Here is a 164,388-nt window from a genome sequence, read left to right as displayed (position 1 = left end):
GGTTACATTCCGAACCCGGAAGCTAAGCCTCACAGCGCCGATGGTACTGCAGGGGGGACCCTGTGGGAGAGTAGGACACCGCCGAACAATTATTGGGAAAACCCCCGCATCAATCGATGCGGGGGTTTTCTGCTTTCAGAAGGTCACCTCGGCCGTATTCATGGTTCCGCCGCGGCGGCCGGGCGCATGCTGACCGCTCCAATAGAGATTGGTGTGGGCGATCACCTGCTCCGGCGCCGGCGCGCCGCACTCGGTGAGGTCCTCCGTGGTGTGGGCGTCGGCGACCAGCGTCGCGTCGTAGCCCCGGGCCAGGGCGCCGTGCAGGGTCGAGCGGACGCAGAAGTCCGTCTGGGCACCCGTGACGACCAGGTGGCCCACTCCGCGCTCGGCCAGGACCGTCTCCAGGTCGGTGTCCTCGAAGGAGTCCCGGTAGCGCTTCGCGACGAGGGGCTCGGAGTCGAGTCGCTTCAACTGTGGGACGTACTCCCAGCTCTCGGTGCCGGGCACCAGTTCCGCGTCCTGGTGCTGGATCCAGATCACCGGCACGTCCGCCGCGCGGGCTCTGTCGATGAGGGTGCTGATGTTGGCGATGACGTCCTCACGGTTCGGCGAGCCCGGCACCAGCACGCCGTTCTGTACATCGATGACCAGCAAGGCGGTACGCGGCCGTTGGGGCAGTGTTGTCATACGGCCACAATATGAGGTGCCACTGACAAGAGCGGGCACTACGGTGACCCCATGACCAGCCTGACCAGCGACGATTATGTCGTCCGTGCGATACGACCCGACGAGTGGCCGGCGGTGAAGCAGCTTCGGCTCGACGCGCTGCGCGATCCGGTCGCGAACATCGCCTTCCTGGAGACCTACGACGACGCCCTGGACCAGCCCGACTCCTTCTACCAGGAGCGGGCCGCGCGGTCGGCCGAGGAGGGCAGCGGCGCCCGGCAGTTCATCGCCGAGGCGCCCGACGGGACCTGGGCCGGGACCGTCACCGTACTCATGGAGGAGGCCGGGACGACGGACTGGGCCGGATATCCGGTCCACCAGCGGCAGGGGCACGTCGTCGGCGTGTTCGTGCGGCCCGAGCATCGCGGGAACGGGCTGATCAAGGCGCTGTTCGACGCCGGCGTGGCGTGGGCGTGGGAGCGCGGTGCCGAGCGGGTGCGGCTGATCGTGCACGAGGACAACGCGCGGGCGCAGGGGGCGTACCGCAAGGCCGGGTTCGTGCCGAGCGGAGTCGTCGTGGCGTTCTCGAAGGACGAGGGGGAGAAGGAATTGGAGTTCGTGCTGGAGCGGTCGGCGTAGGCGATCTATACCGGAAGTTCCCGGTGCGGCCAGCGGGAGCGGGCCTGTTCACGGGAGCGGAGCAGGGCCAGGGTCGGCAGGCCCTGGTCGGCTCCCGTGGCGAGCAGGTCGGGGAGTTGCGGGATCGGGGCGACGGCGGCGACGTCGTCCAGCACCAGGGTGAGTGGTGGGTCGAGCCGACCGGAGGATGACCGTTCGGCCATGTGCCGGCCGCGCTCGACCACGCTGGAGACGAGGGCCGTCAGGAAGGGCATCGCTCCGGGACGGGTCCTGGGGTCCTCGATGGATTCACCTACCACGTAAAGCGTTCCCGCTTCGTTGACGAAGGAATCCAAGGCGAGCGCATCAGTTCGGTTTGGAGTGCAGGCCTCGCGGATGTTGACCGTGGAAAGGGCGGCGAGGGCACGGCTGGTCAGTTCCTGGGCCATGTCCCGGCGTTCGGGGTGGGCGGTGAGGGCGGCCTCGAGTTCGCCCGCGGCGCCGGGGGCGGCCTTGGGGTGGGTACGGAGAGTGCGTACCGCGTCCTGGATCTGGGTGCCCTGGGACCAGCGGTGGACATGGCGGACGGTGCGGTTGTCCAGGGCGGCGGCGTGCAGACAGCTGCGCAGAAGCGTTGTCGCGGTGTCTGCCACGGCCTGGTCCAGCTTGGCGGTGGGCTGGACGGGGGCCAGGAGGGCGGTGGCTCTCTGGAGGGCCGTTTGCCTGTCCTCGCAGCCGGTGACGGGGGACCAGTGGAGGCGGGCCGGGGTGTCGCAGAGGTGTGTGGGGTCGTAGAGGAGAACGGGGCCCAGTTTCGCTCTGGCGTCCTTGGTCTCCGACCAGAGGGCCGTGTCCGAGGTGAGGACCAGGGTCGGGCCCTGGGCGTCCCGGATGGCCTGGACGGCCGTGGTGCGGCGGGTGGCGGGGGGTGCGTAGTGCACACCGGCTTCGGCGCGCTGCGTTTCCCACCTGCCCACCTGTTCACCGTCGGCCACCTGTTCACCGTCGGCCACCTGTTCACCAGCGGCCACCACTTCACCGCCGGCAGCATGGGCGGCGCCGGACCCGCCCGGCCCGGCCGTCGTCGGCTGTGCGACCGGCTCCGGCGTCTGCGGGGCGCGTTCCACCGGCCGGGGCTCCGGCTCCCGTTCCGGTTCGCCGCGCGGTTCGGGCACCGGCACCGGTACGGATAGCGGCGCCCCCTTCGCCGCGCCCCTGTCGAAGGCTCTCCGTACCTTCCCCGCCCGCCAGCGGGCCACCGTTCCCATCACGAACAGGGCGAGGACGAAAAGGGCCATCAGCTGGCCGATGAGCAGGCCCCAGAACAGGCCCCAGCCGGAGAGCTGGGCCGCGGGTGTGTCGGGCCAGGCGCCGGGGAGGTCGTGGGGTTCGCCGATGAGGTGGCGCATGGCCAGGGGAGTGCGGGTGAAGGTGACGCCGGACGGCCAGGAGCCGTGGGCGAAGAGGCCCGCCAGGCCCGTGGCCGTCCAGACCAGCACGGTCATGCCGAGGAGGAAGGCGAGTATGCCGATCAGCAGGCCGTCGGGGATGCCGCCCTGGCTCTCCCGGCGGTCGTCACGGCGGTCGTCCGGTCTCACTCCTGCCTCTCCTCCCCTTACGCCACCGTCGATTCGGAGTCGCCCAGGTGCTGCTCCACGAAGGCGGCCGCCCGCTGCTCGGCCTCCAGCTCGGCGGCGCGCAGAGCGTCGTCGGCGAGCCGGTCGCTGGAGGACTCGGTCATGGCGCGGTCGGTGAAGACCAGCGGGCGTTCCGTCTCGGTGACCAGGTGTTTGACCACCTGGACGTTGCCGTTGACGTCCCAGACGGCGATGCCGGGGGTGAGGGTGGGGATGATCTCCACCGCCCAGCGTGGCAGGCCCAGCACCCGGCCCGTCGCCCGCGCCTCGTCCGCTTTCTGGGCGTAGATCGTGCGGGTGGACGCCATTTTGAGGATGGCCGCCGCTTCCTTGGCCGCCGCGCCGTCCACCACGTCGGAGAGGTGGTGGACGACGGCCACGAACGACAGGCCGAGCCGCCGGCCGAACTTCAGCAGCCGCTGGAACAGCTGGGCCACGAAGGGGCTGTTGATGATGTGCCAGGCCTCCTCGACCAGGAAGATGCGCTTCTTCCGGTCGGGGCGGATCCAGGTGTGCTCCAGCCAGACGCCGACGATCGCCATGAGGATGGGCATGGCGATGGAGTTGCGGTCGATGTGGGACAGGTCGAAGACGATGAGGGGCGCGTCGAGGTCGATGCCGACCGTCGTCGGGCCGTCGAACATGCCGCGCAGGTCACCGTCGACGAGCCGGTCCAGCACGAGCGCGACGTCGAGCCCCCAGGCCCGTACGTCGTCTATGGCGACGTTCATCGCCTCCGCCGACTCCGGCTCGGGGTGCCGTAGCTGCTCGACGATGTCGGTCAGGACCGGCTGGCGGTCGAGGATCGACTCGTTGACGTAGGAGTGGGCGACCTTGAGGGCGAAGCCGGAGCGCTCGTCCAGGCCGTGGCCCATCGCGACCTCGATGATGGTGCGCAACAGCGCCAGCTGGCCCGTCGTGGTGATCGCGGGGTCCAGGGGGTTGAGCCGGATGCCGTGGTTCAGGGCCGCGGTCGGGTCGAGCCGGATGGGTGTTATCCCCAGCTCCTCCGCGATCAGGTTCCATTCGCCGACCCCGTCCTCGCCCTGCGCGTCCAGGACGACGACCTGGCGGTCCTTGAAGCGCAGCTGCCTGAGGACGTACGTCTTCTCCAGCGCCGACTTGCCGTTGCCGGACTCGCCGAGGACCAGCCAGTGCGGGGCCGGGAGCTGCTGGCCGTAGAGCTGGAAGGGGTCGTAGATGTAGCCCTTGCCGGAGTAGACCTCGCGGCCGATGATGACGCCGGAGTCGCCGAGGCCGGGGGCGGCGGTCGGGAGATAGACGGCCTGGGCCTGGCCCGTGGAGGTGCGCACCGGCAGCCGGGTCGTCTCGACCTTTCCGAAGAGGAAGGAGGTGAAGGCGTCGGTGAGGACGGACAGCGGGTCCCGCATCAGCGCATCAGCCCCTACCTTCGGATTCCGGTGGCGAACGGGAGGGTGTTCACAAAGGCGCGGTGGTGCTCGCGGTCGCACCACTCCAGCTTCAGGTACGACTTTCCGGCGGAGGCCCTTATGGTCCGTTTGTCGCGGTTGAGGGCCTCGGGTGAGCGGGAGGAGACGGTGATGTAGCCGACGAGGTTCACTCCGGCCGCTCCACTGGCGAGGTCCTCGCCGCGCTGGTCGAGGCGGTTGTGCGCGGCGATGTCCCGGGGGTCCACCGTGCGGTTCATCTTGGCGGCGCGGGAGGCCTCGGCCACGTCGTTGGTCTTCTCGGTCAGCATGCGTTCGATGGCTACCTCGGTGGGCTCGAGATCCATCGTCACGGCGACCGTTCGGATGACGTCCGGGGTGTGGACGAGGAGCGGGGCGAGGAAGTTGACGCCCACCGGGGTCATCGGCCACTCCTTCACCCAGGCCGTGGCATGGCACCAGGGGGCGCGGGTGTTGGACTCGCGGGTCTTGGCCTGGAGGTAGGTGGGCTCGGTGGCGTCGAGTTCGGCCGGCCAGGCGTTGCGCTGGGACATGGCCTGGATGTGGTCGATGGGGTGGTCCGGGTCGTACATGGAGTGGATCAGCGACGACAGCCGTCCCTGGCCGAGGGGCTGGCGGACGCGGATGTCGGCCTCCTGCAGGCGCGAGCAGATGTCGGTCAGCTCGCGGGCCATGACGACGGCGAGCCCGGCGTCCCGGTCCAGCTTGCGGCCGGCCTGCGGGCGTGCGGCGCGGGCCATGGCCTGGGCCTCGGCGGCCAGTTCGCGGCTGTAGTGCATGCAGGCGACGAGGTAGGCGCGGTGCTGCTCGCTGCTGGTGGACACCATGGACTGGAGCTGGTCGTAGGACCGGGACAGCCAGTCGGGCGCCCGGTCGTCGCCGCGCAGGGCGACGTCCTTGGCGTGGGCGTCGGGGTCGGCGGGGAGGGTGCGGGCGAGCATCTGCAGGCGGGTGACGAAGCCGTCCCCGTTGGCGACGTGCTTGAGCAGCGTGCCGAAGCGGTCGACCAGGGCCTCCTGGTCCTCGGAGTCGCGCAGACCGACGCCGGGGCCCTCGATCTCGATGGCCGCGGTGACGGTCTTGCGGTCCGCGTGCAGGAGTACGGCGATCTCGTCGGGCCCGAACGGCGCGGCGAGCCAGGTGATGCGGCCGATCCCGGGCGGCGGGCCGACCTCGACCTCACGGCCGTCGAGCCGGGTGCCGGCCTCGACGACACCGGAGCGGTAGACGGCGCCGCGCTTGACGGTGCGCTTGTAGCTGCGGTTGATCTCGAACCACTTGTAGAACGTGCGCCGCTTGTACGGGACGTAGACCGCGGCGAGCGCGAGCAACGGGAAGCCGGTCAGCAGCACGATCCGCAGCGACAGGACGGGGACGAGGAGGCCGCACATCATGCCGAGGAACGCGCCGGCGATGATCAGCGCGATCTCGCCGGACTCGCGGTTCCGGCCGATGATCGCGTTCGGCCGGGCGCGGCCGATCAGATACGTACGGCGGGGCGTGACCGTATGGGACAGGTGGGACTCGGTCGTCAACGCCCTTCACCTCCTGGGCGATTGCTGCTGCTGTTGCGGGTGTTGCCGGCGTGCGGGGTGTTGGCCGGGCTGGGTGCGCGCGGCGCGGGTGCGGCGGAGGGGACGGCTCCGCCGGAGGTACGGCTGCTGTGGGCGGCGACGCCGCCGGACGCGGGGTTGGCGGGGCGCGGGCCGCTGCTCTGGCCGCCGCCTCCGCCGTTGTTGTCGGCGCGGGAGCTGTGGGTCTTGATGCCCTGCGCGACGAGCGTGGCGGGGGAGCTGATGACAGCGGCCGCCTTGCCCTCGGCGCCCTGCATGATGCGGTTGTTGCGGGAGCCGGCGATCTCGTCACCGAAGCCGGGGACGAAGCGGTAGATCATCGCGCTGGCGAAGATGGCGAGCAGGATGATGGCGAGGCCGGAGACGACGGCGGAGAACGAGTCCGGGCCGCTGTCGCCGGACAGGGCGCCCGCCAGGCCCAGCACGATGACGATCACCGGTTTGACCAGGATCACCGCAATCATGATTCCGGCCCAGCGGCGGACGTGGCCCCACAGGTTCTTGTCGACCAGGCCGGCGTAGACGACGGTGCCGAGGAGGGCGCCGACGTAGAGCAGGGCGGCGCGGATGACCAGCTCCAGCCAGAGGACGCCGGCGGCGAGGATGCTGACCAGGGAGACGACGATCAGCATGATCGGTCCGCCGCCGATGTTGTCGCCCTTGTTCAGGGCGCCGGAGAAGGTGCCGAAGAACGTGTCCGTCTGGTCGCCGGTGGCTTTCGCGAGGACGTCGGTGACGCCGTCGGTGGCGGACACGACGGTGTAGAGGATCAGCGGGGTGAAGGCGGAGGCGAGCACCGTCAGCCAGAGGAAGCCGACGGCTTCCGAGATGGCGGTGGTCAGGGGCACGCCGCGCACGGCCCGCTTGGCGACGGCCAGCAGCCACAGGAGGAGGGTGAGGATCGTGGAGGCCGCGAACACCACGGCGTACTGCTGCAGGAACTTGGTGTTCGTGAAGTCGACGTTGGCGGTCTCCTTCACGGCGCCGCTGAGCTTGGTGATGGTCCAGGAGGCGGCGTCGGCACAGCCCTTGGCGAGGGAGGAGAGGGGGTCGAGGGTGGAGAGGGGGCTGTCGGGGGTGCTGCCGGTAAGCCCCTTGTGGGAACCGTTGTCCTTTTCGCAGTACTGCTTGGCGGGGCCCACGATGAGGTCGCACTTGTTGGACGACGGTGATGGCGTCGGTGCCGCAACGGCTCGGGTGGCCAGCAGCAGGGCGGCTCCCTGCACGGCGGTGAGCGCTGTCGTGACCTTGAGTACGCGCCGCTGGCTACCGGGCATAAGTGAAGCCTCCGTACTCCTCGACGGCCTTGGCCATCTGGTCGGCGCTGGATGCCTTGTCGTCGCCGGGAACGGGCGCGGGGCCGTCCTTTTGAGAGAAGCTGTCGACCTTCCAGTCGCCGCCCTCCCAGCGCAGTTGGAGGGTCATGGTGAACCAGTCACTGGTGACCGGGTTGGTCGAGTCGTCACCGGCGGTCCCGAACACGCCGGTGCACCAGACCTCGACCGTGGCGGCGGCGTCCGAGTAGGCCGTGAGCTTGGTGCCGAGGGGCGCGGTGCGGGAGACGTAGGTGTGGCCGGCAGGAGCGTTCCCGTTCGCATCGAGGCCGATGCTGGTCAGAAACTGCTTGTCGTAGGCCTTGTTGAACTTGTCGGTCAGCGGGGCCTGCTGGCCGGCGACGAACACCTGCTTGACGATCTCGCTGCGTGACACCGGTTTGAGGATGTCGGCCGAAACCAGCACCACTGCATAGTTCGCCGCCGCGCTCTGTGCCCCCTGTCCGTTGTGGGCGAAGCCCGAGGGGATGCCGCCGCCCTGCGTGCCCACCGGCTTCGTTCCGCTCGCTGCCGTGGGGGCCGCCTTCGGTTGGCTGCCCTTTGTGGTCGTGTCGTCGTCGGAGGAGTCGCCGCGGTTCGCGAAGGCGATCGCGGCGATGAGGAGGACGACGACGCCGACGACCGTGACCAGGCTCCGGGAGGACGTGCGGCCGGTTCTGCGGGGTGCGCCGCCGTAGGGGTCGCTGTCGGGCAGGCGGGTCCGGGTCTGACCCGCCTCGCCGTACCCCTGCTCGTCTTCGGGACTCATGCCGCGTACGCCCCCTCCACCTCGTAGAGATACGACGGTAGCCGTGCTGGTTCCCGCGCGGGCGCGGTGTGGTGACTCGACATCAGGGAAACGCAACCTCAGCCGGTGGGCACGACGGGTGGGTGGGGTGGAGGGGACGGCCGGGCGTGCCCGGGTGGGGGGACGGGCGTCAGACCGCCATGCCGTACACGATCGTGAACAGCGTGCCGAGGGAGCCGATGATGAAGACGCCGGTGAGGCCGGCGATGATCAGGCCCTTGCCCTGTTCCGCGCTGAAGGTGTCGCGCAGGGCGGTCGCGCCGATCCGCTGTTTGGCCGCACCCCAGACCGCGATGCCGAGGCAGAGCAGGATGGCGACGGCCATCACCACCTCGATCATCACCTTGGCCTCGTTGCCCAGGCTGCCGAAGGGGCCCCAGTCCGGAGCGATCCCGCCGATGATGGTGTTGATGTCTCCCTTGTCGGCCGCAAAGAGCATGTAAGTCACCGCCCCTGGTGGGTAGTTCCGCAAGGCCCCTGCGGGAGTGCAGAGGTCAGGCCTCATTCTCGCCGACAACCTCGCCGGCGTATGTCGACTTGACGTCAATCACTGGCGGGTTTCGCACAAATGGCTAGTACCGTCACTCTGTGTATCACGGCAGGTCACGCCGGGCAACGAGGCCGGTGCGGAACCTGTCGTGTGGTTCCGTCGTTGAGCTCCCTTACGACCGTGCGCGGTTTCTGACGGCCGGTCGGGTGACGCGTCGAGACGATGTTCTCACGGACGGGCGCACGGGTGGACGGGTGCAGGGGCGAGGGCCCCGGCGGCGTTTCGTCGCCGGGGCCCTCGCGGTCCGCGCAGGGAAAACGGGCCGCGGCCGGATGCCGTGGCCCGTCTTCCTTTCCGTGCCGCCGAGGGGACCCCACGCGCCCCTCCTGTGGCGGCTCCCCGTGACCCGACGGGGTGGTCGTGCGTGTGGAGTTTCCGGGTCTCAGCCGGTGAAGGCGTCGGTGCCCTGCGGGGTGCCCCAGCCGGTCGGGCCGTCGTAGCCGGACCTGGCGGTGCACAGGTAGCTCGCGCCGGCGGAGCAGGTGCCGTTGCTGCCGCTGGTGACGTCGTTGAGGGCGGAGGTGCCGGCGGCGGCGTAGGGGTAGGAGGCGGGGTAGTCGCCGCTGCCCGGGGTGCCGGCCAGGGCGTAGACGCCGGCGATGATCGGGGCCGAGGCGCTGGTGCCGCCGAAGGTGTACCAGCCGGCGGTGACGCCGTAGGAGTCGTAGACGGAGACTCCGGTGGCGGGGTCGGCGACGGCGGAGACGTCGGCGATGGTGCGCTTGGCACAGCCGGTGTCGGTCTGCCAGCTCGGCTTGGCGTCGTAGGCGGAGCAGCCGGAGCCGGTGCCCTCGGTGGAGCTGGTGTTCCAGACGGACTCGGACCAGCCGCGGGAGTTGCTCGAGGTCTTCAGGGCGGTGCCGCCGACGGCGGTCACGTACTTGGAGGCGGCCGGGTACTCGGCGCCGTAGCCCTCGTCACCGGCGGAGACGGTGATGGCGACGCCGGGGTGGTTGTAGTACTTGCTGTCGTAGGTGGAGTCGGAGGAGGACTCCGAGCCGCCGTAGCTGTTGGAGACGTACTTCGCGCCGAGGGCGACCGCCTCGTTCACCGCGGTGCCGAGGTTGGCGGTGGTGGCGGACTTGGCCTCGACCAGCAGGATGTTGCACTGCGGGCAGATCGCGGAGGCCATGTCGAGGTCGAGGGACTCCTCCTCGGCCCAGCCGCTGTCGGCGGAGGGCAGCGAGGTGGTGGAGCCGGTCTGGCCGACCTTCTTGAAGCAGCCGTTGGAGGTGGTGCAGGCGCCGAGGCCGTAGTGCGCGCGGTAGGTGGCGAGGTCGGACTCGGCCTTGGGGTCGTCGTAGGCGTCGACGATGGCGATGGTCTCGCCGGAGCCGTTCGAGGCGGCGGCGTCGGTCAGGCCGTAGGCGTCCTGGAGGTCCGAGGGGCCGTAGCCGGTGGGGCTCGAGGCGGCGGCCTTCGGGGTGACGGCCGCGGCGGCCTTGCCGGTCTGCTCGGCCCGGGCCTGCTGGAACGCGGTGACGCCGCCGGTGACGCGGAAGGAGTCGCAGGCGAGTTCGCCCTTGTGCTTGGGCGTGGCGCACGGGGTCGCGGTCCATGTGACCTTGGTCGTGCGGGAGGTGGGGGAGGCGTCCGCGTGGGCGGCGGTGGCGAGGCCGGCGGTCAGCAGGGCGGCGGTGGCGGCTGCCGCGGTGCCGAGGCGGCGCCATCTACCGTATATGTGGGGGGAGTTGAGGGTGGTCGTAGGCAAGGTGCAGCCTCCTGGATGTGGTGGAGTGAGGCCTGCGGGTGTGGGGGTCCACCGACGGGTGATCGGTGGGGGCGGCGGCCCGCAACGACCCTCGCTTGTTGAGTACGCGACAACAAGGGGCTTTCGGAATCCTGACGTCCGCGTTACTGAAGCGGGCGGTGGGCTTACCGCTCGATGGCGATGCGATGGCTCGGCGCTGGGCGGTACTTGACCTGGGGCACAGGGGGCGCACAGGTGCGCGGTGGGTGGCTCAGCGGGGGCGTGCGGGCCGTGCGGTGGCGGGTGGACGGGTCACCGGGGTGTGAGGCCGTGCAGCAGCAGGTGCACGTGGGCGTCGAGGCCGGCCATGGCCTCGTCGGCGTCCAGGGCGCAGCTGGCGATGAGGGCGGCGAGGCCGTGCATGTTCGCGGCGGCGACCATGGTGATCCGCTCGGGGTCGCCCTGGACGATTTCGCCCCGCTCCTGGGCGTCGGCGATCATCCGGGTGAAGGAGCCGAGGGACTCGTCGACGGCCTCGGCGAACTGGGCGGAACTGTCGGGGTCGTGCTTGCGGGCGAACATCAGCTCCAGCAGTTCGGGGTTCTCGACGGCGAAGCCGAGGTAGGCCCGGGCGAGGGCGACCATCCGCTGCTCGAAGGTGCGGCCCGGCTGCTGGGTGGCGCTGCCGAGGGCGCGGTTCAGGCGCTCGTAGCCGTCCAGGGCGAGGGCGTCGAGCAGGGCCTGCTTGTCCTTGAAGTGCCGGCCGGGAGCCGCGTGGCTGACGCCTGTGTCCCGGGCCAGCTCGCGCAGCGACAGGGCGCCGACGCCCTTTTCGCGCAGGGTGCGGTCGGCGCTCTTGAGCAGGGCGGCGCGCAGGTCCCCGTGGTGGTAGGGGCGGCTCGGGGTTGACCGGGACATGCGCGACATGCGGGTCATCGTATCCCGATGTTGACGACGTCAATATAGTTGGCGTTGCCACCATTGTTGTCATTGACAGCATTGTTGGCGGTGCCTACTTTGGGGCCATGGCTGATACGAGTGAAGCGCGCGGCGCGCGCAAGTGGAACGCGACCCGCCTCCCCGACCTGACCGGCCGTACGGCCGTGATCACCGGCGCCAACAGCGGACTCGGCCTCGCCACCGCCGAGGCGCTGGCGCGGGCCGGGGCACATGTGGTGTTCGCCGTACGGGACCTCGAGCGGGGCGGCGCCGCCGCGGCGCGGGTGAGCGGCAGCACGGAGGTGCGCCGGCTGGACCTGGCGGACCTGGACTCCGTCCGCGAGTTCGCGGCCGGCTGGGACCGCCCGCTGGACCTGCTGATCAACAACGCGGGCGTGATGATGCTGCCGGAGCAGCGCACCAAGCAGGGCTTCGAGATGCAGTTCGGCACGAACCACCTCGGGCACTTCGCGCTGACCAACCTGCTGCTGCCGTACGTCACCGACCGCGTGGTGACGGTGTCCTCCGGTCTGCACCGCGGGGGCGACGGGGTGATCCACTTCGAGGACGTGAACCTGCGCGGGCGTTACTCGCCGACTCGCGCCTACGCGCAGTCCAAGCTGGCCAACCTCCTCTTCACGCTGGAACTCCAGCGCCGCCTGACCGAGGCCGGCTCCGCCGTCCGCGCCCTCGCGGCCCACCCCGGCTACGCCGCCACCAACCTCCAGAGTCACGCCGCGAACCCGCTCGCGAGGGCGGTCATGGTCGTCGGCAACAAACTCTTCGCCCAGGACGACAAGGCCGGCGCCCTGCCCACGCTGTACGCGGCCAGCCAGGACCTCCCCGGCGCGGCCTACGTCGGCCCCGACGGCCTGGGCGAGATGCGCGGCGCCCCGGCCCTGGTCGGCCGCAGCCGAGCGGCCAGCGACCCGGAGGCGGCCCGCCGGCTGTGGACGCTGTCGGAGGAGCTGACGGGGGTGAGCTGGGAACTCACCCGGGTCAGCGGAGCGTGAGGAGGGGGCCGGGGTTCAGCCGACCGTGATGTGCTGGTCCATCCCGAGCTGCTTGTGGCTGTCGACCGGGCAGTACACGTCGTACGTGCCCTTCTTGAGGGTCACCGTCACGGTGGCCTCCTGACCGCTCTGGACGTCCTTGGTCCTGGCGTCTTCCACGCCGGGACCGTCGATCGACAGGGCGTGCGTGATCTTGCCGTGGTTGTCCGAGACGAAGGTGTAGGTGCCGGGCGTGAAGTGCGTCCGGGACAGCTTCAGCGCGTACTCGGTCTCGGTGACCGTCACCCGCGTCGCCGCCCCGGCCGTGGTCGCCCCGGGGCTGGCCGAGCCGCCCGCATGCCCCCCGTTTCCGCCGCCACCTCCACAGCCGACCAGAACGAGAGCGGCCGCACAGGCCCCCACCCCCGCCCCCAGTGCCGTACGCCTCCTGCGCACCGAGATTCCCATCCGGCTCATCCCCTTCCGGGCGAAAGGCCGTCTCTGTATGGATACGGATGGGTGGGCGCCAGGGTTCAGTACGCGACGGGTGGGGATGACCAGCCTCGGCTGAAACGACCGCATGCGGCCCCAGGGAGACCCTTGACCGTCATGAAGCGCACCGCAACGGCCTTGATCGCATGTTTGTTGGCAGGGTTCCTCACCGGTTGCGACGCCTTCGAGGCGCCGAGCCCCGAGCACCTCGTCGCGATGCCCGGCAACGTGCCCGCGACGCCGCGGTACCGGACGGCGGACGACGTCGTGACGGCGCTGAAGCGGGGAGGTGTCGGGTGCGACGTGCTTCGGCGGAGGGCCGGCGGTCTCGACTGCAGGGCCGAGATCGGCGGGGCGGCCGTGGAGAACGAGATCCACGTGCTGGACGGCAAGGAGTTCAGCCGGGACGAGGTCGGGGACTCCATCGCCGCTTGGCGAACCCGCGGCACCACCATCGTGGCAGCGGGCAATTGGTACATCCGCGTCCTGCCCAACGACACCCCCCTCTACTCGGAGAAGATCGCGAAGGCCCTGAACGCGGTTGTCCTCCCTCCGCTGTACCGGCTGCCTTCCATCCCCAAGGAGCCGGTCTTCCGAAGCGTCGACGCGCTCGCCGACGCGTTGGGCGAAGCCGTCGGCTGCGCTCAGCGGAAGAAGGCCGCGGGCGAGATGCTGTGCGGCACGAAGGATGCCAAGACGCGCCCGTGCGGTGACGTCGGCGCCGGACGCGATGCCGGGCTCAGACTTCACGACAGCTCGGCGGCTCGCGACGACTATCTGCGGCTCCTGATGAGCGACGGCCACGTGCCGCACTACGTGGTCACGGCCGGCAACTGGACCGTGCAGTTCTGCGACGCCGTCACCGGTCGGGAAGCGGCCCGCGAGTTGGGCGGAGTTGTCGTCGATCACCAAGCGGGGTGAGGAAGATTGCCTCCATGGGCGATCACGGTGCCGGTGCGCACGGTTTTACGTCGGTGGATGCGCAGGCTCGGCCCTCCGCGTGGGTCGAGGTCCTGGACCGGTTGAGCGCGGAGCCGTTCTACGTCGCCTACAAGCAGCGGTTGCGGGAGTTGTTGCGCGCCACGGCCGGAGGGCTGTTTCTCGAGGTCGGCGCGGGGACGGGGGACGCCGCGGTGGCGCTGCGTTCGGCATCCGGGGCGGAGGTCGTCGCCGTCGACAGTTCCCTGACGATGATCAGGCAGGCGCGGCAGCGTGGAGTGCGACGTGCCGCTGTCGGGGACGGGCATCGGCTGCCGTTCGGTGCGGGCCGGTTCGACGGTGCCTGGGCCGACCGGGTCCTGCAGCACGTCGCCGAACCCGGGCGGGTGCTGGACGAGTTGGTGCGGGTGGTCCGCCCCGGTGGCCGCATCGCGCTGGCGGACCCGGACTACGGCACCCAGGTGCTCGACATCGACGACCAGGAACTCGCCCGCAAGGTGCTGCGCTTCCGGGCCGAGGCGATGCTGCGCCACGGCACACTGGCCCACCGGCATGCCGGACTGCTCGCCGACCGCGGCCTTTGCGACATCAGCGTGGAAGCCCGGACCCTGGTCGTGCGTGACCCGTCGGCGGCCGACAACGTCATGGGCCTGCGCACCTGGGCGCACACCGCCGCGGCCCGGGGCCGCCTCGGCCCCGCGGACGCCGACCGGTTTGTCGCCCGGTTCGACGGCGCCGTGCGCGCGGGGCGCTTCACCTATGCCGTCATGTTCTTCCTGACCGCCGGCACGCTGCCCTCGGCGGTCACAGCTTCGCCGCTAGGCACGCCTGCTGGGCGATGACGGCCGGAACGTAGTTGAAGACCATGTACCGCACGCAGTCCGCCACGGACAGCGCGTTGTCCTCGGTCAGGACGCAGATCGCGCTGGTCTCGTCCCTGAGTTGGCCGTGTTGCGCCAGCACCCACACGCAGTCCGTCGTGGTGGTGGGCGCGGTCGACACGAGCTGGCTGTCGTCCGGCTGCGGGACCGGATCCGCCGCGTGGGCGACCGTCCCACTCGCCAGGGCGAGAACACCGGCGAGCACAAGCGTGGTGGTGGAGCTGCGTATGCGCATGAGATGCCTCACGGGGGTAGGGGTACCGACTCCTCCATCACACTGGCTGCGCACGCGGACCGCTTGCGCGGCTGCTCCGTTCGGGGCGGAGCCAGCGGCCACGGCACATCGGCCCTCGATCGACGGGGTCTGAGGGGGGACTGTCAGCCGAATGGCCCAACGCGATGGGCGGCGTCACGGAGAGCGAGGTCCGCATGTGGCCGCGCGCCTTTCCCGGGCCGTTGCAGCGGCTGGACCCCCCGTGCTCAGCCCGGCGCGGAGGCGGGCGCTCGGGCCGCACCGTACGGTGAAGCCGGCGCCACCGCATCCGCGAGCCCGCGAGCGCCGGCGGGTCACAGGGACGGTTCACAGGAAAATCTCAGGGAAGTCGAGAGGGGTTTCTCACCTTCGTGGGAGAGAGTGAGGCCTGATGAAGCGGAACTCACGCCTCTGGCTGACCTCACGTCCCACCCTGCTGGGTGCCGTGGTGACGCTCGCCCTGACCTCGGCGTCCGTGGCCTCCGCCGACGACGGCCCGGGGCCCTTCGCGGTCACGGCCGTGGCCGGCGCGACGGCGCAGACCGTGCGCGTGGGCGCCCTGTTCGGCGCCGACCGGGCCGGCAACCTGGCCGGCGGCCACTTCTGCACCGCCTCGGTCGTCCACAGCCCGCAGCGGAATCTGATCGTCACCGCCGCGCACTGTGTGGACGGCGACGACGGGAACCTGCTGTTCGCGCCGGGGTACCGGGACGGGCGGGCGCCGTACGGGGTGTGGAAGGTGGGGAAGCGATTCCTGCCGGACGGGTGGGCCAAGGGGCAGGACGAGGACAGCGACATCGCCTTCGCCCAGGTCGACGAACTGGACGGCAAGCGGATCGAGAACGTCGTCGGCGCCAACCGGTTCATGACCGGGGTGGCCACCGGCGCCACCGCCGTGATCGTCGTCGGCTACCCGGACTCGCGCGAGGTGCCCATCAGCTGCACCAACAAGCCGAGCCTGCACAGCCGCACCCAACAGCGCATCGACTGCCCCGACTTCACGGGCGGCACCAGTGGCAGCCCCTGGATCAACGGCGACAGCCAGGTCGTCGGCGTTCTCGGTGGTCACGAGAAGGGCGGCTCCACGGCCGACACCTCCTACAGCGTGGTGCTGGGGGCGGAGGCGGCCGAGCTGTACAGGGACGCGGTCACGGACCCGTGATCCGGCTGCCACTTGAGCCGGGTGCGCCCGCTCCGTCCGCTCCGCCTGCTCCGTCCGCTCCGCCTGCTCCGTCCGCTCCGCCTGCTCCGTCCGCTCCGCCTGCTCCATCTGCGACGGTCTCCCTGTGAAATGACGCCACTTCAGGCCGATGGGGGCTAGAACCCTGGCGTCATGGGGGAGAGTTGGAGCGTGCGGAAGGTATGGGTGTTCGGTGGGGCGGCCGTCGGGCTCGCGATGGGCTTCGTCATGCTGCTCGTCATCGGGGTGTACATCGTCGCCGGGAACCTCGTGAACGGCGTGACCTCGGCGAGCCGGGGGCTGGCGAAGGGTGCCGTGCCGGCCGCCTACAAGCAGCTCGTGCAGCAGTGGGGGAACCTGTGCCCCGCGCTCAGTCCGGCTCTGCTCGCCGCTCAGCTCTACCAGGAAAGTGGCTGGAACCCCACGATCGTCAGCCCCGCCGACGCGCGCGGCATCGCGCAGTTCATCCCGAGCACCTGGGCGACCCACGGCATCGACGGCAACGGGGACGGCAAGCGGGACATCTGGGATCCGAATGACGCGATTCCGTCGGCCGCGTCGTACGACTGCGAGCTCGCGAAGTACGTCAAGGACGTCCCCGGCAACGTCTCCGACAACATGCTCGCCGCCTACAACGCCGGCGCCTACCGGGTCATCAGGTCCGGTGGTGTGCCGCCGATCAGCGAGACGCAGAACTACGTCAAGCGGATCCGCAGCCTGGAGCAGAGCTTCGCGGCTCCGGTCACCCGGATCGATCCCACCCGGCAGGCCGCGGGCGCCATCGCGTTCGCCCAGAGCAAGCTCGGCACGCCGTATCTGTGGGGCGGCAACGGCACCCCCGACCAGGGGGGCCGCTTCGACTGCTCGGGCCTGACCAAGGCCGCGTACGAGAAGGTCGGGATCAGTCTGCCGCGGGTGGCCAACGATCAGTACAACGCCGGGCCGCACCCCTCGCGGGACCAGTTGCTGCCGGGCGATCTGGTGTTCTTCTCCGACGACCTCACCGACTCCCGGGCCATCCGGCACGTGGGGATCTACGTGGGTGGCGGGTACATGATCGACGCCCCCCGGTCGGGCGCCGTGATCCGGTTCGACCCCATCGACACCCCCGACTACTTCGGTGCCACGCGGGTAACCGAAGATGGCGCAAAAGCGCTCCCCACCCAAGTGTGAACCGAGCGTGAACCTGCGCCCTGAGCTGCGGAGATGGATATCTCTTCGATAACGTCTGCGTGATCATTCGGTGGAGAGTGGAACGTATCAATGGGGGCTGTGCGTTCCTGTTGACGTAGCCGAGCGGACGTCAGTGCGGCAGTACGTCAGTGCAGCGGAAGCGGATCTACGAACCACGGGGGGCAGGAGCGACGCACACGAGGTGCGTCCGGGAAGACGACGAAGGGGCCGCAGCACCATGGCTGTACTCGCCGAATCCGGATCGAACCCCGACGTCGACCTGCTCTACGACATCAATGGCCTGGCCAAGGACGCGCCGCACTGGTTCGACCGGGTCATGGAGTTCATCGGTGAGTACGGGCTGCTGCTCGCCATGGTCCTGCTCGTGCTGGGGTGCTGGTGGACCGTGCGGCGCCGGGGCGGCGAGGACGCGGCGTCCTCCGTGGCCGCGCTGGTGTGGGCGCCGCTCGCGGCCGGCCTCGCCGTGCTGGTGAACGTGCCGATCCGGGGCTTCGTGGAGCGCCCGCGCCCGTTCGTCGACCACCAGGGGCTGGACGTCCTGGTCTCCGGCAAGACCGACTTCTCCTTCGTCAGCGACCACGCGACGATCACCATGGCTCTGGGCGCCGGGCTGTTCGTCGCCAACCGGCGCTTCGGCCTGGCCGGCATCGGGCTGGCGCTGCTGGAGGGTTTCTGCCGGGTGTACATGGGGGTGCATTACCCGACCGACGTGGTCGGCGGCTTCGCCCTCGGCACGGCCGTCGCACTGCTGCTGTCGCCGCCGGCCATGGCGCTGCTCACTCCGTTGATGAAGGCGGTGGAGCGGTCGCCGAGGGCGGGGTGGATCGTCCGGCGGCGACCGTCGGCCAAGGGCAGCGGCGATGCTGTGCTCTCCAGCACCCGGGCGCCCCTGGAAACCGAGGAGCGCGACCTGGCGGCGTGACCCCGCGCGGGAATGCACCGGAGGGTGGTGCCGCTGAGGACGACTCACCTGCGGCCACTGCAACCCCTGGGGGCGCGGGGAACTGCGCGACCAGCCCCCACGCGCCCGCAGCCGAACACGGACCGAAGCGCCCCCTGCAACCCCCGTCGTCCCCCTGCAACCCCCGTCGTCCCCTACAGCCCCTGTCCGTAAGAGAAGAAGCGGTGGGGGTCGTACTGCTTCTTGACCTTCGTCAGGCGGGTCACCGCGTCGCCGTAGTACGCCTTGCGCCAGTCGGTCAACGTCGGGTCCGTGTAGTTCTGGTACGCCGCGCCGGAGGCGTACGGCTTCATCGCGGTGTGCGCCGACGTCAGCCATGACTGCGCCGTACCGCCGGAGGCACCCGCTCCCCAGGAGGCGATGTACTGCGCCAGCATGCGGGAGCGGCGGTGGACGAAGGCCGTGGCCGTGGGGGAGACGCGGTTGACCGCGCCGCCGAGCGCCGTGAAGGCGATGCTGCCCGCGCCGCCCCGGACGGAGCCGATCTGCTGCAGCAGGGTCTGGATGCCCGCCGAGGAGAGGGAGCGGTCGAAGAAGTCGGAGCGGGCCGTGTAGGTTTCCCGGCCGAGCCTGCCCTGCGGGGAGCGGCCCGGCGTGGAGCCCGGCAGATGGCACTGGGCGTCGGTGGAGAACGAGGAGCAGCCGGCGTAGATCTCCATCGCCTCCTCGTAGCCCCGGCGGCGCAGGGAGACGGTCCTGGCGTCGGCACCCACCTTGTGGGCGAGGCGGTCCACTGCGTTCTGCAGTTCGCCGTACGTGCCGAGGGAGAAGCAGGAGACGGAGACCGACGGGGTGCCGCCCGGGGTGTTCGACAGGTGCAGGGAGGACCAGATCTCGTCGGGCTGGGACGGGCCCCACTCCTGCCAGGCCTTGACGACCGCGGCCGCCCTGGACCACGGCCAGGTCAGGTACGCGGTCACCGCCTGCGGCGCCGCATGCGTCTTGAAGTGCAGCTCGGTGACGACGCCGAAGTTGCCGTTGCCGGCGCCGCGCAGCGCCCAGAAGAGGTCGGCGTGCCGGCCGGCGTCGGCGGTGACCTCGGTGCCGTCGGCGGTGACGACGGTCGCCCGGGTGAGGCTGTCGCAGGTCAGCCCGTAGGCGCGGGAGGCGACGCCGTGGCCGCCGCCGAGCACCAGGCCGGAGACGCCGACGGTGGGGCAGGAACCGGCGGGTATGGTCACGCCCTTGGCGGCCAGTCCCCGGTAGACGTCGATCAGCTTGGCGCCGGCGCCGACCACGGCCTGCCCGCCGCTGACGCGGATGCGGTTCAGCCTGGAGACGTCCAGGATCAGCCGGCCGTTGCCGGAGGAGTAACCGGCGTAGGAGTGGCCGCCGTTGCGTATCGCCACCCGTATCCCGTGGGCGTGGGCGTATGCCAGGGTCGTCCGGATGTCGTCGGTGTGCGCGACGTAGGCGACGGCGGACGGCTTCAGGCCGTCGAAGCGGGTGTTGTAGAGCTGGTGGGCCGTCTTCCAGGCCGCGTCGCCCGGGCGCACCAGGGTGCCGTCGAGGTCTCGGGCGAGGGCCGCCCAGTTGGCAGCGGCGGCCTGGCTCGTGGTCCGCAGGGCCGTGCCGGAGGCCGAGAGGGAGTGGGCCGAGGAGCCGGCGGACGAGCCGGAGCCGCAGCCGGCCAGTGCGGTGGCCGCCAGTGCGGCCGCGCCGCCCGAGATGAACGTACGCCGTTCCATGTGTCCGTCGCCTTTCCTCGGCTTCTCCTGGAACGAGACGACGGCATCCGCACGAGGGTTCCACGGACGGGTGGACGAACGTCGAAGACATGTCCGCGCAACCCGGCCGTCGGAACCTCCACGTGCCCTCCCCGTGAGCATTCCGTGACCTCACCGAGGCGACGGCAGGGGTTCACTCCTCGTTCACTTCCGGCCATCGGCGGCTTCACCTGTTCTGCCTAGTTTCGGCCGTGCACGGTGCGGAGTGCGGCCCTGGACGCGCTCGCGCACTACTTACCTCGCACGCCGCCGACAGCGGCGGCTCCTGGAAGGAACTCCCGAAAGTGAAGCTTCAGCGCAAGAACCGGCTGCGCGCCCTTTCCCTCGGTGCTGTCGCCGTGACCGGCGCCCTGGCCCTGACGGCGTGCGGCTCCGACGACAACGGCGGCGGTTCCAAGGCGGGCGGCGCCTCCTCGGCGGCCAACGCCTCCTCGATCAAGTGCGACGGCGCCAAGGGGCAGCTGCTCTCGGACGGCTCTTCCGCGCAGAAGAACGCGATCGACGCCTGGGTGAAGAACTTCTCGCAGGCCTGCGGTGTGCAGATCAACTACAAGGCCGGCGGCTCCGGCGCCGGTGTGACCGCGTTCACGCAGGGTCAGATCCCGTGGGCGGGTTCCGACTCCGCGCTGAAGCCCGAGGAGGTCGCGGCCTCCAAGAAGGTCTGCTCCGGCGGCCAGGGCATCGACCTGCCGATGGTGGGCGGCCCGATCGCCATCGGTTACAACGTGAACGGCGTGGACAACCTGGTCCTGGACGCCCCGACCCTCGCCAAGATCTTCGACGGCAAGATCACCAACTGGAACGACCCGGCGATCAAGAAGCTGAACCCCAAGGCGAAGCTGCCCGACCTGAAGATCCAGGCCTTCCACCGCTCGGACGACTCCGGCACCACGGACAACTTCACCAAGTACCTGATCGCCACGACCCCGGACAACTGGAAGTACTCCGGCGGCAAGACCTGGCAGGCCAAGGGCGGCCAGTCCGCCGCGCAGTCCTCCGGCGTGGCCCAGCAGGTCAAGCAGACCAACGGCGCCATCGGCTACTTCGAACTGTCCTACGTCGGTGACGGCATCAAGGCGGTCAGCATCGACACCGGTGCCGCCCAGCCGGTCGCCCCCACCACCGACAGCGCCACCAAGGCCATCGCGGACGCCAAGGTCGTCGGTACCGGCAAGGACCTGTCGCTGCAGCTCAACTACAAGACCAAGGCCGAGGGGGCCTACCCGATCACCCTGGTCACCTACGAGATCGTCTGTGACAAGGGCAACAAGGCCGACAGCCTGCCTGCCGTCAAGTCCTTCCTCACCTACATCGCCTCCGAGGACGGCCAGAAGATCCTCAGCGGCATCGACTACGCGCCGATGCCCGACGAGATCATCGGCAAGGTCCGCAGCACCATCGCGGGCCTGAGCTGACCTGATCCGAGAGTGCGGCCCGGTTCCCACGGCCTCCCCGCGGGCCGGGCCGCACCGTCCGGTGCACCGCCGCCAAGAGCCGCGCATCCCACGAGGTGAGCGGCTCCGCAGACCGGAGAACTCGATGGACATATCGACGCAGACAACCGACGCACCTTCCCCCACGCCCCAGCCGGCCCTGGCCGAGCAGAAGCGCACCGCCCGCGGCGCGACCCGCCCCGGCGACCGCATCTTCCTCGGCCTGTCCCGCGGATCCGGCATCCTGCTGCTGGTGATCATGGCCGCGATCGCGGTCTTCCTCGCCTATCGCGCCTCCCTCGCGATCAGCAAGGACCACGGCAACTTCCTGACCACCTTCGAGTGGAACACCAACCTCAACCCGCCGGTCTTCGGCATCGCGGTCCTGGCCTTCGGCACGGTGGTCTCCTCGGTCGTCGCCATGGCCCTGGCCGTGCCGGTCGCCGTCGCCATCGCGCTGTTCCTCACGCACTACGCCCCGCGCAGGCTGAGCGGCCCGGTCGCGTACGTGATCGACCTGCTCGCCGCCGTGCCGTCCATCGTGTACGGCCTGTGGGGCGCGCTGGTCCTCGTACCGCACATGAACGGCCTGTTCGGCTGGCTCGACGACTACCTCGGCTGGACCGGCATCTTCTCCTGGCAGGGCGGCGCGCCCCGCTCGATGCTCACCGTCGGCATCCTGCTCGCGATCATGATCCTGCCGATCATCACCAACGTGACCCGCGAGGTCTTCCGCCAGGTCCCGCGGATGCACGAGGAAGCGGCCCTGGCCCTCGGCGCCACGCGCTGGGAAGTCGTCCGCATGGCCGTGCTGCCCTTCGGCCGCTCCGGTGTGATCTCCGCCTCCATGCTCGGCCTCGGCCGTGCCCTCGGCGAGACGATGGCCGTCGCCACCGTGCTCTCGCCGACCTTCGACATCCAGGCCAGCCTGCTCGACCCGGGCGGCGGCACCTTCGCCCAGAACATCGCCAGCAAGTTCGGTGAGGCCACCGAGCAGGGCCGGGACGCGCTGATCGCCTCCGGCCTCGTGCTGTTCGTCATCACCCTGCTGGTCAACGGCGCGGCCCGCGCGATCATCGCCCGCCGCAAGGAGTACTCGGGGGCCAACGCATGAGCACCGCACGCGTCGCCGACAGGCGTCCCAGCACGCTGCGCAGCGCCAGCCTGCCGAAGTGGTCGCCGTGGGCGATCGCCGCCGGTTCCGTCCTGGTCGCCGTGGGGATCGGTCTGGCCGCCGGGCTGAGCAGCACGATCCAGTGGGGTCTGATCGCCGCGATCCTGTTCGTGCTCGGCACCTTCGTCATCTCCGCCAGGGTCGAGGGCCGCCGGCAGGCCAAGGACCGGATCGCCACCTCACTGGTCTGGGTGGCCTTCCTGCTCGCCGTCGTCCCGCTGGTCTCGCTGATCTGGACCACCGCCGAGCGCGGTGTGAAGGTCCTCGACGTCTACTTCCTGACCCACTCCATGGGCGTCGTCGCCGACTCCGAGCCGGGCGGCGGCATCTACCACGCCATCATCGGCAGCCTGGAGCAGGTCGGGCTGGCCACCCTGATCGGCGCCCCGGTCGGTGTGCTCACCGCGATCTACCTGGTCGAGTACGGGCGCGGCAGCCTCGCCCGGGCGGTCACGTTCTTCGTCGACGTGATGACCGGTATCCCGTCCATCGTCGCGGGCCTGTTCATCCTCAGCCTGATGCTGATGTTCGACATGCAGCCCTTCGGCTTCGCCGGCTCGCTGGCCCTGGCCATCCTGATGATGCCGGTCGTGGTCCGTTCCACGGAGGAGATGCTCAAGCTCGTCCCGAACGAGCTGCGCGAGGCGTCCCTGGCGCTCGGCGTCCCGAAGTGGCGCACCATCCTGAAGGTGGTCCTGCCGACCTCCCTCGGCGGCATCACCACCGGCATCATGCTGGCGATCGCCCGTATCGCGGGCGAGACCGCGCCGATCCTGCTGCTGGTGTGGGGCAACAGCTTCATCAACAACAACCCCTTCAGCGGCGCGCAGCAGGCGCTCCCGCTGTACATCTACCAGCAGTACGCGAACAGCTCGGGTTCCACCGCGGCCTACGACCGCGCCTGGGCGGCGTCCCTCACGCTGATCGCCTTCGTGATGATCCTCAACCTGGTGGCCCGCGGGATCGCCCGCTGGAAGGCACCCAAGACCGGTCGCTGACGCGGCCAACAGCGACCGAGCTTGAATCTCTGGAAGTGAAGTAGACATGGCCAAGCGAATCGACGTGAGCGGACTCACCGCCTACTACGGCTCCCACCGGGCGATCGAGGACATCTCCATGACCGTCGAGCCGCGCTCGGTGACGGCGTTCATCGGGCCGTCCGGCTGCGGCAAGTCGACGTTCCTGCGCACGCTGAACCGGATGCACGAGGTCACCCCCGGGGGCCGCGTCGAGGGCAAGGTGCTGCTGGACGACGAGGACCTCTACGGCGACGGCATCGACCCGGTGTCGGTGCGGCGCGAGGTGGGGATGGTCTTCCAGCGGCCGAACCCCTTCCCCACGATGTCGATCTTCGAGAACGTGGCGGCCGGGCTGCGGCTGAACGGCAGCTACAAGAAGGCGGAACTGAACGACATCGTCGAGAAGTCGCTCAGGGGCGCCAACCTCTGGAACGAGGTGAAGGACCGCCTCGCCAAGCCGGGGTCGGGCCTCTCGGGCGGTCAGCAGCAGCGGCTGTGCATCGCCCGCGCCATCGCGGTCGAGCCGAAGGTGCTGCTCATGGACGAGCCGTGCTCCGCCCTGGACCCGATCTCGACGCTCGCCATCGAGGATCTGATCGGTGAGCTGAAGGAACGCTTCACGATCGTCATCGTGACGCACAACATGCAGCAGGCGGCGCGGGTCTCGGACCGTACGGCGTTCTTCAACCTGGCGGCCGTCGGGCAGCCGGGGCGGCTGATCGAGATCGACGACACCGAGCGGATCTTCTCCAACCCGTCCGTCCAGGCCACGGAGGACTACATCTCCGGCCGCTTCGGCTAGGCCGCCCCCGGCCCGGACAGGTTCCGGGCCGTACGGAACCCCTCGCGGTGCTGCATGGCGGTGCCACCGTGAGGACGCAAAAGGGCCCGCCCCTGGCTCCCAGGGGCGGGCCCACGCGTGACGCCTACAGGACCGTGATGTCGATGATGCCGAACGCCGCCGCCGCGACCAGCGCCGCCGCCGGCATGGTGATGAACCAGCCGAGGACGATGTTCTTGGCCACGCCCCACCGCACGGCGTTCACCCGCTTCGTCGCCCCCACGCCCATGATCGCGGACGTGATGACGTGCGTCGTGGAGATCGGCGCCTTGAAGAGGTAGGCCGTGCCGAACATGATCGACGCCCCCGTGGCCTCCGCGGCGAACCCCTGCGGCGGATCCAGCTCGATGATCTTGCGGCCGAGGGTGCGCATGATGCGCCAGCCGCCCGCGTAGGTGCCCAGCGACAGCATCAGCGCCGAGACGACCTTCACCCACACCGGGATCGGGTCGCCGAAGGTCTCGTGGCCGGAGATCACCAGCGCCATCACCACGACACCCATCGTCTTCTGGGCGTCCTGGAGGCCGTGGCCCAGCGCCATGCCGGCCGCGGAGACCGTCTGCGCTATGCGGAAGCCCCGCTTGGCCTTGTGCGGATTGGCCCGGCGGAAGATCCACAGGATCGCCGTCATGACCAGGTAACCGGCGATCAGGCCGACCACCGGCGACAGGAACATCGGGATGACGACCTTGTCGAGCACCCCGTTCCAGTGCACCGCCGTACCGCCCGCCAGGGCCGCCCCCACCAGGCCGCCGAACAGCGCGTGGGAGGAGGACGACGGCAGACCGAAGTACCAGGTGACCAGGTTCCAGACGATGGCGCCGACCAGGGCCGCGAAGAGGATGCCCATACCCGTGGACCCCGAGGGCGTCTCGATCAGGCCCTCGCTGACGGTCTTGGCGACCCCGGAGCCCAGAAAGGCACCGGCGAGGTTCATCACCGCGGCCATGGCGAGAGCCGCCCGCGGGGTCAGCGCCCGTGTCGACACCGAGGTGGCGATCGCGTTCGCGGAGTCGTGGAAGCCGTTCGTGTACGTGAAGAAGAGCGCGACCGCGATGGTCACGACCAGGGCGAAGGTGGCCATCGACGCCTCAGGACTCCTTGACGGCGATGGTCTCCACCGTGTTCGCCACGTGCTCGAACGCGTCCGCCGCCTCTTCCAGGACGTCCACGATCTGCTTGAGCTTCAGCACCTCGATGGCGTCGTACTTGCCGTTGAAGAGGTGGGCCAGCAGCTTGCGGTGGATCTGGTCCGCCTGGTTCTCCAGACGGTTCACCTCGATCCAGTACTCGGTGAGGTTGTCCATCGTGCGCAGGTTCGGCATCGCCTCCGCCGTCAGCTCGGCGGCCCGCGCCAGCACCTCGATCTGCTGCTCGACGCCCTTCGGCAGCTCCTCGACGTTGTAGAGGACGACCAGGTCGACGGCCTCCTCCATGAAGTCCATGATGTCGTCCAGGGACCCGGCGAGGGAGTAGATGTCCTCGCGGTCGAACGGCGTGATGAACGAGGAGTTCAGCTGGTGGAAGATCGCGTGCGTGGCGTCGTCACCTGCGTGTTCCGCGGCCCGCATACGCTCTGCGATCTCGGCCCGGGCGGAGGAGTCCGCCCCGAGCAGTTCCATCAGGAGCTTGGAGCCGGTGACGATGTTGTCCGCGGAGGCGGCGAACATGTCGTAGAAGCTCGTCTCCCTGGGGGTCAGACGAAAGCGCACGTGGGGTCCTCGGGGTGCTTCGGTTTCGGTCAGGCTGATGCTAGGCGCATCATCCGGCCACGGCTATCGGGCCGTCCCCCAGTGTCGCCCATGGAACAGAATGCTCCGCACGGGGGCACAGCAAAGCCCTCCTACCCGGGAAAATTCGTTACGATATACCCACCAGGGGTATGTATCGACCGCTCGTCCCGAGATGGAGGCCCGCGATGACGACGACCGAGGCCGGCGCCACGCACGGTTACCACAAGCAGAAGGACGAGCACCTCAAGCGGCTGCGCCGCATCGAGGGCCAGATCCGCGGCCTGCAGCGCATGGTCGAGGAGGACACGTACTGCATCGACATACTCACCCAGGTCTCCGCCTCGACCAAGGCCCTGCAGGCCTTCGCGCTGCAGTTGCTGGAGGAGCACCTGCGGCACTGCGTCGCGGACGCGGCCCTCAAGGGCGGGGACGAGATCGACGCGAAGGTGGACGAGGCGACGAAGGCGATCGGCCGCCTGCTGCGCACCTGAGCCCCCGCCCCCGCCGGCCTCAGACCTCGGCCGATTCTCGCTCCTCGGCGACCCGCAGCACCTCGTCGATGCTCGCCATGCTCAGCCGGTCCTCGGCGGCCGACGCGGCGATGATCAGCTCCCCGCACAGCTCGATCTCGGCGAGGGCCACGTGGTCCTGTACTGCCGTACCGCCGACCGGAGCCACGCGCATCACCTCTTCTCTGCCGTCACCGACTTCCTAGAGTAGGCAGGGCTCCACACACCGCGCATGGCACGGACGGGCTAGTTCGGGGGTGGCATCGCGGACTAGTGCTCTGGCTGATTCTCGGCGATGCGGCCCGCGTAGATGTCCTCCGGTCTCGGCAGGCGGACGTCGGCGGGGGTGCCGAACTCGTACAGCAGCGTGGTGGACGCGACCGCCACCGGAGTCTTCTCCCGGCCGTTGACGAAGCTGAAGTGCTGGCGCAGCTTGCGGATGCGGCCCTCGTCGTCGAGGTAGGCGTCGAACGGGACCTCGGCCGTGGCGAAGCCCTTCGCCGCCGCCCGCAGCGGTGCCCGGTTCTCCACCGAGGCCGCGCTCGCCGCCCGGGTCAGGTCGGCCGTCCCCCGGTAGTGCCGCACCTGGGTGCCGCCGACCTCGGTGCGCCCCACGTACGTCGCCCTGCGCGTCCCGCGCAGCACCTCGGCGGCGGCGTACGGGTCGGTCGCGCCGCCGGTGACGAGGTTGCCGTCGGAGAGCGTCGAGGTGTCCACCCGTACCCACTTGTCGGCGGGCACTCCGGCCCCCCGGTTCTTCATGAACAGGGCGCCGGGGGCGAGGAGTTCGGTGATGGGCCGGTGCTCGGAGGTGCCCGCCGGGTCCTCCGGGAGCACGACGGTCAGCTGCCCGAGGCGCCGGCGGTAGTCGTAGACGCCCTTGCCGCGGATGGTGACCCGGGTGCCGCCGGTCGCCATCTCCATGGACGTACTGGCCTTGGAGGTGCCGGAGCCGCCCAGGGTGTCGGCCGCGTGCCGCAGGGTGGTCACCGGGTCGCCGTCCGCCCCGGCGAGGCCCTCGGCGGCGGCCCCGCGGCCGGAACACCCGCCGGCGGCCGTGCCGAGCCCGAGCACGAGCCCCAGCGCGACGACCGTCCTGCCCGCGCGCCTGTAGTGCCGCCGATCCATCGCCTGCCAACCCCCAGCCGGTACGTCCGTCACGGGCCCCCTGTCGTTCCGGTTAACGACGGGTAGGGAGTGCCGTCACGCGTCGCAGGTGGGCGGGCCGAAGCCTGGGAAAGGGCATACAAACCCTTTAACCGCGTTGTCGGTACCGTGGTTGCCGTGGCGCAGCAGGACGGGCCGGAGCGAGCCCGGCAGGGGCGGGAGCACCTCACGACGACGAGCGAACAGGGCCGGTTCTGTGTGGCCCGGTGCACCTGCGGCTGGCGCGGACCGGCCCGCCGGGCCCGCAGCCAGGCCAGGGCGGACGCGGAGGGGCACGCGGTGACCGCCTAGCAGGGGCAGGCCCTCGCGGGGCCGAGGGGGCCCTGCCGGGCGGCCCCGCGGCCCTAGCGTCCCTTCCGGCGCCGGTCCAGGCGTTTGACGAGGGCGTCCACCAGGTCGCGGTCGCGGGGCTGGGTCAGGCGGTCGCGGGCGGCGGCGGGGGAGAGCCACCGGATCCGGTCCACCTCGTCGGTCGGGGTGAAGCGGCCCGCGACGGCCTCCGCCGCCCAGTAACGCACCTGCTTGGGGCGGCCGTTGGCCCGGTAGCGCAGGGTCGGCAGACTCGGCCCGGGCTCGGCGGTGTACCCCGTCTCCTCGGCGACCTCGCGCAGCGCGCCCTCGAGCGCGTCCTCGCCCCGCTTGAGCTTGCCCTTCGGGTGCGACCAGTCGTCGTACTTGGGCCGGTGGACGAGACAGAGCTCCAGCGTGCCGTCCTTGGGCGAGCGGCGCCACAGCACGCACCCGGCTGCCTGGACCGTCGTGTCGTCGTTCACACCGCCTCCTCGGGGAAGTTCAGGGTGTGCTGACCGTCTCCTTCTGCCACGCCTGCTGGAAGGCGAACCTCGCCGCCTCCACCTCGTGCCGCTGGTCGGCGTGGAGCACGCCGAGGGCGTACGCGGTCGCCGGGGCGATGCGGGGGGTACGGGCCGCCTGGGCCGCCGCTGCCGCCGCCTCGGCGGCGTCCCGGTGCCGGTTCAGGGCCTGACCCGCCGACAGCAGGCCCACGTCCAAGGGCGAGTTGCCGCCGTGCAGCACCTCACGGGCGTACCGGTGCAGGCGCAGCAGCAGCCGGACCTGGTGCCAGGGGCCGTCCTGGGGGTGCGGGGACGGGTCCGGGGACAGGCCGTGCACCAGGGCCTCCGCGTTGTAGGGGTGGCCCGCGGTGACCAGGGGCAGGGCGGTGACGGCGTCGGTGAGGCGCTCCTCGGCCGCGGCCGCCAGGGGGTGCAGGTGCGTGCCGGGGGCCGCGGGGGTGAGCGGGACCTCGCTGGCGAGTACGGCCACCTTGTCGGCGACCGCGTGGAAGCGGGAGGAGCCGAGGGCCTGCAGCGCCGTGGAGTGGGCGCGGGTCCGGGCGAGCGTGAGCCGGCGCTCCAGCAGCGCACCGGCCTTCGCGGCGCCCACGGTGAGGGCACCGCGCTCCGGAGCGGGGGCCGACCCAGCGGGGCCGCCCGTGGGAGCGGGCGGCGCCTTCGCCGGGGCGGGTGCCACTGCCCCGGCGGCACGGCCGCCGGTGGCTCCCGCGACTGCTGCGGCTCCCGCGGCCACGGTGGTCATGCGGTCACCGGCGCCGACGGCCGCCGCGCCCCCGCCGACCGGTACGCCGGCGCCCGCCGACGTGCTCGTACCGCCGTGTCCGTCGGCGCTGCGGTGGCCGCCCGTGCCGACGGGCTCGTACGCGCTCCCGCGCCCCTGCACCGACTGCCCCGGGAACACCGCCACCCCCGACAGCCGGTGCAGGGCCAGCAGGAGGCGCTGCAGGCGGGACTCGTAGGCGTGCTCGAGGCCGAGGGTGCCCGAGACCCAGGCCAGTTCGGGGCGCATGTCCTCCGACCAGTCCGCGTCCAGCAGGGGCCGGAAGGTGTGCAGGCTGGCACTGATCCTGCGGGCCGAGCGGCGCAGCGCCCGGGCCGCGTCGACGGACTCCTCCGCGCCGCCTGCCGGGGCGCCCCCGGTCTCCCGGTGCAGGCGCAGCGCGCGGAGGAACTCCGTGGCCTGGGCGCGCAGGTAGCCCGCGAGGGCCTCCCCCGTCACCGCCGGGGCCGTGGGGTCCGTCGGGTCAAGGTGTTGCTGTGCCACGCCGGCGCCTCCGGGCGTCTATGAGCATCTCCTGGACGTTGCGCAGGGGCTGTCCGTCCGCATCGGTCGCGTGCCGGGTCCACTCGCCGTCGGGGCCGAGGTGCCAGGAGGCGGTGGTGTCGGACATGCCGGTGTCGAGCAGCCGGTTCAGGGCCGCCCGGTGCGCGGGGTCGGTGACCCGGACCAGGGCCTCTATCCGGCGGTCGAGGTTGCGGTGCATCATGTCGGCGCTGCCGATCCACACCTCGGGCTCGCCGCCGTTGCCGAAGGCGAACACCCGGGAGTGCTCGAGGAAGCGGCCGAGGATCGAGCGGACCCGGATGTTCTCCGACAGGCCCGCGACGCCCGGGCGGATCGCGCAGATGCCGCGTACCCAGACGTCGACGGGCACGCCTGCCTGGGAGGCCCGGTAGAGCGCGTCGATGAGTGCCTCGTCGACCATCGAGTTGACCTTGATGCGGATGAACGCGGGGCGCCCGGCGCGGTGGTGCTGGGCCTCCTTGTCGATCCGGGCGATCAGGCCGTCGCGCAGCGACTTGGGGGCGACCAGCAGCCGCCGGTAGGTCTCGCGGCGGGAGTAGCCGGAGAGCCGGTTGAACAGGTCGGAGAGGTCGGCGCCGACCTGCGGGTCGGCGGTGAGCAGGCCGAGGTCCTCGTACAGCCGGGCGGTCTTGGGGTGGTAGTTGCCGGTGCCGACGTGGCTGTAGCGGCGCAGGGTGTCGTCGCCCTCCTGGCGCACCACCAGGGACAGCTTGCAGTGGGTCTTCAGGCCGACCAGGCCGTACACGACGTGGCAGCCGGCCTCCTCCAGCTTGCGCGCCCACTTGATGTTGGCGTGCTCGTCGAAGCGGGCCTTGATCTCGACCAGGACGAGGACCTGCTTGCCGGACTCGGCGGCGTCGATGAGGGCGTCGACTATCGGGGAGTCGCCGGAGGTGCGGTACAGGGTCTGCTTGATGGCGAGGACGTCCGGGTCGGCGGCCGCCTGCTCGAGGAAGGCCTGGACGGAGGTCGAGAAGGAGTCGTACGGGTGGTGCAGGAGCACGTCCCGGTTGCGCAGGGCGGCGAAGATGTCGGGCGCGGAGGCGGACTCGACCTCGGCGAGATCGCGGTGGGTGCCGGCGACGAACTTGGGGTACTTCAGCTCCGGCCGGTCGAGGCTGTGGATGCGGAAGAGGCCGGTGAGGTCCAGGGGGCCGGGCAGCGGGTAGACCTCGGCCTCGGAGATCTTCAGCTCGCGCACCAGCAGGTCGAGCACCTCGCGGTCGATGGACTCCTCGACCTCCAGGCGCACCGGCGGGCCGAAGCGGCGCCGCATGAGCTCCTTCTCGAGGGCCTGCAGGAGGTTCTCGGCGTCGTCCTCCTCGACCTCGAGGTCCTCGTTGCGGGTGAGCCGGAAGGCGTGGTGCTCCAGCACCTCCATGCCCGGGAACAGCTCCTCCAGGTGGGCGGCGATGACGTCCTCGATGGGGACGTAGCGGCCGGGGGAGCTCTCCAGGAAGCGGGAGAGCAGCGGCGGCACCTTCACGCGGGCGAAGTGGGTGTGGCCGCTGACGGGGTTGCGTACGACGACGGCCAGGTTGAGGGAGAGGCCGGAGATGTACGGGAAGGGGTGCGCGGGGTCCACCGCGAGCGGGGTGAGGACCGGGAAGATGCGGTGCCGGAACAGGGTGAACAGCCGGGCCTGCTCCTTCTCGGTCAGCTCGTTCCAGCGGACCAGGTGGATGCCCTCCTCCGCGAGTGCGGGGGCGACGTCCTCGTGGTAGCAGGCGGCGTGCCGGGCCATCAGCTCGCGCGAGCGGGCCCAGATCATCTCCAGCACCTCGCGCGGCTGCAGGCCGGAGGCGGAGCGGGTGGCGACACCGGTGGCGATGCGGCGCTTCAGGCCGGCCACGCGGACCATGAAGAACTCGTCGAGGTTGCTGGCGAAGATCGCCAGGAAGTTGGCGCGTTCCAGCAGGGGCGTGGCCGGGTCCTCGGCCAGTTCCAGGACGCGCTCGTTGAAGGCGAGCCAGCTGCGCTCCCGGTCGAGGAAACGGCCCTGCGGAAGCGGAGTCCCCTCGCCCGGCGACTCCTCGTACGCGTCGAGGTCGGCGTCGATGTCGGGTTCGAGGTCGGAGACAGTGGCGGCCACCGTGTGCGGGCGGTGCGCGGCGATGGAGCCCACGGAGGGCTGCGTGTGCTGAACCTCGGTGTCTGGCTGACTCATGAACCCATTCTTCCGCGTCGCGCGCGATACAGGCGCGTCGGAAAGCACGGGCGGGAGCACGGCTGCGGGCGTCCCGGGCGGCGGCGCAGGCTCTGGCACGGCGGGCTTCATTGGCCGAGCTTCGCAAGCCAGTCTGAATCGATGGTTACGGAGACATGACGTCCGGGATATCGCGGGGCGGCTCCCGGCTCACGGAGCCGCTTCTGCGGCCTCCGGCACCTCCGGTACGGAACGGTTCCGTACGCCCCTCCCCCCGTGGAAAGGGCGTACGGACCCGGCGCTCCGCTCCCGCTCTCCGTGAGCTGCCGAGCTGCAGGGGCGAGAAGTGGGACGCAGGGTGGTAGACGGCGAAACGGCCTTCGGAGTTGCGTAGCGCTGGGGCGTGGTGCGCACGACCTCACGGCCTCTGGGCCTTGTCAGGTCTCGGTGCGGTACATCAGGTCGGTCTCGTACGTGGTGAAGCCCATCCGCTCGTACACCGACACCGCCGCCTTGTTGTCCGCGTCGACGTACAGCATCGCCGCCGGGAGCTGCTGCCCCGCCAGGTGGCGCAGGCCGATCACGGTGAGGGCCTTGCCGAGCCCGCCGCCCTGCTCGCCGGGCCGGACGCCGAGCACGTAGATCTCGCCGAGGCCCTCCTCGGCGTGCACCTTGGTCCAGTGGAAGCCGATCAGCTCGCCCCGGCGCTCGGCGAGGAAGAACCCGGCCGGGTCGAACCACGGCTCGGCCTTGCGGGCGTCCAGGTCGCGCTGGGTCAGCGAGCCCTGCTCGGGGTGGTGGGCGAAGGCGGCCGCGTTGACCTCCAGCCAGGCCGCGTCGTCCTTGCCCGGCACGAAGGTACGTACGCTCACGCCCTCGGGCAGCACCGGCTCGGGCAGCTTCAGGTCCGTCAGCGAGCGCCGCATCTGGCGCAGTTCGCGGAACAGGGTCAGCCCCAGCACCTGGGCGAGATGCCGGGCGGCGGAGTGCCCGCCGTGCGCCCACACCCGCAGCCGCTTGCCCGAGGCCGCGAGCAGCGCCGAGCCCAGCGCCCGCCCGTGCCCGTGGCCGCGGTGCGCCGGGTGGACGACCAGCTCGGCGGCCGGCGCCTCCACCGGGTCGGTGTCCTCCAGCTGGGCGTAGCCGACGAGTTCGTCGCCGACGCTCAGCAGCAGATGGGAGACGCCCTCGCGGGCACCGCCGCGCAACTGCAGCCGTCCCTGCTCGGACACCGGCTGCTGCCCGTCGGTCCGGGCGGCCTCGGCGAGCAGTCCGAGCACGGCCTCGGCCTGGTCCGGGTCGAGCGCGGAGTAGGTCTCGAGAGAGCGGGAGGAAACGGGCCGTACGGAGTCGTCGCTGCTCATGCGTATGAGGGTACGGCCCGCCTCCGGCCGGCGCCCACGTCGAACGCGTGAGCCTCCGCAAGATCCTCCCCCGGAGCCGCTGGTCCCATGAGCCGTGGAGCCGGTGTTCCCGTACTCGGCGAAGCGGTCGTTCTTGCAGGAGAGGCCGCTCATGTCGGTCCACGGAGTGGTCTTCACGGCCGCGCTGAGGGAGGTGTCGCGGACCGTGGTCCGGGGGTCGGGGGTGGCGACCGCTACGGCATCTCCGGCGGAGCCGTGGCCGCCCCCGGCAGGCGTACCGTCGCCACCGTGCCGCCGCCCTCCGCGCGGGCCAGGGTGACCTCGCCGCCCGCCTGGTGCACCGTGCGGGCCACGATGGACAGGCCGAGGCCGGAGCCGGGCAGGGCCCGTGCCGACGGGGAGCGCCAGAAGCGGTCGAAGACGTGCGGGAGTTCGTCCTCGGGGATGCCGGGGCCGTGGTCGCGGACGGTCAGGACACCCCCGGTGAGCTGCACCTCGATCGTGCCGCCCTCCGGGCTGAACTTCACTGCGTTGTCCAGGATGTTGACGATCGCCCGCTCCAGTGCGGAGGGCTCCGCCCGGACGAACCAGGGATCCAGGTCGGCCGTGATCGTCAGCTCCGGACCGCGCAGCCGCGCCCGGCGCAGGGCCGCTTCCACGGTGTCCTGGAAGGAGACCACCTGGACGCGCTCACCCCGCTCGCCCTCCGAACGGGACAGCTCCTGCAGATCGCCGATCAGGGACGCCAGTTCGGTCATCTGCGCCTTCACCGAGGCCAGCAGGGCCTTGCGGTCCTCCGGGGGGAGCGGGCGGCCGGTCTCCTCGCTCCGGGTGAGCAGTTCGATGTTCGTCCGCAGGGAGGTCAGCGGGGTGCGCAGCTCGTGGCCGGCGTCCGCGATCAGCTGCTGCTGGAGGTCGCGGGAGCTGGCCAGGGAGGCGGTCATGGAGTTGAAGGAGCGGGACAGGCGGGCCACCTCGTCCTCGCTGTCGTCGTCGACCGGGATACGGATGCCCAGGTCCTCGGTGCGGGCCACGTGCTCGACGGCCTCGGTGAGCTTGTCGACGGGCCGCAGGCCGGCGCGCGCCACGGCCAGGCCCGCGGCTCCGGCCCCCACCACTCCGATGCCGGAGACGACCAGCAGGAGCAGGGCGAGGTCGTTGAGGGTGTTCTCCGTGTTCCTCAGCGGGGTGGCGATCATCAGGGCCGTGTCCGGGAAGGCCTGCGGCGGGGAGTTCCGGTCCATGCTGACGATCAGCGGGATGGTCAGCACGCGGACGGCGTTGCCGTCGGTGTCCGTGCCGTTGCGCAGATATCCCTCGCCGCTCCGGACGACCTGCGTGTCGGCGGAGGTGACCTTCACCGTCCCCACGGCGTTGGAGGAGACACAGGCCGTGCCGTCCGACTTCACCAGTTGCAGGTAGTAGGTGCCGCGCGCCCGTACGTCCCCGAAGGCCGAGGAGTTGCTCGGCTTGTGGGGGCAGTTGCTCAGCGTGGCCACCACGTCGTCGTAGGGCTGCGGCCGGATCGCCGCCTTCTTCAGGTCGGTCTTGATCTGGTCGTACAGCTTGCCCTGCACGATGAACCAGCACGTCACCGACACCGCCGCCACCGCGAACGCCACCGCCGCCGCGACCAGGACGGCGAGGCGGGCCCGCAGGGGCAGGGCGCGGTAGCGGCGCCCCAGCTTGGTCACTCGGCGCCGCCCTGTCGCAGGACGTACCCGACGCCGCGCACGGTGTGGACCAGGCGGGGCTCGCCGCCGGCCTCGGTCTTGCGGCGCAGGTACATGACGTAGACGTCGAGGGAGTTGGAGGAGGGCTCGAAGTCGAAGCCCCAGACGGCCTTGAGGATCTGCTCGCGGGTGAGGACCTGGCGCGGGTGGGCCATGAACATCTCCAGGAGCGTGAACTCGGTCCGGGTCAGTTCCACCTGCCGGCCGGCCCGCGTGACCTCGCGGGTCGCGAGGTCCATGCGCAGGTCGGCGAAGGTGAGCGCCTCGTCCTCCTGGGCCTCGGCCGAGCCGACGGCCGCCGCGTAGGAGCTGCGGCGCAGCAGCGCGCGGATGCGGGCGAAGAGTTCGTCCAGCTCGAAGGGCTTGACCAGGTAGTCGTCCGCGCCCGCGTCCAGTCCCGTCACCCGGTCGCCCACCGTGTCGCGGGCCGTCAGCATGAGGATCGGGAGGGTCTCCCCGGCGCCGCGGATGCGGCGGGCCGCCGTCAGGCCGTCCATCCTCGGCATCTGGATGTCCAGGACGACCAGGTCCGGCTTGTAGGCGGTGGCCTTCTCCAGGGCGTCCGCGCCGTCGACGGCGACCTCGGTGTCGTATCCCTCGAAGGCGAGGCTGCGCTGCAGCGCCTCGCGTACGGCGGGCTCGTCGTCGACGATCAGGATGCGCTGGGGGTCACGGTCGCCTTCGGCGGGGCTCATCGCTCGCGATTCCTCGGGGTGCGGTGGGTCGGGGGTGGGGTGTCCGGCGGGTTCGGCGTCTCTCAGCGTCGCATGTTTCCGGGCCGGGAGGTGCGTACGCCTGCCGGGCTGGGGCGCCCTCAGACACCGAGGGCGCTCAGCTCCCGCACCGCGGTCAGGTGCTGCACGGTGCTCAGCCGGTGGACGGCGTTCAGGCGGTGCAGCGGCACCTTGCGGCGGTGCGGACGGGCGGCGGAGGTGCGCAGGCCCATGAGCTGCTCGGGGACGGGGGTGACCTCGGGGGCGCGGGGGGCGGGGGCCGGGGTCGGGGCGTGCAGTTCCTGCACCACCGCCAGGGCCAGGGTGAGGGCGGCCGGGCCGCCCGCGGGAACCGTGTGCGAGACCTTCTTGATCATGACGTACTCCCTGCTGTGGAGCGGCCGGTCAGCTGGTGGAACCGGACCGCAGCTTGGCCAGGTCGGACTTGACGGTGTTGACGGGGATCGCGAAGCCGAGCCCGATGCTGCCCGCGTCGGAGGACGAGGAGGACTGCCGGCTCGACGAGTACATCGCGGAGTTGATGCCGATGACGTCGCCGTTCGCGTCGATCAGCGCGCCACCGGAGTTGCCGGGGTTGAGCGAGGCGTCCGTCTGGATCGCCTTGTACGTCGTCGTGGAGGAGCCGGTGTCGCCGTTGAACTGGCGGCCGCCGAACTGGAACGGCCACTGGCCGTCGCCGCCCTGGCCCTGGCCCTGCCCCTGGTTCTCGTCGGTGGAGACGGTGACGTCCCGGTCGAGCGCGGAGACGATGCCGCTGGTGACGGTGCCGGTCAGGCCCTCGGGGGAGCCGATGGCCACGACCGTGTCGCCGACCTGCACGTCGGAGGAGTTGCCGAGCGAGGCCGCCTTGAGCCCGGAGGCGCCCTTGACCTTGATCAGCGCCAGGTCCTTGGAGCTGTCGGTGCCGACGACCTCGGCGGTGTAGCTCTTGCCGTCGCTGGTGCGCACCTTGATCGTCGAGGCGCCGGCGATCACGTGGTTGTTGGTGACGATCTCGCCGCCGGAGGTGATGATCACGCCGGAGCCGGTGGACGAGCCGTCGCTGAGGGTGGCGTTGACCTCCACCACGCTCGGGCTGACCGCGGCGGCGATCGCGGCGACGTTGCCCCTCTTGCCGGCGGGCACCACGGGGGTGGCGGCGGAGGCGACCGTGTCCTTGCCGGTCAGCTCCTGGAAGGCGTACGCCGTGCCGCCGCCGACCGCCGCCGCGACGATCGCCACCGCCGCGAGCAGCGCCATCGGTCCCCGGGCGCGCTTCTTCGCGGGCTGCGAAGCCGGCTCGGGGGCCACCGCGGCCGTGGTGTCCGCCGCTGCCGTCGGGGGCTGGTACGGCGGCGGGGGCGGCCACTCCGGGTTCACGGGAGCGGAGTAGCCGGGCTGAGCGTAGGTACCCTGCGGGTTCTCGTACTCGTACTCGCCGCTGCGGCGGATGCTCTCGTTCATGACAAACAGAGTCCCCCGCGACCATGAGAGCTTCCTGAGTGCTCCCTGAGAAGCCCGGCAGAACCTTGTTTGCCCGATATAAAGGCGCCTCTCGCGGCTTGGAGCGGGCTCTCAGCCGCTCCTCATGCACGATCCCGGCGAGCGCTCAGACGCAGCCGCAGGACGTGCGGACCACCAGCCGCGACGGGAACGTCTTCAGCCGCTCGCGCCGCGACCCGGCCACCCGCAGCCCGTCGTCCAGGACCAGGTCGACCGCCGCGCGGGCCATCGCCGAGCGGTCCGAGGCGACGGTGGTCAGCGGCGGGTCGGCGAGCGCCGCCTCCTTGATGTCGTCGAACCCGGCCACCGCCAGCTCGCCGGGCACGTCGATGCGCAGCTCGCGGGCGGCCCGCAGCAGGCCGATGGCCTGGTCGTCGGTGGAGCAGAAGATCGCCGGCGGGCGGTGGGGGCCGGCGAGGACCTCCAGGCCCACGCGGTAGGCGTCGTAGCGGTTGTACGGTGCCTCGAACAGCCGGCCCTCGGTGGACAGGCCCGCCTCGGCCATGGCCCGCCTCCAGCCCTCGACGTGGTCGGAGACCGGGTCGCCGACGGCAGGCGTCTGAGCGGTGCCGCCCATGCAGGCCACGTAGTCGTAGCCGTGCTCCAGCAGGTGGCGTACGGCGAGCTGGGCGCCGCCGAGGTCGTCGGTGACGACGGCGACGTCGTCGATGGCCTCCGGGCGCTCGTGCAGCAGCACCACACGGGCGTCCCAGGCCTCGATCTCGGCGGCGGCGAGGTCGTTCAGGGCGTGCGAGACGAGGATGAGCCCGGAGACGCGCATGCCGAGGAAGGCGCGCAGGTAGTGCACCTCGCGCTCGCCGATGTAGTCGGTGTTGCCGACCAGGACCATCTTTCCGCGCTCGGAGGCGGCCTGCTCGACCGCGTGCGCCATCTCGCCGAAGAAGGGCTGGCGGGCGTCGGGGATGATGAGGCCTATGAGGTCGGTGCGGCGCGAGGCCATCGCCTGGGCGACCCGGTCGGGCCGGTACCCCAGCTCCTTGATCGCCGCGAGGACACGCTCGCGCGTGGCCGGGGCGACCGGCCGGGGTCCGTTGTTGATGACATAACTGACGACGGCGGTGGAGGTTCCAGCCAGCCGTGCCACGTCATCCCGAGTCACCTTGGCCACGCGCGGAGTCTACGCGGATGGACCCGCGCTGGGCAGGGCGTATCGCATGCCGGGCGGGACGTACGGCGCCCTGCCCGGCGGCCCTCAGGCGTCCGCGTGGAGCTCGGAGCCGTCACGCACGGTGGACGTGTCCGAATCTTCCGACTTTGGCCGGTCTTTTTTGACCTTCGCCTCGTCGGTGGACCGGTCGCCCTTCTCGGGCGTAACGAATCGATAACCGACGTTCCGGACGGTTCCGATCAGCGACTCGTGCTCCGGGCCGAGCTTCGCGCGCAGCCGCCGTACGTGCACGTCGACCGTCCGGGTGCCGCCGAAGTAGTCGTAGCCCCAGACCTCCTGCAGCAGCTGGGCGCGGGTGAAGACCCGGCCCGGATGCTGGGCGAGGTACTTGAGCAGCTCGAACTCCTTGAAGGTGAGGTCGAGCACCCGGCCCTTGAGCTTGGCCGAGTAGGTCGCCTCGTCCACGGAGAGGTCGCCGTTGCGGATCTCCATCGGGGAGTCGTCGTTGACGATCTGCTGCCGGCCCATGGCGAGCCGGAGGCGGGCCTCCACCTCGGCCGGGCCGGCGGTGTCCAGCAGGACGTCGTCGATGCCCCAGTCGGCGGTGACGGCGGCGAGGCCGCCCTCGGTGACGACGAGGAGGAGCGGGCAGCCGGGGCCGGTGGAGCGCAGGAGCTGGCACAGGCTGCGCACCTGCGGCAGGTCGCGGCGGCCGTCGACGAGGATCACGTCGGCGCCCGGCGTGTCGACGAGGGCGGGGCCCTCCGCCGGTGCGACCCGCACGTTGTGCAGCAGCAGGCCCAGTGCGGGGAGCACCTCCGTCGACGGCTGGAGGGCGTTGGTCAGGAGCAGCAGAGAACTCATACGTCTGGTTCCTCCTCGGTCCCTGCGAGGACGTGTGCGGTACGGCACTGCCTGCGATCCCGAGAGCCCCGTACACCCGCGGTCACCTGAGGTTTCCCGCTTCGTATACAACGCTTCCGAAAGCACAAAAGGACCCGGGGGCTTCGCTGCCCGAGTCCTCTGCCCAGCAGAATAGCCCACATGAGCAACGGTCCGGCAGGTCATGTGGCGCGTTCCACCGTTCGTCCGCATTCCGAGACGGGCGTCGGGGCCCCTATCCGGACGTTTCTGCGCACGACCGACGGTGTGGCCGTCGATTCCGTATACGATCCCGGCCCCGCCGTATACGAACCGCGCGACCACGATCCGGACACCGCGGGTTCGGCCTCCCGCGGCCCGGTGTTCGTGATCGCCCACGGCTTCACCGGGGACGTGGACCGTCCGCATGTACGAAGGGTGGCCGCGCGGCTGGCCCGTTACGGCGCCGTCGTCACCTTCTCCTTCCGGGGCCACGGCCGCTCCGGCGGCCGGTCCACGGTCGGCGACAGGGAGGTGCTGGACCTGGCCGCCGCCGTGGAGTGGGCGCGCGGCCTCGGGCACGCGCGCGTGGTGACCGTCGGCTTCTCCATGGGCGGCTCGGTGGTGCTGCGGCACGCGGCCCTGCACCCCGGCACGGTGGACGCGGTGGTCTCGGTCAGCGCCCCCGCCCGCTGGTACTACCGGGGCACGGCCCCCATGCGCCGGCTGCACTGGCTGGTCACCCGGCCCGAGGGCCGCCTGGTCGGCCGCTACGGCTTTCGCACCCGCATCCACCACCGCGACTGGGACCCCGTGCCGCTCTCCCCGGTGCAGGCGGTCCCCCGGATCGCCCCGATCCCGCTGCTGATCGTGCACGGCGACCGGGACGGCTACTTCCCCCTCGACCACCCCCGGATGCTGGCCGAGGCCGCCGGTGAGCACGGCGAACTCTGGGTGGAGCCGGGCATGGGCCACGCCGAGCACGCGGCGCGGGAGCCCCTGCTGGACCGGATCGGGGACTGGGCCGCAGCCAAGGCGGGCTAGCCTGACACCATCTGTCTTCTGTCTCTGTCTTTACCTGCCGTCTTCCACCTGCCGTCGATTGAGGAACGAGATGCCCAAGGTCACGGTGCGCTACTGGGCCGCCGCCAAGGCCGCGGCCGGGGTCGCCGAGGAACCCTGCGACGCGGACACGCTCGCCGAGGCGCTCACCGCCGTGCGCGAGCGACACCCCGGTGAACTCACGCGCGTGCTGCAGCGATGCTCGTTCCTCGTCGACGGTGACCCCGTGGGGACGCGCGCGCATGAGACGGTACGACTGGCCGAGGGCGGCACGGTCGAGGTGCTCCCGCCGTTCGCAGGAGGGTGAGGCGATGAGCAACCAGCCGCATCAGGGGGGCCCGTACGAGGGCTACGACCCGTACCAGCAGCACCAGCACCAGCAGCAGTGGTTCGCCCACGAGCAGCAGCAGTCCTACGACCCCCAGCTCACCCAGCAGTGGCAGGGCCAGACCTGGGAGACCCAGACCCACGCGCAGCAGCCGGCCGCTCCGGAGACGGCGTATCCGCCGCCGCAGGAGCACCCGTACCAGCAGCAGCCGCAGCAGCAGTACGCGGCGGGCCCCTACGCGCAGCCGCAGGTCTCCGAGCCGCAGGTCTTCGAGCCGCAGGCCGCGCAGCCGTACCCGCACGCGGAGCCCGTCGCCGCACCCGGCACGTCCGCCCCGGAGTACGGCCCGTCGACCCTGGCCGGGAACTCCCGCATCACCGACGCGCAGCGGGCCCGCCTGGAGGGCCGCTCCCCGATCATCGAGCCCGGCATGCAGCCGGCCCTGCTCACGGCCGTCCTCGGCCTGCTGCTGGCCCTGACGGCGCCGATCGCCTCGTACGCCCTCGTCGTGCCGCTGGTGCTGCTCCAGGCGGTGACGGCGGCGGGCTGGTTCCGGCTGAACGGCATGTGGCCCGCCCGGCAGGGCATCGCGCTTGCCTTCGCGGGCGGCCTCGCGGCCGACGCGGCGGTCCTGGCGGCTGGCCGCGACCACGCCCCCGCCGCGATCCTCGGCCCCCTCGGCGTCTGGGTCCTGCTCTCCCTCGTCCTGCAGCTCCGCTCGCACGCCTCGCCGGACGAGCGCATGTACGGCCTGATGGCGACGGTCGCCTCGGCGGCACTGACCATCCTGGCGACGGGGTACCTCGCCGCCGACACCCACGCGGTCTCCGTCGGCGCGGCGGCGGTCGCGGTGGCCGCCCTGGCGAGGGCGCTGCCGCTCCCGACCCCGGCCTCGGTCGTCGTGTCGGTACTGGCCGCCGCGGGCGCGGGGATCGCCGTGGGCGGCGTGACCGGCCTCGGCGCCAAGGGCGCGGCGCTCGGCGGCGCCGCCGCGGTGTGCGCCCTCATCGGCCACCGCGTCGCCGGCTACGACTACCCGTCCCGCTTCGTCCACTTCACCGCGGGCGTGGCGCTGCCCCTGTCGGCGGCGGCACCGGTGGTGTGGGTACTGGGCCGAGCCCTCGGCTAGCCGCGCTTGACCCCGTCCACGAAGGCGGCCCAGGCTCCGGCCCGGAAGAGGAGGGTTCCCTGTGCGGGGGCCTTGCTGTCACGGACGGGGACGAGGGAGGGGACGTTGTCGGCGACCTCTACGCAGTCGCCGCCGCTCGTGTTGCTGTAGCTGCTCTTGCGCCAGGTCACACCGCTCAGGTCGATGGCTCGCACCGCGTTTCCTCCAACATTCGCAGGATGAACTTGCGCGACTCGGCCGGTGGCAACGCCAGGTCACGCATCGCATCGTACCTACGCTGCAGCAGCTCAACTGAGCCGTTGTCTTCTACCAGTTCACCGCGCAGGTCGTTCTCGGTGTAGGCGATCGTGCGGCCGTCGAGCAGCCGCAGGAACTTCACAGCGGTGTTCATCAAGCCGTGCAGGCCAGCGCTGAACGGCAGCACTTGGAGGGTGATGTTCGGGCGCTCCGCGGCCTCCGCCAGGTACGCCAACTGCTCCCGCCAGGCCTCCGCGTCGCGCAGCGACGTGTGCAGCACCGCCTCGGAGAGAATGACGCGGAACGGCGGCGGGTCGTCGCCCTCCAGCAACTGCCGTCGTCCGAGACGCGCCTCGACCTGCTGATCCAATTCCGGACCCTTGAGCCAGCCCGCACCAAGTGCCTCGCGCGCGTACCCGGCCGTCTGGAGCAGTCCGGGTGGTGCGCTCACCGAGTAGTGCCACAGGCTGATCGCCTCGGACTCCAAGATCATGTACCGCCGGTACGGCTCTCGGAACTGACTCGGATCCGCCATCGCCAGCTCCCACAGCGTCACCAGCAACCCCGGTGTCCCGTAGTACTGGTCCAGCGCCTGTACGACCTCGGGGCCGCCCAGCGTCCGCCCGCTCTCCATCTTGCTCAGCTGGGACGAATCCCAGCCCACGTCCTTGGCGAGGTCCCGCAGGGTCAGGCGGCGCTCGCTTCTGAGGCGTCGCAATTCCTCGGTGAACCGCCCCCTCGGCTCCTGACTCCGGCCCGTCAACACCAACCGCTGCGGCATCGCGCTCCTGTTGAATTTGTTGAATTTGGCAGGCCCAGCGTTGAATTTGGCCCCCTCAGCAGCACAAACGCCCTCCGCGTGCGCCATGCTCTTGAGCACCGCCCGAACACACAGCGTAGCCGCAGCCTCGCGCTGCGCACATGCGTTCAAGGAAAGGAGCTGGCTGCTGTGCCAACGAAGTCGGAGCCCCTCGAACCCGGATCCCTCCTCTACGACCCGGCGACCGACAAGGTCGGTGAGTACCGGGATCGAGCCGGCCCCTACGTGATGCTCCGGCCGGTCGGCGGGGGAGTGGAGTGGGAGGCCGATCCGGCGAGACTGCGTCCGGCCACGGACCGGGAGCGGCTCGGCGCCGGCGTCCGGGCCGCCAACCGCCGCACCAGGACGGTGCCGTCGCTGCCCCCGCCCCTCGACGACGACAGCCGGCCGCCGCGTCCCGTCCCCGGCTGTGCCGCCTGCGCGGAACTGGCACAGCGGCGGGAGGCCGCTCGGGCGGTGTACGACCGCAGCGCCGAGACCGACGCGAACGTCCTGCTGCGCCAGCACCAGCGGCAGGAGCACCGGGCATGACGGCCGCCGGGGGCCTGCCGTACGAGGAGTGCAGGCGGTGGCAGCGGCAGAACGCGAGGCCGGACAGGACGGTGACCCCGTGGCCGGCCTACGCGCTGCCGCCGTTCCGGCCCGATGCGCACGGTGTCCCCGGCGGGGCCGCCCCGCCACCCGGGCCGGCCGCCGCGGGGCTGCTGCGCCGCTGCTGGGCGTGGGTACGCCGAGGTCCGTCGCGTCCCGCGAGCCCCTGAACGCCGGAGGGCCGTACCCCCACCCGGTGTCCAACCCAGGGGGTACGGCCCTCCAGCGGAGCGCGAGCTCAGACCGCGATGGCGACCTCCGCCAGGCCACCCTTCTGAGCGACGACCGTGCGGTCGGCCGTGCCGCCCGGCACCAGCGCGCGGACGGTCCACGTGCCCTCGGCCGCGTAGAAACGGAACTGTCCGGTCGCGGAGGTCGGGACCTCCGCGGTGAACTCGCCGGTCGAGTCGAGCAGACGGACGTAGCCCGTCACCGGCTCGCCGTCGCGGGTCACCTGACCCTGAATCGTGGTCTCACCGGGCTTGATCGTCGAGGCGTCCGGGCCGCCGGCCTTCGCTCCACACATGCTGTTTCTCCAGAGGGGTCTGACCAGAAGGTCGGTCGGGATGGGTTACTTGCCGGCGCCGAGCTCGATCGGCACGCCGACGAGGGAGCCGTACTCGGTCCAGGAGCCGTCGTAGTTCTTGACGTTCTTCACGCCGAGCAGCTCGTGCAGCACGAACCAGGTCAGGGCCGAGCGCTCACCGATGCGGCAGTAGGCGATCGTGTCCTTGGCGAGGTCCACGTTCTCCTTGGCGTACAGCTCCTTCAGGTCCTCGTCGGACTTGAAGGTGCCGTCGTCGTTGGCGTTCTTCGACCACGGGATGTTCTTCGCGGACGGGACGTGACCCGGGCGCTGCGACTGCTCCTGCGGCAGGTGGGCCGGGGCGAGCAGCTTGCCGGAGAACTCGTCGGGGGAGCGGACGTCGACCAGGTTCTGCGAGCCGATCGCGGCCACGACGTCGTCGCGGAAGGCGCGGATGGCCTTGTTCTGCGGCTTGGCCTTGTACTGCGTCTTCGGGCGCTCGGGCACCTCGTCGCCGGCGACCAGCTCGCGGGCGTCCAGCTCCCACTTCTTGCGGCCGCCGTCGAGGAGCTTGACGTTCTCGTGGCCGTACAGCTTGAAGTACCAGTAGGCGTAGGACGCGAACCAGTTGTTGTTGCCGCCGTAGAGGATCACCGTGGTGTCGTTGGCGATGCCCTTCTCCGACAGGAGCTTCTCGAAGCCCTCCTGGTCGATGAAGTCGCGACGGACCGGGTCCTGCAGGTCCTTGGTCCAGTCGATGCGGATCGCGTTCTTGATGTGGTTCTTCTCGTAGGCGGACGTGTCCTCGTCCACCTCGACGATCGCGATGCTGGGGTCGTCCAGGTGCTCCTGGACCCAGTCGGCGTCGACGAGGACGTCGCTGCGGCTCATGCTCTTTCTCCTCCGGGGCAGTTGCGGCGGGGCGTGCAAGTAGAGGGTGCGGCTCTCCGGGTCCGGTGTCGGTCCGGGGCGGCGCAGGGGTGCCCTTCCAGCCAGGGCGGGGGTGAGACGCGGAAGTCGGGGACTTTCGCTCAGAAGGGGCGACAGAGCATGGCGGCAACGCGGCACAGGTCCACTGCCCGCCGCTTCGTGAGATCCGCCTGTCGCTTCATGGGCTCGATCGTAGGGACGTCCGGGCGGACATGTCACCGGCGTGTCGGATGTTGAGACACGATCGTCCGAATGGCGGGACGAGAAAAGCGCCCGGGCCGTCGCGGGACGGCCTCCGGGCGCTTGTTCCGGTCGTCACATCTGCTTGACGGACGGCGGTGTCTCGACTGGCGGACACGCGCCGGTCCGGCACCGGCCACCGCCGGCCGAGGTACTACCCCGCCAGCTTGACGTCCGAACCCTTCACGGTGATCTCCACGCCGTCCCGGGCGGCCTGCACCTTGTCCAGCTCGACGCCGCCGGGGAGCTGGTCGATGGCCTGCTGGAAGTCGGTGATCTGCCGGATGCGGCCCTCGGCGATGTCGGCGCCGCCCAGCTTGGGCAGGGCGTCGGCGTGCACCTTGACCTTGTCGTTCTCGACGGTGACCGAGCTGAGGACGTAGACCGGGTTGGGCAGCTTGGTACCGAGGACCGTGCCCTCCACCGCGACCTTGATCTTGCCGTTGCCGCCGTCGGAGAGGCCGACGACCCGGGCCGTGACCCCCGGGGCGACCTGGGTCGGCTCGGACTTGGCGGTCTTCAGCAGCTCGTCGTAGGAGATCAGCGCCGTACCGGTGGCCGTGGCCGCGGTGGCGGAGCTGTAGTCGCCGGAGAAGGAGACGCCCTTCATGTCGGCCTTCAGGTCGTCGATGCGGATGGTCCGGCCGTTCGTCCCGGTGTCCGCCTGGTAGTCCTTGATGCCGATCTCGACGTCGTCCAGTGAGCCGCCCGCCACCTGGGTGAGGAACGGGAAGCCCTTGATGTCCACGTCCGGGGTCGACGCCAGGTTCTCCGTCGCCTTCAGCTTGTCCGCGGCCTCGCCCTCGGCGAAGTGCACGGCCACGCGGTCCGCGATCACGAAGAGCCCGCCCAGGATCACGACGAGGATCAAAATTATTCGCAGGGCGCGCATGAGGTCTTTCCCCCGGATCGGTGTGGGTGTGCGGTGGTGCACGGCTACGTCACGGTAACTCCGCGGGGCCGGTGGGGTGGCGGATTGTCGATCAGTTGTGACAGGTGTGGGCCTACCCTGGAGGTATGTACGCGAGGCGGCGTCATCAGTACTTCGCCATGATGGGGACGTGCATCGGCCTCTTCGTCCTGGCCTGGGGAGTCGTGCGCCTCTGGTCGGTGCCGGCCGCGGTCGGCATGTGCCTCGTGGCCATGGTCATCCCGCCGGTCGCCGCGATGATCGCGAACCGGCGCGGCCCGGACGACCGCTGGTGGGACGACCCCTCCGGCGACCCCAAGTCCGACGAGTGGTGGGACGAGCTGGACGGCAAGAAACGACGCCAGTGACCCCCGGCGTGCCGGTCAGTAGACGAGCGCCTGTGTCCCGTCCGCCATGGCCTCCTGCACGAAGACCTGCGCGCCCGCGATCCGTACGCCCTCCAGGACGTCCTTCTCGGTGATCTCGCGCCGGGCGGCGCACTGCGTGCACAGCGTGATCCGGCCGGCCGCGAGGATCGAGTCGATCAGGTCCGGCAGCGGTGCGGCGTGCGGCAGCTCGAACTCGGCGGCGCGGCCCGGCAGCGCGAACCAGGACGACTCCCCGGTCAGCCACAGCGACACCTCGACCCCGCTGGCCACGGCCACCGCGGCCACCGTGAACGCCTGCGAACAGCGCTCGGGTGCGTCGGCCCCGGCGGTCACCTTGATCACGAGCTTCTTCGCCATGCCCGAATCGTAATCTCCGCGCCTACAACTCCAGGTCCCGGCGGTGAGTCTGCTGTGCAGCGTGGATGCGGAATCCATGCTTCCCGTTCTGTGGGGGGACGTCTTGGAAGAACCCGAAGAGAGACCTGGCGCGCTGGATGCGCCAGTTGCGCCAGTTGCGCCAGTTGCGCCGGATGCGCCCGTGGCGTCCTGGCCCCGCCGGCGCGGCCGGACGGCCGGGTTGATCTGCGCCGCGGCCCTGCTGGGCCTGGTCGCCGGGACCTGCGCCGGGTACGTGGTCCAGGCCGGCCGTGAGCCCACGAAGCTGCCGCCGCTGTCGCAGCCGGCGCTCAAGCAGGCCAAGGGCGAGGTCGCGCCGCTCTCGGCCGCGCAGGATCCCAAGGTCAGGACCGACGGCGACCTGCGCAAGCTGCTGCTGCACAAGCCGCGCGGCACGCGGGACGCGGGCTGGGTGCCGCGCGACCACTGGATGGACCTGGCCGAGTACGCCGGTGAGTACACCGACCCGGCCGACAAGTTCGGTGACCTCGTGACGGACCAGTTCCGCCGGGCGGCCGTGACCGGCTGGAAGGACGGCAGCGCGTACCTCGTGGACGTCCGGCTGGTCCAGTACCGCCAGGACGACTCCATGGCGGCGGCCGATGCCAGCAACAACCTCGAGTCCTTCGCGGAGAGCCAGGCGGACACCGACAGCTGGGCCATCCCCGGCACCGGGGACGGGCAGGCGTACGTCCACCGCCGGGCGGAGAGCAAGTCCGGATACCTGCCGGTGTACAGCGCCGAGGCGCACGCCTGGCGCGGGGACATCGCCATGGAGATCTGGATCTACGGCAACAGGCCGATCCCCAAGAAGACGATCATGGACCTGGCCGAGCGGCAGATGGAGCGGCTGTGACCGAGAACGAGAAGGAGCAGCCGCAGCAGGTCGAGGGTGCCGGGGCGGTCGGGATCGCCGAGGCCGCGACTCCTCCCGGTCCCCGCCCCCGTGGCCGTGTCGCCGCGGTTGTCGGGGCCGTGGTCCTGGCCGGGGCCCTCGTCGCCGGGGTGGGGTACACCGTCGTCACCGTGCACGGTGCCGACCGCGACGCCGGGGCTCCCACCTGGAAGCTCCCCAAGGTCACGGCCGCCGAGGGCAAGAAGTCCAAGCGGCACGGGCTGGCCGCCATGCTCGTGCCGTACGGGACCGAGCAGTGGGTCCGGGGACCGGACATCGGTGAGTTCGGCTCCGACGCACAGCTCAGCGGCGCCCAGGCGACGGCCCTGCGCAAGCAGTCGGTGAGCGGCCTGCCCCGCTCCCAGCGTCTGCGGGTGGAGCGGCAGATCGACCGGCAGCACCTCAAGGGCATGGCCATGCGCAGCTACTTCAGCGGCGGCACGGCACCCAACGCGTGGAACGACGGCATCTCCTCGGCGAGCGTCGTGCTGTCCGAGATGGGGGACAGGGGTGCGGTCCGTTCCATCTCGACGTTCCAGAACGCGCTCCTCGACGCCCTGGGCGGCCTGCGCGAGGGCCCGAAGATCAAGGGCCACGACAACGCCAGGTGCTTCCGCTCGCCCAAGGGCACCGACAAGGACCTCGACATGATGCTCTGCTCCGGCTACGTCGGCGACATCCTGGTCACGGTGACCGCGGATGCCGCCCACCCCATCGACGGCGGCGAGGTCGCCGACCTCATGCGCCTCCAGCTCGACCGCATAGCCGAACCGGGAGAGGCCGTATGAGCACCCAGCAGACACCCCAGGGCACTCCGGAAGAGACCGCGGGCCGGCCCGCCGAGACACCACCCGAGCAGGCTGCCGTGCAGGTCGTGGGGCAGACGGGTGATCCGGCAGAGCGGCCCACCGGTGAACCGGTCGTGGCGTCCGTCGGGCAGGGTGCCGGGGAACCGGTCGTGGCGTCCGTCGGGCAGGGCCCAATGCAGCACACCGTGCCGCTCGCTGGGCAGGCCGCCACGGCGCCCACCGTGTTGCCCGCCGGGCAGGCGGCGTCGTACGTCGGGGTTCCGCCGCTGCCCGAAGGGCCGCCGCAGGTGGGGCGCAAGGAGCGGCGGGGGTTGCGGGCGGTGTTGCGGTGGGGGGCCGCCGTTGTTGTCTTCGCTGCCGTCGGGGCGGGCACGGCGTTCGGGATCGGCCGGATGGACCGGACGGACGTCCCCGGGCTGGCCACCGCATCCGACGGCCGCTGGGACTACCCGGAGCTGACCAGGCCGCCCCTGCCCGCCGGCAGCCCCGCCCCCTTCGCCGAGTCGAACCAGTCCGGCTCCCACTACGCCGACCTGCGTGCCCTCCTCCTGCCCGCGCCCGCGGGCGCCACGGAGGACAAGGCGCTGCGTGGCAGGGCCGGCTGGCTGCCGACGGAGAAGTTCCTGGCCGAGTTCGCGCTCAAGGACGACCGGGACCGGCTCCGGCAGAAGCTCACCGACAACAGCCTGCGGCACATCGCCGCCCGCGGCTGGACCACCCCCGACGGCACCCGCACCCGCATCTATCTGCTGCAGTTCGGCTCCGCGAACGTCGTCGAGAACCAGTTCGCCAGCGACAACGTGCCGTACAGCACCCCGGCGTACCGGATCCGCGGCGCCGGCGACGCCGTCTACGACGAGCACTTCCCCGAGGCGGCCGCCGTCTCCCGGACCGGCCGCACCGCCTACCTCGAACCCAAGCCGTACGGCGCCGAACAGGTCCGCCAGGCCTACGTCGCCGCCGGGGACGTCTACGCCGTGATCCTGCAGTCCCGCAAGGGCGGCGCCCGCGCCGTCCCCTTCCAGCAGACGGTCACCCTGCAGACCGAGCTGCTCGCCTGAGGCCCACCTCGGAAGGAGGGCCGCGCCCCGGCCGCGTAAGCTGGGGCGCGGCTCTGTCGTACGCCCACCCTCGCTCAAGGAGCACCCGTGGAGATCTTCTTCGAAACCCTGCTGGTCCTGGTCTGCGTCGGCGTCCTCGCCTTCGCCGGACTGACCGTGAAGAAGCTGTACCAGGGCCAGCGCTGACCACTCCCACCCAGGAACACTGCCCCTCATGATCGAGATCCCGTCCGACCTGCACAAGGACCTCGTCCCGCTCGCCTTCCTGCTCGGCAACTGGGCCGGCGCGGGCGTCCACGACTTCCCCGGCTCGCAGAAGTGCAACTTCGGGCAGGAGGTCACCTTCACCCACGACGGCCGTGACTTCCTGGAGTACCACTCCCGCACCTGGGTGCTGGACAACGACGGCAACAAGGTCCGCCCGCTGGAGTCGGAGTCCGGCTTCTGGCGCATCGACGCCGACCGCAAGGTCGAGGTGACGATGACCCGCGACGACGGCGTCGTCGAGATCTGGTACGGCGAGATGGCCGACAAGAAGCCGCAGATCGACCTCGTGTCGGACACCGTCGCCCGCACCCCCGACGCCGCGCCCTACAGCGGCGGCAAGCGGCTGTACGGCTACGTCAAGAGCGACCTGATGTGGGTCGGCGAGAAGCAGACCCCCGAGGTCGAGCTGCGCCCCTACATGTCCGCCCACCTGAAGAAGGTCGTCACCCCCGAGGAGGTCGAGCGCTGGGCCAAGGCCCTCCCGGACGACCTGCCGGACGACGGCATCGCGTTCTTCAAGTGAGCCCCGCCGCCCGGTAGCCCTAGACTTTCGGTGTGGTGAGCACCGACTGGAAGAGCGACCTCAGGCAGCGCGGCTACCGGCTGACGCCGCAGCGGCAACTCGTGCTCGAAGCCGTGGACACCCTGGAGCACGCGACCCCCGACGCCATCCTGGGCGAGGTGCGCAAGACGGCCTCGGGGGTCAACATCTCCACCGTCTACCGCACGCTGGAGCTGCTGGAGGAGCTGGGCCTGGTCAGTCACGCCCACCTCGGCCACGGTGCGCCCACCTACCACCTCGCCGACCGGCACCACCATCTGCACCTGGTGTGCCGCGACTGCGAGAACGTGATCGAGGCGGACGTCGACGTGGCGGCCGAGTTCACGGCGAAGCTGCGGCAGCAGTTCGGTTTCGACACCGACATGAAGCACTTCGCGATCTTCGGCCGCTGCAAGGACTGTTCGCTGAAGAGTTCAACTACCACGTCGTAGGCTTGCCGTATGAAGAGCCCCCTGCTGTCCCTGCCCGGCGCCGTCCCCGCCGAGGGTGCGGACGAAGGCGTCGCCGCGCACTACGGCGACCTGTTCCGTGAGCAGCGTGCCCTCGCCGACGGCACCGGATTCGTCGACCTCTCCCACCGCGGGGTCGTCACCGTCACCGGCGAGGACCGCCTGAGCTGGCTGCACCTGCTGCTCACCCAGCACGTCAGCGAGCTGCCCGCGGGCGAGGCCACCGAGGCGCTGATCCTCTCCGCGCACGGCCACATCGAGCACGCGCTGTACCTGGTGGACGACGGGACGACGGTCTGGGCCCACGTGGAGCCGGGCACCCAGGACGCGCTGATCGCGTACCTGGAGTCGATGAAGTTCTTCTACCGGGTCGAGGTCGCCGACCGGACGGCCGACATCGCGGTCGTGCACCTGCCGGCGGGTTCGATCACCGAGGTGCCCGAGGACGTCGTCGTACGCGAGACGGCGTACGGCCGCGATCTCTTCCTGCCCCGCGCCGACCTGGAGTCCTTCGCGGCGAAGTCCGGCCCCGCGGCCGGTCTGCTCGCCCACGAGGCCCTGCGCGTCGAGCACCACCGCCCCCGCCTCGGCTTCGAGACCGACCACCGCACCATCCCGCACGAGCTGGGCTGGATCGGCACCGCGGTGCATCTGCAGAAGGGCTGCTACCGCGGCCAGGAGACGGTGGCCCGGGTGCAGAACCTGGGCAAGCCGCCGCGCCGTCTGGTCTTCCTGCACCTGGACGGCAGCGAGGTCCACCTGCCGGTCCACGGCACCGAGATCCGCGTCGCCGACGACGGCCCCGACGGGCGCAGGATCGGCTTCGTCACGACCTCGGTGCGCCATCACGAACTCGGCCCGATCGCCCTGGCCCTGATCAAGCGCAACGTCCCGGTCGACGCGCGGCTCCTGGCCGGCGAGACGGCCGCCGCCCAGGAAGTGATCGTCGAGCCCTAGCCGGCCGACAGGGCCTAGATCTCCAGCAGCACCGTGAAGGGCCCGTCGTTCGTCAGGGACACCCGCATCCGGGCCCCGAAGCGGCCGGTGGCCACCGTCGCGCCGAGGGCGCGCAACTGGGCCACCACCTCGTCCACCAGCGGCTCGGCGACGTCGCCGGGGGCCGCCGCGTTCCAGGTGGGGCGGCGGCCCTTGCGGGCGTCACCGTAGAGGGTGAACTGGCTGATGACGAGCAGCGGGGCGTCGACGTCGCTGCAGGACCTCTCGTCCTGCAGCATCCGGATCGACCACAGCTTGCGGGCCAGCTGGGCCGCCTTCTCCTTGGTGTCCTCGTGCGTCACGCCGACCAGGACGCACAGGCCCTCGCCCTCGATCGCGCCCACCGTCTCGCCGTCCACGACGACGCTCGCACCGTCCACCCGCTGTACCACCGCACGCATGCGGACCATCATGCCGGGTGGCCCGGACGCGGACACAGGGACCCCATTATTGATCCTTAAGGGCCATCTGGGGCCGTTCGGGGGCACTCGGTCACATAGCGGCCAGTTGGGGTGGCACGATGCTCCCACACGCCGGTCGAGGGGACGGTCACAGCACATGAGCACACCGAGTGTCAGCGGGTGGTTGGGCACTCACCGCCCGCCCGTACAGCGCGGCGACGGCCCGACGGGCCCGGTCCCGCCCGCCGAGCCGCCGGAGCCCGACCTGGCCCGGCTGAGCCTGCCCGAACTGCGCGCCCTGCGCCGCGACGCCCAGCGCGACGAGGCCGACCTCAGCTATGTGCGGCGGCTGCTGCAGGGCCGCATCGACATCCTGCGCGCGGAACTGGCCCGGCGCGGCCGGGTGGCCGTGCCCGCGTCCGTGCCGGCGCCGGTGGACGCCTCCCTGGTGGAGCGGCTGCCGGAGATCCTCACCGACGCCCCGGCCCGCCAGCGCTCCTCGGCCCGCCACGTCACGCTCGGCACCCCGCACAGCGAGGAGTACGGGCAGCTGGCCGCCGAGATGCTCGCCGAGGTCGAGCTGTCGGACCTCGAGGCCCGCACCGACCTGGAACTCAGCACCGCCATGGGCCGCCTGATCCGCTACGAGCAGGAGATCTCCGGCCACCGCCAGCGCCTGCAGCGCACGACCGACGACTGCAGCGCAGAGATCGCCCGCCGCTACCGCGAGGGCGAGGCCCAGGTCGACGACCTGCTGACCTGAGGGGCCCGGCCCCGGGGGAAAACCGGGCGACACCGTCCGGGCCGCGCGCCTACGGTGGCCCCATGTCGAACGACGTCCGTACCGTCACCGAGGCCGACTTCGAGGACTGGCACCGCGCCCTGAGCGTCGGGTTCCTGCACGAGCCGGGGCTGACCGAGGCGCAACTGGAGGCACGGCGACGGCAGTTCGTGCCGGGTCGGCTGCTCGGCGGCTACGAGGGCGACCGCTGTGTGGCGACCTTCCGCTCCTTCCAGCAGGAGCTCACCGCGGTCGGTGGCACACCGGTGCCCGCGGACGCCATCTCCAACGTCACCGTCAGCCCCACCCACCGCCGCCGCGGCCTGCTGACCCGCATGATGAGCCGGGACCTGGCGGCGGCGAAGGAGCGCGGCGACGTCGTCGCCACCCTGATCGCCGCCGAGTACCCGATCTACGGCCGCTTCGGCTTCGGCCCGGCCACCTGGACCACCGAGTGGACCGTGGAGGTGCCGCGCGCCGGACTCGACCCGCGCTGGTCCGGTCCCGAGGACGGTGGCCGGATCGACCTGGTGGACGGCGAGGACGTCCGCAAGCTCGGCCCCGAGTTGCACGAGCGGGTGCGCCGCGCCCAGCCCGGCGCGGTCAGCCGCAGCGAGCTGTGGTGGCAGGTGCAGACGGGCGCGGTCGTCTTCGGCCGGACCTGGACCGAGCCGTTCTACGCCGTGTACCGCTCGGCGACCGGCGAGGTCGAGGGCATGGTGTCGTACGAGTCCGACGACACCTGGGAGGGCAAGCAGCCGCTGCAGACGGCCGACGTCAACTGGCTGATCGCCGCGACCCCGGCGGCCGAGCGCGCACTGTGGCACTACCTGTGCTCGATCGACTGGATCACCCGGGTCAAGAGCGGCTGGCGCGGCCCGGACGACCTGCTGCCGTTGCTGCTGCCGGACCCGCGCGCCGCCCGCACGGTCGCCCACGCCGACTGGCTGTGGGTGCGGATCCTGGACGTCGTACGGGCCCTGGAGGCGCGGACGTACGAGGGGACGGGCGCGCTGGTGCTGGAGGTCGTGGACGCCGACGGGCTCGCCGGGGGCCGGTTCCGGCTGGAGGCCTCGCCCGAGGGGGCGTCCTGCACGCCCGCCGACGGCGCCGGCGCCGATCTGACGCTGCCGGTGGGTGAGTTGGCCACCGTCTGGCTCGGCGACGAGTCCCTGCTGCGGCTCGCGGCGCTCGGCCGGGTCCGGGAAGAACGAGAGGGCGCCGCCCGGAAGGCCGACGCCCTGCTGCGCACGCCCGGGCGCCCGTGGTGCCCGGACATCTTCTGACCGCTTCCCCTCTCGCGTCGATCCCGACTGTCCATCCGTAGCGAGCTGTTCAGTTGTGGCTGTGCGGGCTGTTCAGTTGTGGCTGTGCGCTGCGATGTTCGGTTGTGGCTGTGCGGGTGGTGCCGTGGCGGCTGTGCGCTCCGGTGACCGCCCCTGGTCCGGGCTCCCGGCTCCCCTCCGGAAGGGAGCCCGGTCGGCCAACCACCGGGAAGCTTGACCATGTCGTTCAAGTTGGCTACCAACTTCTCTGTACTTATCTCCGCTTGGATGCGTCTCATAACCACCTTCCACAGAACTGCCGCAAGATGGCGCGAAGTTGTAGTGTCTTTCTGTGGACCTGGAACACGCCTCCGCCAGTGAACGGAAGAGGCCACAGCGGGCACGCACGTCACACCGCGAGGTGGCCGACGAACTGCGCGCCCGGATCCGGTCCGGGGTGCTGCGCCCGGGGCAGCGCATGCCCACCCAGGCCAAGCTGGCCGACGAGTTCGGGGTCGAGCGCGGTGCGGTGCGCCAGGCCCTGCGCATCCTGCAGTCCGAGCACCTGCTCACCAATGTCTCCAAGGGCAGCCCCGCCACTGTGGCCGCGCTCCCCGGGCAGCGGCTCCGTCCGGCGGCCGGCCCCACGGCACCGCCGCAGCCCACCATGGTGGGCCTCGCCCCGCGGATCGCGGCCGCCTTCGCCGCCCCGCACGTCGAGATCGACGCCCTGTGCCTGACCGCCGTCTCGCTCACCCTGGCCATCGGTGAGCCGCTGCGGCAGATCCACGCCGGACAGCTGAAACCGGCCAAGATCGACGTGCGGGTGCTGCTGCCCAGCCGGGACATCGACCTCGCCTTCCCGGCCCCGGTGGACGCCGCCGACACCGGCCTGCTGCACCGCCGCTGGCTCGCCCAGCGCAACGCCCAGGGGCAGGTGCTGCGCAACAACCTGCTGGCGTTGCGCACCACGCACGGCATCGAGGTGCACGTCTCCTTCCGGGCGCTGCCCTTCACCCCGCCCGTGAAGCTGTATCTGCTCAACGGCGCGGAGGCGCTGTTCGCGTACTACACGCTCACCCGCCGCGAGCGCGAGATCGACCACGCGCACCTGCAGCTCTACGACACCGAGGGCACGCGGTCGATGCTGTTCCCGTTCGCGCAGGGCGCGGACCTGCGCGACACGACGTTCGTGGAGCAGTCCCACCTGTGGTTCGACGCGCTGTGGGAGACGATCAGTTCGGACCTGGTGCTCAGGCCGTAACGCCGTCGTGGGCCCGCCTCAGAGGGCCGGGCCGGCGAGGAGTACCGCGAGCAGCACGGCGCCGGCGGAGCTGACCGCCGGGCTCTTGGCCTTGATGCCCACCGAGAGCAGCAGCAGGCCGACGAGGCCGGCGGCGCCGTACTTCCACTGGACGAGCTGCTCGAAGCCGACGACGAAGAGAGCGGAGAGAAGCGCGAGGGCGGGCATGGTGGTTCCCCCTTTCGGTCTGCCAACTCCGACCAAGTTGGCAACCAACTATGATTAAGTTGTCCCCACTTGGCGCATACTCGCAAACAACTTCGCAACAACTCCCTTTAGATGGATCAGGGTTGTAGCGTTTGGTCGTGACCCAGGAGAACGTGGCAGTGAACGGCAGCAGAAGGCTCACTCCCCAGGAGATTGCCGACACCCTGCGGGACCGCATCCGCTCCGGCGACCTCAAGCCGGGCGACCGCCTGCCCACCCAGGCCGAGCTGGCCGAGGAGTTCGGCGTCGAGCGCGGTGCCGTGCGCCAGGCCCTGCGGGACCTCGCCGACGACGGACTGCTCAGCAACGTCAGCAAGGGCAGTCCCCCCCGGGTCGCCGGCCCGGCCCCCACCCACGACGAACCCCAGCCGACGATGGTGGGCCTCGCCCCCCGGCTGACCGAGGCGTTCTCCGCCCCGCACGTCCGCATCGACGCCGTCTGCCTGACCGCGCAGAGCCTGATCCCGGCGCTCGGCGAGCCGCTCCGCCTGATCCACGAGGGCCGGCTGCGCCCCGACCGGGTCGACGTCCGCATCCTGCTGCCCTCCCGGGACATCAACCTCGCCTTCCCGGTCTCCGTCGACACCCCCCGCGCCGAGGACGACCCGGTGCACCAGCGCTGGCTGGCCATGCGCAACGCCCAGGGGCAGGTCCTGCAGTACAACCTGCAGGCGCTGCGCTCGACCCACGACATCGACGTGAACGTCACCTTCCGCGCGCTGCCCTTCACCCCACCGACCAAGCTGTACCTGCTCAACGGCGCGGAGGCGCTCTTCGCGTACTACATGGTCACGCGCCGCGAGGAGCCCACCGACCAGGGCACCCTGGAGATGTACGACACGCTCGGCTCGGAGTCCCTGCTGTTCTCCTTCCAGAAGCGGGCCGGTCAGCGGGACGCGGCGTTCGTGGAGCAGTCCCAGAAGTGGTTCGACGCCCTCTGGGAAACCATCACCACGGACCTGACACTCTTCTAGTGACTTCTGAGACGACGACTGACACCACGACCGGTACGGCGGCCGGCCCGGCCGCGCAGCTGCGGGACCTGCTCCAGCACGCCCGGGTCGTCCTGTGGGACTTCGACGGGCCCATCTGCCGCCTCTTCGCCCAGCACAAGGCGGAACGGGTGGCGGTCGACCTGGTGGAGTGGCTGGCCGGGCGTGGACTGCACGGCCTGCTGGACGACACGGAGCGCGACTCCCTGGACCCGCAGGTGTTGCTGCGCGCCGTGGACCGCAGGCGCCCCGGCAGTGACCTGGTCGCCGAGCTGGAGGAACGTCTCACCAAGGAGGAGGTGCGCGCTGCCGGTACCGCGCTGCCCACCGCCTGGGCCGACCCCGTGATCCGCACCTGGACCGCCGTCGGCTCGCGCCTGGCCATCACCACCAACAACTCCCCGCGGGCGGTCCGCGCCTACCTGGACAGCCGGGGCCTGACCGCCTGCTTCGCGCCCCACCTCTACGGCCGGACCGCCGACCTGCACCTGCTCAAGCCCGACCCGTACTGCCTCAACCAGGCCCTGAACGCGATGGGCGCCGCCCCCTCGGCCGCCCTGATGATCGGCGACTCCCCCTCCGACCTGGCCGCCGCCCGCGACGCGGGCGTGCCGTTCCTCGGCTACGCGCGCAACGAACGCAAGGCGAAGCTGTTGCGGGAGGCCGGGGCCGAGCACATCGTCGGCTCGCTGGAACCGCTGCTGCTGACCCTGCGGACCCGGCGACCGTAGCCGAGCGGGGCCGGACCACGCCCGGAAGTTGCTCACCGGCGAGGGGTGGGGTGGCACACGTGTGCGTGCATTCGCCGTCCCGTGGACCCGGTCGGACGAGTGGGGCCGACAGGACGACGGCGTCTGGCACGATGCACGCCTGAATTGGCGTGAAGTGGAGTAGCGTTCTGCCACTTCTGAGCCCTTCGGAAGGGTCCAACGCGAGAGAAACGGGCAATGTCCCCCGAACCGACTTCGATTGCTCGGCGGCGTGCGGCCGAGGTCAGCCGTGACCCGAGTGTGGTCGAGGGCCCGCTCCAGGGGTATCACCACGAGACCTATGTGTTTCCGCTGCACGGCGAGGCGGGTCGGCTCCGGCCGGGGCGATGGAAATGCCGTGAGCCGCGCGCCGATCTGCTCTGGTTCGACCGCCGCTGCTTCGCCTCGGAAGAACAGCTCCTGAAGGCACTGCACGGCCGGGTCCAGAGAATTCCGGAGATCGTCGACATTGGCGGTACGGGCCTGCAGCGGTTCATCGAAGGGCGGACACTCGGCTCCCTCCACTCGTCGGACACCCCGGTTCCCGATGTGTTCCGGCAGCAGATCCTCGGGCTGTTCCGGCAACTGGCGGCAGTCGCTCCCGGGACGATCGCGGTCGACCGGAGATGCGATGCGGAGGACCGTCCGGACGACGGCGACACGGAAGGGTTCCTGGAGCGGCTCGTCCATTTCACCGAGCACCGGGTGTACCAGCACAATCTGAACCGGTTCGAGGGCCTCTTCCGGGAACTCGGCCTGGGCGCCGACGCGTTCAAGCATCTGCGCAAACACGTGTCCGGACTGCGGGAGCGCCGCTTCTGCCTGCTGCACGCGGATCTGCATCGCGAGAACTTCATCGTGGACGCCGAACGACGTCTGTGGACCATCGACTGGGAACTGGCGATGGTCGGCGACCCGCTCTACGACCTGGCCACCCATCTGCACCTGATGCGCTACCCGGCGTGGCAGGCGCGGACGGTGGCCGAGCAGTGGCGCGCGGCCGTGGAGGAGATCCGCCCCGGCGGTACGAACGGCTGGCGGCAGGACCTGGGGCGGCTGATCGCCTACAAGAGGGCCCAGTCCGTCTTCACCGACGTCATCCGTACGGCCCTCACGCTGGGTGCCGTCCGGGGCGCCGGCCGGCGGCGGCTCGGCCCGGCCGCGCTGAAGCTGCACCGGGTCCTGGCCGACGCCGTCGTTCCCCTGGGGCTGGAGGCGGTGCCGGAGCCGCGCAAAATCGTCACCGCACTCATGCGCTGGCACGCACAGCACGGCCACTGACGGGCACGGTGCCAGGATCCCGCTGCGTAGGCTGCCCCCATGGGTGAGATGGGCCTGCGGGAGCGCAAGAAGCAGCGGATGTACCAGGAGGTGTCGGACACCGCCGTGGCGCTGTTCCTGGAGCGCGGGTTCGATGCCGTGTCGGTCGCGGAGGTGGCCGCCGCGGCCGGGATCTCCAAGCCGACGCTGTTCCGGTACTTCCCGGCCAAGGAGGACCTGGTCCTGTACCGGATCGCCGACCACGAGACGGAGGCCGCGCGGGTGGCCGCGGGCTCGGCCGAGCCGCTTCGGGCGCTGCGCCGGCACTTCCTCGCCGGGCTCGAGCGGTGCGACCCGGTCACGGGCCTCAACGACCACCCCGCGGTGCTCTCCTTCCATCGGCTGCTGTACGGGACGCCGGCCCTGGTGGCCCGGGTGTACGGCCATCTCGAGCGCTCGGAGGCCGCGCTGGCCGAGGCCCTCGGCGGGGGCCTGGAGGCGAAGCTCGCCGCCGGGCAGATCATCGCCGTCCAGCGGATCCTGGCGCTGGAGAACTGGCGGCGGATCGCGGCCGGGGAGGGTGTGGAGGAGGTCCGTCCGGACGCGGTGCGGGCGGCGCAGCGGGCGTTCGAGCGCCTGGAGGCGGGGCTGGCACTCCGGCCCGCACATGAGACTGAGTAATAAATTTAACTCGGTTACATAAATTCGGTACGGTGGGGTCATGACGTCACCCCGGCGCACCCTCGACGACACCCTCCACCGTGAACGCGCGTACCACGACGCCTGCCGCACCGCCCTCGCCGCCATGGTCGAGGGCGCAGCCGAGCACGTCGTCTCCGGCGAGGACGTCTCCGCCTCCGGAGCCGACGCCGAGGTGCTCGGCCACCAGCTGCGCAGCCGCGCCAAGGCCCTGCGCGAACTGCCGAGAGGCCCGCTGTTCTTCGGCCGTCTCGACTTCGCCGACAGCGACCCCGAGCACGGCGGTCAGCAGTACCACGTCGGCCGCCTGCGGATCACCGAGGACCCGGCCGCCCCGCCCCTCGTCGTCGACTGGCGGGCCCCCGTCTCCCGCGCCTTCTACCAGTCGAGCGCCCGCGACCCGCAGGGCGTGGAGGTACGGCGCCGGTTCGGCTGGGCGCCCGGCAGCCGGGGCGACTCCGCCGACCTGACCGGGCTCGAGGACGAGTACCTGGGCCGGGGCGAGTCCCGGGCCGGCGACATCGTCGCCCGGGAGATCGAACGGCCCCGCGTCGGGCCCATGCGGGACATCGCGGCCACCATCCAGCCCGAGCAGGACGACCTCGTCCGCGCCGGCCTCACCGACTCCGTCTGCGTCCAGGGTGCCCCCGGCACCGGCAAGACCGCCGTCGGCCTCCACCGCGCCGCCTACCTCCTCTACACCCACCCCCGCCGCGTCCGCCGCTCCGGCCTGCTGATCCTCGGCCCCAACCGCACCTTCCTGTCCTACATCGCCGAGGTGCTGCCCTCCCTCGGCGAGACCGGCGTGCGCCAGGCCACCCTGCTGGAGGAGGTCGCCCGCCACCCGGTCACCGGCACCGACCCCGTCCCCACGGCCACGGTCAAGCACGACGCCCGCATGGCCGAGGTGCTGCGCCGGGCGCTGTACGGGCGGGTGGTGAGCGCGGGCCTCACCGACCTCGTCGTACCGGACGGGTCGTACCGCTGGCGGGTGTCCGCCGGGGACCTGGCGGCGATCGTGGACGAGGTGCGCGCCGAGCAGCCGCCGTACGCCACCGGCCGCGAGCGGGTGCGCACCCGGGTCGTACGGCGGCTGCAGGCACAGGCCGAGCGGCGCTCGGGTCCCCGGCCGAACGCCTGGGTGCGCCGCGTCGAACGGGCCCGGCCGCTCACCGCCCAACTCGACGCGGTCTGGCCGAAGGTTCGCCCCGAGGAGGTGCTGACCGAACTCCTCACGGACCCCGCTGCGTTGGCGCGGGCCGCAGACGGCCTCCTGGACCCCGACGAGCAGGCGGCGCTCCTGTGGCCCCGCCCACCGCGATCCTTCAAGTCCGCCCGCTGGTCGGCCGCCGACCTGGTCCTGCTGGACGAGCTGTCCGGACTGATCGAACACCCCGAGGGCTACGGCCACATCGTCGTGGACGAGGCGCAGGACCTCTCGCCCATGGAGTGCCGGGCCATCGCCCGCCGGGCCGTCTTCGGCTCGCTGACCGTGCTCGGCGACCTCGCCCAGGGCACCACGCCGTGGGCCGCGCGCACCTGGGACGTCCAACTTCGTCACCTGGGCAAACCGGAAGCGGCCGTAGTGCCGCTGACCACCGGGTTCCGGGTGCCGGCGGCGGTCGCCGAGCTGGCCAACCGGCTGCTCGGCCGGCTCGACGTCGCCGTGCCCGCCGTACGGTCCCTGCGGGCGGACGGCGAGCTGACCGTCCGCCCCACCGACGACGCGCCCGCCGCGACCGTCACCGCCGTACGCGAGGCACTGGCCGGCGAGGGCTCGGTCGGGGTCGTCGCGGCGGACACGGACATCCCCGCCCTGCGGGACGCCCTCACCGCGGCCGGCCTCACCCCCGCGGGCCCCGACGAACCGGCTGCCCGGCTCTCCCTGGTACCCGCGACCCTGGTCAAGGGCCTGGAATACGACCACGTCATCGCCGTGGAGCCCGCAGCCATCACGGAGGCGGAACACCGCGGCACCCACCGCCTGTACGTGGTCCTGACCCGAGCGGTCTCCCGCCTGGACGTCATCCATTCCAGGCCCCTGCCGTTCTAGCCGGCGTCCAGGACCGCCACCAACTGCTCCTCCTCGTACGCCAGATGATCCTCCAGCTCGGCCGTCAGCCGGTCCACCTCGGCGCGGGCGCCGGCCGGGTCGGCGTGCTCACCGGAGACCGCGCGCCCGAGCTGCTCCACGAGGACGGAGATCCGCCCGTGCTCCGCCCGCAGCCGCTCCAGCACAGGCGCGAGCCGCGGATGGCGCCCGGCGAGGAACGGGAACAGCGCGGTGTCCTCGCCGGCGTGGTGGTGGTGCAGCCCCTGGCACAGGGTGAGGCAGTTGACGCGGAGCTGCGCGCCGAGGGCCGAACCGTCGCCGGCGGCCATCTCCTGGCGAATCAGGGCGAGTTCGCGCCGGAACACGTCATGGACCAGCCGGATCGCCGCACCCGGCGAGCCGGCGGCGATGTCCGGCGGACCGCCCTGGGGGATCTCGTGCAGTGCGACGACGGGGATCACCCGGTCCGTCCTGTCCTGGTACGCCTGCCAGCCCCGGTCCGCCTCCACCGCCCGCGCGAAGGCCCGGTCCCGCTCCTCGCCCGCCAGCACTTCGGCGCGGGCCCGGTAGGTGAACACCCCGCTCTCGACGGTCGCTTCGGGGTGCGCGAGCAGGTTCCGGTACCAGTCGGGGTGACGCGGCGAGCCCCCGGCCGAGGCGATGACCAGGATCCGGCCGGCGCCGTCCGGGAGGTAGCCGACGGGGGTGGTGTGCGGGGCGCCGGTACGGGCACCGGTGGTGGTCAGCAGGATCAGCCGGGCATCCTCGAACCAGCCGCTCACGCGTCCGTGCCGGGCCCGGAACTCTTCGATGATCTTCTGATTGAACTCGTTGGGCACGCTCTCTTCTCTCTCTGCGACAGATCGACGACTTCGCTCACGCAGAGAAGGAAGGCGGGCTCCGCGCCCGCGGAGACCTCACTCAGAGGCCGGGCACCCAACTCGCTCACGGCCCACGGCCGACCCGGCAGTCATGCCCGCGACGCTACCGCCAGGCCGCACCCGCCGCCATCGAGTTCTCGCCTCAAGGGCTCGGAGACCTGATCCTTGTCCTTGATGCTGCTCTTCCTCGACGTGGACGGTCCGCTCATCCCCTTCGGCGCACCGGGCCGCCCCTACCCCGTCCACGACCACGGTCTCGCCCCGCCCGCGGAGGCCGCCGCGGCGCATCCGCTGCTGCACCGCGTCGATCCAACACTCGGCCGGCGTCTGACGGCGCTCGACTGCGCGCTGGTGTGGGCGACCACCTGGGGGGACGACGCCAACGCCTGCCTGTCCCCCTGGCTCGGCCTGCCCGCGCTGCCGGTCGTCCCGTGGCCGGACGAGGACGAGCCGCCCGGCCCGTTGCACTGGAAGACCCGCCCCCTGGTCGCCTGGGCGGCCGGCCGCCCCTTCGTCTGGCTCGACGACGAACTCACCGCCCTCGACCGCGCCTGGGTCACCGCCCACCACCCCGCCCCGGCCCTCCTGCACCGCGTCGACCACCGCTACGGCCTGACGGACGCCGACTTCACCGCGATCCGGCAGTGGCTGGGAGGAACGCTCGCTGCCCGTGACCAGGGCTGAACGGCCGGCTGCCGCCCTTCGTACCCGCGCAGTCACTCAGCGCGGCCGTCCCCGGGTGCACAGGACGGGTGGGGGAGAGGATGCGACGCTGAAGTGAGGGACTTGGCGGACCGCCCACGGGCCCCGTCTCCTTCCCGAAGATGGAGCGAGGGCGCCCGGGAGGAGGAGGAAGTCATGCGCATGCGAAGAATCCTGGGCCTCGTCCTGGCCGCGGCAACCCTGGCCGGCGTGAGCGTCGTCGGCGCTGCGGGCGCCGGGGCCGCGTCGTCTCCGACCATCTCCAGAGACGACTGCACGGCCGCCGGCGGGCAGATCGTTTCACGCCCCTACGCCGGTGACGCCTGCGCGCTGCCCGACGGGACGACACAGGCGATCACGTGACAGTGACCGACCAGGTCGTTCGCATCTCCCACCTGTAGCGATGCCGGATCTCCCCGGAGCCGACCGGCACGGTGCACCCGCCGGTCGGCTCCACCGTGCTCCTCGGCGACCCGGCTGCCGTTCAGCCTGTGCGCCCCAAAGAGCACGCGCAGCGCCCTCCTGGCCGTCACGTCCCGCGACAGCGGCCGCACTTGGCAGAACCTCACCACCACGCACGTCGACGGGTGACGATTCGCGACACGGCACGCGAAGCGGCCCCGTACAGCAAAATTTGAAGAGTTAACGGACTCCGCAGCCGGCAGCGCTGTTACCCCAATGGCCCAACATGACGTCGCACCCACATGGGTGAAGACTGATGAGTACCCCCAACCGAGGCAATCCGTGAAAAGGGGAACCACATGCGCATTCGACGAATCCTCGCCGCTGTCATCGGCACGGCAGCCCTCGCCGGACTCGGCCTCACAGGCGCCGTCACCGCCGCCGCCGCACCACAGGGTGCCTCGTCCTACGTCACCCCTTCCGAGTGCAAGCAGGGCGGCGGAACGCCCGATCTGACGGCCAACGTCTGCAAGGGCGGCATGCACAACGGGGAGCAGATCGACTGAACCACACAAGGCGCCCCGCAGCCACACGCCGCGGGGCGCTCGCTGCTCAGGAGCGGTGGGCTCGCGTGCCTCGGACGGCCCAGGGACGGCCCAGCTTCGCCGCACTGGACTGACGGCCGGCACCCTCGGTGCGCCCACGACGGCCGATCCGTGCCCGACGGCCTTCACCTCCCGTCCGGTTCCTGTGTCGCCCACCGCTTCGCGAACGAACGTCCTTTAGGCTCACCTCGCCACATATGACCCTTGATCGGCGGAGGGCAGGACTGCGGGCATCAACCGCGAGCAGCTCATCAGAACGCTGACATTCTGGCTGCGTCCTGCGTTCGTGCTGCGCGTCATCAACCGGTTCCAGAAGGTCGCGGGCTTCGACCGCTCGATGGCTCTGGCCTCCGGTGCACTGACCGGGCTGATCCCGCTGGCAGTGCTGAGCGGTGCCGTCTTCGGCGGAGAGTCCGCAGACCGGATCATCAACCGCTACGGGCTCACCGGCGGAGGTGCTGAAGCCGTCCGGGCGGTGTTCTCCGCCGAGTCCACGAGTGCCGGCGTCGGTGTCTTCGGGACCGTGTTCCTGGCGATCTCGGTGCTGAGCTTCTCCCGGACCGTGCAGCGGCTGTTCGAACAGACCTGGGAACTCAAGCCGCTCGGCGTACGCAACACACGCAACGGCCTGTGGTGGATCTGCACACTCAGCCTCTACACCGTAGTCATCGGATGGCTCTACGTGGCTCTGGGCGGGGGTCGCCTGGGACTGGCGGCTGCGGTGTGCGAGGTCCCGGTGACCACGGCGTTCCTCACCTGGAGCGGCCGGATCCTCTCCGCGAAACGGCTCACCGGGACGGCCCTGCTCCCGTTCGCGGTCAGCGCGGCCGGCCTGACTGCGGCCTATTCGGTGGTCGCGACCGTCTACCTGCCACGCCTGTTCAATTCCTACGCCTCGCGCTACGGCGCGGCCGGCGCGGTCTTCGGGATGGCCTCGGCCCTCTTCGGCGCCATGCTCATCCTCGTCGTATCAGCCGCCCTGGGCAGGGAGGTACGAGACGAACTCCTCCGGATCCGGCAGGGCCGGCGCCCGTCCCAGGACGAAGTCCGCCGCCAGTGGGACAGCATCGTCGAACAGACACGGTCACGCTGGCGCGCCGTGCACAGACAACCCCCGCACCATCAGCCGGAGAACCCCCTCTGACGCCGAGACCGCTTCGTCGACCGTCTCAGTTGCAGGCGGTTCCGCCAAAAGGTGAACGTCCTAGACTGACGAGCGGCCAAAGCGACGGGGGCATGGGCGTGAGCGCTGGTGTGGACATGAGCGGCGAAGTGGACTTCGACCCTTTCCTGATATCTGCAGTACGGGCCAGGGACACCGACGCTATGGGACACCTGCTTCAGGCAGGCGCCGACCCCGACGTGCATGACGGACGGGGAACACCAGCACTATGCCTGGCGATCGAGTTGTACGCCGGAACCGCCGCCCATCTACTGGCCGAGCATGGTGCCGACCCCGAGCAGTGCGGACCGGACGGTGTGCCGCCACTGCGCAAGGCCGTCGACTCGGGCTCGCCGACGCTGGTCGAGGCCGTCTTGCACGATGGGTCCCGGTGGCGTCACCGCGAGGCCGAGCTACTGGAAATGCGGAACCTCGCCCGGCACTGGCATGAAACGGGCACCGAAGCGGAACTGCGGCGCCGTACCGGCGCGCAGGGCCCCGTGGCTCCAACCCGCGTCCAGGACGACGAGTTCACGGCCGTCAACGAGCTCTCCCTCGGGGGGCTGACAGTGCGCGACGGGCACGCGGCGATCCTCACGGATCTGGAGGCCACGCTCAACATCCGAACCTCCTTCGAGGAACTGATGGACCGCGCCCTGACCCGCCCCGACCAGCAGCACGCCGTATGGCTGACTTCCACGATGCTTCTGGCGAACCGCCGCGACCAGGGCACCTGGGACGCCGCTGCGGCCCTGCGCGTCCATCCGGACCCGGTACACCGGCTGTTCGGTGCAGAGGTGTTGCGACTGACCCATCTGTTCGACCAGAGCGACGAGCAACCCTTCGCGGGCGCCGCCCTGGAGCTCTTCGTCGACTGGTCGGGCGGGGAGACTGACGCCGCCGTGCTCACCGAGGTGCTGGTCGGCCTCGCCGACCACGCCGACCCGCGCGCCGACGCAGCCGTCCTGCCATACGGCAGCCATCCCGACGTCCGGGTGCGGCGCGCGGTAGCCTCCGCCTTCGACCAGTGGTCGCGGGCCTTTCCCCCCGTCATCCAGGAGACGCTGCTGGGTCTCATGACCGACCCCGACGCAGAGGTGCGGCAGCGGGCCTGCCGTACGATCGCCGACGGCAGGAGCCGCGATCCCGCCCTCGCCGACGGCATGGCAGAGCTGCTGGACGATCCGATCCGCCAGGTCCGGGTCGTCGCCGTGTACGGGCTCGCCCGCCATGACGACGAGCGGTGCGTGGAAGGCGCACGCCGCCTTCCCCCGGCGCCGCCCGGCACCCCGTACGAGTACGACCTCGACGAGGTATGGCGGTACAAGCTGCGCCGCGACGATCGCTGACACCCGGGCCGGGACGTCAGGGCCGAAAGAACACCAGGCACCGGCCGCACTTGCCTAAGAGCCGCGAGCACGCCGCCGCCCGCGAGCACGGCATGCACGCGCTGCGGCACGGCACGAAAATGCCTCCCGCCCGCGCCATGTGCGCAGGTGGGAGGCATGATCGCGCAACCTACTTCTTCTTGCCCTGGTTCTTGACCGCCTCGATCGCTGCTGCGGCCGCCTGCGGGTCGAGGTACTTGCCGCCCGGGGTGACCGGGTTGAAGTCGGCGTCGAGTTCGTAGTACAGGGGGATGCCGGTCGGGATGTTCAGGCCCGCGATGTCGGCGTCCGAGATGTTGTCCAGGTGCTTGACCAGGGCGCGCAGGGAGTTGCCGTGGGCGGCGACGAGGACCGTGCGGCCGGTCAGGAGGTCGGGGACGATGCCGTCGTACCAGTACGGGAGCATCCGGACGACGACGTCCTTGAGGCACTCCGTGCGGGGGCGCAGCTCCGGGGGGATCGTCGCGTAGCGGGGGTCGGCGGACTGGGAGAACTCCGAGTCGTCGGCGAGCGGCGGGGGCGGGGTGTCGTACGAGCGGCGCCAGAGCATGAACTGCTCCTCGCCGAACTCGGCCAGCGTCGCCGCCTTGTCCTTGCCCTGGAGGGCGCCGTAGTGGCGCTCGTTCAGGCGCCAGCTGCGGTGGACCGGGATCCAGTGGCGGTCGGCGGCCTCGAGAGCCAGCTGGGCGGTGCGGATCGCGCGCTTCTGCAGGGACGTGTGGACCACGTCGGGCAGGAGACCGGCGTCCTTCAGGAGTTCGCCGCCGCGGACTGCCTCCTTCTCGCCCTTCTCGTTCAGGTTGACGTCCACCCAGCCGGTGAACAGGTTCTTCGCGTTCCACTCGCTCTCGCCGTGGCGGAGGAGGATCAGCTTGTACGGTGCGTCGGCCATGGGTCAGAGCGTAATCCACGCCCTCGGGACGGTGCTCCGGCTGCTCGGTGGGCGGACGGGAGGCGGGCCGGGGGGCGGCTCCCGTTAATTGGGTGGTTCATGCCAAGACTGGGATCGTAAGGTGTGGCAGTCGGTTAGGCCGCTTACATCGGGGGTTCGGTTCCATGTCCGTCGCCAGTCTCAGACGTGCCGCCCGGGAGAGCGTCTCCGGGCTCCCCCGCGAGTTCTGGTGGCTGTGGACCAGCACCCTGGTCAACCGGCTGGGCGCCTTCGTCGCCACCTTCATGGCGCTGTACCTGACGCTCGACCGTGGCTACTCGGCCTCCTACGCCGGTCTCGTCGCCTCGCTGCACGGGCTCGGCGGGGTCGTCTCCTCGCTGGGCGGCGGGGTGATGGCCGACCGGCTCGGCAGGCGGCCGACCATGCTCGTCGCCCAGTCGGCGACCGCCGCCTCCGTCACCCTGCTCGGCTTCGTGCACGACCCGCTCACCATCGCCGGCGTCGCCTTCCTGGTCGGCCTGTCCGCCAACGCCTCCCGGCCGGCCGTGCAGGCGATGATGGCCGACATCGTGCGGCCCGAGGACCGGGTGCGGGCCTTCTCGCTCAACTACTGGGCCATCAACCTCGGCTTCGCCGTCTCCTCCATGGCCGCCGGGTTCATCGCCGAGTTCAGCTACCTCGCCGGCTTCCTGATCGAGGCCGGGATGACGGCCGTCTGCGCGCTCGTCGTCTTCCTGAAGGTGCCCGAGTCGCGGCCCGCCGTCGGGGAGAAGGAGAAGGGGGAGAGCGTCGGGCTCGGGACCGTGCTGCGCGACGGGCGGTACATGGCCGTCGTCGGGCTCTCCTTCCTCGTCGCCCTCGTCTTCCAGCAGGGATCCGTCGGCCTGCCGGTCGCCATGGGCCGGGCCGGGTTCACGCCCGCCGACTACGGCCTCGCCGTCGCCGTCAACGGCATCCTCATCGTCGCCTTGCAGATCCCGGTCACCCGTTTCATCGAGCACCGCGATCCGCGCTCGCTGCTCGTCGTCTCCTCGCTCCTCGCGGGCTACGGCTTCGGGCTGACCGCCTTCGCCGGCTCGGTCGGCGTCTTCGCGCTGACCGTGTGCGTGTGGACGCTCGCCGAGATCGTCAACGCGCCGACGCAGACCGGGCTCGTCGTACGGCTGTCACCGGTGCACGGGCGCGGGCGCTACCAGGGCGTGTACTCGTTGTCCTGGTCCGTCGCCGCCCTGGTCGCGCCGCTGATCTCCGGCGCGGTCATCGACCGGTTCGGGGCGGCGTGGCTGTGGGGGATGTGCGCGGTCGTCGGCACGGTGGCGGGGATCGGGTACGGGGTGCTCATGCGGCGGCTGCCCCGGGAAGAGGAAGCGGCGGCGCCCCGGACGGGGGCGCTTCGGGCGTCCGCCGAGTCTCCCAGCCAGGCGTGACGGGGGTCACAGGCGAGGCTGTCACATCCCGGAGGGCTGCCGGGTCATGGATGTGTAGCCAACGGAAAGCACCGAGAGCCAAGGAGCCCGACCATGGAAGCTCGTCTCAACCTCTTCGAGAACGCCGTCGCGGGCAAGTTCCTGCGGTACATCAACTCGGCCGGCAAGGTGATCTCGGACTCCACGCTGCCCGCCGCGACCCAGGAACTGGTGAAGATCCGCGCCAGCCAGATCAACGGCTGCGGCTTCTGCACCGACATGCACACCAAGGACGCCGCCCACGCCGGGGAGACCGCCGAGCGCCTGCACATGGTGGCCGCCTGGAGGGAGGCCAAGGTGTTCACCGACGCCGAGCGGGCCGCCCTGGAGCTGATGGAGCAGGGCACCCGCATCGCCGACGCGGCCGGCGGCGTCCCGGACGAGGTGTGGGCGAACGCCGCCAAGCACTACGACGAGGACCAGCTCGCCGCCCTGGTGGCGCTCATCGCCCTGATCAACGCCTACAACCGGATGAACGTCGTCGTCCAGCAGCCCGCCGGCGACTACCAGCCGGGCATGTTCGGCTGACGGGCAGCGCGCACCGAGGGGGCGCCCCACGTCCTTCTTCGCGCCCCCTCAGCGCTCACGCCTGCATCCGCATCCCCCTCAGCGCTCACGCCTGCATCCGCACCCCCCTCAGCGCTCAGGGATGCATCCGCGCCCCCTTCAGCACCTTGTCCACGCCGCCCCGCGGGCCGTACACCGCGAGCCCCACCAGATCCAGGTCCGCCGTCGGCACGGCGCGCACCGCCGCGCGGTTGTCGCGGTCGTTGCCCGTGGTGAACAGGTCCGCCGTGAACACCGCCCGGGGCAGGGCCCGGCTCAGCGCCCGCCCGTGCGCCGCGCGCAGCGTCTCCTTCGTCCCCTCGAACACCAGCACCGGCTGGCGGAACATCGGCAGGTAGGCCACCCCGTCGGCGTCCTCGTACGGCTCCCCGATCACCTCGGGGACCGCCGCGCCCAGGCCGCTGACCAGGAACGCGGTGACGTTCAGCCGCTGCCAGGGCTCCAGGTCCGCGCGCAGCAGTACGGCGATCTTCGTGTCGAAACGGATGGGTTCAGCGCTCATGCGTCGAGACTGCCGACCGCCGTACGCCCCCGTCTTGTACGTTTTTTGCATGGCCGCCCGGCAGGAAGTGACCGCGTGGCGCCCCGGTGTCCCGGGCGTCACCGAGGTCTTCCACGCGCACTTCACCGAGTACGCCTATCCGATGCACGTCCACGACGCCTGGACGCTGCTCATCGTGGACGTCGGCGCCGTACGGTACGACCTCGACCGGCACGAGCACGGCACCCCGCACGACACCGTCACCCTGCTGCCCCCGCACGTGCCGCACAACGGCTCGCCGGCCACGCCGGGCGGTTTCCGCAAGCGGGTGGTGTACCTCGACAGCAGCCGGCTCGGCGAGGAGCTGATCGGACCGGCCGTCGACCGGCCCGACCTGCGCGATCCGGTGCTGCGGCAGCGCGTCGGCCGGCTGCACTGCGCCCTCGCCCGCCCCGGCGACGAGCTGGAGGCGGAGAGCCGGCTGACCCTGGTCGGGGAGCGGCTGCGCGGCCATCTGCGGGGCCGGCCCGAGGGGCCGCGGGCGCGCCGGGATCCCTCGCTCGCCCGTGAGCTGCGTGAGCTGCTCGACGCCCGGGTCGTGGAGGGCGTCTCGCTGGAGGAGGCCGCGGGGCTGCTGCGGGCTCATCCCGCCCATCTGGTCCGGGCGTTCAGCGGCGCGTACGGCATCGCCCCGCACCAGTATCTGATGTCCCGCCGGGTCGGCCGGGCCCGCCGGCTGCTGCTGGACGGGCTGGCACCGGGCGAGGCGGCGCCGGCCGCCGGGTTCTACGACCAGGCCCATCTCACCCGGCACTTCAAGCGGCTGGTGGGCGTGACCCCCGGGCGCTACCGGCTCGGCGCGGGCTGAACGCCGTACCGGCGCGCTGAACGTTGTACCGGCGCGGTGGGCGCCGTCAGTCGGTCGGGCGGTCGAGCAGGTGGGTGAACGCGTCCAAATTCCGGGTCGATTCGCCGCGCGACACGCGCCAGGCGTACTCCTTGCGGATGGCGGAGGCGAAGCCCAGTTCCAGCAGGGTGTTGAAGGCGCCGTCGGCGGCCTCCAGGGTCTGGCCGAGGAGGCGGTCGATCTCGTCGGGGGCGACGGCGGCGAGCGGGAGGCGGGCGGTGACGTAGATGTCACCGAGGCGGTCGACGGCGTAACTCACGCCGTACAGCTTGAGGTTGCGCTCCAGCAGCCAGCGGTGGACGCCCGCCTCGTTCTCGTCGGGGTGGCGGATGACGAAGGCGTTCAGGGAGAGGGTGTGGCGGCCCACGAGCAGGGAGACGGTCGTGGAGAGCTTGCGGGTGCCGGGGAGTTTGACGACGTAGTTCCCGGGCTCGGGGCTCTCCCATTCCAGTTCGGCGTCCTTCAGCACGCCCTCGACGACCTGCGCGGCCCTCTCGACATCACCCATGCTGGGAGCGTACGCGACGGCGGTGGGACTGGGTCGCGGCCGTGTAGACGTCGGCGGTGGCGGCGGCGGCCGTGTCCCAGCCGAAGGACTGGGCGTGCCGGGCGGCGGCCTCCCCCAGGTGCGCCGGCAGGGTCGGCTCGTCGGCGAAACGGCGCAGCACGCGCGCGTAGTCGGCCGGGTTGTGGCCCTCGACGAGGAAGCCGGTGGCGCCGTCGCGCACGGCGACGGGCAGGCCGCCGACCGAGGCCGCGAGCACGGGGGTACCGGTGGCCTGCGCCTCTATGGCGACCAGGCCGAAGGACTCGCTGTAGGACGGCATGACGAGGACGGAGGCGGCCCGGAACCAGTCGGCGAGCTGTTCCTGGCCGACCGGCGGGCGGAACCGTACGACGTCGGCGATGCCGAGCCGCGCGGCGAGCTTCTGCAGGCCCTCGGGCTTGGCGAGGCCGCTGCCGCTGGGCCCGCCGACGACCGGGACGAGGATGCGGGAGCGCAGGTCGGGGCGCTCGTCGAGAAGGACGGCGACCGCGCGCAGCAGGATGTCCGGGGCCTTCAGGGGCTGTATGCGGCCCGCGAAGAGGGGGATCAGGGCGTCCTGGGGGAGCCCGAGGCGGGCGCGGGCGGCGGCGCGGCCGTCGGCGGGGCGGAAGCGGTCGAGGTTCACGCCGGGGTGGACGACGGCGACCTTGGCGGGGTCGGCGGCGTAGTGCCGTACCAGCTCGTCGGCCTCCTCGGCGGTGTTGGCGATGAGCCGGTCGGCGGCGGCGACGATCTGGGTCTCGCCGATGACCCGGGCGGCGGGCTCGGGGGTGTCGCCGTCGGCCAGGTTGGCGTTCTTGACCTTGGCCATGGTGTGCATGGCGTGCACGAGGGGGACGCCCCAGCGCTGGGCGGCGAGCCAGCCGACGTGGCCGGAGAGCCAGTAGTGGGAGTGGACGAGGTCGTAGTGGCCGGGGCGGTGTCCGGCCCAGGCCTGCATCACGCCGTGGGTGAAGGCGCAGAGCTGGGCGGGGAGGTCCTCCTTGGCGAGGCCCTCGTAGGGGCCGGCGTCGACGTGCCGGACGAGGACGCCGGGCGCGAGGTCGACGCGGGGCGGGAGGCCGCCCTCGGTGGCGCGGGTGAATATCTCGACCTCGATGCCCTGCGCGGCCAGGCGCTGGGCCAGCTCCACGATGTAGACGTTCATGCCGCCGGCGTCGCCGGTGCCGGGCTGGTGGAGGGGTGAGGTGTGGACGGAGAGCATGGCGACTCGCCGGGGCCTGCGGTGCAGCCGGAGCCGCGGGGGTGCCACCGGGGAGCGACGCCCGAGCCTGCTGACGTACTGGCTCACGTGGCGTTCCTCCTTGCTGCGGGCATGCCTGCCGGAGGACCGACCTCGCCCTCCACGTGGGTGCAACAGCGGACGGGTGCCCTGCCATTTCCCGATCACGCGGCTTTACCGAATCATGACCTGCCGTCGATCAACTGTTCGGCGAGGTGCTGTGCAGGCCACACCGCAGTCGGCCCGGGGCGGGCCACCGGGCCCCTTACCCTCGTAGACATGGCAACCCGCGTCACTGCACGCCCCGTGGGAAGCGTGACGCGGGGGACCACCAACCCCAATCGGCTGCGCCGCATGGACCGGTGGATCGCGGCCGTGCACGGGGCCGAGCTGCGGCGGGCGGCCGATCCGGTGGCCGTGGATCTCGGGTACGGCGCCGCGCCCTGGACCGCCGTGGAGCTGCTCGGCCGGCTCCGTACCGTCGCGCCCCGCGCGCGCGTGGTCGGCGTCGAGATCGAACCGGAGCGGGTCGCGGCGGCGAAGCCGTACGAACGGCACGGGCTGCACTTCCGGCACGGCGGGTTCGAGATCCCGGTGTCCGGGCGCCCGGTGCTGGTGAGGGCCGCCAACGTGCTGCGGCAGTACTCCGAGGACGAGGTCGCCGCCGTGTGGCAGCGGCTGTGCGCACGGCTCGCCCCGGCCGGCGGCGGCTCGCGCGGCGGGCTGCTGGTCGAGGGGACCTGCGACGAGATCGGGCGGCGGCACGTGTGGGTGGCGCTCGGCCCGGAGGGCCCACGGACCGTCACCTTCGCCACCCGCCTCGGCTCCCTCGAGCGTCCCTCGGACCTCGCCGAGCGGCTCCCGAAGGCGCTGATCCACCGCAACGTGCCCGGCGAGCCGGTGCACGCCTTCCTGCGCGACTTCGACCGCGCCTGGGCCGCCGCCGCGCCCTACGCCTCCTACGGCGCCCGGCAGCGCTGGATCCGCGCGGTGCGGGACCTGGCGGCCGACTGGCCGGTGGCCGACTCCCCGGCGCGCTGGCGGCAGGGGGAAGTCACCGTGACGTGGGGCGCGTTGGCGCCGCGCCACGGCTGAGCGGCGCGCCCGGCGGTCGGGAACGATCTCAGGGCGTCGTTCGTCACATCGCCGAGGAGATCGTCGTACCCGGCGGGGACCGGGGGAAATGCGCGGAGGGGGGCGCGGTGCGGGGCCCATCCCACGTGTCACGGCCTCTGTCGTTTTGCGGGCCGTCGTGGCACGATCCTCGGGCGACCGTAAGTTACTGACGGTAAATCAGTTGGGGGAGAAGTATGGGTACGGGCAAGCGCGGCCTGCTCACGGCCGCCCTCACCGTGGTCTGCGCGGTGACGGTACTGGCGGCGCCCGGCACGGCGTTCGCGGCCCCCACCCCCACACCCACCGCCACCCCGAGCGCGCCCGCCGCTCCCCCGCCGAGCAAGGACCTCGAGAAGGTCCGCGAGAAGCTGGACAAGCTCTACCACGACGCGGCCGTCGCCACCGACGCCTACAACGCGGCCGAGGAGAAGGCCGAGCAGCAGTCCGCGAGGATCGTCGAGCTGGCGAAGCAGATCGTCGAGGGCCAGCAGCGGCTGGAGCGGCTCAAGGACCAGGCGGGCGCGGCGGCGCGGGCCCAGTACCGCACCGGCGGCCTCCCGCCCACCGCCCGTTTCCTGCTCAGTGACGACCCGCAGGCGTTCATCGACGGCACCGGCACGGTGCTCAACGGCCAGCGGGCGACGAAGAAGCTGATCGCCGAAATGACCCGCACGCAGAAGGAGTTGCGGGCCTACGCCGACGACGCCTCCGCGCAGTGGCGGAAGCTGGAGGCCAACCGCAAGGCCAAGGCGGCCGCCAAGAAGAAGATCAAGCAGCAGATCGCCGCCGCCGAGAAGCTCGAGTCGCAGCTCGAGCAGAAGGAGAAGGAGCGGCTCGCCGAGCTCGAACAGCAGGCCGCGCACAAGGCGCAGACCGCCTGGCTGGACACCGGCATCCTCGAGGAGATCAACGGCAAGGCCTCCGCGCAGGGCAAGAAGGCGGTCCAGTACGCAACGGACCAGCTCGGCAAGCCGTACGTGTGGGGTGCCGAGGGCCCGAAGGCCTTCGACTGCTCGGGCCTGACCTCCCAGGCCTGGGCGCACGCCGGGCACCCGGTCCCGCGCACCTCGCAGGAGCAGTGGAAGCAGCTCAAGCACGTCGACGTCAAGGACATGCGCCCCGGCGACCTCATCATCTACTTCGACGACGCCAGCCACGTCGCGATGTACATCGGGGACGGCGCCATCATCCACGCCCCGCGTCCCGGCCGGACGGTGACGATCGCGGGGGCGGGCTCGATGCCGATCCTGGGAGTCGTACGGCCCGACGCGTGACGGTGAGAAGCGGGCCCCCGCGCCCGGTGACGCACGTCATGTGACCCACCGCACCCCCAACCCCCGCCCAAACCGGGGCCGTACGTGAGCTTCGTCATCCCCGTCCCCCGGGCGACCTGTCCAACTGCGATAGGGAACGGGGCATATGACAGGGTCCTGCGCCCCAGCGACGCGGCTCACACCATTCCATCGGGGTGGGCAGTACCGCTATGGTCACCCGACGGTGGGTCGAGGTCCCTCGCCCCCACCATGCCCTCGGGGGGAGGGAAGGAACCAGGACGATGCCCGTACCCGTACCGCGGCAGAGAGCGATCCCGGCCGTGGAGAGTGGTCAGGCGCAGACCGCTGCCCCAGGCGGCGGCCACCTCAAGGACGAGGCTCATCACAGCGCCCCGACCGGCGCCACGCTGACCCTGCTGCTGATCGAGGACGATCCGGCCGGCTCGCCGATCGTGCCCGAGCTGCTGGACCCCTCCGGCAAGCCCATCCGTGTGCGCACCGCCCGCAACCTCACCGAGGCCGAGCGGCTGCTCACCGACGACGTCCACTGCATCCTGCTCGACCTGGCGCTGCCGGCGCCCGGCCGCGCCGCCGACGACGACGAGCTGGCCGTGCTCAAGCACGTGCTCGAGCTGGCGCCCCGGCACGCCGTGCTCGCGCTGACCGCCTCCGGCGACGCCGAGCGCGGTGCCGAGGCCGTGCGCGTGGGCGCCCAGGACTATCTGTTCCGGGACGAGCTGGACGGCCGGCTGCTCAGCCGCGCCATCCGCTACGCCGTGGAGCGCAAGCGGTCCGACACCGCCGAGCGGCGCCTGGCCGAGGGCAGGCTGCGCGCGCAGGAGAACCGTCGGCTGGAGCGCGGCCTGCTGCCGACCCCGCTGCTGGAGGGCTCCGCGCTGCGCTTCGCCGCCCGCTACCGCCCGGGCCGCTCCCGCGCGCTGCTCGGCGGCGACTTCTACGACGCCGTCCGCACCCCCGACGGCACCGTGCACGCCATGATCGGCGATGTCTGCGGGCACGGCCCGGACGAGGCGGCGCTCGGCGTGGAGCTGCGCATCGCCTGGCGGGCGCTGACGCTGGCCGGCCTGTGCGGGGACGAGCTGCTGGGCACGCTGCAGCAGGTGCTGGAGCACGAGCGCTCCGACGACGAGATCTTCGCGACGCTGTGCACGGTGGACATAGCACCCGACGGCCGCCGTGCGGGCCTGTGCCTGGCCGGCCACCCGGCGCCGCTGATCGCCCGCCCCGGACGCGCGGCGAAGCTGCTGCCGTACGACAACAACGGCCCCGCCCTCGGTCTGCTCCCCGGCGCGCGCTGGCCGCGGATGCAGGTGGAGCTGGGGGCCGAGTGGAGCCTGATGCTCTACACCGACGGACTGATCGAGGGCCGGATCGGCGCGGGCGGGGAGCGGCTCGGCCAGGACGGCATGGTGGAGATGATCCGCCGCCAGCTGGCCGAGGGCCTGCGCGGCGAGGACCTGCTGCGGGCGGCGGTGAGCGAGGTCCGCGACCTCAACGGCGGCGAGCTGACGGACGACGTGGCGGTGGTCCTGCTGGACCGCACGCCGTAGGCCGGCCTCCCGCCGCTAGCGGCCGCCGTTGTACGGCCCGTACGGACCGTCGCTGCTGCTGCCGCCGCGGCGGCGACCCCAGCCGCTGCCGCCGGAGACCTGCTTGAGGGCGGGCCGTACGTCCACGATGTACACGATGCTCGCGACCACACCGGCGATCGGCAGGATGGAGATGATCGAGAACAGGTAGCTGACGACCAGGGCGATGCCCAGGATGATCAGCCAGAAGACCTTGTTCTGCTTGTCGGCCGCGCGGAACGCGTCCTCGCGCCGCAGGGCGGCGTCGAACAGCCCGAACGCGGCGAGCGCCATGAGGACGATCTTCAAGATCCCCATGAACCCCGCGAAGCCCAACATCAGCATGCTGCCCACCGCCCGTTTGTCCTACGGTCCCGTTCCGATCCCGGTTACGCCGCCACCGTACCCATAGAACGGGCCGGACACCCCAAAGGTGCCCGGCCCGTTCACAGCCCGGTACGGGTCACTTGGCGGGCGGGGTCGTCTTCTTCGCGGTCGGGGTGGCCTTGCGCGGGGCCGGGGCCTTCTTCGCCACGGGCTTCTTCGCGGCGGCGGAGTCGGCCGGCTCGGCCTTGACCACGGTCGGCTTCGGCTCCTCCTTGGCCTTCGGCTCGTCCTTGACGGTGACCGGCTCGGGCTTGCCCTCGACGACGATCGCCAGGTCCTCGATCTCCTCGGCGGCCTCGCCGCGCCAGGTCTTCACGGCCTGCTCGCCGTGCTCGGCGACCTTCTCGTACGTCTCGCGGGCCTTGACGGCGTACTCGGCGGCCACGCCGACGCCGCGCAGGGCGAGGTCCTGGGCGGTCTCGCCGAGCTTCTTCAGGTCCACGTCGAGGGTGCCGATGAACTCGCCCACCTTCGTCTGGATGGTCTCCTGCGCCTCCTTGGCCCGGGCGGCGGCCTTCTCCTGCACGGCCTTCGGGTCGGTGTTGCGCACCTTCTCGATGCGGGCAGGAGCCTCGGCGCGCAGCTGCTCGACCAGGGCGGGCACCTTCTTGGCCTGCTGGAGGGCGAGGTCGGCGGTGCCGGCGGCGAAGTAGAGCGGAGTCGGGTCGCTGAGGGTCTTGCGCAGGTCGTCGGTGATGGCCATGGTGATGGTCCTCCCGGATTCGCTTTCGGCTGAGGGTTTTGTGGGGTCCGCGGTGTGGTGGTCGGGGGCTGACTTGTCCAGGGCCTGCCTACCCTGCCGTCCGCCGCGGACCGGCATCACTGCCGCCGGTCGTGCGGGCGCCGCGTACGGCGGTGTCGCTCGGGACATCGGTGTCGCCGGTCTCGTCGTCCACGTCCCCGTCCTCCACGGCCGCTTCGCCGGTCCCGAATCCGTTCTCCTTGCGGAAGGACTCGTAGATCTGGAGCAGCACCTGCTTCTGCCGCTCGTTGAGCGAGGGGTCGGCGAGGATGACGGCGCGCGTCTCGACCTCGTCCCGGTCCCGTTCGGCGTCGAGGATGCCGGCGCGGACGTACAGCGTCTCGGCGGAGATGCGCAGCGCCTTGGCGACCTGCTGGAGCACCTCCGCGCTGGGCTTGCGCAGCCCGCGCTCGATCTGGCTCAGGTACGGATTGGACACCCCGGCGGCGTCGGCGAGTTGCCGCAGCGACAGCTGTGCGTTGCGCCGCTGCTCGCGCAGGTACTCACCGAGATTGCCGACGTTGAGCGATGCCATGCCTCCACCTTGCCGCACCGCTGCTAACAATTGCAAGCACCCGCTTGCAAAAGTGCGCCACGCCACGCCGGAGCTTCACCCGTTCGCCGCCGGACCCGGTGCGGGTACCTGAGAACCCCGGCTGTACACCCCCAGCTTCCCCTCCGCGCGTACCTCTGCACGTGTGCCGCGCCGGACGTCACCGTCCGGGGACGGCCCGTCGCACGGCGAGGGCGGCGCACAGGCACACCGCTCCGGCGACCGCCGGCGCCGACGCGGGGCCGAACGCGGCCGACACCCCGGTCGCGGCCGCGAGGGTGAGGGTCTCCAGGCTCATGTGGGCCGTACCGAACAGGGCGGCGCCCGCGCCTCCGCGGCGGGAGGGAACGTGGCTGAGCGCCTGACCGTCCGGGACGCCCTCGGTCAGGCCGAGGCACAGACCGACGACCCCGGCCGCCACCCCTTTCCGCCCCCCGGCGGCCACCCCGACACCGAGGTCCCGCCTCTCGACCGATCCTCGACGGGCGGGCGCCGGGCCCCACACGACGATGCGCCGGCGTCAGTGGTACGCGTGGACCACTGCGTGGCCCTTGCCGTGGGTGATCAGCAGGCGGTTGACCGGGGTGGTCACGGCGAAGGCCAGGACCAGGGACAGGGCGAGGGAGGCCCAGAAGAGGAGCTGGCCGAGGCCGGCGTCCATCGCGCCGGGTACGCCCACCATGACGGTGTTGTCGATCAGTTCCATCACGGCGATGGACACGGTGTCCGCCGCCAGCGCCACCTTGAGCGCCTGCCGGACCGGCAGACCGGCACGCAGCACGCCGCGCATGGTCAGCGCGTAGCCGAAGACGAAGGCGAGCGCGATGGAGATGACGACGGTGGCGGCGTTGTGCAGTCCGGCCGCGGTGCCGATGACCATGCCGAGGACTTCACCGATGGCGCAGCCGGTCAGGCAGTGCAGCGTCGCCTGCGCGGCCGTGCGCCACGACGCCTGCGACGCGTGGTGGCCACCGTGGCCGTCCCGGCCGACGTGAGCACCCTGATGCGCCTGCCCGTGCTCGTGTGCGTGCGTGTGGTCGTCCATCGCCGGTCTCCTCTCTCCTCGTCCGTCCGTACATGCCGTTGACCCTGCCGTAACAACGTACCCCCCGGGGGTATTCCCTTTGAGGTTTCAAATGGTCATGACATACTCCCGTCCGGCCACGCCTCGTAACGCTGACCCGGCTCCCCACGGCCCACGGTGAAAGCGAGTGACCAGTGAAGCGACTGCACATTCCTCCGCCCTGCCTGCCCGCACCCGCCGCAGGTCCGGGGAGGTGTCGTGGGGCGTCCTGAGCGGCCGCTGGACCCCGATGCCGGCCCGGTGCAGCGGCTGGCGCACGAGTTAAGGTCGCTGCGCAGGCAGGCCGGCTCCCCCTCGTACCGGGTGATGGCGCAGCGGGCCCGCTTCTCGGTGACCGCGCTGTCGCGGGCGGCCTCGGGCGAGCGCCTGCCGTCGGTCGCGGTGGTCCGGGCGTACGCCCAGGCCTGCGGAGCGGACCCCGACGCGTGGGAGCGCCGGCTGAAGGAGGCGGCCGAGGAGACGACCGCCGGTGCGCAGCCCGAGGGCGAGTCGCCGTACCAGGGGCTCGCCCGATTCGAGTCGGGGGACCGGGAGTTGTTCTTCGGACGGGAGCAACTCGCCGATGAGGCACTGCGGTTGGTGGAACGGCAACGGTTCGCGGTGCTGCTCGGCGCCTCCGGATGCGGCAAGTCCTCGCTCCTGCGCGCCGGTCTGATACCCCGCCTGGAGGCACTCGCGGCGGACAGGGGCGATGATCCGCAGGTCCGGCTGATCACACCGGGGCCGCGCCCGGCCGCCACCCACGGCCCCCTGCTCGCCCCCCGGCCGGACGGCGACGGACGCGAACACATCGTCCTGGTCGACCAGTTCGAGGAGATCTTCACCCGGTGCCGGGACCGCGCCGACCGCTGGCGGTTCGTCGACCAGCTGCTGGCCGCACGGGATCCGGCGAGCCGCCTGCGCGTGGTCGTCGCCATGGGCGGCACCTTCTCCGGCCGGTGCGCCGAGCACCCCGGTCTGGCCGAGGCCCTGCGGCACAGCGCGCTGACCGTCCGCCCGATGAGCCGGGCCGAACTGCGCGAGGCCGTCGTACGGCCGGCCGCGTCGGCGGGCCTGCGGGTCGAGCGGGAGCTGACCGCACGGCTCGTCGACGAGGTCGCCGACCAGCCCGGAGCCCTGCCCCTGCTCTCGCACGCCCTGCGCGAGACCTGGCGGCGCCGGCGCAGCGGGGTGCTGACCCTGGCCGTGTACGAGGAGACCGGCGGCGTGCACGGAGCGATCGCCGCCGCCGCGGAAGAGGTCTACGGCCGTCTCAGCCCCGCCCAGGCGGCCGGCGCCCAGCGCCTCCTGCTGGCCCTCATCGCCCCCGGCGACGGCACCCCGGACACCCGTCACCCGGTCCGCCGCGCCGACCTGCGCGAGTGGCGCGACCCCGAGGTGGCTGCGGTCCTCGACCAGCTCGTCCGCGCCCGGCTCGTCACCCTGGACGAGGAGAACGTCGAGCTCGCCCACGACGCCCTGATCACCGGCTGGCCCCGGCTGCAGCGCTGGATCGAGGAGAACCGGGAGCGGATGCGGCAGCGCCGGCACCTCACCGAGGCCGCCCGGGTCTGGCAGGAGCACGGCCGCGACCCCGGCACGCTGTACCGGGGGGCCCGGCTGGCCGTGGCCCGAGCGCTGTTCCACCGGGACGGGCAGGACCAGGACCTCACCGGACAGGAGCGGGCCTTCCTCAGCGCCTCGCGCGTCGACCACTCCATGGAGCGCTGGACGGCCGCCCGCGCCCGGCGCCGTGAGCTCGGTCTGCTCGTCGCCCTCGCCGTCGCCGTGGCCTGGGCGCTGACGGTCGGCCAGATCGCCTGGCACCAGGACGCCCTCGTCGACCGCGCACAGGTCTGGTCCGCCGCCCGCCAGGCCGCCGACCTCGCCGGCCGGACCGGGCAGACCGACCCCCGCACCGGCATGCTGCTCAGTGTCGCCGCCTGGCGCCTGGCCCCGCTCCCGGAGAGCCGCGCCGCGCTGCTCGCCGCGCTGGCGGAACCCGAACGGGACACGTTCACCGTGCCCGCGCGGACCGCCGGCACCCGCTTCTTCCTGACCGGGTCCGGCCGCGGGCTGCTGCGGGTGGGGGAGGGCCGATGGACGGCCTGGGACGCGGACACCCACCGGCGGGTGGACGGCGGACGGTTACCGGACCTGCCGGCGGTGGGCATCGGCTCCGACGGCAGAACCGTGGGGCTGGGCGCCGCGGAAACCGGGGGTGACGCTGCCGAGGCGACCCGTGCCCGGGGTGGCCGCACCGCCCCGGCCACCCCCGAAGGCACCCGGCTCTGGCGTCTTCCCGCCGGCAGGGACCGCGGCGGTCGCCTCCGTTCGCTGCCGCACGAGGCCGGGGTCCTCGGCTTCAGCGGGCGTGGCTACGTCGTCCGGAGCCGAGGCCCCCGGCCCCGACTGCGGCTTCGCGCACTCGACGACGGCAGGGTGCTGTTCGGGACCGCCACTGCCGACGCCGTGCGGCTCCTGGCCGGCGAGGACGGCCGACTGGTGGCCGTGTGCCGCCGTGACGGGTCGCTCGCCGTGTGGCTGACGCACGCCGGCCCGCCGGGCAGGGGCCGCCCGGTACCGGTACCGGGCGGATGGCAGTCCTCGCGCGCACCGCACTGCACCGTCGCCCTCAGCCGGGACGGCACCCGGCTCGCCGCCCTCTCCGACACCGGCCCACGGGTCTGGGACACCGCGTCGGGTCGACCACTGACGCACCTCACCGCCCCGGACACCCCGGACACCGGCGCGGGGCAGAACACGCCCTTCGCCGCCCCCGACACCGGCGTCGAGCAGCTCGCGTTCGCGCCGGACGGGCGGTTCCTCGCCGCCACCGGGCGGACGGAGCTGACGGTCTGGCGCACCTCGGGGGCACCGCACGAGCCCGTCTTCCGCCGCCCTCTGACCGACGGCCCGGCCACCGCCCTCGCCTGGCCCCCCGGCAGCCGGGCCCTGCGCTACCTCTGCGGCGGCACCGTCCACACCCTCGACATGACCGCCCTCCTGACACCCCGCTGGCGGGACCGGTCACCCGACGAAGTCCTGCTCAGCCCCGACGGCCGCCTGCTGGCCGGCGCCGTGCGCTCCGCCGGCGGCTACCGCTTCCAGCTCTACGACACCGGTACCGGCCGCCTCGTCACCGACCGGCCGGCACCCGGCACGCCCCGGCCCGGCCCCTATGCCGCCGCCCCCGACCCTTCGGCGGTGGCCGCCGCGCGCACCACCCGCCCCCTGATGGCGTTCAGCCCCGACGGCCGGTCCTTCGCTTACGGCACCGCCCCGCGCACGGCCCCGCGGGCGGACACCCCCACGCCCCGCCCCCACGACCCCACCGGCACCCGGATAGCCGTCTGGGACGTGCCGGGCCACCGTCGCCGAGCCCTGCTCGACATCACCGGCCCGGGCACCCCCACGCCGCGCGCGATCGCCCTCGGTGCCGGCGGCCGCAGGCTGCTCGTGTCGGGCACGGCATCCTCCGGAGCGCCCACCGGACAGGTGTGGGACACCGGCCGCCGCACCGGCACGACCGACCCGCACGCCCTGGCCACGGCCCGCGAAGAGGTCCTCGCCTCCGGCTTCACCGGCCGGGCGCCGGACCTCCCGTACGGTCTGGACACCGCCGTACCCGCCGAGGCGCACCACCGCGACGCCTCCGGCGTCCTGGCGCTCGCCGCAGACGGTACGCACCTGGCGCTCGGCGGGCCGTACGGCACCGTCACCGTCTGGGAACGCGCCACGGCCGGCCCCACGGACTGGCACCGGTCCGCCGTCGTCCCGGCCCCGCCCGGCCCACCGGACTGCGCGCCCTGTGCCCGTGTCACCGCACTCTCCTTCAGCCCCGACGGCCGTGTCCTCGCGGCGGGTTACGGCTCGGGCGCCCTGCGGCTCTGGGACACGGCCGTCCGCCGGCCCCTCGCGGTGCTGCACACCGCCGGGGACTCCATCCGTTCGATCGCCTTCGGCCCGGACAGCGCCTCCGTGTACGTCAGTGGCGGCCACGCCCTCGTGCAGCGGTACCCGATCGAGCCCGGACGCGTCATCGCCCGGCTGTGCGCGCGGGCGGCGGCGACGCTCACCGCGGCCGACTGGCGCTCGTACCTCCCCGGCGTGCCGTATCAGCATGTCTGCGACCGCGCCCGACAAACGCCGAGTAATTCGGCGAAGGATTCCAGGAGAGGCTGAAAACACCGCCACCGGCTCCTCCTCGAGGGCCCGCACGCGTACGGAGACATTCGCAGCCGGACCGGTTCGGAAAAACCCCGCAGAGCAACACGCGTAGAAATGAGCCGAGCCGCGCCCCCGGCGCAACCGGACCGCCGCCCCTCGCCGCCGATGCCCTTCTCCCGGAAGCTTCTACCGGTGCCCCGCCTCCCGCCCCCGTGCTCCGTCCGCCCGGTGACCGGACCGCCGCCCGGGCACCCGCAGCCGTACCCCAGGACCCCTCCTGTACCGGCCGGTAGCCCCGCCCCAGGATTGTTTCCCTCTCTGAGCTGCATCGCTCAACAACTCACCGCCGCCCACAGTGGGGTGTGAGCGGTCCGCCGCACCGCCCATCCATCCCCCCGGTATGGCGCGGCGCCGCACGGCCGGGGCCGGCCCTCCCACCCCTGAGGGCCGGCCGAACCGCCGTCGTCACGTGCAGATCCGTCTTTTATGCGCAGCGTCGCCCGAATTCCGGCACGGTTGGCCGGAAACGCCGGGCGGCGCACTTCGGCATGCCTGGAAAAGGCCTCTCGATATTGACCCCCATTCAATTTCGAAGGAACCTTTCATTTCGTATTGACCCTCTCTGCTTTCCGCCTCCAATATGTGGCGCGGTCGACGGGACGTCCGCCGGCCTCCATCCCCCAGTGGAGACATCAATGGAATTCGCGCGCCGCAAGAACGGCTCAGTCAAGCGCCTCTCCCGGACAGCCGGCGCTGTCGCCGCCCTCACCCTGGGCGCATCCCTGCTGGCAGCCCCCCAGACGGCGTTCGCCGAGAGCACGCCCACCACCAAGGAACTGCTCGACGCCTGCAGTTGGGCCGACCTCTGCGAGTTCCACCCGCAGAGCTACTGGGAGTACACCGGCCCCAGGCACCAGGTCGGCAGCACCGCCTACAACTGCGGCAGCCAGACCAACCCGCACCGCATCGACTGGGCCGACACCACCGGCGCCACCAACTCCGTCGGGGTCGCGATCAGCGCGGGCGTCAAGTTCTGGGAGGTGTACGAGGCGTCGGTCGAGGTCAGCTACCGGCACGACTGGACGGTCTCGCACACCGACACCGAGAGCAACACGGTCAACGTCCCGGCCGGCTCGAAGGGCTGGATCGAGCGGGGCACGTCCAAGCAGCAGGCCAAGGGCTGGTACGAGATCCACTTCGGCAGCCGGTACTACGGCCACTACATCTGGTACATCTACGACTACCAGTCGTCCGGGTACAACGGCGACAACCCGAAGAACGGCTACGTGAACCTCAAGGACGCGAAGATGACCGCGGCCGAACGCGCCGCGCACTGCTGACCCGTTCCCCCACCGCGGGCGGCCCGGCCCGCTTCTTCGGCCGGCCGCGCCGCCCGCCCTGTGCGAAGGGTCCGAAGTGAACCCACGTATCCACGGGCCGCGCGTCGCCGCTGCCGTCCTCGGCGCGCTGCTCCTGCTCACCGGCTGCGGGGCCGGTACCGGCGGCAGGGCCACGACCGACGCCCACGCGGACCGCCCGCAGGGCCCGACGGTGATCGGCGCCGACGCCTCGGCCGAGAGCCGGGTCGTGGCCGCGCTCTACGGTGCCCTCCTCACCGAGGCCGGGACCGAGGTGCGGTTGGTGACCACCGGGTACGCCACCCCCGCCGACACCACCCGGGCGGTCGTGGCGGGGAAGCTGAGCCTGGCGCCGGCGTACGAGAGCAGCATGCTGCGGGCGCTGCCGGGCGGGCAGACCATGCCGGGCAACATGGCGGCCACGCTGAGCATGGCCCTGCCGCCCGGGGTCGTCGCGCTGCCCGCGGCCGCCGCCCAACGCGGCCTCGTCCTGGCGGTCGGCCCCGCCACGGCTCGCCGCCACGGCCTGCGCAGCCTGACCGACCTCGCCGGTGCCGGCCGCACCTTCACCCTGGGCGGCTCCGCGGCCACCGCACCCGGCGCGCCGTCCGCCGCGTCCCTGAAGAAGGCCTACGGCGTCACGGTCACCCCCGTCGGTGCCTCGCCGAAGGCCGACCTGCAGGTGCTGCGCAGCTCCGACCCCGCACTGGTCCGAGGGCATCTCACCGTCCTGACCGACCCGAAGGGTGTCGCGGCCCCCGAACACGTCTTCCCGCTCGTCCAGGCGCCCTACGCGGACGTCCCGGCCAGAAAGGCCCTGGCCAAGGTCAACTCGGCGCTCACCACGGCCCAGTTGGCGACGCTGGCCGCCTCCGTCGCGCACGGCGAGCCCCCGGCCGAGGTGGCGCGCACCTGGCTGAGGAGCCGCCGCCTCCTGCCCTGAACCTCTCCTCTTCCTCCCCGGCAACGGAAGGACACCCCCCATGCGCAACCTCGAGCGGAAGCTCACCATCGCCGCGCTCTGCGTCAGCGCCCTCTTCGGCGGCCTCGCGATGCCCGGCACCGCCAGTGCCGCGACGGCCAACGTGCAGATCAGCATCTGCAACGACAACAACGCGTCCGTGACCTTCTACTTCGTCGGCTACAACGACCACGGCGACTGGGGCGGCTCCCGGTTCTGGGAGGCCGGCCCGCACCGGTGCACCCTGGCCGCGGACTACTGGTGGCGGACCAACGGCTCGGTCGAGTTCCACTGGGTCCACCCCGGCACCGCCTGGGACTGGAAGCCCCTGTACGTCCCGAAGGCCAAGGACGGCAGCACCCAGGAGTTCCACGTCTCCTGACCGGGGAGCCGGCGGAGGGTCAGCGGCGAGCGAGCGCGAGCCCTAGTAACGTCCGCCCGACCGAGCCCCGGTGAGGTACCGCGCCGAGGGGCCCCGGCCGTGCCGGAGCCCCTCGCAGGTCGTGCGCCGTCAGCCGCACTGGCAGGGAGCGCCCGACTGGCAGCCGCAGCCGCAGCCCGAGCCGCAACCGCACGCGCCCACCAGTGGCAGGCTGCGGATCTCGGCGGGGGCGTCGGTCTCGCGCTCCTGGGTGGGGTCGGGCGTGGTGCTGGGGGATTCGGCCATGGGTCCCTCCTCGACACGGGGGCTGGGTGCCCTCGCCCATTGCATGCCCGTTTCCCTGGGCGCATCAACGGCGCACGGATGCGCTCACACGCCCCGGAGCCCGGCCGCGAGCCCCCGGAGGTTACGCCCCCTCCGCCCCCGTCACCGGCTTGATGTCCTGCTGCAGCTCATCGGCGTGCTCACCCGTCACCAGGTACACCACCCGCTTCGCGACGGCCACCGCATGGTCGGCGTAGCGCTCGTAGTAGCGGCCCAGCAGGGTGACGTCGACGGCCGTCTCGATGCCGTGCTTCCAGCGCTCGTCGATCAGGTGCTGGAACAGGGTGCGGTGCAGCAGGTCCATCTCGTCGTCGTCCTGCTCGAGCTGCAGGGCGAGGTCGACGTCCTTGGTGATGATCACCTCGGCGGCCTTCGCCATCAGGCGCTGCGCGAGCTGGCCCATCTCCAGGATGGTGGCGTGCAGGTCGTTGGGGACCGCGCGCTCGGGGAAGCGCAGCCGGGCCAGCTTGGCCACGTGCTGGGCCAGGTCGCCCGAGCGCTCCAGGTCGGCCGACATCCGCAGCGACGTCACGACGATGCGCAGGTCCGTCGCCACCGGCTGCTGCCGGGCCAGCAGGGCTATGGCACGGGCCTCCAGGTCGTGCTGGAGCTCGTCGACCTTCTGGTCCGCCTCGATCACGCTCTCCGCCAGCTTCAGGTCGGCGTCGAGGATGGCGGTCGTGGCGCGCCCGATCGCCGACCCGACCAGCCGGGCCATCTCCACCAGACCGTCGCCGATCGAGTCCAGTTCCTCGTGGTACGCGTCCCGCATCAGGGTTCCCTCTCCTACGTCTGCTTCGGCGGTTCCGGGGGCCGTCACACAGCGCGTGCGCCCCGTGGCGAAACCAGCGGTGCGAACCCTACGCTCCCACGTTCCGCCCTCTACGCGTCCGTTTCCGCCACCCCAAATGAACCAGTACTGGCTCCAAGGTGAACTCTGGGCGACGAGTGTTCGAGGTCGCACGTCGACGGCTGTGGCCATGTCGTACCCCGTGCCTAACCTGGAGGCATGGACGTGAACGCGGCGGTCGCCGCAGCGGCAGCGATCGCCGGGGTGCTCACCGGTGTCATCGCCATGCTGGCGTTCCGCTGGAGCGAGCGCGACCAGAAGCGACCCACCAGGACCTCTCTGCACACCGATCCCGTACTGCCGCCCGGCGTGGACACCGTCCTGTCGGTGCTCCGCTCCTCGGCCGTGGTCCTGGACGAGGACGACGCCGTCGTCAAGGCCAGCTCCGCCGCCTACGCCCTCGGGCTGGTCCGCGGCGGCAAGCTCTCCGTGGAGCCCATGCTCCAGATGACCAGGGACACCCGGCGCGACGGCGAGATACGGCAGGTCGAGCTGGACCTGCCCCGGCGCGGCACCGGACGCGGCGAGGCCCTCGCCGTCTCCGCGCGCGTGGCCCCGCTCGGCTCCCGGCTGGTGCTGCTCCTCGTCGAGGACCTCACCGAGGCCCGCCGGATCGAGGCCGTGCGGCGCGACTTCGTGGCCAACGTCAGCCATGAGCTGAAGACGCCCGTCGGCGCGCTCTCGCTGCTCTCCGAGGCCGTCATGGACGCCTCCGACGACCCCGAGGCCGTACAGCGCTTCGCCGGCCGCATGCAGATCGAGGCGACCCGGCTCACCAACCTGGTCCAGGAGCTCATCGACCTCTCCCGGGTGCAGAACGACGACCCGCTGGAGGACGCCGAACCCGTCCGCGTGGACGAGCTCGTCGCCGAGGCCATCGACCGCTGCCGCCACCAGGCGGGCCAGAAGCAGATCACCATGGCCGCCGGAGGCACCGCCGACCTGCACGTCTGGGGCAACCGCGGCCAGCTCGCCGCCGCCCTCGGCAACCTGGTCGAGAACGCCGTGAACTACTCCCCGGCCCGCACCCGCGTCGGCATCGCCGCCCGCCGGGTCGCCGCACCCGGCGGCGACCTGATCGAGCTGGCCGTCACGGACCAGGGCATCGGCATCTCCGACAAGGACAAGGAGCGCATCTTCGAGCGCTTCTACCGCGTCGACCCGGCCCGCTCCCGGGCCACGGGCGGGACCGGGCTGGGCCTGGCGATCGTCAAGCACGTGGTCGCCTCGCACGGCGGGGAGGTCACGGTCTGGAGCGCCGAGGGCCAGGGCTCCACCTTCACCCTGAGGCTGCCGGAGGCGGGCGCGGCCCGCGACCGCGCACAGCAGCACCCGGACCTCGACGACGAGGCCGGCACCACCGAGTCATCACCGTACGAACCGCTTCCCGCCCCGGAGGTCCTTCCGTGACCCGAGTGCTCGTCGTCGAGGACGAGGAGTCCTTCTCCGACGCCCTGTCCTACATGCTCCGCAAGGAGGGCTTCGAGGTCGCCGTCGCGGCCACCGGCCCCGACGGACTCGACGAGTTCGAGCGCAACGGCGCCGACCTCGTCCTCCTCGACCTGATGCTGCCGGGCCTGCCCGGCACGGAGGTGTGCCGCCAGCTGCGCGGCCGATCCAACGTCCCCGTGATCATGGTGACCGCCAAGGACAGCGAGATCGACAAGGTCGTCGGCCTGGAGATAGGGGCCGACGACTACGTCACCAAGCCCTTCTCCTCGCGCGAGCTGGTCGCCCGCATCCGCGCGGTGCTGCGCCGGCGCGGCGAGCCGGAGGAGGTCACCCCGGCCGCCCTCGAAGCCGGCCCGGTCCGCATGGACGTCGACCGGCACGTCGTCACCGTCTCGGGCTCCAAGGTCGACCTCCCCCTCAAGGAGTTCGACCTGCTGGAGATGCTGCTGCGCAACGCCGGCCGCGTCCTCACCCGCATGCAGCTCATCGACCGCGTCTGGGGCGCCGACTACGTCGGCGACACCAAGACTCTCGATGTTCACGTCAAGCGCCTCCGCGCCAAGATCGAGCCCGACCCGGGCGCCCCCCGGTACCTGGTGACGGTCCGGGGCCTGGGGTACAAGTTCGAGCCGTAGGCCGTACACCCGCACCACCGACGACGAAGGGCGGCACCCCGTACGAGGGGTGCCGCCCCGGTGCGTCCGTGCGGACGGCGGATACGACCGCTCAGCGGCCCGCCGCCGACTGCGACGCCGAGTCGCTCGGGGTCGCGCCGGTGGCCGCCGTGCCCCCGGCCGTCTTGGAGGCGCCGGCCGACGGGGAGGACTTGCCCTTGCCCGGCTTGCTGTTGCCGGAGCCCGGGGCGCCGGAGGCCGACGCGGCCGGGGACGCCGGGGCGGACGGGATCTCGCTCGGGCCCCAGCCGCTGAAGTAGCTGGTCGCCGGGACGACGAAGGCGCGCAGGCTCACCGGGCCGGCGTCGCTGAAGGTGAAGGTGACCTTCTGCGCGTTGCCGTCCTGGATGGCCTCACGGCCGTTCGGCAGCAGGGCGGAGGCGTTGTCCTTGCCGCCGAGGATCAGCGAGCCGTGCGCCGGCACGGTCAGGCTCTGCCCCTTGGCGGGCTTGAGCTGGGCGGTCTTGCCGGTGCCCGGGACGGTGATCGACTGCAGGGTCTGCGGCGTGCTGCCCCCGTTGAACAGGGTCGCGGCGACCACGGCCGGGCCGGTCGACTTCTGGTCGGGCTGGGTGATGATCAGAGCGTTCTGGATCTTGATGTTCCCGACGCTGGTGGCTGCGTTGTCCGGCTTGACCTCGAGGGTCTGCGAGTCGCTGCCGGCGCCGCAGGCGGCGAGCGAGGCGATCGAGACGACGATGGCGGAGGCGGCGAGGGCGCCGCGTCGAAGGCTGCTGCTCACGGCGGCGGCAACTCCTTGAACGCAAGGGGCGGCTCCCTTATAAAGCCACCCTCAGTGTCTGTCAGCGGGCCCTAGGCTACCGAGCCGTTCCCGGGCGGCCGCACCCGACCCTCCCCCCAGCCCCCGGCATCCGTCCGCCTGGAGGTACCCCGTCCGTCACAGGTGACGCCCCGGTCACATTGCCCGGGGCGCTCGTCCGTCATTCACATAACGCGGCGCGAACCCCTCCCGGCGCCCTGCGCGAAATTTCGGTGAAGGAATGCGCGGACGCCCCGGATATTGATCACCGGCAGCCCCGCCCGGACCCTGTTGATCAATTCCGGAAACGTCTCGTACCGGGCCCCGGCCACCGAACGGAGTAGCGGAAGTCGCACGCTTGGAACCGGACAAACCGGGATGTTCATCCGCTTGGAAGCGCCTCCGGGAGCGTGTAACGTGCGCGTTTCGCCCCGCCCGGAGAGCCCCTCCCACCTGCGAATACCTGGTTCCGCAGGCCCCTCGAAGCACGTTCCTGTCGCTGTTGTCAAGCCCCGAGATATGCCCTGACCTGCGAAAACGCCATTCAGAACCCGCGGTTTCCGTGTTACCCTGGATAGCCACGGAAGGGGTACCTGTCACATGACGTTCAAGGTTGGCGACACCGTGGTCTATCCCCATCACGGGGCCGCGCTGATCGAGGCCATCGAAACTCGCCAGATCAAAGGCGTGGACAAGACCTACTTGGTGCTGAAGGTCGCCCAGGGTGACCTGACGGTACGTGTGCCAGCGGACAATGCGGAGTTCGTCGGCGTGCGTGATGTGGTCGGTCAGGACGGGCTCGACCGGGTCTTCGAGGTGCTGCGGGCTCCGTATGCCGAGGAGCCCACGAACTGGTCCCGTCGCTACAAGGCAAACCTGGAGAAGCTCGCCTCCGGCGATGTCATCAAGGTCGCGGAAGTCGTGCGTGACCTGTGGCGTCGCGAGCGCGAGCGCGGACTGTCCGCCGGTGAGAAGCGCATGCTCGCCAAGGCCCGCCAGATCCTGGTGAGCGAGCTCGCCCTCGCGGAGAACACGAACGAGGACAAGGCCGAGGCCCTGCTCGACGAGGTGCTCGCGTCCTGACGCGCAGCAGGCGGCACCCGCTGCCCTCAGCACACTGATCATGCCGCGGTGCCCGATGACACTGATCCTGTCGCCGGGCGCTGCGGCATGTTCGTCCCCGGAAAAGATCCGGTTCGTCCCGGAAAAGATCCGGCCGTCGCGCTCGCCGTAACGCCTGCCGTTCACCTCGGGAGAAGCCCCCCGATACTTGATGTGCCGGGCCCGGGCAGATGGCTCGACCAGGGTCACGGAAGGGTCCGGTCAAGGCGTCGCGCCCGGCACTCCTCCAGGCCATACCCACGTAGGTCGAGCACACAAACCTGACAGGAACCGATGTCTGACGATTCGCGCCCCGCACCTGCGCAGATCCCCGTCGCCGCCGTGATTCCCGCCGCCGGCAGGGGCGTACGCCTCGGTCCGGGCGCCCCCAAAGCGCTGCGCGCGCTGAACGGCACGCCGATGCTGATCCACGCGGTCCGCGCCCTCGCCGCCTCCCGCCACGTCTCCCTGGTCGTCGTCGTGGCCCCGCCCGACGGCGCCGCCGAGGCCAAGTCGCTGCTCGATGCGCACGCCCTGCCCGAGCGCACCGACTTCCTCGTCGTCCCCGGCGGGGACAGCCGCCAGGAGTCCGTCCGGCTCGGCCTCGACGCGCTGCCGCCCGAGTACGGCATCGTCCTCGTGCACGACGCGGCCCGCCCCCTCGTCCCGGTCGACACCGTCGACGCGGTCATCGAGGCCGTACGCGACGGCGCCCCCGCCGTCGTCCCGGCCCTGCCGCTCGCCGACACCGTCAAGGAGGTCGAGCCCGCCGCCACCCCCGGCGACCCCGAGCCCGTCCTCGCGACCCCCGAGCGGTCCCGGCTGCGCGCCGTCCAGACCCCCCAGGGCTTCGACCGGGCGACCCTGGTCCGCGCCCACGAGAGCGTGACCGGGAACGTCACCGACGACGCCGGCATGGTCGAGCAGCTCGGCCTCACCGTCGTCGCCGTACCCGGCCACGAGGAGGCCTTCAAGGTCACCCGCCCCCTCGACCTCGTCCTCGCCGAGGCGGTCCTCGCCCGCAGGAGGCTCAACGATGGCTTCTGAGGCACCCCTCGTGCTCCCCCAGGTCGGCATCGGCACCGACATCCACGCCTTCGAGGAGGGCCGCGACCTGTGGTGCGCCGGCCTGAAGTGGGAGGGCGAGGGACCGGGCCTGGCCGGGCACTCCGACGCCGACGTCGTCGCCCACGCCGCCTGCAACGCCCTGTTCTCCGCCGCCGGCCTCGGCGACCTCGGCCAGCACTTCGGCACCTCCCGCCCCGAATGGTCCGGCGCCTCAGGGGTGACCCTGCTGACCGAGGCCGCCCGGATCGTGCGCGAGGCCGGCTTCACCATCGGCAACATCGCCGTCCAGGTCGTCGGCCCCCGCCCGAAGATCGGCAAGCGCCGCGACGAGGCCCAGAAGATCCTCTCCGGGGCGGCCGGCGCCCCCGTGTCCGTCTCCGGCGCCACCACCGACGGGCTCGGCTTCCCCGGCCGCGGCGAAGGACTCATGGCCGTGGCCACGGCACTCGTGGTGCGGGTGAGCTGACGGCGTGCGAGGGTACCCGCATCAGCCACCGCCGACCGAGGAGGTACCCCCATGCCCGCCACCTTGTCCGACCGGCTCAAGTCCCTGCTCGACAGCAAGGTGTTCATCGTCCTCGGGACCCTCCAGCCCGACGGCGGCCCGCAGCTTTCCCCGGTCTGGGTGAAACGCGACGGCGACGACATCCTCGTCTCCACCACGGTCGACCGCCGCAAGACGAAGAACCTCGACCGCGACGCCCGGGTCAGCGTCGTCGTCCAGGACCCCGACTCCCCCTACGAGTACGCCGAGATCCGCGGCACCGCCGAGATGACCACCGACGGCGGCCCCGAACTCATCGACGAACTCAGCCTGAAGTACACCGGCAAGAAGTACGCCGAGTTCAACCCCGCCTCCGCGCAGGACGCCCAGCGGGTCGTCGTACGGATCCGGCCGCAGAAGGTCACCGGAAGCATCTAGGACCCGGTCCGCGGACAGAAGGACCGGTTCCGCGCGGGAAGGCGCCGGGCACTGCCTGGCGCCCACTACTCTGGAGTGGTGACTATTCGCCTGTACGACACCAGCGCCCGGCAGATCCGTGACTTCACCCCGCTCAAGCCGGGCTGCGTCTCGATCTACCTGTGTGGCGCCACCGTGCAGGCGGCACCGCACATCGGGCACGTCCGCTCGTATCTGAACTTCGACATCATGCGCCGCTGGTTCACCCACCGCGGCTACGACGTGACGTTCATCCGCAACGTCACCGACATCGACGACAAGATCATCACCAAGGCCCACGAGCAGAACCGGCCCTGGTGGTCGATCGGGTACGAGAACGAGCGCGCCTTCAACGACGGCTACAACGCCCTCGGCTGCCTGCCGCCGACCTACGAGCCCCGCGCCACCGGCCACATCACCGAGATGGTCGAGATGATGCAGCGCCTCATCGAGCGCGGCCATGCCTACGAGGCCGACGGCAACGTCTACTTCGACGTCCGCTCCTTCCCCGGCTACCTCGAGCTGTCCCGGCAGGAGCTGGACAACCTGCTCCAGCCGTCCGGCGAGGGCGAGACCGGCAAGCGGGACCCGCGGGACTTCGCCATGTGGAAGGCGGCCAAGCCCGGCGAGCCGACCTGGCCCACCCCCTGGGGCCCCGGCCGCCCCGGCTGGCACCTCGAGTGCTCCGCCATGGCGCACAAGTACCTCGGCTCCGCCTTCGACATCCACGGCGGCGGCCTCGACCTGATCTTCCCGCACCACGAGAACGAGATCGCCCAGGCCAAGGCCTACGGCGACGACTTCGCGCGGTACTGGGTGCACAACGCCTGGGTCACCATGGCCGGCGACAAGATGTCCAAGTCGCTCGGCAACAGCGTCCTGGTCTCCGAGATGGTCAAGCAGTGGCGGCCCATCGTCCTGCGCTACTACCTCGGCACCCCGCACTACCGCTCGATGATCGAGTACAGCGAGGAGGCGCTGCGCGAGGCCGAGTCCGCGTTCGCCCGCATCGAGGGCTTCGTGCAGCGCGTCGTGGAGAAGGCCGGGGGAGTGGTCGAACCGGCCCCCGAGGTCCCGCCCGCCTTCGCCGAGGCGATGGACGACGACCTGGGGGTCCCGCAGGCCCTCGCCGTCGTGCACACCACCGTCCGGCAGGGCAACAGCGCCCTCGCCGCCGACGACAAGGAAGCCGCCGTGGCCCGCCTCGCCGAGGTACGGGCCATGCTCGGCATCCTCGGCCTCGACCCGCTCGACCCGAACTGGGCCGGTGAGACCGACCGGGGCGAAGACCTGCACGGCGTCGTCGACAGCCTCGTACGCCTCGTCCTCGACCAGCGCGAGTCCGCCCGCGCCCGCAAGGACTGGGCCACCGCCGACGCCATCCGGGACCAGCTCAACCAGTCCGGCCTCGTCATCGAGGACAGCCCCCAGGGCCCGCGCTGGAGCCTCGGGCCGCGCTCCTAGACCCCGGCCCTTGATCGATTGTGCCGCCCGGGCCTCCGGGCGGCACACTGCATAAGACGTACGCACACTTTTTCGTAGAGAACAGGTAGGTCATGGCCGCGAACAACCGCCGCATGTCCGGCAAGAAGGGCGCGCAGGTCGGCAGCGGCGGCAAGCGGCGCCGGGGCCTGGAGGGCAAGGGCCCCACCCCGCCCGCCGAGATGCGCAAGGGCCACGCCAAGCAGCGCGCCGCCGCGGCCAAGGCCCGCCGCGCCCAGGGCGGCCGCCCGCAGCAGCGCCGGGGCGGCGGCAAGTCGTCCTCCGAGCTGGTCGTCGGCCGCAACCCGGTCGTCGAGGCACTGCGCGAGGGCGTCCCCGCGAACACCCTCTACGTCCAGCAGTTCATCGACAACGACGAGCGCGTCCGCGAGGCCCTCCAGCTCGCCGCCGAGCGCGGCGGCATCAACCTCATGGAGGCCCCGCGCCCCGAGCTGGACCGCATGACCAACGGCCTCAACCACCAGGGCCTCGTCCTGCAGGTCCCGCCGTACGAGTACGCGCACCCCGAGGACCTCACCGACGCCGCCTACGACGAGGGCGCCGACCCGCTCATCGTCGCCCTCGACGGCGTCACCGACCCGCGCAACCTCGGCGCCGTCGTCCGCTCCGTCTCCGCCTTCGGCGGCCACGGCGTCGTCGTGCCCGAGCGCCGCTCGGCCGGCATGACCGCCGGCGCCTGGAAGACCTCCGCCGGCACCGCCGCCCGCACCCCGGTCGCCCGCGCCACCAACCTCACGCGCGCCCTGGAGGCGTACAAGAAGGCCGGCATCACGGTCGTCGGCCTCGCGGCGGACGGCGAGGCCGAACTCGGCGACCTGGAAGCCCTGGGCGGCCCCGTCGTCATCGTCGTCGGCAGCGAGGGCAAGGGTCTGTCCCGCCTGGTGGGCGAGACCTGCGACCTGCGCGTGCGCATCCCGATGCCGGGCGGCGCCGAGTCCCTCAACGCCGGTGTGGCGGCCGGGATCGTGCTCTACGAGGCGGCACGCAGGCGGAGCTGAACACCCGTCCAGAAGTTCACCCGTGCGGGGTAATTCCGGCGTCCATGTGCCGTTCGGGGCGGCTTTGACGCGGTCCGGACACATCCGCCCGGTCGAGGCAGTGTCCTAACACCACGTCACTCGGTTAGTGGGGTGTGGACACCAGAACACCCCGCACACCCACGGGGGACCGCTCGTCGGGCTACGACGACGCTCCCGCGCTGAGCATGGTGAAGGTGCCGAGCGATCCGGCGCAGGTCATCGTCAATCACGCCAGCTTCCGCGTACAGCTGGGCGCGTCGGCGAAACGCACCCGATCACCGCGGATCGCCCGGCATCTGAGCGCCACCCAGGACACCACCCGCGTCCCCGTCGCGGGCACGGCGGCCCGGGCCGGCGCCACCGGCCGCCGCCGCCCCGTCGTGTGGAGCGGCAGGTCCGCCCCCGACGACACCGGCGCCCACCGCCTCCTCCAGGCCGTGCGGGGCAACAGCGTCCGGCACGCCGAGGAACCCGTCCCCGAGGCCGGAGCCACCCAGGTCATCCCCCGCGTCGGCACCGGATACGCCGACACGTACGACAGCCTCGACCAGACCGTCGAAACCCCCCTCGTCGGCCACCAGCGCACCTCCCCCGACGACGGCACCCGGCTCCTGCCCCACGTCCGCCCGCCCGGCGGCGCGTACGGCGAACCGGCCCGCACGGACGACGACTTCGCCGACCGGGACGACTACGACGGCTACGACGACCGCTACGACGAGTACCGCGACGCCTACGAGGGCGACTACGAGGAGGGCTACGAGGACGAGCCCGACCCCGCGGGCGAACGCACCGCCAAGCGGCACGGCGACGACCCCGCCCGGCACGCCTACTACCCCGGTCGCCGCATGAACCTCGGCGTCGTCCTGCTGCCCCTGCGCATCTTCCTCGGCTTCATCTCCATCTACGCCGGCATGGGCAAGCTCTGCGACCCCGTCTACTTCGACGGCGGCAAGCGCGGCTCCATGGTCAAGTGGCTCAACACCCTGCACCCCTGGGAAGTCGCCGAGCCCCTGCGCCAGTTCGCGCTGCACCACCCCGTCGGCTCCGGCCTGGTCATCGCCTTCCTCCAGGTCGTCGTCGGCGTCCTCACCATCCTCGGCTGCTGGCAGCGCGTCGCCGCCGTCATCGGCGCCCTGCTCTCCGCCGCGCTCATCGTCACGGTCAGCTGGAAGACCGTCCCCGCCTACGACGCGCCCGACATCATCTACCTCGCCGCCTGGTCCCCGCTGATCATCGCCGGCGCCCCCGTCTACTCCATCGACGGCCGCCTCGCCGGCGGCGCCTGGCGCCGGCTCGGCCCCCGCTCCGACATCTGGGAACTGCGCCGCTACGTGCTGCGCCGCGGCGCCCTGATCACGGCGGTCACCGTCGGCCTCACCCTGTTCGTCGGCTCGCTGCTCGGCGGCGCCGTACGCGACTCCAGCCGCGTCGTCGTCCCCGGCCCCGGCGAGGCGCCCCGCAACAACCTCCCCGGCTCCCCGCTCCCCGAGGAGCCCGGCAAGCGGCAGCACCGGACGCCGTCGGCCTCCACCTCGCCCAGCGGCGGCGCCACCACCGGACCGTCCGGCGCGGCCACCCCGAGCGCGAGCCGCAGCGCCGGCACCACCACCACCCCGACTCAGACCCAGGGCACCACGGGCCAGGTCCCGCCCCGCCAGTCCTCCCCGACCGGCGGCGCCCCCAGCACCAGCGCCGGCCCGACCAGCGCGGGCGGCACCTCCACCGGCGGCGGCACGTCGACGGGCGGCAGCGGCGGCTCCGGCGGCGGCAGCTCCTCCTCCGGCCAGCCCGGCCTGGTGGGCGGCCTGCTGGGCTGACCCCGCAACCCCACGGCAGAGGGCCCCGTACCAGGAACGGTACGGGGCCCCTTGCTGCCCGCGGACGCCCGGACGGCTACCGCCCGAGCGCGGCCAGTTCCTTGGCCGCCTCGGTCAGATCCTTCGCGGTGTCGATGGCCCGCCAGTACGCCCCCTGGGGGAGGGGGAACCCCGCCAGCTTCCGCTCCCGGGCGAGCCGGGGGAAGGTGGTCCGCTCGTGGTCACCGCGCTCGGGCAGCATCGAGGCGAACTCGGGGGAGAAGACGTACACACCGGCGTTGATCTCGAACGTCGACGGCGGAGCCTCGATGAAGTCGGTGATGTGCCCGAACCCGTCGGTCTTCACCGCGCCCCAGGGAATCCGGGGCCGGGCCAGCGCCAGCGTGGCGACGGCGTCCCGCTCGGTGTGGAAGTCGGCCATGTCCCGCAGGGAGAAGCGGGTCCAGATGTCGCCGTTCGTGGCGTACCAGGGCCGGTCGGGGTGGGGCAGATGCGCGGCGGCGTACTTCAGGCCACCACCGCGGCCGAGGGGCTCCGTCTCGACGACGGTGCGGACGGACACGGGCAGGTCGGCCGAGTCCAGCCACTTCTGCAGGACCTCGGCGAGGTGGCCACAGGAGACCACCACGTCCGTCACGCCCTCCTCGGCGAGCCAGGCCAGTTGATGGCCGATGATCGGAGTGCCCGTGCCGGGGATCTCGACCATCGGCTTGGGCCGGTCGTCGGTGTAGGGACGCAGCCGTGAGCCCTGGCCACCGGCCAGGACGACGGCTTGAGTGGGGCGCGACGCGGCGTTCGGATGGGTCATGTCCCGAACTGTACGTGGCGCCCCGGCCGGAATTCCGACCGCAACCGGCTCCTTAAGGAGCCGTTACCCACTTCCCAACCGGTCCTAGCTGTGCGCGGCCAGGACGCCGGAGGCGAAGGCGGTGTCGCAGACCGGGCGGGCGTACGACTGTGCGCGCGAGGCGCCGTAGATCCGCACCGCGGCGCGGCCCAGGGCGCGGGCGATGGAGCCGCAGTGCCGGGCGAGCGAGGGGTGCCCGTTCACGGCCTGCTGGAGGTGGGTCAGGACCACCCCCGGGTTCTTGTCCTGCAGCTCGGTCAGCAGCTGGTCCCGCAGCACGTCCTGCGGGGCGCGGGAGACTGCCCTGGGGGCCACGGACGCCGAGGAGACGTCCGAGGCCGTGAGCACCGAGCTGGAGGGGCTCCCCGTCCAGTTGACCCGGGTGACCGCGAGGGTTCCGGAGAGCACCAGGACGACGGGCAGGACGAGGGCGAGAGTGCGGCCGATCCGGCGGGCAGGGCCGCCCCGGTGGCCGCGTCGCGTCTGAGGGGTGGTGGAGTGCTTCACGCGTGTGAGGGTAGCGCCCGGTAATGATTTGGCGACATTCGGTCACTCTTATGGGGGATGAGAAGGGGCTGGTTTCTGGGTAAGGGGTTGACGGCCGGTGCCCGAATTGATGGCTGTGCCGGGGTATCTCCAGGCCTTCAGGGACGGCGAAAGGGGCCCCGCGGCGGTCCGCGGAGCCCCTTTTCGTCAACCTGATGTGACCGGGCAGGTCAGCCGGTTCAGTCGGAGAGACGCTCGCCCGTGGAGGTCGAGAACACGTGGGTCTCGCCCGGCCGCGGCACGACGTGCAGCGTGGCGCCCTTCTCCGGCACCTGGCGGCCGTTCACACGGACGACCAGGTCCTTGACCTCGCCGCCGACCTCGGCGGTGCCGTAGACGTAGCCGTCGGCGCCCAGCTCCTCGACGACGTTCACGGAGACGGCGAGACCGGCCGGGGCGTCCGCGCTGTCCTTGGACAGCGAGGCGGCGACGCTGCCGTTGTGCTCCACCACGTCGAAGTGCTCGGGGCGGACACCGACGGTGACGGTGCGGTCACCCCGGTCGGCGGCGGCCTTGAGCGCGTCGCGGTTGACCGGCACCACGCTGTTGCCGAACTTCACACCGCCGTCGGTGATCGGCACCTCGACCAGGTTCATCGCCGGGGAGCCGATGAAGCCGGCCACGAAGAGGTTCGCGGGCTTGTCGTACATGTTGCGCGGCGAGTCGACCTGCTGGAGCAGACCGTCCTTGAGCACGGCCACCCGGTCGCCCATCGTCATGGCCTCGACCTGGTCGTGGGTGACGTAGACGGTGGTGATGCCGAGGCGGCGCTGCAGCGAGGCGATCTGCGTACGGGTGGACACACGGAGCTTGGCGTCCAGGTTGGACAGCGGCTCGTCCATGAGGAACACCTGCGGCTCACGGACGATCGCGCGGCCCATCGCGACACGCTGGCGCTGACCACCGGAGAGGGCCTTCGGCTTGCGGTCCAGGTACTCCGTGAGGTCGAGGATCTTCGCGGCCTCCTCGACCTTCTGCCGGATCTCCGCCTTGTTGACGCCGGCGATCTTGAGCGCGAAGCCCATGTTGTCGGCGACGGTCATGTGCGGGTAGAGCGCGTAGTTCTGGAACACCATGGCGATGTCCCGGTCCTTGGGCGGCAGGTGGGTGACGTCGCGGTCACCGATGCGGATGGCTCCGCCGTTGACGTCCTCGAGCCCCGCGAGCATCCGGAGCGAGGTGGACTTGCCGCAGCCCGACGGGCCGACCAGGACGAGGAACTCGCCGTCCTCGATCGCGATGTCGAGACCGTCGACGGCGGGCTTGGTGGCACCCGGGTAGATCCGGGTCGCCTTGTCGAACGTGACAGTGGCCATGGTGAGGGGCCCCCTTCTACCGGCAGGAACGTGCCGGACGATCCGTTGTAGGAAGGTGGTTGGTGTAGTCCACGAGGGTGAACTGGCTCAGGACGCTACCTGGCGTTCACGTGATCTGTCAGTACCCGACCCCTGTGAACTTCGCGGAAATTTTCGACGGGCCCGCGCCATGACGTGGGTACACTGCACAGGCACGCAGGCGATGCCCGCGTACATGCCTCCTTAGCTCAGCTGGTCAGAGCGCCGCTCTTGTAAAGCGAAGGTCGTCGGTTCGAATCCGACAGGGGGCTCTCCTCCTGAACAGCACGAACGCCCCGGCCGATGAACGGTCCGGGGCGTTCGACATCCAGGTGGCATCGCTGCCACGACGGTCCTCAGGACCGTGTGCAGGACACTCGCCGACGCAGCCCCCATGCCCTGAACCGGCCACTCACGAAGATGCCGACGCCGGCGGACAGTGCGATCAGCACGACGGAGGCCCCGCCGTCCACGGTGACGTGGTGACCCCGGGGCGCCCAAGCCGCCAGAAGTGCGCCGCTCCCGGCAAGGGTCACGGCGGCCACGGCAAGGAAGATCGCCATTTCGGTCCACCACATTGCCTGCGTCGGTCGAGTCGTCATGGCGCAGTTGTATCTCACGCCCTTCCGCGGTACCTCAGCGAGGTACATCCCCGCTCGCAGGTCCCGTGGCGCACGTTCGCCCACCCGAAGACGGTGCGGACCACGGGGAGTGCGGGCCACCCGGGCGTGAGGCGTGGGTGGCCCTTGTCGTTCGTGGCGGTCAGGACGGTTGGAGCAGGGTGCGCAGCACGTCCCGCAGGACTCCCTCGGGGTCGGGTACGGCTCCGGTGGCCCGCCAGGCGATGAAGCCGTCGGGGCGGATCAGCACCGTGCCGTCGGCGGTGACGCCGTGGGCCCGGGCCCAGTCGGTGGTGTCGTCGTCGTAGGTGAGGTCGGCGTCGGCGCCGGGGCCGATGCGGTAGGCGGTGAGGGGGATGCCGTCGGTGTCGGCGAGGCGGCGGGCGGCGGTGTGCCAGCCGGCGTCGTCGGGGGCGTCGGTGAGGAGGACGAGGGAGCGTTCGTAGAGGTCGAGTGTGGACAGGCGCCGGCCCGCGCGGCGCAGCCACAGGTGGGGCGCCCGGGTGCCGGGCCGGCCGGAGAGGGCCAGGGCGTCGGGGACGACGGGCTGGTCGGGGTCGGTGCCGAGGACGGCGCCGTGGGGGTAGTGGTAGCCGAGGACGACGTTGAGGATGCCGCCGCGTTTGCCGCCGCCGACGCCGGGGGCGGGGGCGAAGCCGGGGTGGCTGTGCTCGACGGAGCGGGCGGAGGCGCGGGCGCTGGTGGCGAGGGCGACCGGGCGGCGTTCGGTGTCGTAGCTGCCGAGGAGGGCGGGGCCGGCCCAGCCGGCGAGGACGGCGGCGAGTTTCCAGGCGAGGTTGTGGGCGTCCTGGATGCCGGTGTTGGAGCCGAAGGCGCCGGTGGGGGACATCTCGTGGGCGGAGTCGCCGGCGAGGAAGACGCGGCCGCGGGAGTAGCGGTCGGCGACCCGTTCGGCGGCGCGCCAGGACGCCTTTCCGGTGATCTCGACGTCGAGGTCGGGGACGCCGACGGCCTGGCGGATGTGGCGGCCGAGGCGCTCCTCGGTGAAGGAGTCGAGGGTTTCGCCGCGCTCGGGGTGCCAGGGGGCGTGGAAGACCCAGTGCTCCTTGTTGTCGACGGGCAGGAGGGCGCCGTCGGCGTCGGGGTGGGTGAGGTAGCAGCAGATGAAGCGGCGGTCGCCGACGACGTCGGCGAGGGCGGTGGAGCGGAAGGTGACGCTGACGTTGGCGAAGAGGTCGCCGGGGCCGGTCTGGCCGATGCCGAGGGCGCCGCGGACGGGGCTGCGGGGGCCGTCGGCGGCGACGAGGTAGTCCGCCCGGACGAGGTAACGCTGGTCGGTGTCGCGGTCGAGGACGACGGCGGTCACTCCGTCGGCGTCCTGTTCGAAGGACTCCATCTGGTGGAAGTAGCGCAGGTCGCCGCCGAGTTCGCGGGCGTGGTCGAGGAGGACGGGCTCCAGGTCGTTCTGGCTGCACAGGCACCAGCCGGTGGGGCTGAAGCGGGCGAGTCCGCCGCCGGGGTCGATGTGTTTGAACAGCCATTCGCCGGCGTCGCCGACCAGGGTCGGGGTCTGCAGGATGCCGTGGTTGTCGGCGAGGAGTGAGGCCGCCGCCTTGATGTCCGGCTCGATGCCGGCCACCCGGAAGAGCTCCATCGTGCGCACGTTGTTGCCGCGTCCGCGGGGGTGGATGGAGGTTCCCGAGTGGCGCTCGACGAGCATGTGCCGGACACCGAGGCGGCCCAGGAACACGGACATGGACAGGCCCACCAGGGAGCCGCCCACGATGAGGACGGGGACCCGGTGGTCGGCTTTTTGATGCATCGAAGCCTCCAGAGGCAGGGGTGTCGCGTGTGGGGCGCCTGTGAGTTCTCTGCCCGGTGAGGGTGGCTCCGCGTGGCCAATCACCCGCGTGGTTCATACGAGTCGCGGGCGTGGGGGGACCGGCACAGGATCAAGGAACGCTGCCGTCGCGTCAGTCGCGGCCGGCTCGGCCTCTGCCCTCGCGAAGGAGATGTGTGCAGGTGACCACGACGTCTGATCGTCCCTCAGAAGCGCTGGCCCAGGTGTCCAAGCGCGTGTCCCAGTCCGTGTTCGACGGTTCCCGGCTCCGGGTCGTCCTGCTGGTCGACGTGCATGACGGCGCGCAGCAGCAGTTCCTGGAGGCGTACGAGCAGCTGTGCAACCAGGTCGCGTCGGTGCCGGGTCATGTGAGCGACCAACTGTGCCAGTCGATCGAGAATCCGTCCCAGTGGCTCATCACGAGCGAGTGGGAGAGTGCTCCGCCGTTCCTCACCTGGGTGAACAGCGAGGAGCACGTGCGGATGGTGGAGCCGCTGCACTCCTGCGTCCGGGACACCCGGTCGCTGCGGTTCCACATCGTCCGGGAGACGGGCGGCGCGGCCGCTCACGAGGAGCCGGGGCAGCGCCGTCTGCAGGCTCATCCGCGCATCGGTGACGGGGTGATCCGGCACGCGCTGACGTTCACGGTGCGGCCGGGCACCGAGGAGAAGGTCGCGAAGATCCTGTCGGACTACGCCTCCCCGCAGGCGCAGGTGGACGACACGACGCGGCTGTGCCGGACGTCGCTGTTCATGCACGGCAACCGGGTGGTGCGGGCGATCGAGGTGCGCGGGGACCTGCTCGCCGCGCTGCGCCATGTGGCCCGGCAGCCGGAGGTGCGCGCGGTGGAGGAGGCGATCAACCCGTATCTGGAGCAGGACCGGGATCTGGACGACCAGGAGTCGGCCCGGATGTTCTTCACCCGGGCGGCGCTGCCGGCGGTGCACCACGTGAGTGCGGAGGGCGCACCGGAGGGCAAGCGGCTGGCGCTGTACTACGCGGCCCGGCCGGGCCGCGGGATGCGTCTTGCGGAGTTGCTGGCGAAGGCGGACTCGGCGGCGGCGGACGACCCGGGCAGCCCGGTGCTGCGCAGCACGGTGTTCCAGCGGGACGACGTGGTGGTGCGGCTGGTGGATGTGCGTGACGAGCGCGCTGCTGCTCCGGAGCTGTCCGGCGAGATGCGCAAGCTGCTCGACGGTGAGGCCGCCCGTATGGATCTGATCACCGACCGCCGGTCGCCGGAAGCCTGACCCGAGGCCGGACGGCCGGCCAGTCCCCACCGTTCGTCGCCGACGGCGGCAATCACATCGGAGGAAAACGTTGTCCATCAAACCCCGTCCGAAAATCGTGGACCTCAGCGAGGTCGAGCCCAACGTCCGGCGAGGTGGCGACCTGCGCGCCATGCTGACCCCTGCCACAGTCGGATCCACCAGCGGTTTCATGGGTGTGGCGATCGTGCAGCCGGGTGACCGGATCGGTGAGCACTACCACCCGTACTCCGAGGAGTTCGTGTACGTCGTCTGCGGTCAGCTCGAGGTGGACCTGGACGGTGAGCCGCACGCGCTGCGCCCCGAGCAGGGCCTGATGATCCCGGCCTACATGAAGCACCGGTTCCGCAATGTCGGGAAGGTGGAGGCGCGGATCGTGTTCCATCTGGGGCCGCTGGCTCCGCGGCCGCAGCTCGGGCATGTGGACACAGAGGAGACGGAGGTCATCGGGGCCGCCGCGGTGGCCACGGAGCCGGCGCCGTCGGGTGCCGCGCACGACCGGGGTCAGGTTCTGTCGTGACCCGGCGCGTGGCGGTCACAGGCATAGGCATCGTTGCTCCGGGCGGCATCGGCGTTCCGGCTTTCTGGGATCTGCTGGCCAACGGCCGGACCGCGACGCGGGGCATCACCTTCTTCGACCCGTCCGGACTGCGCTCGCGGATTGCCGCCGAGTGCGATTTCGACCCGGCGGCGCACGGCCTGGACGCGGAGCAGGTCGAGCGGGCGGACCGGTACATCCAGTTCGCGCTGGTGGCGGGGGAGGAGGCGGTGCGGGACTCCGGTCTGGAGCTGGCCCGGGAGGACCCCTGGCGGATAGGGGTGTCGGTGGGTACCGCGGTGGGCGGGACCACGCGCCTGGAGCACGACTACGTGCTCGTCAGCCACCGCGGTGAGCGCTGGGACGTGGATCACCGGGAGGCGGAGCCGCAGCTGCACCGGGCGTTCTCGCCGAGCACGGTGGCCTCCGCGGTGGCGGAACGATTCGGCGCCCAGGGTCCGGTGCAGACCGTCTCCACGGGCTGCACCTCGGGCCTGGACGCCGTCGGGTACGCCTTCCACACGGTCCAGGAGGGCCGGGCCGACATCTGCATAGCCGGGGCGTCGGACTCGCCGATCTCCCCGATCACCATGGCGTGCTTCGACGCGATCAAGGCCACCTCCCCCAACAACGACGACCCCGCACACGCCTCCCGACCCTTCGACAACAACCGTGACGGGTTCGTCATGGGCGAGGGCGGCGCGGTGCTCGTCCTGGAGGAGCTGGAACACGCGCGGGCCCGCGGCGCCCACGTGTACTGCGAGCTGGGCGGTTACGCCACCTTCGGCAACGCCTACCACATGACCGGCCTGACCAGTGAGGGCCTGGAGATGGCCCGGGCGATCGACCTGGCACTGGATCACGCCCGGCTGGACCCGACGGCGATCGACTACGTGAACGCGCACGGCTCCGGCACCCGGCAGAACGACCGGCACGAGACGGCGGCCGTGAAGCGGGCGCTGGGCGCCCATGCCTACGACACCCCGATGAGCTCCATCAAGTCGATGGTGGGGCACTCCCTCGGGGCGATCGGGGCGATCGAGGTGGTCGCCTGCGTGCTGGCCCTCGCCCGGCAGGTGGTCCCGCCGACCGCGAACTACGAGACCCCCGACCCCGAGTGCGACCTGGACTACGTCCCGCGCGTCGCCCGCGAACGGAAGCTGACCAGCGTCCTGTCCGTGGGCAGCGGGTTCGGGGGTTTCCAGTCCGCCGTGGTCCTGACCCGGACGAGGGAGAGGACACGATGAGCGAACCGCATGACCGGCGCGCGGCCGTCACCGGCATCGGGGTGGTCGCGCCCAACGGAACCAGCACCGAGACCTTCTGGAAGGCCACCCAGGAAGGCCTCAGCGTCCTCGACCGGGTCACCCGCGAGGGCTGTGAGCACCTGCCGCTGAAGGTGGCCGGCGAGATCCGCGCCTTCGACCCGGCGGCCACCATCGAGGAGCGCTTCCTCGTGCAGACCGACCGGTTCACGCACTTCGCGATGGCCGCGGCGGACTTCGCGCTGGAGGACGCCCGGCTCGGGGCGGCCGACACCTCGGAGGACCCGTACTCCATCGGGGTGGTGACGGCCGCCGGCTCCGGCGGCGGCGAGTTCGGCCAGCGCGAGCTGCAGCAGCTGTGGGGCAAGGGCAGCCGCTTCGTCGGGCCGTACCAGTCCATCGCCTGGTTCTACGCCGCGAGCACCGGCCAGATCTCCATCCGCCGCAAGTTCAAGGGACCGTGCTCGGTGGTGGCCTCCGACGAGGCGGGCGGCCTGGACGCCCTGGCGCACGCGGCGCGGGCGGTGCGGCGCGGCACCGACGTGATCGTGGCCGGGTCCACCGAGGCCCCGCTGGCGCCGTACTCGGTGGTGTGCCAGCTCGGTTACGAGGAGCTGAGCCAGGTCGCCGATCCGTCCCGCGCGTACCGCCCGTTCACCGAGGCCGCCTGCGGCTTCGTACCGGCCGAGGGCGGCGCGATGCTCGTGGTGGAGGCGGAGTCGGCGGCCCGTGAGCGCGGCGCGGACGTCCGGGCGTACGTCGCCGGGCACGCGGCGACCTTCACCGGCGCCTCCCACTGGGACCGGTCCCGGGACGGTCTGGCCCATGCCATCGGGCAGGCGCTGGAGGAGGCCGGCTGCGCCCCCGAGGAGGTCGACGTCGTCTTCGCCGACGCCCTCGGGGTGCCGGCGGCGGACCGGGCCGAGGCGCTGGCCATCGCCGACGCGCTCGGCGCGCACGGCACCCGGGTCCCGGTGACGGCGCCCAAGACGGGCATCGGCCGCGGCTACTGCGCGGCACCGGTGCTGGACACGGCCGCGGCGGTGCTCGCGATGGAGCACGGCCTGATCCCGCCCACCCCGAACGTCGTCGACGTCTGCCACGACCTCGACCTCGTCACCGGCCGCGCCCGGGTCGCCGAGCTGCGTACGGCGCTGGTGCTCAGCCGGGGCCTCATGGGGTCGAACTCGGCGCTCGTGCTGCGGCACGGGGCCCGGCAGTGAGCCGCGGAGGCCGCAGTGACCACAGCAGAGCGCAGTGACCACAGCAAAGGAGGAAGCACATGCCGCAGATCACCGTGGAAGAACTCGCCGCGCTGATGAAGAAGGCTGCCGGCGTCACCGTCAGCCCGCAGCAGCTCCAGGAGAAGCCGGACACGGGCTTCGACGTCCTCGGCGTCGACTCGCTGGGCCTGCTCGGCATCGTCGGCGAGCTGGAGAACACCCACGGCACCCCGATGCCGGTCGACGCGGAGCGCTGCAAGACACCCCAGCAGTTCCTCAACCTCGTCAACACCACCCTGATGGCAGGAGCCTGAGATGGCAGGACACACCCAGAACGAGATCACCATCGCCGCTCCGCTGGAGCTGGTCTGGGACATGACCAACGACCTGGAGCGCTGGCCACAGCTGTTCAGCGAGTACGCGTCCGTGGAGATCCTCTCCCGGGAGGGCCGCAAGACGACGTTCCGGCTGACCATGCACCCGGACGAGAACGGCACGGTGTGGAGCTGGGTCTCCGAGCGCGAACCCGACCGCGCCAACCTCACCGTGAAGGCACGCCGGGTGGAGACCGGGCCGTTCGCGCACATGGACATCCTCTGGGAGTACGAGGAGGTGCCCGCCGGGACCCGCATGGTCTGGACGCAGGACTTCGCGATGAAGCCGGACGCCCCGGTCGACGACGACTGGATGACCGACAACATCAACAAGAACTCCAAGATCCAGATGGCCCTCATCCGGGACAAGATCGAGAAGGCGGCCGCCGGACAGCGGCCCGCCCCGGCCCTGGCCGACTGAACCGGACGGAGGAGCACAGCTCATGCACCAGGCCCTGATCGTCGCCCGGATGGCCCCGGGCTCCGCCCCGGACATCGCCAAGGTGTTCGAGGAGTCCGACCGGGGCGAGCTGCCCCACCTGGTCGGTGTCACCCGGCGCAGCCTGTTCCAGTTCGGTGATGTGTACCTGCACCTCATCGAGTCCGAGCGGGAACCGGGACCGGCCATCGCCAAGGTGGCGGACCACCCCGAGTTCCGGGGCATCAGCGAACGCCTCACGGCGTACGTCAGCGCGTACGACCCGGAGACCTGGCGGTCCCCCAAGGACGCGATGGCGCACCGCTTCTACCTCTGGGAGCGCGACTAGGGCCTGTCCGGCGGATCAGGCCGGCTTCGAGCAACGGTTCTATGTCGGCGCCGGTGAGCGGGGTCTGGTGCGTGCAGCTGCAAGGCGGAGGAGGGCGTCAACGCGGAGCGTCGGCAACCGACGACAACGCCGCAGATGTCCGTGCCAGACCCCGCGACCTCGGCATGATCCGCCGGACAGGCCCTGGCGCCGTACGGCAGGACACGCACAGAGCACCGGCCGCCGGGCCCGCAGCGTCGCGGGCCCGGCGGCCGGTGCTCGGGGGAGGCCCGGCTCAGCCGGGGACGTGGCAGTCGAACGCGTGCAGGTACGGGTTGACCGGCTGGATGCCGTCCACCCGCAGGCCCGCCGCGGTCAGCCTGCTCACCATGGAGTCGGTGGTGTGCTTGGCCCCGCCGACGTTGAGGAGCAGCAGCAGGTCCATGGCGGTGCTGAACCGCATGGAGGGGGTGTCGTCCACGAGGTTCTCGATGACCACGACCCGGGTACCGGGGCCGCCCGCCTCGACGACGTTGCGCAGGGTGCGGGCGGTGGACTCGTCGTCCCACTCGAGGATGTTCTTGATGACGTAGACGTCGGCCGTGACCGGCACGGCCTCCCGGACGTCACCGGGCACGATCTTGGCGCGGTCGGCGAGGTCGCCGTCGCGCAGCCGGGGCAGGGCGTTGTCGACCACCCGGGGCAGGTCGAGCAGACTGCCGTGCATCTGCGGGTACTTGTCCAGCAGGCAGGCCACCACGTGCCCCTGGCCACCGCCGATGTCCGCGACCGACCGGGCGCCGGACAGGTCCAGCAGCGCCGCGACCTCCCGCGCCGACTGCTCGCTGGAGCGGGTCATGGCGCGGTTGAAGACGTCCGCGGAGTCGGGGGCGTCCTCGTTGAGGTAGGTGAAGAACTCCTTGCCGTAGAGGTCCTCCACGACGTTCTTCCCGGTGCGCACGGCCTCGTCCAGCCGGGGCCAGGCGTCCCAGGTCCACGGTTCGGTGCACCACATCGCGATGGCGCGCAGGCTGTTCGGGTCGTCCTCGCGCAGCAGCCGGGACATGTCGGTGTGTGCGAAGGTGCCGTCCGGCCGCTCGGCGAAGACGCCGTAGCAGGACAGGGCCCGCAGCAGCCGGCGCAGCGGCTTCGGTTGCGCCTTGACCGCGGCGGCGAGGTCCTCCACGGGCAGCGGGGAGTCCCCGAGGGCGTCGGCGACGCCCAGCCGGGCGGCGGCCCGGACGGCGGCGGCGCAGGCCGCCCCGAAGACGAGCTCACGCAGCCGCATCGGCGGGGGTGGGGCTGTTTCAGCGGACGTCATGGGCCGCCCTTTCTCTCTCTTCGGCTTGCGTCGGTCCAGCAGCGGCAGTGGCCGGGCGGTCAGCACAGGCCCGCGGGCCTGGAGGCCCGGCAGGTGTTGCGCTCGAAGGCGTTGTCCTTGCCCGGGTCCGTGTTCACCAGGTCGGCAGGGGTGTTGTCGCGCAGCATGTTCTGGTCGACGCGGTTGTTGTCGCTGGTCACGCCGACGAAGCTCTTGAACAGCACGATCCCGCCGGACAGCGGGGAGGTGCCCGCGTGGCCCGTGACCACGTTCCCGGTCACCCGGGTCTGCTCGGTGCCGGTCAGGACGATGCCGGAGCCCTGCAGGGCGGGCAGCCGGTCGGTGGCCGCGCAGGACTTGTTGTTGCCGATGATGCGGTTGGCGGCCACGGCCAGGTAGCCGGCCTTCGGCTGGTTCTCGTCGCCGACGACGAACACACCGGCGCAGTTGCCGGAGATGTAGTTGCTCGAGACGGTGACGTTGCGCAGTCGGCGCACGGTGACACCGATGCGGTTGCCCTCGAGCCGGTTGTGCTGCACGAGGGTCTGCCCGGCGTCGTAGGCGCCGGCCTCCTCCTTGATGGTGTTGGCCAGGAACACGCCCGCGTCCCCGTTGTCGCGCGCCTGGTTGTCCCGCAGGATGCCGTGCACGGAGCGCTCCTGGGCGATGCCCCACACCCCGTTCTTCACGGCGTACACCCCGCGCACGGTCATGGTGTCGGTGGCCATGCCGAACACGCCGGTCCGGCTGAAGCCGGTCACGGTCAGGTTGGCGACGGTGACGCCCTGGACGTTCTGGTCCTTCGTCCCCAGCACGCAGATGCCGTTGCCGCCCTCGGCGCAGCTGTTCGCGGACTTGTCGGCGGTCGTGGCGGCCGTCTGCTTCCCGACGGGCTTGATCACCGTCTCGGGGCCCACACCGCGCAGGGTCAGTCCGGGGGTGCTGATCTTGACGCTCTCGTGGTAGGTGCCGGCGAGCACCACAACGGTGTCCCCGGCCTTGGCCGCGTCCACCGCCTTCTGGATCGACTGCCCCGGGCTGACCACGTGGACAGTGCGCAGATGGGGGCTCGTCGGGCCGGCCGCCGCGGGGACCGCGCCCAGTGCCGTGCCGACGAGGGCGGCGGTGCACGCGAGATAAGCGAGGTGACTTTTCTGCATATCGCGTACCGTATGACCGACTTATCCCCATCCCGGTGGGATGCTCCATCCGGCGGCGTGTCAACACTCCGGAGCCCCGATCGGGGCCGGTCAGGCCCACAGTGCCCGCTCGACCGCCGACCGTACCGGCTCCGGGGACCTGCCCTCGGCGATGTCCCACCAGCGCGTTCTGCAGCACCGGTGGGGCGCCCACGGCACCCGCTCCAGCATCCCCTGCGCGATGTCATCCGGGCGGCGCAGCCCCGCCGGGGCCGGCACGGGCGTCAGCCGGGCCGGCAGCGCGCCGAGCACCCCCACCGCCTTCCGCGTGTCCGGCACCCCGCTCGGCGCACGGCGCTCGTCCAGCCGCTCGAGCAGCAGGGTGCAGGGCTGCCGTCGGCCCGCCCGGCCGGCAGGACCAGCGCGCACACCCCGTACGTCGCAGGCCCCTCGCGCCGCAGCTCCCAGCGCCGCGGGAACTCCTCGGCCCGCCGGGGCAGAGCGGCGACGAACGCCCGCCCCGCGGCCCCGTTGAATTTCTCCTGAGAAGCGGCCGGCTCGCCGGGCATCTCGATCACCTTGCCGACCATACTGACGGGTGTGAACCGGGTCAGCGGATTTCGGCGTGGGCTCCGGGCGGCCGCGGCCTACGTGCGCAGCGCCCCGGGCACCTACACCTGGCTGACCGTCCTGTTCTTCACCACCGTCGCCCTGCACCACATGTCGCCGGACTTCGAGGAGGACTTCCTGCGGCAGCGCTCCACCAACATCCACGAGCTGTCGCGCAACCCCATACGGGTCCTGATCACCAGCGCGATGTGGATCGACGGCGGCCACTGGCTGCCGTACGCCGCCCTGTACAGCGTCTTCCACGCCCAGGCCGAACGCTGGCTCGGCACCCCGCGCTGGCTCGCGGTGTGCGCGGCCGCGCACGTCCTCGCCACCCTCATCAGCGAACTGGCCCTGCTCAAGGCCATCCACGACGGCCACGCCCCGCAGTCGGCGGTCAACACCCTGGACATCGGCGTCAGTTACGCCCTGGCGGGCGTGATGGCCGTCCTCACCTACCGGATCGCACCGCCCTGGCGCTACCCGTACCTGGCGGCCCTGCTCGCGCTCTACGCGGTCCCGCTCGCCACCAGCCGCACCTTCACCGACTTCGGCCACTTCCTGTCCGTCCTGATCGGGCTCGGCTGCTACCCGCTGGTCAGGGGCCGCGGAAAAGCATGGAATCCGAAGGAGACACTGGCCGCCCTCAGGGGTTAACGTCCCGCGCATGAGCAGCTCGGCAAGGGATGTCGTCAACGGCGGCATCTCGTTCTGGTACGCGGACGACGGCCTCCCCACGGTGCGCGAGCCCCTGCCCGGGGACGCGACCGCCGACGTCGTCATCGTCGGCGGCGGCTACACCGGCCTGTGGACCGCCTACTACCTGAAGAAGGCCGCCCCCTTCCTGCGCATCACCGTGCTGGAGCAGCACTTCTGCGGCTACGGCGCCTCCGGCCGCAACGGCGGCTGGCTCTACAACGGCGTCGCGGGCCGCGACCGGTACGCGAAGCTGCACGGCCACGAGGCCGCCGTACGCCTGCAGAAGGCGATGAACGACACCGTCGCCGAGGTGATCCGCATCGCCGACGCCGAGGGCATCGACGCCGACGTGCACCGGGGCGGGGTGCTGGAAGTGGCCACGACACCCGCCCAGCTCGCCCGGCTGAAGGCGTTCCACGAGCACGAGCTGTCGTACGGCGAGAAGGACCGCGAACTCTACGGCGCCCGGCAGACCGCCGAGCGGATCCGGGTGGCCGGCGCCGTCGGCTCGACCTGGACCCCGCACGGCGCCCGGCTGCACCCGGTGAAGCTGGTCAAGGGTCTCGCGGCGGCCGTCGAGGCACTCGGCGTGACCATCCACGAGTCGACGCCGGTGACGCAGATCCGCCCCAAGCACGCCGTCACCCCCTACGGCACCGTCCGCGCCCCCTACGTCCTGCGCTGCACCGAGGGCTTCACCGCGTCCCTGAAGGGGCTCAGGAGGACCTGGCTGCCGATGAACTCCTCGATGATCGCCACCGAGCCGCTCACCGAGGAGCAGTGGGCCGCGATCGGCTGGGCAGGCCGCGAGACCCTGGGCGACATGGCGCACGCCTACATGTACGCGCAGCGCACCGCCGACGGCCGGATCGCGCTCGGCGGCCGCGGGGTGCCGTACCGCTTCGGCTCGCGCACCGACAACGACGGGCGCACCCAGCCGGCCACCGTCGAGGCCCTGCGGGAGATCCTGACCCGTTTCTTCCCCGCCCTCGCCGGGGTGCGGATCGAGCACGCCTGGTCCGGCGTCCTCGGCGTCCCCCGCGACTGGTGCGCCACGGTCACCCTCGACCGCGCCACCGGCCTCGGCTGGGCGGGCGGTTACGTCGGCTCGGGCGTCGCCACCACCAACCTGGCCGCCCGCACCCTGCGCGACCTCCTCCAGCAGGACTCCGGCCAGTCCGGCCGCACCGAGCTGACCGAACTGCCCTGGGTGAACCACAAGGTCCGCAAGTGGGAACCGGAACCGCTGCGCTGGCTGGGCGTGCAGGGCATGTACGCCACATACCGCGCCGCCGACCAGCGCGAACGCCTCCACCCGAGCACCGGGTCGTCCCGCCTGGCCCGGATGGCGGACCGGGTGGCCGGACGGCACTGAGGAGGTGGTCCGGCGGGCGGGCGACCGTGGTCAGGTCACCGACTCCGGCTGCGGGAGGTCTGCCGGAGCGCCGCGCCCGGGGGCGCGGGCCGTCACCATCAGGCCCGCCACCAGACCGGCCAGGAGCATGACGCCGGCCGCCCACCAGATGGCCACGGTGTAACCGTGCACCACGCCCGCCGGGACGACCGTCGCCTTCTGGGCGGGGCTGTGCAGATGGGCGGCGACGTAGGCGGTGCTGCTGGTGGTGGCGATCGTGTTGAGCAGCGCCGTACCGATCGAACCGCCCACCTGCTGGGAGGTGTTGACGGTCGCCGAGGTGACGCCCGAGTCGCGCGGGGCGACACCGGCGGTGGCGGTGGCGAACACCGGCATGAACGTCAGACCCATGCCGAGTCCCATCAGAAGCAGGGCGGGCAGAATCTCCGTGGTGTACGACGACCCGACGGTCATCCGGGTGAGCAGCAGCAGCCCGGAGGCGGCGAGCAGCATCCCGGGCACCATGAGCAGGCGCGGGGCGACATGCTGCAGCAGCCGGGCCGAGATCTGGGTCGAACCGATGATGATCGCGGCGGTCAGCGGCAGGAAGGCCAGGCCCGCCCGCACCGGCGAGTAGCCGAGGATGACCTGCAGGTAGTAGGTCATGAACAGGAACAGCCCGAACATGCCGATGGTCGCGAGCATCATCGTCAGGAAGCAGCCCGCCCGGTTGCGCTCGCGGATGATGTGCAGCGGCAGCAGCGGGCTCGGCGCCCGGGTCTGCCACCACACGAACACGGCCAGCAGGGCCACCCCGGCCGCGAACAGGGCCAGCACCAGCGGGTCGGTCCAGCCGCGCGGCTCGGCCTCGCTGAAGCCGTAGACCACGGCCACCAGCCCGCCGCAGCCCAGCAGCACACCGGGCACGTCGAGCCGGGCCTCGCGGTGACCGGGCCGGTCGTGCAACAGGGTGAAGGCGCCGAGGACGGCGAGACCGGCGATGGGCACGTTGACGTACAGGCACCAGCGCCAGTTCAGGTACTCGGTGAGCAGCCCGCCCACGATGAACCCGATCGCCGAGCCGCTGCCGGCGAGCGCGCCGTAGATGCCGAAGGCCTTGCCGCGCTCCCGGGGGTCGGTGAACGTCGTCGTCAGCAGGCTCAGCGCGGAGGGCGCCAGGACGGCGGCGAACGCGCCCTGCAGCGCGCGGGCGCCGAACAGCATCCCGGAGCTGGTGGCCGCGCCGCCGAGCGCGGAGGCGAGGGCGAAGCCGACGAGGCCGATGACGAAGGTGAGTTTGCGGCCCGCCAGGTCGGCGATCCGGCCGCCCAGCAGGAGCAGTCCGCCGAAGGCGAGGGTGTAGGCGGTGATCACCCACTGCCGGTTGCCGTCGGACATGTGCAGGGCGTGCTGGGCCGAGGGGAGTGCGATGTTCACGATCGTCGCGTCCAACACCACCATCAGCTGGGCGAGAGCGATGACGACCAGGCCCCACCACCGGTGGGGATCGGCTCCTTCGGCTGCGGTCGGGGCTGCGGCCGCCGTCGGCGGAGTTTCACCCTTTCGGCCGATACTCATCTGGCCAGAAGACCACGATTCAGGGCGTATCGCACCCCCGCGTTCCCTCTCACGCCCGCTTGAGGTCACGACCCAGCCCCCCTCGGACGTCACTGCCGTGGCCGTCACGGAAGTCCCCCCGGAAGTCCCTTCGGCTCGGGCGGGTGCGGCCCAGGATCAGGGAGACGGCGGTGACGGCGCTGTTGAAGGAGACCTCCGACAGCACACCGGGCGCGGCGACCTGGTCGCCGGCCAGGTAGACGCCGCCGCCGCGGTCCACGGCGGGCCGGTCCCGCCAGCTGCGGCCCGGCAGGTCCACGGCCCCCGTACGGCCGCCCGCCACGGCCTCGTGCCGCCAGGTGACCCGCTCCCGCCAGCCCGGGAAGCCGAGGTCGAGCAGTTCCTCGGCCCGGGCGATCCCGTCGGCCCGCCCCTGGCCGGGCCCGATCGGGATCTGCCCCTGGAGGAGCTGCTCCCCGGCCGGGGCGAGGGAGGGGTCCTGCGCGGTGAACCGCTCGATCCAGCCGGGCGCGTCCAGATCGGAGACGGCGAAGGCGTCCCCGCGCCGAGTGCGCAGGGCGAGGTCGAGCAGGACGGTACGGCCGCTGGGCCACTCCAGCGTGTCGTCGTTCAGCAGCCGCCGGGCGGCGGACAGGGAGGTGGCGACGACGACGGGGGTGTCGTCCGGCAGGGTGTCGACCCGGGACAGGGTCTCGATCCGCACCCCGAGGTTCCAGGCCCGGGCGGCCATCCGGTCGATGACGCTCGCCCAGCCGCCGCGCGGGTAGTGCGCCTCGGGCGGCAGCTTGGTGGCCCGGCGCAGCCGCTCCTGCACGAAGGCGGCGGACAGGGCGCCGGGGTCGTGGTGGAAGAGGGCGACGGCGCAGTAGTGGGCGGCGGCCCGGGCGCCTTCCTCACCGGCGACGCCGGTGGCCCAGCTCAGGAAGTCGACGTCGACGGGAGCCGGCCGGAGCCCTGGCCGCAACAGCTTGAGCATCGCGAAGGGCGGGGTGCGGCGCAGCACGCCGTGGTGCCGCAGCCGAAGCCGGGCGGCTTCCAGCGGAGGCAGCGGGGCGAGCGCCCCGATCAGATCCCGTTGCCTGAGCCAGGCCCAGTGCGGGCCACCGCTGTAGAGGGCGTGCGGCCCCTCGTTCGTCCGGTACGGCCCCTCGGCGGTGCGGGCCCGGCCGCCCAGGGTGTGGTGCGCCTCGTACACGGTGACCTGGGCGCCGGCCTCGGCGGCGGTGATGGCGGCGGTGAGTCCGGCGAATCCGCCGCCGACGACGGTGATGCGCTGCATGGCCTGGGTTCTCCCTCGGATCGGTTCGCCTTGTCCTGTCCGTCTGTGACTACGACGGCGTAGGCCCCGCGAATGTGACACCTGGGAGGACCGGGGAGGGGGGATTGTCAGTGGCGGGGTGCAGCATGGGGCCATGGCGAGGAGAACGACGAGTACGAGCGACTCCGCACGGGTGAAGGGAGCGAGACGACCGGACCTGCGACTGCCACCCCTGGACCCCTGGACGGGCGGGGAGCTGGAGCCGGACGGCGACTACGACGGGCTGGAGTTCCGGGAGGCGGACCTGGCCGGTCAGGACGGCGCGGGCGCCCGCTTCATGGACTGCGCGCTGACGGGCTGCGCACTGGACGGGACGACACTGAACCGCGCCCGCGTACTGGACTCGGTCCTCTCCGGCCTGCGGGGCGTCGGCACGGATCTGGCCGAGGCCACCCTGCGCGACGTCGAGCTGCTCGACCCCCGCCTGGGCGGCACCCAGCTGCACGGCGCCGTGCTGGAACGGGTGCTGATCCGGGGCGGCAAGATCGACTACTTGAACCTGCGCGAGGCCCGCCTCAAGGACGTCGTCTTCGAGAACTGCGTCCTGGCCGAACCGGACTTCGCGGGTGCCCGTCTGGAACGGGTCGAGTTCCTGGACTGCGCCCTGAAGGAGGCCGACTTCCGCGCCGCCACCCTCAAGGACGTCGACCTACGAGGCGCCGCCCCCCTGGACATCACCCGAGGCCTGAACCACCTCTCCGGAGCCCTGATCACCCCGACCCAGCTACTGGACCTGGCCCCGGCCCTGGCGACGGAGCTGGGGATCAGGGTGCTGCCCTGATCCTCGCTCACTCTCCGACGAACAGTTCCTCGGCGTCCTTGGCGTGCACGGCCCGCTGGGCCCAGCGCTCCAGCCGGTCCGGGTCCGTGCATGCGCCGACCTGCTCACGGACGGGGTCGGGCACGGGGATGCCGCGCCATTCCAGGATGCGGAGGATCATCTGGCGCTGGTTCTCGATACGCCCTTCCTCGCGCCCTTCCTCGCGTACCTGCTCGGCCAGCGGGTGTCGCCAGAAGTACTGGATCGCCGTCATCAGGTCCCTCGATTCCCGGTCAACGGTCCTGGACTGCCCAGGGAGCGTCCGCCTGCTTCTCGGCGTCGGAGAACAGCAGGGTGGGCTCCGCGAGGATGTCGCGGCTGGCCTCGCTCTTGTAGATCTCGTCGACGCTGCCGAACCGGGCCTCGGCGTACTCCAGTTCCAGGAGAGCAGTGGCCTGCCGGACCGACGCCTCGTCGGGCCCCTCGATCTCCAAGAACGTAGGGAGGCCGGGCCAGGTGTCGAAGTCGAAGGCGACGTCTCCCAGGCGCCACTCCTCGCGGTAGTTCTCCTGGTAGCGGACTTCGGTGAGGCCGACCCGGCGGAGGATGTCGGCCATGGCGTGCAGGTCGGCGACCTCGGTCTCGACCTCCTTCGTGCCGTCGATCGTCGTGGCGTCGGTGACCTGCTTGAGCGTGAGCGTCGAGCGGGTTCCTTCGTCCCTCAGACGGAGCCACGCCCCTGCGTCGAGGTAGCCGTTCTCGAAGATCTTGCGGGTGAGCAGGGTGCGGGGGAGTGCCTGGACGGCGCCGAGGGCGGTCAGTTTGGCCTGCAGGCCGGCGACGTCGACGGCCAGGAACTTCGCCTCGTACTCATGCTTCATGTGTCCTTCTCTCAGCAACGGTCGGTGAGGCAGGCGCGGATGCCCTTACCGCTCGGCGAACAGTTCCTCGGCGTGCTTGGCGTGCACGGCCCGCTGGGCCCAGCGCTCCAGCTGGTCCGGGTCCGTGCATGCACCGACCTGCTCACGGACGGGGTCGGGCACGGGGATGCCGCGCCATTCGAGGATGCGGAGGATCATCTGGCGCTGGTTCTCGATACGCCCTTCCTCGCGCCCTTCCTCGCGTCCCTCTTCGCGTCCTTCCTCGCGTACCTGCTCGGCCAGCGGGTGTCGCCAGAAGTACTGGATCGCCGTCATCAGGTCCCTCCACATCTGCTTCGCCTGGGCGTCGGCCAGCCAGGAGTCGACGAACTGTATGAATGCTGCGGCGCTGTCGGGGTCGATGGTCCGCAGGGCGGCTGCCAGGGATTCCAGTATGGCCGGAGCCTGCGGGCCCCGTCCGTGTGTCATCGCCGAGAGCACCGCAAGGGGGACGTCCTTTACCGCCGTCCGCTCGTCCGAGATCACCGGCACGTTGTCCGGGCCCAGTACAAGGGGCCGCACCGTCAGCGAGTGCCAGTCAGTGCGTGACGTGCCCCATGGCTCAGCCTTCATCGACTCCGAGGCGCAGCTCGGTGTCTTTCGAACGCGCTTCCGTAAGGTGGAGGCCGTAGCACTCGACCCAGGACAGTCGCGTGACTTCATCAACCGGCTGGCGAAGGAGCTATGAGGCGCCTCATGGACAACTGGCGGAAGTCTTCCTACTCGGGCCCGGACGACGGCAACAACTGCGTCGAGATAGCGACCTCCCCCACCCGCATAGCCGTCCGCGACTCCAAAGCCCCCGGCGGAGCCACCCTCACCTTCCCCGCCGAAACCTTCACCCCCTTCATCGAAGCGCTCAAGAAATGATCCTCAGCCCCCTCTCCCCGGACCAGGAGATACCGGCGCCGCTTCTCGAAGAGGTGACGGCTCTCTACGCCTCCAACCGGGAGTTCCTCGCGCTCAGTGGGGACTTCCCCGATCCGGACGACGTGCGGGTGGAGCAGGTGGCGGCCGAGCTGGCCGGGGAGCTGGCGGTGCCGAGCGCCGAGGTGTTGCTCGCGCACGCGGAGGGGCGGCTCGTCGGGCTCGTGACGACGTTGGGGCGGCATCCCGACCCGGCCGATCCGGATCCGTGGATCGGGCTGCTGATGGTGGACGCCGCGACGCACCGCAAGGGGTACGGGCGCCGCATCGCCACGATGGTCGAGGAGCGGTTCCGGGCCGCCGGACGCGCAGCCGTGCGGCTCGCCGTGCTCGAGAACAACCCCAAGGGCCTCGCCTTCTGGACCGCCCTCGGATACGAGATCGTCGACCACCGGCCCGACCGCGCCCTCGGGCGACCCTGTGCCGTCCTGCGCAAGGTGCTGCGCACACCCCGGCGGGCGGCCCGCGTCGCCGTAGTGGACCCCGACGGGGCGGTCCTCCTCTTCCGGTACGACAACCCCGAGGTCGGCGTCCACTGGGCCCTGCCCGGCGGCGGTCTGGAGACCGGCGAGACTCCACGCGAGGGCGCCCGGCGCGAGCTGGCCGAGGAGACGGGGTGGGCCGACCTGGAGCCCGGGCCCCTGCTGTGCACCTGGGAACACGACTTCACCCGCATGGACGTCCCCGTGCGCCAGCACGAGCACGTCTACGTCGTCCACGGTCCGCACCGGGAGCCCGACGGCCTCCGGTTGGCCGCCGCCCACGCCGCCGACGGCATCCTCACCTGGCGCTGGTGGAGCAGGTCCGAACTGCGGGAGGAGGCGGAGCCGGTGTGGCCTCCGGGGCTGGGGCGGATGCTGGACGGGTGGGAGGGCTGAGGCGGCGGTGGACTGGGGGACGCCGGCCGGTACCGGGCTCGGCGCCCTGGTGGGGGTCGGCTCGACGCTGCTCGCCGACCGGGTGCGCTGGCAGCGCGAGGCCGTCGACCGGATCCGGCGCGAGCGGCGCGACATCTACGTCACTTGCCTGAGCAAATACCGGCTGGCGTACGAGGGCATGCACTGTGCGCCGGAGGCGATGGCGGCCGTCATCGAGGACGTCTACGGCAGCCTGCGCGAGCTGCTGGAGGTGTTCGCCGGGGGCGAGCCGGCGCTCGGAACGCCGGAGTTCCAGGAGCACCGGCTCCGGCACGCCCGGGCGGTGTGGGCGGCCCGGGAGGCGATGCGGGCGGGGCCGGTCCGGCGGGTGTGACGTCCTGGGGCTCAAGTGCGCTGGGAGAAAGGGAAGTTGGGCAACACTCGGCCGTCCGGATAGCGGATTCGTGGAAACGGGTTTCGGACACGAACACGTAAAGTCTTGACGCACCCCTGTCAAACGGCCGGTTTCCGGTGTCACCCTCTCCTGGCCCGCCGCAACTCTGTGCATCCCCTGTGACTCGCCGCGCCCTCCGTCCCCACGGAAGGCCGGCTCAGAAGGAGATCGAGTGAGACAGCAGCCCCACGCCTCCCGCACCTCCCGCAAGACCGCCGTGCGCGCCGCCGCGCTGGTCGGCTCGGCCGCGATGGTCGTGCTCGCCCTGCAGAACGGAGCCGCCACCGCCGCCCCCGCACACACCCCGGGTGCCATGGCGCTTCCGCTCAGCGCATCGGCCCGGGCATCGGCGATCAGGTCGGCCCAGGAGGCCGCTGGGTCGACCGCGCACCGGCTCGGACTCGGCGCCCGGGAGAAGCTCGTCGTGCGGGACGTCGTCAAGGACGCGAACGGCACCGTGCACACCCGCTACGAGCGGACGTACGCCGGTCTGCCCGTGCTCGGCGGCGACCTGGTCACCCACGTGGCCAAGAACGGCTCCCTCAAGGGTGTCACCAAGGCGACCAAGGCCCGGATATCCGTGCCGACCACCGCGGCGGCCGTCAGCCCGGCGAGCGCCGAGAAGGCCGCCCTCAAGGCCGCCGGCACCGCCGAGGCCACCGCGTCGAACGCCCGCAAGGTCGTCTGGGCGGTCGGCGGCAAGCCGGTCCTCGCCTACGAGTCGGTCGTCAAGGGCGTCCAGCGCGACGGCACGCCGAGCGAGATGCACGTCGTCACCGACGCCGCCACCGGCAAGAAGATCTACTCGTACCAGGCGATCGACACCGGCACGGGCACCAGCCAGTACAGCGGCACCGTCACCATCGGGACCACCGCCTCCGCCTCCGGTGGCTACGACCTGATCGACGGCGGCCGCGGCGGTCACAAGACGTACGACCTGAACGGCGGCACCAGCGGCACCGGCGCCCTCTTCCACGACGCCGACGACGTCTGGGGCGACGGCACCGTCAGGAACCGCCAGACCGCCGCCGTCGACGCCGCCTACGGCGCCGCCGTCACCTGGGACTTCTACAAGGCGGCGTTCAACCGCAACGGCATCGCCGGCGACGGCAGGGCCGCCTACTCCCGCGTCCACTACGGCAATGCCTACGTCAACGCGTTCTGGGACGACAGCTGCTTCTGCATGACGTACGGCGACGGCGCCGCCAACGCCGATCCGCTGACCTCGCTCGACGTCGCCGGTCACGAGATGAGCCACGGCCTGACCGCGGCCACCGCCGGCCTGAAGTACAGCCGGGAGTCGGGCGGCCTGAACGAGGCCACGTCCGACATCTTCGGCACCTCGGTGGAGTTCTTCGCGAACAACTCCTCGGACGTCGGCGACTACCTCATCGGCGAGAAGATCGACATCAACGGCGACGGCACCCCGCTGCGCTACATGGACAAGCCCAGCAAGGACGGCGCCTCCGCCGACTACTGGTCGCGCAACGTCGGCCGTCTGGACGTGCACTACTCGTCCGGCGTCGCCAACCACTTCTTCTACCTGCTGTCCGAGGGCAGCGGCGCGAAGACCGTCAACGGGGTCTCGTACAACTCCCCGACCTACGACGGCTCGACGGTCACCGGCATCGGCCGGGCCAAGGCCGACCAGATCTGGTACAAGGCCCTGACCACGTACTTCACGTCCTCCACGGACTACGCGGGTGCCCGCACCGGCACCCTGCAGGCCGCGGCCGACCTGTACGGCTCGGGCAGCGCGGAGTACAACGCGGTGGCAGCGGCCTGGAAGGCCGTGAACGTCAAGTAACCGCAGACCGACAGCAGTACGGAGGCCGGGCCGCCCGCTACGGGTGGTCCGGCTTCCCGTCGCCGTACAGCCAGTCCCTCCAGATCTCCCGGAAGTCCTTGCCGGGCGCCTTCTTCTCGACGTACGCGGTGAAGTCCGCGGTGCTCGCGTTGACGTGACGGTGGGTGGCGGCCCAGCCCTGGATGATGTCGTAGAAGGTGTCGTCTCCGACCTTCCGGCGGATCTTCTGCAGGACCATCGCGCCACGTTCGTAGACCGGGCTGTCGGAGATGTGCGCGGCGCTGGAGGGCTTCGCGGGCGGGAACGCCCAGATGGCCTCGTGGTCGCCGTGGTAGAGGTCGTCGAACGTCTGCTGGGCGCTCTTGCCGCCGTGGTCCTCCTCGTACAGCCACTCGGCGTACGTCGCGAAGCCCTCGTTGAGCCACATGTCCCGCCAGCTCTTCGGGGTGACCGAGTCGCCGTACCACTCGTGGGCCAGTTCATGGACCAGCGTGGAGGTGTCGGGGGCGCCGGGGAAGACGGGGCGCGTCTGGGTCTCCAGGGCGTAGTCGATGTCCTCCGGGCGGTCGACGATCGCGCCGGCGGAGGAGAAGGGGTACGGCCCGAAGTTGTACTCCTCCCAGTCCAGGATCGCGGGGATCTTCGCGAGCACCTTCTTGCTCGCCCCGGCCTGGGTGGGGTCGACCGCGGTGAGGACGGGCAGGCCGTGCGGGCCCGTGGTGCGGGTGATCGTGAAGTGGCCGACGGCGACCGTGGCGACGTAGCTCGCCATCGGCTGCCCGGTGTGCCAGGAGTACGTCGTACGGCCGCCCTTGCTGCGCTCGCTCGTCAACTCCCCGTTGGAGACCGCCTGCAGGCCCTTCGGGACGGTGACCGTGATGTCGTAGGTCGCCTTGTCGGAGGGGTGGTGGTTGCCGGGGAACCAGGCCATCGAGCCGACCGGCTCGCCGAGGCCCAGCGCGCCGTCGGCGGTGGGCAGCCAGCCCTCCTTGGAGCCGTCAGGGTCGGTGAGGGTGCGCGGGGTGCCGGAGTAGCGGACGGTGGTGGTGAAGGTCTCGCCCTTGCTCAGGTCGTCGTGCGGCCGGACGGTGAGCTCCTGGCCGGCGCGGTTGAAGCGGGCGTCCTTGCCCTCCACCGTGACCGAGTCGACGCGCAGTCCCATGAGGTCGAGGTCGAAGGCGGAGAGGTCCTTCACGGCGCGGGCGGTGATGACCGCCTTCGCGGTGAGGTGGCGGGTGCGCGGGGTGTAGTCCAGGGTGAGGGAGTAGTGGCCGACGTCGTAGCCGCCGTTGCCCGCCTTCGGGAAGTACGGGTCGCGCAGCCCGGCCCCGCCCGGGGTGCCTCGGACGCCTCCGTCGCACGCGGTGCCGGTCAGGGCGACGGCGAGGAGCGCGGCGACGGCCGGGGCAAGGCGCGCGGATCTGGACATGTCAGCGATCTTAGGCACGGCGCGGCCGCGGATGCCCGGGATGCCCGGACGCGGCGGGCGGACACCAGGGGTGGTACCCGGCGTGACACCATCGGTGCGTGCTCGACATCGGCTACGCCCTCTCCAACCGCTTCCCGGACCCCCCGCAGACCGACTACCGGCGTGCGGACGTGCACGCGCTGCGGCACGACCTGTTCTGCGGGGACGTCTACCTCGCGGACACCAAGGCGGACCGGGAGCTGTCCACAGCCTGGGGATGGGTGCCGGTGCTGGACTTCGCGTGGGCGCTGTGCGACATCGTCGAGCAGCTGGACCGTGATCCGCTGGGCTCCCGCGCCGCCCGGCCGCAGCGGGCGGAGCTGGACTTCACCGAGTCCACCGACCGGATGCTGTTCGAGCGCCGCTTCGGCTGGGTGGACATCGAGGCCGACTGGATGCCGGCCGAGGAGGCACCGCTCACCTTCTCCCACGCCGAACTGCGCCGGGAGTCCCGCGACTTCCTGCACGACCTGATCGCCGACCTCGCCGACCTGCACGAGGACCTCGCGGAGAACCCGGCGATCTGGACGCTGCAGGCGCGCTTTCCCCGGGTGGGTTAGGAGCCGAGGCCCCGCAGGGCCCCAGCCCGAACCCGACTGCTCGACGCCGACCGCTCGGAAGCCGACCGCTCAGACGTTCACGCCGAAGTCCTGGGCGATGCCGACCAGGCCCGAGGCGTAACCCTGACCCACCGCGCGGAACTTCCACTCCGCGCCGTTGCGGTACAGCTCGCCGAAGACCATCGCCGTCTCGGTGGCGGCGTCCTCGGACAGGTCGTAGCGGGCGATCTCGGCGCCGCCGGCCTGGTTGACGATGCGGATGTAGGCGTTGCGGACCTGGCCGAAGTTCTGGCCGCGGTTCTCGGCGTCGTAGATGGAGACCGGGAAGACGACCTTGTCGATGTCGGCGGGGAGGGCGGCCAGGTTGACGTTGATCGCCTCGTCGTCGCCCGCGCCCTCGCCCGTGCGGTTGTCACCCGTGTGGACGATCGTGTTGTCCGGGGTCTGCTTGTTGTTGAAGAAGACGAAGTGGGCGTCCGAATAGACCTTGCCCTGCGTGTTGACCGCGATGGCGGAGGCGTCCAGGTCGAAGTCCGTGCCGGTGGTGGTGCGGACGTCCCAGCCGAGGCCCACGGTGACGGCGGTCAGGCCCGGAGCCTCCTTGGTGAGCGAGACGTTGCCACCCTTGGACAGGCTTACAGCCATGATTGGGAGTCCCTTCCGTAGATATCCCTGCACTGTGTGCCGACGAAGCTACCGTCACCGGGAAGAACGTCGAGGGGGGTCCCGGTGGTTCCGGATGCCTTTACCTTTTTTACCGATGTGGGCGTGGCGGCGAAAACCGGGTGACGTGGGCCGGGCCGGGCCGGGAACATGGGAGGCATGTCCGGTCCCTACCTCATCCGTGGCTCCGTCTCGCTTCCCGAGGCCGAGCTGACGTGGCGTTTCTCGAGGTCGTCCGGGCCCGGCGGACAGCACGTCAACACCAGTGACTCCCAGGTGGAGCTGCGCTTCGACCTGGCGGGCACCGAGGCGCTCCCCCCGGTGTGGAAGGAGCGGGCGCTGCAGCGGCTGGCCGGGCGGCTGGTCGACGGGACCGTGGTCGTACGGTCCTCCGAGCACCGCTCCCAGTGGCGCAACCGAGAGGCCGCCGCCGTACGCCTGGCCGCCCTCCTCGCCGAGGCGACGGCGCCCCCGCCCAAGCCCCGCAGACCCACCCGCATCCCCCGCGGCATCAACGAACGCCGACTGCGCGAGAAGAAGCAGCGCTCGGAGACCAAGCGGGGCCGCACGGGCCGGGACTGGACCTGACCGACCCCGCGCCACACGCTCCCGCTCACCCCAACTGCCGGTACCGCCCCTTGAAATACAGCAGCGGTCCGCCCTCCGTGCTCGGTACCTGGGCCATCAGGACGCGGCCGATGACGAGGGTGTGGTCGCCGGCCGGTACGCGTTGCTCGGTGCGGCACTCCAGGGTGGCCAGTGCACCGCCCACGAGGGGTGCGCCGGTGGCCTCGCCGCGGATGCAGGGGAGGTCCTCGAAGAGCAGGCGGTCGCTGATGCGGCCCTTCATGGCGAAGCGGCCGGCGACGTGGCGCTGGCTCTCGGACAGGACGGAGACGCCCCACAGGGGCTGCTCGGCGAGCAGGTCGTCCATGCGGGCGCCCTCGCGCAGGCTGACCAGCACCAGCGGCGGGTCCAGCGAGACCGACATGAAGGCCGTGGCGGTCATGCCGACGTCCTCGACGGCCGGCGCGGTCGGGTCGTCCGGGTCCAGCGGCGGCTCCTGCGCGGTCACCAGGACCACGCCCGCGGCCAGCCGGGACATCGCGGCCCGGAACTCCTCGTTGCTCACCCCCTCAGCATGCCCGGAAGCGGTGGCGGCGGTGGGTGAGGGAGTCTTCAGCACGCCGGAAACGCTAATCTCCGCCCCGCGCTCCCCGCATCGGCCACCGGTCCGAGCCGGGTCCTAGGTCCACGGGACCAGCCGCCGCTCGCGCAGCACACCGCTTCGTGCATCATGTGAACCTGCCGACAAAACTTGCGTTCAGTAAACGCACAGGGAAAACGCAGAAACTCCACTCAATTGTTCACGTTCCTCTGTGACTTGAGTCACAAGGGGCAGGAATTGTTGACCCTGTGTACCGAGTGGGCAGCGCGCTGTGATTCAGTGGCGGGGAAGCCGTAAGAGTAGGTCAAGAAGCACCACCGTAAGGAAGCGCCGAAGACAACCCTTGATTCGCTGCGAGGTCTCGGGGGGAGGGCGAGCATGGAGACCGAGTCGGAGCCGTATGTCCGCCTTGCGTCCCTGCGGCAGCTGCACCAGGTCATGGCCGACATGAACACGGCACGCAGCCTGGCCGACACACTGCAGACGGTCGCCGACGGCGCCGTGCACGCCCTCGGGTACGAGATGGCGTGCGTCAACCTCGTGCGCCCCGACGGCGACCTCGTCGTCGCCGCCTTCGCCGGCAACTCCGCCGCCGAGGCCCTGATCACCGGCCGCGTCGGCTCCCGCGAGTCCTGGGACCGGCGGCTCGGCATGGGCGAGCAGTGGGGCGACCTCGTGTTCATACCGCACACCGAGGGCTGGGTGCTGGACGACGACGACGTCCCCCAGTGGTACACCGACGGGCCCGCCCCCCGCTTCGAGGACGAGTGGCACCCCTCCGACCGCCTCTTCGCCCCGATGTACACCCCCGGCGTGCAGGGCGGCTCCTCCGGCGAACTGCTCGGTGTCATATCCGTCGACCGCCCGCGCAACGGCCGCCGCCCCGGCGCCTGGGGCCGCGAGGCCCTGCAGATGTACGCGTTCCAGGCCGCCATCGCGATCAGCAACGCGCGTCTACGAGCCAATATGCAGCGCGCCCTGGTCCGCCTGGAGCGCGAGCAGCAGGCCCTGCGCGCGAGCGAGGAGTCGTTCCGGCAGGCGTTCGAGTACGCGCCGTCCGGCATGGCCATCGCCGAGATGGGCGGCGACCAGCACGGCCGCATCCTGCGCACCAACGACGCCCTGTGCCGCCTGCTCGGCCGCCCCGCCTCCGCGATGCGCCGCTACTCCTTCTCCGACCTCGTCCATCCCGAGGACATCGGCACCCTGCTGCGCACCTCCGCCGAGGGCGGTCGCGCCGAGCTGCGCCTCGGCCGCCGCGACGGCACGTACGTCTGGGTGTCGCTGCGCAACTCCGTCGTCGCCGACGCCGCCGACGGCCCCCGCTTCCTGCTCACCCACGTCGAGGACATCGAGGAGCGCAAGCGCCGCGAGCTCCAGCTCGCCCACCGCGCCTCCCACGACTCCCTGACCGGCCTGCCCAACTCCGCCGAGCTGCGCTCGCGCCTCTCCGCCCGGCTGTGCCGGCGCCAGACCCACCCCGGCGCCCTGGAGTCCCTGGACGCGGCCTACGGCCACCCCGCCTTCGACGCCTCCGGCCACGGTTTCGACTTCGCGCAGGGCACGGAGTCGTACGACGGCTACGACCACCACGTGCACACCATCGCCCCCGAGGACGGCCGTGACGACGGCACCAAGGGCCTGGCGGTCCTCTTCTGCGACCTCGACGGCTTCAAGTCGATCAACGACCGGTTCGGCCACAACGCGGGCGACGCGGTCCTGATCGAGGTCGCCCGCCGGCTGACCCGCGGGGTCCGCGACGGCGACACGGTCGCGCGTCTGGGCGGCGACGAGTTCGTGATCCTCGCCGACGGCCTCGGCCGGGCCGACGCACAGGACCTCGCGGTACGCCTGCGCAACGAGATCATCCAGCCCATCCGCGCCGAGGGCCGGGCCGTCCGGGTGGGCGCCAGCTTCGGCATCGGCTGGGCACACTGCGGCATGACGGCGGACGAAGTGTTGAAGTCTGCCGACGAGCGGATGTACGTAGAGAAACGATCTCGTCCCAAACAGCATCGACGCGCCGGATGAGCCCCAGGTCAGTGCGCTGATGCGACCCGAGTCACCCGTTTGGGCCAGCGGGAGCGGGTAGGCTCGCCATTCCAACCCCCAGACGCATCCGCCCGCACCTGCTGAGGAGTACCCAGGGATGACGCCCGGCGACAACGGCGCGAGCACGCCCGAGGACGACGACCCGTTCGGCTACCTGTACGCCGACGGCCAGGCCAGAGGAGCCCAGCCGCCGTCCGGTGGCTACGGCTACCCGAACGCGGTCAGCAGGGTGCGTACGGTCGGCGAGCGGCAGTACGGCCAGCAGCCCGCCGTGCCGCAGCAGCAGGGCGCCTACGGCCAGTCGAACGCCTACTACCAGGCACCGGAGACGCTGCCCGGCGGCGCCCCGACGAGCGCCCAGCCGATGCCCCCGGCCCCCGGCCGCCGCGGCCCGAACACCAAGGGCCTGCTGATCGGCGCGGTGGCAGTGGTGGCCGCGGTGGTCATCGGCATCGGGGTGGCGATGCTCAACGGCGACGACGACAACAAGTCCGGCAACCAGGCAGGCACGCCCCCGACCCAGTCCCAGAGCCACTCCCCTAGCCCGTCGAGCAGCAGCTCGACGGCCGGCGACTCGATGCAGGCCGACGCCTCGGCCCTGCAGCCGGCCGGTGGTGCGTCGACGGCTTCGGCCATCAAGGGCGCGAGCTCCTCCGACGGCAGCTATGTGACCGGGCTGAACCGGCCCGGCGCCTCGGTCACCTGGAAGGTCAACGCCCCGTCGGACGGCCCGTACACCCTGTTCGTGTACTACAGCGCGGCTGGCGAGGACCAGTCGATGTCGGTCACCGTCAACGGCACCCCGTTCGGCAGCAAGCTGGGGATGGAGAACTACCGGCATGCCAAGGACGGCGACTTCGCCAACGGCTGGACGTACTCCTACGTGTGGCCGAACCTGACGAAGGGCTCCAACACCCTCTCCGTCTCCTGCGGTGCCGGAGACAAGTGCAACACGCTGATCAGCAACGTCAAGCTGGTGCCGGGGCACGTTAAGAAGGACAGCTAGGCGGCGCTGACCACCCCGGTCACCGACACCCGCCCCAGCAGCTCCTCGTACGTCACCCGGTCGAACTCGCCCGCCGCAGGCGCCCGTACCGTCGCCGCGGACAACGCGACGGCTCGGGCCAGCCGGTCCGGCCACGGCAGGTGTTCCACGAGCCCCGACAGCAGGCCCGCCGCCGCCGAGTCGCCTGCGCCCGTCGGGTTGCCGTGCAGTGGGGTGGGCGGGGCGGCGTGCCAGTGGCCCTCCGGGGTGACGGCCAGGAGGCCCTTCGGGCCGAGGGAGGCGACCACCGCGTGGGCTCCGCGGCGGCGGGCGTCCTGGGTGGCGCGCAGGGGGTCGTGAGAGCCGGTGAGTTCGGCCAGTTCCTCGGCGTTGGGCTTGACGATGTCGGGGCGCGCGGCGACCCCGCGGCGCAGGGGTTCGCCGCTGGTGTCCAGCAACACGGGAACGGCGAGGGCGCGGGCGGTGCGTATCAGCCCGGCGTATGCCCCCACCGGCACCCCGGGCGGCAGGCTGCCGCACAGGGCCACCGCCGAGGCGGACGGGAGGAGTTCCTCGTAGCGGTCGAGGAAGGCGCCCCACTCGGTGGGGGTGATCTGCGGACCCGGCTCGTTCAGCTGCGTGGTGTCGCCCGCGAGTTCGTCCACGACGGCTATCGTGCGGCGCGTCGCCCCGGCCACCGCGACCAGCGCGTCCGTCACCCCGGGAGTGTCCGTGACCCGGTCGCGGACCGTACGGCCGGTCGCGCCGCCCGCGAAGCCCGTGACCGTCACCTCGTGGCCGAGCGCGGCCAGCACCCGGGCCACGTTCACGCCCTTGCCGCCCGGCCGCTCGGTGACGCCCGAGACGCGGTGCGAGGCGTGCGGCCGCAGCGACCGGACACGGTAGGTGATGTCGAGAGCGGTGTTCAGTGTGACCGTGAGGATCACCCGGGCCGACCTCCCTCGAAGTCCGTGCGCCATCGGTTTCCGGGGCCTCGATCATGCCAAAGAGACGGCGGCCGGCCCAGTGCGCGGATCGGCCGCCGTCCCAGGAAGGGGGGGATCCATCAGGGCAGTTGGGGCGCCAGCACCCATTCCCCTCGCCGCATCACACCCTTGAGGTCGAAGTCCGCGTCCAGCAGCACCAGGTCGGCGTCCTTGCCGGGCTCCAGGGAGCCGATGCGGTCGAAGAGGCCCAGCAGGCGGGCCGGATTGACCGACAGGGCCGCCACCGCGTCCTCGACCGACAGCCTGTCAATGGTCACCGCCCGCTTGAACGCCCGGTCCAGGGTCAGCGTGGACCCCGCGATCGAACCGCCCTCCACCAGCCGGGCCACCCCCTCGCTGACCTCGACCTCCAGCGGACCGAGCATGTAGCGGCCGTCGCCGATGCCGGCCGCGTCCATCGCGTCGGTGATGAACGCGACCCGCCCGGCGCCCGCGTGATGGAACGCCAGCTCCAGCGCGGCGGGGTGCAGATGGGTGCCGTCGTTGATCAGCTCGACCGTGACCCGCTCGTCCTCCAGCAGGGCGGCGATCGGACCGGGGGAGCGGTGGCCCAGGGCGGGCATCGCGTTGAACAGGTGCGTGGCGACCGTGGCACCCGCGTCGATGGCGGCCACCGTCTGCTCGTACGTCGCGTCCGTGTGCCCGATCGCCGCGATCACCCCGTGCTCCGCGAGCAGCCGTACGGAGTCGATGCCGCCCGGCAGCTCGGTGGCGAGGGTGACCATGCTGGCGTGGCCGCGCGCCGCGTCGATCAGCTTGCGCACCTCGGCCGGGTCCGGGTCGCGCAGCAGCTCCTCGGAGTGCGCCCCCTTGCGGCACGGGGAGATGAACGGCCCCTCGAAGTGGATGCCGGCGATCTCCCCCTGCTCGGCCAGCTCGCTGAGCAGCCCGGCCTGCCGTGCCAGCACGTCCATCTCGTCGGTGACGGTGGAGGCGACCAGCGTGGTGGTGCCGTGCAGGCGGTGGGTGCGGACGGCCTTCAGCACGTCGTCCGCCGTACCGGAGAAGGAGGCCCCGCCGCCGCCGTGGTTGTGGATGTCGACGAAGCCCGGGATCAGCCAGTGCCCGGCCACGTCGATCGGCTCGGCGCCCTCGGCGGCCTCGGCCGTGATCTTCGTACCCTCCACGGCCACGCGCCCGTCGTCCACCACCCCGGTGGGAAGCACCACCCGAGCACCTGTGAGAACCAAGCTGGGAGCCATCAGGCGGTTACCTCCGAGGGATGAGTGGAGTCGAGAAGATCACGCGCCAGCAGCCCCGCGCCCAGGCAGCCGGCGCTGTCGCCGAGGGCGGCAGGGACGATGGACGGCAGTTTCTGGAAGGTGACCCGCCGCCGGACGGCCTCGCGCAGTGGCTGGAACAACACGTCCCCCGCCTCCGCCAGGCCGCCACCGATGATCAGCGTGCGCGGGTCCAGCAGAGTGAGCGCGGTGACCAGCCCGTCGGCGAGCGCGTCCACCGCCCCCTGCCAGACTCGGACGGCGTTCGGGTCACCGGACGCGACGGCCTTGGCGCAGTCCGCGGCGTCCGCCTCCGGGTCCCCGCAGGACCCCGCCCACGCCTCGCTCACGGCGGCCGCGGAGGCGTACCGCTCCAGGCAGCCGTGCTGCCCGCAGGGACACGGCGCGCCCCCGGGCCGTACGACGATGTGCCCGATCTCGCCCGCGCAGCCGTGCGCACCCGCCTCCACCCGCCCGTCGACGCCGATCGCGCCGGCGATCCCGGTGCCCAGCGGCACGAACAGGAACCGGTCGGCGCCCTTGCCGGCGCCGATGCGGCCCTCGGCGAGCCCGCCGGTGCGCACGTCGTGACCGAGCGCGACCGGCACGCCGAGCCGCTCGGCCAGCAGAGCCCGCAGGGGTACGTCCCGCCAGCCGAGGTTGGCCGCGTAGACGGCGACGCCTCGCTGCTCGTCGACGATGCCGGGCACCGCGAGGCCGGCCGCGGCGGCCGGTTCGCCGTAGCGCTCCAGGCCTACGGCGCGCAGCTCGGCGGCGAAGCCGAGGAGGTTCTCGACCACCGCGTCGGGTCCGCGCTCGCGGCCGGTGGCGCGGCGCGCGCGATGCAGCAGGCCGCCGTCGTCGCCGACGAGGGCGGCTTTCATCCCGGTACCGCCCACGTCCAGGGCGATGACATGTCTGACCACACGGCCTAGTGTGACCCCCGGACCCGGGAGAGGTCTAGTCCACTCACGTGGTGTAGACCTTATGGGTCCAGAAATTGAACGGTCAGACAGCGGAGTTGGGGTTTTGACGGTGGGTCGGCGCAGTCGTCGTGGGGCAGGAACGATCGCGGTGGTGTCCGCGCTGGGCATGACGGCGGTCCTCGGCGGATGCGGCAGCACGGAGTCCTCCGACGTGACGTTGAGACTCGTCGCGGCGGACTACGGCGACTCGGCCGCCAACAGCTCCAAGAAGTACTGGGACCAGCTCGTCCAGGGCTACGAGCACCAGCACCCGGATGTGAAGGTGCAGGTCAGCGTCTACTCCTGGAACGACGTCGACCGCAAGGTCAAGGAGATGGTCGACGCCGGCAACGCCCCGGACCTGGCCCAGATCGGCGCCTACGCCGACTACGCGGCCGCGGGCAAGCTGTACCCGGCCTCCGACCTGCTCTCCATCCGCACCCAGGCCGACCTCCTCTCCCAGCTCGCCGACGCGGGCCAGTGGCAGCACGTGCAGTACGGCATCCCGTTCGCCGCCTCCACCCGGGTGCTCTTCTACAACAAGACCCTGTTCAGCGAGGCCGGCATCACCCCGCCCACCACCTGGAGCGAGCTGGCGGCCGACGCCAGGGCCCTCAAGGCCAAGGGCGTGAAGTACCCCTACGCCCTGCCCCTCGGCCCCGAGGAGGCCCAGGCCGAGACCATGCAGTGGCTGCTGAGCGGCGGCAACGGCTACACCGACGACATGGGCACCTACACCATCGACTCCGCCCAGAACATACAGACCTTCACCTGGCTCAAGGACGAACTGGTCGGCAAGGGCCTGACCGGCCCGGTCGCCCCCGGCAGACTCAACCGCGCGGACGCCTTCGGCGCCTTCGCCGACGGCCAGGTCGGCATGCTCAACGGGCACCCCACGCTGATCCAGCAGGCCGCCCGGAAGGGCGTGAAGTTCGGCATGGTCCCGATGCCGGGCCGGACCGGCAAGGCCAAGGCCTCGATGGGCGTCGCCGACTGGATGATGGGCTTCAAGCAGAACGGGCACGCCGACCAGATCGGCGACTTCCTCGACTACGTCTACACGGAGAAGAACGTCCTCGCCTTCTCCCGCGAGTACGGACTGCTGCCGGTCACCGGCTCCGCGTCCACCACCATGACCGACTCGAACGCCGCCCGCGACAAGGACCTGCACCCGTTCCTCGAACAGCTGCCCACCTCCGAGCTGTACCCCGTCGGCAAGACCTCCTGGGCGGCGGTCAGCGCGGCCGTGAAGAAGAGCATCGGCCAGGCCGTCGCCCCCGGCGGCAGCCCCTCCGCCGTCCTGACCCGCCTGCAGTCGACGGCGTCGGCGGCCGACAGCGCGGACAGCGCCGCCCACCGCTGACCCTGCTGTCAGTGCCCGGCGCTACGGTGGCGCACATGGAGGAACTGGGCACCCGCGAACAGGCCGTCCTCGCCCTGGAGCGCCGCGCCTTCCCCGGCCCCGGCGCGAAGGAGCGGGCGATACGCGAGGAACTGGGGCTGGCCCCGGTGCGCTACTACCAGCTGCTCAACGCCCTGCTGGACGACGAGCGGGCACTGGCGGCGGACCCGGTGACGGTGAACAGACTGCGACGGGTACGGGAGGCGCGGCGGGCCGAGCGCTGAGGGCCCCGGGCGGGGCCCAGGAGTGCCCGCCACCCGCACGGGATACATGTCGCTGTATGGACGCCCACCTCCCGACCCCCACCACCCCACCCGGCCGCGACGCCCTGCACACCCTGCTGGAGAACCCCCGCACCGCACTGATCGGCCTCGACTTCGACGGCACCCTCGCCCCGATCGTCGAGGACCCCGAGCAGGCCCGCGCCCACCCCGACGTCGTCCCGGCCCTGGCCGCCCTCGCCCCCAAGGTCGCCTCCATCGCCGTGATCACCGGCAGACCCGCCGAGGTCGCGGTGCACCACGGCGGCTTCGCGGCCGTACCCGGCCTGGAGCACCTCACCGTCCTCGGCCACTACGGCGCCGAACGCTGGAGCGCGGCAACCGGCGAGGTCACCGCCCCCGCCCCGCACCCCGGCGTGGCCGCCGTCCGGGCGGAGCTGCCCGGCCTCCTGGAGAGCGCCGGCGCCTCGCAGGGCACATGGATCGAGGAGAAGGGGCGGGCCGTTGCCGTCCACACCCGCCGCGCGGAGGACCCGCAGGCCGCCTTCGAGGCCCTGCGCGCGCCGCTCACCGACCTCGCCACCCGGCACGGCCTGATCGTCGAACCCGGCCGGCTGGTGCTGGAACTGCGCCCGCCCGGCATGGACAAGGGCGTCGCCCTCCTCGACCACGTCCGCCGCACCACCGCCGGCTGCGTCCTCTACGCCGGCGACGACCTCGGCGACCTCCCCGCCTTCGCGGCGGTCGAGAAACTCCGCTCGGACGGCCTGCCCGGCCTCCTGGTCTGCAGCGGCAGCACCGAGGTCACCGAGCTGGCCGAACGGGCGGACCTGGTGGTCGACGGCCCCGGCGGCGTCGTGGCCCTGCTGCGCGCCCTGGCGGCGCGGCTCGGCTGACACCGCGGGCCCTGCCCGCCGGCCGGTGTCACCCCTTCTTCAGCGCATCGAGCTGATCCAGGAACCACCGCGTCGGCGGCAGGGCCGTGGCCGCCGCGGCCAGCCTCTTCGCCCGCTCGGCCCGCTCGCCCGGCGGCATGCTCAGCGCCTCGTGCAGCGCCCTCGCCGTGCCCCCGATGTCGTACGGGTTCACCACGATCGCGTCCTCGCCCAGCTCCTCGTACGCCCCCGCCTCCCGCGACAGCACCAGCGCGCAGCCCTCGTCGGAGACGATCGGGACCTCCTTGGCGACGAGGTTCATGCCGTCCCGGATGGGATTGACGAGAGCCACGTCGGCGAGCCGGTAGGCGGCCAGCGAACGCGCGAAGTCGTCCTTCACGTGCAGCACCACCGGAGTCCAGCCGGGCGTCCCGTACACGGAATTGATCTCCTGCGCCACCTGCTGCACCTCGGCGGTGTACTCCCGGTAGACCGCGAGGTCCTGCCGCGAGGGGTAGGCGAAGGCGACGTGCACCACGCGCTCGCGCCACTCCGGGTGGTCCTCCAGCAGCTGCCGGTACGCCAGCAGGCCGCGCACGATGTTCTTGGACAGCTCGGTGCGGTCCACCCGGACGACGGCCTTGCGCCCCTCGCCGATCTCCGCCCGCAGCGCGGCCATCCGTTCGTCCACGTCGGCCCGGTGCGAGCGCTCGCGCAGGAAGTCCGCGTCCGCGCCCAGCCCGTGCACGCCGATCCGGGTGCCGGAGGGGATGCCGGGGCCGAGCACGGCGTGACAGCAGTCGGTGAAGGCGTCCGCCCACCGCCGGGTCAGGAATGCCGCCCGGTCCGCGCCGAGGATGCCGGTGAGCAGCTCGGCCGCGATGTCGTCGGGCAGCAGCCGGAAGTAGTCCGGCGGAGCCCAGGGGGTGTGGGAGAAGTGGCCGATGCGCAGGTCGGGGCGGAGCTGGCGGAGCATCCGGGGGGCGAGGGCCAGGTGGTAGTCCTGGACGAGCACCGCGGCGCCCTCGGCCGCCTCCTCGGCCAGGGCCTCGGCGAAGGCGCGGTTGTACGCCTGGTACGACGCCCACTGCCGGCGGAAACCGGCGTCGAACAGCGGCTCCAGCGGGGTCTGGTACAGCATGTGGTGGACGAACCAGAGCACGGAGTTGGCGATGCCGTTGTAGGCGTCGGCGTGCACGGCCGGGTCGATGCCGAGCATCCGCACGTGCTGCCCGCCGGTGTCCTCGGTGGGCAGCAGCCCGCCGCCGGCCCGCCGTACCGCCTCCCGGTCGCCGTCGCCGAGCGCGGCGCACACCCAGACCGCGTTGGCGTCCGGCCCGATGGCCGACAGCCCGGAGACCAGCCCGCCACCGCCCCGTCTGGCGTGCAGCGAACCTCCCTCGCGCACCTCATACGAAACCGGGCCGCGATTGGACGCGACCAGCACCTCAGCACCGTGCGTGGAAGCCATACGCCTCAACCTAGCCCGGCCCGGAAACGCTCAAACGTACGGCAAGCCCGGCAAGGGGGCTGTATACAGCCGTTCTCGCGCGTCCTCACGGTCCTCCGCCGCCCCTTCAGGCCACCCGCCGCGCCGCGTACTCCGCGATCTCCGCCATCGGCGGCCGCTCCTCCGTGTCCACCGAGTAGGTGCGCGGTTCGAAGCCCTCCGCGCCCCGCTCGAACTGGGTCAGGGTCGGCCGGATCAGATGGCCGCGGGCCAGCCGGAGCTGGGCCGTGCGGTAGATGGCCGCCGCCATGCGGCCGAGGGCCTGGCCGTCCTGGTGGCGGTGCTTGCGCACGCCCACGTCGACCTGGGCCAGCGCGTCCAGGCCCACCAGATGCAGCGCGTCCACCAGCATGCCCAGCTCCACGCCGTACCCCACCGGGAACGGAAGCTGCTCCAGCAGGGTGCGGCGGGCCGCGTACTCGCCGCCCAGCGGCTGGACGAACCCGGCCAGCTGGGGCCAGTGCATGTTCAGCAGCGGCCGGGCCATCAGTTCGGTGACCCGGCCGCCCTGCCCGGCGGTCCTGCCGGAGGCGGGCGCATCCAGCTCGGTGCCGAGCGGGCGGTCGTACATCGCCTTGACCAGGTCGACGTCCGGCTCGGTCAGCAGCGGCCCGACGATGCCGAGGACGAAGTCGGAGGAGAACTCCCTGAGATCGGCGTCGACGAAACAGACGATGTCCCCGCCGGTGACGAGCAGCGAGCGCCACAGCACCTCGCCCTTGCCGGGCACGGCCGGGATGCGCGGGAGGATCTCGTCGCGGTGGACGACCCGCGCCCCCGCGGCCGCGGCGACCGCCGACGTACGGTCGGTGGACCCGGAGTCGACGACGACGATCTCGTCGACCAGTGGAGCCTGCTCCATGAGGTCGTGGCGGATGACCGCGACGATGTCGCCGACCGTCTCCTCCTCGTTGAGCGCGGGCAGGACGACGGAGACGGACTGGCCCGTGCGCTGCTTGGCGGCCAGGACGCGGTGCAGCGGACGGTCGGCCACGGACCAGGAGCGGGTGGCCAACCAGCGCTCGACTTCTTCCAGCACGGTCTGCGGCTCCTCACTGTTCGTGATCACACACGGTGACTCCATGGGGTCCCCTTGTGATCCATCTCGCGGTTCGGACGACTATCTCAACTGTCCTGGCCTTCGGTTACAGTCTTGAACAACGCCGATGACCATCGCATGTCGGGGGTCGCCGGCGCCCACAACCGCATACAGCTCATCCAGAGGGGCAGAGGGACACGGCCCGATGAAGCCCCGGCAACCCTCCAGCCGGTACTCGTCTTCCGAGCGAGGCTCCCGGCTAGGGAAGGTGCCAAATCCGTCTCACGGCGAAGTGCGCCGTGAGGAAGATGAGGAGAAAGGGCCTCGCCTCCATGGCTGTGCAGACAGTTGCAAGCTCCAGCAATCCCACCGTCGACCTCGGCCCCGCCGCGGCCCTGAGCTGCCGCGAGTGCGGTCACCGGGTGCCCCTCGGACCGGTCTTCGCCTGCGAGGAGTGTTTCGGCCCGCTGGAGATCGCCTACGACTTCTCGGTCTACGACACCGAGGAACTGCGTGCGCGCATCGAGGCGGGCCCCGCGAACATCTGGCGCTACGCGCCGCTGCTGCCCGTCCCCGCCGACGTGGCCGGCAAGCCGAACCTGAACCCGGGCTGGACCCCGCTCGTCAAGGCCGACAACCTCGCCCGCGAGCTGGGCGTCTCCGGCGGCCTGTACGTGAAGGACGACTCCGGCAACCCGACGCACTCCTTCAAGGACCGCGTCGTCGCCCAGGCCCTGGAGGCCGCCCGCGCCTTCGGCTTCACCACCCTCTCCTGCTCCTCCACCGGCAACCTGGCCGGCGCGGTCGGCGCCGCCGCCGCCCGGGCCGGCTTCCGCTCCTGCGTGTTCATCCCGCACGACCTGGAGCAGGGCAAGGTCGTCATGGCCGCGGTCTACGGCGGCGACCTCGTCGGCATCGACGGCAACTACGACGACGTGAACCGTTTCTGCTCCGAGCTGATCGGCGACCCGGCCGGCGAGGGCTGGGGCTTCGTCAACGTCAACCTGCGGCCGTACTACGCCGAGGGCTCCAAGACCCTGGCGTACGAGATCTGCGAGCAGCTCGGCTGGCGGCTGCCGGACCAGATCGTCGTCCCGATCGCCTCCGGCTCCCAGCTCACCAAGATCGACAAGGGCCTGCAGGAGCTGATCAAGCTCGGCCTGGTCGAGGACAAGCCGTACAAGATCTTCGGCGCCCAGGCCGAGGGCTGCTCCCCGGTGTCCACCGCCTTCAAGGCCGGCCACGACGTCGTCCGCCCCCAGAAGCCGAACACCATCGCCAAGTCGCTCGCCATCGGCAACCCGGCCGACGGGCCGTACGTCCTCGACATCGCGCGCCGCACCGGCGGCGCCGTGGAGGACGTGACGGACGAGGAGGTCGTGGACGCCATCAAGCTGCTGGCCCGCACCGAGGGCGTCTTCGCGGAGACGGCGGGCGGCGTCACCGTCGGCGTCACCCGCAAGCTGCTCAAGGCCGGCGTCCTGGACCCGGCGAAGACGACGGTCGTCCTCAACACCGGCGACGGCCTGAAGACCCTCGACGCGGTGGCCGGCACGGGCCTCACCGCGACGATTCGTCCCACCCTCGACTCGTTCCGCGAGGCGGGGCTCGCCCAGTAGTCCCGTCCTGTCGTTGCGTCTGCGGGCCGGTGGGGGCTGGTCGCGCCCCGTGGGCGAAGCCGCACATCAGCCCAGCCCCGCGCCCTGGGGCGACACCCCGACCGGAGGTTTCATCGTGAGCGTGACCGTTCGCATCCCCACCATCCTGCGCACCTACACCGGCGGCCAGGCCGAGGTCAGCGCCGAGGGCGCGACCCTCGCCGAGGTCATCGAGAACCTGGAGAAGAACCACACGGGGATCGCCGCCCGCGTGCTGGACGACCAGGGCAAGCTGCGCCGCTTCGTCAACGTGTACGTCAACGACGACGACGTCCGCTTCGAGCAGGGCCTTCAGACCGCCACGCCGGACGGCGCCGGCGTCTCCATCATTCCGGCCGTCGCCGGTGGCTGACAGGCTGACCGAATGACCGATCATTACCTTCGGTAACACCGGTTACCGATTGTTCATCGAATGGCCTCCTCCGTGAGAGAAACGGAGGGGGCCATTCTGTGTGATTGAGCGCGGTACAGTTGGGGAACGCGTTCCGCGGCTGCGGGGCGCAAGCCCCGGATTCACGCCCGCACGCCCACAAGAAGTAGCCAAAATGCGTGGGTTTTCTGCGGCATTTGCGCGCTTTGTGGAGCCCGACTTGCCCCGAAGTCTGGCGAATTCTCCCCACATTCCGGATCGTTCTCGTCCAGAATTCTCGTCCGATTGACCTGTTGCAGACGGCAGTTGGACAGATACATTCAGCCGCGGTCGACGCGTTCCGGCGCACGCCCCCGACCAATGGGGGGTGAGGTCTGACCCGGGTCCGCGAAGTGCGGATCTGTGCAAGGGCCAGTAATAGGGGAGTTAGGCATGGCTCAGGGCACCGTCAAGTGGTTCAACGCGGAGAAGGGGTACGGCTTCATCGCGGTCGACGGTGGTGCGGACGTCTTCGTCCACTACAGCGCCATTCAGATGGACGGCTACCGCACCCTGGAAGAGGGCCAGCGGGTGGAGTTCGAGATCTCGCAGGGCCAGAAGGGCCCGCAGGCCGACATGGTTCGCCTCAGCGCCTGAACGTTTCTTGTACGAAGGGCCCGCACCACGCACAGGGTGCGGGCCCTCCGCATGCCCGGACGCGGGGGACGCCCCGGGGTGCCCGACCCGGCCGCCGGCCCGGTGTTCGCGGGCGGCTGACGCCCCCGCCGCATACCGGGAGGCGCTTGCACTCGACCATGCCGAGTGCTAATCATTGCGTTAGCACTCTGAAGGTGAGAGTGACAGTGAAGGACCGGGTCGGTGAGGCCCGCGGGCCGGGTGGGGCAAGGAACCACGAGGCCGGCGAGCCGTCCGTCGCGGGCGCGGGCGCGGTCCGAAGGAATCACCCCCAGTCCTGGAGGGACCACTTCACATGGCCAAGATCATCGCGTTCGACGAGGAGGCGCGGCGCGGCCTCGAGCGCGGCATGAACCAGCTCGCGGACGCCGTCAAGGTGACGCTCGGCCCCAAGGGCCGCAACGTCGTCCTCGAGAAGAAGTGGGGCGCCCCCACGATCACCAACGATGGTGTCTCCATCGCCAAGGAGATCGAGCTCGAGGACCCGTACGAGAAGATCGGCGCCGAGCTGGTCAAGGAAGTCGCCAAGAAGACGGACGACGTCGCCGGTGACGGTACGACCACCGCGACCGTGCTCGCCCAGGCCCTGGTCAAGGAAGGCCTGCGCAACGTAGCCGCCGGCGCCAACCCGATGGCCCTCAAGCGCGGTATCGAGAAGGCCGTCGAGGCCGTCTCCGCCGCCCTGCTGGAGCAGGCGAAGGACGTCGAGACCAAGGAGCAGATCGCCTCCACCGCGTCCATCTCCGCCGCCGACACCCAGATCGGCGAGCTGATCGCCGAGGCCATGGACAAGGTCGGCAAGGAAGGCGTCATCACCGTCGAGGAGAGCAACACCTTCGGTCTGGAGCTCGAGCTCACCGAGGGCATGCGCTTCGACAAGGGCTACATCTCCGCCTACTTCGCGACCGACATGGAGCGCATGGAGGCGTCGCTCGAGGACCCGTACATCCTCATCGCGAACTCCAAGATCGGCTCCGTCAAGGACCTGCTCCCGCTGCTGGAGAAGGTCATGCAGTCGGGCAAGCCGCTGCTGATCATCGCCGAGGACGTCGAGGGCGAGGCCCTGTCGACCCTCGTCGTCAACAAGATCCGCGGCACCTTCAAGTCCGTCGCCGTCAAGGCCCCGGGCTTCGGTGACCGCCGCAAGGCCATGCTCGGCGACATCGCCATCCTCACGGGCGGCGAGGTCATCTCCGAGGAGGTCGGCCTCAAGCTGGAGAACGCGACCCTGGACCTCCTGGGCCGCGCCCGCAAGGTCGTCATCACCAAGGACGAGACCACCATCGTCGACGGTGCCGGCTCCTCGGAGCAGGTCAACGGCCGTGTGAACCAGATCCGCGCCGAGATCGAGAACAGCGACTCGGACTACGACCGCGAGAAGCTGCAGGAGCGCCTGGCGAAGCTCGCCGGCGGTGTCGCGGTCATCAAGGCCGGTGCCGCCACCGAGGTGGAGCTCAAGGAGCGCAAGCACCGCATCGAGGACGCCGTGCGCAACGCCAAGGCGGCCGTCGAGGAGGGCATCGTCGCCGGTGGTGGCGTGGCCCTGCTGCAGGCCTCCCAGGTCTTCGAGAAGCTGGAGCTCGAGGGTGACGAGGCGACCGGCGCCCAGGCCGTGAAGCTCGCGCTCGAGGCCCCGCTGAAGCAGATCGCCGTCAACGCCGGCCTCGAGGGCGGTGTCGTGGTGGAGAAGGTGCGCAACCTGACCCCGGGCCACGGCCTGAACGCCGCGACCGGCGAGTACGTCGACCTGGTCGCCGAGGGCATCATCGACCCGGCGAAGGTGACCCGTTCCGCGCTGCAGAACGCCGCCTCCATCGCCGCGCTGTTCCTCACCACCGAGGCCGTCATCGCCGACAAGCCGGAGAAGGCCGCGGCCCCGGCCGGCGGCGGCATGCCGGGCGGTGACATGGACTTCTGATCGCCCCCGGGCCGATCACCTGTCCTTCTGACCGAGGGCGGTACCCCCAGCGACTGTGCTGGGAGTACCGCCCTCGGGCTGTTGCTGCCGAGGGTGCCTTCGCGGCGGGCGGTCAGTGTGAGTGGTGTCACGTCGTGGCGTGGGCCGGGACGGAATGCGGGCCGGCGCACAGGTGGTTACTTCAGAAGCTGCAACAATGCGCACACACATACCGTCCGGTCAGCAGAGCCATACCGAGGAGCCCCCACGTGTCCGTCACGACGCCCGCCACTTCCCGAGCGGCCCAGATCCTGTCCCGTCCGATCGCCCTGAACGGCCTCACGGTTCCCAACCGGATCGTGATGGCGCCGATGACCCGGATGTTCTCCCCGGGCGGCATTCCCGGCGAGGACGTCGTGTCGTACTACTCCCGCCGGGCCGCCGCCGGCGTCGGTCTGATCGTCACCGAGGGTACCTACGTCGGCCACGACTCTGCCGGGCAGAGCGACCGGGTCCCCCGGTTCCACGGCGAGGAGCAGCTCGCGGGTTGGGCGAAGGTCGCCGAGGCGGTGCACGCGGCGGGCGGCACGATCGTCCCGCAGCTCTGGCACATCGGCATGGTCCGCAAGCAGGGCGAGCCCCCCTTCGCGGGCGCACCCGCCGTCGGCCCGTCCGGCCTGGTCACCGCCGGCGCCGAGGCCACCGGCAAGGCGATGACGCAGACGGACGTGGACGACGTCGTCGCCGCGTTCGCCGAGGCCGCTGCCGCCGCCGAGCGCATCGGCTTCGACGGCGTGGAGCTGCACGGCGCCCACGGCTACCTCCTCGACCAGTTCCTGTGGGAGGGCACCAACCGCCGTACCGACGCCTACGGCGGCGACCCGGTCTCCCGCACCAGGTTCGCGGCGGAGATCGTCGCCGCGGTCCGCGAGGCCGTCTCGCCCGACTTCCCCATCCTCTTCCGCTACTCGCAGTGGAAGCAGCAGGACTACACCGCTCGTCTCGCCGAGACCCCCGAGGAGCTGGAGGCGATCCTCACCCCGCTGGCCGCCGCCGGCGTCGACGCCTTCCACGCCTCCACCCGCCGCTACTGGCTCCCCGAGTTCGAGGGCTCCGACCTCAACCTCGCGGGCTGGACGAAGAAGATCACCGGCAAGCCGGTCATCACCGTCGGCTCGGTCGGCCTCGACGGCGACTTCATCAACGCCTTCCAGGGCGAGGGCTCCCCGGTCAAGGGCATCGACAACCTGCTGGACCGGCTGGAGGCCGACGAGTTCGACATGGTCGCCGTGGGCCGCGCCCTGCTCCAGGACCCCGAGTGGGCCGCGAAGGTCCTCGCCGACCGCTTCGACGAGCTGAAGCCGTACGACGCGGCGGCGCTGAAGACGCTCAGCTGACGCCGTACGGCGCGGCGGCGCCGAAGGCGCTCGGCCGAAGCCGGACGACACGCCGGCACCGGCACCGTGCCCCCGGCCGGGCACCAGTGACCGCTCCCGTACGTTCTCCTGACGACCAGTGAGGGGAGCGAGCATGACGACGAGCGAGTCGCGGGACCCGGCCACGGGGGCCGGTGGGCCGGTGGTGCGGACCGCTGCCGGGGCGGTGCGCGGGCGGCGCGAGGAGGGGCTGGCGGTCTTCCGGGGCATCCCGTTCGCCGAGCCGCCGGTCGGCGAGGCCCGGTTCCAGGCCCCGCGCCCGGTGCGGTCCTGGGAGGGCACGCGGGAGGCGTCCGCGTTCGGTCCGCCGCCCCCGCAGGAGCCCGGCCTCCAGGGCCCGGCGGCCGCCCCGGCCGTCCCGCTGGGCGACGACTGGCTGACGCTGAACGTCTGGACCCCCGACCCGGACCCGGCGTCGGCCCGCCCGGTCATGGTGTGGATCTACGGCGGTGCGTACAAACTGGGCCACTCCGGCCAGCCCGGCTACGACGCGCGGCGCATCGCGCGGGACGGCGACGTCGTGGTCGTCACCTTCAACTACCGGGTGGGCATGGAAGGGTTCGCCCGTATCGAGGGCGCCCCGGCGAACCGGGGCCTGCTGGACCAGGTCGCGGCCCTGGAGTGGGTGCGGGAGAACATCGCGGCGTTCGGCGGCGACCCCGGGCAGGTCACCGTGCTCGGCGAGTCGGCCGGGGCGGGTTCGGTGGCGTCACTGCTGGCGATGGAGCGGGCCCGCGGCCTGTTCCGGCGGGCGGTGGCGCAGAGCGTGCCGGGGACGTTCTTCTCCGACGCACTGGCGCTCGACATCGGCCGGGCGCTGGCGGCGGAGGCGGGCCGCCGGCCCACGGCGGCGGACCTGGCCGCGGTGGACCCCCGCCGGCTGACCGAGGCCGGCCAGGCCCTGGCGGCCAAGATGGGCCAGTACACCGACCGTTGGGGCCAGGCGGCGCCCACCGCCACGCCGTTCTCCCCGGTCGTCGACGGCGACGTACTGCCCACCACACCCTGGCAGGCGCTTGCGGCGGGCGCGGCGCGGGACATCGACCTCCTCACCGGTCACAACCGCGACGAGTTCCGCCTGTTCCTGGCCTTGGGCGGCATGCTCGGCCGGATCACGGAGGAGAGGGCGACGGCGACCCTGCGCCTGCTGGCCCCCGGCGGCGAGGCGGGCGAGCGGGCGTACCGCACGGCCTTCCCCGACGCGACCCCCACCGGCCTCTTCGAACGCGTCCAGACCGACTGGCTGTTCGCCGTCCCCACCCTGCGCCTGGCGGAGGCCCAGCGGGCGGGTGGCGGCCGGGCCCACGTCTACGAACTCACCTGGCCGGCCCCGGGCCTCGGCGGCGCGCTGGGCGCCTGCCACGGGCTGGACGTCCCGCTGCTCTTCGGCACGTTCCACGCCGACCTCGGCAAACTGCTCTTCGCGGAGGCCGCCGTCACCACCGAGGCGGAGGAGGTGTCCGCCCACTTCCGCCGCTCCTGGACGTCCTTCGCCCGCACGGGAGACCCGGGCTGGCCGGCGTACGACACCGAGGCGCGTCTCGTGCAGGTCCTGGACGCCGAGCCGACGGTCACGGCGTACCCGGAGGAGCGCACCAGACGCCTCTGGGAGGGGTATGAGTACGCGCCGCTGCCCCTCCTTCAGAGCCGGCCCCCTTCCTGCGCAGCCGAGTGGTCCCTCAGGGACAGTCGTACGTGAGGTGCGCGGTGACCGGCCGGTGGGCCGGGGAGAGGAAGTGCAGTTCCGCCCGTGCCGTGCGGTGGCCCTTGCCCTCGAAGGTCCACCGCAGGTGGAGGCGGGCCTGTTCCTGGCCGCGGACCACCACTTCCCGCAGGACGCCCGAAGCGGTTCCGTCGCTTCGGGTCCAGCGGTAGGAGAGCGTGCCGGCACGGCCGTTCGTGGTGACCAGGCCGACGACGTCCGCCGTCTCGCCGCACCCCAGGGCCGCCGGCCGGGCCTCGACCGCCACCGTGCGCACCGCGACGGGCGGCCCGAGGCGCTGCCAGGCGAGGAAGGCCAGGACGAGGAGCACCACCAGCGCGGGCAGAGCGTGTCTGCGCAGCCGTCGGCGCGGGGCCGGGGGAGGCGGTGACACGGCCGGCAGCGTCCGGTGGGTGCGGTGGGCGACGGCACCGGTCACACCCGGGCCGAAGCGCAGCACGCCGCCCCCGGCGTGATCGGCCGCGGGCACCGGCTGGTTGCCCGTGGTGGACGGCTCCTCGAGGAGGGTGCCGTCCGGCGCGGGTCTCTGGATCCAGTGGCTGGCCAGCACGGTGGCGCTGTACTCGGCGTCCGCGGAGCCGGGCCCGTTGCTCGAAGCGGGAGCGCCGGTGGAATGGCCGGTGCGATCGCGGGCGCCGTCCAGGCGGACGGTGGGCGCGTGCTTCTCGCAGGGAGCGAGCACCTGCGTGGTGTCTCCCGCGAGGGGCAGCACCTGGGTGGCGTCCGTCGCTGGTGACAGCACCTGGGTGGCGTCCGTCGCTGGTGGCAGCACCTGCGTGGCGTCCGCGTCCTCGGCAGGTTCGGCCGGGCGGTCGTTCTGGGCCGTCACCGGAGCTCACACTGCCTGGTCAGAAGCTGCTGCGAGGCAGTACCGCCGGCGGCGGCCGGGGTGGTCGTGGCCTGCACCGCCCAGTAGCAGCCGCCGTCGCCGAAGGTGTGGTCGACGGGGATCGTGTACTGGGTGGCGCCGCTGCGCTGGAAGGTCTGGGACGCCCCGTCCGGCGCGCCGAGCTGTCCCGGCAGATTGCCCGTGAACCACGAGACGGTGACGGAGACCGGCCCGGTGCCGTCCGTGGTGACGTCGATGGTCGCCGTGGCGGTGCTGGGCCCCGTCTGCCGGAAGGCCGACACCGCGACGCTCTTCACGGAGGGAGCGGAGGGAGCGGAGGGCGAGGCGGTGGCCGGTGTTCCGGTGGTGGCCGCACCGCCGGGCGCCGTCGTCTGCGTGGCCGGTGTAGCGGTCGCGGAGGCCCCGGGGTCGCCGGAACCGCCGGTCGCGGCGTCTGAAGGCGACAGGAGGGGGGACGGCGACACGTCGGCCGACGCAGTGGGCGTCGCGGACGCGGCCGGGGACGAGCTAGGCGACGCGGTGGGCGCCGCCGGCTGCGCCCCAGGCCGGGCACGGGTGGTGGCCAGGGCCTGTGCCGTCTGCTGTGAGGCGGCTCCGGGGGCGTACTGGGGGCCGTAGGCCAGCAGGACACCGAGGAGTACGGCGGCGGCCGACACGAGCGTCCCGGGCCGGCCGGGCAGCCACGACCGCGCCCCGCTCCGGGCCGGCCCGGGCCCCAGCACCGTGCGTGCGGTGTCCGTCGTGCTCCGGGGCGCGCCGCGGGCCGAGGGCAGCAGCAGCGGCAGCAGGGCCACCAGGACGGCGAGCCGGCCGCGGCCCCGTTCCTCCCAGTCGGGCCCGTAGGCGGCGCCGGCGGCCTCCTCGAGTTCCGTGACGAAGGCCGCGGCCCCGGCCTGCCGGTCCCGCGGGTCCTTGGCCAGACCGCGGCGCACCAGCTCACGCACCGCCTCGGGGGCCTCGTCGGCGGGAATGGGAGCGTCGACGTGCTGAAGCGCGAGTTCGGCGAGGTTGTCCCCGGCGTACGGCTTACGGCCCGTCAGGCACTCGAAGAAGGTGGCCGTGGCCGCGTACACGTCCGCGGCGGGAGAGGCGGGTGCGCCGGTCCACTGCTCCGGCGCCATGTAGGACGGTGTTCCCGCCACGCCGGCGCTGGTGCCCGCGTCCACCGCGATGCCGAAGTCGACGAGCTTGGACGCTCCGTCCGGCAGGACCAGGACGTTCTCCGGCTTGTAGTCGCGGTGGACGACGCCGACGCGGTGCGCGTCGGCCAGGCCGAGCAACGAGCCCTTGAGCACGACGAGCGCGGCCTCGGGCTCGAGTGGGCCCTGGCTGCGCAGCAGGGCCCGCAGCGAGACACCGTCCACCAGTTCCATCACGATGGCGGCGCCGTCCGGGCTCTCCACGTACTCGTACAACTCCGCGACGTACGGGCTCCGGAGCCCGCCGAGCAGCCGCGCCTCCGCCCGGAAGTCGTGCACGAAGCCCGGCCGGGTGCGCAGTGACTCGTCGAGATACTTCACCGCGACCGGAACGCCGGTCTCCTCGTGCACGGCCAGGACCACCCGGCCGCTCGCCCCCGACCCGAGTTCGAGTGAATCGCTGTACCCGGGCACCGCCCATGTGTTCATCGCATCCCCCCAGGACGCCGTGCCGCCGGAGCCTCCCACATGTCCGGACGGCTGAGCCACGCGTGGGAAGACACATTTTCGGCCATTGCGGTTGCGGTGCACCGTCCCCGGGTTTCCCCGCGGGCGGCGCCCCGGGGCGGCTCCCGGTCAGCGGGTGACGGCGGTGGCCGACAGAAGTGTCGCGGCGGCGAGAGAACCCCAGAGGGCGGCCGGGCCGTGGGAGGCGAGAGCGGTGATGACCGCCGGGGAGACGGCGAGGCCGAGGCCGGTGGAGAGCTGGAAGCGGGCCAGGGCACGTCCCAGGACGCGGGCCGGAGCGAGGTCCGTGACGAGCGCGGTGGCGCTGCCCGCGTAGACGATCTCGCCGAGGGTGCACAGCACGGACACCGCGGCGACGGCCGGGGCACCCCAGCCGTTCCCCAGCGGGGCAACGGCGAGGAAACCGAGGTACGACACGGTGAGCACCACACCGGCCACGGCCAGCGCGGTCCGCCGGGAGAAGCGGGACATCATGACGGTGACCGGAACCTGCAGGGTGACCACCAGGGCCGTGTTCGCCACGAAGACGACGGCCGGCCACACCGGGGACGCGTGCACCTGTGTGACCAGAACCAGCGGAAGCGCGATCTCGGGGACGTTGAGGCAGAAGACGTAGACGACGTTGGCGGCCAGCAGCGCGCGCATGCGCGGTGCGGGCTCCTCGTTCCCCTTCCCGCCCGGGTCGCCGGCCGGACGGGCGCGGACGTGGACCGACCACGCCAGGGCGGCCGCAGCGAGGTAGGCGAGGGCGGTGACGGCGGCCAGCGTCCGCAACGCGGTGGTGCCGCCCGCCAGACAGGCGGTGGCGACGAGTGCGCCGACACCCAGGCCGGCGTTGCGCAGGGCGCGGCCTGCGGCGAGGGCCGCGTCGCGTTCCCGGCCGTGGGCCACCGTGGCCACGAGGGCGGCGTGGGCGGCCGGCCATGCCTGGTTGCCGATGCCGAGGAACAGGGCCGCCGCCACGAACAGCGGGACATGCCCCGCGGGGGCCGCGAGCAGCAGGGCCACGCCCAGCACCCGCACCAGCATCGACGCCGCCACGGCCGTGCTCCGCGCGCCCCGGTCCAGCCATCGGCCCACCGCCGGGACGCACACCAGACCCGCGACGATGCCGACCGTCATGGCAGTGCCGGTGACGGGTGCGGACAGGCGCAGCACCGTCACCCCGTAGAGCAGCAGGAAGGGCCGCAGCAGGCCGGTGCCGAGTGCGTCCACGGCCAGGGCGACGGCGTAGCGGGGCCCGCCGGAGGCACGGACGAGCGTACGGGGCCGGATGCCGGTGGTGGTTGCCATGGCGCCCACGGTGCGTGCGGCCGGCCGGGCGCGGCACGTCGGTTGACGGATACCGTCAACCGACGCCGTCGGATCCGTGCCGACCAGGGAGGATGGCGGGATGACGCTGCGCATCGACATCAGCGGCCTGCCGTCCGGGCGGCTGCGGTTCGCCGCTTCCCCACTGGCGGAGCTGACCGCGATGCTGCACGTGCTGGCCGAACCCGGGCATCACCCGCAGCTCGCCGGCTGGGCGGGGGACGTCTGGTCGAAGCTGCCGCCGCAACTCGCCGAGCGGTTGCGGGAGGCGGAGTTCCTGTGGCGTTCCTCGCGAGCCGACTTCCTGGTTCCCGCCCGTCCGCGGCCGACTCTCGCCGAGGAACTGGACGACGTGGACCGGATCAGCGACGACATGTACGTGACCGCCGCACTCGTCACCACGTGCGGCAGCAACCGGGTCCACTTCACCGCGCCGTCGCCGCTCGCCGACGCGACGGCACGCGAGCGGGCCCTGGATCTGGCCCAGGCGCGCGGCCCGCTGCAGGAGGCCTTCGCGGAACGGCTGCTCGCCGACCCCGCCGCGGTGCGGGCACGGGTGCGCCGAACCCTCGAACAGTGTGCCGAGGCGTTCTTCGACGCCGCCTGGTCGGGCATCGCCGGGCAACTGGCCACCGATCTGCGCCTGAAGAAGGACCTGCTGAAGCGTCAGGGGGTCGGGGCCGCCCTCGCCTCCGTCTCCGGCGCCGTCACACTGACACCGGACGGCGACTGCATCCTGGTGGACAAGCTGCAGGACAACGCGACCACCGCGCACGGCAGCGGGCTCACCTTCCTGCCGAGCGTCTTCGGCCACCCGCACCTGGTGGTGGTGCACGCGTCCGGGTGGCAGCCGGTGGTGCAGTACCCGGTGGCCGGGGCGAGCACGCCGGAGCCGCTGTCGCTGGAATCGGTCACCCTACGGCTTGAAGCACTCGCCCACCCGGTACGGCTGCGCCTGCTGCGCACACTGGCCCGCGGTCCGCACACCACCGGAGAACTGGCCCACGCCTGGGAGCTCTCGCCCCCGGAGGTCTCCCGCCATCTGGCCGTCCTGCGCCGCGCCGGGCTGCTCACCGCCTCGCGCCGCGGTCGCTACGTCCACTACGCCCTCAACCTGCCCGAGGTGACGGCGCTGGGCACGGACCTGCTGGCGGCCGTACTGCGCTGAGCGGCCAGGGGGCACCCCCAGGGCCTCCCATCAAGACCCTAGAGGTTGCCCATGGGCTCGATGTCGACGTACACGGGCGTGCCCCACACGCGCAGCACCTCGTAGTCGGTGAACTCGTGCACGAGCCGGTACGCCATGGCGGGCCGCGACCCGCGCCGCTGGGCGGCGAGATACGCCTCGGCCTCCCGCCGGTCCCGCCGGGGCGTGCCGCACAGCTGCCACTCCCGCCCGTTCCACAGCTCCGGCAGCCACCGCTGCTGGGGCTGGGGCCGGTCCCCGCGCACGCCGTACCGGGAGGGCGCGGAGGCCACGGGTGCCGCCTCCGCGCCGCCGCCGCTCTGGTACTCCGCCCGGCGGGCCGCCCGCCGCCGGGTCTCGCAGAGCAGGCACAGATCGGGGGCGCTCTTGTCGACGGGCCCCTGCGGATGCTCGGGGCAGCGTGTGACGGGCGCGCCGGTGGTGACGCTCTCGTCCAGCAGATCCAGCGCCCGCCGCAGATCGGCCTTGATCTCGTGCAGCCGGGCGTCCGGGGTGTCGGCGGTGAGCGCCTCCCCGTGCTCCCCGACCAACCGGAGGGCACGGCCGAGGGCGGCGAGCTGGGCGTGGTTCATCAGGTTTCTCCGTGGATACTCCGCCGTTCACGGCGGAGGGGAAACGGACTCCTGCGGAGCAGGGCAGGGTGCGGGTTTTCGCCGCCAGGGCGAAAGACCGTGCTCCAACCCGCAGGTTTGATCGTTATGTGCAGTGCCGCTGGTTTGCGAGCGTGGCCACGGCGCATGTGAAGCGGGCATTCAAGTACCGCTTCTATCCCACGGACGAGCAGGCAGCCGAGCTGTCGCGCACGTTCGGGTGCGTCCGCAAGGTCCACAATATGGCGCTCGCCGCCCGTACCGAGGCGTGGGTGCGGCAGGAGCGCGTGAACTACAACGCCACCTCGGCGATGCTGACGGCGTGGAAGAAGACCGAGGAACTGTCGTTCCTCAATGAGGTCTCGTCCGTTCCGCTCCAGCAGTGCCTTCGGCACCTCCAGACGGCGTTCACCAACTTCTTCGGCAAGCGGGCGAAGTACCCGCGCTTCAAGTCGAAGAAGAAGTCCCACAAGGCCGCCGAGTACACCACCAGCGGCTTCCGCTTCCGCGACGGCCGGCTGACGCTGGCCAAGATGCGTGATCCCTTGGACATCCGCTGGTCGCGACCACTGCCCGAAGGGGCAAGGCCGTCCACGGTGACCGTGTCCCAGGACGCGGCCGGGCGCTGGTACGTCTCCCTGCTGTGCGAAGACGCATCGGTGAAGCCGCTTCCCGCGGCGAAGGGTGCCGTGGGCGTGGATGTCGGCCTGGACCACCTGCTGACCCTCTCGACCGGTGAGAAGATCGCCAACCCCAGGCACGAGCGTAAGGACCGTGCCCGGCTCGCGCTGGCCCAGCGCCGCATGGCGAAGAAGACCAGCGGATCGGCGAACCGGGCCAAGGCCCGGCAAAGGGTCGCCAGGATCCACGCCAGGATCGCCGACCGCAGGCGAGACGGCCTGCACAAGCTGACCACTCGTCTCGTTCGTGAGAACCAAACGATCGTGATCGAGGACCTGACCGTACGCACCATGGTCAAGAACCGGAGCCTGGCCCGCGCCATCAGCGATGCCGCGTGGTCGCAGTTCCGGAGCATGCTGGAGTACAAGGCCGCCTGGTACGGGCGGGAAGTGATCGCGGTGGACCGCTTCTTCCCCTCGTCCAGGCTCTGCTCCACCTGCGGCACCCTGCAGGAGAAGATGCCGCTGCACGTCCGCACGTGGACGTGCGACAGCTGTGGCACGACCCACGACCGGGACGTGAACGCAGCGAAGAACCTGCTGGCCGCCGGACGGGCGGTGTCGGCCTGTGGAGCTGGTGTAAGACCTCAACGGAGCACTCCGGGCGGGCAGTCGGCGAGGAAACAGGAAGTCTCACGGCGCGAGCCGTAAGAATCTCCTCCCTTCAGGGAGGAGAGTGTCAAGGTCGGTCCGTGGTCCTTTGTCGGGCGTCTGCGGGTCCGGGCGATGCCGGCCGGGGGAGTCGGCAGTCCGACGGTAACCCGCCCCGCCTCCTGCCGTGACTCTCAGTCGCCCGCGACCGCCAGTGCCGCTCGCAGATGGCCGCCGGACTGTTCCAGCAGGCGGGCGGCCGTCGGGCCGTCGACGTCGGCGAGGATGGCCAGGATGGCGTTCTTCACCTCGCCGCCGGATTCGCTGAGCGCCTTCTCGATCTCCTCCTCGCCCGCCCCCGTCGCCAGTGCGACGATGCGCCGGGACCGGGCGCGCAGCTTGTCGTTGGAGGCGCGGACGTCGACCATCAGATTCCCGTACGTCTTGCCGAGCCGGATCATCGTGATCGTCGACAGCATGTTGAGCACCAGCTTCTGCGCCGTGCCCGCCTTCAAGCGAGTGGAGCCGGTGAGGAGTTCGGGGCCGGTGACGACCTCGATCCCGTGCTCGGCGGCGGCCGCGAGCGCGCTGTGCTCGTTGCAGGCCAGCCCGATCGTCAGGGCGCCGAGCGCCCGGGCATGTGCGACGGCGCCGACGGCGTACGGCGTCCGGCCGGAGGCGGAGATGCCGACGACGGTGTCGTCCGGGGTGAGCTTCAGCGCGTCGAGGTCCCGGTGGGCCAGCTCCGGCGAGTCCTCGGCCCCCTCCACGGAGGTGACCATGGCCTCGGGGCCGCCCGCGATCAGGCCGACGACCTGGTCGGGGTCGGTGTTGAAGGTGGGCGGGCACTCGGAGGCGTCCAGCACGCCGAGCCGTCCGGCGGTCCCCGCCCCGGCGTAGACGAGCCGCCCGCCCCGGGCCATCCGCTCCGCGACGGCGTCGATGGCGGCGGCGATCTCCGGCAGCCGGGCGGCGACGGCGGCGGGCACACCGGCGTCCTCCCCGTTCATGAGACGGGCGATCTCGAGGGTGGACAGGCGGTCGATCCCGGCAAGCTCGGGCCGGAAGGTCTCGGTGGTCAGGGACTCCAACTGTGTACGCAGGTCATGGGAGGTCATGGGGGGTGGCTCTCTCCGCTGTCGATGGCTTTCACTCACCTGGAGTCTCACGGGGGGTGGGCGCGAGGCCGGCGCGATCTCACCTCGGGTGGGCGCGGTGCCGGTGTGCCAGCGCCTCGTACGACGCCGCCAGCGCGGGCGCCGCGCTCTCGTACGTCCGCTGCGCGACGCCCACGAACAGGCAGTCCACTACCAGCAACTGACTGGTCCGGGAGGACATCGCCGCGGGCCGCAGCTCCGACTCCCGCGACGTCGACGTCGTCAGCACATGGTCGGCGTACTGCGTGACCGGCGACTCGGGCCTGCCGGTGATCGCGACGGTCGTCGCCCCGCGCTCGAACGCGACCCGCAGCGGCTCTATGACGTCCCCCGTCGACCCGGAGTGCGTGATCGCGATGGCGACGTCGCCCGCCCGCAACTGCACCGCGTTGGTCACCGCGAGGTGCGGATCGCTGTGCGCGTGGGCTATGAGCCCTATGCGCAGCAGCTTCTGCGTGAGGTCCTGGGCGACGAGCCCGGACGCCCCGATGCCGTACACATCGGTACGACGCGCCCCCGCGAGCGAGGTGACGGCCGCGCCCAGCGCGGCCGTGTCCAGCCCGGCGGCCGTGTCGGCGAGGGTCTGCTGCTCCTCGTAGGCCAGCTTGGTGACGACGTCGGCGATGGGGTCGTCCACCGCGATGTCCGTCGTGATCGCCGGCGCGCGGCCCGACTGCTGCTGCGCGGCCAGGCCGGCCAGGGCCAGGCGCAGGTCGCGGTAGCCCGGATAGCCGAGCAGGCGGGCGGTGCGGACCACCGTCGCCTCGCTGGTGCCGGTGAGTTCGGCCAGGCCGGTGACCGTGAGGGCGGCGCAGCCGGCCGGGTCGCCGGCGACCGCCTCGGCGACCCGCTGCATGGAGCGGGTCATGGAGGGGGCGAGGGTGCGGACCTTGGCGGCGAGGGAGCCGCCCGGACCGCCGAAAATTTCCTTCACGTCCTGGGGCACTCATGAAAGGTATTTTCGGTTCGGCGCCACGGTCAAGAGTGCGCACAATGGGACCATGGCGACCCTGAGCCCTCTTGAACAGGCCCTGCACGCGGCCCGTGCCCTGGTGCTGGCGGACCTGGTCGCGGGCCAGGTCGCGGAGGCGGACGTCGTCTCCCTAGTCGAGGACTCCGTCGCCCAGCGCCGCTGGTGGGTCGAGCAGTGGCCGGACGGTGCCGATTTCGTCGCCGGGCTGGTCGCCCAGGACGTCCAGGACGCCCTGCTGGAGCGGTACGGCCGCTGGCCGCTGTGCCCGGTGTGCCCCTCGGGCGACCCGCACGCGCTGGACGTGGAGCCGGAGCTGGGGCCCGACCCGCACTGGGTGTGCCACAAGGCGGGCGTGAAGGTCGCCGCCGTGGGTTCGCTGGGCCGGGCCACCGGCGGGATGCAGTCCTCGTGAGGCGCCCGTGACCGTCTACATCGACCCGCCGGCCTGGCCCGGCCACGGCCGCATGTGGTCGCACCTGGTGAGCGACGTGTCGTACGCCGAACTGCATCTGTTCGCCGAGACCTTGCACGTGCCCCGGCGGGCCTTCGAGCGCGACCACTACGACCTGCCGTCGCACCGGTACGCGGATGCCGTTGCCGCCGGGGCGGTGGAGATCAGCAGCCGCGAGGTGGTACGACTGCTGCGCGCCGCCGGCCTGCGCCGCCCGAAGGGCCGGGTGGTGCGGGGACTGCCGATCTGACGCCTGACGCGCGACGCCTGTGACCGACGTCAGGCGCGGCGGGTGTAGAGCAGCAACCCGGCGTCCATGTCGTTCTCCTCGTGTGCGATCCGCTCCTCCTCGACGGTGGCCGGGCTGAAGCCCGCCCGGGAGACGACGCGCTGCGAGGGCAGGTTGTCCCGCTCGATGGTCGCGAACACCGTCCGGACGTCCTCCCGCGCCAGGGCCCAGTCGCTCAGCGTGCGCAGCGCCTCGGTGGCGTACCCGTTGCCGCGCGCTCCCTCGGCGAGGTCGTACCCGACCTCGACCCGGCCCTCCTCGTCCGGCGCGCCGTGGAAGCCGATGCCGCCGATCGCGCGCCCGTCCTCGTGCCGTACGAGTGCGAAGACGCCGAACTCGGGCCGGTGCACGCCCGCTTCGTACGCCTTCACGAGGAACCCGGCGGCCTCCCGCGTCCCCTCGTACGGCCCGCCCTCGATCCACTCGAAGCCGCCGTCCCCGCCGAGCCGCAGATCGCGGGCGGCGGCCGGGCGGATGCCGGTCAGAGTGAAGCGTTCGGCGGGCAGGACGAGGTTGTTGCGCCAGCGCCACTCGGTGACCGGCGCACGGCCGGGCAGCTCACCGCGGCCGGTCGCCCACAGCAGCGTCGGCCAGGGCGCCGGACCGGGCTGGACGTGCGGGAAGATGCAACTCAGGACAGCCTCGGCGAGCGCCTCGGACGGTTCGTGGGCGATGCCCAGGCCCTGCGCCATGTCGTGGGTGTGCAGCAGCACTTCGGCGATGCCCATGGCCGCGAAGCCCTCGCGGTCCGCGCTGCGGAACGGGTACGGATGGAAGGCGCGGACGCCGGGCGGGGTGGTGCGCACGGTGGTGGCGAGCAGCACGCCGGTCGTCCGGATGACGTCCAGCAACCCGGCGTTGTCGGCGTCCTCCTCGACGGCGATGTCGAAGGGCACGTAGGCGTCCTGGGCCCGCCCGGCCAATTGCCCCGCATAGGCGATCAGATCACTGGCGACGTGCTCGGCGGTCTGCCGGCAACTCCAGTCCAGCCGCCCGGCCCTGACGGCACGCCAGTCCTGGTCCGCCCCCGCCCGAAGGGCCGTCACGCACCCCTCGACGGCCTCGACAACGTCGTCCCCACTCATCGCTCGCATGGGGCGAACCCTAGGGGGCGGAGCGGCTCCGGGCGACACCATTTCCGGCTGGCCGTGACGTCCATGGGCGGCGTCTTGACCCTTGTTTTGCTGCTTGTTGGGCCGATGGGCGTTGTCTGCGCCGGTTGACGCCTGTGAGCATTGAAGGTCGTTCACTGTGCGAAAGTGACCGACTTTTACGTGACGGTTTCGGTGAGGGGGAAGGCGCTGTGGTCAGCGCTGAGCCGACGGTCCCGGTCGGGACGACGAACGAGCCCGAGGCGCAGGCGCCCAGGTCGGCGCTGGCGGACATCGCGGACCAGACGGTCCTGCGCACGGACAGCAGGCCGACGCCACCCGTCGAGTCCCCGCCCGAACCGGAGAGCACCGGCGCGTTCACCCTCGCAACCCCCCTGGATATGGACTCCCGACTCCGTGCCCAGCGGCGCAGCTTCCGCGCGCGGCTGGGCGAGTTCCGGCGTCGCCGGGTCCTGGTCCCGTACGGGGCGGGCGGTGCGGCCCTGACGGTGGAGACACAGGGGGCGCGATGGCTGCTGGCGTTCACCGACGAGGCGGCGCTGGCGCGCTTTGCGAGAGCGCGCGGCGAGACCGACCGGACGTGGCCGTACCGGCTGGTGTGGGGTGCCGCTGTGCTGGATGCCGGCGTACCGGCGGTGGCGCAGGCCGGGCTGCCGTGCGGGGTGCTGGTGGACGCGGGGGACGGTGACCGGGGGGTGGTGCTGCCACCGGTGGTGGGGATCGTGCCGGAGGCGGTCGCGGTGAACCGGCCGGACAGCGGCACGCACACGGGGAGTGCCACGGAGAGTGACAGCGGAAGCGGACGTCGGACGGGGGAGGAGGGGTCGTGACGACTCCTGGCGGGGGCGGTGAGCCGGATCTGCGGGTGCAGGGGCTGGGGTTGATCGCGGCGGGGATCAACAAGGCGCTGGGTGAGCTGGATTCGCTGGGGACGATGAAGGGTTGGGCGGGCGCGGGCCGGGGTTTCACCGGTCTGGAGATGGACGGCATGGAGGTCGGGGACGACCAGTTGGGGGCGATGCTGCACACCTTCTGTGAGCGGTGGCAGTGGGGGGTGCGGGACTTGATGGCGGAGGGAAATGCGTTCGCGGAGGCGATGGGGCTGGCGGCGGGCACTTTCCATCAGACGGACGAGTACGTGAAGGGCTCGCTGAAGGTCGCCTACAACTCGGTGGTCGGTGATCCGTTCGCGTCCAACGAGAAGGTGGCTGGGGAGAGTCTGGATCAGATCAACCACGCGGCGGCGACGACGGGTTACGGGGAGAAGGACCGCGAGAACCTGATCCACACGGTGAAGGAGACGGGCCGGGGTATGGCCTGGGACGTGGCGACGGCCGAGGTTCCGGGTGACCCGATCACGTCCGCGGTCCCGGATCTGACCGGGGCGGCGGGTGATCGTGATGCGGCGTTGGAGAAGGTGCTGGGTCCGCGGCCCGAGGGCGGGGACGGCAGCTGATGTCGATCACGGGGAAGTTCAACAGTGTCGTGGGGTCGGTGAAGTCCGGTTACGACCACGTCAAGCGGGCCACGGGTCATGTCATCGACGAGGGCGCCCATGGTGTGGGTGATGCCCTGGACTGGGCCGGTGCGCACGGGGCGGCCGACAAGGTCGACGACTGGGGGGATGACACCGCTTCCAAGCTGGGTGCGCACGTCGATGAGCAGCAGCTGGGTGAGACCGAGGATCCGAAGGAGCTGATCCACGGCGATGCGGGGAAGTTGCGGGAGACGGCGACGCATCTGCAGCACTTCGCGGTGTCCTTCGGTGCGGTGGCGCAGGGGATGCGTGAGGTCGACTCGGCGCAGTGGACGGGTGAGGCCGCCGACACCTTCCGCAAGAAGTTCGCCACGCATCAGGTCAAGTGGCGTCAGGCGGCCGAGGCGTGTGGTGAGGCGGCTGGAGCGCTGGAGGCTTTCGCGCACACGGTGGAGTGGGCGCAGGCGCAGGCGCGGGAGGCGATAGCGAAGTACCGGGAGGGCAGCGCGGCCTCCGACGCTCATCGGCAGAAGGTGGAGGCGTACAACCGGGCGGTCGAGGCGGGCAAGGACGATCCCGGGCCGAGGCCGTCGGAGCAGGATCCGGGGGATGAGGCCAGGCACGCGGCCCAGGCGCTGTTGGAGGCGGCCCGCCGTCAGCGCACCCAGCTCGCCGGGGAGGCCGCCGCGCGTTTCAAGGTGGCGTTGCAGCATGCGCCGCAGGAGCCGTCGGCCTGGAATCAGGTCAAGCTCGATGGTGCGGATGTGTGGGATGCCGCCAAGACGGAGGACATGCGGTTCTTCGGCGGTTTCATGCGCGGGCTCGGTGATCTGAACAACCTGGCCCGCAACGCCAACCCGCTCGACCCGTACGCGATCACCCACCCGTATGAGGCGCTCCAGGCCAAGGTGGAACTGCTGGGCGGCGCGGTCCACATGGTCACCCACCCCACCGAGACCGGCGACAAGCTGTGGAAGTCCTTCCTTGAGGACCCCGGCGGGGTTGGCGGCGAACTGGCCCCGCAGTTCCTGCTGCCGGAGGCGGGGGCGGAGTCGGCTGCCGTCGACGGCGCCCGCCTCGCCGAGGACGGGGTACAGGGGGCCGAGGAAGCCGCGGCCGGCGAACGCGCGGCCGAGGGATCGGGCGGAAGGACCCCTCGGGAGAACGCCGAGGACAACCCCGACTCCAGCGCACAGACGCCGGAACAGCAGAAACGCTGCGAAGACCCGGTGGACGTGGCGTCCGGGCACATGGTGCTTCCGCAGACGGACCTCGCCCTGCCGGGGGATCTGCCGCTGCTGCTGCGCCGGTCCTTCGATTCGTCGTACTCGTCGGGGCGCTGGTTCGGCCCGAGATGGTCGAGCACGCTGGACCAGCGTCTGGCGATCGACGCGCAGGGCGTGGTGTTCGTCGCCGAGGAGGGGATGCTGCTGACGTACCCCCACCCGGCCCCGGGCCTGCCCGTCCTCCCGGAGCGCGGCCCGCGCTGGCCGCTGGACCGGGTCGCGGACGGCTACACCGTGACGGCACCCGAGACCGGCCGCGTCTGGCACTTCGAGGACCACACGGACTCCCTGGCCCTGCTGCGCCAGATCGACGACCGCAACGGCAACTGGATCACGTTCGACCACGACGCGGACGGCACACCCGTCTCCGTCGAGCACAGCAGCGGCTACCACGTGACCCTGACCACGCAGGACGGCCGCATCACCGCCCTGCACCTGGCCGGCACGGAAGTGATGCGCTACGGCTACACCGACGGCCACCTCACCGAGGTCACCAACTCCTCCGGACGCCCGCTCCGCTTCGAGACCGACGACCTCGGCCGTATCACCGCCTGGATCGACACCAACGACAGCCGCTTCACCTACGTCTACGACGACCGGCACCGCTGTATCGAGCAGTGGGGCGAGGCGGGTCACGTGCACAGCAGGTTCGCCTACTCCGACCCTGACCCGGCCACCGGCACCCGCACCACCACCCTCACCGACTCCCACGGCCACCAGACGCACTTCCTGATCAACGAGCGCTCCCAGGTCCTGGCGGAGACGGACCCCCTCGGCGCCACCACGCACTACACCCACGACCGCTACAACCGCCTCCTCTCCCGCACCGACCCCCTCGGCCACACGACCGCCTTCACCTACGACGAGACCGGCAACCTGACCGAGGTCGTCCGCCCCGACGGACGCCGGGCGACGGCCACGTACAACGACATCGGCCTCCCGGTGAGGATCACGGGCCCCGACGGCAACACCACCCGCTGCACCTACGACGCCCGCGGCAACCGCACCTCGGTGACCGACCCGTCGGGCCGCACGACCCACTACACCTACGACCCCGCGGGCCACCTGACGACGGTCACGGACCCCCTGGGCAACACGACCGTGATCCGCTGCAACCGGGCCGGTCAGCCCACCGAGATCACCGACCCCCTGGGAGCGGTCACCCGCTACGAGTACGACGCCTTCGGCCGCACCACCACCCTCACGGACCCGCTCGGCGCGGTCACCCGCCTCGAATGGTCCACCGAAGGGAAACTCACCCGACGCGTCCACCCGGACGGCACCGAGGAGCGCTGGACCTACGACGGCGAGGGCAACTGCACCAGCCACACCGACCAGATCGGCGGCGTCACCCGCTTCGAGTACACCCACTTCGACCTGCTCACCGCCCGCACGGGCCCCGACGGCGTCCGCTACGAGTTCGACCACGACCCCACCCTCCGCCTCACCAGGGTCACCAACCCGCAGGGCCTGACGTGGACGTACGAGTACGACGCCGCCGGTCACCTGGTCACGGAGACGGACTTCGACGACCGCACGCTGACGTACACGTACGACCCCGCCGACCGCCTCACCTCCCGCAGAAACGTTCTCGGCGAGGTGGTCTCCTTCGAACGCAACGAACTCGGCCAGGTGGTCCGTAAGAACGCCGCCGGCAAGGTCACGACCTACGCCTACGACTTCACCGACAACCTCGCCCAGGCCACCACCGACGACGCGACCCTGACCCTCCTCCGCGACCGCCAGGGCCACCTGATCTCGGAAACGGTCAACGGCCGCACACTCACGTACACGTACGACGAACTGGGCCGGCGCACGGGCCGGACGACTCCGACCGGCGCCACGACAACCTGGTCCTACGACGAGGCGGGGCGCCGCACCGGCATGGTGGCATCGGGCCGGGCCATCGACTTCACCTACGACGAGGCAGGCCAGGAACTCTCCCGCCACATCGGCGAGGCGATCACACTCGAGCACACCCTTGACGTGCTGGGCCGCCTGACAACCCAGTCGGTGACCGGCCCCGGCGGCCGCACGGCGCAGCACCGTGCGTACTCCTACCGCGCCGACGGCAACCTGATCGGCATCGACGACCAGCTCTCCGGCTCCCGCCGCTTCGACCTGGACGCGGCGGGCCGGGTCACGGCGGTCCACGCGGCGAACTGGACGGAACGGTACGCCTACGACGGGGCGGGCAACCAGACGCAGGCGATGTGGCCGTCCAGCCACCCCGGCAAGGAGTCAGTGGGCCCCCGCCTCTACACCGGCACCCGTATCACCCGCGCCGGCAATGTCCGTTACGAGCATGACACGCTCGGCCGCATCACCCTCCGCCAGAAAACCCGCCTGTCCCGCAAGCCGGACACCTGGCACTACGAGTGGGACACCGAGGACCGCCTGACCTCGGTAGTCACCCCCGACGGCACCCGCTGGCGCTATACCTACGACCCGCTAGGCCGGCGCACGGCGAAACTCCGTATGGCAACCGATGGCGACACAGTCCTGGAACGGGTCGACTTCACGTGGGACGGCACCACCCTCTGCGAACAGACCACAACGTCACCCGACCTGCCGAACCCGGTGACCCTCACCTGGGACCACCGGGGCCTGCACCCCTTGGCCCAGACGGAACGCATCACCGCGGTGGACTCCTCTCAGGAGGAGATCGACTCCCGCTTCTTCGCCATCGTCACCGACCTGGTCGGCACCCCGAGCGAGCTCATCGACGAACAGGGCGACATCGCTTGGCGTACCCGCAGCACACTGTGGGGAACCACGGCATGGGAGGCAAAGAGCACGGCCTACACACCACTCCGTTTCCCGGGCCAGTACTACGACCCGGAAACGGGACTGCACTATAACTACTTCCGCCATTACGATCCGGAGACCGCCCGGTATCTGACTCCTGACCCCCTAGGGCTGGCGCCCAGCCCTAATCCCTCTACCTACGTACACAATCCGCACACCTGGGGCGATCCTCTCGGGCTCGCACCAGAAGGGTGTCCCGATAATCCTTCACACAAGTATGCAAGTAGCCGAAACGCTGCCTTTCGGGAGGCAAAGCGCGACTTGGGTATTCCAATGTCGCAGCAGCCCGACGAGATTCGTAGGGTTCCCATGACCGACCGAACTGGGCAACAGGTCATGGACGCTGCGCATAATCCTGTGATGACGCGGGAGTACGTGTATACACGCAGGGACGGCAGTAGGGTAATTATTCAAGACCATGGGTACGGTCACTACTATGGTGAGGGTGGGGTAGGTGACCAAGGGTCTCACTTCAACGTCCGTCCCTGGGAAAACCCGCGAACTGGTAAGGTCCCGGGAACTGCCCAGCATTATGAGTACTAATCCGGCCAGGGTGGAGGATTGAGCCGACATGTCTTGGACATCATTGCTGCATAATCCGGAAGGGATTGTTGCTGTTTATCAGGGAAAAGTCCCTGATCTCCTCGGAGTTCGCGTCCATGAGGTGGCTCTGCAGAGGGACGGGCCGACGCTGAAGCTGCGCTTGGATCTGCCTTACTATCCGGAACAGCCGCCGCGTAAATGGGAGCTACAGGGCTTCAATACTGTGCAGGTGGAGATCTCGTTCGGCGGACTCCGTAAAATCGCACTGGAAGGCTTCGCGGCAGATATTACGGCGGACATTTCAATTTTCGGAGAGGATGGGCTGACTGTCAATGTGACGTCGCCTGGAACTCGTATCGCGGCAGCCTCCGACATTGCCTTCATTTCGAGTCTGGTCGCGTATGCCAATGAGTCCTGATTGCTCTCTTCGCTTCCCGGTGGATGGAGGTGCCCCACCGTGCGTTCTCAGGGTTCTCGTTCACGAGATGGCTATGCTGGTGGAAGGGTTCCTGTGGTGATGCAAGAAAATCAGGAAGAGTTCGCAGACCTTCCAGCAGTAGTTGGCCCGGATCGGTCCTTTGTCCCGGCCTGGCTGTACGGGAAAACGGTGGCTCCTATCCCTGCGGCCCAGGTGTAAATGCAGCGTTGGTCCGGCGAATTGCCGCCGCCGAGGGAGGCAGGGGATCTGACCGATGCGGAGCTACTGTCCGCCGTACTGGATGCGTGGAAGGAATCTCGTCTGAGTGAGTGACAACACGGGAGCGGTGGCCAACTCCGGTGCACAGCACACCGGGCTCGGGCCTGCTGTACCGCCGTTCTGGACGCCGCCGACGGAGGTCGAGCAGGCATTGTTCGAAGCCAAGTCGCGTGAGGACCGGACGGCATACTTCGAGGTGCTGGCAGAGAACCAACTGTACTTCGAGGTGCGGCGGGAAGAGGCGGACGCCGAGCCCGACAAGACGGTCCCGGTCTTCGGACATGACCCACGAGCCGGCGGTCGCATATGGGCGGTGTACACCGTGGGGATGCTGCCCGTGCCAGAGCCGCACCGGGTGTTCAACCGGAAGTCGCTCCGATGGTTCGCGCGGACGTGGCAGCCCGCTGACCCACCGTGGATCGTGGTCAACCCCGGCAGTCCCTGCGAGGCCTTTCTCCCCTCCGCGCCGCCGCACTCCGTGGCCTGGGCCCAGCATGGCGAGCGGCGGGGCGTACCTGGGTGCAGCCCGAGACTGCATGCCCTCCGTGTCGGTGGGCCGCTGCACGGCGCCGTGCCCATGGGCTGGCCTGTGGTGCTCTGCTGCTCGTGCGCTGCGGACACCCGTGGAATGCCATGGCGTTTCACGGCCACGGCTACCCACAGGAGCGTGAGCGGCTTGAAGAGTCGTGGGGTGTCACCGGCCGTGCCGAGTGGTGCGAACAGCAGCGGCAGTTGCTCGCTCTCGACGGCGCCCATCCGGTATGGGAGTTCGCACTCGGGCTGCGACGTACCATCGCCCGCGACTTCGGCGGGTACGTCGAGACCTCGTACTGGCGTGACGCGGCAGCCCGTGTGCTGCGTCAGCGTGCGGCCGGGGAGACGGTCATCACCGCGGACGGTGTCACCGCAGCCCCCGCCGTCTCGGAGGCGGCTACCGAGGCTCGCATCGAGATGATCGATCAACTCATCGGCACGATCACGCGCTATGAGGCGCGATTCCGGGCCGACGGTCTCCTCGGCGAGGACCGGTTCATCTCCTCCGCGGACGCCTGGGATCTTGGGCGGGCTTCCGGCATGGCCCGGTGGGGGCTGGGTGCCCGGTACTGCGATCTGAGGGAAGCCGAGGCAGCCGTCGTCGAGGCCGGGCGGGGTGCCTCGCGTTTGTATCAGTCGTGGCAGGACTTCTCCGCTGCCTACATCCTCGGGCGCTGCCTGCACTTCGACAACGAGGAGTTCGGGGAGTGGTACACCGAAGTACTGGAAGTGCATCGCATGCTGATGTCCGACCCCGGTAGCCCCTGGCTCAACATTCCGTTCCGGTGAGGGGCCGAGCAACTGAGCAGCCGGGTCGTCGGCTACGTCGACAGCATCTCCAGCTCCGCCCCCAAGTTGTAGCGAGCCGTGGCCTCCCAGTGCTCCTGGCCGTACGGGGTGTGGAAGAGGCGGGGCAGGGTGAGGAGTTGGCGCAGGATCGCTGAGCGGCCCTCTCGGAAGGCCTCGTTCGGGACGAAGTGGTACTCCTCGCGGACCTCCGCGGTGTAGGCGGCGTACGCCGACGGGGAGGCCGCCAGGATCGCG

Annotated in this window: 168 protein-coding genes, 1 tRNA gene, 1 rRNA gene, 2 pseudogenes and 1 riboswitch (1 of these 173 cut by a window edge); of the genes and pseudogenes, 96 read left to right on the top strand and 76 right to left on the bottom strand. The window is 71.4% G+C overall.

Features of this window, described 5'->3' with window-relative positions:
• Positions 1-87 (top strand): 5S ribosomal RNA (gene rrf, locus ACZ404_RS25850); the annotation flags it as partial.
• A 48-nt stretch (positions 88-135) separates the two neighbouring features.
• Here the strand turns inward: rrf and ACZ404_RS25845 are convergent.
• On the bottom strand, positions 136-687 hold the full coding sequence (locus tag ACZ404_RS25845) for a cysteine hydrolase family protein (RefSeq protein WP_468443762.1): 552 nt from the start codon (positions 685-687) through the stop codon (positions 136-138).
• A gap of 51 nt (positions 688-738) precedes the next feature.
• Here ACZ404_RS25845 and ACZ404_RS25840 point away from each other — a divergent pair, with 51 nt between their 5' ends.
• The gene (locus ACZ404_RS25840; RefSeq protein ID WP_468443760.1) at positions 739-1,305 is read left to right on the top strand and encodes a GNAT family N-acetyltransferase; all 567 of its coding nucleotides are present in this window, start codon (positions 739-741) and stop codon (positions 1,303-1,305) included.
• A gap of 5 nt (positions 1,306-1,310) precedes the next feature.
• Here ACZ404_RS25840 and ACZ404_RS25835 read toward each other — a convergent pair whose 3' ends face one another.
• The 8 genes from ACZ404_RS25835 to ACZ404_RS25800 form a co-directional block, all read right to left on the bottom strand.
• Positions 1,311-2,882, bottom strand: coding sequence for a type IV secretory system conjugative DNA transfer family protein (locus tag ACZ404_RS25835; protein WP_468443758.1), 1,572 nt, complete (start codon positions 2,880-2,882; stop codon positions 1,311-1,313).
• 17 nt (positions 2,883-2,899) lie between these two features.
• A complete protein-coding gene (locus ACZ404_RS25830; protein WP_468443756.1) occupies positions 2,900-4,312 on the bottom strand; it encodes an ATP-binding protein in 1,413 nt (470 codons plus the stop codon).
• A 14-nt stretch (positions 4,313-4,326) separates the two neighbouring features.
• The gene (locus ACZ404_RS25825) at positions 4,327-5,886 is read right to left on the bottom strand and encodes an SCO6880 family protein (protein WP_468443754.1); all 1,560 of its coding nucleotides are present in this window, start codon (positions 5,884-5,886) and stop codon (positions 4,327-4,329) included.
• On the bottom strand, positions 5,883-7,202 hold the full coding sequence (locus ACZ404_RS25820; RefSeq protein ID WP_468443752.1) for a hypothetical protein: 1,320 nt from the start codon (positions 7,200-7,202) through the stop codon (positions 5,883-5,885). Before ACZ404_RS25820 ends, ACZ404_RS25825 begins: the two co-directional genes overlap by 4 nt.
• Positions 7,192-8,007, bottom strand: coding sequence for a DUF8175 domain-containg protein (locus ACZ404_RS25815; RefSeq protein WP_468443750.1), 816 nt, complete (start codon positions 8,005-8,007; stop codon positions 7,192-7,194). The genes ACZ404_RS25820 and ACZ404_RS25815 overlap by 11 nt, the downstream gene beginning before the upstream one ends.
• Positions 8,008-8,176: 169 nt before the next feature.
• The gene (locus ACZ404_RS25810; protein ID WP_014673544.1) at positions 8,177-8,485 is read right to left on the bottom strand and encodes a hypothetical protein; all 309 of its coding nucleotides are present in this window, start codon (positions 8,483-8,485) and stop codon (positions 8,177-8,179) included.
• Between the two features lie 493 nt (positions 8,486-8,978).
• Positions 8,979-10,307 carry a S53 family peptidase gene (locus ACZ404_RS25805; protein WP_468443748.1) on the bottom strand — a complete coding sequence of 443 codons (1,329 nt, stop codon included), beginning with the start codon at positions 10,305-10,307 and terminating at the stop codon, positions 8,979-8,981.
• A 291-nt stretch (positions 10,308-10,598) separates the two neighbouring features.
• Positions 10,599-11,213: a TetR/AcrR family transcriptional regulator gene (locus tag ACZ404_RS25800; protein WP_468443746.1), complete on the bottom strand. Its 615-nt coding sequence runs from the start codon at positions 11,211-11,213 to the stop codon at positions 10,599-10,601.
• A gap of 98 nt (positions 11,214-11,311) precedes the next feature.
• Here ACZ404_RS25800 and ACZ404_RS25795 point away from each other — a divergent pair, with 98 nt between their 5' ends.
• The gene (locus ACZ404_RS25795; RefSeq protein WP_468443744.1) at positions 11,312-12,238 is read left to right on the top strand and encodes an oxidoreductase; all 927 of its coding nucleotides are present in this window, start codon (positions 11,312-11,314) and stop codon (positions 12,236-12,238) included.
• 15 nt (positions 12,239-12,253) lie between these two features.
• On the opposite strand, the gene ACZ404_RS25790 is transcribed toward ACZ404_RS25795, so the two are convergent.
• Complete coding sequence (locus ACZ404_RS25790; RefSeq protein WP_468443742.1) at positions 12,254-12,523, bottom strand: plastocyanin/azurin family copper-binding protein; 270 nt, start codon at positions 12,521-12,523, stop codon at positions 12,254-12,256.
• Positions 12,524-12,826: 303 nt separating this feature from the next.
• Between ACZ404_RS25790 and ACZ404_RS25785 the strand changes: the two genes are divergently transcribed.
• Together ACZ404_RS25785 and ACZ404_RS25780 are read left to right on the top strand one after the other, a co-directional pair.
• A complete protein-coding gene (locus tag ACZ404_RS25785) occupies positions 12,827-13,630 on the top strand; it encodes a hypothetical protein (RefSeq protein WP_468443740.1) in 804 nt (267 codons plus the stop codon).
• A 14-nt stretch (positions 13,631-13,644) separates the two neighbouring features.
• Positions 13,645-14,490, top strand: coding sequence for a methyltransferase domain-containing protein (locus tag ACZ404_RS25780; RefSeq protein ID WP_468443738.1), 846 nt, complete (start codon positions 13,645-13,647; stop codon positions 14,488-14,490).
• Here the strand turns inward: ACZ404_RS25780 and ACZ404_RS25775 are convergent.
• Entirely contained in the window at positions 14,453-14,764 is a 312-nt protein-coding gene (locus ACZ404_RS25775; RefSeq protein ID WP_468443736.1) for a hypothetical protein, read from the bottom strand. The two genes, ACZ404_RS25780 and ACZ404_RS25775, sit on opposite strands and share 38 nt — an antisense overlap.
• 409 nt (positions 14,765-15,173) lie before the next feature.
• Between ACZ404_RS25775 and ACZ404_RS25770 the strand changes: the two genes are divergently transcribed.
• From ACZ404_RS25770 to ACZ404_RS25760, 3 genes are all read left to right on the top strand, one after another.
• Positions 15,174-15,944 carry a trypsin-like serine peptidase gene (locus ACZ404_RS25770; protein WP_468443734.1) on the top strand — a complete coding sequence of 257 codons (771 nt, stop codon included), beginning with the start codon at positions 15,174-15,176 and terminating at the stop codon, positions 15,942-15,944.
• Positions 15,945-16,115: 171 nt separating this feature from the next.
• Positions 16,116-17,135 (top strand): C40 family peptidase, encoded by a 1,020-nt coding sequence (locus tag ACZ404_RS25765; protein WP_468443732.1) that lies wholly within the window; start codon positions 16,116-16,118, stop codon positions 17,133-17,135.
• A gap of 238 nt (positions 17,136-17,373) precedes the next feature.
• A complete protein-coding gene (locus ACZ404_RS25760; protein WP_468443730.1) occupies positions 17,374-18,078 on the top strand; it encodes a phosphatase PAP2 family protein in 705 nt (234 codons plus the stop codon).
• 173 nt (positions 18,079-18,251) lie between these two features.
• On the opposite strand, the gene ACZ404_RS25755 is transcribed toward ACZ404_RS25760, so the two are convergent.
• A complete protein-coding gene (locus ACZ404_RS25755) occupies positions 18,252-19,805 on the bottom strand; it encodes an FAD-binding oxidoreductase (RefSeq protein ID WP_468443728.1) in 1,554 nt (517 codons plus the stop codon).
• Between the two features lie 323 nt (positions 19,806-20,128).
• Here ACZ404_RS25755 and pstS point away from each other — a divergent pair, with 323 nt between their 5' ends.
• From pstS to pstB, 4 genes are all read left to right on the top strand, one after another.
• A complete protein-coding gene (pstS, locus tag ACZ404_RS25750; protein WP_468443726.1) occupies positions 20,129-21,259 on the top strand; it encodes a phosphate ABC transporter substrate-binding protein PstS in 1,131 nt (376 codons plus the stop codon).
• Between the two features lie 124 nt (positions 21,260-21,383).
• Positions 21,384-22,391, top strand: coding sequence for a phosphate ABC transporter permease subunit PstC (gene pstC / locus ACZ404_RS25745; RefSeq protein ID WP_468443724.1), 1,008 nt, complete (start codon positions 21,384-21,386; stop codon positions 22,389-22,391).
• The gene (gene pstA, locus ACZ404_RS25740; RefSeq protein WP_468443722.1) at positions 22,388-23,449 is read left to right on the top strand and encodes a phosphate ABC transporter permease PstA; all 1,062 of its coding nucleotides are present in this window, start codon (positions 22,388-22,390) and stop codon (positions 23,447-23,449) included. The genes pstC and pstA overlap by 4 nt, the downstream gene beginning before the upstream one ends.
• 46 nt (positions 23,450-23,495) lie before the next feature.
• Entirely contained in the window at positions 23,496-24,272 is a 777-nt protein-coding gene (pstB, locus tag ACZ404_RS25735; protein WP_468443720.1) for a phosphate ABC transporter ATP-binding protein PstB, read from the top strand.
• A 124-nt stretch (positions 24,273-24,396) separates the two neighbouring features.
• On the opposite strand, the gene ACZ404_RS25730 is transcribed toward pstB, so the two are convergent.
• Positions 24,397-25,395 (bottom strand): inorganic phosphate transporter, encoded by a 999-nt coding sequence (locus ACZ404_RS25730; protein WP_468443718.1) that lies wholly within the window; start codon positions 25,393-25,395, stop codon positions 24,397-24,399.
• A gap of 7 nt (positions 25,396-25,402) precedes the next feature.
• On the bottom strand, positions 25,403-26,023 hold the full coding sequence (locus ACZ404_RS25725; RefSeq protein ID WP_208033008.1) for a DUF47 domain-containing protein: 621 nt from the start codon (positions 26,021-26,023) through the stop codon (positions 25,403-25,405).
• Between the two features lie 206 nt (positions 26,024-26,229).
• Between ACZ404_RS25725 and ACZ404_RS25720 the strand changes: the two genes are divergently transcribed.
• The gene (locus tag ACZ404_RS25720; RefSeq protein ID WP_468443716.1) at positions 26,230-26,535 is read left to right on the top strand and encodes a metal-sensitive transcriptional regulator; all 306 of its coding nucleotides are present in this window, start codon (positions 26,230-26,232) and stop codon (positions 26,533-26,535) included.
• Positions 26,536-26,554: 19 nt separating this feature from the next.
• On the opposite strand, the gene ACZ404_RS25715 is transcribed toward ACZ404_RS25720, so the two are convergent.
• Both ACZ404_RS25715 and ACZ404_RS25710 read right to left on the bottom strand, forming a co-directional pair.
• Positions 26,555-26,728 carry a hypothetical protein gene (locus tag ACZ404_RS25715; RefSeq protein ID WP_468443714.1) on the bottom strand — a complete coding sequence of 58 codons (174 nt, stop codon included), beginning with the start codon at positions 26,726-26,728 and terminating at the stop codon, positions 26,555-26,557.
• Between the two features lie 95 nt (positions 26,729-26,823).
• Positions 26,824-27,681: an SCO4651 family lipoprotein gene (locus tag ACZ404_RS25710; RefSeq protein WP_468443712.1), complete on the bottom strand. Its 858-nt coding sequence runs from the start codon at positions 27,679-27,681 to the stop codon at positions 26,824-26,826.
• 156 nt (positions 27,682-27,837) lie between these two features.
• Between ACZ404_RS25710 and ACZ404_RS25705 the strand changes: the two genes are divergently transcribed.
• Positions 27,838-28,011: a hypothetical protein gene (locus ACZ404_RS25705; protein ID WP_468443710.1), complete on the top strand. Its 174-nt coding sequence runs from the start codon at positions 27,838-27,840 to the stop codon at positions 28,009-28,011.
• A gap of 53 nt (positions 28,012-28,064) precedes the next feature.
• Here ACZ404_RS25705 and ACZ404_RS25700 read toward each other — a convergent pair whose 3' ends face one another.
• From ACZ404_RS25700 to ACZ404_RS25655, 10 genes are all read right to left on the bottom strand, one after another.
• Entirely contained in the window at positions 28,065-28,493 is a 429-nt protein-coding gene (locus ACZ404_RS25700) for an NUDIX hydrolase (RefSeq protein ID WP_468443708.1), read from the bottom strand.
• A gap of 19 nt (positions 28,494-28,512) precedes the next feature.
• The gene (locus ACZ404_RS25695) at positions 28,513-29,799 is read right to left on the bottom strand and encodes a CHAD domain-containing protein (protein WP_468443706.1); all 1,287 of its coding nucleotides are present in this window, start codon (positions 29,797-29,799) and stop codon (positions 28,513-28,515) included.
• Positions 29,780-32,119 carry an RNA degradosome polyphosphate kinase gene (locus tag ACZ404_RS25690; RefSeq protein ID WP_468443704.1) on the bottom strand — a complete coding sequence of 780 codons (2,340 nt, stop codon included), beginning with the start codon at positions 32,117-32,119 and terminating at the stop codon, positions 29,780-29,782. The genes ACZ404_RS25695 and ACZ404_RS25690 overlap by 20 nt, the downstream gene beginning before the upstream one ends.
• Before the next feature lie 305 nt (positions 32,120-32,424).
• A complete protein-coding gene (mshD, locus tag ACZ404_RS25685; RefSeq protein WP_468443702.1) occupies positions 32,425-33,351 on the bottom strand; it encodes a mycothiol synthase in 927 nt (308 codons plus the stop codon).
• 233 nt (positions 33,352-33,584) lie between these two features.
• Positions 33,585-35,045, bottom strand: a complete 1,461-nt coding sequence (locus ACZ404_RS25680; RefSeq protein ID WP_468443700.1) for a sensor histidine kinase — start codon at positions 35,043-35,045, stop codon at positions 33,585-33,587.
• Complete coding sequence (locus ACZ404_RS25675) at positions 35,042-35,779, bottom strand: response regulator transcription factor (protein ID WP_468443698.1); 738 nt, start codon at positions 35,777-35,779, stop codon at positions 35,042-35,044. The genes ACZ404_RS25680 and ACZ404_RS25675 overlap by 4 nt, the downstream gene beginning before the upstream one ends.
• Before the next feature lie 119 nt (positions 35,780-35,898).
• Positions 35,899-36,174 carry a hypothetical protein gene (locus tag ACZ404_RS25670; protein ID WP_468443696.1) on the bottom strand — a complete coding sequence of 92 codons (276 nt, stop codon included), beginning with the start codon at positions 36,172-36,174 and terminating at the stop codon, positions 35,899-35,901.
• Positions 36,175-36,202: 28 nt separating this feature from the next.
• Positions 36,203-37,261: a S1C family serine protease gene (locus tag ACZ404_RS25665; RefSeq protein ID WP_468443694.1), complete on the bottom strand. Its 1,059-nt coding sequence runs from the start codon at positions 37,259-37,261 to the stop codon at positions 36,203-36,205.
• A 145-nt stretch (positions 37,262-37,406) separates the two neighbouring features.
• Complete coding sequence (locus ACZ404_RS25660) at positions 37,407-38,429, bottom strand: LacI family DNA-binding transcriptional regulator (protein WP_468443692.1); 1,023 nt, start codon at positions 38,427-38,429, stop codon at positions 37,407-37,409.
• A gap of 84 nt (positions 38,430-38,513) precedes the next feature.
• Positions 38,514-39,293 carry a response regulator transcription factor gene (locus ACZ404_RS25655; RefSeq protein ID WP_468443690.1) on the bottom strand — a complete coding sequence of 260 codons (780 nt, stop codon included), beginning with the start codon at positions 39,291-39,293 and terminating at the stop codon, positions 38,514-38,516.
• Positions 39,294-39,473: 180 nt separating this feature from the next.
• Between ACZ404_RS25655 and ACZ404_RS25650 the strand changes: the two genes are divergently transcribed.
• The 3 genes from ACZ404_RS25650 (at position 39,474) to ACZ404_RS25640 (ending at position 41,809) form a co-directional block, all read left to right on the top strand.
• On the top strand, positions 39,474-40,334 hold the full coding sequence (locus tag ACZ404_RS25650; RefSeq protein WP_468443688.1) for an alpha/beta hydrolase: 861 nt from the start codon (positions 39,474-39,476) through the stop codon (positions 40,332-40,334).
• 70 nt (positions 40,335-40,404) lie between these two features.
• Positions 40,405-40,659, top strand: a complete 255-nt coding sequence (locus tag ACZ404_RS25645; protein WP_468443686.1) for a MoaD/ThiS family protein — start codon at positions 40,405-40,407, stop codon at positions 40,657-40,659.
• Between the two features lie 4 nt (positions 40,660-40,663).
• A complete protein-coding gene (locus ACZ404_RS25640) occupies positions 40,664-41,809 on the top strand; it encodes a hypothetical protein (protein ID WP_468443684.1) in 1,146 nt (381 codons plus the stop codon).
• Here ACZ404_RS25640 and ACZ404_RS25635 read toward each other — a convergent pair.
• Together ACZ404_RS25635 and ACZ404_RS25630 are read right to left on the bottom strand one after the other, a co-directional pair.
• Positions 41,806-42,003 (bottom strand): DUF397 domain-containing protein, encoded by a 198-nt coding sequence (locus tag ACZ404_RS25635; protein ID WP_468443682.1) that lies wholly within the window; start codon positions 42,001-42,003, stop codon positions 41,806-41,808. The two genes, ACZ404_RS25640 and ACZ404_RS25635, sit on opposite strands and share 4 nt — an antisense overlap.
• Entirely contained in the window at positions 41,985-42,827 is an 843-nt protein-coding gene (locus tag ACZ404_RS25630; RefSeq protein WP_468443780.1) for a helix-turn-helix domain-containing protein, read from the bottom strand. Before ACZ404_RS25630 ends, ACZ404_RS25635 begins: the two co-directional genes overlap by 19 nt.
• A gap of 168 nt (positions 42,828-42,995) precedes the next feature.
• On the opposite strand from ACZ404_RS25630, the gene ACZ404_RS25625 reads away from it, so the two are divergent.
• The gene (locus tag ACZ404_RS25625; RefSeq protein ID WP_468443680.1) at positions 42,996-43,397 is read left to right on the top strand and encodes a hypothetical protein; all 402 of its coding nucleotides are present in this window, start codon (positions 42,996-42,998) and stop codon (positions 43,395-43,397) included.
• A complete protein-coding gene (locus ACZ404_RS25620; RefSeq protein WP_468443678.1) occupies positions 43,394-43,627 on the top strand; it encodes a hypothetical protein in 234 nt (77 codons plus the stop codon). Before ACZ404_RS25625 ends, ACZ404_RS25620 begins: the two co-directional genes overlap by 4 nt.
• Positions 43,628-43,695: 68 nt before the next feature.
• On the opposite strand, the gene ACZ404_RS25615 is transcribed toward ACZ404_RS25620, so the two are convergent.
• The 4 genes from ACZ404_RS25615 to ACZ404_RS25600 form a co-directional block, all read right to left on the bottom strand.
• Positions 43,696-43,983, bottom strand: a complete 288-nt coding sequence (locus ACZ404_RS25615) for a DUF1416 domain-containing protein (RefSeq protein ID WP_009189358.1) — start codon at positions 43,981-43,983, stop codon at positions 43,696-43,698.
• Between the two features lie 45 nt (positions 43,984-44,028).
• Positions 44,029-44,874, bottom strand: coding sequence for a sulfurtransferase (locus tag ACZ404_RS25610; RefSeq protein ID WP_468443676.1), 846 nt, complete (start codon positions 44,872-44,874; stop codon positions 44,029-44,031).
• 140 nt (positions 44,875-45,014) lie between these two features.
• On the bottom strand, positions 45,015-45,095 hold the full coding sequence (locus tag ACZ404_RS25605) for an Ms5788A family Cys-rich leader peptide (RefSeq protein ID WP_350751515.1): 81 nt from the start codon (positions 45,093-45,095) through the stop codon (positions 45,015-45,017).
• Between the two features lie 212 nt (positions 45,096-45,307).
• Positions 45,308-46,045: an LmeA family phospholipid-binding protein gene (locus ACZ404_RS25600; RefSeq protein ID WP_468443674.1), complete on the bottom strand. Its 738-nt coding sequence runs from the start codon at positions 46,043-46,045 to the stop codon at positions 45,308-45,310.
• A gap of 125 nt (positions 46,046-46,170) precedes the next feature.
• On the opposite strand from ACZ404_RS25600, the gene ACZ404_RS25595 reads away from it, so the two are divergent.
• Positions 46,171-46,431: a DUF3099 domain-containing protein gene (locus tag ACZ404_RS25595; protein ID WP_468443672.1), complete on the top strand. Its 261-nt coding sequence runs from the start codon at positions 46,171-46,173 to the stop codon at positions 46,429-46,431.
• A 15-nt stretch (positions 46,432-46,446) separates the two neighbouring features.
• Here ACZ404_RS25595 and ACZ404_RS25590 read toward each other — a convergent pair whose 3' ends face one another.
• A complete protein-coding gene (locus tag ACZ404_RS25590) occupies positions 46,447-46,809 on the bottom strand; it encodes a DsrE family protein (RefSeq protein WP_345278900.1) in 363 nt (120 codons plus the stop codon).
• Positions 46,810-46,990: 181 nt separating this feature from the next.
• On the opposite strand from ACZ404_RS25590, the gene ACZ404_RS25585 reads away from it, so the two are divergent.
• The 6 genes from ACZ404_RS25585 to ygfZ all read left to right on the top strand — a co-directional run bounded on the left by ACZ404_RS25585 (position 46,991) and on the right by ygfZ (position 51,848).
• Positions 46,991-47,704 carry a hypothetical protein gene (locus ACZ404_RS25585; RefSeq protein WP_468443670.1) on the top strand — a complete coding sequence of 238 codons (714 nt, stop codon included), beginning with the start codon at positions 46,991-46,993 and terminating at the stop codon, positions 47,702-47,704.
• Positions 47,701-48,531 (top strand): hypothetical protein, encoded by an 831-nt coding sequence (locus ACZ404_RS25580; protein ID WP_468443668.1) that lies wholly within the window; start codon positions 47,701-47,703, stop codon positions 48,529-48,531. Before ACZ404_RS25585 ends, ACZ404_RS25580 begins: the two co-directional genes overlap by 4 nt.
• Positions 48,528-49,613 (top strand): hypothetical protein, encoded by a 1,086-nt coding sequence (locus ACZ404_RS25575; RefSeq protein ID WP_468443666.1) that lies wholly within the window; start codon positions 48,528-48,530, stop codon positions 49,611-49,613. The genes ACZ404_RS25580 and ACZ404_RS25575 overlap by 4 nt, the downstream gene beginning before the upstream one ends.
• A gap of 214 nt (positions 49,614-49,827) precedes the next feature.
• On the top strand, positions 49,828-50,403 hold the full coding sequence (locus ACZ404_RS25570; RefSeq protein ID WP_468443664.1) for a heme-binding beta-barrel domain-containing protein: 576 nt from the start codon (positions 49,828-49,830) through the stop codon (positions 50,401-50,403).
• Between the two features lie 32 nt (positions 50,404-50,435).
• Positions 50,436-50,873 carry a Fur family transcriptional regulator gene (locus ACZ404_RS25565; protein ID WP_468443662.1) on the top strand — a complete coding sequence of 146 codons (438 nt, stop codon included), beginning with the start codon at positions 50,436-50,438 and terminating at the stop codon, positions 50,871-50,873.
• 9 nt (positions 50,874-50,882) lie between these two features.
• A complete protein-coding gene (ygfZ, locus tag ACZ404_RS25560) occupies positions 50,883-51,848 on the top strand; it encodes a CAF17-like 4Fe-4S cluster assembly/insertion protein YgfZ (RefSeq protein WP_468443660.1) in 966 nt (321 codons plus the stop codon).
• 14 nt (positions 51,849-51,862) lie between these two features.
• Here the strand turns inward: ygfZ and dtd are convergent, their stop codons facing one another.
• Positions 51,863-52,288, bottom strand: coding sequence for a D-aminoacyl-tRNA deacylase (gene dtd / locus ACZ404_RS25555; RefSeq protein ID WP_159534242.1), 426 nt, complete (start codon positions 52,286-52,288; stop codon positions 51,863-51,865).
• A 157-nt stretch (positions 52,289-52,445) separates the two neighbouring features.
• Here dtd and ACZ404_RS25550 point away from each other — a divergent pair, with 157 nt between their 5' ends.
• From ACZ404_RS25550 to ACZ404_RS25540, 3 genes are all read left to right on the top strand, one after another.
• Positions 52,446-53,051 carry an RsiG family protein gene (locus ACZ404_RS25550; RefSeq protein ID WP_468443657.1) on the top strand — a complete coding sequence of 202 codons (606 nt, stop codon included), beginning with the start codon at positions 52,446-52,448 and terminating at the stop codon, positions 53,049-53,051.
• Positions 53,052-53,113: 62 nt separating this feature from the next.
• Positions 53,114-54,355, top strand: a complete 1,242-nt coding sequence (locus tag ACZ404_RS25545) for a GNAT family N-acetyltransferase (protein WP_468443655.1) — start codon at positions 53,114-53,116, stop codon at positions 54,353-54,355.
• A 400-nt stretch (positions 54,356-54,755) separates the two neighbouring features.
• Positions 54,756-55,598, top strand: a complete 843-nt coding sequence (locus tag ACZ404_RS25540; RefSeq protein WP_468443653.1) for a winged helix-turn-helix domain-containing protein — start codon at positions 54,756-54,758, stop codon at positions 55,596-55,598.
• Between the two features lie 18 nt (positions 55,599-55,616).
• Here ACZ404_RS25540 and ACZ404_RS25535 read toward each other — a convergent pair whose 3' ends face one another.
• Positions 55,617-55,805, bottom strand: a complete 189-nt coding sequence (locus tag ACZ404_RS25535) for a hypothetical protein (protein WP_468443651.1) — start codon at positions 55,803-55,805, stop codon at positions 55,617-55,619.
• Positions 55,806-55,936: 131 nt separating this feature from the next.
• On the opposite strand from ACZ404_RS25535, the gene ACZ404_RS25530 reads away from it, so the two are divergent.
• The 5 genes from ACZ404_RS25530 to ACZ404_RS25510 all read left to right on the top strand — a co-directional run bounded on the left by ACZ404_RS25530 (position 55,937) and on the right by ACZ404_RS25510 (position 61,597).
• Positions 55,937-56,818, top strand: a complete 882-nt coding sequence (locus tag ACZ404_RS25530; RefSeq protein WP_468443649.1) for a winged helix-turn-helix domain-containing protein — start codon at positions 55,937-55,939, stop codon at positions 56,816-56,818.
• The gene (locus ACZ404_RS25525; RefSeq protein ID WP_468443647.1) at positions 56,818-57,567 is read left to right on the top strand and encodes an HAD family hydrolase; all 750 of its coding nucleotides are present in this window, start codon (positions 56,818-56,820) and stop codon (positions 57,565-57,567) included. The genes ACZ404_RS25530 and ACZ404_RS25525 overlap by 1 nt, the downstream gene beginning before the upstream one ends.
• Before the next feature lie 216 nt (positions 57,568-57,783).
• Positions 57,784-58,866: a phosphotransferase gene (locus ACZ404_RS25520; protein ID WP_468443645.1), complete on the top strand. Its 1,083-nt coding sequence runs from the start codon at positions 57,784-57,786 to the stop codon at positions 58,864-58,866.
• A gap of 39 nt (positions 58,867-58,905) precedes the next feature.
• A complete protein-coding gene (locus ACZ404_RS25515) occupies positions 58,906-59,526 on the top strand; it encodes a TetR/AcrR family transcriptional regulator (protein ID WP_468443643.1) in 621 nt (206 codons plus the stop codon).
• Between the two features lie 40 nt (positions 59,527-59,566).
• Positions 59,567-61,597, top strand: coding sequence for a HelD family protein (locus ACZ404_RS25510; RefSeq protein WP_468443641.1), 2,031 nt, complete (start codon positions 59,567-59,569; stop codon positions 61,595-61,597).
• Here ACZ404_RS25510 and ACZ404_RS25505 read toward each other — a convergent pair.
• Positions 61,594-62,436: a nitroreductase/quinone reductase family protein gene (locus tag ACZ404_RS25505; RefSeq protein ID WP_468443639.1), complete on the bottom strand. Its 843-nt coding sequence runs from the start codon at positions 62,434-62,436 to the stop codon at positions 61,594-61,596. The two genes, ACZ404_RS25510 and ACZ404_RS25505, sit on opposite strands and share 4 nt — an antisense overlap.
• 216 nt (positions 62,437-62,652) lie before the next feature.
• On the opposite strand from ACZ404_RS25505, the gene ACZ404_RS25500 reads away from it, so the two are divergent.
• The 5 genes from ACZ404_RS25500 to ACZ404_RS25480 all read left to right on the top strand — a co-directional run bounded on the left by ACZ404_RS25500 (position 62,653) and on the right by ACZ404_RS25480 (position 66,698).
• Positions 62,653-63,162 (top strand): HAD domain-containing protein, encoded by a 510-nt coding sequence (locus ACZ404_RS25500; RefSeq protein WP_468443637.1) that lies wholly within the window; start codon positions 62,653-62,655, stop codon positions 63,160-63,162.
• Between the two features lie 174 nt (positions 63,163-63,336).
• Positions 63,337-63,543: a hypothetical protein gene (locus tag ACZ404_RS25495; RefSeq protein ID WP_468443635.1), complete on the top strand. Its 207-nt coding sequence runs from the start codon at positions 63,337-63,339 to the stop codon at positions 63,541-63,543.
• A 398-nt stretch (positions 63,544-63,941) separates the two neighbouring features.
• Positions 63,942-64,148: a hypothetical protein gene (locus ACZ404_RS25490; RefSeq protein WP_468443633.1), complete on the top strand. Its 207-nt coding sequence runs from the start codon at positions 63,942-63,944 to the stop codon at positions 64,146-64,148.
• Between the two features lie 325 nt (positions 64,149-64,473).
• Entirely contained in the window at positions 64,474-65,331 is an 858-nt protein-coding gene (locus ACZ404_RS25485; RefSeq protein WP_468443631.1) for a hypothetical protein, read from the top strand.
• Positions 65,332-65,513: 182 nt separating this feature from the next.
• Complete coding sequence (locus ACZ404_RS25480; protein ID WP_468443629.1) at positions 65,514-66,698, top strand: HEAT repeat domain-containing protein; 1,185 nt, start codon at positions 65,514-65,516, stop codon at positions 66,696-66,698.
• A 169-nt stretch (positions 66,699-66,867) separates the two neighbouring features.
• Here ACZ404_RS25480 and ACZ404_RS25475 read toward each other — a convergent pair whose 3' ends face one another.
• Positions 66,868-67,629, bottom strand: a complete 762-nt coding sequence (locus tag ACZ404_RS25475) for a phosphoglyceromutase (protein WP_468443627.1) — start codon at positions 67,627-67,629, stop codon at positions 66,868-66,870.
• Positions 67,630-67,793: 164 nt separating this feature from the next.
• Between ACZ404_RS25475 and ACZ404_RS25470 the strand changes: the two genes are divergently transcribed.
• Together ACZ404_RS25470 and ACZ404_RS25465 are read left to right on the top strand one after the other, a co-directional pair.
• Positions 67,794-69,056 (top strand): MDR family MFS transporter, encoded by a 1,263-nt coding sequence (locus ACZ404_RS25470; protein ID WP_468443625.1) that lies wholly within the window; start codon positions 67,794-67,796, stop codon positions 69,054-69,056.
• 93 nt (positions 69,057-69,149) lie between these two features.
• Complete coding sequence (locus ACZ404_RS25465; RefSeq protein WP_468443623.1) at positions 69,150-69,623, top strand: carboxymuconolactone decarboxylase family protein; 474 nt, start codon at positions 69,150-69,152, stop codon at positions 69,621-69,623.
• 115 nt (positions 69,624-69,738) lie between these two features.
• On the opposite strand, the gene ACZ404_RS25460 is transcribed toward ACZ404_RS25465, so the two are convergent.
• Positions 69,739-70,164, bottom strand: coding sequence for a DUF2000 family protein (locus ACZ404_RS25460; RefSeq protein ID WP_468443621.1), 426 nt, complete (start codon positions 70,162-70,164; stop codon positions 69,739-69,741).
• 49 nt (positions 70,165-70,213) lie between these two features.
• Between ACZ404_RS25460 and ACZ404_RS25455 the strand changes: the two genes are divergently transcribed.
• A complete protein-coding gene (locus ACZ404_RS25455; RefSeq protein ID WP_468443619.1) occupies positions 70,214-71,011 on the top strand; it encodes an AraC family transcriptional regulator in 798 nt (265 codons plus the stop codon).
• A 46-nt stretch (positions 71,012-71,057) separates the two neighbouring features.
• On the opposite strand, the gene ACZ404_RS25450 is transcribed toward ACZ404_RS25455, so the two are convergent.
• Positions 71,058-71,558 (bottom strand): type III secretion system chaperone family protein, encoded by a 501-nt coding sequence (locus ACZ404_RS25450; RefSeq protein ID WP_468443617.1) that lies wholly within the window; start codon positions 71,556-71,558, stop codon positions 71,058-71,060.
• Complete coding sequence (gene mshA / locus ACZ404_RS25445; protein WP_468443615.1) at positions 71,551-72,888, bottom strand: D-inositol-3-phosphate glycosyltransferase; 1,338 nt, start codon at positions 72,886-72,888, stop codon at positions 71,551-71,553. Before mshA ends, ACZ404_RS25450 begins: the two co-directional genes overlap by 8 nt.
• A gap of 210 nt (positions 72,889-73,098) precedes the next feature.
• Here mshA and ACZ404_RS25440 point away from each other — a divergent pair, with 210 nt between their 5' ends.
• The 3 genes from ACZ404_RS25440 (at position 73,099) to ACZ404_RS25430 (ending at position 76,780) form a co-directional block, all read left to right on the top strand.
• Positions 73,099-73,914: a class I SAM-dependent methyltransferase gene (locus ACZ404_RS25440; protein ID WP_468443613.1), complete on the top strand. Its 816-nt coding sequence runs from the start codon at positions 73,099-73,101 to the stop codon at positions 73,912-73,914.
• A 215-nt stretch (positions 73,915-74,129) separates the two neighbouring features.
• Positions 74,130-75,209 (top strand): C40 family peptidase, encoded by a 1,080-nt coding sequence (locus tag ACZ404_RS25435; protein ID WP_468443611.1) that lies wholly within the window; start codon positions 74,130-74,132, stop codon positions 75,207-75,209.
• Between the two features lie 281 nt (positions 75,210-75,490).
• A complete protein-coding gene (locus tag ACZ404_RS25430; protein WP_468443609.1) occupies positions 75,491-76,780 on the top strand; it encodes a PP2C family protein-serine/threonine phosphatase in 1,290 nt (429 codons plus the stop codon).
• 15 nt (positions 76,781-76,795) lie between these two features.
• Here ACZ404_RS25430 and ACZ404_RS25425 read toward each other — a convergent pair whose 3' ends face one another.
• The 5 genes from ACZ404_RS25425 to ACZ404_RS25405 form a co-directional block, all read right to left on the bottom strand.
• Entirely contained in the window at positions 76,796-77,143 is a 348-nt protein-coding gene (locus ACZ404_RS25425; RefSeq protein ID WP_468443607.1) for a DUF2516 family protein, read from the bottom strand.
• 118 nt (positions 77,144-77,261) lie between these two features.
• Positions 77,262-77,888 (bottom strand): hypothetical protein, encoded by a 627-nt coding sequence (locus ACZ404_RS25420; protein WP_468443605.1) that lies wholly within the window; start codon positions 77,886-77,888, stop codon positions 77,262-77,264.
• Positions 77,889-77,976: 88 nt separating this feature from the next.
• Positions 77,977-78,462, bottom strand: coding sequence for a helix-turn-helix domain-containing protein (locus tag ACZ404_RS25415; protein ID WP_468443603.1), 486 nt, complete (start codon positions 78,460-78,462; stop codon positions 77,977-77,979).
• A 178-nt stretch (positions 78,463-78,640) separates the two neighbouring features.
• Positions 78,641-78,901, bottom strand: a complete 261-nt coding sequence (locus tag ACZ404_RS25410) for a hypothetical protein (protein ID WP_468443601.1) — start codon at positions 78,899-78,901, stop codon at positions 78,641-78,643.
• Positions 78,902-79,000: 99 nt separating this feature from the next.
• Complete coding sequence (locus ACZ404_RS25405; protein WP_468443599.1) at positions 79,001-79,525, bottom strand: DUF4396 domain-containing protein; 525 nt, start codon at positions 79,523-79,525, stop codon at positions 79,001-79,003.
• A gap of 237 nt (positions 79,526-79,762) precedes the next feature.
• Here ACZ404_RS25405 and ACZ404_RS25400 point away from each other — a divergent pair, with 237 nt between their 5' ends.
• From ACZ404_RS25400 to ACZ404_RS25385, 4 genes are all read left to right on the top strand, one after another.
• Entirely contained in the window at positions 79,763-83,728 is a 3,966-nt protein-coding gene (locus ACZ404_RS25400) for an nSTAND1 domain-containing NTPase (RefSeq protein WP_468443597.1), read from the top strand.
• 680 nt (positions 83,729-84,408) lie between these two features.
• On the top strand, positions 84,409-85,053 hold the full coding sequence (locus ACZ404_RS25395) for a hypothetical protein (protein ID WP_468443595.1): 645 nt from the start codon (positions 84,409-84,411) through the stop codon (positions 85,051-85,053).
• Positions 85,054-85,129: 76 nt separating this feature from the next.
• Positions 85,130-86,014, top strand: coding sequence for a glycine betaine ABC transporter substrate-binding protein (locus tag ACZ404_RS25390; RefSeq protein ID WP_468443593.1), 885 nt, complete (start codon positions 85,130-85,132; stop codon positions 86,012-86,014).
• Between the two features lie 40 nt (positions 86,015-86,054).
• The gene (locus ACZ404_RS25385; RefSeq protein ID WP_468443591.1) at positions 86,055-86,414 is read left to right on the top strand and encodes a hypothetical protein; all 360 of its coding nucleotides are present in this window, start codon (positions 86,055-86,057) and stop codon (positions 86,412-86,414) included.
• A gap of 129 nt (positions 86,415-86,543) precedes the next feature.
• Here ACZ404_RS25385 and ACZ404_RS25380 read toward each other — a convergent pair whose 3' ends face one another.
• Both ACZ404_RS25380 and phoU read right to left on the bottom strand, forming a co-directional pair.
• Positions 86,544-86,699 (bottom strand): hypothetical protein, encoded by a 156-nt coding sequence (locus tag ACZ404_RS25380; RefSeq protein WP_468443589.1) that lies wholly within the window; start codon positions 86,697-86,699, stop codon positions 86,544-86,546.
• 121 nt (positions 86,700-86,820) lie between these two features.
• Entirely contained in the window at positions 86,821-87,510 is a 690-nt protein-coding gene (gene phoU / locus ACZ404_RS25375; protein WP_468443587.1) for a phosphate signaling complex protein PhoU, read from the bottom strand.
• Between the two features lie 237 nt (positions 87,511-87,747).
• Here phoU and phoR point away from each other — a divergent pair, with 237 nt between their 5' ends.
• Together phoR and phoP are read left to right on the top strand one after the other, a co-directional pair.
• Positions 87,748-88,998 (top strand): two-component system sensor histidine kinase PhoR, encoded by a 1,251-nt coding sequence (gene phoR / locus ACZ404_RS25370; RefSeq protein WP_468443585.1) that lies wholly within the window; start codon positions 87,748-87,750, stop codon positions 88,996-88,998.
• A 5-nt stretch (positions 88,999-89,003) separates the two neighbouring features.
• Positions 89,004-89,675 (top strand): two-component system response regulator PhoP, encoded by a 672-nt coding sequence (phoP, locus tag ACZ404_RS25365; RefSeq protein ID WP_018568744.1) that lies wholly within the window; start codon positions 89,004-89,006, stop codon positions 89,673-89,675.
• Positions 89,676-89,766: 91 nt separating this feature from the next.
• Here the strand turns inward: phoP and ACZ404_RS25360 are convergent, their stop codons facing one another.
• A complete protein-coding gene (locus tag ACZ404_RS25360) occupies positions 89,767-90,456 on the bottom strand; it encodes a copper chaperone PCu(A)C (protein WP_468443583.1) in 690 nt (229 codons plus the stop codon).
• 618 nt (positions 90,457-91,074) lie between these two features.
• Here ACZ404_RS25360 and ACZ404_RS25355 point away from each other — a divergent pair.
• The 7 genes from ACZ404_RS25355 (at position 91,075) to ACZ404_RS25325 (ending at position 97,922) form a co-directional block, all read left to right on the top strand.
• The gene (locus ACZ404_RS25355; protein ID WP_003953493.1) at positions 91,075-91,557 is read left to right on the top strand and encodes a CarD family transcriptional regulator; all 483 of its coding nucleotides are present in this window, start codon (positions 91,075-91,077) and stop codon (positions 91,555-91,557) included.
• A 312-nt stretch (positions 91,558-91,869) separates the two neighbouring features.
• Positions 91,870-92,622, top strand: coding sequence for a 2-C-methyl-D-erythritol 4-phosphate cytidylyltransferase (gene ispD / locus ACZ404_RS25350; RefSeq protein WP_468443581.1), 753 nt, complete (start codon positions 91,870-91,872; stop codon positions 92,620-92,622).
• The gene (gene ispF / locus ACZ404_RS25345) at positions 92,612-93,109 is read left to right on the top strand and encodes a 2-C-methyl-D-erythritol 2,4-cyclodiphosphate synthase (RefSeq protein ID WP_468443579.1); all 498 of its coding nucleotides are present in this window, start codon (positions 92,612-92,614) and stop codon (positions 93,107-93,109) included. The genes ispD and ispF overlap by 11 nt, the downstream gene beginning before the upstream one ends.
• A 51-nt stretch (positions 93,110-93,160) precedes the next feature.
• The gene (locus tag ACZ404_RS25340; RefSeq protein ID WP_468443577.1) at positions 93,161-93,565 is read left to right on the top strand and encodes a PPOX class F420-dependent oxidoreductase; all 405 of its coding nucleotides are present in this window, start codon (positions 93,161-93,163) and stop codon (positions 93,563-93,565) included.
• Between the two features lie 78 nt (positions 93,566-93,643).
• Positions 93,644-95,047 (top strand): cysteine--tRNA ligase, encoded by a 1,404-nt coding sequence (cysS, locus tag ACZ404_RS25335; protein WP_468443575.1) that lies wholly within the window; start codon positions 93,644-93,646, stop codon positions 95,045-95,047.
• A gap of 92 nt (positions 95,048-95,139) precedes the next feature.
• The gene (gene rlmB / locus ACZ404_RS25330; RefSeq protein ID WP_468443573.1) at positions 95,140-96,084 is read left to right on the top strand and encodes a 23S rRNA (guanosine(2251)-2'-O)-methyltransferase RlmB; all 945 of its coding nucleotides are present in this window, start codon (positions 95,140-95,142) and stop codon (positions 96,082-96,084) included.
• 134 nt (positions 96,085-96,218) lie between these two features.
• A complete protein-coding gene (locus ACZ404_RS25325; RefSeq protein WP_468443571.1) occupies positions 96,219-97,922 on the top strand; it encodes a DoxX family protein in 1,704 nt (567 codons plus the stop codon).
• A 76-nt stretch (positions 97,923-97,998) separates the two neighbouring features.
• Here ACZ404_RS25325 and ACZ404_RS25320 read toward each other — a convergent pair whose 3' ends face one another.
• The 3 genes from ACZ404_RS25320 to ACZ404_RS25310 form a co-directional block, all read right to left on the bottom strand.
• The gene (locus ACZ404_RS25320) at positions 97,999-98,730 is read right to left on the bottom strand and encodes a nucleotidyltransferase family protein (protein WP_468443569.1); all 732 of its coding nucleotides are present in this window, start codon (positions 98,728-98,730) and stop codon (positions 97,999-98,001) included.
• Positions 98,731-98,814: 84 nt separating this feature from the next.
• Entirely contained in the window at positions 98,815-99,276 is a 462-nt protein-coding gene (locus tag ACZ404_RS25315) for a hypothetical protein (RefSeq protein ID WP_468443567.1), read from the bottom strand.
• 218 nt (positions 99,277-99,494) lie between these two features.
• On the bottom strand, positions 99,495-100,631 hold the full coding sequence (locus tag ACZ404_RS25310; RefSeq protein ID WP_468443565.1) for an ABC transporter ATP-binding protein: 1,137 nt from the start codon (positions 100,629-100,631) through the stop codon (positions 99,495-99,497).
• A 216-nt stretch (positions 100,632-100,847) separates the two neighbouring features.
• Between ACZ404_RS25310 and ACZ404_RS25305 the strand changes: the two genes are divergently transcribed.
• A tRNA-Thr gene (locus ACZ404_RS25305) sits at positions 100,848-100,921 on the top strand.
• Between the two features lie 490 nt (positions 100,922-101,411).
• Here ACZ404_RS25305 and ACZ404_RS25300 read toward each other — a convergent pair.
• Positions 101,412-103,052: an FAD-dependent oxidoreductase gene (locus tag ACZ404_RS25300; protein ID WP_468443563.1), complete on the bottom strand. Its 1,641-nt coding sequence runs from the start codon at positions 103,050-103,052 to the stop codon at positions 101,412-101,414.
• A 200-nt stretch (positions 103,053-103,252) separates the two neighbouring features.
• On the opposite strand from ACZ404_RS25300, the gene ACZ404_RS25295 reads away from it, so the two are divergent.
• The 7 genes from ACZ404_RS25295 to ACZ404_RS25265 all read left to right on the top strand — a co-directional run bounded on the left by ACZ404_RS25295 (position 103,253) and on the right by ACZ404_RS25265 (position 108,505).
• Positions 103,253-104,320 carry a SchA/CurD-like domain-containing protein gene (locus tag ACZ404_RS25295; RefSeq protein ID WP_468443561.1) on the top strand — a complete coding sequence of 356 codons (1,068 nt, stop codon included), beginning with the start codon at positions 103,253-103,255 and terminating at the stop codon, positions 104,318-104,320.
• Between the two features lie 97 nt (positions 104,321-104,417).
• Positions 104,418-104,858 (top strand): cupin domain-containing protein, encoded by a 441-nt coding sequence (locus ACZ404_RS25290; protein ID WP_468443778.1) that lies wholly within the window; start codon positions 104,418-104,420, stop codon positions 104,856-104,858.
• Positions 104,855-106,123 (top strand): beta-ketoacyl-[acyl-carrier-protein] synthase family protein, encoded by a 1,269-nt coding sequence (locus ACZ404_RS25285; RefSeq protein WP_468443559.1) that lies wholly within the window; start codon positions 104,855-104,857, stop codon positions 106,121-106,123. Before ACZ404_RS25290 ends, ACZ404_RS25285 begins: the two co-directional genes overlap by 4 nt.
• Positions 106,120-107,364, top strand: a complete 1,245-nt coding sequence (locus tag ACZ404_RS25280) for a ketosynthase chain-length factor (RefSeq protein ID WP_468443557.1) — start codon at positions 106,120-106,122, stop codon at positions 107,362-107,364. Before ACZ404_RS25285 ends, ACZ404_RS25280 begins: the two co-directional genes overlap by 4 nt.
• Positions 107,365-107,423: 59 nt before the next feature.
• Positions 107,424-107,678 carry an acyl carrier protein gene (locus ACZ404_RS25275; RefSeq protein WP_365251204.1) on the top strand — a complete coding sequence of 85 codons (255 nt, stop codon included), beginning with the start codon at positions 107,424-107,426 and terminating at the stop codon, positions 107,676-107,678.
• A 1-nt stretch (position 107,679) separates the two neighbouring features.
• Positions 107,680-108,159, top strand: coding sequence for an SRPBCC family protein (locus tag ACZ404_RS25270; protein ID WP_468443555.1), 480 nt, complete (start codon positions 107,680-107,682; stop codon positions 108,157-108,159).
• A gap of 22 nt (positions 108,160-108,181) precedes the next feature.
• Positions 108,182-108,505 carry a TcmI family type II polyketide cyclase gene (locus ACZ404_RS25265; RefSeq protein ID WP_468443553.1) on the top strand — a complete coding sequence of 108 codons (324 nt, stop codon included), beginning with the start codon at positions 108,182-108,184 and terminating at the stop codon, positions 108,503-108,505.
• A 274-nt stretch (positions 108,506-108,779) separates the two neighbouring features.
• Here the strand turns inward: ACZ404_RS25265 and ACZ404_RS25260 are convergent, their stop codons facing one another.
• The 3 genes from ACZ404_RS25260 to ACZ404_RS25250 all read right to left on the bottom strand — a co-directional run bounded on the left by ACZ404_RS25260 (position 108,780) and on the right by ACZ404_RS25250 (position 111,373).
• Complete coding sequence (locus ACZ404_RS25260; RefSeq protein WP_468443551.1) at positions 108,780-109,805, bottom strand: methyltransferase; 1,026 nt, start codon at positions 109,803-109,805, stop codon at positions 108,780-108,782.
• 59 nt (positions 109,806-109,864) lie between these two features.
• Positions 109,865-110,965: a right-handed parallel beta-helix repeat-containing protein gene (locus ACZ404_RS25255; RefSeq protein ID WP_468443549.1), complete on the bottom strand. Its 1,101-nt coding sequence runs from the start codon at positions 110,963-110,965 to the stop codon at positions 109,865-109,867.
• A gap of 90 nt (positions 110,966-111,055) precedes the next feature.
• Entirely contained in the window at positions 111,056-111,373 is a 318-nt protein-coding gene (locus ACZ404_RS25250) for a hypothetical protein (protein ID WP_468443547.1), read from the bottom strand.
• A gap of 171 nt (positions 111,374-111,544) precedes the next feature.
• Between ACZ404_RS25250 and ACZ404_RS25245 the strand changes: the two genes are divergently transcribed.
• Both ACZ404_RS25245 and ACZ404_RS25240 read left to right on the top strand, forming a co-directional pair.
• Positions 111,545-112,210, top strand: coding sequence for a rhomboid-like protein (locus ACZ404_RS25245; protein WP_468443545.1), 666 nt, complete (start codon positions 111,545-111,547; stop codon positions 112,208-112,210).
• A gap of 10 nt (positions 112,211-112,220) precedes the next feature.
• Complete coding sequence (locus ACZ404_RS25240; protein WP_468443543.1) at positions 112,221-113,627, top strand: NAD(P)/FAD-dependent oxidoreductase; 1,407 nt, start codon at positions 112,221-112,223, stop codon at positions 113,625-113,627.
• Between the two features lie 30 nt (positions 113,628-113,657).
• On the opposite strand, the gene ACZ404_RS25235 is transcribed toward ACZ404_RS25240, so the two are convergent.
• Together ACZ404_RS25235 and ACZ404_RS25230 are read right to left on the bottom strand one after the other, a co-directional pair.
• The gene (locus ACZ404_RS25235) at positions 113,658-115,184 is read right to left on the bottom strand and encodes an MFS transporter (RefSeq protein WP_468443541.1); all 1,527 of its coding nucleotides are present in this window, start codon (positions 115,182-115,184) and stop codon (positions 113,658-113,660) included.
• 49 nt (positions 115,185-115,233) lie between these two features.
• Complete coding sequence (locus ACZ404_RS25230; protein WP_468443539.1) at positions 115,234-116,463, bottom strand: FAD-dependent oxidoreductase; 1,230 nt, start codon at positions 116,461-116,463, stop codon at positions 115,234-115,236.
• 133 nt (positions 116,464-116,596) lie between these two features.
• On the opposite strand from ACZ404_RS25230, the gene ACZ404_RS25225 reads away from it, so the two are divergent.
• A complete protein-coding gene (locus tag ACZ404_RS25225) occupies positions 116,597-117,283 on the top strand; it encodes a pentapeptide repeat-containing protein (RefSeq protein WP_468443537.1) in 687 nt (228 codons plus the stop codon).
• A 7-nt stretch (positions 117,284-117,290) separates the two neighbouring features.
• Here ACZ404_RS25225 and ACZ404_RS25220 read toward each other — a convergent pair whose 3' ends face one another.
• From ACZ404_RS25220 to ACZ404_RS25210, 3 genes and pseudogenes are all read right to left on the bottom strand, one after another.
• Entirely contained in the window at positions 117,291-117,536 is a 246-nt protein-coding gene (locus ACZ404_RS25220) for a hypothetical protein (protein ID WP_468443535.1), read from the bottom strand.
• Between the two features lie 19 nt (positions 117,537-117,555).
• Complete coding sequence (locus ACZ404_RS25215) at positions 117,556-118,143, bottom strand: class IV adenylate cyclase (protein WP_468443533.1); 588 nt, start codon at positions 118,141-118,143, stop codon at positions 117,556-117,558.
• 45 nt (positions 118,144-118,188) lie between these two features.
• Positions 118,189-118,719: pseudogene (locus ACZ404_RS25210) on the bottom strand (hypothetical protein); the annotation flags it as partial.
• Positions 118,720-118,723: 4 nt separating this feature from the next.
• Between ACZ404_RS25210 and ACZ404_RS25205 the strand changes: the two are divergent.
• The 5 genes and pseudogenes from ACZ404_RS25205 to ACZ404_RS25185 all read left to right on the top strand — a co-directional run.
• A pseudogene (locus ACZ404_RS25205) lies at positions 118,724-118,870 on the top strand (transcriptional regulator); the annotation flags it as partial.
• Positions 118,867-119,052, top strand: coding sequence for a DUF397 domain-containing protein (locus tag ACZ404_RS25200; protein WP_468443531.1), 186 nt, complete (start codon positions 118,867-118,869; stop codon positions 119,050-119,052). The pseudogene ACZ404_RS25205 and the gene ACZ404_RS25200, both read left to right, overlap by 4 nt.
• Complete coding sequence (locus ACZ404_RS25195; protein WP_468443529.1) at positions 119,049-119,987, top strand: bifunctional GNAT family N-acetyltransferase/NUDIX hydrolase; 939 nt, start codon at positions 119,049-119,051, stop codon at positions 119,985-119,987. The genes ACZ404_RS25200 and ACZ404_RS25195 overlap by 4 nt, the downstream gene beginning before the upstream one ends.
• Before the next feature lie 7 nt (positions 119,988-119,994).
• A complete protein-coding gene (locus tag ACZ404_RS25190; RefSeq protein WP_468443527.1) occupies positions 119,995-120,360 on the top strand; it encodes a hypothetical protein in 366 nt (121 codons plus the stop codon).
• A gap of 310 nt (positions 120,361-120,670) precedes the next feature.
• Positions 120,671-122,227 carry a M4 family metallopeptidase gene (locus ACZ404_RS25185; protein ID WP_468443776.1) on the top strand — a complete coding sequence of 519 codons (1,557 nt, stop codon included), beginning with the start codon at positions 120,671-120,673 and terminating at the stop codon, positions 122,225-122,227.
• A gap of 37 nt (positions 122,228-122,264) precedes the next feature.
• Here the strand turns inward: ACZ404_RS25185 and ACZ404_RS25180 are convergent, their stop codons facing one another.
• Positions 122,265-123,656 (bottom strand): M1 family metallopeptidase, encoded by a 1,392-nt coding sequence (locus ACZ404_RS25180; RefSeq protein ID WP_468443525.1) that lies wholly within the window; start codon positions 123,654-123,656, stop codon positions 122,265-122,267.
• A gap of 98 nt (positions 123,657-123,754) precedes the next feature.
• On the opposite strand from ACZ404_RS25180, the gene ACZ404_RS25175 reads away from it, so the two are divergent.
• Complete coding sequence (locus ACZ404_RS25175; RefSeq protein ID WP_468443523.1) at positions 123,755-124,255, top strand: hypothetical protein; 501 nt, start codon at positions 123,755-123,757, stop codon at positions 124,253-124,255.
• 69 nt (positions 124,256-124,324) lie between these two features.
• Here ACZ404_RS25175 and ACZ404_RS25170 read toward each other — a convergent pair whose 3' ends face one another.
• Positions 124,325-124,900, bottom strand: a complete 576-nt coding sequence (locus ACZ404_RS25170) for a TerD family protein (RefSeq protein WP_365665215.1) — start codon at positions 124,898-124,900, stop codon at positions 124,325-124,327.
• Positions 124,901-125,068: 168 nt separating this feature from the next.
• Here ACZ404_RS25170 and arfB point away from each other — a divergent pair, with 168 nt between their 5' ends.
• Positions 125,069-125,506, top strand: a complete 438-nt coding sequence (arfB, locus tag ACZ404_RS25165; RefSeq protein ID WP_468443521.1) for an alternative ribosome rescue aminoacyl-tRNA hydrolase ArfB — start codon at positions 125,069-125,071, stop codon at positions 125,504-125,506.
• Between the two features lie 25 nt (positions 125,507-125,531).
• Here the strand turns inward: arfB and ACZ404_RS25160 are convergent, their stop codons facing one another.
• Positions 125,532-126,104: a flavin reductase family protein gene (locus tag ACZ404_RS25160; protein WP_468443519.1), complete on the bottom strand. Its 573-nt coding sequence runs from the start codon at positions 126,102-126,104 to the stop codon at positions 125,532-125,534.
• 360 nt (positions 126,105-126,464) lie between these two features.
• Here ACZ404_RS25160 and cdgB point away from each other — a divergent pair, with 360 nt between their 5' ends.
• Together cdgB and ACZ404_RS25150 are read left to right on the top strand one after the other, a co-directional pair.
• On the top strand, positions 126,465-128,117 hold the full coding sequence (gene cdgB, locus ACZ404_RS25155) for a diguanylate cyclase CdgB (RefSeq protein ID WP_468443517.1): 1,653 nt from the start codon (positions 126,465-126,467) through the stop codon (positions 128,115-128,117).
• A 118-nt stretch (positions 128,118-128,235) separates the two neighbouring features.
• The gene (locus ACZ404_RS25150) at positions 128,236-129,144 is read left to right on the top strand and encodes a carbohydrate-binding protein (RefSeq protein ID WP_468443515.1); all 909 of its coding nucleotides are present in this window, start codon (positions 128,236-128,238) and stop codon (positions 129,142-129,144) included.
• Here the strand turns inward: ACZ404_RS25150 and ACZ404_RS25145 are convergent.
• The 3 genes from ACZ404_RS25145 to ACZ404_RS25135 all read right to left on the bottom strand — a co-directional run bounded on the left by ACZ404_RS25145 (position 129,141) and on the right by ACZ404_RS25135 (position 132,276).
• Positions 129,141-130,070 (bottom strand): 1-phosphofructokinase family hexose kinase, encoded by a 930-nt coding sequence (locus ACZ404_RS25145; protein WP_468443513.1) that lies wholly within the window; start codon positions 130,068-130,070, stop codon positions 129,141-129,143. The genes ACZ404_RS25150 and ACZ404_RS25145 overlap by 4 nt on opposite strands.
• A 119-nt stretch (positions 130,071-130,189) precedes the next feature.
• Positions 130,190-131,332, bottom strand: a complete 1,143-nt coding sequence (nagA, locus tag ACZ404_RS25140) for an N-acetylglucosamine-6-phosphate deacetylase (RefSeq protein ID WP_468443511.1) — start codon at positions 131,330-131,332, stop codon at positions 130,190-130,192.
• Positions 131,332-132,276, bottom strand: coding sequence for an ROK family protein (locus tag ACZ404_RS25135; RefSeq protein ID WP_468443509.1), 945 nt, complete (start codon positions 132,274-132,276; stop codon positions 131,332-131,334). Before ACZ404_RS25135 ends, nagA begins: the two co-directional genes overlap by 1 nt.
• 166 nt (positions 132,277-132,442) lie before the next feature.
• Here ACZ404_RS25135 and ACZ404_RS25130 point away from each other — a divergent pair, with 166 nt between their 5' ends.
• The 3 genes from ACZ404_RS25130 to otsB are packed head-to-tail and all read left to right on the top strand — an operon-like array spanning position 132,443 to position 134,834.
• A complete protein-coding gene (locus ACZ404_RS25130) occupies positions 132,443-133,678 on the top strand; it encodes an extracellular solute-binding protein (RefSeq protein ID WP_468443774.1) in 1,236 nt (411 codons plus the stop codon).
• Between the two features lie 35 nt (positions 133,679-133,713).
• Entirely contained in the window at positions 133,714-133,941 is a 228-nt protein-coding gene (locus ACZ404_RS25125) for a DUF3263 domain-containing protein (RefSeq protein ID WP_468443507.1), read from the top strand.
• Positions 133,942-133,997: 56 nt separating this feature from the next.
• Positions 133,998-134,834 (top strand): trehalose-phosphatase, encoded by an 837-nt coding sequence (gene otsB, locus ACZ404_RS25120; protein WP_468443505.1) that lies wholly within the window; start codon positions 133,998-134,000, stop codon positions 134,832-134,834.
• Between the two features lie 28 nt (positions 134,835-134,862).
• On the opposite strand, the gene ACZ404_RS25115 is transcribed toward otsB, so the two are convergent.
• Positions 134,863-136,284: an alpha,alpha-trehalose-phosphate synthase (UDP-forming) gene (locus ACZ404_RS25115; protein WP_468443503.1), complete on the bottom strand. Its 1,422-nt coding sequence runs from the start codon at positions 136,282-136,284 to the stop codon at positions 134,863-134,865.
• A gap of 106 nt (positions 136,285-136,390) precedes the next feature.
• Entirely contained in the window at positions 136,391-137,362 is a 972-nt protein-coding gene (locus ACZ404_RS25110) for a glucosyl-3-phosphoglycerate synthase (RefSeq protein ID WP_468443772.1), read from the bottom strand.
• A gap of 172 nt (positions 137,363-137,534) precedes the next feature.
• Positions 137,535-137,677: riboswitch (SAM riboswitch) on the top strand.
• 17 nt (positions 137,678-137,694) lie between these two features.
• Between ACZ404_RS25110 and thrC the strand changes: the two genes are divergently transcribed.
• The 6 genes from thrC (at position 137,695) to ACZ404_RS25080 (ending at position 145,097) form a co-directional block, all read left to right on the top strand.
• A complete protein-coding gene (gene thrC, locus ACZ404_RS25105) occupies positions 137,695-138,981 on the top strand; it encodes a threonine synthase (protein ID WP_468443502.1) in 1,287 nt (428 codons plus the stop codon).
• A gap of 115 nt (positions 138,982-139,096) precedes the next feature.
• Complete coding sequence (locus ACZ404_RS25100; protein ID WP_468443501.1) at positions 139,097-139,372, top strand: MoaD/ThiS family protein; 276 nt, start codon at positions 139,097-139,099, stop codon at positions 139,370-139,372.
• Positions 139,373-139,822: 450 nt separating this feature from the next.
• Complete coding sequence (locus ACZ404_RS25095; protein ID WP_004929928.1) at positions 139,823-140,026, top strand: cold-shock protein; 204 nt, start codon at positions 139,823-139,825, stop codon at positions 140,024-140,026.
• A gap of 334 nt (positions 140,027-140,360) precedes the next feature.
• Positions 140,361-141,983, top strand: coding sequence for a chaperonin GroEL (groL, locus tag ACZ404_RS25090; protein ID WP_468443499.1), 1,623 nt, complete (start codon positions 140,361-140,363; stop codon positions 141,981-141,983).
• A 248-nt stretch (positions 141,984-142,231) separates the two neighbouring features.
• The gene (locus tag ACZ404_RS25085) at positions 142,232-143,359 is read left to right on the top strand and encodes an NADH:flavin oxidoreductase (RefSeq protein WP_468443497.1); all 1,128 of its coding nucleotides are present in this window, start codon (positions 142,232-142,234) and stop codon (positions 143,357-143,359) included.
• 133 nt (positions 143,360-143,492) lie between these two features.
• The gene (locus ACZ404_RS25080; protein ID WP_468443495.1) at positions 143,493-145,097 is read left to right on the top strand and encodes a carboxylesterase/lipase family protein; all 1,605 of its coding nucleotides are present in this window, start codon (positions 143,493-143,495) and stop codon (positions 145,095-145,097) included.
• On the opposite strand, the gene ACZ404_RS25075 is transcribed toward ACZ404_RS25080, so the two are convergent.
• The 3 genes from ACZ404_RS25075 to ACZ404_RS25065 all read right to left on the bottom strand — a co-directional run bounded on the left by ACZ404_RS25075 (position 145,078) and on the right by ACZ404_RS25065 (position 148,931).
• On the bottom strand, positions 145,078-145,950 hold the full coding sequence (locus tag ACZ404_RS25075; RefSeq protein WP_468443493.1) for a hypothetical protein: 873 nt from the start codon (positions 145,948-145,950) through the stop codon (positions 145,078-145,080). The two genes, ACZ404_RS25080 and ACZ404_RS25075, sit on opposite strands and share 20 nt — an antisense overlap.
• Positions 145,947-147,599 (bottom strand): serine/threonine-protein kinase, encoded by a 1,653-nt coding sequence (locus ACZ404_RS25070; RefSeq protein WP_468443491.1) that lies wholly within the window; start codon positions 147,597-147,599, stop codon positions 145,947-145,949. The genes ACZ404_RS25075 and ACZ404_RS25070 overlap by 4 nt, the downstream gene beginning before the upstream one ends.
• Positions 147,600-147,746: 147 nt before the next feature.
• Positions 147,747-148,931, bottom strand: a complete 1,185-nt coding sequence (locus ACZ404_RS25065; RefSeq protein ID WP_468443489.1) for an MFS transporter — start codon at positions 148,929-148,931, stop codon at positions 147,747-147,749.
• 100 nt (positions 148,932-149,031) lie between these two features.
• On the opposite strand from ACZ404_RS25065, the gene ACZ404_RS25060 reads away from it, so the two are divergent.
• Complete coding sequence (locus ACZ404_RS25060) at positions 149,032-150,117, top strand: DUF5937 family protein (RefSeq protein ID WP_468443487.1); 1,086 nt, start codon at positions 149,032-149,034, stop codon at positions 150,115-150,117.
• Between the two features lie 38 nt (positions 150,118-150,155).
• Here the strand turns inward: ACZ404_RS25060 and ACZ404_RS25055 are convergent, their stop codons facing one another.
• Positions 150,156-150,728, bottom strand: coding sequence for a hypothetical protein (locus tag ACZ404_RS25055; RefSeq protein WP_468443485.1), 573 nt, complete (start codon positions 150,726-150,728; stop codon positions 150,156-150,158).
• A gap of 152 nt (positions 150,729-150,880) precedes the next feature.
• On the opposite strand from ACZ404_RS25055, the gene ACZ404_RS25050 reads away from it, so the two are divergent.
• A complete protein-coding gene (locus ACZ404_RS25050; protein ID WP_468443770.1) occupies positions 150,881-152,077 on the top strand; it encodes an RNA-guided endonuclease InsQ/TnpB family protein in 1,197 nt (398 codons plus the stop codon).
• A 134-nt stretch (positions 152,078-152,211) separates the two neighbouring features.
• Here ACZ404_RS25050 and murQ read toward each other — a convergent pair whose 3' ends face one another.
• Positions 152,212-153,135, bottom strand: coding sequence for an N-acetylmuramic acid 6-phosphate etherase (murQ, locus tag ACZ404_RS25045; protein ID WP_468443483.1), 924 nt, complete (start codon positions 153,133-153,135; stop codon positions 152,212-152,214).
• Positions 153,136-153,214: 79 nt separating this feature from the next.
• A complete protein-coding gene (locus tag ACZ404_RS25040) occupies positions 153,215-154,120 on the bottom strand; it encodes a MurR/RpiR family transcriptional regulator (RefSeq protein ID WP_468443481.1) in 906 nt (301 codons plus the stop codon).
• A gap of 55 nt (positions 154,121-154,175) precedes the next feature.
• On the opposite strand from ACZ404_RS25040, the gene ACZ404_RS25035 reads away from it, so the two are divergent.
• Together ACZ404_RS25035 and ACZ404_RS25030 are read left to right on the top strand one after the other, a co-directional pair.
• Positions 154,176-154,559, top strand: coding sequence for a hypothetical protein (locus ACZ404_RS25035; protein ID WP_468443479.1), 384 nt, complete (start codon positions 154,176-154,178; stop codon positions 154,557-154,559).
• A gap of 7 nt (positions 154,560-154,566) precedes the next feature.
• Positions 154,567-154,848, top strand: coding sequence for a DUF4031 domain-containing protein (locus ACZ404_RS25030; RefSeq protein ID WP_468443477.1), 282 nt, complete (start codon positions 154,567-154,569; stop codon positions 154,846-154,848).
• A 29-nt stretch (positions 154,849-154,877) separates the two neighbouring features.
• Here ACZ404_RS25030 and ACZ404_RS25025 read toward each other — a convergent pair whose 3' ends face one another.
• The gene (locus ACZ404_RS25025) at positions 154,878-155,981 is read right to left on the bottom strand and encodes a GNAT family N-acetyltransferase (protein ID WP_468443475.1); all 1,104 of its coding nucleotides are present in this window, start codon (positions 155,979-155,981) and stop codon (positions 154,878-154,880) included.
• Between the two features lie 209 nt (positions 155,982-156,190).
• On the opposite strand from ACZ404_RS25025, the gene ACZ404_RS25020 reads away from it, so the two are divergent.
• The 5 genes from ACZ404_RS25020 (at position 156,191) to ACZ404_RS25000 (ending at position 164,133) form a co-directional block, all read left to right on the top strand.
• Positions 156,191-156,829 (top strand): SseB family protein, encoded by a 639-nt coding sequence (locus ACZ404_RS25020; protein WP_468443473.1) that lies wholly within the window; start codon positions 156,191-156,193, stop codon positions 156,827-156,829.
• Positions 156,826-157,455, top strand: coding sequence for a hypothetical protein (locus ACZ404_RS25015; protein ID WP_468443471.1), 630 nt, complete (start codon positions 156,826-156,828; stop codon positions 157,453-157,455). The genes ACZ404_RS25020 and ACZ404_RS25015 overlap by 4 nt, the downstream gene beginning before the upstream one ends.
• Positions 157,455-162,113: a putative T7SS-secreted protein gene (locus ACZ404_RS25010; protein WP_468443469.1), complete on the top strand. Its 4,659-nt coding sequence runs from the start codon at positions 157,455-157,457 to the stop codon at positions 162,111-162,113. Before ACZ404_RS25015 ends, ACZ404_RS25010 begins: the two co-directional genes overlap by 1 nt.
• A 28-nt stretch (positions 162,114-162,141) precedes the next feature.
• Positions 162,142-162,531, top strand: coding sequence for an Imm50 family immunity protein (locus ACZ404_RS25005; protein ID WP_468443467.1), 390 nt, complete (start codon positions 162,142-162,144; stop codon positions 162,529-162,531).
• A gap of 912 nt (positions 162,532-163,443) precedes the next feature.
• Positions 163,444-164,133: a DUF1266 domain-containing protein gene (locus ACZ404_RS25000; RefSeq protein WP_468443465.1), complete on the top strand. Its 690-nt coding sequence runs from the start codon at positions 163,444-163,446 to the stop codon at positions 164,131-164,133.
• Between the two features lie 32 nt (positions 164,134-164,165).
• Here ACZ404_RS25000 and ACZ404_RS24995 read toward each other — a convergent pair whose 3' ends face one another.
• Positions 164,166-164,388, bottom strand: partial view of an HD domain-containing protein gene (locus tag ACZ404_RS24995; protein WP_468443463.1) — the 3' portion only. It continues 422 nt past the right edge of the window; 223 of the gene's 645 nt are visible here — the last part of the coding sequence; its start codon lies off the right edge, out of view; the stop codon is at positions 164,166-164,168.

This window comes from Streptomyces sp. NPDC030798 (assembly GCF_055572275.1).
The sequence above is the reverse complement of the archived record's forward strand: the minus strand, read 5'-3'. Positions and strand labels throughout refer to the sequence as shown.

Coding starts and splice junctions, on each gene's coding strand:
- ACZ404_RS25320 (WP_468443569.1), bottom strand. CDS start 98,730: ATGACCCATCCGAACGCCGCGTCGCGCCCCACTCAAGCCGTCGTCCTG.
- ACZ404_RS25420 (WP_468443605.1), bottom strand. CDS start 77,888: ATGGCCATCACCGACGACCTGCGCAAGACCCTCAGCGACCCGACTCCG.
- ACZ404_RS25170 (WP_365665215.1), bottom strand. CDS start 124,900: ATGGCTGTAAGCCTGTCCAAGGGTGGCAACGTCTCGCTCACCAAGGAG.
- ACZ404_RS25715 (WP_468443714.1), bottom strand. CDS start 26,728: ATGCGCGTGGCTCCGGTCGGCGGTACGGCAGTACAGGACCACGTGGCC.
- ACZ404_RS25670 (WP_468443696.1), bottom strand. CDS start 36,174: ATGATCAAGAAGGTCTCGCACACGGTTCCCGCGGGCGGCCCGGCCGCC.
- ACZ404_RS25310 (WP_468443565.1), bottom strand. CDS start 100,631: ATGGCCACTGTCACGTTCGACAAGGCGACCCGGATCTACCCGGGTGCC.
- ACZ404_RS25425 (WP_468443607.1), bottom strand. CDS start 77,143: ATGCTGATGTTGGGCTTCGCGGGGTTCATGGGGATCTTGAAGATCGTC.
- ACZ404_RS25060 (WP_468443487.1), top strand. CDS start 149,032: ATGACGCTGCGCATCGACATCAGCGGCCTGCCGTCCGGGCGGCTGCGG.
- ACZ404_RS25340 (WP_468443577.1), top strand. CDS start 93,161: ATGCCCGCCACCTTGTCCGACCGGCTCAAGTCCCTGCTCGACAGCAAG.
- ACZ404_RS25440 (WP_468443613.1), top strand. CDS start 73,099: ATGGCAACCCGCGTCACTGCACGCCCCGTGGGAAGCGTGACGCGGGGG.
- ACZ404_RS25665 (WP_468443694.1), bottom strand. CDS start 37,261: ATGAACGAGAGCATCCGCCGCAGCGGCGAGTACGAGTACGAGAACCCG.
- ACZ404_RS25575 (WP_468443666.1), top strand. CDS start 48,528: ATGAGCACCCAGCAGACACCCCAGGGCACTCCGGAAGAGACCGCGGGC.
- ACZ404_RS25650 (WP_468443688.1), top strand. CDS start 39,474: ATGAGCAACGGTCCGGCAGGTCATGTGGCGCGTTCCACCGTTCGTCCG.
- pstB (WP_468443720.1), top strand. CDS start 23,496: ATGGCCAAGCGAATCGACGTGAGCGGACTCACCGCCTACTACGGCTCC.
- ACZ404_RS25470 (WP_468443625.1), top strand. CDS start 67,794: ATGTCCGTCGCCAGTCTCAGACGTGCCGCCCGGGAGAGCGTCTCCGGG.
- ACZ404_RS25385 (WP_468443591.1), top strand. CDS start 86,055: ATGCGCAACCTCGAGCGGAAGCTCACCATCGCCGCGCTCTGCGTCAGC.
- thrC (WP_468443502.1), top strand. CDS start 137,695: ATGGCTGTGCAGACAGTTGCAAGCTCCAGCAATCCCACCGTCGACCTC.
- ACZ404_RS25355 (WP_003953493.1), top strand. CDS start 91,075: ATGACGTTCAAGGTTGGCGACACCGTGGTCTATCCCCATCACGGGGCC.
- ACZ404_RS25415 (WP_468443603.1), bottom strand. CDS start 78,462: ATGGCATCGCTCAACGTCGGCAATCTCGGTGAGTACCTGCGCGAGCAG.
- ACZ404_RS25820 (WP_468443752.1), bottom strand. CDS start 7,202: ATGCCCGGTAGCCAGCGGCGCGTACTCAAGGTCACGACAGCGCTCACC.
- ACZ404_RS25610 (WP_468443676.1), bottom strand. CDS start 44,874: ATGAGCCGCAGCGACGTCCTCGTCGACGCCGACTGGGTCCAGGAGCAC.
- ACZ404_RS25815 (WP_468443750.1), bottom strand. CDS start 8,007: ATGAGTCCCGAAGACGAGCAGGGGTACGGCGAGGCGGGTCAGACCCGG.
- ACZ404_RS25570 (WP_468443664.1), top strand. CDS start 49,828: ATGATCGAGATCCCGTCCGACCTGCACAAGGACCTCGTCCCGCTCGCC.
- ACZ404_RS25270 (WP_468443555.1), top strand. CDS start 107,680: ATGGCAGGACACACCCAGAACGAGATCACCATCGCCGCTCCGCTGGAG.
- ACZ404_RS25755 (WP_468443728.1), bottom strand. CDS start 19,805: ATGGAACGGCGTACGTTCATCTCGGGCGGCGCGGCCGCACTGGCGGCC.
- ACZ404_RS25080 (WP_468443495.1), top strand. CDS start 143,493: ATGACGACGAGCGAGTCGCGGGACCCGGCCACGGGGGCCGGTGGGCCG.
- otsB (WP_468443505.1), top strand. CDS start 133,998: ATGGACGCCCACCTCCCGACCCCCACCACCCCACCCGGCCGCGACGCC.
- ACZ404_RS25380 (WP_468443589.1), bottom strand. CDS start 86,699: ATGGCCGAATCCCCCAGCACCACGCCCGACCCCACCCAGGAGCGCGAG.
- ACZ404_RS25025 (WP_468443475.1), bottom strand. CDS start 155,981: ATGCGAGCGATGAGTGGGGACGACGTTGTCGAGGCCGTCGAGGGGTGC.
- pstA (WP_468443722.1), top strand. CDS start 22,388: ATGAGCACCGCACGCGTCGCCGACAGGCGTCCCAGCACGCTGCGCAGC.
- ACZ404_RS25095 (WP_004929928.1), top strand. CDS start 139,823: ATGGCTCAGGGCACCGTCAAGTGGTTCAACGCGGAGAAGGGGTACGGC.
- ACZ404_RS25455 (WP_468443619.1), top strand. CDS start 70,214: ATGGCCGCCCGGCAGGAAGTGACCGCGTGGCGCCCCGGTGTCCCGGGC.
- ACZ404_RS25055 (WP_468443485.1), bottom strand. CDS start 150,728: ATGAACCACGCCCAGCTCGCCGCCCTCGGCCGTGCCCTCCGGTTGGTC.
- ACZ404_RS25520 (WP_468443645.1), top strand. CDS start 57,784: ATGTCCCCCGAACCGACTTCGATTGCTCGGCGGCGTGCGGCCGAGGTC.
- ACZ404_RS25840 (WP_468443760.1), top strand. CDS start 739: ATGACCAGCCTGACCAGCGACGATTATGTCGTCCGTGCGATACGACCC.
- ACZ404_RS25460 (WP_468443621.1), bottom strand. CDS start 70,164: ATGAGCGCTGAACCCATCCGTTTCGACACGAAGATCGCCGTACTGCTG.
- ACZ404_RS25775 (WP_468443736.1), bottom strand. CDS start 14,764: ATGCGCATACGCAGCTCCACCACCACGCTTGTGCTCGCCGGTGTTCTC.
- ACZ404_RS25200 (WP_468443531.1), top strand. CDS start 118,867: ATGAGGCGCCTCATGGACAACTGGCGGAAGTCTTCCTACTCGGGCCCG.
- ACZ404_RS25065 (WP_468443489.1), bottom strand. CDS start 148,931: ATGGCAACCACCACCGGCATCCGGCCCCGTACGCTCGTCCGTGCCTCC.
- ACZ404_RS25545 (WP_468443655.1), top strand. CDS start 53,114: ATGTCGAACGACGTCCGTACCGTCACCGAGGCCGACTTCGAGGACTGG.
- ACZ404_RS25220 (WP_468443535.1), bottom strand. CDS start 117,536: ATGACGGCGATCCAGTACTTCTGGCGACACCCGCTGGCCGAGCAGGTA.
- ACZ404_RS25720 (WP_468443716.1), top strand. CDS start 26,230: ATGACGACGACCGAGGCCGGCGCCACGCACGGTTACCACAAGCAGAAG.
- ACZ404_RS25535 (WP_468443651.1), bottom strand. CDS start 55,805: ATGCCCGCCCTCGCGCTTCTCTCCGCTCTCTTCGTCGTCGGCTTCGAG.
- ACZ404_RS25180 (WP_468443525.1), bottom strand. CDS start 123,656: ATGTCCAGATCCGCGCGCCTTGCCCCGGCCGTCGCCGCGCTCCTCGCC.
- ACZ404_RS25130 (WP_468443774.1), top strand. CDS start 132,443: ATGACGGCGGTCCTCGGCGGATGCGGCAGCACGGAGTCCTCCGACGTG.
- ACZ404_RS25780 (WP_468443738.1), top strand. CDS start 13,645: ATGGGCGATCACGGTGCCGGTGCGCACGGTTTTACGTCGGTGGATGCG.
- ACZ404_RS25195 (WP_468443529.1), top strand. CDS start 119,049: ATGATCCTCAGCCCCCTCTCCCCGGACCAGGAGATACCGGCGCCGCTT.
- ACZ404_RS25430 (WP_468443609.1), top strand. CDS start 75,491: ATGCCCGTACCCGTACCGCGGCAGAGAGCGATCCCGGCCGTGGAGAGT.
- ACZ404_RS25655 (WP_468443690.1), bottom strand. CDS start 39,293: ATGAGTTCTCTGCTGCTCCTGACCAACGCCCTCCAGCCGTCGACGGAG.
- ACZ404_RS25240 (WP_468443543.1), top strand. CDS start 112,221: ATGAGCAGCTCGGCAAGGGATGTCGTCAACGGCGGCATCTCGTTCTGG.
- ACZ404_RS25230 (WP_468443539.1), bottom strand. CDS start 116,463: ATGCAGCGCATCACCGTCGTCGGCGGCGGATTCGCCGGACTCACCGCC.
- phoU (WP_468443587.1), bottom strand. CDS start 87,510: ATGCGGGACGCGTACCACGAGGAACTGGACTCGATCGGCGACGGTCTG.
- ACZ404_RS25600 (WP_468443674.1), bottom strand. CDS start 46,045: ATGCGCGCCCTGCGAATAATTTTGATCCTCGTCGTGATCCTGGGCGGG.
- ACZ404_RS25710 (WP_468443712.1), bottom strand. CDS start 27,681: ATGGATCGGCGGCACTACAGGCGCGCGGGCAGGACGGTCGTCGCGCTG.
- ACZ404_RS25125 (WP_468443507.1), top strand. CDS start 133,714: ATGGAGGAACTGGGCACCCGCGAACAGGCCGTCCTCGCCCTGGAGCGC.
- mshD (WP_468443702.1), bottom strand. CDS start 33,351: ATGAGCAGCGACGACTCCGTACGGCCCGTTTCCTCCCGCTCTCTCGAG.
- rlmB (WP_468443573.1), top strand. CDS start 95,140: ATGGCCGCGAACAACCGCCGCATGTCCGGCAAGAAGGGCGCGCAGGTC.
- cdgB (WP_468443517.1), top strand. CDS start 126,465: ATGGAGACCGAGTCGGAGCCGTATGTCCGCCTTGCGTCCCTGCGGCAG.
- ACZ404_RS25235 (WP_468443541.1), bottom strand. CDS start 115,184: ATGAGTATCGGCCGAAAGGGTGAAACTCCGCCGACGGCGGCCGCAGCC.
- ygfZ (WP_468443660.1), top strand. CDS start 50,883: ATGAAGAGCCCCCTGCTGTCCCTGCCCGGCGCCGTCCCCGCCGAGGGT.
- ACZ404_RS25615 (WP_009189358.1), bottom strand. CDS start 43,983: ATGTGTGGAGCGAAGGCCGGCGGCCCGGACGCCTCGACGATCAAGCCC.
- ACZ404_RS25810 (WP_014673544.1), bottom strand. CDS start 8,485: ATGCTCTTTGCGGCCGACAAGGGAGACATCAACACCATCATCGGCGGG.
- ACZ404_RS25435 (WP_468443611.1), top strand. CDS start 74,130: ATGGGTACGGGCAAGCGCGGCCTGCTCACGGCCGCCCTCACCGTGGTC.
- arfB (WP_468443521.1), top strand. CDS start 125,069: ATGGGAGGCATGTCCGGTCCCTACCTCATCCGTGGCTCCGTCTCGCTT.
- ACZ404_RS25260 (WP_468443551.1), bottom strand. CDS start 109,805: ATGACGTCCGCTGAAACAGCCCCACCCCCGCCGATGCGGCTGCGTGAG.
- ACZ404_RS25845 (WP_468443762.1), bottom strand. CDS start 687: ATGACAACACTGCCCCAACGGCCGCGTACCGCCTTGCTGGTCATCGAT.
- ACZ404_RS25795 (WP_468443744.1), top strand. CDS start 11,312: ATGGCTGATACGAGTGAAGCGCGCGGCGCGCGCAAGTGGAACGCGACC.
- ACZ404_RS25550 (WP_468443657.1), top strand. CDS start 52,446: ATGAGCACACCGAGTGTCAGCGGGTGGTTGGGCACTCACCGCCCGCCC.
- ACZ404_RS25770 (WP_468443734.1), top strand. CDS start 15,174: ATGAAGCGGAACTCACGCCTCTGGCTGACCTCACGTCCCACCCTGCTG.
- ACZ404_RS25630 (WP_468443780.1), bottom strand. CDS start 42,827: ATGCCGCAGCGGTTGGTGTTGACGGGCCGGAGTCAGGAGCCGAGGGGG.
- ACZ404_RS25785 (WP_468443740.1), top strand. CDS start 12,827: ATGAAGCGCACCGCAACGGCCTTGATCGCATGTTTGTTGGCAGGGTTC.
- ACZ404_RS25005 (WP_468443467.1), top strand. CDS start 162,142: ATGTCTTGGACATCATTGCTGCATAATCCGGAAGGGATTGTTGCTGTT.
- ACZ404_RS25800 (WP_468443746.1), bottom strand. CDS start 11,213: ATGTCGCGCATGTCCCGGTCAACCCCGAGCCGCCCCTACCACCACGGG.
- ACZ404_RS25070 (WP_468443491.1), bottom strand. CDS start 147,599: ATGAACACATGGGCGGTGCCCGGGTACAGCGATTCACTCGAACTCGGG.
- ACZ404_RS25475 (WP_468443627.1), bottom strand. CDS start 67,629: ATGGCCGACGCACCGTACAAGCTGATCCTCCTCCGCCACGGCGAGAGC.
- ACZ404_RS25465 (WP_468443623.1), top strand. CDS start 69,150: ATGGAAGCTCGTCTCAACCTCTTCGAGAACGCCGTCGCGGGCAAGTTC.
- ACZ404_RS25515 (WP_468443643.1), top strand. CDS start 58,906: ATGGGTGAGATGGGCCTGCGGGAGCGCAAGAAGCAGCGGATGTACCAG.
- ACZ404_RS25495 (WP_468443635.1), top strand. CDS start 63,337: ATGCGCATGCGAAGAATCCTGGGCCTCGTCCTGGCCGCGGCAACCCTG.
- ACZ404_RS25255 (WP_468443549.1), bottom strand. CDS start 110,965: ATGCAGAAAAGTCACCTCGCTTATCTCGCGTGCACCGCCGCCCTCGTC.
- dtd (WP_159534242.1), bottom strand. CDS start 52,288: ATGCGTGCGGTGGTACAGCGGGTGGACGGTGCGAGCGTCGTCGTGGAC.
- ACZ404_RS25730 (WP_468443718.1), bottom strand. CDS start 25,395: ATGGCCACCTTCGCCCTGGTCGTGACCATCGCGGTCGCGCTCTTCTTC.
- ACZ404_RS25000 (WP_468443465.1), top strand. CDS start 163,444: ATGGCGTTTCACGGCCACGGCTACCCACAGGAGCGTGAGCGGCTTGAA.
- ACZ404_RS25690 (WP_468443704.1), bottom strand. CDS start 32,119: ATGAAGCCCGCCGTGCCAGAGCCTGCGCCGCCGCCCGGGACGCCCGCA.
- ACZ404_RS25605 (WP_350751515.1), bottom strand. CDS start 45,095: ATGAAGCGACAGGCGGATCTCACGAAGCGGCGGGCAGTGGACCTGTGC.
- ACZ404_RS25675 (WP_468443698.1), bottom strand. CDS start 35,779: ATGAGCCCCGCCGAAGGCGACCGTGACCCCCAGCGCATCCTGATCGTC.
- ACZ404_RS25480 (WP_468443629.1), top strand. CDS start 65,514: ATGGGACACCTGCTTCAGGCAGGCGCCGACCCCGACGTGCATGACGGA.
- ACZ404_RS25830 (WP_468443756.1), bottom strand. CDS start 4,312: ATGCGGGACCCGCTGTCCGTCCTCACCGACGCCTTCACCTCCTTCCTC.
- ACZ404_RS25215 (WP_468443533.1), bottom strand. CDS start 118,143: ATGAAGCATGAGTACGAGGCGAAGTTCCTGGCCGTCGACGTCGCCGGC.
- ACZ404_RS25010 (WP_468443469.1), top strand. CDS start 157,455: ATGTCGATCACGGGGAAGTTCAACAGTGTCGTGGGGTCGGTGAAGTCC.
- ACZ404_RS25265 (WP_468443553.1), top strand. CDS start 108,182: ATGCACCAGGCCCTGATCGTCGCCCGGATGGCCCCGGGCTCCGCCCCG.
- ACZ404_RS25395 (WP_468443595.1), top strand. CDS start 84,409: ATGGAATTCGCGCGCCGCAAGAACGGCTCAGTCAAGCGCCTCTCCCGG.
- ACZ404_RS25620 (WP_468443678.1), top strand. CDS start 43,394: ATGACGGCCGCCGGGGGCCTGCCGTACGAGGAGTGCAGGCGGTGGCAG.
- ACZ404_RS25405 (WP_468443599.1), bottom strand. CDS start 79,525: ATGGACGACCACACGCACGCACACGAGCACGGGCAGGCGCATCAGGGT.
- ACZ404_RS25150 (WP_468443515.1), top strand. CDS start 128,236: ATGACGCCCGGCGACAACGGCGCGAGCACGCCCGAGGACGACGACCCG.
- ispD (WP_468443581.1), top strand. CDS start 91,870: ATGTCTGACGATTCGCGCCCCGCACCTGCGCAGATCCCCGTCGCCGCC.
- ACZ404_RS25450 (WP_468443617.1), bottom strand. CDS start 71,558: ATGGGTGATGTCGAGAGGGCCGCGCAGGTCGTCGAGGGCGTGCTGAAG.
- ACZ404_RS25595 (WP_468443672.1), top strand. CDS start 46,171: ATGTACGCGAGGCGGCGTCATCAGTACTTCGCCATGATGGGGACGTGC.
- ACZ404_RS25760 (WP_468443730.1), top strand. CDS start 17,374: ATGGCTGTACTCGCCGAATCCGGATCGAACCCCGACGTCGACCTGCTC.
- ACZ404_RS25590 (WP_345278900.1), bottom strand. CDS start 46,809: ATGGCGAAGAAGCTCGTGATCAAGGTGACCGCCGGGGCCGACGCACCC.
- ACZ404_RS25490 (WP_468443633.1), top strand. CDS start 63,942: ATGCGCATTCGACGAATCCTCGCCGCTGTCATCGGCACGGCAGCCCTC.
- ACZ404_RS25500 (WP_468443637.1), top strand. CDS start 62,653: ATGCTGCTCTTCCTCGACGTGGACGGTCCGCTCATCCCCTTCGGCGCA.
- ACZ404_RS25275 (WP_365251204.1), top strand. CDS start 107,424: ATGCCGCAGATCACCGTGGAAGAACTCGCCGCGCTGATGAAGAAGGCT.
- ACZ404_RS25765 (WP_468443732.1), top strand. CDS start 16,116: ATGGGGGAGAGTTGGAGCGTGCGGAAGGTATGGGTGTTCGGTGGGGCG.
- ispF (WP_468443579.1), top strand. CDS start 92,612: ATGGCTTCTGAGGCACCCCTCGTGCTCCCCCAGGTCGGCATCGGCACC.
- ACZ404_RS25645 (WP_468443686.1), top strand. CDS start 40,405: ATGCCCAAGGTCACGGTGCGCTACTGGGCCGCCGCCAAGGCCGCGGCC.
- ACZ404_RS25225 (WP_468443537.1), top strand. CDS start 116,597: ATGGCGAGGAGAACGACGAGTACGAGCGACTCCGCACGGGTGAAGGGA.
- phoR (WP_468443585.1), top strand. CDS start 87,748: ATGGACGTGAACGCGGCGGTCGCCGCAGCGGCAGCGATCGCCGGGGTG.
- nagA (WP_468443511.1), bottom strand. CDS start 131,332: ATGGCTCCCAGCTTGGTTCTCACAGGTGCTCGGGTGGTGCTTCCCACC.
- ACZ404_RS25640 (WP_468443684.1), top strand. CDS start 40,664: ATGAGCAACCAGCCGCATCAGGGGGGCCCGTACGAGGGCTACGACCCG.
- groL (WP_468443499.1), top strand. CDS start 140,361: ATGGCCAAGATCATCGCGTTCGACGAGGAGGCGCGGCGCGGCCTCGAG.
- ACZ404_RS25115 (WP_468443503.1), bottom strand. CDS start 136,284: ATGGCTTCCACGCACGGTGCTGAGGTGCTGGTCGCGTCCAATCGCGGC.
- ACZ404_RS25185 (WP_468443776.1), top strand. CDS start 120,671: ATGGTCGTGCTCGCCCTGCAGAACGGAGCCGCCACCGCCGCCCCCGCA.
- ACZ404_RS25510 (WP_468443641.1), top strand. CDS start 59,567: ATGACGTCACCCCGGCGCACCCTCGACGACACCCTCCACCGTGAACGC.
- ACZ404_RS25300 (WP_468443563.1), bottom strand. CDS start 103,052: ATGCATCAAAAAGCCGACCACCGGGTCCCCGTCCTCATCGTGGGCGGC.
- ACZ404_RS25280 (WP_468443557.1), top strand. CDS start 106,120: ATGAGCGAACCGCATGACCGGCGCGCGGCCGTCACCGGCATCGGGGTG.
- ACZ404_RS25035 (WP_468443479.1), top strand. CDS start 154,176: ATGGCGACCCTGAGCCCTCTTGAACAGGCCCTGCACGCGGCCCGTGCC.
- murQ (WP_468443483.1), bottom strand. CDS start 153,135: ATGACCTCCCATGACCTGCGTACACAGTTGGAGTCCCTGACCACCGAG.
- pstC (WP_468443724.1), top strand. CDS start 21,384: ATGGACATATCGACGCAGACAACCGACGCACCTTCCCCCACGCCCCAG.